General features: G+C 61.0%; 207 protein-coding genes, 1 tRNA gene, 1 other RNA gene and 1 riboswitch (2 of these 210 only partly in view). Of the genes, 95 read left to right on the plus strand and 114 right to left on the minus strand.

From position 1 onward, the window contains the following. The 3 genes in view from ACK3CV_RS21565 to ACK3CV_RS21575 are tightly spaced (at most 21 nt apart) and all read left to right on the plus strand, a layout consistent with a single transcriptional unit that may run on beyond the window. Positions 1 to 1,046, plus strand: the 3' portion of a protein-coding gene (locus ACK3CV_RS21565) for a sucrose-specific PTS transporter subunit IIBC (RefSeq protein ID WP_033636041.1). 325 nt of this gene lie to the left of the window's left edge; only the last 1,046 of its 1,371 coding nucleotides appear in the window; its start codon lies off the left edge, out of view; it ends in the stop codon at positions 1,044 to 1,046. Next, entirely contained in the window at positions 1,046 to 2,455 is a 1,410-nt protein-coding gene (locus ACK3CV_RS21570; protein ID WP_164141372.1) for a sucrose-6-phosphate hydrolase, read from the plus strand. Before ACK3CV_RS21565 ends, ACK3CV_RS21570 begins: the two co-directional genes overlap by 1 nt. Before the next feature lie 21 nt (positions 2,456 to 2,476). Continuing rightward, positions 2,477 to 3,520, plus strand: a complete 1,044-nt coding sequence (locus ACK3CV_RS21575; RefSeq protein ID WP_033654839.1) for a LacI family DNA-binding transcriptional regulator — start codon at positions 2,477 to 2,479, stop codon at positions 3,518 to 3,520. 55 nt (positions 3,521 to 3,575) lie between these two features. On the opposite strand, the gene exbD is transcribed toward ACK3CV_RS21575, so the two are convergent. Both exbD and exbB read right to left on the minus strand, forming a co-directional pair. After that, entirely contained in the window at positions 3,576 to 3,998 is a 423-nt protein-coding gene (gene exbD, locus ACK3CV_RS21580) for a TonB system transport protein ExbD (protein WP_004937307.1), read from the minus strand. 3 nt (positions 3,999 to 4,001) lie between these two features. Then, the gene (exbB, locus tag ACK3CV_RS21585) at positions 4,002 to 4,979 is read right to left on the minus strand and encodes a tol-pal system-associated acyl-CoA thioesterase (protein WP_072264955.1); all 978 of its coding nucleotides are present in this window, start codon (positions 4,977 to 4,979) and stop codon (positions 4,002 to 4,004) included. Positions 4,980 to 5,410: 431 nt separating this feature from the next. On the opposite strand from exbB, the gene metC reads away from it, so the two are divergent. Beyond that, a complete protein-coding gene (gene metC, locus ACK3CV_RS21590; protein ID WP_164039636.1) occupies positions 5,411 to 6,622 on the plus strand; it encodes a cystathionine beta-lyase in 1,212 nt (403 codons plus the stop codon). Positions 6,623 to 6,752: 130 nt separating this feature from the next. Then, positions 6,753 to 7,415: a DedA family protein gene (locus ACK3CV_RS21595; protein WP_033636044.1), complete on the plus strand. Its 663-nt coding sequence runs from the start codon at positions 6,753 to 6,755 to the stop codon at positions 7,413 to 7,415. A gap of 10 nt (positions 7,416 to 7,425) precedes the next feature. Here ACK3CV_RS21595 and ACK3CV_RS21600 read toward each other — a convergent pair whose 3' ends face one another. Further along, positions 7,426 to 8,346, minus strand: a complete 921-nt coding sequence (locus tag ACK3CV_RS21600) for a LysR family transcriptional regulator (RefSeq protein WP_016930125.1) — start codon at positions 8,344 to 8,346, stop codon at positions 7,426 to 7,428. Positions 8,347 to 8,454: 108 nt separating this feature from the next. Between ACK3CV_RS21600 and ACK3CV_RS21605 the strand changes: the two genes are divergently transcribed. Further along, entirely contained in the window at positions 8,455 to 9,483 is a 1,029-nt protein-coding gene (locus ACK3CV_RS21605) for a zinc-dependent alcohol dehydrogenase family protein (RefSeq protein WP_164039633.1), read from the plus strand. A gap of 7 nt (positions 9,484 to 9,490) precedes the next feature. Here ACK3CV_RS21605 and ACK3CV_RS21610 read toward each other — a convergent pair whose 3' ends face one another. Beyond that, positions 9,491 to 10,378: an AraC family transcriptional regulator gene (locus ACK3CV_RS21610; RefSeq protein WP_407812721.1), complete on the minus strand. Its 888-nt coding sequence runs from the start codon at positions 10,376 to 10,378 to the stop codon at positions 9,491 to 9,493. Between the two features lie 226 nt (positions 10,379 to 10,604). Between ACK3CV_RS21610 and yqhD the strand changes: the two genes are divergently transcribed. The 3 genes from yqhD (at position 10,605) to ACK3CV_RS21625 (ending at position 13,628) form a co-directional block, all read left to right on the plus strand. After that, complete coding sequence (yqhD, locus tag ACK3CV_RS21615; protein ID WP_164141368.1) at positions 10,605 to 11,768, plus strand: alcohol dehydrogenase; 1,164 nt, start codon at positions 10,605 to 10,607, stop codon at positions 11,766 to 11,768. A 287-nt stretch (positions 11,769 to 12,055) separates the two neighbouring features. Further along, positions 12,056 to 12,880, plus strand: a complete 825-nt coding sequence (dkgA, locus tag ACK3CV_RS21620; protein WP_047570489.1) for a 2,5-didehydrogluconate reductase DkgA — start codon at positions 12,056 to 12,058, stop codon at positions 12,878 to 12,880. Positions 12,881 to 13,022: 142 nt separating this feature from the next. Continuing rightward, positions 13,023 to 13,628, plus strand: coding sequence for a transglycosylase SLT domain-containing protein (locus ACK3CV_RS21625; protein WP_033649078.1), 606 nt, complete (start codon positions 13,023 to 13,025; stop codon positions 13,626 to 13,628). A 63-nt stretch (positions 13,629 to 13,691) separates the two neighbouring features. On the opposite strand, the gene ACK3CV_RS21630 is transcribed toward ACK3CV_RS21625, so the two are convergent. Together ACK3CV_RS21630 and ACK3CV_RS21635 are read right to left on the minus strand one after the other, a co-directional pair. Beyond that, positions 13,692 to 15,860 carry a YgiQ family radical SAM protein gene (locus ACK3CV_RS21630; protein WP_033636049.1) on the minus strand — a complete coding sequence of 723 codons (2,169 nt, stop codon included), beginning with the start codon at positions 15,858 to 15,860 and terminating at the stop codon, positions 13,692 to 13,694. Between the two features lie 80 nt (positions 15,861 to 15,940). Continuing rightward, the gene (locus ACK3CV_RS21635; protein ID WP_126171088.1) at positions 15,941 to 16,675 is read right to left on the minus strand and encodes a GntR family transcriptional regulator; all 735 of its coding nucleotides are present in this window, start codon (positions 16,673 to 16,675) and stop codon (positions 15,941 to 15,943) included. A gap of 657 nt (positions 16,676 to 17,332) precedes the next feature. Here ACK3CV_RS21635 and ACK3CV_RS21640 point away from each other — a divergent pair. Together ACK3CV_RS21640 and ACK3CV_RS21645 are read left to right on the plus strand one after the other, a co-directional pair. Further along, a complete protein-coding gene (locus tag ACK3CV_RS21640) occupies positions 17,333 to 18,730 on the plus strand; it encodes a purine-cytosine permease family protein (RefSeq protein WP_025304294.1) in 1,398 nt (465 codons plus the stop codon). Then, a complete protein-coding gene (locus ACK3CV_RS21645; protein WP_164141366.1) occupies positions 18,727 to 19,659 on the plus strand; it encodes a PfkB family carbohydrate kinase in 933 nt (310 codons plus the stop codon). Before ACK3CV_RS21640 ends, ACK3CV_RS21645 begins: the two co-directional genes overlap by 4 nt. A gap of 32 nt (positions 19,660 to 19,691) precedes the next feature. Here ACK3CV_RS21645 and ACK3CV_RS21650 read toward each other — a convergent pair whose 3' ends face one another. Continuing rightward, positions 19,692 to 20,942, minus strand: a complete 1,251-nt coding sequence (locus tag ACK3CV_RS21650; RefSeq protein WP_033636053.1) for a nucleoside permease — start codon at positions 20,940 to 20,942, stop codon at positions 19,692 to 19,694. An 81-nt stretch (positions 20,943 to 21,023) separates the two neighbouring features. Further along, complete coding sequence (gene xapA / locus ACK3CV_RS21655; protein WP_049212934.1) at positions 21,024 to 21,845, minus strand: xanthosine phosphorylase; 822 nt, start codon at positions 21,843 to 21,845, stop codon at positions 21,024 to 21,026. A gap of 137 nt (positions 21,846 to 21,982) precedes the next feature. On the opposite strand from xapA, the gene ACK3CV_RS21660 reads away from it, so the two are divergent. Continuing rightward, positions 21,983 to 22,894 carry a LysR family transcriptional regulator gene (locus ACK3CV_RS21660; protein ID WP_033636055.1) on the plus strand — a complete coding sequence of 304 codons (912 nt, stop codon included), beginning with the start codon at positions 21,983 to 21,985 and terminating at the stop codon, positions 22,892 to 22,894. A 17-nt stretch (positions 22,895 to 22,911) separates the two neighbouring features. Here the strand turns inward: ACK3CV_RS21660 and ftsP are convergent, their stop codons facing one another. From ftsP to parC, 3 genes are all read right to left on the minus strand, one after another. Further along, positions 22,912 to 24,327 (minus strand): cell division protein FtsP, encoded by a 1,416-nt coding sequence (ftsP, locus tag ACK3CV_RS21665; RefSeq protein WP_033636056.1) that lies wholly within the window; start codon positions 24,325 to 24,327, stop codon positions 22,912 to 22,914. Between the two features lie 132 nt (positions 24,328 to 24,459). Further along, positions 24,460 to 25,194 carry a 1-acylglycerol-3-phosphate O-acyltransferase gene (locus ACK3CV_RS21670; protein ID WP_033636057.1) on the minus strand — a complete coding sequence of 245 codons (735 nt, stop codon included), beginning with the start codon at positions 25,192 to 25,194 and terminating at the stop codon, positions 24,460 to 24,462. Positions 25,195 to 25,440: 246 nt separating this feature from the next. After that, positions 25,441 to 27,714, minus strand: coding sequence for a DNA topoisomerase IV subunit A (gene parC / locus ACK3CV_RS21675; protein WP_033636058.1), 2,274 nt, complete (start codon positions 27,712 to 27,714; stop codon positions 25,441 to 25,443). A 315-nt stretch (positions 27,715 to 28,029) separates the two neighbouring features. Here parC and ACK3CV_RS21680 point away from each other — a divergent pair, with 315 nt between their 5' ends. Together ACK3CV_RS21680 and ACK3CV_RS21685 are read left to right on the plus strand one after the other, a co-directional pair. Then, positions 28,030 to 28,611 carry an NAD(P)H-dependent oxidoreductase gene (locus ACK3CV_RS21680; RefSeq protein ID WP_164141364.1) on the plus strand — a complete coding sequence of 194 codons (582 nt, stop codon included), beginning with the start codon at positions 28,030 to 28,032 and terminating at the stop codon, positions 28,609 to 28,611. A gap of 33 nt (positions 28,612 to 28,644) precedes the next feature. Then, positions 28,645 to 28,953 (plus strand): putative quinol monooxygenase, encoded by a 309-nt coding sequence (locus tag ACK3CV_RS21685; protein ID WP_033638602.1) that lies wholly within the window; start codon positions 28,645 to 28,647, stop codon positions 28,951 to 28,953. 5 nt (positions 28,954 to 28,958) lie between these two features. Here the strand turns inward: ACK3CV_RS21685 and ACK3CV_RS21690 are convergent, their stop codons facing one another. The 6 genes from ACK3CV_RS21690 to nudF all read right to left on the minus strand — a co-directional run bounded on the left by ACK3CV_RS21690 (position 28,959) and on the right by nudF (position 34,395). Further along, positions 28,959 to 29,873: a LysR substrate-binding domain-containing protein gene (locus ACK3CV_RS21690; protein ID WP_047570479.1), complete on the minus strand. Its 915-nt coding sequence runs from the start codon at positions 29,871 to 29,873 to the stop codon at positions 28,959 to 28,961. An 83-nt stretch (positions 29,874 to 29,956) separates the two neighbouring features. Continuing rightward, on the minus strand, positions 29,957 to 31,852 hold the full coding sequence (gene parE, locus ACK3CV_RS21695; RefSeq protein WP_025304305.1) for a DNA topoisomerase IV subunit B: 1,896 nt from the start codon (positions 31,850 to 31,852) through the stop codon (positions 29,957 to 29,959). A gap of 46 nt (positions 31,853 to 31,898) precedes the next feature. Continuing rightward, positions 31,899 to 32,483 (minus strand): esterase YqiA, encoded by a 585-nt coding sequence (gene yqiA / locus ACK3CV_RS21700; protein WP_025304306.1) that lies wholly within the window; start codon positions 32,481 to 32,483, stop codon positions 31,899 to 31,901. Then, entirely contained in the window at positions 32,483 to 33,310 is an 828-nt protein-coding gene (cpdA, locus tag ACK3CV_RS21705) for a 3',5'-cyclic-AMP phosphodiesterase (RefSeq protein WP_033636061.1), read from the minus strand. The genes yqiA and cpdA overlap by 1 nt, the downstream gene beginning before the upstream one ends. Positions 33,311 to 33,337: 27 nt before the next feature. Beyond that, a complete protein-coding gene (locus ACK3CV_RS21710; protein ID WP_004937244.1) occupies positions 33,338 to 33,763 on the minus strand; it encodes a DUF1249 family protein in 426 nt (141 codons plus the stop codon). Continuing rightward, positions 33,763 to 34,395 (minus strand): ADP-ribose diphosphatase, encoded by a 633-nt coding sequence (gene nudF, locus ACK3CV_RS21715; RefSeq protein ID WP_164141362.1) that lies wholly within the window; start codon positions 34,393 to 34,395, stop codon positions 33,763 to 33,765. Before nudF ends, ACK3CV_RS21710 begins: the two co-directional genes overlap by 1 nt. Before the next feature lie 347 nt (positions 34,396 to 34,742). Between nudF and hasF the strand changes: the two genes are divergently transcribed. Together hasF and dhaR are read left to right on the plus strand one after the other, a co-directional pair. Next, positions 34,743 to 36,260, plus strand: a complete 1,518-nt coding sequence (gene hasF, locus ACK3CV_RS21720; protein ID WP_164141360.1) for a multidrug efflux transporter outer membrane subunit HasF — start codon at positions 34,743 to 34,745, stop codon at positions 36,258 to 36,260. 150 nt (positions 36,261 to 36,410) lie between these two features. Next, positions 36,411 to 38,360 carry a dihydroxyacetone kinase operon transcriptional regulator DhaR gene (gene dhaR, locus ACK3CV_RS21725; protein WP_164141359.1) on the plus strand — a complete coding sequence of 650 codons (1,950 nt, stop codon included), beginning with the start codon at positions 36,411 to 36,413 and terminating at the stop codon, positions 38,358 to 38,360. On the opposite strand, the gene dhaM is transcribed toward dhaR, so the two are convergent. From dhaM to ACK3CV_RS21745, 4 genes are read right to left on the minus strand one after another with little or no spacing between them, the layout of a single operon-like run. Beyond that, positions 38,357 to 39,787 (minus strand): dihydroxyacetone kinase phosphoryl donor subunit DhaM, encoded by a 1,431-nt coding sequence (gene dhaM, locus ACK3CV_RS21730; RefSeq protein ID WP_164141357.1) that lies wholly within the window; start codon positions 39,785 to 39,787, stop codon positions 38,357 to 38,359. The two genes, dhaR and dhaM, sit on opposite strands and share 4 nt — an antisense overlap. A gap of 11 nt (positions 39,788 to 39,798) precedes the next feature. Beyond that, positions 39,799 to 40,431, minus strand: a complete 633-nt coding sequence (gene dhaL, locus ACK3CV_RS21735) for a dihydroxyacetone kinase subunit DhaL (RefSeq protein ID WP_033636066.1) — start codon at positions 40,429 to 40,431, stop codon at positions 39,799 to 39,801. A 9-nt stretch (positions 40,432 to 40,440) separates the two neighbouring features. After that, on the minus strand, positions 40,441 to 41,511 hold the full coding sequence (gene dhaK / locus ACK3CV_RS21740) for a dihydroxyacetone kinase subunit DhaK (protein ID WP_033649064.1): 1,071 nt from the start codon (positions 41,509 to 41,511) through the stop codon (positions 40,441 to 40,443). Positions 41,512 to 41,562: 51 nt separating this feature from the next. Then, the gene (locus ACK3CV_RS21745; RefSeq protein WP_039569331.1) at positions 41,563 to 42,663 is read right to left on the minus strand and encodes a glycerol dehydrogenase; all 1,101 of its coding nucleotides are present in this window, start codon (positions 42,661 to 42,663) and stop codon (positions 41,563 to 41,565) included. 353 nt (positions 42,664 to 43,016) lie between these two features. Here ACK3CV_RS21745 and ACK3CV_RS21750 point away from each other — a divergent pair, with 353 nt between their 5' ends. Continuing rightward, positions 43,017 to 43,679 (plus strand): DUF1190 family protein, encoded by a 663-nt coding sequence (locus ACK3CV_RS21750; protein ID WP_025304315.1) that lies wholly within the window; start codon positions 43,017 to 43,019, stop codon positions 43,677 to 43,679. Positions 43,680 to 43,682: 3 nt separating this feature from the next. Continuing rightward, positions 43,683 to 44,843 (plus strand): glutathionylspermidine synthase family protein, encoded by a 1,161-nt coding sequence (locus ACK3CV_RS21755; RefSeq protein ID WP_164141355.1) that lies wholly within the window; start codon positions 43,683 to 43,685, stop codon positions 44,841 to 44,843. Positions 44,844 to 44,890: 47 nt separating this feature from the next. On the opposite strand, the gene ygiD is transcribed toward ACK3CV_RS21755, so the two are convergent. After that, entirely contained in the window at positions 44,891 to 45,673 is a 783-nt protein-coding gene (ygiD, locus tag ACK3CV_RS21760) for a 4,5-DOPA-extradiol-dioxygenase (protein ID WP_047570468.1), read from the minus strand. A 321-nt stretch (positions 45,674 to 45,994) separates the two neighbouring features. On the opposite strand from ygiD, the gene ACK3CV_RS21765 reads away from it, so the two are divergent. After that, on the plus strand, positions 45,995 to 47,527 hold the full coding sequence (locus tag ACK3CV_RS21765; protein WP_164141353.1) for an alkaline phosphatase: 1,533 nt from the start codon (positions 45,995 to 45,997) through the stop codon (positions 47,525 to 47,527). A 52-nt stretch (positions 47,528 to 47,579) separates the two neighbouring features. Here the strand turns inward: ACK3CV_RS21765 and ribB are convergent, their stop codons facing one another. Next, a complete protein-coding gene (gene ribB, locus ACK3CV_RS21770) occupies positions 47,580 to 48,233 on the minus strand; it encodes a 3,4-dihydroxy-2-butanone-4-phosphate synthase (RefSeq protein ID WP_004937218.1) in 654 nt (217 codons plus the stop codon). Between the two features lie 109 nt (positions 48,234 to 48,342). Next, positions 48,343 to 48,503: riboswitch (FMN riboswitch) on the minus strand. 147 nt (positions 48,504 to 48,650) lie between these two features. Between ribB and ubiK the strand changes: the two genes are divergently transcribed. Then, positions 48,651 to 48,926: a ubiquinone biosynthesis accessory factor UbiK gene (gene ubiK / locus ACK3CV_RS21775; RefSeq protein ID WP_004937216.1), complete on the plus strand. Its 276-nt coding sequence runs from the start codon at positions 48,651 to 48,653 to the stop codon at positions 48,924 to 48,926. 58 nt (positions 48,927 to 48,984) lie between these two features. Here ubiK and hldE read toward each other — a convergent pair whose 3' ends face one another. From hldE to ACK3CV_RS21790, 3 genes are all read right to left on the minus strand, one after another. After that, positions 48,985 to 50,415, minus strand: coding sequence for a bifunctional D-glycero-beta-D-manno-heptose-7-phosphate kinase/D-glycero-beta-D-manno-heptose 1-phosphate adenylyltransferase HldE (gene hldE, locus ACK3CV_RS21780; protein WP_033636072.1), 1,431 nt, complete (start codon positions 50,413 to 50,415; stop codon positions 48,985 to 48,987). A 77-nt stretch (positions 50,416 to 50,492) separates the two neighbouring features. Next, positions 50,493 to 53,330, minus strand: a complete 2,838-nt coding sequence (gene glnE / locus ACK3CV_RS21785) for a bifunctional [glutamate--ammonia ligase]-adenylyl-L-tyrosine phosphorylase/[glutamate--ammonia-ligase] adenylyltransferase (RefSeq protein ID WP_164141351.1) — start codon at positions 53,328 to 53,330, stop codon at positions 50,493 to 50,495. Between the two features lie 45 nt (positions 53,331 to 53,375). After that, on the minus strand, positions 53,376 to 54,683 hold the full coding sequence (locus ACK3CV_RS21790; protein ID WP_164039600.1) for a CYTH domain-containing protein: 1,308 nt from the start codon (positions 54,681 to 54,683) through the stop codon (positions 53,376 to 53,378). Positions 54,684 to 54,961: 278 nt separating this feature from the next. Here ACK3CV_RS21790 and ACK3CV_RS21795 point away from each other — a divergent pair, with 278 nt between their 5' ends. Together ACK3CV_RS21795 and ACK3CV_RS21800 are read left to right on the plus strand one after the other, a co-directional pair. Beyond that, positions 54,962 to 55,582, plus strand: coding sequence for a TIGR04211 family SH3 domain-containing protein (locus ACK3CV_RS21795; RefSeq protein WP_019453078.1), 621 nt, complete (start codon positions 54,962 to 54,964; stop codon positions 55,580 to 55,582). A gap of 122 nt (positions 55,583 to 55,704) precedes the next feature. Continuing rightward, positions 55,705 to 56,949, plus strand: a complete 1,245-nt coding sequence (locus tag ACK3CV_RS21800) for a multifunctional CCA addition/repair protein (RefSeq protein ID WP_164141349.1) — start codon at positions 55,705 to 55,707, stop codon at positions 56,947 to 56,949. A 38-nt stretch (positions 56,950 to 56,987) separates the two neighbouring features. Here ACK3CV_RS21800 and bacA read toward each other — a convergent pair whose 3' ends face one another. Together bacA and folB are read right to left on the minus strand one after the other, a co-directional pair. Continuing rightward, a complete protein-coding gene (bacA, locus tag ACK3CV_RS21805; protein ID WP_164039598.1) occupies positions 56,988 to 57,812 on the minus strand; it encodes an undecaprenyl-diphosphate phosphatase in 825 nt (274 codons plus the stop codon). Positions 57,813 to 57,948: 136 nt separating this feature from the next. Beyond that, positions 57,949 to 58,308 carry a bifunctional dihydroneopterin aldolase/7,8-dihydroneopterin epimerase gene (gene folB / locus ACK3CV_RS21810; RefSeq protein ID WP_164141370.1) on the minus strand — a complete coding sequence of 120 codons (360 nt, stop codon included), beginning with the start codon at positions 58,306 to 58,308 and terminating at the stop codon, positions 57,949 to 57,951. 107 nt (positions 58,309 to 58,415) lie between these two features. Here folB and plsY point away from each other — a divergent pair, with 107 nt between their 5' ends. Beyond that, positions 58,416 to 59,054 carry a glycerol-3-phosphate 1-O-acyltransferase PlsY gene (plsY, locus tag ACK3CV_RS21815; protein ID WP_033636078.1) on the plus strand — a complete coding sequence of 213 codons (639 nt, stop codon included), beginning with the start codon at positions 58,416 to 58,418 and terminating at the stop codon, positions 59,052 to 59,054. Between the two features lie 30 nt (positions 59,055 to 59,084). Here plsY and tsaD read toward each other — a convergent pair whose 3' ends face one another. Continuing rightward, positions 59,085 to 60,098, minus strand: coding sequence for a tRNA (adenosine(37)-N6)-threonylcarbamoyltransferase complex transferase subunit TsaD (gene tsaD / locus ACK3CV_RS21820; protein WP_033636079.1), 1,014 nt, complete (start codon positions 60,096 to 60,098; stop codon positions 59,085 to 59,087). 325 nt (positions 60,099 to 60,423) lie between these two features. Between tsaD and rpsU the strand changes: the two genes are divergently transcribed. The 3 genes from rpsU (at position 60,424) to rpoD (ending at position 64,523) form a co-directional block, all read left to right on the plus strand. Then, positions 60,424 to 60,639 carry a 30S ribosomal protein S21 gene (gene rpsU, locus ACK3CV_RS21825; protein WP_001144069.1) on the plus strand — a complete coding sequence of 72 codons (216 nt, stop codon included), beginning with the start codon at positions 60,424 to 60,426 and terminating at the stop codon, positions 60,637 to 60,639. Between the two features lie 136 nt (positions 60,640 to 60,775). After that, positions 60,776 to 62,524, plus strand: a complete 1,749-nt coding sequence (dnaG, locus tag ACK3CV_RS21830) for a DNA primase (RefSeq protein WP_025304325.1) — start codon at positions 60,776 to 60,778, stop codon at positions 62,522 to 62,524. 157 nt (positions 62,525 to 62,681) lie between these two features. After that, entirely contained in the window at positions 62,682 to 64,523 is a 1,842-nt protein-coding gene (gene rpoD, locus ACK3CV_RS21835; protein ID WP_033636080.1) for an RNA polymerase sigma factor RpoD, read from the plus strand. A 74-nt stretch (positions 64,524 to 64,597) separates the two neighbouring features. Here rpoD and mug read toward each other — a convergent pair whose 3' ends face one another. Continuing rightward, positions 64,598 to 65,086: a G/U mismatch-specific DNA glycosylase gene (mug, locus tag ACK3CV_RS21840; protein WP_033649053.1), complete on the minus strand. Its 489-nt coding sequence runs from the start codon at positions 65,084 to 65,086 to the stop codon at positions 64,598 to 64,600. Positions 65,087 to 65,232: 146 nt separating this feature from the next. On the opposite strand from mug, the gene ACK3CV_RS21845 reads away from it, so the two are divergent. Together ACK3CV_RS21845 and ACK3CV_RS21850 are read left to right on the plus strand one after the other, a co-directional pair. Continuing rightward, positions 65,233 to 65,308 (plus strand) — tRNA-Ile (locus ACK3CV_RS21845). A gap of 122 nt (positions 65,309 to 65,430) precedes the next feature. Further along, positions 65,431 to 65,871, plus strand: coding sequence for an aminoglycoside N-acetyltransferase AAC(6')-Ic (locus tag ACK3CV_RS21850; RefSeq protein ID WP_033649026.1), 441 nt, complete (start codon positions 65,431 to 65,433; stop codon positions 65,869 to 65,871). Here ACK3CV_RS21850 and ACK3CV_RS21855 read toward each other — a convergent pair whose 3' ends face one another. Beyond that, a complete protein-coding gene (locus ACK3CV_RS21855; protein ID WP_033654786.1) occupies positions 65,872 to 66,588 on the minus strand; it encodes an HPP family protein in 717 nt (238 codons plus the stop codon). 171 nt (positions 66,589 to 66,759) lie between these two features. On the opposite strand from ACK3CV_RS21855, the gene yfcF reads away from it, so the two are divergent. Continuing rightward, the gene (gene yfcF / locus ACK3CV_RS21860) at positions 66,760 to 67,395 is read left to right on the plus strand and encodes a glutathione transferase (protein WP_033636084.1); all 636 of its coding nucleotides are present in this window, start codon (positions 66,760 to 66,762) and stop codon (positions 67,393 to 67,395) included. A gap of 73 nt (positions 67,396 to 67,468) precedes the next feature. Here the strand turns inward: yfcF and ACK3CV_RS21865 are convergent, their stop codons facing one another. The 3 genes from ACK3CV_RS21865 to ACK3CV_RS21875 are packed head-to-tail and all read right to left on the minus strand — an operon-like array spanning position 67,469 to position 71,501. Next, entirely contained in the window at positions 67,469 to 68,710 is a 1,242-nt protein-coding gene (locus ACK3CV_RS21865) for an aromatic amino acid transport family protein (RefSeq protein ID WP_033636085.1), read from the minus strand. A gap of 58 nt (positions 68,711 to 68,768) precedes the next feature. After that, entirely contained in the window at positions 68,769 to 70,223 is a 1,455-nt protein-coding gene (locus ACK3CV_RS21870) for an NAD-dependent succinate-semialdehyde dehydrogenase (RefSeq protein WP_164039595.1), read from the minus strand. A gap of 12 nt (positions 70,224 to 70,235) precedes the next feature. Further along, entirely contained in the window at positions 70,236 to 71,501 is a 1,266-nt protein-coding gene (locus ACK3CV_RS21875; protein WP_060439231.1) for a 4-aminobutyrate--2-oxoglutarate transaminase, read from the minus strand. Positions 71,502 to 71,622: 121 nt separating this feature from the next. Here ACK3CV_RS21875 and pdxR point away from each other — a divergent pair, with 121 nt between their 5' ends. Further along, complete coding sequence (pdxR, locus tag ACK3CV_RS21880) at positions 71,623 to 73,113, plus strand: MocR-like pyridoxine biosynthesis transcription factor PdxR (protein ID WP_164141347.1); 1,491 nt, start codon at positions 71,623 to 71,625, stop codon at positions 73,111 to 73,113. A 15-nt stretch (positions 73,114 to 73,128) separates the two neighbouring features. Here pdxR and ACK3CV_RS21885 read toward each other — a convergent pair whose 3' ends face one another. Beyond that, the gene (locus ACK3CV_RS21885) at positions 73,129 to 74,748 is read right to left on the minus strand and encodes an ABC-F family ATP-binding cassette domain-containing protein (RefSeq protein ID WP_164141345.1); all 1,620 of its coding nucleotides are present in this window, start codon (positions 74,746 to 74,748) and stop codon (positions 73,129 to 73,131) included. A gap of 307 nt (positions 74,749 to 75,055) precedes the next feature. Here ACK3CV_RS21885 and ACK3CV_RS21890 point away from each other — a divergent pair, with 307 nt between their 5' ends. Next, positions 75,056 to 77,077 (plus strand): oxidoreductase, encoded by a 2,022-nt coding sequence (locus ACK3CV_RS21890; protein WP_164141343.1) that lies wholly within the window; start codon positions 75,056 to 75,058, stop codon positions 77,075 to 77,077. Between the two features lie 194 nt (positions 77,078 to 77,271). Here the strand turns inward: ACK3CV_RS21890 and rlmG are convergent, their stop codons facing one another. Next, positions 77,272 to 78,411: a 23S rRNA (guanine(1835)-N(2))-methyltransferase RlmG gene (rlmG, locus tag ACK3CV_RS21895; protein ID WP_033636091.1), complete on the minus strand. Its 1,140-nt coding sequence runs from the start codon at positions 78,409 to 78,411 to the stop codon at positions 77,272 to 77,274. 230 nt (positions 78,412 to 78,641) lie between these two features. Between rlmG and ACK3CV_RS21900 the strand changes: the two genes are divergently transcribed. The 7 genes from ACK3CV_RS21900 to sstT all read left to right on the plus strand — a co-directional run bounded on the left by ACK3CV_RS21900 (position 78,642) and on the right by sstT (position 84,258). Next, positions 78,642 to 78,932 carry a type II toxin-antitoxin system RelE/ParE family toxin gene (locus ACK3CV_RS21900; RefSeq protein ID WP_033636092.1) on the plus strand — a complete coding sequence of 97 codons (291 nt, stop codon included), beginning with the start codon at positions 78,642 to 78,644 and terminating at the stop codon, positions 78,930 to 78,932. Between the two features lie 14 nt (positions 78,933 to 78,946). Beyond that, a complete protein-coding gene (locus tag ACK3CV_RS21905) occupies positions 78,947 to 79,270 on the plus strand; it encodes a HigA family addiction module antitoxin (protein WP_033636093.1) in 324 nt (107 codons plus the stop codon). Further along, entirely contained in the window at positions 79,263 to 79,775 is a 513-nt protein-coding gene (locus ACK3CV_RS21910; protein ID WP_033636094.1) for a M48 metallopeptidase family protein, read from the plus strand. Before ACK3CV_RS21905 ends, ACK3CV_RS21910 begins: the two co-directional genes overlap by 8 nt. Positions 79,776 to 79,825: 50 nt before the next feature. Continuing rightward, the gene (locus ACK3CV_RS21915; RefSeq protein WP_033636095.1) at positions 79,826 to 80,806 is read left to right on the plus strand and encodes a Gfo/Idh/MocA family protein; all 981 of its coding nucleotides are present in this window, start codon (positions 79,826 to 79,828) and stop codon (positions 80,804 to 80,806) included. Position 80,807: 1 nt separating this feature from the next. Then, a complete protein-coding gene (locus ACK3CV_RS21920; RefSeq protein ID WP_033654793.1) occupies positions 80,808 to 81,539 on the plus strand; it encodes a glutamine amidotransferase in 732 nt (243 codons plus the stop codon). A gap of 252 nt (positions 81,540 to 81,791) precedes the next feature. Then, entirely contained in the window at positions 81,792 to 82,760 is a 969-nt protein-coding gene (locus ACK3CV_RS21925; protein WP_033636097.1) for a TerC family protein, read from the plus strand. Positions 82,761 to 83,022: 262 nt separating this feature from the next. Further along, positions 83,023 to 84,258: a serine/threonine transporter SstT gene (sstT, locus tag ACK3CV_RS21930; protein WP_164141341.1), complete on the plus strand. Its 1,236-nt coding sequence runs from the start codon at positions 83,023 to 83,025 to the stop codon at positions 84,256 to 84,258. 53 nt (positions 84,259 to 84,311) lie between these two features. Here the strand turns inward: sstT and ACK3CV_RS21935 are convergent, their stop codons facing one another. From ACK3CV_RS21935 to ACK3CV_RS21945, 3 genes are read right to left on the minus strand one after another with little or no spacing between them, the layout of a single operon-like run. Beyond that, positions 84,312 to 85,799 (minus strand): UxaA family hydrolase, encoded by a 1,488-nt coding sequence (locus ACK3CV_RS21935; RefSeq protein WP_164141339.1) that lies wholly within the window; start codon positions 85,797 to 85,799, stop codon positions 84,312 to 84,314. A gap of 20 nt (positions 85,800 to 85,819) precedes the next feature. Continuing rightward, positions 85,820 to 87,232, minus strand: a complete 1,413-nt coding sequence (gene uxaC / locus ACK3CV_RS21940) for a glucuronate isomerase (protein WP_164141338.1) — start codon at positions 87,230 to 87,232, stop codon at positions 85,820 to 85,822. Between the two features lie 55 nt (positions 87,233 to 87,287). Next, positions 87,288 to 87,455, minus strand: coding sequence for a hypothetical protein (locus ACK3CV_RS21945; protein WP_164141336.1), 168 nt, complete (start codon positions 87,453 to 87,455; stop codon positions 87,288 to 87,290). Positions 87,456 to 87,532: 77 nt separating this feature from the next. On the opposite strand from ACK3CV_RS21945, the gene ACK3CV_RS21950 reads away from it, so the two are divergent. The 11 genes from ACK3CV_RS21950 (at position 87,533) to ACK3CV_RS22000 (ending at position 95,065) form a co-directional block, all read left to right on the plus strand. Further along, positions 87,533 to 88,831 (plus strand): MFS transporter, encoded by a 1,299-nt coding sequence (locus ACK3CV_RS21950; RefSeq protein ID WP_033636101.1) that lies wholly within the window; start codon positions 87,533 to 87,535, stop codon positions 88,829 to 88,831. A gap of 119 nt (positions 88,832 to 88,950) precedes the next feature. Further along, positions 88,951 to 89,727 carry a transcriptional regulator ExuR gene (gene exuR, locus ACK3CV_RS21955; RefSeq protein ID WP_033636102.1) on the plus strand — a complete coding sequence of 259 codons (777 nt, stop codon included), beginning with the start codon at positions 88,951 to 88,953 and terminating at the stop codon, positions 89,725 to 89,727. Between the two features lie 186 nt (positions 89,728 to 89,913). Next, positions 89,914 to 90,360 carry a hypothetical protein gene (locus ACK3CV_RS21960; RefSeq protein ID WP_033636103.1) on the plus strand — a complete coding sequence of 149 codons (447 nt, stop codon included), beginning with the start codon at positions 89,914 to 89,916 and terminating at the stop codon, positions 90,358 to 90,360. A gap of 135 nt (positions 90,361 to 90,495) precedes the next feature. Then, positions 90,496 to 91,176 (plus strand): DedA family protein, encoded by a 681-nt coding sequence (locus ACK3CV_RS21965; protein WP_033636104.1) that lies wholly within the window; start codon positions 90,496 to 90,498, stop codon positions 91,174 to 91,176. Then, on the plus strand, positions 91,173 to 91,547 hold the full coding sequence (gene mzrA / locus ACK3CV_RS21970) for an EnvZ/OmpR regulon moderator MzrA (protein WP_004937130.1): 375 nt from the start codon (positions 91,173 to 91,175) through the stop codon (positions 91,545 to 91,547). Before ACK3CV_RS21965 ends, mzrA begins: the two co-directional genes overlap by 4 nt. 241 nt (positions 91,548 to 91,788) lie before the next feature. Continuing rightward, positions 91,789 to 92,160 carry a DUF1090 domain-containing protein gene (locus tag ACK3CV_RS21975; protein WP_033636105.1) on the plus strand — a complete coding sequence of 124 codons (372 nt, stop codon included), beginning with the start codon at positions 91,789 to 91,791 and terminating at the stop codon, positions 92,158 to 92,160. 164 nt (positions 92,161 to 92,324) lie between these two features. Continuing rightward, the gene (locus tag ACK3CV_RS21980; protein ID WP_004937125.1) at positions 92,325 to 92,630 is read left to right on the plus strand and encodes an ElaB/YgaM/YqjD family protein; all 306 of its coding nucleotides are present in this window, start codon (positions 92,325 to 92,327) and stop codon (positions 92,628 to 92,630) included. A gap of 2 nt (positions 92,631 to 92,632) precedes the next feature. Next, positions 92,633 to 93,034 carry a phage holin family protein gene (locus tag ACK3CV_RS21985; protein WP_015379160.1) on the plus strand — a complete coding sequence of 134 codons (402 nt, stop codon included), beginning with the start codon at positions 92,633 to 92,635 and terminating at the stop codon, positions 93,032 to 93,034. Continuing rightward, positions 93,031 to 93,318: a YqjK-like family protein gene (locus tag ACK3CV_RS21990; protein ID WP_004937121.1), complete on the plus strand. Its 288-nt coding sequence runs from the start codon at positions 93,031 to 93,033 to the stop codon at positions 93,316 to 93,318. Before ACK3CV_RS21985 ends, ACK3CV_RS21990 begins: the two co-directional genes overlap by 4 nt. A gap of 294 nt (positions 93,319 to 93,612) precedes the next feature. Next, on the plus strand, positions 93,613 to 94,008 hold the full coding sequence (locus tag ACK3CV_RS21995) for a DoxX family protein (RefSeq protein ID WP_004937119.1): 396 nt from the start codon (positions 93,613 to 93,615) through the stop codon (positions 94,006 to 94,008). 70 nt (positions 94,009 to 94,078) lie between these two features. Further along, positions 94,079 to 95,065, plus strand: a complete 987-nt coding sequence (locus tag ACK3CV_RS22000; RefSeq protein WP_033636110.1) for a glutathione S-transferase family protein — start codon at positions 94,079 to 94,081, stop codon at positions 95,063 to 95,065. Between the two features lie 50 nt (positions 95,066 to 95,115). Here ACK3CV_RS22000 and ACK3CV_RS22005 read toward each other — a convergent pair whose 3' ends face one another. After that, complete coding sequence (locus ACK3CV_RS22005) at positions 95,116 to 96,012, minus strand: LysR family transcriptional regulator (RefSeq protein ID WP_004937113.1); 897 nt, start codon at positions 96,010 to 96,012, stop codon at positions 95,116 to 95,118. 107 nt (positions 96,013 to 96,119) lie between these two features. Here ACK3CV_RS22005 and ACK3CV_RS22010 point away from each other — a divergent pair, with 107 nt between their 5' ends. Beyond that, positions 96,120 to 96,821, plus strand: a complete 702-nt coding sequence (locus ACK3CV_RS22010) for a pirin family protein (RefSeq protein WP_086580599.1) — start codon at positions 96,120 to 96,122, stop codon at positions 96,819 to 96,821. A gap of 57 nt (positions 96,822 to 96,878) precedes the next feature. Here ACK3CV_RS22010 and rnpB read toward each other — a convergent pair. Next, positions 96,879 to 97,256, minus strand: an RNA gene (rnpB, locus tag ACK3CV_RS22015) — RNase P RNA component class A. A gap of 41 nt (positions 97,257 to 97,297) precedes the next feature. After that, positions 97,298 to 98,161, minus strand: a complete 864-nt coding sequence (gene rsmI, locus ACK3CV_RS22020) for a 16S rRNA (cytidine(1402)-2'-O)-methyltransferase (protein ID WP_164141334.1) — start codon at positions 98,159 to 98,161, stop codon at positions 97,298 to 97,300. A gap of 62 nt (positions 98,162 to 98,223) precedes the next feature. Here rsmI and ACK3CV_RS22025 point away from each other — a divergent pair, with 62 nt between their 5' ends. The 4 genes from ACK3CV_RS22025 to dolP are packed head-to-tail and all read left to right on the plus strand — an operon-like array spanning position 98,224 to position 101,837. After that, the gene (locus tag ACK3CV_RS22025) at positions 98,224 to 100,260 is read left to right on the plus strand and encodes a penicillin-binding protein activator (protein ID WP_033636112.1); all 2,037 of its coding nucleotides are present in this window, start codon (positions 98,224 to 98,226) and stop codon (positions 100,258 to 100,260) included. Then, complete coding sequence (locus ACK3CV_RS22030) at positions 100,257 to 100,610, plus strand: YraN family protein (RefSeq protein WP_086556960.1); 354 nt, start codon at positions 100,257 to 100,259, stop codon at positions 100,608 to 100,610. The genes ACK3CV_RS22025 and ACK3CV_RS22030 overlap by 4 nt, the downstream gene beginning before the upstream one ends. Positions 100,611 to 100,661: 51 nt before the next feature. Then, positions 100,662 to 101,252, plus strand: coding sequence for a DnaA initiator-associating protein DiaA (gene diaA, locus ACK3CV_RS22035; protein WP_004937103.1), 591 nt, complete (start codon positions 100,662 to 100,664; stop codon positions 101,250 to 101,252). 9 nt (positions 101,253 to 101,261) lie between these two features. Continuing rightward, positions 101,262 to 101,837: a division/outer membrane stress-associated lipid-binding lipoprotein gene (gene dolP, locus ACK3CV_RS22040; protein ID WP_033636114.1), complete on the plus strand. Its 576-nt coding sequence runs from the start codon at positions 101,262 to 101,264 to the stop codon at positions 101,835 to 101,837. A gap of 39 nt (positions 101,838 to 101,876) precedes the next feature. On the opposite strand, the gene mtgA is transcribed toward dolP, so the two are convergent. The 3 genes from mtgA to arcB all read right to left on the minus strand — a co-directional run bounded on the left by mtgA (position 101,877) and on the right by arcB (position 105,835). Next, complete coding sequence (gene mtgA, locus ACK3CV_RS22045) at positions 101,877 to 102,608, minus strand: monofunctional biosynthetic peptidoglycan transglycosylase (RefSeq protein WP_033636115.1); 732 nt, start codon at positions 102,606 to 102,608, stop codon at positions 101,877 to 101,879. Beyond that, positions 102,605 to 103,258, minus strand: a complete 654-nt coding sequence (gene elbB / locus ACK3CV_RS22050; RefSeq protein ID WP_047570433.1) for an isoprenoid biosynthesis glyoxalase ElbB — start codon at positions 103,256 to 103,258, stop codon at positions 102,605 to 102,607. The genes mtgA and elbB overlap by 4 nt, the downstream gene beginning before the upstream one ends. A 237-nt stretch (positions 103,259 to 103,495) precedes the next feature. After that, complete coding sequence (gene arcB / locus ACK3CV_RS22055; protein WP_033649005.1) at positions 103,496 to 105,835, minus strand: aerobic respiration two-component sensor histidine kinase ArcB; 2,340 nt, start codon at positions 105,833 to 105,835, stop codon at positions 103,496 to 103,498. A 411-nt stretch (positions 105,836 to 106,246) separates the two neighbouring features. On the opposite strand from arcB, the gene ACK3CV_RS22060 reads away from it, so the two are divergent. After that, positions 106,247 to 106,954, plus strand: coding sequence for an acid phosphatase (locus ACK3CV_RS22060; RefSeq protein WP_033649004.1), 708 nt, complete (start codon positions 106,247 to 106,249; stop codon positions 106,952 to 106,954). On the opposite strand, the gene mnmL is transcribed toward ACK3CV_RS22060, so the two are convergent. Beyond that, positions 106,949 to 107,881: a tRNA modification radical SAM protein MnmL/YtqA gene (gene mnmL, locus ACK3CV_RS22065; protein ID WP_047570430.1), complete on the minus strand. Its 933-nt coding sequence runs from the start codon at positions 107,879 to 107,881 to the stop codon at positions 106,949 to 106,951. The genes ACK3CV_RS22060 and mnmL overlap by 6 nt on opposite strands. A 691-nt stretch (positions 107,882 to 108,572) precedes the next feature. On the opposite strand from mnmL, the gene gltB reads away from it, so the two are divergent. The 3 genes from gltB to ACK3CV_RS22080 all read left to right on the plus strand — a co-directional run bounded on the left by gltB (position 108,573) and on the right by ACK3CV_RS22080 (position 115,111). Next, positions 108,573 to 113,033, plus strand: a complete 4,461-nt coding sequence (gltB, locus tag ACK3CV_RS22070) for a glutamate synthase large subunit (protein ID WP_033649002.1) — start codon at positions 108,573 to 108,575, stop codon at positions 113,031 to 113,033. A gap of 14 nt (positions 113,034 to 113,047) precedes the next feature. Continuing rightward, positions 113,048 to 114,466 (plus strand): glutamate synthase small subunit, encoded by a 1,419-nt coding sequence (locus ACK3CV_RS22075; RefSeq protein WP_033649001.1) that lies wholly within the window; start codon positions 113,048 to 113,050, stop codon positions 114,464 to 114,466. Between the two features lie 165 nt (positions 114,467 to 114,631). Next, entirely contained in the window at positions 114,632 to 115,111 is a 480-nt protein-coding gene (locus ACK3CV_RS22080) for a hypothetical protein (RefSeq protein ID WP_033649000.1), read from the plus strand. A 63-nt stretch (positions 115,112 to 115,174) separates the two neighbouring features. Here ACK3CV_RS22080 and sspB read toward each other — a convergent pair whose 3' ends face one another. The 5 genes from sspB to zapE form a co-directional block, all read right to left on the minus strand. Then, positions 115,175 to 115,675, minus strand: coding sequence for a ClpXP protease specificity-enhancing factor (gene sspB, locus ACK3CV_RS22085; protein ID WP_004937084.1), 501 nt, complete (start codon positions 115,673 to 115,675; stop codon positions 115,175 to 115,177). A 5-nt stretch (positions 115,676 to 115,680) separates the two neighbouring features. Beyond that, on the minus strand, positions 115,681 to 116,322 hold the full coding sequence (gene sspA / locus ACK3CV_RS22090; RefSeq protein ID WP_025304366.1) for a stringent starvation protein SspA: 642 nt from the start codon (positions 116,320 to 116,322) through the stop codon (positions 115,681 to 115,683). 325 nt (positions 116,323 to 116,647) lie between these two features. Next, positions 116,648 to 117,040: a 30S ribosomal protein S9 gene (gene rpsI / locus ACK3CV_RS22095; RefSeq protein ID WP_004937080.1), complete on the minus strand. Its 393-nt coding sequence runs from the start codon at positions 117,038 to 117,040 to the stop codon at positions 116,648 to 116,650. 15 nt (positions 117,041 to 117,055) lie between these two features. Beyond that, positions 117,056 to 117,484, minus strand: a complete 429-nt coding sequence (gene rplM, locus ACK3CV_RS22100) for a 50S ribosomal protein L13 (RefSeq protein WP_004937079.1) — start codon at positions 117,482 to 117,484, stop codon at positions 117,056 to 117,058. 264 nt (positions 117,485 to 117,748) lie between these two features. Next, a complete protein-coding gene (gene zapE / locus ACK3CV_RS22105; RefSeq protein ID WP_033648999.1) occupies positions 117,749 to 118,876 on the minus strand; it encodes a cell division protein ZapE in 1,128 nt (375 codons plus the stop codon). A 231-nt stretch (positions 118,877 to 119,107) separates the two neighbouring features. Between zapE and zapG the strand changes: the two genes are divergently transcribed. The 3 genes from zapG to degS all read left to right on the plus strand — a co-directional run bounded on the left by zapG (position 119,108) and on the right by degS (position 122,207). Next, positions 119,108 to 119,509 carry a Z-ring associated protein ZapG gene (gene zapG / locus ACK3CV_RS22110; protein ID WP_004937074.1) on the plus strand — a complete coding sequence of 134 codons (402 nt, stop codon included), beginning with the start codon at positions 119,108 to 119,110 and terminating at the stop codon, positions 119,507 to 119,509. Between the two features lie 180 nt (positions 119,510 to 119,689). After that, positions 119,690 to 121,060, plus strand: a complete 1,371-nt coding sequence (gene degQ / locus ACK3CV_RS22115) for a serine endoprotease DegQ (RefSeq protein WP_103799130.1) — start codon at positions 119,690 to 119,692, stop codon at positions 121,058 to 121,060. Positions 121,061 to 121,148: 88 nt separating this feature from the next. Continuing rightward, positions 121,149 to 122,207: an outer membrane-stress sensor serine endopeptidase DegS gene (gene degS, locus ACK3CV_RS22120; protein ID WP_033636127.1), complete on the plus strand. Its 1,059-nt coding sequence runs from the start codon at positions 121,149 to 121,151 to the stop codon at positions 122,205 to 122,207. Positions 122,208 to 122,278: 71 nt separating this feature from the next. Here degS and murA read toward each other — a convergent pair whose 3' ends face one another. The 7 genes from murA to mlaF all read right to left on the minus strand — a co-directional run bounded on the left by murA (position 122,279) and on the right by mlaF (position 127,090). Further along, the gene (gene murA, locus ACK3CV_RS22125) at positions 122,279 to 123,538 is read right to left on the minus strand and encodes a UDP-N-acetylglucosamine 1-carboxyvinyltransferase (RefSeq protein ID WP_004937068.1); all 1,260 of its coding nucleotides are present in this window, start codon (positions 123,536 to 123,538) and stop codon (positions 122,279 to 122,281) included. Positions 123,539 to 123,593: 55 nt separating this feature from the next. Further along, positions 123,594 to 123,848 carry a BolA family iron metabolism protein IbaG gene (gene ibaG / locus ACK3CV_RS22130; RefSeq protein WP_004937066.1) on the minus strand — a complete coding sequence of 85 codons (255 nt, stop codon included), beginning with the start codon at positions 123,846 to 123,848 and terminating at the stop codon, positions 123,594 to 123,596. Positions 123,849 to 123,988: 140 nt separating this feature from the next. Next, a complete protein-coding gene (gene mlaB / locus ACK3CV_RS22135) occupies positions 123,989 to 124,291 on the minus strand; it encodes a lipid asymmetry maintenance protein MlaB (protein WP_016930202.1) in 303 nt (100 codons plus the stop codon). Further along, on the minus strand, positions 124,291 to 124,920 hold the full coding sequence (gene mlaC / locus ACK3CV_RS22140; protein WP_033636128.1) for a phospholipid-binding protein MlaC: 630 nt from the start codon (positions 124,918 to 124,920) through the stop codon (positions 124,291 to 124,293). Before mlaC ends, mlaB begins: the two co-directional genes overlap by 1 nt. Positions 124,921 to 124,934: 14 nt before the next feature. Next, on the minus strand, positions 124,935 to 125,483 hold the full coding sequence (gene mlaD, locus ACK3CV_RS22145; RefSeq protein WP_033636129.1) for an outer membrane lipid asymmetry maintenance protein MlaD: 549 nt from the start codon (positions 125,481 to 125,483) through the stop codon (positions 124,935 to 124,937). Between the two features lie 4 nt (positions 125,484 to 125,487). Continuing rightward, the gene (gene mlaE / locus ACK3CV_RS22150) at positions 125,488 to 126,270 is read right to left on the minus strand and encodes a lipid asymmetry maintenance ABC transporter permease subunit MlaE (RefSeq protein WP_004937059.1); all 783 of its coding nucleotides are present in this window, start codon (positions 126,268 to 126,270) and stop codon (positions 125,488 to 125,490) included. A gap of 4 nt (positions 126,271 to 126,274) precedes the next feature. Continuing rightward, a complete protein-coding gene (gene mlaF / locus ACK3CV_RS22155; protein WP_028127533.1) occupies positions 126,275 to 127,090 on the minus strand; it encodes a phospholipid ABC transporter ATP-binding protein MlaF in 816 nt (271 codons plus the stop codon). Between the two features lie 303 nt (positions 127,091 to 127,393). On the opposite strand from mlaF, the gene ACK3CV_RS22160 reads away from it, so the two are divergent. The 13 genes from ACK3CV_RS22160 (at position 127,394) to ACK3CV_RS22220 (ending at position 136,455) form a co-directional block, all read left to right on the plus strand. Continuing rightward, a complete protein-coding gene (locus ACK3CV_RS22160) occupies positions 127,394 to 128,371 on the plus strand; it encodes a calcium/sodium antiporter (protein WP_025160120.1) in 978 nt (325 codons plus the stop codon). 16 nt (positions 128,372 to 128,387) lie between these two features. After that, the gene (kdsD, locus tag ACK3CV_RS22165) at positions 128,388 to 129,374 is read left to right on the plus strand and encodes an arabinose-5-phosphate isomerase KdsD (protein WP_033648998.1); all 987 of its coding nucleotides are present in this window, start codon (positions 128,388 to 128,390) and stop codon (positions 129,372 to 129,374) included. Positions 129,375 to 129,391: 17 nt separating this feature from the next. Next, complete coding sequence (gene kdsC, locus ACK3CV_RS22170) at positions 129,392 to 129,946, plus strand: 3-deoxy-manno-octulosonate-8-phosphatase KdsC (protein WP_021505108.1); 555 nt, start codon at positions 129,392 to 129,394, stop codon at positions 129,944 to 129,946. Next, entirely contained in the window at positions 129,943 to 130,521 is a 579-nt protein-coding gene (lptC, locus tag ACK3CV_RS22175; RefSeq protein WP_033654803.1) for an LPS export ABC transporter periplasmic protein LptC, read from the plus strand. Before kdsC ends, lptC begins: the two co-directional genes overlap by 4 nt. Next, complete coding sequence (gene lptA, locus ACK3CV_RS22180; RefSeq protein WP_004937045.1) at positions 130,490 to 131,029, plus strand: lipopolysaccharide ABC transporter substrate-binding protein LptA; 540 nt, start codon at positions 130,490 to 130,492, stop codon at positions 131,027 to 131,029. The genes lptC and lptA overlap by 32 nt, the downstream gene beginning before the upstream one ends. Positions 131,030 to 131,035: 6 nt before the next feature. Then, positions 131,036 to 131,761 (plus strand): LPS export ABC transporter ATP-binding protein, encoded by a 726-nt coding sequence (gene lptB, locus ACK3CV_RS22185; RefSeq protein ID WP_004937040.1) that lies wholly within the window; start codon positions 131,036 to 131,038, stop codon positions 131,759 to 131,761. A gap of 52 nt (positions 131,762 to 131,813) precedes the next feature. Beyond that, entirely contained in the window at positions 131,814 to 133,247 is a 1,434-nt protein-coding gene (gene rpoN / locus ACK3CV_RS22190) for an RNA polymerase factor sigma-54 (RefSeq protein ID WP_033648997.1), read from the plus strand. Positions 133,248 to 133,270: 23 nt separating this feature from the next. After that, a complete protein-coding gene (hpf, locus tag ACK3CV_RS22195; protein ID WP_004937038.1) occupies positions 133,271 to 133,558 on the plus strand; it encodes a ribosome hibernation promoting factor in 288 nt (95 codons plus the stop codon). A 155-nt stretch (positions 133,559 to 133,713) separates the two neighbouring features. Then, positions 133,714 to 134,175, plus strand: a complete 462-nt coding sequence (gene ptsN / locus ACK3CV_RS22200) for a PTS IIA-like nitrogen regulatory protein PtsN (RefSeq protein WP_016930212.1) — start codon at positions 133,714 to 133,716, stop codon at positions 134,173 to 134,175. Between the two features lie 129 nt (positions 134,176 to 134,304). Continuing rightward, positions 134,305 to 135,159 (plus strand): RNase adapter RapZ, encoded by an 855-nt coding sequence (rapZ, locus tag ACK3CV_RS22205; protein WP_015379177.1) that lies wholly within the window; start codon positions 134,305 to 134,307, stop codon positions 135,157 to 135,159. Beyond that, positions 135,156 to 135,428: a PTS phosphocarrier protein NPr gene (gene npr / locus ACK3CV_RS22210; protein WP_033648996.1), complete on the plus strand. Its 273-nt coding sequence runs from the start codon at positions 135,156 to 135,158 to the stop codon at positions 135,426 to 135,428. Before rapZ ends, npr begins: the two co-directional genes overlap by 4 nt. Positions 135,429 to 135,724: 296 nt before the next feature. Beyond that, on the plus strand, positions 135,725 to 136,036 hold the full coding sequence (locus ACK3CV_RS22215) for a type II toxin-antitoxin system HigB family toxin (RefSeq protein WP_164039568.1): 312 nt from the start codon (positions 135,725 to 135,727) through the stop codon (positions 136,034 to 136,036). Then, a complete protein-coding gene (locus ACK3CV_RS22220) occupies positions 136,033 to 136,455 on the plus strand; it encodes a helix-turn-helix domain-containing protein (RefSeq protein ID WP_033636138.1) in 423 nt (140 codons plus the stop codon). The genes ACK3CV_RS22215 and ACK3CV_RS22220 overlap by 4 nt, the downstream gene beginning before the upstream one ends. 4 nt (positions 136,456 to 136,459) lie before the next feature. Here the strand turns inward: ACK3CV_RS22220 and ACK3CV_RS22225 are convergent, their stop codons facing one another. From ACK3CV_RS22225 to ACK3CV_RS22270, 10 genes are all read right to left on the minus strand, one after another. After that, positions 136,460 to 138,376, minus strand: coding sequence for a BglG family transcription antiterminator (locus ACK3CV_RS22225; RefSeq protein ID WP_033648995.1), 1,917 nt, complete (start codon positions 138,374 to 138,376; stop codon positions 136,460 to 136,462). Positions 138,377 to 138,427: 51 nt separating this feature from the next. Continuing rightward, on the minus strand, positions 138,428 to 139,642 hold the full coding sequence (locus ACK3CV_RS22230; RefSeq protein WP_164039565.1) for a lactonase family protein: 1,215 nt from the start codon (positions 139,640 to 139,642) through the stop codon (positions 138,428 to 138,430). 288 nt (positions 139,643 to 139,930) lie between these two features. Next, entirely contained in the window at positions 139,931 to 140,671 is a 741-nt protein-coding gene (dagF, locus tag ACK3CV_RS22235; protein ID WP_004937022.1) for a 2-dehydro-3-deoxy-phosphogluconate aldolase, read from the minus strand. Continuing rightward, entirely contained in the window at positions 140,668 to 141,786 is a 1,119-nt protein-coding gene (locus ACK3CV_RS22240) for a DgaE family pyridoxal phosphate-dependent ammonia lyase (protein ID WP_049212950.1), read from the minus strand. The genes dagF and ACK3CV_RS22240 overlap by 4 nt, the downstream gene beginning before the upstream one ends. Then, positions 141,770 to 142,909: an amidohydrolase/deacetylase family metallohydrolase gene (locus ACK3CV_RS22245; RefSeq protein ID WP_041036830.1), complete on the minus strand. Its 1,140-nt coding sequence runs from the start codon at positions 142,907 to 142,909 to the stop codon at positions 141,770 to 141,772. The genes ACK3CV_RS22240 and ACK3CV_RS22245 overlap by 17 nt, the downstream gene beginning before the upstream one ends. Before the next feature lie 60 nt (positions 142,910 to 142,969). Further along, on the minus strand, positions 142,970 to 143,620 hold the full coding sequence (locus tag ACK3CV_RS22250) for a DUF4310 family protein (RefSeq protein WP_033636148.1): 651 nt from the start codon (positions 143,618 to 143,620) through the stop codon (positions 142,970 to 142,972). 11 nt (positions 143,621 to 143,631) lie between these two features. Further along, a complete protein-coding gene (locus ACK3CV_RS22255) occupies positions 143,632 to 144,408 on the minus strand; it encodes a DUF4311 domain-containing protein (RefSeq protein ID WP_004937006.1) in 777 nt (258 codons plus the stop codon). 30 nt (positions 144,409 to 144,438) lie between these two features. Then, the gene (locus tag ACK3CV_RS22260) at positions 144,439 to 144,735 is read right to left on the minus strand and encodes a DUF4312 family protein (protein WP_041036832.1); all 297 of its coding nucleotides are present in this window, start codon (positions 144,733 to 144,735) and stop codon (positions 144,439 to 144,441) included. Continuing rightward, entirely contained in the window at positions 144,735 to 145,100 is a 366-nt protein-coding gene (locus ACK3CV_RS22265) for a glycine-rich SFCGS family protein (protein ID WP_033636151.1), read from the minus strand. The genes ACK3CV_RS22260 and ACK3CV_RS22265 overlap by 1 nt, the downstream gene beginning before the upstream one ends. 36 nt (positions 145,101 to 145,136) lie before the next feature. Beyond that, positions 145,137 to 145,463 carry a glycine dehydrogenase gene (locus tag ACK3CV_RS22270; RefSeq protein ID WP_489009902.1) on the minus strand — a complete coding sequence of 109 codons (327 nt, stop codon included), beginning with the start codon at positions 145,461 to 145,463 and terminating at the stop codon, positions 145,137 to 145,139. Between the two features lie 444 nt (positions 145,464 to 145,907). Between ACK3CV_RS22270 and rnk the strand changes: the two genes are divergently transcribed. Beyond that, on the plus strand, positions 145,908 to 146,318 hold the full coding sequence (rnk, locus tag ACK3CV_RS22275) for a nucleoside diphosphate kinase regulator (protein WP_004936993.1): 411 nt from the start codon (positions 145,908 to 145,910) through the stop codon (positions 146,316 to 146,318). 37 nt (positions 146,319 to 146,355) lie between these two features. Here the strand turns inward: rnk and ACK3CV_RS22280 are convergent, their stop codons facing one another. The 3 genes from ACK3CV_RS22280 to ACK3CV_RS22290 are packed head-to-tail and all read right to left on the minus strand — an operon-like array spanning position 146,356 to position 149,469. After that, positions 146,356 to 147,144 carry a sulfite exporter TauE/SafE family protein gene (locus ACK3CV_RS22280; protein ID WP_041036834.1) on the minus strand — a complete coding sequence of 263 codons (789 nt, stop codon included), beginning with the start codon at positions 147,142 to 147,144 and terminating at the stop codon, positions 146,356 to 146,358. Further along, complete coding sequence (locus tag ACK3CV_RS22285) at positions 147,137 to 148,018, minus strand: formyltransferase family protein (RefSeq protein ID WP_041036836.1); 882 nt, start codon at positions 148,016 to 148,018, stop codon at positions 147,137 to 147,139. The genes ACK3CV_RS22280 and ACK3CV_RS22285 overlap by 8 nt, the downstream gene beginning before the upstream one ends. Next, a complete protein-coding gene (locus tag ACK3CV_RS22290) occupies positions 148,015 to 149,469 on the minus strand; it encodes an FAD/NAD(P)-binding protein (protein WP_041036837.1) in 1,455 nt (484 codons plus the stop codon). Before ACK3CV_RS22290 ends, ACK3CV_RS22285 begins: the two co-directional genes overlap by 4 nt. Before the next feature lie 283 nt (positions 149,470 to 149,752). On the opposite strand from ACK3CV_RS22290, the gene ACK3CV_RS22295 reads away from it, so the two are divergent. Further along, positions 149,753 to 150,535, plus strand: coding sequence for an AraC family transcriptional regulator (locus ACK3CV_RS22295; RefSeq protein WP_025304388.1), 783 nt, complete (start codon positions 149,753 to 149,755; stop codon positions 150,533 to 150,535). A 4-nt stretch (positions 150,536 to 150,539) separates the two neighbouring features. Here ACK3CV_RS22295 and cybC read toward each other — a convergent pair whose 3' ends face one another. Both cybC and pmbA read right to left on the minus strand, forming a co-directional pair. After that, positions 150,540 to 150,926: a cytochrome b562 gene (cybC, locus tag ACK3CV_RS22300; protein WP_033636156.1), complete on the minus strand. Its 387-nt coding sequence runs from the start codon at positions 150,924 to 150,926 to the stop codon at positions 150,540 to 150,542. A 138-nt stretch (positions 150,927 to 151,064) separates the two neighbouring features. Continuing rightward, entirely contained in the window at positions 151,065 to 152,405 is a 1,341-nt protein-coding gene (gene pmbA / locus ACK3CV_RS22305) for a metalloprotease PmbA (protein ID WP_033648986.1), read from the minus strand. A 179-nt stretch (positions 152,406 to 152,584) separates the two neighbouring features. On the opposite strand from pmbA, the gene yjgA reads away from it, so the two are divergent. After that, positions 152,585 to 153,133: a ribosome biogenesis factor YjgA gene (gene yjgA / locus ACK3CV_RS22310; RefSeq protein ID WP_004936968.1), complete on the plus strand. Its 549-nt coding sequence runs from the start codon at positions 152,585 to 152,587 to the stop codon at positions 153,131 to 153,133. A 30-nt stretch (positions 153,134 to 153,163) separates the two neighbouring features. Here the strand turns inward: yjgA and ACK3CV_RS22315 are convergent, their stop codons facing one another. The 5 genes from ACK3CV_RS22315 to aaeX all read right to left on the minus strand — a co-directional run bounded on the left by ACK3CV_RS22315 (position 153,164) and on the right by aaeX (position 157,330). Then, complete coding sequence (locus tag ACK3CV_RS22315) at positions 153,164 to 153,463, minus strand: barstar family protein (RefSeq protein ID WP_004936963.1); 300 nt, start codon at positions 153,461 to 153,463, stop codon at positions 153,164 to 153,166. Positions 153,464 to 153,468: 5 nt separating this feature from the next. Further along, positions 153,469 to 153,936 (minus strand): ribonuclease, encoded by a 468-nt coding sequence (locus tag ACK3CV_RS22320; protein WP_033648983.1) that lies wholly within the window; start codon positions 153,934 to 153,936, stop codon positions 153,469 to 153,471. A 280-nt stretch (positions 153,937 to 154,216) separates the two neighbouring features. Further along, positions 154,217 to 156,184 carry a p-hydroxybenzoic acid efflux pump subunit AaeB gene (aaeB, locus tag ACK3CV_RS22325; protein ID WP_033648982.1) on the minus strand — a complete coding sequence of 656 codons (1,968 nt, stop codon included), beginning with the start codon at positions 156,182 to 156,184 and terminating at the stop codon, positions 154,217 to 154,219. Beyond that, positions 156,184 to 157,119 (minus strand): p-hydroxybenzoic acid efflux pump subunit AaeA, encoded by a 936-nt coding sequence (gene aaeA / locus ACK3CV_RS22330; protein ID WP_033648981.1) that lies wholly within the window; start codon positions 157,117 to 157,119, stop codon positions 156,184 to 156,186. The genes aaeB and aaeA overlap by 1 nt, the downstream gene beginning before the upstream one ends. A 7-nt stretch (positions 157,120 to 157,126) precedes the next feature. Continuing rightward, on the minus strand, positions 157,127 to 157,330 hold the full coding sequence (gene aaeX, locus ACK3CV_RS22335) for a p-hydroxybenzoic acid efflux pump operon protein AaeX (protein ID WP_004936952.1): 204 nt from the start codon (positions 157,328 to 157,330) through the stop codon (positions 157,127 to 157,129). Positions 157,331 to 157,644: 314 nt separating this feature from the next. On the opposite strand from aaeX, the gene aaeR reads away from it, so the two are divergent. Next, entirely contained in the window at positions 157,645 to 158,556 is a 912-nt protein-coding gene (aaeR, locus tag ACK3CV_RS22340) for an HTH-type transcriptional activator AaeR (protein WP_033636163.1), read from the plus strand. On the opposite strand, the gene ACK3CV_RS22345 is transcribed toward aaeR, so the two are convergent. After that, complete coding sequence (locus ACK3CV_RS22345) at positions 158,547 to 158,891, minus strand: hypothetical protein (protein ID WP_033648980.1); 345 nt, start codon at positions 158,889 to 158,891, stop codon at positions 158,547 to 158,549. The two genes, aaeR and ACK3CV_RS22345, sit on opposite strands and share 10 nt — an antisense overlap. Next, entirely contained in the window at positions 158,888 to 159,163 is a 276-nt protein-coding gene (locus ACK3CV_RS22350) for a zinc ribbon domain-containing protein (RefSeq protein ID WP_049234168.1), read from the minus strand. Before ACK3CV_RS22350 ends, ACK3CV_RS22345 begins: the two co-directional genes overlap by 4 nt. 207 nt (positions 159,164 to 159,370) lie before the next feature. On the opposite strand from ACK3CV_RS22350, the gene uriH reads away from it, so the two are divergent. Continuing rightward, on the plus strand, positions 159,371 to 160,312 hold the full coding sequence (gene uriH, locus ACK3CV_RS22355) for a uridine-preferring nucleoside hydrolase UriH (RefSeq protein ID WP_033636166.1): 942 nt from the start codon (positions 159,371 to 159,373) through the stop codon (positions 160,310 to 160,312). Between the two features lie 690 nt (positions 160,313 to 161,002). Then, positions 161,003 to 162,685 carry a PglL family O-oligosaccharyltransferase gene (locus ACK3CV_RS22360; RefSeq protein WP_164141332.1) on the plus strand — a complete coding sequence of 561 codons (1,683 nt, stop codon included), beginning with the start codon at positions 161,003 to 161,005 and terminating at the stop codon, positions 162,683 to 162,685. 54 nt (positions 162,686 to 162,739) lie between these two features. On the opposite strand, the gene ACK3CV_RS22365 is transcribed toward ACK3CV_RS22360, so the two are convergent. From ACK3CV_RS22365 to csrD, 28 genes are all read right to left on the minus strand, one after another. Then, positions 162,740 to 163,969 (minus strand): beta-ketoacyl-ACP synthase, encoded by a 1,230-nt coding sequence (locus tag ACK3CV_RS22365; RefSeq protein ID WP_126171251.1) that lies wholly within the window; start codon positions 163,967 to 163,969, stop codon positions 162,740 to 162,742. After that, positions 163,966 to 164,697, minus strand: a complete 732-nt coding sequence (locus tag ACK3CV_RS22370) for a 3-ketoacyl-ACP reductase FabG2 (RefSeq protein WP_103773215.1) — start codon at positions 164,695 to 164,697, stop codon at positions 163,966 to 163,968. Before ACK3CV_RS22370 ends, ACK3CV_RS22365 begins: the two co-directional genes overlap by 4 nt. After that, on the minus strand, positions 164,694 to 165,170 hold the full coding sequence (locus ACK3CV_RS22375; protein ID WP_103773216.1) for a hotdog family protein: 477 nt from the start codon (positions 165,168 to 165,170) through the stop codon (positions 164,694 to 164,696). The genes ACK3CV_RS22370 and ACK3CV_RS22375 overlap by 4 nt, the downstream gene beginning before the upstream one ends. Next, positions 165,167 to 166,336, minus strand: coding sequence for a beta-ketoacyl-[acyl-carrier-protein] synthase family protein (locus tag ACK3CV_RS22380; protein ID WP_164039545.1), 1,170 nt, complete (start codon positions 166,334 to 166,336; stop codon positions 165,167 to 165,169). Before ACK3CV_RS22380 ends, ACK3CV_RS22375 begins: the two co-directional genes overlap by 4 nt. 1 nt (position 166,337) lies before the next feature. Further along, positions 166,338 to 166,925 carry a DUF3261 domain-containing protein gene (locus ACK3CV_RS22385; protein WP_164039542.1) on the minus strand — a complete coding sequence of 196 codons (588 nt, stop codon included), beginning with the start codon at positions 166,923 to 166,925 and terminating at the stop codon, positions 166,338 to 166,340. Beyond that, positions 166,922 to 169,243, minus strand: a complete 2,322-nt coding sequence (locus ACK3CV_RS22390) for an MMPL family transporter (protein WP_164039539.1) — start codon at positions 169,241 to 169,243, stop codon at positions 166,922 to 166,924. The genes ACK3CV_RS22385 and ACK3CV_RS22390 overlap by 4 nt, the downstream gene beginning before the upstream one ends. Then, complete coding sequence (locus ACK3CV_RS22395; RefSeq protein ID WP_103773220.1) at positions 169,212 to 169,817, minus strand: outer membrane lipoprotein carrier protein LolA; 606 nt, start codon at positions 169,815 to 169,817, stop codon at positions 169,212 to 169,214. Before ACK3CV_RS22395 ends, ACK3CV_RS22390 begins: the two co-directional genes overlap by 32 nt. Further along, positions 169,814 to 170,236 carry an acyl-CoA thioesterase gene (locus ACK3CV_RS22400; RefSeq protein ID WP_103773221.1) on the minus strand — a complete coding sequence of 141 codons (423 nt, stop codon included), beginning with the start codon at positions 170,234 to 170,236 and terminating at the stop codon, positions 169,814 to 169,816. The genes ACK3CV_RS22395 and ACK3CV_RS22400 overlap by 4 nt, the downstream gene beginning before the upstream one ends. A 3-nt stretch (positions 170,237 to 170,239) precedes the next feature. After that, positions 170,240 to 171,931: a glycosyltransferase family 2 protein gene (locus ACK3CV_RS22405; RefSeq protein WP_164039536.1), complete on the minus strand. Its 1,692-nt coding sequence runs from the start codon at positions 171,929 to 171,931 to the stop codon at positions 170,240 to 170,242. Then, positions 171,922 to 172,275 (minus strand): ApeI family dehydratase, encoded by a 354-nt coding sequence (locus ACK3CV_RS22410; protein ID WP_103773223.1) that lies wholly within the window; start codon positions 172,273 to 172,275, stop codon positions 171,922 to 171,924. Before ACK3CV_RS22410 ends, ACK3CV_RS22405 begins: the two co-directional genes overlap by 10 nt. Next, entirely contained in the window at positions 172,262 to 173,623 is a 1,362-nt protein-coding gene (locus ACK3CV_RS22415; RefSeq protein ID WP_164039533.1) for an AMP-binding protein, read from the minus strand. The genes ACK3CV_RS22410 and ACK3CV_RS22415 overlap by 14 nt, the downstream gene beginning before the upstream one ends. Next, positions 173,620 to 174,198 (minus strand): COG4648 family protein, encoded by a 579-nt coding sequence (locus ACK3CV_RS22420; RefSeq protein WP_164039530.1) that lies wholly within the window; start codon positions 174,196 to 174,198, stop codon positions 173,620 to 173,622. Before ACK3CV_RS22420 ends, ACK3CV_RS22415 begins: the two co-directional genes overlap by 4 nt. 6 nt (positions 174,199 to 174,204) lie before the next feature. Beyond that, positions 174,205 to 174,456, minus strand: a complete 252-nt coding sequence (locus tag ACK3CV_RS22425) for an acyl carrier protein (protein WP_063988567.1) — start codon at positions 174,454 to 174,456, stop codon at positions 174,205 to 174,207. 13 nt (positions 174,457 to 174,469) lie between these two features. Next, complete coding sequence (locus tag ACK3CV_RS22430) at positions 174,470 to 174,727, minus strand: phosphopantetheine-binding protein (protein WP_103773226.1); 258 nt, start codon at positions 174,725 to 174,727, stop codon at positions 174,470 to 174,472. Further along, positions 174,702 to 175,541, minus strand: coding sequence for a lysophospholipid acyltransferase family protein (locus tag ACK3CV_RS22435; RefSeq protein WP_424540211.1), 840 nt, complete (start codon positions 175,539 to 175,541; stop codon positions 174,702 to 174,704). The genes ACK3CV_RS22430 and ACK3CV_RS22435 overlap by 26 nt, the downstream gene beginning before the upstream one ends. Further along, entirely contained in the window at positions 175,517 to 176,242 is a 726-nt protein-coding gene (locus ACK3CV_RS22440) for a beta-ketoacyl synthase chain length factor (RefSeq protein ID WP_164039523.1), read from the minus strand. The genes ACK3CV_RS22435 and ACK3CV_RS22440 overlap by 25 nt, the downstream gene beginning before the upstream one ends. 66 nt (positions 176,243 to 176,308) lie before the next feature. Continuing rightward, the gene (locus ACK3CV_RS22445; protein ID WP_164039520.1) at positions 176,309 to 177,367 is read right to left on the minus strand and encodes a methyltransferase; all 1,059 of its coding nucleotides are present in this window, start codon (positions 177,365 to 177,367) and stop codon (positions 176,309 to 176,311) included. A 65-nt stretch (positions 177,368 to 177,432) separates the two neighbouring features. Next, positions 177,433 to 177,822 carry a hypothetical protein gene (locus tag ACK3CV_RS22450; protein WP_164039517.1) on the minus strand — a complete coding sequence of 130 codons (390 nt, stop codon included), beginning with the start codon at positions 177,820 to 177,822 and terminating at the stop codon, positions 177,433 to 177,435. 474 nt (positions 177,823 to 178,296) lie between these two features. Further along, positions 178,297 to 179,061, minus strand: a complete 765-nt coding sequence (locus ACK3CV_RS22455) for a CDP-diacylglycerol diphosphatase (protein ID WP_049196166.1) — start codon at positions 179,059 to 179,061, stop codon at positions 178,297 to 178,299. Positions 179,062 to 179,183: 122 nt separating this feature from the next. Beyond that, positions 179,184 to 180,629 (minus strand): metalloprotease TldD, encoded by a 1,446-nt coding sequence (gene tldD, locus ACK3CV_RS22460; RefSeq protein ID WP_047570394.1) that lies wholly within the window; start codon positions 180,627 to 180,629, stop codon positions 179,184 to 179,186. A 7-nt stretch (positions 180,630 to 180,636) separates the two neighbouring features. After that, positions 180,637 to 181,497 carry a deaminated glutathione amidase gene (gene nit1, locus ACK3CV_RS22465; protein ID WP_164141330.1) on the minus strand — a complete coding sequence of 287 codons (861 nt, stop codon included), beginning with the start codon at positions 181,495 to 181,497 and terminating at the stop codon, positions 180,637 to 180,639. Beyond that, entirely contained in the window at positions 181,494 to 185,297 is a 3,804-nt protein-coding gene (gene yhdP / locus ACK3CV_RS22470) for an AsmA2 domain-containing protein YhdP (RefSeq protein WP_164141328.1), read from the minus strand. The genes nit1 and yhdP overlap by 4 nt, the downstream gene beginning before the upstream one ends. 53 nt (positions 185,298 to 185,350) lie before the next feature. Beyond that, entirely contained in the window at positions 185,351 to 186,820 is a 1,470-nt protein-coding gene (gene rng, locus ACK3CV_RS22475) for a ribonuclease G (RefSeq protein ID WP_016930237.1), read from the minus strand. Positions 186,821 to 186,858: 38 nt separating this feature from the next. Next, positions 186,859 to 187,443, minus strand: a complete 585-nt coding sequence (locus ACK3CV_RS22480) for a Maf family protein (RefSeq protein WP_004936921.1) — start codon at positions 187,441 to 187,443, stop codon at positions 186,859 to 186,861. A gap of 10 nt (positions 187,444 to 187,453) precedes the next feature. Next, on the minus strand, positions 187,454 to 187,942 hold the full coding sequence (gene mreD / locus ACK3CV_RS22485; protein ID WP_004936918.1) for a rod shape-determining protein MreD: 489 nt from the start codon (positions 187,940 to 187,942) through the stop codon (positions 187,454 to 187,456). Further along, a complete protein-coding gene (gene mreC, locus ACK3CV_RS22490) occupies positions 187,939 to 188,964 on the minus strand; it encodes a rod shape-determining protein MreC (protein ID WP_164141326.1) in 1,026 nt (341 codons plus the stop codon). Before mreC ends, mreD begins: the two co-directional genes overlap by 4 nt. Before the next feature lie 94 nt (positions 188,965 to 189,058). Further along, a complete protein-coding gene (gene mreB / locus ACK3CV_RS22495; RefSeq protein ID WP_003855260.1) occupies positions 189,059 to 190,102 on the minus strand; it encodes a rod shape-determining protein MreB in 1,044 nt (347 codons plus the stop codon). Positions 190,103 to 190,515: 413 nt separating this feature from the next. Continuing rightward, a complete protein-coding gene (gene csrD / locus ACK3CV_RS22500; RefSeq protein WP_033636174.1) occupies positions 190,516 to 192,450 on the minus strand; it encodes an RNase E specificity factor CsrD in 1,935 nt (644 codons plus the stop codon). Positions 192,451 to 192,655: 205 nt separating this feature from the next. Here csrD and acuI point away from each other — a divergent pair, with 205 nt between their 5' ends. From acuI to fis, 11 genes are all read left to right on the plus strand, one after another. After that, positions 192,656 to 193,633 (plus strand): acrylyl-CoA reductase (NADPH), encoded by a 978-nt coding sequence (gene acuI, locus ACK3CV_RS22505; protein WP_164141324.1) that lies wholly within the window; start codon positions 192,656 to 192,658, stop codon positions 193,631 to 193,633. 156 nt (positions 193,634 to 193,789) lie between these two features. Further along, positions 193,790 to 194,791, plus strand: coding sequence for a protein-methionine-sulfoxide reductase catalytic subunit MsrP (msrP, locus tag ACK3CV_RS22510; RefSeq protein ID WP_033636176.1), 1,002 nt, complete (start codon positions 193,790 to 193,792; stop codon positions 194,789 to 194,791). Beyond that, positions 194,792 to 195,391: a protein-methionine-sulfoxide reductase heme-binding subunit MsrQ gene (gene msrQ / locus ACK3CV_RS22515; protein WP_033636177.1), complete on the plus strand. Its 600-nt coding sequence runs from the start codon at positions 194,792 to 194,794 to the stop codon at positions 195,389 to 195,391. A 287-nt stretch (positions 195,392 to 195,678) separates the two neighbouring features. After that, a complete protein-coding gene (gene aroQ / locus ACK3CV_RS22520; RefSeq protein WP_004936891.1) occupies positions 195,679 to 196,131 on the plus strand; it encodes a type II 3-dehydroquinate dehydratase in 453 nt (150 codons plus the stop codon). A gap of 32 nt (positions 196,132 to 196,163) precedes the next feature. Continuing rightward, on the plus strand, positions 196,164 to 196,631 hold the full coding sequence (gene accB, locus ACK3CV_RS22525; RefSeq protein ID WP_033636178.1) for an acetyl-CoA carboxylase biotin carboxyl carrier protein: 468 nt from the start codon (positions 196,164 to 196,166) through the stop codon (positions 196,629 to 196,631). A 12-nt stretch (positions 196,632 to 196,643) separates the two neighbouring features. Further along, positions 196,644 to 197,993: an acetyl-CoA carboxylase biotin carboxylase subunit gene (accC, locus tag ACK3CV_RS22530; RefSeq protein ID WP_004936886.1), complete on the plus strand. Its 1,350-nt coding sequence runs from the start codon at positions 196,644 to 196,646 to the stop codon at positions 197,991 to 197,993. A gap of 151 nt (positions 197,994 to 198,144) precedes the next feature. Further along, the gene (locus ACK3CV_RS22535) at positions 198,145 to 198,387 is read left to right on the plus strand and encodes a YhdT family protein (protein WP_033636179.1); all 243 of its coding nucleotides are present in this window, start codon (positions 198,145 to 198,147) and stop codon (positions 198,385 to 198,387) included. Further along, positions 198,377 to 199,822, plus strand: coding sequence for a sodium/pantothenate symporter (gene panF, locus ACK3CV_RS22540; RefSeq protein WP_033636180.1), 1,446 nt, complete (start codon positions 198,377 to 198,379; stop codon positions 199,820 to 199,822). The genes ACK3CV_RS22535 and panF overlap by 11 nt, the downstream gene beginning before the upstream one ends. A gap of 11 nt (positions 199,823 to 199,833) precedes the next feature. Next, positions 199,834 to 200,715 (plus strand): 50S ribosomal protein L11 methyltransferase, encoded by an 882-nt coding sequence (prmA, locus tag ACK3CV_RS22545; RefSeq protein WP_033636181.1) that lies wholly within the window; start codon positions 199,834 to 199,836, stop codon positions 200,713 to 200,715. A gap of 393 nt (positions 200,716 to 201,108) precedes the next feature. Then, positions 201,109 to 202,113: a tRNA dihydrouridine synthase DusB gene (dusB, locus tag ACK3CV_RS22550; protein WP_004936856.1), complete on the plus strand. Its 1,005-nt coding sequence runs from the start codon at positions 201,109 to 201,111 to the stop codon at positions 202,111 to 202,113. Next, positions 202,095 to 202,391: a DNA-binding transcriptional regulator Fis gene (fis, locus tag ACK3CV_RS22555; protein ID WP_000462905.1), complete on the plus strand. Its 297-nt coding sequence runs from the start codon at positions 202,095 to 202,097 to the stop codon at positions 202,389 to 202,391. The genes dusB and fis overlap by 19 nt, the downstream gene beginning before the upstream one ends. A 128-nt stretch (positions 202,392 to 202,519) precedes the next feature. Here the strand turns inward: fis and ACK3CV_RS22560 are convergent, their stop codons facing one another. After that, positions 202,520 to 202,861 carry a hypothetical protein gene (locus ACK3CV_RS22560; protein WP_004936850.1) on the minus strand — a complete coding sequence of 114 codons (342 nt, stop codon included), beginning with the start codon at positions 202,859 to 202,861 and terminating at the stop codon, positions 202,520 to 202,522. 257 nt (positions 202,862 to 203,118) lie between these two features. Here ACK3CV_RS22560 and lpxO point away from each other — a divergent pair, with 257 nt between their 5' ends. The 3 genes from lpxO to ACK3CV_RS22575 all read left to right on the plus strand — a co-directional run bounded on the left by lpxO (position 203,119) and on the right by ACK3CV_RS22575 (position 206,060). Next, entirely contained in the window at positions 203,119 to 204,024 is a 906-nt protein-coding gene (gene lpxO, locus ACK3CV_RS22565) for a lipid A hydroxylase LpxO (protein ID WP_049212963.1), read from the plus strand. A gap of 297 nt (positions 204,025 to 204,321) precedes the next feature. After that, entirely contained in the window at positions 204,322 to 205,242 is a 921-nt protein-coding gene (gene lpxP, locus ACK3CV_RS22570) for a kdo(2)-lipid IV(A) palmitoleoyltransferase (protein ID WP_033648968.1), read from the plus strand. 119 nt (positions 205,243 to 205,361) lie between these two features. Continuing rightward, positions 205,362 to 206,060: a CTP synthase C-terminal region-related (seleno)protein gene (locus tag ACK3CV_RS22575; RefSeq protein WP_223182021.1), complete on the plus strand. Its 699-nt coding sequence runs from the start codon at positions 205,362 to 205,364 to the stop codon at positions 206,058 to 206,060. Between the two features lie 48 nt (positions 206,061 to 206,108). On the opposite strand, the gene ACK3CV_RS22580 is transcribed toward ACK3CV_RS22575, so the two are convergent. The 3 genes from ACK3CV_RS22580 to ACK3CV_RS22590 form a co-directional block, all read right to left on the minus strand. Beyond that, positions 206,109 to 223,961: an amino acid adenylation domain-containing protein gene (locus ACK3CV_RS22580; RefSeq protein WP_489009900.1), complete on the minus strand. Its 17,853-nt coding sequence runs from the start codon at positions 223,959 to 223,961 to the stop codon at positions 206,109 to 206,111. A gap of 612 nt (positions 223,962 to 224,573) precedes the next feature. Next, on the minus strand, positions 224,574 to 225,263 hold the full coding sequence (locus tag ACK3CV_RS22585) for an LrgB family protein (RefSeq protein WP_033649720.1): 690 nt from the start codon (positions 225,261 to 225,263) through the stop codon (positions 224,574 to 224,576). After that, on the minus strand, positions 225,256 to 225,678 hold the full coding sequence (locus ACK3CV_RS22590; RefSeq protein ID WP_004936830.1) for a CidA/LrgA family protein: 423 nt from the start codon (positions 225,676 to 225,678) through the stop codon (positions 225,256 to 225,258). The genes ACK3CV_RS22585 and ACK3CV_RS22590 overlap by 8 nt, the downstream gene beginning before the upstream one ends. 140 nt (positions 225,679 to 225,818) lie before the next feature. Between ACK3CV_RS22590 and ACK3CV_RS22595 the strand changes: the two genes are divergently transcribed. After that, positions 225,819 to 226,706: a LysR family transcriptional regulator gene (locus tag ACK3CV_RS22595; protein ID WP_025304429.1), complete on the plus strand. Its 888-nt coding sequence runs from the start codon at positions 225,819 to 225,821 to the stop codon at positions 226,704 to 226,706. A 76-nt stretch (positions 226,707 to 226,782) separates the two neighbouring features. Here ACK3CV_RS22595 and ACK3CV_RS22600 read toward each other — a convergent pair whose 3' ends face one another. Continuing rightward, positions 226,783 to 228,432 carry a Na+/H+ antiporter gene (locus ACK3CV_RS22600; protein ID WP_033636184.1) on the minus strand — a complete coding sequence of 550 codons (1,650 nt, stop codon included), beginning with the start codon at positions 228,430 to 228,432 and terminating at the stop codon, positions 226,783 to 226,785. Between the two features lie 197 nt (positions 228,433 to 228,629). After that, on the minus strand, positions 228,630 to 229,075 hold the final stretch of the coding sequence (locus tag ACK3CV_RS22605; RefSeq protein ID WP_033636185.1) for an NCS2 family permease. Its footprint extends 916 nt past the window's final position; the window shows 446 of its 1,362 coding nt (coding positions 917-1,362); its start codon lies beyond the right edge, outside the window — the gene reads right to left on this strand; the stop codon is at positions 228,630 to 228,632.

Consider the following 229,075-nt stretch of genomic DNA (forward strand, 5'->3'; position numbering starts at 1 on the left):
TGTCGAACATCTTCGTGCCCATCATCCCGGCGATCGTCGCTTCCGGCCTGTTGATGGGCCTGCTCGGCATGGTGAAAACCTACGGCTGGGCCGATGCCAACAGCGCGCTGTTCATCATGCTGGATATGTTCAGCTCGGCGGCGTTCATTATCCTGCCGATTCTGATCGGCTTCACCGCCGCACGCGAATTCGGCGGCAACCCCTATCTGGGCGCCACGCTCGGCGGCATTTTGACGCATCCGGCGCTGACCAACGCCTGGGGCGTCGCCGAGGGGTTCCATACCATGAACTTCTTCGGTCTGGAGATCGCCATGATCGGCTATCAGGGCACCGTGTTCCCGGTGCTGCTGACGGTGTGGTTCATGAGCGTGCTGGAAAAGCGGCTGCGCAAGGTGATCCCCAACGCGCTCGATCTGATCCTGACGCCGTTCCTGACGGTGGTCATCTCAGGCTTTGTCGCCCTGCTGTTTATCGGCCCCGCCGGCCGCGCGCTGGGTGACGGCATCTCCTTCGTGCTCAGCACGCTGATTGCCCATGCGGGCTGGTTCGCCGGGCTGCTGTTCGGCGGCCTCTATTCCGCTATCGTCATCACCGGCATTCACCACAGTTTCCATGCGGTAGAGGCCGGGCTGCTCGGCAACCCCAATATCGGCGTCAACTTCCTGCTGCCGATCTGGTCGATGGCCAACATCGCGCAGGGCGGCGCCTGCCTGGCGGTGTATTTCAAAACCCGCGACGCCAAAATCAAAGCCATCGCGGTGCCGTCGGCCTTTTCCGCCATGCTCGGCATCACCGAAGCGGCGCTGTTCGGCATCAACCTGCGCTTCGTGAAACCGTTCCTGGCGGCGCTGGCGGGCGGCGCGCTCGGCGGCGCCTGGGTGGTGGCCAACCACGTCGGCATGAATGCGGTCGGGCTGACGGCGATCCCCGGCATGGCGATCGTGCAGGCCAGTTCGCTGGTCAGCTATATCATCGGCCTGGCGATCGCTTTTGGCAGCGCCTTCGTGCTCTCCCTGCTGCTGAAATATAAAACGGACGCGCAATGATGGAAGAACTCAGCTTAATCAAACAGGCGCTGCGGGCGGTAATGAACGGCCAGCCACGCGCGCTGCGCGATCCGCACCGCCCGACCTGGCATCTGGCGCCCAGCGTTGGCTTGCTGAACGATCCCAACGGCTTTATCCAGCACAACGGCGTTTATCACCTGTTCTATCAGTGGAACCCGCTGGGCTGCGATCATCGCAACAAGTGCTGGGGACACTGGCAATCGACCGATTTATTGCGTTGGGAACATCAGCCGATCGCCCTGGCGCCGGGCGCCTGTTACGACAGCCACGGCTGTTACTCCGGCTCGGCGGTGGTGGCGGAAGACAAAATCACGCTGATCTACACCGGCAACGTGAAATTCCCCGACGGCTCGCGCACCGCTTACCAATGCCTGGCTCAGGAAAGCGATCGGGGCGAATACCGCAAACTCGGGCCGGTGCTGCCGCTGCCGGAGGGCTACAGCGGCCACGTACGCGATCCGAAAGTGTGGCGTCATCAGGATGCCTGGTACATGGTGCTCGGCGCGCGTGACTTGCAGGATCGAGGCAAGGTGCTGCTGCTGCGTTCCTGCGATCTGCGCGACTGGCAAGCGCTGGAGGAGATCGCCGGTTCCGGCCTGAACGATCTGGGTGAATTCGGCTACATGTGGGAGTGCCCGGATCTGTTCTCGCTGGACGGCGACGACGTGTTGATCTGCTGCCCGCAGGGGCTGGCGCCGCAGCCGGAACGCTATCTCAACCGTTATCAGGCCGGCTATCTGCTCGGCAAGCTGGATTACCGGCAGGCGGCCTTCAGCCACGGCGAATTTCGCGAGCTGGACGCCGGCTTCGAGTTCTACGCGCCCCAGACGACGCAGGCGGAAGATGGCCGCCGCCTGCTGTTCGGCTGGATGGGCGTACCCGAGCAAGATGAAGAAGCCCACCCGACGCGCCGTTACGGCTGGATCCACACCATGACCTGCCCGCGCGAGCTGTCGCTGCAGCATGGCCGCCTCTACCAGCGCCCGGCGCGCGAGCTGCAACAGCTGCGCGGCGAGCGGGCTGGCTGGCAAGGCCACGCCGATGACGCCCCCGCCTATGCGCTGGGCGCCGCGGAGCTGCAGCTGACGCCGCAGGGCGCGTTCAGCGCCGACTTTGGCGACGCCATGACGCTGAGCTGGGATGGCGAACGGCTGCAGCTGACGCGCGCTTCCCTGGCCGACGGTAGGCCGGAGCACCGTTACTGGCGCGGCCCGGTCACCCATCTGCAGCTGCTGTTCGATCGTTCCAGCGTGGAGATTTTCATCAACCACGGCGAGGCGGTGATGAGCGCGCGCTACTTCCCGGCAGCTGAACCGCAACTGCGGCTGAACGGGAGCGCGCCACTGGCGTTGGAATACTGGCCGCTGACGCCATGCATGCTAGAATGACGCATCCTCCGATGACTTCAGATGGCGTCAGTGAAAAAAAATAAACGCATTACCATCAGTGACATCGCCACGCTGGCCGGGGTGTCGAAATCGACCGCCAGCCTGGTGCTGAACGGCCGCAGCAAGGAATACCGGGTGTCCGACGACACCCGCGATCGCATTCTGGCGCTGGCGCACGAACACCATTATCAGCCCAGCATCCACGCCCGCTCTTTGCGCTCCAACCGCAGCCACACGCTGGGGCTGGTGGTGCCGGAGATGACCAACTACGGCTTTGCGGTGATCTCGCGCGAGCTGGAAACGCTGTGCCGCGAGGCCGGTCTGCAGCTGTTGATCGCCTGTACCGATGAAAACCCGGCGCAGGAGATGATGGCGGTGAACAGTCTGGTGCAGCGGCAGGTCGACGGCCTGATCGTCGCCTCCAGCCAGCTGAACGACGCGGAATACCAGAAGATCAACGCCGGGCTGCCGGTGGTGCAGATGGACCGCCTGATCGCCGGTTCCGAACTGCCGCTGGTGATCACCGACTCGGTTAATGCGACCGCCGACCTGGTGGAGAAGGTCGCGCGCCAGCATCCGGATGAGATCTATTTTCTCGGCGGGCAGCCGCGCATTTCACCGACTCGCGATCGGCTGGCCGGTTTCCAGCTTGGCCTGGAGCGCGCCGGCGTATCGTGCAAACCGGAATGGATCATCAACGGCAGCTATCACCCCAGCTCGGGTTACGAGATGTTCGCTCAGCTGTGCGCACAGCTGGGGCGTCCGCCCAAAGCGCTGTTCACCGCCGCCTGCGGCCTGTTGGAAGGGGTATTGCGTTATCTGACTCAACATCAGCTGATGGAAAGCGACATCCACCTGTGCAGCTTCGACGATCACTACCTGTTCGACTGCATGACGTTGAAGATAGACACGGTGGCGCAGGACTGCCGGGCGCTGGCGCAGCATAGCTTCAGCCAGGTCACCGCGCTCATCGACGAGCGGCCGCTGGAACAGAACGCGCTTTATCTGCCGGGCCGTATCCACTGGCGCCATGCCGGTTCGCGGGCGTTGTTGGCCGGGGAGTGATATTTCTGAATCAATAAAAAAGGGCGCCTGAGCGCCCTTTATCGTTTTGCTGCCGCTACTTGGCGGCGCCTTCCATGCCCACCAGCCCCACTTTCAGGTAGCCGGCTTTACGCAGGGTGTCCATCACGCTCATCAGCGTTTCATAGTCCACGCTCTTGTCCGCCTGGAAGAAGATGGTGGTTTCTTTGTTGGCCTGAGTGCGTTGATCCAGCACCGAAGTCAGCTGATCGGCATTCACCGGCTGATCGCCAACGTAGAGCTGCTTGTCGGCCTTCACCGACAGGAACACCGGTTTTTCCGGCCGCGGCTGCGGTTTGGCGGAAGAAGCCGGCAGATCGACGCGGATATCTACCGTTGCCAGCGGCGCGGCCACCATAAAGATGATCAACAGCACCAGCATGACGTCGATAAACGGCGTCACGTTGATTTCATGCAATTCGCCGCTGTCGTCCAGATCTTCATTTAAGCGCATCGCCATGACTCACCCCGCCCGCAGTTGGTGTGCGTGCTGTGAGCGCTTGGCTTCCGCCGTTGCGGCCAGATCCAGATCGCGGCCCTGCAGCAGCAAGACCTGCGCCGCCACGTCGCCTACCTGGGCGCGATGGCCGCTGATGACGCGGGCAAAGATGTTGTAGATAACGACGGCAGGGATCGCCGCGACCAGGCCCAGTGCGGTCGCCAGCAGCGCTTCCGCGATGCCCGGCGCCACGACCGCCAGGTTGGTGGTCTGCGAATGGGCGATGCCGATGAAGCTGTTCATGATGCCCCACACGGTGCCGAACAGGCCGACGAACGGCGAGATGGCGCCGATGGTGGCCAGGAAACCGTTGCCGCGGCCCATGTTGCGGCTGTAGGCCGCCACGCGGCGTTCGAGGCGGAAGCCGGTACGCTCTTTGATGCCGTTGTTGTCGCTGGACTCTGCGGACAGCTCCAGCTCATTTTGCGCGTCGTTCAGCAAGACAGCGCTGACGCTCTGCGAGCCGAAGTTTTGCGCCAGCTCGGAAGCTTCATCCAGCGAGCGCGCGTCGGCCAGCGCCAGCTGTTCGCGGCGCAGGCGGCGTTTGGCGCGCAGCAATTCACTGCCTTTGGAGAACAGAATGGTCCAGGTCACGATCGAGGCCAGCACCAGGCCGATCATTACCGCTTTCACCACCGCGTCGGCGTGCTGATACATGCCCCAAACGGACAGATCCATGCCGCGGGTTTCCGGTGGCTGGATCGTTGGCGCCGGGTTCACCGGCGTGATGCTCTCCGGCGCGGCGGCTGCAGGTGCAGGCGCGGTGGTCGGCGCAACGCTTTCGGTAACGGCCGGATTGGCCGCCGGCGCCGCCTGCGCGCTGCCGGCCAGCCCCACGACCAGCACCATTGAAGCCATCAGGCTGCGGCCAAAGGCCTTGCCCCACTGCGCCCGGCCCTGGCCGAACGATCCTTGATTTAAATTCTTGCCAGCCGTTTTCACGCTGTGCCTCCACCCATTACCGATCAAAATTAAGGAATAATTCAGCGTGCGATCATATCAAACCAACCGGGGATTGATAGTAGTTCTCATTATTATTTACCAAATAAACGAGAAAATTTTAGCCAACCCCGCGGCAAAGCGCCAATCTGCGCCCGTTCACCGCCAAACGCCCCTTTTATGGGGTTATTTCGTTACTTTTCCCCCACAACGGCGCAACAAGGCCACGCTGCCGAACGGCATCTCGACCGATGAATGGGCTTCTCTCTCGCCGCTCGGCAGAAGGATGAGGCGAGAAATGCGCAGTCGGCAGCCAATTATAGCCGTTTCTGTATCTGGAAGTTAAAACGTCTGGATGGCTATATTAACTCATGTTAACGTAAGGGCTATCGCAAACGGGCACGTGCAGAGCAACCAGAGGTGAGCCAGGTACCATGACGTCAAAACATATCGAAACCACGCTGATCGGCGCCGGCCGCGGCAAGCGCTACACCCAGGGCTCCGTCAATCCCGTCACGCAACGCGCCTCTTCTTTGGTCTTCGATTCCGTCGCCGCCAAAAAACACGCCACCGCGCAGCGCGCCCACGGCGAGCTGTTTTACGGCCGACGCGGCACCCTGACCCACTTCGCGCTGCAGGATGCGATGGTGGAGCTGGAGGGCGGCGCCGGCTGCGTGCTGTACCCCTGCGGCGCGGCGGCGGTAGCCAATGCGATCCTGTCGTTCGTCGGCGCCGGCGATCACCTGCTGGTCACCGGCTCGGCGTACGAACCGACCCAGGATTTCTGCACCCATATCCTCGGCCGCATGAACGTCAGCACCACCTATTTCGATCCATTAATTGGCGCCGATATCGCCACGCTGATCCAGCCCAATACCCGCGTGGTGTTCCTGGAATCCCCCGGCTCCATCACCCTGGAAGTGCAGGATATCCCGGCGATGGTGCAGGCCATCCGCGCCGTGGCGCCGGAGGTGGTGATCATGATCGACAACACCTGGGCGGCGGGCGTGCTGTTCAAGGCGCTGGATTTCGGCATCGACATTTCGATTCAGGCCGGCACCAAATACCTGATCGGCCATTCCGATTACATGCTCGGCACCGCCGTCGCCAACGCGCGCTGTTGGGATCGGCTGCGCGAGTACTCCTACCTGATGGGGCAGATGGTGGATGCCGACACCGCCTACATGGCGAGCCGCGGCCTGCGCACCCTGAGCGTGCGCCTGAAGCAGCACGAGCGCAGCAGCATCGAAGTCGCCCACTGGCTGGCGGCACGGCCGGAGGTGGCGACGGTCAATCACCCGGCCCTGCCCAGCTGCAAGGGCCATGAGTTCTACCGCCGTGACTTCAGCGGCTGCAACGGGCTGTTCTCCTTCGTGCTGAAAGAGCGGCTGGATGATGCGCAGCTGGCCGCCTACCTGGACAACTTCAGCCATTTCAGTATGGCCTACTCCTGGGGCGGCTTCGAGTCGCTAATCCTGGCCAACCAGCCGGAAGAGCTGGAAGCGATCCGTCCGGCGGGCGGCGTCGATTTCTCCGGCACGCTGGTGCGCCTGCACATCGGCCTGGAGAACGTCGAAGACCTGATCGCCGATCTGGCGGCCGGCTTCGATCGCCTCAACGGCGTGCGCCAAGACGGATTCCGGTAATTTTCTTCGCCTTGTTTAATGTCGGCTTAAGCTATTAGCGGTACACTAATCGGGTAACTGTCAGATACGGTAACCGCCGCATCCTGGAGAACGTGACCCCGGGCGCAACCGGCATGCAACAGGACATAAAATGGATGTATTACGAGAGATTATTCATGCGCTTTGGCAGCAGGACTTTATCGCCCTCGCCGATCCAAGCGTAATTTGGGTGGTTTACGCCGTACTTTTCACCACCCTGTTTTTGGAAAACGGACTGCTGCCCGCCTCCTTCCTCCCCGGCGACAGCCTGCTGCTGCTGTCGGGCGCGCTGATCGCCAAAGGCGTGATGGGCTTTGCCCCCACCCTGCTGATTCTGACCGCCGCCGCCGGCCTCGGCTGCTGGCTGAGCTATATCCAGGGCCGCTGGCTGGGCCACACCGGCCTGGTGAAGAGCTGGCTGCTGCAGCTGCCGGCGCAGTACCACCAGCGCGCGCACAACCTGTTCAATCGCCACGGGCTGACGGCGCTGCTGATCGGCCGCTTCCTCGGCTTCGTGCGCACGCTGCTGCCGACCATGGCCGGCATTTCCGGGCTCAACAGCTCGCGCTTCCAGGTGTTCAACTGGCTGAGCGCGGCGATCTGGGTCTGTGCGCTGGTGGGCCTCGGCTACGCTTTCAGTCAAATCCCTCTGGTAAAACGCTACGAAAGCCAGGTGATGACCGGCCTAATGCTGCTGCCGCTGCTGCTGCTGTTCGTCGGCCTGCTGGGCGCCATGCTGGTGATCTGGCGCAAAAAGCGCGCTTCCTCTTCCTAAATCCGGCGCGCTACAGCGCCTTCTCGACCAGCGCCAGACTGGCAGGCAGTTTGTTCACCAGCGTATCCACCGCCAGCCGCACCTTCAGCGGCAGGTGGGGCGTGTGCGGCCACACCGCATGCGCTTCAAAGGCGGCGCCCGGCCGATCGCGCAGCAAGCGCACCAGCGCCCCGCTCAACAACTGCTCACGCACCAGCCAGCACGGCAGCCAGGCAATGCCGAAACCCGCCGTGGCCGCATCCGCAATCGCCTGCAGGTCGTCCATTTGCAGCCGGTTATTCGGCATTACGTCCTGCGGCTTGCCGTCGCTATCCAATACCAACCAGCTGCGCCGCGCGCCGGCGCGCATATAGGTCACCGCCTCATGCTGCGCCAGTTGCTCGATGCTGAGCGGTTCGCCGCACCGCTGCAGATAGGCCGGCGAGGCGCACAGCGCCATGCGGTGATCGCCGATGCGGCGCGCCACCAAGCCGCTGCTGTTGGCCAGCGTACCGTTGCGGATCGCCATATCGAAGCCGTCCTCAATCAGGTCCACCACCCGATCGCTGAACGACAGTTCCAGCTCCAACCCAGGATGCTCGCGCGTCAGTTCGGTCAGCAGCGGCGCAATGCACATGCGGCCAAACAGCACCGGCATCGACACCCGCAGCCGGCCGCTGACCTGTCGTTTCCCCGACTCCAGCAGCGTTTCCGCGCCACGGATCTCCTCCAGCGCCCGCAGGCAGCGCTCATAAAACAGCGCACCGTCGTCGGTCAGGCTCTGGCTGCGCGTGGTGCGATGAAACAGCCGCACCCCCAGCCGCTGTTCCAGCCGGGCGATGGTTTTGCCGACCGCCGAACGCGAAAGATGCAGCCGACTGGCCGCCAACGCAAAACTGCCCGCCTCCACGGCGGTAACGAATACCGAAATGCCGCTCAACCGATCGCTCATGATTTGTCGCTCTGAAAGAAACAATCTGCGGAAATCTTATCGCCACTGGCGAACCTCTATCAACGATATTATCGGCAGGTCTGTTAATCGCTGACTTTGGAGAACATCATGACCAATACAATGCAACGCTGGACGATGAGCGCCCTGGGGCGTGAGCACCTGCAGCTGAGCGCAAGCGCCATCCCACAGCCGGGGCCGCACGAAATCAGAGTGAAAGTGAAGGCTATCTCACTCAATTACCGTGACAAACTGATGATTGAAAGCGGCATGGGGCTCACGCTGCCGCAGCCGTTCACGCCCGCCTCGGACATGGCCGGCGAGGTCGATGCCATCGGCCCCGGCGTCAGTCGCTTTCAGCCCGGCGCGCGCGTCATTTCCACCTTCAGCCCCGGTTGGCTCGACGGCGAGCAAAAACCCTACGGCGATGCGCGCCGGGTGCCTTATCACACCCTCGGCGGTTTTTATCAGGGCGTGCTGGCGGAATACGTGATAGTGCATGAAGATTGGCTGGTGGCGGCGCCGGCGTCGCTGGACGATATTCAGGCCAGCACCTTGCCGTGCGCCGGGCTGACCGCCTGGTTCGCACTGGTGGAGCAAGGCAGACTGCGCGCCGGCGACTCGGTATTGGTGCAAGGCACCGGCGGCGTGGCGCTGTTCGCGCTGCAGATCGCCAAAGCGCACGGCGCCGAGGTGTACGTCACTTCCGGCAGCGACGAAAAATTGGCGCGCGCCAAGGCGCTGGGCGCCGACCGCGGCATCAATCGCCTGCATGGCGACTGGGTGGAGAAGGTCTATCAGCTGACCCAGGATCGCGGCATCGACCATGTGGTGGATACCGTGGGCGGCACCAACCTCGGCAATTCGGTGCGCGCCGTGGCGGTGGGAGGACGCATCTCGGTAATAGGCATCCTGGAAGGCAACGAAATTTCCGCCCCCGCCGGCCCGCTGCTATTAAAATCCGCAGTGATTCAGGGCATCGGCGTCGGCCACCGCCGCGCGCTGGAAGACCTGGTGCGCGCCGTGGACGCCGTCAACCTGCAGCCGGTGATCGACCAGGTATACCGCTTCGATCAGTTGCCGCAGGCGCTGGATCACCTCGATCGCGGGCCATTCGGCAAGATCGTCTTAACCCCATAAACGCGGCTCAGCCCTCCAGCAGCAGCGGGTTGGCCTCGCGCAGCCGGGCGACTTCATCGCTCGGCGTCATGCCGAACAGGCGCTTGAATTCACGGCTGAACTGCGACGCGCTCTCGTAACCGACGCGGATCGCCGCCGTGCTGGCCTTCAGGCCGTCATGCACCATCAGCAGGCGCGCCTTATGCAGCCGGTACGACTTCACGTATTGCAGCGGCGAGGTGTTGGTCACCGCCTTGAAATTGTGGTGGAACGCCGAGACGCTCATGTTGACCTCGCCGGCCAACTGCTCGACGTTGAGGTTGTCGGCATACTGATGTTCGATGCGCCGCAGCGCCTTGGCGATCTGGCTGAAGTGGGTATGGCGATTGACCAACTCCTGCAGCGACGCGCCGCAGGTGCCGCGCAGCACGTAGTAAAGGATCTCGCGCACGATCTGCGGCCCCAGCACCCGGGCGTCGAGCGGCTTGGCCATCACGTCCAGCAGGCGTTCGGTGGCACACAGCAGCACTTCCGTCAGCTCGGCCAGGTTCACCCCGTTGCTCTCCGCCCGCGGTTGCATCAGGTAGTCGTCGTCGCCGATGTCGATCAGCAAATCCTGCAGCATTTGGGTATCGATATTGACCGCCAATCCAACCAGCGGCAGTTCCGGGCTGGCGAAGGTTTCGCACTCGAACGGCAGCGGCACCGTCATCAGCAGGTAGTTGCGCGGATCGTACTGGAACACCTTGTTGCCGCAATAGCCGACCTTGTGCCCCTGAAAGATGATGACGATCCCCGGTTCGTACATCACCGGTTGACGTGGGCAGTGGCGATCGACATACAGGATCTTCACCCGCGGCACCGGCGACGGCGTGTAGCCGTTGCCGGTGGCGATAGCCATCGCCTGGCGCGCCATGCGGCTGCGCAGCGCATCGATTTCAATCACGGAAACACCCTCTTACAGTCAGAACAATTCGGCATAAATCATAATTTAAAATTCGCCATTCCTACAGAGGATTGTAGAAATAGGCAAGAACCAAACAGGAATGTGCATTGTGCGCTGCCAGCAGGTTGCTGACAATACGGGCCAGAAACCTTTGCGCCGCGTTGGCGCCCGCCTGACAGAAAGAGAGAAATCAACCATGCAAAATTTCATTCTGCATACCCCAACCAAAATCCTGTTCGGCAAGGACCAAATTGCCGAAGTGGCCGGCCAGATCCCGGCGGACGCACGCATCCTGATCACCTACGGTGGCGGCAGCGTGAAGAAAAACGGCGTGCTGGATCAGGTGTATAGCGCGCTGGCCGGCCGCGACGTGCGGGAGTTCTCCGGCATCGAGCCGAACCCGACCTACGAAACGCTGATGAAAGCGGTCGAGGTGGTAAAGGCGGAAAACATCGATTTCCTGCTGGCGGTCGGCGGCGGGTCGGTGGTTGACGGCACCAAATTCATCGCCGCCGCCGCCCGTTATACCGCCGACGGCGACGCCTGGCATATCCTGCAGACCGTCGGCAGCCACATCGCCGACGCGGTGCCGATGGGCTGCGTGCTGACGCTGCCGGCCACCGGCTCCGAATCCAACAGCGGCGCGGTGATCACCCGTAAAAGCAGCGGCGACAAGCAGCACTTCTTCTCGCCGCTGGTGCAGCCGCGCTTCGCCGTGCTGGATCCGGTGGTGACCTATTCGCTGCCGCCGCGCCAGATCGCCAATGGCGTGGTCGACGCCTTCGTACACACCCTGGAGCAGTATCTGACCTACCCGGTCGACGCCAAGGTGCAGGATCGCTTCGCCGAAGGCCTGCTGCTGACCCTGCTGGAAGACGGCCCGCGCGCGCTGGCCGAACCGGAAAGCTATGCGGTGCGCGCCAACGTGATGTGGAGCGCCACCATGGCGCTGAACGGCCTGATCGGCGCCGGGGTGCCGCAGGACTGGGCAACCCACATGCTGGGCCACGAGCTGACCGCCATGCACGATCTCGACCACGCGCAAACGCTGGCCATCGTGCTGCCGGCGCTGCTGCACGAGAAGAAAGCGCAGAAGCGCGCAAAACTGCTGCAGTACGCTGACCGCGTTTGGGGCCTGCGCGAAGGCGGCGAAGACAGCCGCATCGACGGCGCCATCGCCGCCACTCGCGCCTTTTTCGAGCAGATGGGCGTACCGACCCGCATGGCGGATTATCAGCTCGACGGCAGCAGCATTCCGGCGCTGCTCGACAAGCTGCATCAGCACGGCATGACCGCCCTGGGCGAGCATCAGGACATCACCCTGGACGTCAGCCGCCGCATTTACGAAGCGGCGCGTTAATCGCAAAACGGCGATTTTTTGCTAGGCTTTAGTCTCCGCCAGCCATTTTTCGCCGCATCCGGCGCCCGGCCGATCACCGGGCGCCGTCAGGCGCCTCAGCGCGCCGCCGATCGTTTCGCACCACCCGTCTTACCGCTCATTCGCAGGGAGAGCGGCGAGAAAATCGCCCTCCCGCCACCGCTGAAATTAGGCTGGCAAACCCGGCAACCGCCCACTTTGCCAACTAGAATTTATCTATAGCCGTTTCGGTGCCGCAGGCGCCGCAATCCGTACACAAGGAGATGCGCATGACAACGCAACAACCCATCATCAAACTCCACGATGGTAATCTGATGCCGCAGTTGGGTCTCGGCGTTTGGCAGGCGAGTATTGAAGAGACCACCCGCGCGGTGAGCAAAGCGCTGGAGATCGGTTACCGCTCCATCGACACCGCCGCGATCTACAAGAACGAGGAAGGCGTCGGCGCCGCGCTGCAGTCCAGCGCGCTGCCGCGCAGCGACCTGTTCATCACCACCAAGCTGTGGAACGACGATCAGGGCGATCCGCTGGCGGCGCTGGAAACCAGCCTGGAGAAGCTAAAACTGGACTATGTGGATCTGTACCTGATCCACTGGCCGCGCCCGCAGCAGGATCAATACGTCTCCGCCTGGCGCGAACTGATCAAACTGCGCGATCAAGGCCTGGTGAAAAGCATCGGCGTATGCAACTTCCATACGCCGCACCTGCAGCGCCTGCTGGATGAAACCAACGTGGCGCCGGTCGTCAACCAGATAGAACTGCACCCGCTGCTGCAACAGCGCCAGCTGCGCGCCTGGAACGCCACGCACCACATCGCCACCGAATCCTGGAGCCCGCTGGCGCAGGGCGGTGAAGGGGTGTTCGACCAGCCGCTGATCAAGGCGCTGGCCGAAAAATACGAGAAAACCCCGGCGCAGATCGTGGTGCGCTGGCACCTGGACAGCGGCCTGATCGTGATCCCGAAATCGGTCACGCCGTCGCGCATCCGCGAAAACTTCGAGGTGTTTGATTTCAAACTCGATAAGGACGAACTGGGCGAGATCGCCAAGCTGGACATCGGCAACCGCCTCGGGCCGGATCCGGATACCCTGTAATTCCTCCCCAAGCCCTCTCCCGCCGGCGGGGGCTTTTCCTTTCCGCACATTGCTCCCTTGCGCCGCCTGACGTTATGATGACGACGCCGGAGGCTCCGCCCGCCGGTTAATACCGTTAAAAAACAGACAAGCACGGAGCACCATGAAATTCTCTTTCTCACACGGGTCACGGCTGGGCATGCTTTGCATCATGCTGGTGCTGGCGGGTTGCGCCGGCAAGAAACAGCGCGTCAGCTACGATCGCCACGCCTTCGACAGCGCCATTAAAGACGCCGCCAGCGAATACGGCGTAGACGCCAAGCTGATCACCGCCATGATCCAGGTGGAGTCCGGTTTCAACCCCGCCGCAGTGAGCAGATCCAATGCGATCGGCCTGATGCAGCTGAAAGCCGATACCGCCGGCTGCGACGCCTATCGCTACAAAGGCAAACGCGGTTGCCCGGACGATGACGATCTGCTGGATCCCGACACCAATATCGATCTCGGCGCCGCCTATCTGGCCACCTTGCAAAAACAACAGCTTAAAGGGATCGCCAATCCCGTTACGCTGCGCTACGCCACCATCATCGCCTACGTCAACGGCACCGGCGCGCTGCTGCGCACCTTCTCCAGTAACCGCCAGCAGGCCATCGCGATGATCAACAACCTGTCGCCGGAAGCCTTTAACTGGCACGTGCGCAAATACCATCCCGCTCCGCAGGCGCCACGCCATTTGATGAAAGTGGAAGCCGCCTACGATCGGCTGTGATGAGTAAAAGTAAAAAGGAGAACCCGAGGGTTCTCCTTTTTGTTTGCGCCCGCGGCGTGGCCGTTACGGCTTGGCTTTGCGAATCGGTTTGCGCGGCGGCCGGTTGGACGGCGTGCGCTGCCGATTGATATCGGTATGTTTGGTCAGCGCCGGCCGGGTATGGCGCTGCAGGCGTTTCGCTTCGCGCTGCTCGTCGATGCTCGGCGCCGGCACCAGACAGTCGCGGCGGCTGCCGATCAGGTGCTTCAGCCCCATCTCTTCCAGCGCGGCGCGGATCAGCGCCCAGTTGGCCGGATCGTGGTAACGCAGCAGCGCCTTGTGCAGGCGGCGCTGGCGATCGCCGCGCGGCACCACTACGTCTTCGCTCTTGTACCCCACCTTGCTCAGCGGGTTTTTGCCGCTGTAATACATGGTGGTGGAGTTGGCCATCGGCGAAGGATAGAAGTTCTGCACCTGATCGAGGCGGAAACGGTTCTTCTTCAGCCACAGCGCCAGGTTCACCATGTCTTCATCGCGGGTGCCCGGGTGCGACGAGATGAAGTACGGGATCAGGTACTGCTCTTTGCCCGCCTGCTTCGAATAGTGATCAAACAGCTGCTTGAAGCGATCGTAGCTGCCCATGCCCGGCTTCATCATCTTCGATAGCGGCCCTTCTTCGGTGTGCTCCGGCGCGATCTTCAGGTAACCGCCGACGTGATGGGTCGCCAGCTCCTTGATATAACGCGGATCTTCCACCGCCAGATCGTAACGAACCCCGGAAGCGATCAGGATCTTCTTAATGCCCTCCAGCGAACGCGCGCGGCGATACAGCTTGATGGTCGGCTCGTGGTTGGTGTCCATGTAGGTGCAGATCTCCGGATACACGCACGAGGCGCGGCGGCAGGTCTGCTCGGCGCGCGGGTTGGTGCAGCGCAGCATATACATGTTGGCGGTCGGGCCGCCGAGATCGGAGATCACGCCGGTGAAGCCCGGCACCTTGTCGCGGATCTCTTCGATTTCGCGAACGATCGAATCTTCCGAACGGCTCTGGATGATGCGCCCTTCATGCTCGGTGATCGAACAGAACGAGCAGCCGCCGTAGCAACCGCGCATGATGTTCACCGAGAAACGGATCATGTCATAGGCCGGAATGCGATCCTGGCCGTAGGACGGATGCGGCACGCGCTGATAAGGCAGCGCGAAGACGCTGTCCATCTCCGGCGTGGTCAGCGGGATCGCCGGCGGGTTGATCCACACGTAGCGGTCGCCGTGTTTCTGCATCAGCGCACGGGCGCAGCCCGGGTTGGTTTCATGGTGCAGAATGCGCGAGGTGTGCGCATAAAGCACCTTGTCGCCCTTCACTTTCTCGAAGGACGGCAGCAGCACATAGGTCTTCTCCCACGGCTTCGGCTTGGCGGCGCGCACGGTGACAGGCTTGGCTTCCGGCTCTTTCGGCTTGGCGCCGTCGGCGCACGGCAGATCGTCGCCGTACGGGTTCGGGATAGGTTCGATGCGGCCCGGCTTGTCGAGGCGGGTGGAATCCACGCCGCTCCAGCCCGGCAGCGCTTCTTTGCGCATTACGGCGGTATTGCGAATATCGTGGATGTCGCCAATCTTCTCACCGGCGGCCAGGCGATGCGCCACTTCCACCAGCGGGCGTTCACCGTTGCCGTAGATCAGCATGTCGGCCTTGGAATCCACCAGCACCGAGCGGCGCACGGTATCCGACCAGTAATCGTAGTGGGCGATGCGGCGCAGGCTGGCTTCGATGCCGCCCAGCACGATCGGCACGTCTTTGTAGGCTTCTTTACAGCGCTGGCTGTAGACCAGGGTGGCGCGATCCGGGCGTTTGCCGCCGACGTTGCCGGCGGTGTAAGCATCGTCGTGGCGCAGTTTGCGATCGGCGGTATAGCGGTTGATCATCGAGTCCATGTTGCCGGCGGTGATGCCGAAGAACAGGTTCGGTTTCCCCAACCGCATGAAGTCTTCTTTGTTGCTCCAGTCCGGCTGCGCGATGATGCCGACGCGGAAGCCCTGCGCTTCCAGCATGCGGCCGATGATCGCCATGCCGAAGCTCGGGTGATCGACATAGGCGTCGCCGCTGATGATGATCACATCGCAGCTGTCCCAGCCCAGTTGATCCATCTCTGCTCGCGACATCGGTAAAAACGGCGCGGTGCCAAAACATTCCGCCCAGTAAGGCTTATAGGAAAACAGTTCACGATCGGGTTGGATCAGGCTGGTGGTGCTCATTCTGCTGCTCTTTTTACAGGTTAATTAATCGCCGGGCGGCGATTATACGCACTAGCTGCAAAAAGAGCATGGTTATTTCGCTAACCGTTCACTTCGAATTCATAAACGTCGCTGCGGCACAAGATATCGCTGAACTCCAGCGCCTCACCCTGGGCATTGCGGCTGGTCTGGGTGATGTGCAACAACGGCGCGCCGCACGGCACGTTGAGCAGCTCGGCAACCTCGTCGCTGCAGGATACCGCCTTCAGCAGAAAGTGTTTATCTTCAGGCACGATGCCGCGCGATTGCCATAACGCATACAGCGAATGTTCCAGCTGCCCCGGTTCGGGCAGGAAGCGCGGCGGAATATAGGTGGTTTCCAGCGAGACCGGGCTGCCGTTCAGCAAGCGCAAACGCCGCAGTTTGACCACCTCATCCCCTTCCGTCAGCCCCAGCGCCGCCGCGGCCTTGGCCGGCGCGCCGACCCGGGTGCGCAGCAGCCATCGATTGCTGACGCTGCTGCCGTGACGCAGCGCCTGAGCGGTGAAACCGCTGTCCTTATCGAGGGAATAGCCAATGTGCATCGCCACGCGGGTGCCAACGCCCTGCTGTCGCAAAATCAGCCCCTTCTCCTCCAGCAGTTTCATCGCCTTGCTGACGGTGACGCGCGACAGCGCCAGTCCTTCCGCCATCTGCCGTTCGGGCGGCAAAAACGCCTCCGCCGCCAGCACCTGCTGCCTGATTGCGGTTTCTATCGCCATCGCCAGCTGAATATAACGCGGCGCTACCGCCCCCTGCGCCAGATGGTCACGCAGCCAGGCCATAAAATCCGTCATTCGCCCGCCCTCTTACCTATGCCATTTGTCTGGATTTCGTTTTTTATCCTATCGCCGACCCGGCGATAAGCCCCTCACCTTAACTAAAATATCGCTAATGTTTTCAGAGTGGCATCACAATTTTTGCCTAATGGACTTTCATTGGATCTAGATCGCGCGTAATCTGTGCTTATTGATGTTGATACATCAATCGCACCAACACCAGGGACCCACTTTAAAAACAATAAAAAACCCGCTGCCAGCCCTAAAGGATACCCTTGATGGCCGGCAGCGGGGATATACTGTCAGCACAAACGGCCGAGAATAAGCAACGTAGCTAATGGATAGCTTGCTCACTGCTCATAGCCTCATCACAGGATCCCCCGCGGTGGGCGCAACGGATCGATGTCGGCAAATAGAAACGTTCCCGCTTCGCCAAACCCCGCTGCAGACCCACTCTTTGACTACACTCATTGGCGCCGTGCGGCCGACGTGCCTCACCCGATAAGGCGGATACCGCCCTCACTTTGACAGACCCGGCGGTATCAGCCGCTACACACTGCGCGGAATCGGCGTCTTCACCGACAACGGAATAGCCGGCGTCAACCGCGCCAACGGAATCGATTTTCAGTCAACTGCGGCGGCCCTCGCGGCCCTGCGCTACAGGGATCATTTGCTATGACCGATATCAATCGCAATGAAGCATGGAAGGTAGAAAGCACCGGTATCGATCGGGTGCCGGACGCGGAACAGACCGGCAAGCCCATCGAGCTGTTTTGGATCTGGTCGGCGGCCAATATCGGCATTCTCGGCGTGGTGTACGGCGCCATTATCGTCGGCTTCGGCTTATCCTTCCTGCAATCGGTACTCGCCGCGCTGGTCGGCGTCGCCAGCTTCGTGCTGGTCGGCCTCACCAGCTTCGCCGGCAAGCGCGGGCGCACCTCTACGCTGACGCTCTCGCGGGTGATTTTCGGCCTGAAGGGCAACGTGGCGCCCACCCTGTTCAGTTGGATCAACCTGATGGGCTGGGAAGCGGTCAACGTGATCACCGGCACCCTGACGCTGGCGGCGCTGTTCGAGGCCTTCGGGTTGGGTAGCAGCCACCTGCTGACCGCGCTCAGCCTGCTGCTGTTCGGCGGGCTCACTGTCGTCGTCAGCCTGCTGGGGCAAAATACCGTGGTCTGGATGCAAAGCTGGTTCAGCCGCATCTTCGGCACCATGACGCTGATCGTGGTGCTCTATATCCTGTTCAACACCGAGTGGAGCCAGGTGCTGGCGCTGCCTTCCGGCAGCTGGTTGACCGGCTTCCTGCCGGCGGTATCGGTGATTGCCGCCGGTACCGGCATCAGTTGGGCGATCGCCGGCGCCGATTACAGCCGCTATCAAAGCCCGAGCTCGTCGAGCAAAAGCATTTTCGCCGCGGTAATGGGCGGCGCCTGTTTGCCGCTGATGCTGCTGATGCTGGCCGGCATCCTGCTTTCCGTGCAGTTGCCCGATCTGGCCAGCGCCGCCAACCCCATCGCGCTGATAGGCTCGGTGCTGCCCGCCTGGATGGCCATTCCTTATCTGCTGGCCGCCACCGCCGGCATCGTCACCATCGCGGTGCTCAGCCTGTATTCCGCCAGCCTGAACCTGCTGACCATCGGCGTGCAGGTCAAGCAGTGGCTGGCGGTGTCGATCGACGCGGTGGTGGTGTTGGGCATCGCCCTGTATGTGCTGTTCATCTCCGGCGATTTCATGGGGCCGTTCATCTCCTTCCTGGTGTTCTGCGGCGTCTTCCTGGCGGCCTGGGAGGCGATTTTCCTGCTCGATTACCTGTGCCTGCGCCGCCGCCACGGGTATGATGGCAACGCTTTGTACGGCCTGCATGGCCAGAACCGCGGCGTGCGCAAAGCCCCGCTGTTCTGCTGGTTCCTCGGCGCCCTGTGCGGCCTGCTGGTCACCAAAACCGGTTTTATCGACGGCCCGCTGGCCAAAGGCTTGTTCGCCGATTCCAGCCTGGGGCTGTTTGTGTCGTTCGCGGTGAGTCTGATCGCTTACGGTCTGTACCTGACCCAACGCAGAGAACATCAATGAGTGAGTGGGAAGCTGTAACACCTGTCCTGGTGATTGGGGGCGCGGTCGGCGATCTGGTGATGACGCTGCCGCGCCTGCCGACCAGCGGCGAAGATATCGAAGCCCAGCCGCAGGCGCGGCAAATCGGCGGCTGCGCGTTCAACGTGGCGCGCGCGCTGGTGCGCCTGGAAACGCAGGTGATTAACGGCATGCCGGTTGGCAACGGTGAATGGGGCGCGGCGGTCGAAGCCGCCATGGGCGAGCTGGGGCTGGAGGTGCTGCTGCGCCACGGCCAGATGGACAACGGCTGGTGCCTGGCGCTGGTGGAGCCAAACGGTGAACGCACCTTCATCACGGTTTCCGGCTGCGAAAGCCAATGGAATAAAGCGCAGCTGGCGACGCTGCCGCTGACGGAGCACACCCTGATCTACGCCAGCGGCTACGAGCTGGCGGGCGAAAGCGGCGAGGCGCTACGCGAGTGGCTGACGCGCATGCCGTTCGACCAACCGCGCCTGATCGATCCCGGCCCGCGCATCGCTCAGCTCAGCGAAGATTTCTTCGCCATGCTCAGCGACAGCCACACCCTATTGACGCTCAACCGCGACGAAGTGGCCGCGCTGTGCGGCGCCGGCGACGCCGTGGAGGCCGCGCAGCGCTATGCCGCCGCCCGTAACCTGACGCTGATTTGCCGCCTGGATCGCGACGGCGCGTGGATCTGCGACGGCCGCACGCCGCCGCTGCACGTGCCCGCCTATCCGGTAGACGTCGTCGACACCATCGGCGCGGGCGATGCCCACTGCGCCGGTTTGCTGGCGGGCCTGGCCGCCGGCTGGCCGCTGCCGCAGGCGGTCGATCTGGCCAACCGGGTCGCCGCTTGCGTGGTGGCCAGCCTCGGCGCCGCCAATCCGCCGGACCGGCAGCAGTTGCAACAGCGCTTCCCGCAGGCCTGACGTTTCAGGGCGTAGCCAGCTGCGCCCTCTGCTTACTGCGCCGCTACCGCACTCTCCTGCGGCGGGTGGCGATAGTTGAAGCTCAACGCGAACACGATCCCCAACACCAGCGTATACAGCGCAAACACCAGCCAGATGCTCTGCCAGTCTTTCACGCCGTCATGGCTGAAGAAGTCCACCACCTCGCCGCTGGCGAGCGCCCCCAAATAGGCGCCCAAACCGTTCACCATGGTCATGAACAGCCCCTGCGCGCTGGCGCGGATGCGGCGATCGGCCTCTTTCTCGACGAAGATGGCGCCGGAGATATTAAAGAAGTCGAACGCACAGCCGTAGACGATCATCGACAGCAGCAGCAGAACGAAACCAAAGCCGACCGGCGTGCCATAGGCCAGGAACAGGAAGCGCAGCGTCCAGGCCGCCATGCTGATCAGCATCACCTGCTTGATGCCGTAACGGCGCAGAAAGAAGGGAATGGTGAGGATAAAGAACACTTCGGAGATCTGCGACAGCGACAGCAGCACCGCCGGATACCGGACGCTGAGGCTGTCCTGATACAGCGGGTTGAGCGACAGATCGTGCAGGAACGGGTTGCCGAAGGTATTGGTTATCTGCAGCGCCGCGCCAAGTAACATGGCGAACAGGAAAAACAGCGCCATGCGCCGCTGGCGGAACAGCACCAGCGCATCCAGCCCCAGCACGCTCACCCAGCTCTTCGACTCGGCCGCGCGGTTGGTCGGGCAGCGCGGCAGCGTCAGTGAATAAGCGGACAGCAGCAGCGACGCCGCAGAAGCCAGATACAGCTGCAGATTGCTGAGCTCGATTCGGCTAAAGCCGACCAGCCACATCGCCAGAATGAACCCCACCGTGCCGTACACCCGCACCGGCGGAAAGTCCTTCACCGTGTCAAAGCCGTGCTTTTCGAGACAAAAATAGGAAATGGCGTTGGAGAGCGCGATGGTCGGCATATAGACCATGGCGTTGAACAGCATCACCCAGAACATCAGCATCGGTTGCTCGACCTGCGCCGCACAGTACAGCGCCAGCGCCCCGAGCAGGTGACAAAGCGCATACAGGTAGTTGGCCTTCATCCACCGATCGGCGATGATGCCCGCCAGCCCCGGCATGATCAGCGCGGCGATGCCTTTGGCGCTGTAAACCATCCCCACCTGCATGCCGCTGAAATGCAGCGTGTTGATCATGTAGGAGCCCAGCGTCACCAACCAGGCACCCCAGATAAAGAACTGCAGGAAAATCATGACCTTCAATCGTGCTTTTATCGCCATCGCCATCACCTTGTTATTATGCTTTCAACGATGATTGGTGCGGCGGGCCCCCTGCAGCCCGCCGCCGGTTTGCCTGCGGTGTTACAGCGTTTTGAACAGCTCGCGGATCAGGCGCATGAAATCGTCCGCCGCCAGCGCCGCGCAGCTGAGCGTTTGTTCATGGGAGAGTGGCGTATCCGACAGCCCTTCGGCGTAGTTGGTCATCGCGGACACCACCAGCACCTTGAGGCCGCAGTGGCGCGCCGTCAGGACTTCCGGCACGATCGACATGCCCACCACGTCGCAGCCCAGGGTTTGCATCATGCGGATCTCCGCCGGCGTTTCGAAATTCGGCCCGGTGTAGGCGGCGAATACCCCTTCCGCCAGCGGAATGCCCGCGCTTTCGGCCACCGCCGCCAGCCGGGCGCGCAGATCGCAATCGTAGGCGTTCGCCAGGCTGAAGAAGCGCTGCCCGAAGCGCTCGTCGTTGGCGCCGACCAGCGGCGATTCCGGCATGAAGTTGATGTGATCGGTGATGGCCACCAGGCTGCCCGGCGCCACCGAGCGGCGCAGCGAACCGGCGGCGTTGGTCGCCAGCAGGAATTCGCAGCCCAGCAGCTTGAAGGTGCGCACCGCGGTGGTCATCACCTGCATGCCGCGCCCTTCATAGAAATGACCGCGCCCTTTCATGCACAATACCGGCACGCCTTCCAGCTTGCCGGCGACCAGCTGCCCGGCATGGCCGGCGACGCCGCTCACCGGGAAGCCCGGCAGCTCCGCGTAGTCGATGGTGACGGTTTCGGTCATCACCTCCGCCAGGGCGCCGAGCCCGGAGCCGAGAATCAAGGCCGCTTTCGGCTGGAAACCCGGCAGGCGTGCGCGGACGACATCGGCGCAGGTAAAAGCATCTTCTTGATTAAACATCGTATTCTCTCTTTCAGCGGGGGATAATAATCCCCATAGTAGAGAGCGAGGCGCGGCCGAGACCAATACATTCTTGGCGGCCGATTTATTCCATTTACCTATAAGTTGAGCTGCGTCACAAGGAGGCGATACCCCGGATGAACCCGCCCCATGCCCTGCCCGATCCCGGCCGGATTAACTTCCGCCTGCTGCACTATTTCCGCGTGGTGGCGGAAGAGATGAACTTCACCCAGGCGGCGCGGCGGCTGAATATGTCACAGCCGCCGCTCAGCAAGCACATCAAGGAGCTGGAAAGCCAGCTCGGCGTGGTGCTGTTCAAACGCACCACCCGCTCAATGACGCTGACGCCGGCCGGCCGCACGCTGCTGCGCAACGTCGAGCGCCTGCTGGATCAGGCCGACAGCGCGCTGCATCAGGTGCAACAGATGGGGCGCGGCGAAGGCGGCCACATGGTGGTCGGCATGGTCGGCACCTCGGCCTGGGGCGGCCTGATCGCGGCGCTGCGGCGGTTCAGCGAGCAAAACGCCGGCGTCACCTGGTCGTTGAACGAGCTGACGCCCAGCCAGCAAATCGCCGCGCTGCAAAAGCGGCATATCGATATCGGGGTCTGGCGAGAGGCGCAGCAACAGACGCTGCCGGGGTTAACCTGCCAACGCTTGGCGAGCGAGAGCATCGCCGTGGTGCTGCCGCTCGATCATCCGCTGGCGCAGCAGGAAAGCATCCCGCTGGCGGCGCTGCAGAACGACAGTTTCATCGTGCTGCCGCCGCACGAGGCCAGCCTGGGGCTGTATCTGCACAATCTGTGCCTGCAACAGGGATTTTTGCCGGACGTCGCTTATCAGGTCAACGAGCCGCAAACCCTGCTGGCGCTGGTGGCGGAGGGCTGCGGCATTACGCTGCTGCCGGACAGCTACGGCCGCATCCCGTGGCCCGGCGTCCGCTTTTGCTCGCTGCAGCAGGCGCCGCCGGCGGATCTGTACGCGGTTTACCGCGCCGACAGCGTCACGCCGGTCGTAGAGGCCTTTCTGGAGATGCTGCGGGCACCGTAAGCGGCCCGCAGCGCAGATTACATCGTCGGCTGCACCATCAGCTGGCCGGCGGTGCCGCGATCGGCCATCTCCAGCGTCTGGCTGTAATACAGGAACGGGAAGTGTTCGGAGGTAGGTTGGTTGAAATACACCAGCAGCTCGACGTCGCCATCGACCCAGACGGTGTCCTTCCAGCCGCGATCTTCCGCCATCGGCTGCGCGCCGTTGACGCGTTTGATCAGGAACTGCACGCCCTGAATATGGAACGACTGCGGCGTATCCGCATGAATGTTCCAGCGTTCCCAGGTGCCTTGCTGCGCCTGCACGTCGATGCGGTTCATGTCCCAAATCGCGCCGTTGATGCCGACGCCGCCGTCGCCCAGGCGGAAATCGCGGGTGCGGCTGGCGCTGCCGTCCAACAGCTGATCCGCCAGCAGGCGCATCGGCAAGTTGTCGGTCACCAGCGGCAGCAGGCCGGTCGGGCGCAGCGTCAGCACCTGGGTGGACACCAGAATGCTCGACGGCTCGAACAGGCCGCGCAGGCGATCCATGATGCCCGCCGCTTCACCGGCGGTGATGGTCACCTCCTCGCCCTTCGACATGTCGATCAGCACTTCCCGGCGTTCGCCCGGCGCCAGCGACAGCTGCTGCACCGCGACCGGCGCGGGCAGGAAGCCCTGATCGCTGGCGATCACGTTGAATGGGCGCCCGTCGCTGAGCTGCAGGGTATAGCGGCGCGCGTTGGAGGCGTTGAGCAGGCGCAAACGCACCCAGCCGCGCGACACCTCGACATACGGATTTTGCACGCCGTTGACCAACAGCGTATCGCCGACGAAACCGCCCTGTGACGGCGCATCGTATTGCGGCGTGCCGAAGTTATCGAAGCGCTTGTCCTGAATGATCAGCGGGAAATCGTCGACGCCGTAGTGGTTGGGCAGCGGCAGCGCTTTGCTGACGGCATCCTCCACCAGCCACAGCCCGGCCAGCCCGTTGTAAACGTGCGGCGCCATACGGTTCGGCGTATTGGCGTGGTACCAACAGGTGGCCGCCGCCTGACGGATGGGCAGCACCGGCGACCAGTCGACGTTGGGCGACATCATGCGCGGCGCGCCGCCCATCAGCGTACCCGGCACCTGCAGACCGCTGACGGTCATCGCCACCGGCTCCTGCAGGCGGTTACTGTAGATCAGCTTGACGTCGTCACCGCTGTAAACCCGCACCGTCGGCCCCAAATACATGCCGTTGATGCCCCACACCGCCGCTTTGCGGCTATCCATAAACGCCCAGTGGGCGCGCTGCAGGGTCAGGAACAGCGGCTGACCGCGGCGAGACTCCAGCAGTGGAGGGATGGGTAATGGGGTCTGCGTTCCGCTCGCCTCTGCCCTCAGCGGCACGGCGCTCGCGCACAGCGCCAGGCCCGATGCCTGTATAAACTGACGTCGACTGAGTGACATATTTTCTCCATGAAAAGCAATAACTAAACCGTGTGCAAAACCCAAACGCCCGCCAATCAAGATTAGCAGGCGCTCAGGCGTTAACGGCGCTGAACGCCAATTAAAAACGTATTCTTTGAAGCCGGTAGACTCTTATTTTTTGGCGGCGTTGCGCTGGGCGACTTCGGCGTCCAATTGGGCGATTTTCGCCTCCATCAGCTCGCGGCAATGCGCCGCCAGCTCGCGCACGTTTTCTTTGCCGTATTTGCTGGTATCCACCGGCGCCAACATCTCGACGATCACGTGACCGTTATTCCAGCGATTAAGATTTATATTACCGCTGGTGGTCGATACGCAGATCGGCACAATCGGCACGCCGGCGGCGATGGCCGCGTGGAACGCGCCGGTTTTAAACGGCATCAGCCCGCGGCCGCGGCTGCGGGTCCCTTCCGGGAACATCCAGATCGAAATGTCTTTCTTTTTGAACTGCTCCGCCACCTGGGCGATGGTGCCGTGCGCCTTGGCGCGATTATCACGATCTATCAGCAGATTACCGGTCAGCCAATACAGCGGGCCGAAAAACGGGATCCACACCAGACTTTTTTTACCGACGGTCACGGTGCGTGGCTGCACGATATTGGCGGCCGTCACCATGTCGTAGTTATTTTGGTGGTTGGCGATATAGATGCAGTTGCCGTTGTTGGCCGCATCGGCCGGCACGCGGGTTTCAACCTTGATGCCGAACAGCGTCGACAGGCGGCCGAAAAGGTGGCCGAAGGTCGCCACATGGCGGGGATTGCGCGGGCTAAACAAGCAATAAACAGAACCGAAAATACACACCAGAATACAGAAAAGAGTCGCGAGAACGGCACGCAAAATCAATAACATAACAACCTCATTAGCACACTGCCAACGCAGTTTACTTCGCTGCGCAGATTCCTTTACTCATTATTTGCCGGCCAGGCGATAAGCACGCCGATGTCGCCTGCCTTTCTCGCTATTTTCCCGCCAGCCGGCAATACGCACAATAATTTTATGCGCAGAAATGTTAACTATTTGGAAAATAAACGCCAGTAAAAATAAATAAGGCGGCCACAGCATGCTGCGACCGCCCGTTAACGCTGGCGCCAACGCTTACTCTTCGCTGTCGCCGCCCGACGCCCGCACCGGCGCATCCACTTCGACGCGATCGATGCGCTGCAGGCCGCGCGGCAGCTGGGTGCCCTTGCGCCCGCGCTCGGCGCGGAACTTCTGCAGATCCTCCGGCCGCAGCGTCAGCTTGCGTTTGCCGACGTGCAGCGTGACGGACGCCTGCGGCGGCAGCACGAACAGCCAGGCCAGCTTGTCGTCACCGGCCGCCGCCTGGGCTGCCGGAATGGAGACGATCTTGTTGCCTTTGCCCTTCGACAGCTGCGGCAGATCGGCGACCGGGAACATCAGCATGCGCCCGGCGGCGGTGATCGACAGCAGCATGTCGTCTGCGCCGTGGATTTCCATCGGCGGCAGCGCCCTGGCGTTGTCCGGCAGCGTGATCATCACCTTGCCGGCGCGGTTGCGCGCCACCAAATCGTTGAAGGTGCAAACGAAGCCGTAACCGGCATCGGACGCCATCAGCAGCTTCTGATCGTCGGCCGCCATCAGCACTTGCTCAATGGTGGCGCCCGGCGGCGGCGTCAGCTTGCCGGTCAGCGGCTCGCCCTGCCCGCGCGCCGAAGGCAGCGTCATCGGATCGAGCGCATAGCTGCGCCCGGTGGAGTCGATGAATACCACCGGCTGGTTGCTCTTGCCGCGCGCCGCGCCGCGGAAGCTGTCGCCGGCCTTGTAGCTCAGGCCGGCCGGATCGATGTCGTGGCCCTTGGCGCTGCGCACCCAGCCCATTTCAGACAGCACGATGGTCACCGGCTCGGACGGCACGAAGTCGTGCTCGCTCATCGCCTTGGCTTCCGCGCGCTCGGTCAGTGGCGAACGGCGATCGTCGCCGTAGGTCTGCGCATCGGCCTGGATCTCTTTCTTAATCAGCGTGTTCAGCTTGCGTTCGGACGCCAGCAGCGCCTGCAGCTGATCGCGCTCTTTCGCCAGCTCATCCTGCTCGCCGCGGATCTTGACCTCTTCCAGCTTGGCCAGGTGACGCAGTTTCAGCTCGAGGATCGCTTCCGCCTGGGTGTCGGAGATGCCGAAACGCTGCATCAGCACCGGCTTCGGCTCATCTTCGCTGCGGATGATGTGGATCACCTCGTCGATATTGAGGAACGCCACCAGCAAACCTTCGAGGATATGCAGGCGTTTCAGCACCTTCTCGAGGCGGTAGTTCAGGCGGCGGCGCACCGTGTCGCGACGGTAGGCCAGCCATTCGGTGAGGATCTCCACCAGCCCTTTGACCTGCGGGCGGTTATCCAGACCGATCATGTTCATGTTGATGCGGTAGCTGCGTTCCAGATCGGTGGTGGCGAACAGGTGGTTCATCACCTGTTCCAGATCGATACGGTTGGAGCGTGGCACGATCACCAGACGCGTCGGGTTTTCGTGGTCGGACTCATCGCGCAGATCTTCGACCATCGGCAGTTTCTTGGCGCGCATCTGGCTGGCGATCTGTTCCAGCACCTTGGCGCCGGACACCTGGTGCGGCAAGGCGGTGATCACCGCGCTGCCGTCTTCTTTCTTCCACACGGCGCGCATGCGCACCGAGCCGCGCCCGCTCTGGTAAATTTTGCGGATTTCGTCGCGCGGGGTGATGATCTCGGCTTCGGTCGGGAAGTCCGGCCCCTGCACGAATTCGAGCAGATCGTCGAGCGAGGCGCCCGGCTTGTCGAGCAGCGCCACCGCAGCGGCGGCGACTTCGCGCACGTTGTGCGGCGGAATGTCGGTCGCCATGCCGACGGCGATGCCGGTGGTGCCGTTCAGCAGGATGTTCGGCAGGCGTGCCGGCAACATCTTCGGCTCTTGCAGCGTGCCGTCAAAGTTCGGGATCCAGTCGACGGTGCCCTGCCCCAGCTCGGCCAGCAAGACTTCGGCATATTTGGACAGGCGCGATTCGGTATAACGCATCGCCGCGAACGACTTGGGATCGTCCGGCGCCCCCCAGTTCCCCTGGCCGTCCACCAGCGGATAGCGATACGAGAACGGCTGCGCCATCAGCACCATGGCTTCATAACACGCGCTGTCGCCGTGCGGGTGGTATTTACCCAGCACGTCGCCCACGGTGCGGGCGGATTTCTTGAATTTGGCGCTGTTGTTCAGCCCCAGTTCAGACATGGCGTAGATGATGCGGCGTTGTACCGGCTTCAAACCGTCGCCAATGTACGGCAACGCCCGATCCATGATGACGTACATGGAATAGTTCAGATAGGCGTTTTCAGTGAATGTGTGCAGCGGTAAACGCTCTACACCATCATGAGTCAGATCACTCATTACTCAATTATCCTCAGACCGTGGCTTGGCAATCCCTGGACGACAATAAGGCATCGCTTGTCGATTCTGCCCGCGATAGTAACCCATCTGCGGGGTGGCTGTCACAGTTGGCGCAAGGATCGTCGGCCGAAGGCGCTGTCGCCGGGGCGTTTAGGCAAAATCCCATCGTTATTGTTGATTAACAATCAACACTGTTGTGCCCGCCGTCACGTTTTTACTTGCCTGGCCAGCGATTACACTCTCGTTCAGCAAGCTGTTTTTGCGCACCGCAGCGGAAAACGGCATCAATCTTAACTCTGACGGGAGCCGCAAAAGATGAGCAATATCCTGATTATCAACGCTAAAAAGCAATTCGGCCATTCCAACGGCGAACTCAACCAAACCCTGAGCGACGTGGCGGAAAGCTTCCTGCGCGATCTGCAGCACGATGTGCAGGTCACGGTGGTCGACGACGGCTATGACATCGAAGCCGAAGTGCAGAAATACCTGTGGGCCGATGCGGTCATCTATCAGATGCCGGGTTGGTGGATGAGCGAGCCGTGGATCCTGAAAAAATACATCGACGAAGTGTTCACCGCCGGCCACGGCAGCCTGTACGCCAGCGATGGCCGCACCCGCTCCGACGCCGGCAAGAAGTACGGCTCCGGCGGCCTGATTCAGGGCAAAAAATACCTGCTGAGCCTGACCTGGAACGCCCCGCTCGAAGCCTTCACCGATCCGAACCAGTTCTTCCACGGCGTCGGCGTCGACGGCGTTTACCTGCACTTCCACAAGGCCAACCAGTTCCTGGGGATGGAAGCCTTGCCGACCTTTATCTGCAATGACGTGATAAAACAACCGGATATCGAAACGGACATCGCACGTTATCGCGAGCATCTGGCGGGAATTTTTGCTTAACTGGCAGCGAAGGGCTTAACCAACGAGGTAATGATGATCACCGTAATCGCAGAAATCAAAGTCAAACCCGGCCACCGCGCCACCGTGTTACAAGCAATTGAAAAACTGGTGCCACTGGTGCTGGCGGAAGAAGGCTGCGGCGAATACACGCCGATGGTAGACAGCCACACCCAGGCCCCCTGGCAGAAACTGTCGCCGGACTCGGTGTTTATGCTGGAAAAATGGCAAAGCCAGGCGCATCTGGAAAAACACCTGCAGATCGACCATATGCTCAAGCACCGCGAGACCATCAAGGACTACGTGCTGGGCACCGAGATCTACGTGCTGGAAAACGCGCTGTAATCCCTTCAGAGGCCCTCTGCGGCCTCTGGCGGCTCTCCCTCAAGGCGGGCGCTGACGTAGTCGAGAAAACAGGTGAGGCGCGCTGCCAGCTGGGCGTCGTGGTAATACACCGCGTTGATCGGCTGACGCACGTCCAGCGTCTCCCGCACCAACAGCGGCACCAGCCTGCCCGCTTCCCGATCGCGGCGGGTCATGAAGTCCGCCAGCTGTACAATGCCCGCTCCGCGCAGCGCCAACTCACGCAGCGTCTCCCCGCTGGAGGCCGAGATCGTCGGTTCGATGGCGAAATGCCGCGCCTGCCGGTGACGCAGCGGCCACTGGTTCAGCGATTCCGGGTAGGTGAATCCCAACAGGCAATGGCGGTGCAGATCTTCCACGCCGCGCGGTTCGCCATGCCGTTGCAAGTAATCCGGGCTGGCGAGGATGCGCAACCGGCTGTGCCCCAGCAGGCGCGCATGGAGCGTGGAGTCACGCAGCGCGCCGATGCGGATCGCGATATCGGCGCGTTTCTCCAACAGGTCGATATTGCGATCGTCGGTGTCCAGCTCCAGCTCAATCTGCGGATAACGGCGGCGGAACTCCGCCACCATCGGCACCAGCACGTGCGCCATGAAAGGGGCGGCGGCGTTGACCCGCAGCCGACCGGCGGGCAGCTGGCGCCGCAGCGCCATCAGTTCTTCGGCCTGATCCACCGAACGCAGTATTTCGCGCGCAGGCGCCAGGAAGCTCTGCCCTTCTTCGGTCAGGCTCAGGCGACGCGTGGTGCGGCGCAAGAGCGTAGCATCGAGTTTCGTTTCCAGGCGGCTGAGTGCGCGGCTGACGCCGGAGGTGGTTTGGCCGAGCCGATCGGCGGCGGCGGTGACCGAACCGCTGTCGACCACCGCAGTGAACGCCAGCAGCTCTTCGAGGGTGATCTTCACGCGGTTCGTCCCAGGTTGACGGGCGCCGCATGCAACGCCCTGCGGGAAAGCAGGCCCGGCGTTTCACCAGGCCAGGGTCAGGCTCAGACCGCCAATTCGGCCATGTCGCCCTTGTCTTGCAGCCAGTTGCGGCGATCTTCCGAACGCTTCTTGGCCAACAGCATGTCCATCACCGCCAGCGTCTGATCGACGTCATCCTCTGCCACCGTCAGTTGCACCAGACGGCGGGTGTTCGGATCGAGGGTGGTTTCGCGCAGCTGCAGTGGGTTCATCTCGCCCAGCCCTTTAAAGCGCTGTACGTTCGGCTTGCCCTTCTTGCGCTTCAGCTGTTCCAGCACGCCGGCTTTCTCTTCTTCATCCAGCGCGTAGAACACCTCTTTACCGAGATCGATACGGTACAGCGGCGGCATGGCGACATAGACGTGGCCGCCTTTCACCAGCGAGCGGAAGTGGCGCACGAACAGCGCGCACAGCAGCGTGGCGATATGCAGGCCATCGGAGTCCGCATCCGCCAGGATGCAGATTTTACCGTAGCGCAGTTGGCTGAGATCTTCGCTGTCAGGATCGATGCCGATCGCCACGGAAATGTCGTGCACTTCCTGCGAGGCCAGCACTTCGTCCGAAGACACTTCCCAGGTGTTCAGGATCTTGCCCTTGAGCGGCATGATCGCCTGATATTCGCGATCGCGCGCCTGCTTGGCCGATCCGCCCGCCGAGTCCCCTTCCACCAGGAACAGTTCGGTCATGGCCAGATCCTGCGAGGTGCAGTCCGCCAGCTTGCCCGGCAGCGCCGGCCCGCTGGTCAGCTTTTTGCGCACCACTTTCTTGGCGGCGCGCAGGCGGCGCTGGGCGCTGGAGATCGCCAGCTCGGCCAGCTGTTCCGCCGCCTGAACGTTCTGGTTCAACCACAGGCTGAAGGCGTCTTTCACCACGCCGGAAACGAAGGCCGCGCACTGGCGCGAGGAGAGACGCTCTTTGGTCTGCCCGGCGAACTGCGGATCCTGCATTTTCACCGACAGCACGTAGGCGCAGCGATCCCAGATATCCTCCGCCGACAGCTTCACGCCGCGCGGCAGAATGTTGCGGAATTCGCAGAACTCGCGCATCGCGTCCAGCAGCCCCTGACGCAGGCCGTTGACGTGGGTGCCGCCCTGCATGGTCGGGATCAGGTTGACGTAGCTTTCGGTCAGCAGCTCGCCGCCTTCCGGCAGCCACAGCAGCGCCCAGTCCACCGCTTCGGTGTCACCGGCGAAATTGCCGACGAACGGCGCTTCCGGCAGGGTGATCAGGCCGTTGACCGCTTCCATCAGGTAGTCGGTCAGACCGTCCTGGTAGCACCAGCGCTGTTCGGTGTTGTTCACCTTGTCGATGAAATAGATCTCGACGCCGGGGCACAGCACCGCTTTGGCTTTCAGCAGGTGAGTCAGGCGCGATACCGAGAAACGCGGGCTGTCGAAGAACTGCTCGTCCGGCCAGAAGTGCACGCTGGTACCGGTGTTGCGTTTGCCGCAGGTGCCGGTCACCGTCAGATCTTGCACCTTGTCGCCGTTTTCGAAGGCGATGCCGTAGACGTTGCCGTCGCGGCGCACGTTGACCTCCACCCGCTTCGACAGGGCGTTGACCACCGAGATCCCCACGCCGTGCAGACCGCCGGAGAACTGGTAGTTTTTATTCGAGAATTTACCGCCGGCGTGCAGCCGGCACAGGATCAACTCAACCGCCGGCACGCCCTCTTCCGGGTGGATGTCCACCGGCATGCCGCGGCCGTCGTCGATCACTTCCAGCGACTGATCGGCGTGCAAAATCACGTCGATGCGCTTGGCGTGACCGGCCAACGCTTCGTCGACGCTGTTATCGATCACCTCTTGGCCGAGGTGGTTTGGGCGCGTCGTGTCGGTATACATGCCGGGACGACGGCGCACTGGTTCTAGACCGCTGAGTACTTCAATGGCATCAGCGTTATAGCTGGATTGAGTCATCGTTGATTATTTTTTCGTGGTTAAAGGGAGGTGCCGGAACGGTCCGTCAGACCGCGTTTAGCCCTAAAAAATCCACAATCTGGGGGAAGTAGTGCTCGAAACCGACGAAGGCGTGGTTTCCACCCGACTCCACCGTTTGCCGACACGCGGTGTAATACGCCACTGCCTGGCCGTAATCGAGAATTTCATCGCCCGTTTGCTGCAGCAGCCAGATTAAATCCGGCGACTCCAAGGGATCGATCTGCATCACTTTCAGATCGTAAACGTGCCGAGACTCTAACACATATTGCTGGCCGGTGTAGGGGTTCTCGTTGGCACCGAGATAGTCGACCAGCAGCTCAAACGGCTTGACCGCCGGGTTGACCACCACCGCCGGCAGCGAAAAACACTGCGACAGCCAGGTGGCGTAATAGCCGCCCAGCGATGAACCGACCAGCCCGAGCGTTTGGCCCGCGCGCTCCAGCACCATATTCTCCAGCATTTCGGCGGCCTCCGCCGGAAAGGCCGGCAGCTGCGGCACCAGCATCTCGATATCGGGATGGTGCTCGGCCAGCCAGGCCTTGAAGGCCACCGCCTTGGCCGACTGCGGCGAACTGTTGAAACCATGCAGGTAGAGCAGTGTCGAAGGCATCAGTATCCATCCGAGTCCATATCGGGGCGGAAATCGTCGTTTTCCAGGCGGAACACCTGCGTCTCGACGCGGCCGTCCGGCAGCAGATCGAGGTAGCGCCAGCCGGGGGAGACGTCGTCAATGGTGAAGTTCGTGCAGTGCGGCTTGAATTGCACGCAGGTGGACGGCGTCGCCAACAGGCGTCGGCCCTGCCATTCCAGATCCAGATCCTGGTGAATGTGCCCGCACACCACGGTATTCACTTTCGGATAACGCAGCAGGATCGCGCCCAGCATATGCGGGTTGCGCAGGCTGTGCTGATCGAGCCAGGTACAGCCGGAAGGCAGCGGATGATGGTGCAGCAGCAACAGCGTATAGCGCTCGGGATGAGCCTGCAGGCAGCGCTCCATCCACTCGAGTTGGTATTCGCTCAATTCGCCGTGCGGCACGCCGAACACCTGGCTGTCCAGCATCAGCACCTGCCAGCTGTCGCCCAGCAGCACCTGTTTGGAAGGCGCGATGCCGGCGGCGGCCAACGCATCGACCATCGCCGGTTGAAAATCATGGTTGCCCGGCAGCCACACGCAGGGAGCCGGCAATTGCGCGATGCCGGCGGCGAAGTGGCGGTAGGCCTCTTGCGAATGATCCTGCGCCAAATCTCCCGTGGCGACGATCAAATCGACGTCGCGGCGCTGCGCCTGGATGGCGTCCAGCACCGCGTGATAGCTGCGATAGGTATTGATGCCGAGCAACGTCTCGTGTTCGCCGGCAAAAAGGTGGGTATCTGTTATTTGTAGAATCCTGACCGCGGCCCCACTCGCCACGGGCAGTTTAAACAGGCTTTCCAAATGGTGTCCTTTGTTATTTCAGTCTGTCTAACAAACCGGAACCGCCATCGCTCCATGCGCCAAACAGTAGCGCAGCCAATCAGCAAGAAACTGGTTAATTTGATGCTTTTCGTCGCGTTGATGCAACTTTTTATTAGGATAATCATAACGCGCTTTAAAGCGATAGATCTGCTGACTGGAACACACTTCCGCAACCATGGCGTCATGGTATAGCCGCACCGTCATCGCGGGCAGGCTCCAGTAGCTGACCGCCGGAAAGATCTGCTCGATCTCCACCAGCGACGTGTAACGCGTGGACTCAACGATGGTCAAACGATAGCCGGCGCCGTTCACCTGATAAGTCACCGTTTCGCCCGCTTCGTCGTTGCGCGGCAGCAAGCGGCGCAATTGCGCGAAGTTGGTTTCGCACAATCTCATCATTTCGGGGAAATCAGGGGTATAGCGCTGTTTCATTAGTTGGCCCACTCTTTTCTCAACGATTCATGGTGCAACGCCAGCCATTGCAATGCAATCACTGATGCGGCGTTATCGATCGCGCCCTCCTCAACCCAGCGGTAAGCCTGCTCGCGGCTGACCACGTGGACGCGGATATCTTCATGTTCTTCCGCCAGGCCGTGGATGCCCTCGGCGGTACCGGCGTCCACCTCACCGACCATGATCGACAGACGTTCGCTGGTACCGCCGGGGCTGGCCAGGTAGCTCAGCACCGGCTTGCAGCGCCCGACCATCACGCCGGCCTCCTCCTGCGCTTCGCGGCGGCACACGTCCTCGACGCTTTCGCCGGTCTCGATCATACCCGCCACCATTTCCAGCAGCCAGGGCGAATGGCTGGTATCAACCGCGGCGATGCGCAGTTGTTCAATCAGCACAACCTCGTCACGCACCGGATCGTAGGGCAGCAGCACCGCCGCATGGCCGCGTTCGAAAATTTCACGCGTGATTTCAGGGCTCATTTCGCCATTGAACAACCGATGGCGAAACCGGTATAAATTGAGTGAAAAAAAACCACGGTACAGCGTCTCGCGTGCAATAATTTCTACATCTTTTTTCTCGAAAGTTACGGGCGACGGCTGCGAACGGTTCATGCGCGAATTCTCCTGCTTGAGTATGCCGATAAAATAATCGGTTTTGATGACAGAAACAGCGGGACTCTCCGCCGCGGCTTTATGTTAGGCTGTTTTCCGCCGCCGGATGCGGCACGTTTGTGCGCTCGCAGGTAATAGCGGGAAACAATCCGGATTGTCAGCCATAATATCAGCTGCAGTCGACCCGGGCAGTACGCCAAGGTAAATGGGCGGTCTGAAAGGTAAAAGTTACGTGAGATGGCACATTCAGCCACCTGATGCGTACCCCAGACTCTGCTAGAATCGGCAACTATTTCGTCTATCGTCAGCGCTAACATAGCAATATTGCTGCACAACAAGGAATGCAAATGAAGAAACTGCTCCCCCTTCTTATCGGACTGAGCCTGGGCGGCTTCAGTGCAATGAGCCAGGCAGAGAACCTGCTGCAGGTCTACAAACAGGCCAGGGAAAGTAACCCGGATCTGCGCAAAAGTGCTGCTGACCGCGACGCCGCATTCGAAAAGATCAATGAAGCGCGCAGCCCGTTGCTGCCGCAGCTCGGTTTAACCGCAGGTTACGATTACACCAACGGTTATCGTGACAGCAATGGCGTTAACAGCAACGTGACCAGCGGTTCGTTGGCGCTGACGCAAACTATTTTCGACATGTCGAAATGGCGCCAGCTGACGCTGCAGGAAAAGACCGCCGGCATCTCCGACGTCACCTTCCAGACCGCTGAGCAGTCGCTGATTCTCAACACCGCCACCGCCTACTTCAACGTGCTGAAGGCGATCGACACGCTGTCCTATACCCAGGCGCAGAAAGATGCGGTATACCGCACGCTGGATCAAACCACCCAGCGCTTCAACGTGGGCCTGGTGGCGATCACCGACGTGCAGAACGCCCGCTCGAACTATGACACCGTGCTGGCGGCGGAAGTCTCCGCCCGCAACGATCTGGATAACGCGCTGGAAACGCTGCGCCAGGTGACCGGGGCCTTCTACCCGGAGCTGGCCTCGCTGAATACCGATCGCTTCAGTACCCAGCGCCCGGAAGCGGTGAACAACCTGCTGAAAGAAGCGGAAGCGCGCAACCTGAGCCTGCTGTCCGCCCGTCTGAGCCAGGATCTGGCGCGCGAGCAAATCCGCGCAGCCCAAACCGGCTATATGCCGACGATTGACGTCAGCGCGTCAACCGGCATCAGCAATACCAAATACAACGGCTCCAACACCGGCGGCGCGAATGCCGCACGCTACAGCGACTCCGATGCGGGCCAAAATAAGGTCGGCATCAGCTTCAACCTGCCGCTGTACAGCGGCGGCGCGACCAACTCGCAGGTCAAACAAGCGCAGTACGGCTTCGTCGGCGCCAGCGAGCAGTTGGAAAGCTCACACCGCAGCGTGGTGCAGACCGTGCGTTCGTCGTTCAACAACGTTAACGCCTCGATCAGCAGCATCAACGCCTACAAACAGGCGGTGATCTCCGCGCAAAGCTCCCTGGACGCGATGGAAGCCGGTTATCAGGTCGGTACCCGCACCATCGTCGACGTGCTGGACGCCACCACCACCCTGTATAACGCCAAACGTCAGCTGTCCGACGCGCGTTATACCTATCTGATCAACCAGCTGAACATCAAGTCGGCGCTCGGCACGCTGAACCAGAACGATCTGCTGCTGTTGAATGGCGCGTTGGGCAAACCGGTGTCGACCGCACCTGACGCCGTGGCGCCGCAGAACCGCGCGCAGGACGCCTATGCGGACGGTTATCAGGACAATGCGCCAATGCAGCAAACCGCGGCGCCGGTACCGGCGGCCACTCGCGCATCCGCGCCGGCCGCCACCACCAGCCAACCGGTACGCAACAGCGGTAACCCATTCCGCAACTGATGCGCGCACATTGATGAACACGGGGTCCGGCCTGCGCCGCGCCCCGTTTTTTTTGCCTCGATTTCACCACTTCTGCCCGCCGTCTCACAGCCGCCGCCACGTCAGGTGGTATCATCGTCACTCTCGTTTTCGCAGTCTGGATGAGGTTCGATGGACAACGATTCACGCTGGCAGCGGCTGATTAACGACGGCGAACTGCCACCGCCGCTGCGCCCGGCACAGGCGGTTTACGCCTCCTGGCTGCGCTGCCGCAGCCTGATGCAGCCCGACGTCTGGCAAGCACCGCACCGCGCTCAGGGCGCCACCTTCGAATCGATTTGCCGCCGCAAGAACGATCTGCTGACGCTCGGCCAGGCGGCGCTGGAAGACGCCTGCGAGTACATGGAGCCGCGTCGTTGCCTGCTGATGATCCTCGACGAGAGCGGCTGCATGCTGTGGCGCTGCGGCGACGCCCAAACCTGGGAGCATTTACAGCAACTGGGGTTCGCCCCCGGCGCTTACTGGGCCGAAGGGCAGATCGGCACCAACGCCCCGGCGCTGGCGGCAACGGAAGGCCATCCGGTGCGGGTGAGCGGCGGGGAGCACGTGCGCCGGGCGCTGCACGGCTGGTCGTTCTGCGCCACGCCGGTCTACGACAACAGCGGCCGCCAGCGCGGTTCGATCGCGCTGGGCTGTCTGCTGGCCGACTGCGCCGCCGGCGATCTGTCGCTGACGCTGGCCATCGCCCGCGAAATCGGCAACTCGCTGAACGCCGACGGCCTGCTGGCGGAATCCAACCGCCATCTGAATCAGCTTTACGGCCTGCTGGACGGGGTGGACGACGGCGTCATGGCCTGGGATCACCGTGGCTACCTGCAATACATCAACCAGCGCGCCGCCGGCCTGCTGAAGCTGGACGAGCAGCAGAGCCAGGGTAAACCGCTGGCGCAGCTGCTGACGCTGCCCGCCCTGCTCAAGCGCGCCATCGCCGACCGGCAGCCGCTGCAACACGTCGAAGTCACTTTCGAAAGCCAGCGGCAGTTTATCGCCGCCTTGCTGACGCTCAAGCCGATTTTCGACGGCGATCGCTGCAGTTTCATCGCCCTGCTGCACCCGCTCGAGCGGCTGCGCCAGTACGTCAGCAGCCAACTGGGGCGCGTCAGCCACAGCTTCGAGCAAATGCCCTCCGCCTCGCTGGAGATGCGGCGGCTGATCCGTTACGGGCAGCAGGCGGCCAAGGGCCAGCATCCAATCCTGCTGCGCGGGGAGGAAGGGGTCGGCAAAGAGCGGCTCAGCCAGGCTATCCACAACGCCGGCGAACGCGCCGCCGGGCCTTATATCGCCCTCAACTGCCAGCTGTTGCCGCAGGCGCAGGGGCTGCGTGAACTGCTGGGCAGCGACGCCAGCGAAGAAGAGGCGGGCCAGCTCAGCAAATTCGAATTGGCCAACGGCGGCACGCTGTATCTCGAACAGATCGAATACCTGCCGGCGGAGATGCAATCGGCGTTGCTGCAGGTGCTGAAAACCGGCGTGGTGATCCGCCTCAATTCCAGCCGAGTGATCCCCGTCGATGTGCGGGTGATCGCCGGCAGCGCAGCCGATCTGCCGCTGCTGGTGCAGCAAAACCGCTTCCGCCGCCAGCTGTTTTACAGCCTGCAGGCGTTCGAGCTCCAGATCCCGCCGCTGCGCCAGCGGCTGAGCGATATTCCGCTGCTGGTCAAACACCATCTGCGCACGCTGGAGCAACATTTTCAGTGTCGCTTTCGGGTGGATGATGAAGTGATGGCCCAGCTGGCGCTCTACCTGTGGCCGGGCAACGATTTGGAACTGAAAGGGGTGGTGGAGCGCGCGGCAATGATCTGCCACGGCCACCACATCCAATTGGCGGATCTGCCGGCGCACCTGCTCGGCCAGCCGTCGCTGCTGGAAAGCGATCCGCAGCCCGGCGCGCCGCTGCTGACGCTGACGGACATGGAGCGCCAGGCGATCCTGCGCGCAGCGACCGTCAGCCGCGGCCAGCTGACGGAAATGGCGCAGCTGCTGGGCATCGGCCGCACCACGCTGTGGCGGAAGATCAAACAGCACGGGATCGACATCCGCCAGTTCAAGCTGCGCGCCTAGTGGCTGAGCTGCAGTACCCCGCGCGCGGCGTCCAGCATCGCCTTTTGCCCGCTGCGGGTTTTGCTCAGGCAATCCTGCATGCCGACCACCATCGGCATGCCCATCGCCTTCGCCAGAATGGCGCTGTGCGACAGGGCATTGCCGCCGCTCAGGCAGATGCCGAGCACCAGCCGCCTGTCGAGCATCACCACCTCCGAAGGCATCAGTTCGTCCATCACCAGTATCGACGGCTCTGCCAGCGCAATCGTCGGTAACGGCAGCCCCTGCAGATGGCACAGCGTGCGGCGCAGCATGTCGCGCACGTCCAGTTCGCGCGCCCGCATATAGTCGTCATCCAGCTCGCGGTACTCTTCGGCGATCGCCTCCAGCACCTGTCGCCAGGCCTGCTCGGCGTTGCACAACTGCTGCGCGATGCGGGTGTACGCCGCCTGCTGCAGATCCGGATCGTCCAGCAGCATGCTGTGGGCGCCGAAGATCGCCGCCTGCGGCTTGCCGATCAGTGTGCCGGTGCGCTCCGCCAGCCGGTTCAGATCGCTCAGCGTGTGCTGCAGCGCCTCACGCAGGCGTTGCTGTTCGCCCAACACCTCGTCCGCGCCGATTCGTCGATCGACGGTTGGCGGCCAGAAGCTGTGGGCCTGGAACACCGGCCCGCTGGTGACGCTTTCCGCCACCGGAATGCCATGCAGCGAAGGCTGCCGCCGCTCGGAAACCGTCTCGCCGAAATGTTGTTCCGCCAGCGCTTTGAACGCTGCCAGCGCTTCGTCCGCCTGCGCGCCGTCGGCGATCAGGCGAATGGTGTCGCCGTGGCGCACCTGCAGCAGCGCCAGCTGATTGAGGCTGCGCGGATCGATGCACTGCCCCTGCTTTTCCAGCACCAGCTCAGCCTTGAACGGCGCCAGCGTCTCGACCAGCCGCGCCGCCGGGCGCGCATGCAGCCCGTGCGGGTTCTGCACCGTCCAGGTTGCGCTTTTGCCCTGCGCCAGCGGCAAAGCCGCGCTTTTCGCGGCCGGCGAGCCCTCGCCCAGCTGCGCCTGTTTGGCCTGCAGCGCGCCTTGCGCCTCCGCCACCACCTGCTCCAGCGAGGCGCCGGAGTTGGCGGCCACCACCGCCGCCAGCGTGCCTTCGACCAGCGGCGCCGCACACAGCCGCACGTTGGCGGCCAAATCCGGGTCCAGCAGATCGAGCGCAGTTTCGGCGCTGAGCAGCGCGCTGCCCAAATCCATCAGCACCAGAACGCCGTCGCCGTCGGCGACCGCTTCGATCGCCTCCATCACTTTGACGGCGTCCGTGCCGATCGGGTGCTGCTCGTCATCCACGCCCGCCGCCAGCGCCAGTTTGCAGCCGTCGCCGCGCATCATCTGCCGCGCCAGTTGCTCAACGCCGCGCGCCAGCAACGCGCTGTGCGAAACCACCACGATATTAATCATCTCGCCTCCTGCTAGCTGCCGGCGACCTCGGCCAGCGTTTTCATCATCAACATCACCGAAGTGGCGCCGGGATCCTGGTGGCCGATGCTGCGCTCGCCCAGGTAACTGGCCCGCCCCTTGCGCGCCTGCATGGTAATGGTGCTCTCCACCGCCCGCTCGGCGCTGTCGGCGGCGCGCTGCAGCGCCTCCGCCACGCTCAGGTTCTGCTGCGCGGACTGCCCGAGGCTCTCCACTACCGGCCACCAGACGTCGCACATGGTCTTGTCGCCCGGCTCCGCCTTACCGCGCATCACCACGCCTTCAACCCCCTCTTGCATCATTTGATGCAGCTCCGCCAGATCCAGGCTTTGCTTGGCGTTCGCCGCCTGCGCCGCGCGGATGAAGAAGGTGCCGAACAGCGGGCCGCTGGCGCCGCCCACGCTCGACAGCAGCGTCATGCCGGTGTTTTTCAGGATGAAGCCGATGTCCTTGTCCGCCACCGACGGCAGCTTTTCCACCACCTTGTTGAAACCGCGATTCATGTTCAAACCGTGGTCGGCATCGCCGATCTCGGTGTCCAGCCGGGTCAGAAAATCGCGCTCCCGGCTGAACACCTCGCCGCAACGCATCAGCCAATCGACAACCTGTTGTTTGGTCAACGCCATGATTCCTCCTCAGCAACCCCAACGCAGCGCAGGCGTTTTCACCGGCGCATCCCACAAGGACAACAGCTCGTCGTCCACGTTCAACAGCGTGATGGACACGCCCTGCATATCGAGCGAAGTGCAGTAAGAGCCCACCAGATTGCGCTCAATGATGATGCCCGCCTCGGCGCAGCGCTCCGCCAGCCGATGGTATACGCCGTACAGCTCAGACAGCGGCGTGGCGCCCAGGTTGTTGACCAGCGCGATCGCCCGATCGCCGCGCGTCAGCGGCTGCTTGGTCTGCATCTCGTCGCGCCACTCGCCCTGCTGACGATCCCAGACGCGGATCGTGCGCTGATAGTGGCCGTGGTCGATCAGCGTATGGAACATGTCGTCCACCGCCGCGTTCAGCGTGGTGAACGGACGGCGCGCAATGCCCGGCTCGCCGTGAATGCCGACGCCGAACTCCATTTCGTTCTCCGCCAGGGTGAACGACGGCTTGCCGGCGGCCGGCACGGTACAAGCGCCCAGCGCGATGCCGATCGAATGCCCGTGGTTATTGATGCGATGCCCTAACGTCACCACGCTGTCCAGATCGTCGCCGCGCGCCGCGGCGGCGCCCAGCAGTTTCTCCATCAGCACGGTGTTGGCCACCCCGCGCCGCCCGGCGGTAAACAGGCTGTCTTTGACCGCCACGTCGTCATCCACCAGCACCGTCGCCACCGCGACGCCGCTGTCGTGCAGCAGCTCGGTGGCGGTTTCGAAGTTGAGCACGTCGCCGGTGTAGTTCTTGATCAGCAGCAGCACCCCGGCGCCGCCGTCGATCGCCTGGCCGCACTCGTACATTTTATCCGGCGTCGGCGAGGTGAAAATCTCGCCCGGACAGGCGCCGTCGAGCATCCCTTCGCCGACGAAACCGCAGTGCATCGGCTCGTGGCCGCTACCGCCGCCGGACAGGATCGCCACCTTGCCCGCCACCGGCGCGTCGGCGCGGGTCACGAACAGCGGATCCGCGTGCACCAGCAGCTCGGGATGGGCCTCCGCCAGCCCCTGCAACTGCTCTTCCAACACCGACTCGACCTGATTAATCAGTTTTTTCACGATGGTTTCCTCTGTAAGAACAGGGGCGCGGCGCACCGCGCCCCAACGATATCAATGACGCTGCAGCCAGGCGGCGCCCAGCCGATCCGCCGTCAGGATCGCCGCCTGCACGCCCGCGGGAGTAACCTTGAACGGCATGTTGTGAATGGTTTCGCCGGCGGCGCAGCTGGCTTCGGCCACCGCCATCATCTTCGCTGCCGCATCGCCGGTGACGCCCATCTGCGCCAGCGAGATCGGCAGGCCGATGCCATGACAAAACGCCAGCACGGTTTCAATCTGCGCCATCGGGCTGTTCTGCAGCACCAGCTGCGCCAGGGTGCCGAACGCCACTTTCTCGCCGTGATACAGGTGGTGGCACTCCTCCAGCACGGTAAAACCGTTGTGAATGGCGTGCGCCGCCGCCAGCCCGCTGCTCTCGAAGCCGATGCCGCTCAGATAGGTATTGGCCTCAATGATGCGTTCCACCGCTTCCGTCACCACGCCGGCCTCGACCGCCAGTTTGGCTTTCACCCCTTCCGCCAGCAGCGTGTCATAACACAGCCGCGCCAGGCTGAGCGCCGCCAGCGTCGATTTGCCGCCGGCCATGCTGGTGGCCTGGGCGTCGAAGCAGGCCTGGGCTTCGAAATAGGTGGAGAGCGCGTCGCCCATGCCGGCCACCAGCAGACGCACCGGCGCTTTGGCGATGATGGCGCTGTCCATCACCACCATGTCCGGGTTGCGCGGGTAAATCAGGTACTCGGCGAATTCGCCCTGTTCGGTGTAGAGAACCGACAGCGCGCTGGTCGGCGCATCGGTGGAGGCGATGGTGGGAATGAGCACCACCGGCAGCTGTTGGTAGTGCGCCACGGCCTTGGCGGTGTCGAGCGTCTTGCCGCCGCCGACGCCGATCACGCCGCGGCAGCCGTGAGCCTGCAGCTCATGGCCGAGCCGGTCTATCTCCTTGCGGCAGCATTCGCCGTTGAAGCGGGCCGCATGATGTTTCACGCCGTGCTGCTGCAGGCTGCCCATTAGGGTGTCGCCCGCCAGCTGCATCACGAAGTCGTCGGCGATCACCAGATAGTGATCGGCGAGGGATTTGGCGTATTCGCCGACGGCGGCCAGCGCATTGGCGCCCTGAATATATTTGCCTGGTGACTGGATGATTCTCAACATAACCGGATCCTTGTAGGGAGTTGGCGATGGTAACGTTCAGATATCAGGTGATGACGCGCCGACTTCGCCGCCGGCTTGTTGTTGTGCTTCGACTATGAGCGACCGCTGCCCGCCTGGCGAGCTTCGCGATTTTTGTTCCATTATGGAACATCATCATAGCGACAACGTTTCATGATGAAACGCCAATGCGCGTTTTTTCGCCGCGAAAGCGAACTGGCGCACACCCCAACGTATAACTGCGTAAAGAGTCGATTCTGCGGGCGTTTCAGCTTTAATTTTGACCATGTTTCCCCTATCCTTAGCGCCACTACTGGGAAAGGGCGAAAACAGCCCGCATGATGGGATTGATAACGATGAAACGGACAAAAAACATCAACCAAGAGACGTTCCGCAAATCCTGGCGCAGCTACCGTGTCGCGCCCGTGGCTTTGGCGATCAGCGCCGTCTTTATGCTGGCCGGCTGCGAGAAAAGCGATGAAACGGTCTCCCTGTATCAGAATGCCGATGACTGTTCGCGCGCCAATCCTTCGATGAGCGAGCAGTGCACCACCTCCTACAACAACGCCCTGCAAGAAGCGGCGAAAACCGCGCCGAAATACGCCACCCGCGAAGACTGCGTCGCCGAATTCGGCGAAGCGCAGTGCACCCAGGCTCCGGCGCAGGCCGGCATGGCGGCGGAATCGCAAAGCAGCGGCAGCTTCTGGATGCCGCTGATGGCGGGCTACATGATGGGTCGCCTGATGGGCGGTTCCGGCTTCGCGCAGCAGCCGCTGTTCACCTCCAAGAACGCCGCCAGCCCGGCGAACGGCAAGTTTGTCGACGCCAGCGGCAAGAGCTACGGCCCGGCCACCGCCGGCGGCCGCACCATGACGGTGCCGAAAACCGCCATGGCGCCGAAGCCTGCGGTCACCAACACCGTGACCCGCGGCGGCTTCGGCGAGACCGTGGCCAAGCAGACCAGCATGCAGCGCAGCAGCGCCACCTCCAACTCCGGCTCTCGCAGCATGGGCGGTTGATGCATGAAACGTATTGCTATTACCGAGCGCCCGGATTGGCGTGAAAAAGCGACCGAGTTTGGTTTCCGTTTCCACACCATGTACGGCGAGCCGTACTGGTGTGAAGACGCCTATTACCAGTTCACGCTGGCGCAGATTGAAGAGATCGAAAACGCCACCGCCGAACTGCACCAGATGTGCCTGCAGGTGGTGGAAAAAGTGGTCGGCAGCGACGAGCTGATGGCCAAGTTCTGCATCCCGAAACACACCTGGGAGTTCGTACGCAGCTCCTGGCGCACCAACCAGCCATCGCTGTACTCGCGTCTCGATCTGGCCTATGACGGCGTCAACCCGCCGAAGCTGCTGGAGAACAACGCCGATACGCCAACCTCGCTGTATGAGGCGGCCTTCTTCCAGTGGCTGTGGCTGGAAGACCAGATCAACGCAGGCAAACTGGATCCGGAGTCGGATCAGTACAACAGCCTGCAGGAGAAGCTGATCGAGCGTTTCGCCGAGCTGAAAGCGCATCACGGTTTTGGCCTGTTGCACCTGGCCTGCTGCCAGGACAGCGAAGAAGATCGCGGCACGGTGCAATATCTGCAGGACTGCGCGCAGGAAGCCGGTCTGCCGACCGAGTTCCTGTTCATGGAAGATATTGGCCTCGGCGAGAAAGGCCAGTTTACCGATTTGCAGGATCAGGTGATCGGCAACCTGTTCAAGCTCTACCCGTGGGAATTCATGCTGCGCGAGATGTTCTCCACCAAGCTCGAAGACGCCGGCGTGCGCTGGCTGGAGCCGGCCTGGAAGAGCATCATCTCCAACAAGGCGCTGCTGCCGCTGCTGTGGGAAATGTTCCCGAACCACCCGAATCTGTTGCCGGCTTATTTCGCGCAAGACGATCATCCGCCGATGGATCATTACGTCACCAAGCCGCTGTTCTCACGCGAAGGCGCCAATATCCAGATCGTCGAAAACGGTCAGGAAGTGGCGCGTGTGGACGGACCTTATGGTGAAGAAGGCATGATCGTGCAGCAGTTCCACCCGCTGCCGAAGTTTGAAGACAGCTACACGTTGATCGGCAGCTGGCTGGTGAACGATCAGCCTTGCGGTATCGGCCTGCGCGAAGATCGCGAACTGATCACGCAGGATCTGTCGCGCTTCTATCCGCACACCATCCTCGGCTGATCGCCCCGCCGAAGACAAAAACGCCAGTCTCTGACTGGCGTTTTTCTTTAGCCCACCTGCACCGACAGCATGCTCAGCGCTCCCATTTCGATACCGTCGATCGGCACGCTGATGGCCTCTTTGCCATCCCAACCGCCAAGCACGTACAGCAACGGCAGATAGTGTTCCGGCGTCGGATTCGACAGCGCAGCCCCCTCATGGCGCATGAAATCCACCAGCGGATGGTTTTCGCCCCGATAACGCAGGTTATCCCGGACAAAGTTATTGAACGATTCCGCCCACGGGTAGGCGCTGGTATCGCCCTGCCATTTCACCATGCGCAGGTTGTGCACCACGTTGCCGCTGGCGACGATCATCACGCCCTCATCGCGCAGCGCAGCGAGTTTGCGCCCCAGCTCATAATGATAGGCCGCTGGCTGCGTGCCGTCGACGCTGAGCTGCACCACCGGGATGTCGGCATTGGGATACATCTTGATCAACACGCCCCAGGTGCCGTGATCCAACCCCCACTCACCGAGATCGGCCGTCACCGGCACCGGCGCCAGCATGCGCTGCAACTGCGCAGCCAGCGCGGGAGAACCTGGCGCCGGATAACGGGTATCAAACAGCGCCTGCGGGAACCCGCCGAAGTCGTGAATGGTTTTGGGTTTTTCCATCGCGGTGACCGCAGTGCCGCGGGTATACCAATGCGCGGAAACCGCCACGATCGCCTTCGGGCGCGGCAATGACTCACCCAACGCACGCCATGCCCGGGTGTAACGGTTGTCTTCCAGCACGTTCATCGGGCTACCGTGGCCAAGAAACAGTGCCGGCATACGAGAGGTATTCATAAGGAGATCCTTAGTTCAAATTGTGCTATGCCGCTACATTACGCGCTTTGCCGCACCAACACAGCCGGATAACCGTGATGAAGATGTTCAATAAATTTGAATTAAAGACGAAGGAATGCGCTGGCAAATAGAAAGATAAAAATCCATATATTTCAATAAATTAATAAGCCACATGAATGCCATGACATTACTGCCACACAGATCTAATTTGTGAACAATTTATGTATTTTTTGTTAAATCAATCTATACACTCCTCCTCTGCCGACGGGAGCAGGCAACCCCGCCGCGCAATGGGAATTACGTCTCACCAAGGAGGAATTCATGTTCAGACTCACACTGGCAACCCGCCTGGCGCTTTCCATGTCCTTGCTCACCGGCTGGACGGCAACCACCGGCGCGGCGGACAACGCGCAGCTGACGCAGCGCGAAGACCCTTACTTCCTTCAGGCACAAGCTCAGCTGCAACAGCGACTGAAACAGGCACCAAATATCAACCGCGCCAAAAACGTCATTCTGGTAGTCGGTGACGGCATGGGATTTTCCACCGTGACCGCCGCCCGCATTTTTGAAGGGCAGCAGCGCGGCGTGGACGGCGAATCCAACGTGCTGGCCTGGGAGGCCTTTCCCTATCTGGCGGCGGCCAAAACCTACTCCGCCGACGCCCAAATCACCGACTCCGCGCCCAGCGCAGTGGCGATGACCACCGGCGTCAAAACCATCAACGATCTGATGGGCCTCGACCATACGGCTACCCTCAACAATTGCGAGGACCAGCAAACCAAAGCCGTCACCACGCTGTGGGAGATGGCCGCAACGCTTGGCATGGCCACCGGCGCCGTGACGACCGCGACCATCACCCACGCCACGCCGGGCGCCACCTATGCCCATATCGCCAACCGCGATTGGGAATCCGACGCAAAAATGCCGGCAGCGGCCCTGGCCGCAGGCTGCCGCGACATCGCGCGCCAACTGGTGGAAATGAAGTACGGCAACGGCCTCAACGTGGCGATGGGCGGCGGGCGCGCCAACTTCCTGCCCGACAGCGTGAGCGATCCGGAATATCCCGGTAAAAAAGGCGCCAGAAAGGATGGCCGCGATCTGACGCAGGCCTGGCTACAACGCTATGGCGAGCGTGGGCAATATGTCTGGAATCAGGCGCAGTTCGCCAAAATCGAACCGGCCAAAGTCGACCACCTGTTGGCCCTGTTCGAGCCGTCGCACATGAACTTCGAGCACGATCGGCGGCAAGACGCGGCGGGAGAGCCTTCGCTGGCAGAAATGACCGGCAAGGCCATCGATATTCTGGCCAGGAATTCCGAAGGCTACCTGCTGTTGGTGGAGGGGGGACGCATCGATCACGGTAGCCACAACGGTAACGCCTACCGCACGCTGAGCGACGCGGTCGCCCTGAACAAGGCGGTGAAAACCATCGTCGATAAGGTCAATCTGGACGAAACTCTGGTGATCGTGACCGGCGATCACAGCCACACGTTGACCATCGCCGGCTATGCCAAGCGAGGTAATCCTATCCTCGGCATTTCCGTCGGCGTCGACGGCAAACCGCGGCTGGGCAGCGACGGCAAGCCTTACACCACCGTCGGCTTCGCCAATGGCCCCGGCGGCGCGATCCCGCTGACCGAACGCCCGGCATTAACCATGGAACAGGCCACCGCGCCCGACTTTATTCAGCCGGCGCTGGTGCCGCTGAATAGCGAGACCCACGGAGGAGAAGATCTCGGCATCTACGCCATCGGCCCCTGGGCGCATCTGTTCCAGGGCACGGTGGAGGAGAACTACACCTTCCACGTGATGAATTACGCCAGCCGCATCGACGAACGCCTGTCAGAACGGTAGATACAAAAAAGCCGCGTAACGCGGCTTTTTTATCGTTGAAAGCGGCCGGCTATCAGCTGGCTTTTTTCTCGTGCGCCTGGCGGTAGGCCACCAGATCTTCGATGGTCAGCACCACCATGTCGTGCTGTTTGGCGAAGGTAATCACTTCCGGCGCATGCGCCATGCTGCCATCGTCGTTGGTCAGCTCACACAGCACGCCGGCAGGTTTGAAACCGGCCATGGAAACCAGATCGATGGTCGCTTCGGTGTGGCCGCGACGGCTCAGCACGCCGCCCGGCTGCGCGCGCAGCGGGAATACGTGGCCCGGACGGTTCAGGTCGCTCGGCTTGGCGCTGTCTGCCACCGCCGCACGGATGGTGGTCAGGCGATCGGAAGCGGAAACCCCGGTGGTCACACCCTGCGCCGCTTCGATGGTCACGGTGAAGGCGGTCTGGAACTGGCTGGAGTTGTTGGTCACCATCATCGGCAGCTCAAGCTGCTGACGGCGTTCTTCGGTGATGCACAGGCACACGATACCGCTGCCGTGGCGAATGGTCAGCGCCATCTGCTCAACGGTCATGGTTTCCGCGGCGAAGATCATGTCACCTTCGTTTTCACGATTTTCATCATCGAGCACCATTACGCCGCGCCCGTTGCGCAGTGCGTCAATCGCGCGTTCAACGCGTTCTGTCGGCGTGCCGAAGTCTGAAAGTAGCGTCTGATTCATGGTAAAAAACCTCATTAAAAATTATGGATTACCAGAACCAGGGCGATCTTGAGGAGTAGCTAGCAATAGCTAAAAAAATAACGCAAGCGGGCGCAAGCCCGGCAGATACCGTTACTCTCTCCCATCCGGACTATAACCGTCGGCCCCGGAATTGCACCGGATCTGCTGACCTCTAACCGGCCTTTACAGGCTGGCTGAGCGCTCGCGGGCTTTCACCGTAGAAGGTGATTTACCGCCGGTGGGGACTTTCACCCCGCCCTGAGAATAAGCAGGATGACTATAACGCTAATGGGTAGGCAGGGCAATTGGCAAAAGCACAATTCGGCCACGCGCGGCGAATGCGCTTAATGGTGTTTATCCGGCGGGCAACTCGCATTACACTAAGCGGCAGCAATTAAACTCTGAAAGGGATACGCCATGATTGACCCGAAAAAAATCGAACAAATCGCACGCCAGGTTCATGAGTCCATGCCTAAAGGCGTTCGTGAATTCGGGGAAGACGTTGAGAAAAAAATCCGTCAGGTGCTGCAGTCGCAGCTGACCCGCCTGGATTTGGTTAACCGCGAAGAGTTCGACGTGCAGACTCAGGTGCTGTTGCGCACCCGCGAGAAGCTGGCGCTGTTGGAACAGCGCATGGCCGAGCTGGAAAGCAAGCTGAGCGCGGCACCGGCAGCCAAACAGGAAGACGAATAAATTCCCGCCAAGGGCGCGCACCTGAACCGCGCGCCCTTGTTCTTTCGGTCGCCCGGCGTTAGCCGCGCCCGTCTTTGATCGCTTTGATGATGTTGGTGGTCGACAGCCCGTCTTCAAAGTTCAACACTTTGACATCGCCGCCGTTGGCCCACACTTCCGCACTGCCGGCAATCTCTTCCGGTTTGTAATCGCCGCCTTTCACCAGCAGATCCGGCAGAATGTCGGCGATCAAGCGCTGCGGCGTGTCCTCTTCGAACGGCACCACCCAATCCACCGCTTCCAGCGCGCCCAGCACGATCATGCGATTCTCCAGCGCGTTGACCGGGCGTTTTTCCCCTTTCAGGCGTTTGGTCGAGGCGTCGCTGTTCACCGCCACGATCAGGCGGTCGCCCAGCTTGCGGGCGTTGGCCAGATAGGAGACGTGGCCGGCGTGCAGAATGTCGAAAATGCCGTTGGTCATCACCACTTTCTCGCCGCGCTGACGCGCCTGAGCAACAGCGGTTTTCAACTGCGCTTCGGTCATCACGCCAAAGCCGGTTTCGGCCCGGCCGCGCACCGCGTTTTCCAGCTCGATGGGCGACACGGTGGAAGTACCGAGCTTGCCCACCACCACGCCGGCGGCGGCGTTGGCCAGGAAACAGGACTCTTCCAGCGAATTGCCGGCGGCCAGCGAGGCGGCCAGCACGCCGATCACGGTGTCGCCGGCGCCGGTCACATCAAACACTTCCTGCGCCTGGGTCGGCAGGTGCAGCGGCTCAACGCCCGGCTGCAGCAGCGTCATGCCGTGTTCGGAACGGGTGACCAACAGCGCCGACAGCTCGAAATCCGCCACCAGCTTCATGCCGCGCGCCACCAGCTCCGCCTCATCCTTGCAGTGGCCCACCACCGCTTCGAACTCGGACAGGTTCGGCGTCAGCAACGTCGCGCCGCGATAGCGCTCGAAGTCAGAGCCTTTCGGATCGATCAGCACCGGCACCTTGGCGGCGCGCGCCAGTTGGATCATGCCCTGCACCTGGCTGAGCGCGCCCTTGGCGTAATCGGACAGCACCAGCGCGCCGATCTGCGGCAGCGCCTGCTGAATGCGCTCAAGCATCGGCTGCGGATCGACGTTGGAGAAGCCTTCTTCGAAGTCGAGACGGATCAGTTGCTGGTTGCGCGACAGCACGCGCAGCTTGGTGATGGTCGGATGGGTCGGCACCGAGACGAAGTCGCAGCGCACGTTGACTTCATTCAGCTTGGCGCTCAGCGCCCGCGCCGCATCGTCGATGCCAGTCAGGCCCACCAGGCGGGAATTGGCGCCCAGCGAAGCGATGTTCATCGCCACGTTAGCCGCGCCGCCGGGACGCTCTTCGATGGTGTCGACCTTGACCACCGGCACCGGGGCTTCCGGTGAAATGCGGCTGGTCGGCCCATACCAATAGCGATCCAACATGACGTCACCGACCACCAGCACACCGGCGCGGCGAAAATCAGGCAGCGTAACTTTCATCCGATAACTCCAAAAAAGAACAAAATTTTAGTGGCGCAGATATTACCACAGACCGCCGGAATACCCGCAAAAAGGTATTAATCCAGCCATTTGGCCCAGCTGGCGCGCACCTGCTCGCGCTCGGCGGTGAACAGCTCGCTGCCGACCTTGCCGGAATGCTCCTGCAGCGCCAGATGGTGGATCTCGTCGCGCATGGTGACATAGGCCTGGGTCAGCGCGCGCGCTTCCTCTTCCGGCATGATGTCGTAATTGGCCATCAGCTCGAAGATGCGCACGTTGTCTGACCAACGCGTCAGCCGCGGTTCATCCGGCGCATAGCGTAAGACCAGATATTGGGCGATAAATTCGATGTCGGTAATGCCGCCCTCATCGGTTTTGATATCAAACAGATCGCGCTGCTTGTTGCCGAGATGGTTGCGCATCTTTTCGCGCATCTCGCGCACTTCGCGCTTCAGGGTCTCCGCATCACGCGTTTTGCACAGGATTTCGCGCCGAATCGCGTCGAACTGCTGGTGCAGCGCCGGGTCGCCGTGCACGATGCGCGCGCGCACCAGAGCCTGATGCTCCCAGGTCCAGGCTTCGTTTTGCTGGTAATCGGCGAACGCCTCGACGGTGCTGACCAGCATCCCCGCGGCGCCGGAAGGCCGCAGACGCGCGTCCACCTCATACAGAATGCCGGAGGAAGTGCGGGTGCTGAACAGATGCATCACCCGCTGCGCCAGCCGCAGGTAGAACTGGCGGCCGTCGATGCAGCGATCGCCGTCGGTCATCACCTCCGGCGGGCAATCCAGCAGGAACACCAGATCGAGATCGGAACTGTAACCCAGCTCCCAGCCGCCCAGCTTGCCGTAGCCGATCACCGCAAAGCCGCGCCCTTCGCGCTCCTGCAGATGGGTCGGCTGGCCGTAGCGCGCCACCATGTCGCTCCAGGCCTGTTGCACCACCGCGTCGATGATCGCCTCCGCCAGATAAGTCAGGTGGTCGCTCACTTTCATCACCGGCAGCGCGCCGGCGATATCCGCTGCGGCGATGCGCAGCTGCTGCGCCTGTTTGAACTGGCGCAGCGCCTCCAGCTTTTGCTCTTCGTCGTCTTCCGGCACCCGCAGCAGGTACTGGCGCAGCTCGCTGCGGTAGGCGTCCAGCGCCACCGGCTGATACAGCGTGGCCGGATCCAGCAGTTCGTCCAGCAACAGCGGGTAGCGCGACAGCTGGTTGGCAACCATCGGCGAAGCGGCGCACAGACGGATCAGATGGCTGAGCGCCGCGTGGTACTCCACAAGCAGCTCGAGGTAAGTGGTGCGGGTGACGATGCTGAGCAGCAGCTGCGCCAGCCGCACCAGCGCGGTCGGCGCGTCCTGGCGCGGGCACACCTCCGCCAGCAGGCGCGGCATCAGCTGATCGAGCACGTCGCGGCCGCGCGGGCCGATAGTGCGCTTGTCGACGTCATGGCGGAAATCGGCGATGGTGCGCAGCATCTGTCGGCGCCCCTCTTCGTCCAGGTGCGGCGTCAGCGGCGCCAGCTCGTTTTCCTCCAGCGCGTCCTGCCACAGGCTGTGATAGTGCTGGTAGTCGGGATCTTCGCCGACATCCGGGCTATCGTCGCCGATCAGATCGTCGAACACCGCCCGCACCGCCTGCATGTGCACCTCCAGCGTCGCCATCAGCGCCGGCCAATCCGCCAGCCCCATGCCGCAGGCCAGCCGCGCCTGGTCGAGCGCATCCTGCGGCAGCGTCTGGGTTTGCTGATCGCCGATCGCCTGCAGCAGATTCTCCAGCCGCCGCAGGAACAGGTAGGCGGCGCTCAGCGCCCGCACCTGCTCGGCCTCCAGCAGCCCCAGCTCACCCACCGCCTGCAGCGTCGGCAACAGCGAACGCCCCTGCAGCGCCGGCTCACGGCCGCCGCGGATCAGCTGAAATACCTGGGTGATGAATTCGATTTCGCGAATGCCGCCGGCGCCTAGCTTGATGTTGTCCTTCAGGCCGCGCCGCCGCACTTCACGGGCGATCATGCCCTTCATGTTGCGCAAAGACTGGATGACGCTGAAATCGATATAGCGACGGAACACGAACGGCCGCAGCGTTTTGCGCAGCTCCTGGCTGTAGGCGTCTTCCGCCCCGCCCATCAGGCGCGCCTTCACCATCGCATAGCGCTCCCAGTCGCGCCCCTGTTCCTGATAGTAGTCTTCCAGCGCCGCGAAGCTCATCACCAATGGGCCGCTGTCGCCGAACGGCCGCAGCCGCATGTCGACGCGATAGACGAAGCCGTCGATGGTCTGCTGATCCAGCGCCTTGATCAGCCGCTGGCCCAGGCGGGTGAAGAACTGGGCATTGTCCAGCTCGCGCCGCCCGCCCTGGGTTTGACCATTTTCAGGGTAAGCGAAGATCAGATCGATGTCCGACGAGAAGTTCAGCTCGCCGCCGCCCAGCTTGCCCATGCCGAGGATCAGCAGCGGCTGCGGTTCACCGTCGGCATTGCACGGCGTGCCCCACTCGCGGCAACAGGTTTGGTACAGCCAATCGCGCGCGCTGACGATCAGCGTTTCCGCCAATCCGCTCAGCTGCAGCAGCGTTTCTTCGGTCGAACACAGCCCCTGCGCCTGCGCCCAGGCGATGCGCACCAGCGTTTCACGGCGAAACAGACGCAGCGTGCGCATCAGTTGCGCCTCATCGCGCACCTCTTCCAGCTCGTCCTGCAGCCAGGCGGCATAGTGCTGCCACTCGCCGGGCGCCGGCGGCTGTTCGCGCAGCGTCGCCAGCCAGGCCGGTTGGGCGAGCAGTGCGTCGCTGACGAAGTCGCTCGACGCCAGCACCCACTGCTCCTGTTCGCTAAAGGCGCAGTCCGCGCCGTGAACTTCCTGAAAACGCTGCACAACCTGCTGTGCCTGAGCCTGTAACGCGGCTGAAAGTGGCGACATAGTGTATGACCCGTTCTGCGGCCCACGGCTGGCGGGCCGGCTTGATTAACGAAGCGCGCCGTTTAACCAGAATGGCGCATGCGATAAGGCCTGTTTGCGACTGGCTTCATACCAGCCCTGGCGGCGCTCGCTCAGCGCCGCCTGCAGTTCGCGCCAGGCCTCGATGTAAGGCCCGCTCTGCTCGTCGGGGTAAGCGCCCGACAGCAGGACCAGCGCCGAAATCTGACGCGTCAGGCGCGGCAATTGTTCCTGATATTCATCTTCGTTCAGCGTACGGCTGAAGGCCTCTTTCAGCTCCGCGCCGCTGCGCCCCAGCATGATGTCGCTGAAGCGTTTGAAAGAACCGTCCAGCTTGGCCTGCCCTTTGGCGTCAATAAACGGCCGCCAGGCGCCGCTCACCAGCCATGATGTGAGCGCCAACTTACATTGCAGGTAGGCCGCGCTGTAGCACAGGGTCTCTGGTTGCGCGGCTTTGTCCGCCAACAGCGGTTCGAGCTCGGTCAGGCGGGCGCGCAGATCGGCGCTGGCCTTGCGCGGCACCAGGCCGCCGAAGATCACCAGCGCCTGGCGGATCGTGCCGACCGCCTCAACCACCGAGGCGCGCGCCTGCGCGTCGCCGCGCAGCCACAGCTCTTCATGGTACTGCCAGTGGCTCAGCGCCAGCTCGAAGGCGGCGATCATCCCCTGTTCGACGGTCGCCTTCGCCGCCGGCTTCAGCACCTGCAGCGGGCGCACCTCGCGCGGCGGATTGCCCTGCGCCAGGTGGTAACCGCGCGCCGCCTTGCTCAGGCTGCCCTGACGCAGCCCGTCGTGCGCCGCCAGCTCACCGGCTAACGCCAGCAGATCGGCGGTATTGCCTTTCAGCAGCTCCAGCTCGATCTCGCTCAAGGCTTCGCTGAGATCACCGGCGCGCACCTCGCCCTGATCCAGGCCAATCTCTATCTCGCTTTGGCCGTAAGTAACCACCCACTTCTCACGCACGAAATCGGTACGGAACAGCGGTTGCAACGCCTGCTGCAACGCTGCGATATCGCAATCCTGCGGCCAAATGTCGGCAGGAAACTGCGCCAGCGCCAGCTGCGGCTCGGCGATAGCGACATTGTATTCCGGGCGCTGGTGCAGGCCGCCCACCACTTTACCGGCGGTTTTGATGGTCATCTCATAGCGATCGTCGAAACCGCGAATGCGCAGCCCCATGTCGTGACGGCGCAAGAAGTTGTCGGCCGTTTCGAAGTAAATGTTGGTCAGTTTTTGCGGCGCGGAATGCTGATGCGGCCAGGCGGCGAGCCAGTGTGGCAGAGCGGCTACCGCTTGCGGCGCGGCGATGAATTTCAGTTCAATTTCAACGGTCATAATTCTTTAACACCAATAAGTTATGCATTCACGTCGGTTTCAGCGCGGCGCGTTCGGCCCGCCGTATGCTGCCCACTGACGCACAGTTGCCGTTATCTTACCGCGATTCCCGGCGCCTTAACCCTGCTAACTGTAGAAAAAACCTGTTACGTTATAAAACACTGCGCAACTCACAGAATCAGCCACAGTAAGATAGTTCTCATTCCGGTTTTGGCGTTGCGTCGTCAGACTGAACCCTCTACTATCGTTCCATAAATTCACCCAGAAACGATGAACTAATGCAGAAATTACGCCTGATTTGCCTTGCCGCGCTGAGCTTCAGCATCACTTGGGCCGCACATGCCGAAGATAAACGCTATATCTCCGATGAGTTAAGCACTTACGTCCATAGCGGCCCAGGTAATCAGTACCGTATTGTCGGCACTCTCAACGCCGGTGAAGAAGTGACCCTGCTGAGCGTCAACGACAGCACCAACTACGGCCAGATCCGCGATCCGAAAGGCCGCACCACCTGGATCCCGCTCGACCAGCTCAGCCAGACGCCAAGCCTGCGCACCCGCGTGCCCGAGCTGGAACAGCAGGTGAAAACCCTGACCGACAAGCTGGCCAACATCGACAACACCTGGAACCAGCGTACCTCGGAAATGCAGGAAAAAGTCGCGGGCAGCGACAGCACCATCAGCAGCCTGCAGAAGGAAAACCAGGATCTGAAAAACCAGCTGGTGGTCGCGCAGAAGAAGGTCAACGCCGTTAACCTGCAGCTCGACGACAAGCAGCGCACCATTATCCTGCAGTGGTTCATGTACGGCGGCGGCGTCGCCGGCGTCGGTTTGCTGCTGGGCCTGCTGTTGCCGCACCTGATCCCGCGCCGCAAGAACAACAACCGCTGGATGAACTGATCTCAGTATCGTTCAGTTTGAGTATGGGCGCCTGCGGGCGCCCTTTTCATTGGCGCCGACATCCCGCGGCCAATTCATGTAATCTGATAGACAGAGCCTTACACGATATTCAGGAGTCAACAGTGCAGATTTATCTGGTCGGCGGCGCCGTTCGCGACAGCCTGCTCAATATTCCGGTGGTCGATCATGATTGGGTGGTGGTGGGCGCCACGCCGGCAGAGCTGCTGGCGTTGGGCTACCAGCAGGTCGGTAAAGATTTTCCGGTGTTCCTCAACCCCGACTCCCACGAGGAGTACGCGCTGGCGCGCACCGAGCGCAAATCCGGCCAGGGGTACACCGGTTTTACCTGCTATGCCGCGCCGGACGTGACGCTGGAAGAAGATCTGCTGCGGCGCGATCTGACCATCAACGCCATCGCCCGCTCCGCCGAAGGAGAGCTGATTGATCCATACGGCGGCGTGGCCGATCTGCAGGCGCGCGTGCTGCGCCACGTTTCCGACGCGTTCGGCGAAGATCCGCTGCGCGTATTGCGCGTGGCGCGATTCAATGCCCGCTTCGCCCATCTGGGTTTTCGCATCGCCGACGAAACGCTCGCCCTGATGCGCCAGATGGCGCACAGCGGTGAACTGGCCGCGCTGACCGCCGAACGCGTCTGGAAGGAAACCGAAAAGGCGCTGCAAAGCCAGAGCCCGCAGGTCTATTTTCAGGTGCTGCGCGATTGCGGTGCGCTGGCGGTGCTGTTCCCGGAAATCGACGCGCTGTTCGGCGTGCCGGCTCCCGCCAAGTGGCACCCGGAGATCGACACCGGCGTACACACGCTGATGGCGTTGGCGATTGCCGCCCGCCTCACGCCGGAGGTGGACGTGCGCTTCGCCACCCTGTGCCACGATCTCGGCAAAGGGTTGACGCCGAAAGAGTTCTGGCCGCATCACCACGGCCACGGCCCGGCGGGCGTGCGGCTGGTCGAAGCGCTGTGCCAGCGGCTGCGGGTGCCCAACCCGGTACGGGATTTGAGCAAGCTGGTGGCCGAGTACCATGATTTGAGCCACACCGTGAACAAGCTGCGTCCGGAGACCCTGTTGAAGCTGTTCGACGCCATCGACGTCTGGCGCAAACCGCAACGGCTGGAGCAGATGATCCTGACCAGCGAAGCGGATGCGCGCGGCCGTACCGGCTTTGAGGAGAATCCTTATCCGCAGGGCGACTATCTGCGCCAGGCGTATCAGGTGGCGAACGCGGTATCTATTAAAGAAGTGGTAGCCAGCGGGCTGCAGGGCACCGCGATCCGCGACGAGCTCAAACGCCGTCGCCAGCAGGCGCTGGCCGACTGGAAACTCAACCAAACCATCCTCAACGATCAGGCATAAAAAAACCCCGCAGAGCGGGGTTTTTCCTGGCATCGGGCTTACAGGAATACCATGTAAACCACGGCCGCCACGATAAAGCGGTAGATGGCGAACGGCACGAACGAGATGCGTTTGATCAGCGACAGGAAGGTTTTGATCGCAATCAGCGCCACCACGAAGGCAGTAACGAAACCGACGGCGAACATCGGCAGGTCGCCCCAGGTCAGGAAGTGCAGGCTCTTGTACAGATCCAGGCCGCTGGCGCCTATCATCATTGGCACCGCCAAAATGAAGGAGAACTCGGACGCCGCATAGCGGTTCACGCCCACCAGCATACCGCCGGCGATAGTGGAACCCGAACGGGAGAAGCCCGGCCACAGCGCCAGGCACTGGAAGCAACCGATCAAAAACGCCTGCCGGTAGGTGATGTCATCCAGCCCTTCCGCACGCGGTTTCTTCGGCTTCAGCCATTCCGCCGCCAGCAGCAGCAGGCCGCCGACCACCAACGCGTACATCACGTTTTTCGGCGCGAACAGCGATTTAATGACATCGTGGAATATCAACCCCAGCACCACCGCCGGGATCATCGCCAACAGGATGTGCCCCAGCTTCAGCCGGCCGTGGGTTTTGCCCTCGTGCTCCACCGGCTTGCCGCCGAAATGGATGCCGATCAGGCCGAACAACCTGCGCCAGAACATCACTACCACCGCCAGGATCGACCCCAGTTGGATGATGACTTCAAAGGTCTTGGCTTTGTCGCCGGTAAAGCCCAGCCACTCGCCAACGATGATCATATGCCCGGTGGAAGACACCGGCAGAAATTCGGTTAATCCCTCGACAACCCCAAGAACAAACGCAATAAACAGTGAATGCATGTCCGTCATGTGCTTCGCTCACCCCATAAATTTGCGACTAACATAAACATAAAAAAGCGGCAGTGCTTAAAGACAATGCCGCTAAAACAATTCTCAGGATTAAGACCAGCTTAACGGTCTTTCGTTGCAAGCAGATGACATAAAATCATGCGGGACGAGTGCCGCGCTCAATGATCACGCCGACCCGATTGGCATGTGCTACAGCGCCCGGTTTGCTGACCTTAATACGGGCCCACGGGGAATTGAAGCGCTGAAGCAAAATTTCGGATATTTCCTCCGCCACGCGTTCCACCAGCGCGAACCGGTTCGATTCAACGTGCCGGATCACGGCGTCGCTGACGTCGGCATAGCTCAGACAGTCAGTTACGTCGTCGCTGGCGGCGGCCGGCCGGTTATCCCAGCCCATTTCGATATCGAACACCAGCTTCTGACGAATGCCCTGTTCCCACTCATAAACGCCAATGGTGGTAATTACGGTAAGCTCTTCAATAAATACGATATCCATCACGTCATTCTCTGTTTTTGGCCTTGCCGGATACCACTTCCAGCGGAATGTGCGTATTATCCATGGATGTTGCGAGTAAAACGACCATTATTAAACGGAACCGCGTTATGAGTGCTACCGCGCTTGGCATGATTATCTTCGCGTATCTGTGCGGCTCGATTTCCAGTGCGATCCTGGTTTGCCGGATCGCCAGGCTGCCGGATCCGCGTGAACATGGCTCAGGAAACCCCGGGGCGACCAACGTCCTGCGCATCGGCGGCCGGCTGGCGGCGGCGGCGGTGCTGGTGTTCGATATTCTGAAAGGGATGCTGCCGGTCTGGCTGGCCTACAAGCTCGATGTGCCGCCGCTGTACCTCGGCCTGACGGCGATCGCCGCCTGTTTGGGGCACATCTATCCGGTGTTCTTCCACTTCCGTGGCGGTAAAGGCGTGGCGACGGCATTTGGCGCCATCGCGCCTATCGGCTGGGATCTGACCGGCCTGATGACCGGTACCTGGCTGTTGACGGTGCTGCTCAGCGGTTACTCTTCGCTCGGCGCCATCGTCAGCGCGCTGATCGCCCCGTTCTACGTCTGGTGGTTCAAACCGCAGTTCACCTTCCCGGTGGCGATGCTCTCCTGCCTGATCCTGATGCGGCATCACGACAATATTCAGCGCCTGTGGCGCGGCCAGGAAGGCAAGATTTGGGGCAAGCTGCGCAAGAAGAAAAACGACGCGGATAACGGCGACCAGCCGAAAGACGAATAGCAGAAGGGCCGGATAATCCGGCCCTTTGTTTTATACCGCAGGCAATTCCGCCAGCGGCCAACGCGGCCGCACCGAAACGCTCAGCTCCGGGTTGGCGCCGCTCTTCAGGCGCACCATGCCGGCATAGGCGATCATCGCGCCGTTGTCGGTGCAAAATTCCGGGCGGGCATAGAACACTTCCCCACCGCGTTTATGCATCATCTCCGCCAGTTTGGCGCGCAGCGTGCGGTTGGCGCTTACGCCGCCGGCCATCACCAGGCGCTTGAAGCCGGTCTGCTCCAGCGCGCGTTTGCATTTGATCGCCAGCGTATCCACCACCGCATCCTCGAAGGCGCGGGCGATGTCGGCACGCGTCTGATCGTCGTTGCCGTTGGAGCGGATGGTGTTGGCGGCGAAGGTTTTCAGCCCGGAGAAACTGAAGTCCAGCCCCGGACGATCGGTCATCGGCCGCGGGAAGATGAAGCGCCCCGCCGAGCCCTGCTGCGCCATCTTCGACAGCATCGGCCCGCCGGGATAATCCAGGCCGAGCAGCTTGGCGGTTTTGTCGAACGCTTCGCCGGCGGCGTCGTCGATCGACTCGCCCAGCAGTTCATACTCACCGATGCCGGTGACGCTGATCAGCTGGGTGTGGCCGCCGGAGACCAGCAGCGCGACGAACGGGAACGCCGGCGGATTGTCTTCCAGCATCGGCGCCAGCAGATGGCCTTCCATATGGTGCACCGGCACCGCCGGCACGTTCCAGGCGAACGCCAGCGCGCGCCCGACGGTCGCGCCGACCAGCAGCGCCCCCACCAGGCCCGGCCCGGCGGTGTAGGCCACGCCGTCGATGTCGGCCGGGGTCAGGTTGGCCTCTTTCAGCGCCGCCTGAATCAGCGGCACGGTTTTGCGCACGTGATCGCGGGAGGCCAGTTCCGGCACCACGCCGCCGTAGTCGGCGTGCAGCTTCACCTGGCTGTATAATTGGTTGGCCAACAAACCGGTTTGATCGTCATACACTGCAATTCCGGTTTCATCGCAGGACGTTTCTATACCCAGTACTCGCATTACATTTCCCATCATTCACGTGCGGCCGCCAGTCTACCACATTCCGCCGCATTTACCGCCAGCGCGGCGCATCTTGTCACCGGCTCGCACCTATGTCGATGATTCATCCAGAAAATGCCCAGGCGATTAAACACGAGCATTTTTTTCTGATTAGTCTATAATCAGCGCCCGGTGCAAAATTGCGCACGTTGCGGCAGAGCGACGCGGGTTTCAATTTGCTGTGGTGCTTTACAAAGCAGCATCCATTGGAGTAAAATTCCGCACCATTTTGAAAAGGCTGGCGCTTGGCCAGCAACAAACCGAATTTTATTGAGGTGAGAGGCACATGCCGGTAATTAAAGTACGTGAAAACGAGCCATTTGACGTTGCTCTGCGTCGTTTCAAACGCTCTTGCGAAAAAGCAGGTGTTTTAGCTGAAGTTCGTCGTCGTGAGTTTTATGAAAAACCAACTACCGAACGTAAACGCGCTAAAGCTTCTGCTGTGAAACGTCACGCGAAGAAACTGGCTCGCGAAAACGCACGCCGCACTCGTCTGTATTAATTCTTCGGGGGCAACCCCACCGCGTGAATTTCTGATTTTCAAAATCGCGCAGACCGAGTAGTTGCATACGAAGGCCGTGCTTTCCGAAAGGAATGCGCGGCTTGTTCTCGTTTATAGGCTAATGAAGTAAGGGCTTATGGCTGGACGAATTCCGCGCGTATTTATCAATGACTTGCTGGCTCGCACCGACATCGTCGATTTGATCGACGCCCGCGTGAAGCTCAAGAAGCAAGGTAAGAACTACCACGCGTGCTGTCCGTTCCACCACGAAAAGACGCCTTCATTTACCGTTAATGGCGAAAAGCAGTTTTATCACTGTTTTGGGTGTGGTGCGCACGGCAACGCCGTCGACTTTTTGATGAATTACGACCGGCTTGAGTTTGTCGAAACCATCGAAGAGCTGGCGACCATGCACGGGCTGGAAGTGCCTTACGAAGCGGGCACCGGGCCAACCCAGATCGAACGCCATCAGCGCCAGAGCCTGTACCAACTGATGGAGCAGCTCAGCGCGTTCTATCAACAGTCACTGCAGCAGTCCTCCGGGGCACCGGCGCGCAGCTATTTGCAGCAGCGCGGATTAAGTGACGACGTTATTCGCCATTTCGCCATCGGCTTCGCGCCGGCGGGATGGGACAACGCCCTGAAGCGTTTCGGCCGCGACGCCGACTCGCGCCGCGCATTGAACGATGCCGGCATGCTGGTGACTAACGATCAGGGGCGTTCGTACGACCGTTTCCGCGAACGGGTGATGTTCCCCATCCGCGACAAACGCGGGCGCGTGATCGCCTTCGGCGGCCGCGTATTGGGCGATGGCATGCCGAAGTACCTGAACTCGCCGGAAACCGAAGTTTTCCATAAGGGCCGCCAGCTTTACGGCCTGTATGAAGCACAGCAGAACCACCCTACCCTGCAGCGGCTGCTGGTGGTGGAAGGGTATATGGACGTGGTGGCGTTGGCGCAATTCGGCATCGATTATGCCGTCGCCTCGCTCGGAACCTCGACGACGGCTGAACACATTCAGCTGCTGTTCCGCGCCACCGACAACGTCGTCTGCTGTTACGACGGCGACCGCGCCGGCCGCGAAGCGGCATGGCGGGCGCTGGAAACCGCGTTGCCGTACCTGAACGACGGGCGCCAGCTGCGGTTCATGTTTTTGCCTGACGGCGAAGACCCGGACACCCTGGTGCGCAAGGAAGGCAAAGAAGCCTTCGAACAGCGAATGGAGCAGGCGCAGCCGCTGTCCACTTTCCTGTTCGAAAGCCTGCTGCCGCAGGTGGATCTGAGCAGCCCGGACGGGCGCGCCAAGCTGAGCACGCTGGCGCTGCCGCTGATTACTCAGGTGCCGGGCGAAACGTTGCGCTTGTACCTGCGCCAGGAGCTCGGCAACAAGCTGGGGCTGCTGGACGACAGCCAGCTCGACAAGCTGATGCCCAAGCAGGCGGAAAATGCGAATCCTTATCAGGCGCCCCAGCTAAAACGCACAACCATGCGTATACTGATAGGGCTACTGGTGCAAAATCCGCAGTTGGCTACACTTATCCCTTCGCTTGAAGGGCTGGAGCAGACCAAACAGGCGGGATTGCCGCTGTTCGTCGAACTGGTGCAGACCTGTTTGGCGCAGCCGGGCCTGACGACCGGGCAATTGCTGGAGCTGTATCGCGACAACAAATTCAGCCAGCAGCTTGAAACCTTGGCGACCTGGAACCATATGATCGTTGAGGATATGGTCGAGCAGACCTTTTTGGATACGTTGGCCAGCCTGTACGACTCGGTGCTCGAGCAACGGCTGGAAACGCTGATCGCCCAGGCCAGAACGCGCGGCCTGAGCCCGGAGGAACGTGAAGAAGTCCGTTCCCTCAACCAGGTTTTAGCGAAGAAAAACTGAATACCAAACGGCTTAAGTGCCGATAATTGCGAGGGCAGAGCCCTGCACAGTGCCGCCATAGTGGGCCGCGGCGATAACGAAAACGCCCCAAATGCTATTGTTGGCGGTTTCGCCGACCGACACCAACCTAAATACTCTGAAGTGTGGATACCGTCTTATGGAGCAAAACCCGCAGTCACAGCTGAAGCTACTTGTCACCCGTGGTAAGGAGCAAGGCTATCTGACCTATGCTGAGGTCAATGACCATCTGCCGGAAGATATCGTCGACTCCGATCAGATCGAAGACATCATCCAGATGATTAACGACATGGGCATCCAGGTGATGGAAGAAGCACCGGACGCCGATGACCTGCTGCTCGCCGAAAACTCGAACAGCACGGACGAAGATGCGGAAGAAGCCGCCGCACAGGTTCTGTCCAGCGTGGAATCCGAAATCGGCCGCACCACCGACCCGGTGCGCATGTACATGCGCGAAATGGGTACCGTCGAACTGCTGACGCGCGAAGGCGAAATCGACATCGCCAAGCGCATCGAAGACGGCATCAACCAGGTGCAGTGCTCGGTTGCCGAATACCCGGAAGCCATTACCTACCTGCTTGAACAATACGATCGCGTCGAAGCGGGCGAAGCGCGCCTGTCCGACCTGATCACCGGCTTCGTCGATCCTAACGCGGAAGAGGACATCGCCCCAACCGCCACCCACATCGGTTCCGAACTGTCGAGCGAAGAGCAAGACGACGACGAAGAAGATGAGGATGCCGAAGAGGACGACACCGAAGACGACAACAGCATCGATCCTGAGCTGGCGCGTCAGAAGTTCGCCGAGCTGCGCGATCAGTATGAAGCGACGCGCTTGGTGATCAAGAAGAACGGCCGCAGCCACGCCAGCGCCGCGGACGAGATCCTGAAGCTGTCCGAAGTGTTCAAGCAGTTCCGCCTGGTGCCGAAACAGTTCGACTTCCTGGTCAACAGCATGCGCACCATGATGGATCGCGTTCGCACCCAGGAACGCATCATCATGAAGCTGTGCGTTGAACAGTGCAAAATGCCGAAGAAAAACTTCGTCACCCTGTTCGCCGGCAACGAAACCAGCGATTCCTGGTTCGAAGCCGCGCTGGCGATGGCCAAGCCATGGTCGGAAAAGCTGAAAGACGTGGCTGAAGACGTGCAGCGCAGCCTGCAGAAACTGCGTCAGATCGAAGAAGAAACCGGCCTGACCATCGAGCAGGTCAAAGACATCAACCGTCGCATGTCGATCGGTGAAGCGAAAGCGCGCCGCGCGAAGAAAGAAATGGTTGAGGCCAACCTGCGTCTGGTTATTTCTATCGCCAAGAAATACACCAACCGCGGCCTGCAGTTCCTGGATCTGATTCAGGAAGGCAACATCGGCCTGATGAAAGCGGTAGACAAGTTCGAATACCGCCGCGGCTACAAGTTCTCGACGTACGCCACCTGGTGGATCCGTCAGGCTATCACCCGCTCCATCGCCGACCAGGCGCGCACCATCCGTATTCCGGTGCATATGATTGAGACCATCAACAAGCTCAACCGTATTTCGCGCCAGATGCTGCAAGAGATGGGCCGCGAGCCGACGCCGGAAGAGCTGGCCGAGCGCATGCTGATGCCGGAAGACAAGATCCGCAAGGTGCTGAAGATCGCCAAAGAGCCAATCTCGATGGAGACGCCGATCGGCGACGACGAAGATTCGCATCTGGGCGACTTCATCGAGGATACCACCCTCGAGCTGCCGCTGGATTCCGCGACCTCGGAAAGCCTGCGCTCCGCCACCCACGACGTGCTGGCCGGCCTGACCGCGCGCGAAGCGAAAGTGCTGCGCATGCGTTTCGGCATCGACATGAACACCGACCACACGCTGGAAGAGGTCGGCAAGCAGTTTGACGTTACCCGTGAGCGTATTCGTCAGATCGAAGCCAAGGCGCTGCGCAAGCTGCGTCACCCAAGCCGCTCCGAAGTGCTGCGCAGCTTCCTGGACGACTAAGTCCGGCTGCCGCCCCCAAAACAAAAACCCCGGCCTGCCGGGGTTTTTTTATGCCCTGAATACGCCTCGCCGCATCATTGCAGCGCCAGGAACAGCTCGCGATAGCTGGCGGTAAGCTGCTCCAGGGTGGCGCGGTTCAATCCGCTGGGGTTGGGCAATACCCACACCTCAGTTTCCCCCAACGTCAGCGTCTGCTTGCCCCAGGGCGCATTTTTCACCCCGAAGGCGGTGGTGAACGCCTGCTTGCCCAAAATCGCCAGCGCGCGCGGCTGATAGCGCAGGATCTTCTCTTGCAGCGCCTCGCCGCCGCTGCGCAACTCGTCGCGCGACAGCTCGCTGGCCGCCACCGTCGGGCGCGCCACCAGCGCGGTAATGCCGCAGCCGTTGTCCTTCAGCTGCTGCCACTGCTCCGGCGCCAGCTGGCTCTCGGTAAAGCCGGCCTGATGGATCACCTTCCAGAAGCGATTGCTGCCGTTGGCGAAAGGATAGCCCTGATGGGCGGAAGAAAGACCGGGGTTGATGCCGCAAAACACCACCCGCAGATTGGGCGCCAGAAGTTCCATGAGTGTCGTGAGTCCATTGCAGGGATTTACTGCGGTTATCGCAAAATCCGCCAGCAATTACAACAGGCTAGAACTGTGCAGAAAAGCAACATACGGGCGAGTAACAGTAGACCGCCGCTTAAGGATTCCCTATAATCTCGCGGCTTGGCCCCTTAGCTCAGTGGTTAGAGCAGGCGACTCATAATCGCTTGGTCGTTGGTTCAAACCCAACAGGGGCCACCAAATTTTTGCTGTTTTCACAGCCTTACAAGCCATCCTGTCCGGGGTGGCTTTTTTGTTTCCCGCCTGCGTGCCACACTTCTCTCTCGGCATTCCTGATTTATTCCGACTCATAAGGATCCCGCATGATCGTCATCTGCGACCACGACAACCTCGACGCCTGGCTGGCGCTGCGCACCGCGCTGTGGCCGTCCGGCTCGCCTGAAGATCACCGCGCGGAAATGCGCGAGATACTGGCTTCACCGCACCACACCGCGTTTATGGCGCGGGGGCTGGACGGCGCTTTCGTTGCCTTTGCCGAGGTCGCGCTGCGCTACGATTACGTCAACGGCTGCGAATCGTCGCCGGTGGCGTTTTTGGAAGGAATTTATACCGCCGAACGCGCCCGCCGCCAGGGCTGGGCCGCGCGCCTGATCGCGCAGGTGCAGGAGTGGGCGAAGCAACAGGGGTGCAGCGAGCTGGCGTCGGATACCGATATCGCCAATCTGGACTCCCAGCGCCTGCATGCGGCGCTGGGCTTTGCCGAAACGGAGCGGGTAGTGTTTTACCGCAAAACGCTGGGCTGATCAGGCAGTTTTGCTTTGCCGCTGATGCGCCAGCTGCTCGGCGCGCAGCAGGATCTCCTGCAAATCGTCCTCGTCGATATCGAACAGATCCCCCTCCATCAGCGCCTCGTGCAGATCGCCGCGGGTGATGGACACGGCATCGATCGGCAGATTGGCCGGCTTGGCCTCCGCCGGCGCCAGCGCGTGCGGGTAGCGTCGCCCGGCCAGGTTATTGAACAGAATGGCCAGCGCCGCCAGCAGCACCGAGTTCAGCAGCACCGGGTACAGCACGAAGTGGTAGCCCATCTGATGAATGCCGGGGCCGCCGAGGATAGCGGTGAGCGCCACCGCGCCACCCGGCGGATGCAGGCAGCGCAGCTTGAACATCAGGCCGATGGCCACCGCCGCCGCTATGCCGCAGGCCAGCCCCGGATCGGGGATCAGCAGGCCGGCGCTGACGCCCACCGTCGCCGCCAGCGCATTGCCGCCGACGATCGACCAGGGCTGCGCCAGCGGGCTGTTGGGCACGCCGAACAGCAACACCGCCGAGGCGCCCATCGGCGCGATAAACCACAGGTTCACCTCGCCCAAAATAAAGTGGCTGATCCAGCCGGCGAGCATCAGCCCCAAACCGGCGCCGACGCTGGAAATCAGCATCTCTCGCTTGCCCACCGCCAGCGGGTGCGGCCACAGGCGCGCGCATCCCACTTTCACTCGTTCTATCCACTGCGTCTTCATGTTACCCAATACGGCTCAATTCACGTGTTGGCAACAAATATATCACATCATCCGGAAGGAACTCACGGCGCTGCAGGCCGCGGCATCAAACAACTTTTGACCTAACAGATTGATTTTTAGCCATCCCTCGACAATGATGAATGTTCTCCCCTTAACCCCGAGGAACCGCCGATGTCTCAACCGATCACCGAGCTTTACACCGACAGTGAATTTTTCAGCCCGTACGCCATGTCCGCCTTTGTCGTGCTGACGGAAAAAGGCATTCCGTTCACCGTGAAGACGGTGGATCTGGCGAAAGAAGAGAATAAAGAGGCGGCCTACGCGGCGCTGTCGCTCACCCGCCGGGTGCCGACGCTGGCCATCGGCGAGTTTCAGCTCTCGGAGTCTTCGGCGATCGCCGAATACCTGGAGGACATCCATCCGGCCCACGCCGTGTACCCGCGCGACGTGAAGCTGCGCGCCAAGGCGCGCGAGATTCAAGCCTGGCTGCGCAGCGATCTGCTGCCGATCCGCGCCGAGCGCTCGACCGAAGTGGTGTTCAACAACGGCAAGTTCCCGCCGCTGTCCGAAGCCGCACAGGGGGCCGCACGCAAGCTGATCGACGCCGTCGAAAAGCTGTTGAGCCATGGGCAGGATAATCTATTCAGGGAGTGGTGCATCGCCGACACCGATCTGGCGCTGATGCTCAACCGGCTGGTGATGCACGGCGATCCGGTGCCGGAGCGCCTGCGCCACTATGCGCACAAGCAGTGGCAGCGCCCGTCGGTGCAGGCCTGGCTGGCGCTGTCGGCAAAGCGGCGCGCCTGAGAAAAAAATCGGCGGCCACGACGCCGCCGTTCTCAATACCGAGAAACAACATCACTGCTTGAGGGAAGGCAAATCACCATCCAGAGGGCAGATAGCCTAACAATGAAGCGATGGCGTACACCGCGCTGGCCAGGTACAGCAGCACAATGCTGATCTGCAGCAGCGGGTGCGTGATCCAGTTGCACTGCCAGCGCGGGGTTTGGTCGCCGTGTTTGCGCGCGCCGCGCAGGATCAGCATCGGCATGATCGACAGGATCACCCCGCTGAACACCCCGGCGAAGTAGAGCGCGTTGACGAACGACACCAGCCCGCTGTAGGCCAGCGCGAACGGCGGCACCACCACCAGCAGCAGCACGCCGAAGCGGCGCAGCGGCAGCTCGTCGTTGCCCAGCCGGAACTTGTCGAAAATATTGGTCAGGAAGCTGCCGCCCAATCCCCAGTAGGAAGTCAGCATCGCGCACAGCGCGAAGATGTTGGCGGAGAAGAACGCCCACTGCCCCAGCGCCTGGCCCCAGGAGATGGTGGCCACGTCGGAGATGCCATCCAGCCCGCTGAGCGCAATCACCGACATCGGCACCGCCGCCAGCAAAATGAAAGTCACCGCCATGCCGACGATGATCGCCTTCGGCAACTGCTCCGGCTTGTCGGCAAAGCCGCGCGCCATTTCCGGCACGATGTACTGCGCCGAGAAGCAGAACACCACCACGTTGAACACCGGCACCATAAAGCGCCAGTCGCCGTCCAGCAGGTTGCGCATCTGGGTGGTGTCTTTCAGCAGCGTCGCCGCCACCAGCGCGGTCAACATTACCACCATGCCGATGCTGATGAACTTCTCGCCGCGGCCAATCGCTTTCAACCCAAGGTACAGCACGCCGGCGGCGGGCACGAAGAACAGCAGGCTGCCCAGCGCCGGCGAGATGCCGAACAGCGATTGCAGCAGCTTGCCGCTGCCGGTCATGTAGGCGGTAAGCGCCCCGACGCTGTTGACGCACACCGAAGCGAACATCAGCCAGGCGCCCAGGCCACCGACGTAGCGCTTCGCCAGCCCGCTCAGCTGCAGATGCGCGCGGGTGCGCAGCGTGGATTCGGCGACGTACAGCATGGTGATGGTGGTCAGGCTTCCCACCAGCACCAGCCAGAACAGCAGCGGCAGAAAGCCGGCCTTGCTGGAGGCGTAGGCGATGGAGAGCACCCCAGCGCCGATGTTGGTGCCGACGATCATCGCCACCCCTTCGAGGAAACTTAACGATTTGGCGGGTGCAGGTGCTCGCACCCCGGCGGCAAGCGCCGGAGAAACAGAGATATTATCAGACATGCATCATCCTTTATCGCCCGGCGACGCTGGCCGCCGGGATGGGTTAACGTCCTGACGCTCAACAGCTCACATCGATACACAGGTATTTCAGCTCCAGATATTCTTCTATCCCGTAGCGCGATCCTTCACGCCCGAGCCCTGACTGTTTCACGCCGCCGAACGGCGCCACTTCGTTGGAAATCAGCCCGGTGTTGATGCCGACCATGCCGTACTCCAGCGCTTCCGGCACGCGCCACTGGCGCGCGGCGTTCTGCGTGAACAGGTAGGCGGCCAGGCCGAATTCGGTGTCGTTGGCCATGGCGATGGCTTCCGCCTCGTCATGGAAGCGGAACAGCGGCGCCACCGGCCCGAAGGTCTCTTCTGTGGCGAAGCGCATTTTCTGCGTCACGCCGGTCACCACCGTCGGCTGGAAGAAGGTGCCGCCCAGCGCGTGCGGCTGGCCACCGGTGGCGATCTGCGCCCCTTTGATCAGCGCATCGTCGATATGGCTCTGCACCTTCGCCACCGCATCGCTGTCGATCAGCGGCCCCTGGGTGGTGCCTTCCTGGCTGCCGTCGCCGACTTTCAACTGCTCGACCGCCGCCACCAGTTTCTCCGCCAGCCGCTCGTAGATGCCGTCCTGCACGTAGATGCGGTTGGCGCAAACGCAGGTCTGGCCGCTGTTGCGGAACTTGGAGGCCATGATGCCCGCCACCGCCGCGTCCAGATTGGCGTCGTCGAACACGATGACCGGCGCGTTGCCGCCCAGCTCCAGCGACAGCTTCTTGATGCTCGGCGCGCATTGCGCCATCAGAATGCGGCCGACCTCGGTCGAACCGGTAAAGCTCAGCTTGCGCACCACCGGGCTGTCGCACAGCACCTTGCCCACCTGCGCCGCTTCCCCGGTCACCACCTGCAACACGCCGGCGGGAATGCCGGCGTCCTGCGCCAGCTTGGCCAGCGCCAGCGCGGTCAACGGCGTTTGCTCGGCCGGTTTGACGATGATGGCGCAGCCCGCCGCCAGCGCCGGCGCCACCTTGCGGGTGATCATCGCCGCCGGGAAGTTCCACGGGGTGATGGCCGCGCACACGCCGATCGGCTGCTTCACTACCACCAGGCGCTGCGAAGCCTGCGGCGCCTGCAATACCGCGCCGTCCACCCGCTTGGCCTCTTCGGCGAACCAGGTGATGAACGACGCGGCGTAGGCCACTTCGCCGCGCGCTTCCGCCAGCGATTTACCCTGCTCAGCGGTCATCAGCTGCGCCAGATCTTCCTGTGCGGCCAGCACCTTGTCGGCCCAGGCCAACAGCAGCGCGGAACGCTGCTTGGCGGTCAGCTGTTTCCAGTCGTTTTGCGCCCGCTGCGCCGCCGCGATCGCCTGCTGGGTTTCCTCTTCGCTGACCAGCGGAATGCTGGCCAGCTCGGCGCCGGTGGCCGGGTTGATCACCGCTTCGCGCTTGCCGCTCAGGGCATCGCACCATTCACCGTTGATCAGACACTGGCTGCGCAACAGCTCGGGATTGTTCAATTTCATGCCGTTCGCTCCTTAGTGAGCCAGCGCGCGGGACAGGATGCCCATCGCCTTGGTGAACTGATCGTCCGGGATGGTCAGCGGATACAGGAAGCGGATCACGTTGCCGTTCACGCCGCAGCTCAGCAGCAGCAGCCCTTCTTTCATCGCCTTCTGCTGCACCTGACGGGTGATATCGGCTGATGGTTTACCGGTGGCCGGATCGTTGAACTCCACCGCCACCATCGAACCTTGCGCCCGCACATCCGCAATTGCCGGGCTGGTTTTGCGCGCCTGCTGCAGCACTTCCACCAGGTGCTGCCCCAAGCGCTGGGCGCGCTGGCACAGCTGCTCTTCGTCGATCACGTCCAGCACCGCGTGCGCGGCGGCCACCGCCAGCGGGTTGCCGGCATAGGTGCCGCCCAGCCCGCCCGGCGCCGGCGCGTCCATCACCTCGGCGCGGCCCGCCACCGCCGACAGTGGCATGCCGCCCGCCAGGCTTTTCGCCATGGTGATCAGATCCGGTTTAACGCTGTAGTGCTCCATGGCGAACAGCTTGCCGGTACGGGCGAAGCCGGTCTGTACTTCGTCGGCAATGAGAAGAATGCCGTGCTGGTCGCACAGCGCGCGCAACGCCTGCATAAAGTCGGCCGGCGCCACGTTGAAACCGCCTTCGCCCTGCACCGGCTCCAGCACGATCGCCGCCACCTGCTTGGGATCGATATCCGCTTTAAACAGGCGATCCAGGCTGTTCATCGCGTCTTCGGTAGTCACGCCGTACAGCGCATTCGGGTACTGGCCGTGAAACACCGAACCGGGGAACGGCCCGAAGCCCAGTTTGTAAGGCGCCACTTTGCCGGTCAGCGCCATGGTCATGTAGGTACGGCCGTGGAAGCCGCCGCCGAAGGTGATCAACCCCGGGCGGCCGGTGTAAGCACGGGCGATCTTCACCGCGTTTTCCACCGCCTCCGCGCCGGTGGTGAAGAACGCGGTTTTACACGGGCCGGCGATCGGCGCGCGCTGGTTGATGCGCTCCGCCAACGAGACATAGCTTTCGTAGGGAACGATCTGATAGGCGGTGTGGGTGAAGGCCTGCAGCTGCTTTTCAATCGCGGCGATCACCTTCGGGTGGCGATGGCCGGTGTTCAGCACGGCGATCCCCGAGGCGAAGTCGATCACTTCATTGCCTTCCACATCCCACAGCGTAGCGTTCTCTGCGCGCTCGGCGTAAAAACCACACATCACGCCCACTCCGCGCGGGGTGGCGTCCTGACGGCGTTGGTTCAATTCTGCGTTTTTCATGCTGTTCTCTCCGGTCGGTGCCAGTTACACGTTTCGTTCACATTCGTGAAACAATGCCGTTTATTTACACAGGATGTGGCCCTATAATCGAGTGCCAGTTACGAATAATTGAGGGATCCAATTGCGCTCATTGAGTGGTGATCTGTTGCTGCAGCGCCTCGGCGAGCAACCCGATGACAAGCTGCACAAGCGGCTTTACAACGCGATCCGCACCAGCATTCTCGACGGCAGCCTGCCGCCCTCCAGCCGCTTGCCCGCTTCGCGCGATCTGGCGCAGGAGCTCAGCCTATCCCGCAACACCGTATTAACCGTTTATGAACAACTGCTGGCGGAAGGCTACGTATCGGCGCGCGCCGGCAGCGGCACCTTCGTCGCCGACACGGTGCCGGACAGCTGCCTCTCCACCGGCGGCGCGCCGGCCGACGGCAGCGGGCAACCGCGCCGCGTCGAACTGTCCGAGCGCGGCGCCACGCTGCTGCACCACGCCAGCGCCAGCCCCAAACAGTGGGGGGCGTTCATTCCCGGCGTGCCCGACGTCAACGCCTTTCCCCATCAGCTGTTCAGCAAGATCCAGGCGCGCCTCAGCCGCCGCCCGGCGCCGCAGCGGCTGACCTACAGCAATCAAGGCGGCAGCCCGGAGCTGCAGCATGCGTTGGTGGAGTATTTACGGGTGGCGCGCTCGGTGCGCTGCTCGCCGGAACAGATCCTGATCACCGAGGGCATTCATCAGGCGATCGATCTGGTGACGCGCATGTTGTGTAATCCGGGGGATGACGCCTGGATCGAAGAGCCGGGCTATTGGGGGATCCGCAATATCCTGCGCATCAATGCGCTGAACATCTGCCCGCTGGCGGTGGACGAAGCCGGGCTGGTGCCGCCGGAGCCGCCGACCACCCCGCCCCGCCTGATTTTCGTCACTCCGTCGCACCAGTATCCGCTCGGCTCGGTGATGAGCTTGGCGCGCCGCCAACGGCTGCTGGCGCTGGCGCGCAACGCCGGCGGCTGGATCGTCGAGGACGACTACGACAGCGAATTCCGCTTTTCCGGCCAACCGATCCCGGCGCTGCAAGGGCTGGAAGCCGACGCGCCGGTGATTTACATCGGCACCTTCAGCAAAACGCTCTATCCGGCGCTGCGCCTCGGCTATGTGGTGTTGCCGCCGCCGCTGGTGCAGGCGCTGAAAACCGCCCACGCCGAGCTGTACCGCGGCGGGCACCTGCTGATCCAGAGCGCGCTGGCGGAGTTTATTCAGGCGGGGCATTACACCGCGCATATCCGCCGCATGCGGCTACTGTATGCCCGGCGGCGCGCTTTCCTGACCGGCTTGATCGAACAGCACCTCGGCAAACAGGCGCTCAGCGAGTTCAACAGCAACGCCGGGCTGCATCTGATCCTCAACCTGCCGGACGAGGCCGACGACGTGGCGATCGCCGCCGCCGCCGGCGCGCGCGGGGTGCTGGTGCGGCCGCTGTCGCGCTACTACATGCAGCCCAACCGCCGGCGCGGCCTGCTGATGGGGTTTGCCTGCGTACCGGAAGAGCAGATGGCCGCCGCCTTCACCCAGTTGCTGGCGTGCATCAACGCGCCCGAAATGAAAAAGGCGGCTCCTTAGGGCCGCCTTCGCGCGTTACCAGGCCTGAAGCCGCCAACCGTCCGCCTGCCGGTGCAGACGGTGCATCGGCCGCAGCGCCTGCAGGAAGTCTTCGTCGTGCGACACCACCAGCATCGCGCCGGGGAAATCCGCCAGGGCGGTTTCGATCGCCAGCGACGACGCCAGATCCAGGTGGTTGGTCGGTTCGTCCAGCAACAGCAGCTGCGCCGGTTGCCGCCGCCACAGCGCGCAGGCCAGCGCCGCCTTCAGCCGTTCGCCACCGCTCAGCGCGCCCAGCGGCAGCGCGATGCGATCGGCGCCAAGCTGCAACTGCGCCAGCCGGGTGCGCAACGCGCCTTCCACCAGCGGCGAATCCTGCAGCCCGAGATGCTCCATCACCGACAGGCTCGGGTCGAGCTGCGACAGGGTTTGATCGAGATAGGCCGTCGACAGCGGGCAATGACAATGGCCGGCAAGCGGCGCCAGCTGGCCGAGAACGGTCTTCAGCAAGGTGGACTTGCCGCAGCCGTTAGGGCCGGTCAACGCCACGCGCATCGGGCCGTCGATCCGCAGATCCAGCGGCGGCGCGCTGACGAACGGCAGTTGCAGCTGTTCGAGCACCAGCACCTGCTTGTTCGCGCTCACATCACTGCCCGGCAGCGCCAGCAACACCGGCTGTTCCTCTTCCACCCGCTGATAAGCCTCGCGCACCGCCGCATCGAGGCTGTCGCGCTGGTCCTGATGCTGTTTGCGCAGCGTGCCGAGGCTCTCCTTCGCCGCCGATTTGTAGGCTACCCGTTCGAAAGAGGCGATATTCAGCGTATCGACGACGCGCAGCGTTTGCGCCGAGCGCCGCTGGCTCATGTCGTGCTCTTTCTGTTGCCGGGCGCGGGTACGGCGGCGTTCCTCGCGCGCATGTTCCAAATCGGCGCGCGCCGCCTGCTGCTCCATGTCGCGCTGGCGGCGGTAGTCGTCGTAGTTGCCGCCGTAGCTGCGCAGCGCGCCGGGCGTCAGTTCGACGATGCGCTCCATACGCCCCAGCAATTGCCGGTCATGGCTGGCGATCAGCAGCCCGCCTTGCCACCGCTCCAGCTGCTGATACAGCCAGGCGCGCCCGGCGCTGTCGAGGTGGTTGGTCGGTTCGTCCAGCAGCAGATAATCCGCCTCCCCCAGAAAAGCGCCGCACAGCGCCGCGCGCATCCGTTCGCCGCCGCTCAGTGAGCTTGCGGCTCGCAGCGGCTCGAAGGCCGGCAACCCGGCGGCGGCAAAGGCGCTTTGCAGGCGATCGTTGAGATCCCAGCGCCCTTCCAGACGATCGATGTCGTCCGCCAACGGCCGCCCCTGCTCGATGCGCGCCAGCGCGGCGAAGACCTCGCCGTAGCCCAGCAGCTGCGCCAGCGTGGTGTTCGCCGCGATCTCCGGCTGCTGCGCAACGTAAGCCAATGCGGCATGGGATTCGACGTGCCCGTTGCCCGGCCGATCCCGCCCAGCGATCAGGCGCAGCAGCTGGGTTTTGCCGACGCCGTTGCGCCCCACTAGGCCGCAGCGCTGCCGATCGAAAGCGAGATCCAGCGGGCCGAACAGCGTTTCGCCGTCAGCAAATTGGCAGGTCAGTTGATGTAAAACGAAATAAGGGGACTGCGCAAAATGAGCCATAAGCACTCCTGAATGAGATCAAAACATTCCCACAGGACGCGAGAGCGCACGGCGTGGGACCAGATATCAACAGGTGTGGTTGTTCATTTTCGGTTATGGCTCCGCAGAGAGAAGGTATTTGCAACGCGCAAAGGTTAACCGATCTTTTGTTCGTTATGCAAACAGTGTCTGAGATTCATGACGTCTATCACATTCGGCGCAACGCAGATTCCCAAGCGGCGCGACAACGGCTAGATTTATCTCATCCGACCACTTGTGTTCACATAATTATAACAACGGGCCCCGATTTCACCCGATGGAGAGTGCAATGAGCAATTACCCTCACCTGCTGGCGCCGCTGGATCTCGGCTTCACTACCCTGAAAAACCGGGTGCTGATGGGATCGATGCATACCGGCCTGGAAGAGCTGCCCGACGGCCCGCAGCGCCTGGCCGCGTTCTATGCCGAGCGCGCCGCCGCCGGCGTGGCGCTGATCGTCACCGGCGGCATCGCCCCGAACGAACAGGGCGTGGTTTTTCGCGGCGGTTCGATCCTCAACAGCGAGGAGCAATTGCCTCACCACCGCCCGGTGACCGAAGCCGTCCACCGGGCGGGCGGCAAAATTGCGCTGCAGATCCTGCACACCGGCCGCTACAGCTATCAACCCAAGCTGGTCGCCCCTTCCGCCCTGCAGGCGCCGATCAACCCGTTTACGCCGAGCGCGCTCAGCGAAGCGGAGATCGAGCAGACCATCGCCGACTTCGCCCGCTGCGCGGCGCTGGCGCAGCAGGCCGGCTACGACGGCGTGGAAGTGATGGGATCCGAAGGCTATCTGATCAACCAATTCTTGACGACGCGCACCAATCAGCGCGACGACCAATGGGGCGGCAGCTTCACCAACCGCATGCGCTTCGCCGTCGAGACCGTCAGGGCGGTGCGCCAGGCGGTGGGCGCGGAGTTCATTCTGATCTACCGGCTGTCGATGCTCGATCTGGTGGAAGACGGCTCCAGTTGGCAGGAGATCGAACAGCTGGCGCTGGCGGTTGAACAGGCGGGCGCCACGATCATCAATACCGGCATCGGCTGGCACGAAGCGCGTATTCCGACTATCGCCACCATGGTGCCGCGGGCCGGGTTCAGTTGGGTGACCCGCAAGCTGATGGGCAAGGTCGGCATCCCGCTGATCACCACCAACCGCATCAACGATCCGGCGGTGGCCGAGCAGGTGCTGGCGGAAGGCTGCGCCGACATGGTGTCGATGGCGCGTCCGTTCCTCGCCGACGCCGCCTTTGTGCAGAAAGCCGCCGAGGGGCGCGCCGACGAGATCAATACCTGCATCGGCTGCAACCAGGCCTGTCTCGACCAGATTTTTGAAGGCAAGCTGACTTCCTGCCTGGTAAACCCGCGCGCCTGCCGCGAAACCGAAATGCCGCTGACGATGGCGGAGAAACCGAAAAAACTGGCGGTGATCGGCGCCGGCCCCGCCGGGCTGGCCTTTGCCACCACCGCCGCCAGCCGCGGCCATCAGGTGACGCTGTTCGACGCCGCCGAGCAGATCGGCGGCCAGTTCAACATCGCCAAGCAGATCCCCGGCAAGGAAGAATTCCATGAAACCCTGCGTTACTTCCGTCGCCAGCTGGCGCTGCGCGAAGTGACGGTCAGGCTGGGCGTCAAGGTCGAGGCGGCGGATTTAAGCGAATTCGACGAAGTGATCCTCGCCTGCGGCATCGTGCCGCGCACCCCGGACATCCCCGGCATCGGCCACGCCAAGGTGCTGAGCTATCTGGACGTGCTGCGCGATAAAAAACCGGTCGGCCAGCGGGTGGCGATCGTCGGCGCCGGTGGCATCGGTTTCGACACCGCCGAGTACCTCAGCCAGCACGGCGTGTCCAGCAGCCTGGATCAGGCGGAATTCAACCGCGAATGGGGCATCGACGGCCGCCTTGAGCAGCGCGGTGGGCTGGCGGTGCAAGGGCCGCAGGCGCCACAGGCCGCGCGGCAAATCTACCTGTTACAGCGCAAAACCAGCAAGGTGGGCGAAGGCCTGGGGAAAACCACCGGTTGGATCCACCGCGCCAGCCTAGCAATGCGCGGCGTGAAGATGCTCAATAGCGTCAGCTATCGACTGATCGACGACGAAGGGCTGCACATCACCCGCGCCGAGCAGGACAGCTGCCTGCCGGTGGACACGGTGGTCATCTGCGCCGGGCAGGAACCGCGCCGCGAACTGCAGCAGCCGCTGCTGGCGATGGGGAAAACCGTGCATCTGATCGGCGGCGCCGACGTGGCCGCCGAGCTGGACGCCCGCCGCGCGATCGATCAGGGGACGCGGCTGGCGATGGCGCTGTAAAAAAGGGGCGCACAGCGCCCCTGACATTGATGACAAACCTCATCCCCATGCCGGGTGGCAGAGAGCAGCGAATAGAAAACAAGGAAAATCAATTTATTGATTTTCGGCTGATAACCACAAAGGGGGGAAAACCACGCTTTTTCCCCCCTTTGTCAACAGCATGAGGGGCGCACAGCGCCCCTTGGTCATCACGCTCAGCGACGCGCGCCGGATTTCACCGCTCTCAAGATCACGAACTTCTTATTCGAGGCCACCAGCGTGCAGTTGCCGAACAGACGCTTGAGCTTCTGGTGATAGTCGAGGTGGCGGTTGCCGACGATGCGCAATTCGCCGCCCACCTGCAGACAGCGCTTGGCGTCGCAGAACATCTGCCAGGCGGTGTGATCGGTAATGGCGTGCTGCTGGTGGAACGGCGGGTTACACAGCACCGCCTGCACGCTTTCGCGCTCGATGCCCGCCAGCGCGTTGTTCACCTCAAACTGGCAGCGATCCAGCTCTTGCGGCAGGTTGTGCTCCACGTTCAGTTCGCTGGAGGCCACCGCCATGTAAGATTCATCGACGAAGGTCACCTGCGCTTCCGGGTTTTGCGCCAGCGCCGTCAGGCCAATCACGCCGTTGCCGCAGCCCAGATCGACGATATGGCCGTTCAGGCCGCGCGGCAGATGCTCCATAAACAGGCGCGCGCCGATATCCAGGCTGCCGCGCGAGAAGACGTTAGCGTGGTTATGGATAAGCCAATCGGTGCCGTCCAGCGGCCAGTCGGTGGTTTCCGCCGCCGCCGGCGGGACGATGTCCGCCGCCTGGCAGAAGATCAGGCGCGCTTTCTTCCACGCCAGGCTGGTGCGCGTCGGGCCCAGCACCTTTTCAAACAGCTGCATCGTCGAGGTGTGCACGTCGCGCGCCTTGGCGCCGGCGACGATCAGCGTGTCTTCGGTCACGACGTGGCGCAGCGCGCGCAGCTGCTGCTCCAGCAGCGCCAGCGCCTTCGGCACGCGAATCAACACCACCGCCGGCGCCGCCGGCAGCTCGGCCAGGCTGTCCAGCAGCGTAACCTGCTCGGGATCCAGCCCGTTGAGCTTGAGGTTGTGGCGCGTCGCCAGTTGGCTCATGTAGGAGTCGCTGACGCTGTAAGGGCGATGCGCGTGCAGCGCACAGGCCAGGGTGCCGAAGTTATCGTTGAAAATCAGCACCGGACGGCCGCCGATATCTACGTTTTCAAGCTGTTGCAGCAGATATTCGTCCGCCGCTTCCCACGCCTGCAGTTGGGTGGATTCTTCCTGTTGGGGATAACGCTCCAGCTCAAGTTGCTGTGTTCCCAGATCGAGTTGGCTCATTGCCCCTCCTGACTGATAAAATTTGGGCTGTTTATCCCCTAAAAACGCCCGTCAGTAAAATGTTTTTTCGGATAAATTGCGTATTGCGCCGCGTATCTGAAAACCCGCGCCCCTTTTCTCCTTGAACAACATTAACCTTTCCCTCCCGAGCACCCATGTCGACGTTTTTTTAACCTGACGGGGTGTAACTTTAAATGTTACACTGCCAGTCCCTATGGAAGGGGGAAAGCATGATTAAATCTTTCCGCGATCGCTACCTGGAGCAGTTCTATCTGGGAGGCAGACGCAGCCGTCTGATCCCCGGTGCGCTCGAGCGGCAGTTGGCCAGAAAACTCGATATGTTGGCCGCCGCGCAGCAAGAGCGTGATTTGCATCACCCCACGGGTAACTATTACAAACGGCTATCCGGGCCATTTCAGGGATGGTCAAGCCTGCGCGTCAATATGCACTGGCGGCTGATGTTCCAGTGGCGGCATGATGCCGCTGAAAAAATTTACCTCGATCCTCACCAAGATACCTGAACGAGGGGGAACCAATGTTGGAAACCACGACTCGCGAACCCACCACGGTGGGAGAAGTGCTGCAGGAAGAATATTTAACGCCGCTAGGCATCGGCCAGGAGGAACTGGCAAAGGTCTTGGGCGTCACCCGCGCCACCGTCAATCGCCTGTGCAACGGGCATCGACGCATGAGCGTTGCCGAGGCCAATCTGTTTGCCGATCTGTTCGAAACGACCGCTGACTTTTGGCTAAACCTGCAGGCGGCACACGATCGCTGGGAAGCCAGACAGTCCGATGCGCAGCGTGTGCGGCTGCGGCCAATCAAAGAAATACTGGGGCGCAATATCACTCATGCATGACACCGAACTCGCCTACCTGCAAGGCTACCCAACGCATCTGCAAAGCCAGGTGCAGCAACTGATCCATCAGAATCGGCTGGGAGACGTGCTGCTGCAGCGCTACCCGCAGGTGCACGGCTGCACCACCGACAAGTCGCTGTATCAGTTTACCGTCGATCTGAAAAATCAGTATCTGCGCAACGCCCAGCCGCTGAGCAAGGTGGCCTACGACAGCAAGATCCACGTCATGAAGCACGCGCTTGGCCTGCACACCGCCATCTCGCGCGTGCAGGGCGGCAAGCTGAAGGCCAAGGCGGAAATCCGCGTGGCGACGGTGTTCAAGGTCGCGCCCGAACCCTTTTTGCGCATGATCGTGGTGCATGAGCTGGCGCACCTGAAAGAGAAAGATCACAACAAGGCGTTCTACAGCCTGTGCTGCCATATGGAGCCGGATTACCATCAGCTGGAGTTCGATACCCGGCTGTATCTGACGCACCTTTCGCTGTTCGGCGAGCTGTATGCATAGCGAGTGAGGGCGTGATAATCTGCGGTTTTAGGCCTGGACCGGAGCTCGCCATGATTCGCTTTGCCGTCGTCGGCACCAACTGGATTACGGAACGTTTTATCGATGCCGCCCATGAAAGCGGCAAACTCAAGCTGAGCGCCGTGTATTCACGCTCGCTGGAACAGGCGCAGGCGTTTGGCGCCAACTATCAGGTCACGCAGTTTTTCGACTCGCTCGAGGCGATGGCGCAGTCTGACGCCATAGACGCGGTGTATATCGCCAGCCCCAATTCCCTACACTGCCCACAATCGCTGCTGTTTCTGCGCCATAAAAAGCACGTGATCTGCGAAAAACCGCTGGCCTCCAACCAGCGCGAAGCGGAACAGCTGGTCGCCTGCGCGCGGGAAAACCAGGTGGTGCTGTTCGAGGCGTTCAAAAGCGCCTATCTACCGAATTTCCTGGCTCTGCAACAGGCATTGCCGAAGGTCGGCCGGCTGCGCAAAGCCTTTATCAACTATTGCCAATACTCTTCGCGCTACCCGCGCTACCTGGCCGGCGAGAATCCCAACACCTTTAACCCGCAGTTTTCCAACGGCTCGATCATGGACATCGGCTACTACTGCCTGGCCAGCGCGGTAGCGCTGTTCGGCGCGCCGCAGTCGGTGCTGGCCAGCGCCACGCTGCTCGATACCGGCGTGGACGCCCACGGCACCGTCTGCCTGAACTACGGCGATTTCGACGTCACGCTTTCCCATTCCAAGGTCAGCGACTCGGCACTCCCCAGCGAGATCCAGGGGGAAGAAGGCACGCTGATTATCGACAAGATTTCCGAGTGCCAGGGCGTGGCGCTGACGCCGCGCGGCGGCAACCGGCAGGACCTGAGCCAGACTCAGCACATCAACACCATGCTGTATGAAGCGCTGGCCTTCGCCGAGCTGGTTGAGCAGCGTCAGGTGGAACATCCGGGGCTGGAGAATTCGCTGATCGTCGCCCGCCTGCTGACCGACATCCGCCGCCAGACCGGCGTCGTCTTCCCCGCCGACGGAGAATGAGATGAAACCGCTGCTCGTGATGCAAACCGGCGACGCGCCGCAGGCCATTCGTCAGGAACTGGCCAACTTTGAAGGCATGTTCCTGCAACAGGGCAACATCGACGCCGAACGCGCGCACATCGTTCATCTGCCCGCCGGCGACCGGCCGTTGCCGCCGGCCGCCTATTGCGGCGTGGTCATCACCGGCTCGCCGGCGATGGTGACCGAACGGCTGCCGTGGAGCGAGGCGGCCGCCGAATGGCTGCGTCAGGCGATGGCGATCAAACTGCCGCTGTTCGGCGTCTGCTACGGCCACCAACTGTTGGCCTACGCGCTCGGCGGCGAAGTGGGCTATCACCCGCAGGGCATGGAGGTCGGCACGCTGGAGATCGAACTGCTGCCCGCCGCGGCCGACGATCGGCGGCTCACCCTGCTGCCGCCGCGATTCAAGGCCAATCTTATCCACTCGCAGAGCGTGCTGACGCCGCCCGCCGGCGCGCAGACGCTGGCGCGTTCGCAGCAGGACGCGCACCAGATCCTGCGCTATGGCGATCACGCTCTGACCACCCAGTTCCACCCGGAATTCAACGGCGCGGTGATGAGCCAGTATCTGCAGTGGCTCGGCGAACTGCATCCTGAGCAGCAAGCCCGCTATCAACAGCAACAACAACAGGTTAGCGACACGCCGTTCAGCCGCCTGCTGCTGCAGGGATTCGTCGTCAGCCTCGGCGCGCAAAAAGCGATGGCCGGCTAACGCGATTCACGTTGACCGCCGACACATTTTGCATTACTTTCTGCTCTGCAAAGGGGAGTAACTTCATTGCCGGTCAATCGTCATTACGATGCGCAAGCATCCGGTTACCGGGCAACCTGATGTCAAAGGTGTAACCACCTTCATCAACGTTGTAAGTGAGACCTTGCCGGAAGGCGAGGTTTGCTTGCAGCGTTCACAGAGCGGCTGGCGTCTTCCGACGTTGGCCGTTTTTGTTTTTGAAGGATACCTCTGATGATGAATTCCGTTGGCACACCGTGGTTATGGGGCAGCTTCGCCGCCGTCATAGTCGTGATGCTCGCAATCGATCTCCTGTTGCAGGGCCGTAAAGGCGCGCACACCATGTCTATGAAGCAGGCCGCCAGCTGGTCGCTGGTGTGGGTCAGCCTCTCCCTGCTGTTCAATTTCGGTTTCTGGTACTACCTGAATGAAACCGCCGGGCGCGCCGTCGCCGATACCCAGGCGCTGGCCTTCCTCACCGGCTACCTGATCGAAAAAGCGCTGGCGGTGGATAACGTGTTCGTCTGGCTGATGCTGTTCAGCTACTTCGCCGTGCCGGCCAACCTGCAGCGGCGAGTGCTGATCTACGGCGTGCTGGGGGCGATCGTGCTGCGTACCATCATGATCTTCGCCGGTAGCTGGCTGGTCAGCCAGTTCCAGTGGCTGCTGTATCTGTTCGGCGCCTTCCTGCTGTTCACCGGTATCAAAATGGCGCTGGCGAAGGAAGATGACTCGGCGATCGGCGACAAGCCGCTAGTGAAATGGCTGCGCAGCCACTTGCGCATGACCGACAACCTGGAAGGCGAGCGCTTTTTCGTGCGCCGCAACGGCATCCTGTTCGCCACCCCGCTGGTGCTGGTGCTGATCCTGGTCGAACTGAGCGACGTGATCTTCGCGGTGGACAGCATCCCGGCGATCTTCGCCGTGACCACCGATCCGTTCATCGTCCTGACCTCCAACCTGTTCGCCATCATGGGCCTGCGCGCCATGTACTTCCTGCTGGCCAACGTAGCGGAACGTTTCTCGATGCTGAAATACGGTCTGTCGGTGATCCTGGTGTTTATCGGCATCAAGATGCTGATTATCGACTTCTTCCACATCCCGATCGGCGTGTCGCTCGGCGTGGTGGCAGGCATCCTGACGCTTACCTTGCTGATCAACGCCTGGGTCAATCGCCGCAACGATCGCCTGGCGAAGAAATAACCACAATCTGTTATCCGGGGCGCTAGTCGCCCCGCGATTGTTTGGCAATTCCCCCAAAACGCCAAACGTTATTGCGATCACACAAATGTAACCAGTATGTTATCAAGTGTTGATCCGCGCTCAGAATTTCATCCCCGCCTCTTTCCAACATCATTCGATTGCTGAATACTGATTCGGCAAACACACTTAGTTACAGAATCATATAAAGCTACCCGGCGTCGTTCCCGCCGTGGCGGCCAGATAACATCAGGAAGAAAGCACTATGCAAAAACTATTACAAAGGATCATGCAGGGTAGCCTGGTCAAACAAATCATGGTCGGCCTGGTGGCCGGCATTCTGGTGGCGCTGGTTTCGCCGGCAGCCGCGGCGGCCGTCGGCCTGCTCGGCACCCTGTTCGTCGGCGCGCTGAAAGCGGTAGCGCCACTGCTGGTGCTGATACTGGTGATGGCCTCGATCGCCAACCATAAACAGGGGCAGAAAACCAACATTCGCCCCATCCTGTTCCTCTATCTGCTGGGCACCTTCGCTGCGGCGCTGGTGGCGGTCGTCGTCAGCTTTATCTTCCCTTCCACGCTGGCGCTGACCACCGGCGCAACCGACATCACCCCGCCAGGCGGCATCGTGGAGGTGATGAAGGGCCTGTTGATGAGCGTGGTGGCCAACCCGTTCCATGCGCTGATTAACGCCAACTACATCGGCATTCTGGCGTGGGCCGTCGGGCTGGGGCTGGCGCTGCGCCACGCTTCCGAAACCACCAAGGGGCTGATCAACGACATGTCCCATGCGGTCACGCTGGTGGTGCGCGCGGTGATCCGCTGTGCGCCGCTCGGCATCTTCGGCCTGGTGGCCTCCACGCTGGCGGAAACCGGTTTCGGCGCGCTGTGGGGCTACGCCCAATTGCTGATGGTGTTAATCGGCTGCATGCTGCTGGTGGCGCTGGTGCTCAACCCGCTGATCGTTTACTGGAAGATCCGCCGCAATCCGTATCCGCTGGTGTTCGCCTGCCTGCGCGAGAGCGGCGTGACCGCCTTCTTCACCCGCAGCTCCGCCGCCAACATCCCGGTGAACATGGAGCTGTGCAAGAAGCTGAACCTGAATGAGGACACCTACTCGGTTTCCATCCCGCTGGGCGCCACCATCAACATGGCCGGCGCGGCGATCACCATCACCGTACTGACGCTGGCGGCGGTAAACACGCTGGGCATCGCGGTGGACGTTCCGACCGCTCTGCTGCTGAGCGTGGTGGCCGCCCTCTGCGCCTGCGGCGCCTCCGGCGTGGCCGGCGGCTCGCTGCTGCTGATCCCGCTGGCTTGCAACATGTTCGGCATTCCGAACGACGTGGCGATGCAGGTGGTAGCGGTCGGCTTTATCATCGGCGTACTGCAGGATTCGGCGGAAACCGCCCTCAACTCCTCCACCGACGTGCTGTTCACCGCCGCGGCCTGCCAGGCGGAAGATCAACGGCTGGCGAACGAAGACCCGCTGAAGGTGCGTTAATCCCACCTGTCGGCATCGAAAAGGCGCTCTTTCGAGCGCCTTTTTTGTCAGCCTTACAGCGTCACCCCGCTTTTAAAGATCGCCAGCTCACGGAAATCGTTGGCTTCATTACGCGCCGGGCGGCCGTTGGCGATCTCGACGATCAGATCGACGAAGCGGCCGAGCAAAGTCTCCATCGCCACGCCGTGGATCAGGCCGCCGGCGTCGAAATCGATCCAGTGCGGTTTCTTCGCCGCCAGCTCGCTGTTGGTCGCCAGCTTCACTGTCGGCACAAAGCCACCGTACGGCGTGCCGCGCCCGGTGCTGAACAGCACCATATGGCAGCCGGCGCCGGCCAGCGCGCTGGTCGCCACCGCATCGTTGCCCGGCGCGCTGAGCAGATTCAACCCCGGCACGCGCAGCCGCTCACCGTACTTCAGCACGTCCACCACCTGGCTAAGGCCCGCTTTTTGGGTGCAGCCGAGCGATTTCTCCTCCAGCGTGGTAATGCCGCCGGCCTTGTTGCCCGGCGACGGGTTCTCATAAATCGGCTGTTGATGGGCGATGAAATAGCGTTTGAAATCGTTGATCATGTCGACGGTTTTGTCGAAAGTCTCCCCATCGCGGCAGCGGCTCATCAGGATGCGCTCGGCGCCGAACATCTCCGGCACTTCGGTCAGCACCGTGGTGCCGCCATTGGCGATCACATAGTCGGAAAAACGCCCCAGCAGCGGGTTGGCGGTGATGCCCGACAATCCGTCCGAACCGCCGCACTCCAGGCCGAACTTCAGCTCGCTCAGGCGGCCCGGCTCACGGCGATCGTGGCGCATCTCCCGGTACAGCTCGTGCAGCAGCGCCAGCCCGGCCTCCACCTCGTCGTCCTGCTGTTGGCACACCATAAAGCGCAGCCGCCGCTCGTCCGCCATCCCCAGCGTGGCGCGAAAGGCCTCCACCTGATTGTTCTCGCACCCTAGCCCGATCACCAGCACCGCGCCGGCGTTGGGATGGCGCGCCATGTTTTGCAGCATGATGCGGGTGTTGGCATGATCCTGTCCCAGCTGCGAGCAACCGAACGGATGGCTGAACAGATGCACGCCGTCGATCCCCTCCGCCTGCGTTTGCTGCAAAAAACGCTGCTGGATCTGGCGGGCGATGCCGTTGACGCAGCCGACGGTCGGCACGATCCACAGTTCGTTGCGGATCCCCACGTCGCCGCCGGCCCGGCGGTACAGCTGCACCTCGCGATCCGCCGCCTGCGGCGGCAACGTAGGGAACTGCGGCTGGTAACGGTAGCTGTCCAGATCGCTCAGGTTGGTTTTGGCGTTTTGCGAATGGATATGTTCCCCAGGCCCGATGGCCGCGAGCGCTTGGCCGATCGGCTGGCCATATTTGATGATGTCCTCGCCCTTTGCGATCGGGCCGAGCGCAAACTTGTGCCCGCGCGCCACCGGCTGTACCAGCGGAACGGCTACGCCTGCCAGCTCAACCGTTTCTCCGGCGGCCAGGTCGCGCAGCGCCACCGCCACGTTATCCTGCTCGTGAATCTTTATCGTACTTTGCATAAACCGGTCCCGGATAACGGCTACGCCAGGTCAATGGCGAAATAGTCTTTGGCGTTGTCGAAGCAGATATTTTTCACCATTCCGCCCAGCAGCGCGATATCGGCCGGCGCTTCGCCGTCCGTCACCCAGCGGCCGATCATCTGGCAAAGGATGCGACGGAAGTATTCATGGCGCGTATACGACAGGAAACTGCGACTGTCGGTCAGCATGCCGACGAAGCGGCTCAGCAGCCCGAGCTGCGCCAGCTGCGTCATTTGGCGCTGCATGCCGTCCTTCTGATCGTTGAACCACCAGCCGGAGCCGAACTGCATCTTGCCCGGCGTGCCTTCCCCCTGGAAATTGCCGATCATGGTGCCAATCACTTCGTTATCGCGCGGATTGAGGCAATAAAGAATGGTTTTCGGCAGGCCGCCCTGCCGCGCCTGGGCATCCAGCAGCCGCGACAGCGGCTCCGCCAGCGGCCGATCGTTGATCGAGTCGAAGCCGATATCCGGCCCGACGGCGGCCAGCATGCGGCTGTTGTTATTGCGCAGCGCGCCGATATGGTACTGCTGCACCCAGCCGCGGCGCCGGTATTCGCCGGCCAGGAACAGCAGCACTGCGCTTTTGAACTGGGCGCTCTGTTCCAGGGTCGGCAGCTCGCCGTTCAGGCGGCGCAGCAGGATCGCATCCAGCGCCGCTTCGTCAGCCTCGCCGAACACCACCACGTCCAGCGCATGATCGGCCACCTTGCAACCGTGGGCGGCGAAGTGATCCATGCGCTTGTACAGTGCGTCGCACAGCGCGCTGAAGCGGCCGATGGCGGTGTCCGCCGCCGCCTCCAGCTGCCGCAGATAGTCGTTGAAGCCAGGCGCATCGATGGCGAAGGCCTTGTCCGGCCGCCAGCTCGGCAACACCTTGATATCGAAGCTATGATCGTCGGCGATCGCCCGATGGTGGCGCAGATCGTCGATCGGATCGTCGGTGGTGCCGACCATTTTCACGTTCATCTGCCGCATGATGCCGCGCGCGCGAAACTCATCCTGCGCCAGCAGCGCATTGCCGCGCTGCCAGATCTCATCCGCCGTGGCCGGCGACAGCAGCGTTCCGGTGATGCCGAACGGCCGGCGCAGCTCCAGATGCGTCCAGTGATAGAGCGGATTGCCGATGGTGTGCGGCACCGTGGCGGCCCAGGCGTCGAATTTCTCGCGATCGCCCGCATCGCCAGTGCACAGCCGCTCCGCCACGCCGTTGGTGCGCATCGCCCGCCATTTGTAGTGATCCCCCCGCAGCCAGATATCGTACAGGTTGCTGAAGCGGGTATTCTCCGCAATCTGCTGCGGCGGCAAATGGCAGTGGTAATCGAAAATCGGCTGGTGCGCCGCATAGTCGTGATACAAACGCCGGGCAAATTCGCTGTCCAGCAGGAAATCTTCGCTCAAAAACGTCGCCATCTCGGGCTCCTTACCTTACTTGCCGTGCGGCACAGGGATCGAATCACAAAAGTTATCACACCAATTCTAGCGAGCGTCCAGCAAATTTTTCCCGCCATCTGTCATTTTGCTGTCCTTTAATCCCTTTTTCGCTCATTTTTACGACAAGCGTGTGGCATAAATGCGCTATTTCATCGGCGACAGTATCGCTCAGGCGAATAATTCCTTTTGTGATATCACTCAACTTTTAAACCTGTATGACAGGTTATTGTCTCGCCAGCCGCATCGTCGGCCATACCTTCAAACGGGGAGACATTTCGGATGCGTAAAATTAAAGGGTTACGCTGGTACATGATCGGGCTGGTGACCGTCGGCACCGTGCTGGGTTACCTGACCCGCAACGCAATCGCCGTGGCGGCGCCGACGCTGGAAGATACGCTGCACATCACCACCCAGCAGTATTCCTATATCGTCGCTGCCTACTCCGCCTGCTACACCGTGATGCAGCCGGTGGCGGGCTATGTGCTGGACGTGCTGGGCACCAAGGTCGGCTACGCCATGTTCGCCATTCTGTGGGCGCTGTTCTGCATGGGCACCGCGCTGGCCAACAGCTGGGGCGGCCTGGCGCTGGCGCGCGGCGCGGTCGGCATGGCCGAGGCGGCGATGATCCCCGCCGGGCTGAAGGCCAGCAGCGAGTGGTTTCCGGCCAAAGAGCGTTCGATCGCCGTCGGCTATTTCAACGTGGGTTCGTCGATCGGCGGCATGATCGCCCCGCCGCTGGTGGTGTGGGCCATCGTGGCGCACAGCTGGGAGATGGCGTTCATCATCACCGGCGTGCTGAGCCTGATCTGGGCCATCTGCTGGCTGCTGTTCTACAAGCACCCGAAAGATCAGAAGAAACTGAGCCAGGAAGAGCGTCGTTACATCCTCGAAGGCCAGGAAGCGCAGCACCAGACCTCTAACGCCAAAAAAATGTCCGCCTGGCAGATCGTGCGCAACCGCCAGTTCTGGGGCATCGCGCTGCCGCGCTTTCTGGCGGAGCCGGCCTGGGGCACCTTCAACGCCTGGATCCCGCTGTTCATGTTCAAGGCCTACGGTTTTAACCTGAAAGAGATTGCCATGTTCGCCTGGATGCCGATGCTGTTCGCCGATCTCGGCTGCATCGTCGGCGGCTACCTGCCGCCGCTGTTCCAGAAGTATTTCAAGGTCAATCTGATCGTCTCGCGCAAGCTGGTGGTGACGATGGGGGCGGTGTTGATGATCGGCCCCGGCATGATTGGCCTGTTCACCAGCCCTTACGCGGCTATCGCGCTGTTATGCGTCGGCGGCTTCGCCCATCAGGCGCTGTCCGGCGCGCTGATCACCCTCTCTTCCGACGTGTTCGGCCGCAATGAGGTGGCGACCGCCAACGGCCTGACCGGCATGGCAGCCTGGACCGCCAGCACGCTGTTCGCGCTGGTGGTCGGCGCCCTGGCGGACACTCTCGGCTTCAGCCCGCTGTTCGCCGCGCTGTCGGTCTTCGATATTCTCGGCGCCATCGTCATCTGGACGGTGCTGCAAAACCGCCCGGCCGCCGAAGCGCAGCCGGCCGCACTGCAGCCGTCTCCGGCGCGCAGCTGATCCCGCCGCCCGGCCGCCACGCCGGGCCTTCTGCTCCTCTGGCAGCGGTGCCGAATAAGTGGTATAACAAATCCGATGGCCACGCGCCCCTTCCCACCGCACCGTATAGAGCATTCACTATGGAATTCACTGAAACCAGACGCCTGTATCAGCAACTGGCCGCCGAGCTTAAACAACGCATCGAAAGCGGCCGCTACCCGGTGGGCGACAAGCTGCCGGCCGAGCGATACATCGCCGAAGAGATGAATGTCAGCCGCACCGTGGTGCGCGAAGCGATCATCATGCTGGAAGTGGAAGGCTATGTGGACGTGCGCAAGGGATCCGGGATCCACGTGGTGTCCAACCAGCAAAAACACCTGGTGGTGCCGGGCGACAGCATCGAGTTCGCCACCGCCGGCCCGTTTGAGCTGCTGCAGGCGCGCCAGCTGATCGAAAGCAACATCGCCGAATTCGCCGCCACCCAGGTGACCAAGCAAGATATCGTGCAGCTGATGGAGATCCAGGAGCACGCCCGCAAAGAGGATCGCTTTCGCGACTCGCAGTGGGATCTGAAGTTCCACGTGCAGGTGGCGCTGGCCACCCAGAACACCGCCATGGCCACCATCGTGGAAAAAATGTGGGTGCAGCGGGTCAACAACCCTTACTGGAAGAAACTGCACGAGCATATCGACGAACGTTCGATCGCCAGCTGGTGCGACGATCACGATCAGATCCTCAAGGCGCTGATGCGCAAAGATCCTTACGCCGCCAAACTGGCGATGTGGCAGCACCTGGAAAACACCAAGCAGATGCTGTTCAACGCCACCAGCGACGATTTCGAATACAATGCCGACCGCTATCTGTTCGCCGAGAATCCGGTGGTGCATCTGGATGGCGTGAGCCACGAACCGAAATAGCCACGGCGGTCAAAAACCGTCGGCTTATGTCAGGTAATGTAAAATCCGCTGAATCGATGCCGGAACCGCCGTTTGCCGTGTACTATTTCACCGTCGGCAACGTAGATTTCCCTGTTGCCAATCGTGCTATTTTGGTAGAGTTAGCCCACTTTTTTACCCATTGCTGCGGGGGCGGGACGCGAATAAATGCGCTGGTTGTTTGCCATGCTGATTGCTGTTTTTTGCTGGACCGGTTCGGTCTCCGGCCAACAGCTATGCGTGGCGTCACCCAAGCCAACCCCCAGCGCGCTGAGCAGCCTGCCGCTGCTGGCGGAGCCGGCGCTTTCCCCCTATGATCATGTGTATCGGGCACCGGCCGAAGCGCGCCGCAAAGCCCCCGGCAAGTTGCCGCTGCTGCTGCCCAGAGCGCACTCTTTCCCCGGTTCGCTGCTCGCATCCTCCCTGCCGGCGCCGGTCTATACCTTGGCCGCAGAGCCGGGCTACCGAATTCGCTTCCCCCGCCAGGACACTCCGGCTCCCAACCGGCTTGCCCAGGTCGACTGGATGCTGGACGCCTCCAGGCAACAGAGTCGGCAGGCCGGCTGGAAAGAAAGTAACATGCAGTACCGTGGCACGCTGACTTATCACCTATGACCGGTGTCGCACCGCTAAAAACCTTAAAGCAACGCCGTTTCATCGTTATCAGCATTCAGGATCGCCGCGCGCTTTCAGCCCACGCCCGTTCCGCCGCTGAGATAAAAATAAACAATGACGTTTTAGGAACACCGGATGGACATCATTAAAGAACTGATACATGCCCTGTGGCAGCAGGATTTTGAGACGCTGGCGAACCCTTCGTTGGTGTGGACCCTCTACATCCTGCTGTTCATGATTCTGTTTTTGGAAAACGGCCTGCTGCCGGCCGCTTTCCTGCCGGGTGACAGCCTGCTGATCCTGGTCGGCGTGCTGATCGCCAAAGGCACCATGGGCTTCCCGCTGACCATCGTCATCCTGACCGTCGCCGCCAGCCTGGGATGCTGGGTCAGCTACATACAGGGCCGGTGGCTCGGCAATACGCGAACGGTGCAAGGCTGGCTTTCGCACCTGCCGGCCCACTACCATCAACGCGCTCACAACCTGTTCCACCGCCACGGGCTTTCCGCCCTGCTGGTCGGCCGCTTCCTGGCCTTCGTGCGCACCCTGCTGCCGACCATCGCCGGCCTGTCCGGCCTGAGCAACGCGCGCTTCCAGTTCTTCAACTGGATGAGCGGCCTGCTGTGGGTCTTGATCCTGACGACGCTGGGCTTCGCGCTGGGCAAAACCCCGGTGTTTCGCAAGTATGAAGATCAGCTGATGTTCTGCCTGATGATGTTGCCGCTGGTATTGTTGGTGGTCGGGTTGATCGGCTCGTTGATCGTGCTGTGGCGCAAGAAACGCGCCAGCGGCCAGAACCCGGGGAAAGGGGCGTGACAGCAAAGCGCCCGCGCTGGCAATACGTCCTGATGATCGCGCTCGCCCTGCTGGCGTTGGCGACGCTGTTGGTGCCCTGCATGGTGCGCACCGAGAGCGAGCTGCGCATTCGCGCCAGCCAGCAAGGGCTGTCGCTGCCCGACGGTTTTTACGTCTACCAGCGCCTGGATGAGCGCGGCATCCGCATCAAAAGCATCACGCCGGAAGGCGATGGCCTGGTGATCCGTCTGGATTCGCCGGAGCAGCAGTTGCTGGCGCGCGAAGCGCTGCAAACCATCCTGCCGCCCGGTTACCACATCGCGTTGAGCGAGTCCCCCGTGCCGTCGCATTGGGTACGCGAATTTGCGCGTTCCCCACTCAATCTGGGATAATCCCCCTTCATATGAAGGGGTTTCCTTTCATTGCATTATTTTCATTTTCATTCGCACCGATTAGCTCAAGAATTAATCAGTCAGCACCGAGTCACGGCTGATTCTTTGGGGGCGCGCCGGTTTCATGACTATGCTGAAGGGTAACTTCAGCCGGCGATGAACGCCCTCCTCTCGCGCTGCCGCCTTTGGCAGTCAGGAAAGCGGATGCCTGTTCAGGCATCCCATGAAAAGGAACTGAAAGATGAAATTACGCCATTCACTGTTACTGCTGTTGCCACTCTGCACGCTGCCGGCCCTCGCTTCGGCCGCTGAGGGCGGCTGCGCCGCCAAAGCGCAAGACATCCAGCAGCAAATCGACTATGCCACCCAGCACGGCAACACCCACCGCGTGGACGGGCTGAAAAAAGCGCTGAGCGAAGTGCAGACTCACTGTACCGAAGCCGGCCTGCAGGCCGAACGCCAGAAAAATATCGCGGAGAAACAGCGCAAGGTCGACGAGCGCCGGCAGGAGCTGAAAGAAGCGCAGCAAACCGGCAAGCTGGACAAGGTCGCCAAGAAGCAGCAGAAGCTGGCGGAAGCGCAGGCTGAGCTGAAACGCGCCCAGGCGGAATAATTTTTTTACACCAGCGGATTTATCGATGAGAGCCCCATCACACGGGATTTCTTAAGCATATGGAATTGATGTCTGGTGTTATCTGCTGGCCATCACCCCTTTGCTCCGGCGAAAAAATCCGCTATGTTAAAAGTCTGTCGAAATAAACGTTAAGGAATAATCACATGGCACATGATTCAAATGCAGAAAACTTACGCGCTGAACTGAAGTCCTTAGCCGATACGCTGGAGGAAGTGCTGAACTCCTCTACCGACAAGCCGAAAGCCGAGCTGGAGAAGCTGCGCTCGAAGGCGGAAGGCGCGCTGAAAGAGACCCGCGCTCGCCTGAGCGACGCCGGTGACAAGCTGGCTTCGCAAACCAAGCAGATCGCCGGCCAGGCCGACGATTATGTGCGCGACAACCCGTGGACCGGCATCGGCATCGGCGCGGCGGTCGGCGTGGTGTTGGGCGTGCTGCTCGCGCGTCGTTAATCATGGCTGAACAACCGCAAGTGCGCGCGCAGGGCCCCGCTAAAGGGGTCCTGGATATCGGTCAGCGCATCATCACGATCCTGGTCGGCATGGTGGAAACCCGTGTCCGGCTGGCGGTGGTCGAGCTGGAAGAGGAGAAAGCCAACCTCATTCAGCTGCTGATCATGGCCGGTATGACGCTGCTGTTCACCGCCTTCGGTTTGATGAGCCTGTTGATCCTGATCTTTTGGGCCATCGATCCGGTCTACCGGCTGGTGGCGCTGGGCGCCACGACCGGCGTGCTGCTGTTCCTGGCCGTGGTCGGCACCATCTGGACGCTGGTCAAGGCCCGTCGCACCACGCTGCTCGGCGCCACGCGCAAGCAGCTGGAACTCGATCGGGCCGAACTGGAGCGCGAGCCATGAGCCGCCGCCGCTACCTGGAATGGAAAAAAGAGAGGCTGATTCGCCAGATCCAGCAACAGCGTCTGGATCTGGCCGAACACAAGTCTCTGTGGCTGGAAAAGACCGAACGCATTGACCGCGGCTGGCAAACGGTGTTTGGCCTGCGCCGCTATCTGGTGCTCGGTTCCAGCGTCATGGCGCTGTACGGCATCCGCCACCCCAGCAAGATGATCCGCTGGTCGCGCCGCGCTTTCGGCGCATGGAGCGCTATCCGCCTGTTTAAAAAGACCTTCTCCGCCAAGTAAGCGCCGCGCTTTTCCTTCAAACATCCTGTTGCTCCGCCCTCGTTTTCCCCCTAAAACAGCGCTGCTTATCCCGAGGGCCGGGCAACCTGCTGACAAGCGCCAGTTTATTAGCACGCTAAAGATTCAGATTTTTTGAAAAATTACGACAGTTTTACTTGCTAACAACCTGAGCACTTCCCGCTTAACATTCACTCCATCAATTCGAGACGGAGCGGACAGGGTAAGAGACCCGCTACGCCGCCCGTTGATATGACTACCGCCGAACAGGCACACAAAAACACGTTGGAGTAGATGATGAAAAAATTAGAAGATACAGGTTTGTTGGTTGCTCGTATTCTGATGCCAATCCTGTTTATCGTGGCAGGCTACGGCAAAATGGGTGACGCTTATGCCGGTACCCAACAGTACATGCAATCGATGGGCGTGCCTGGCTTCTTGCTGCCGCTGACCATCCTGCTGGAATTTGGCGGCGGTCTGGCGATCCTGTTCGGCTTCCTGACCCGCACCGTGGCGCTGTTCACTGCCGGTTTCACCATTCTGACCGCGCTGCTGTTCCACACTGACTTTGCGGAAGGCGTAAACCAGCTGATGTTCATGAAAAACCTGACCATCGCCGGCGGCTTCATCGTGTTGGCGGTTGCAGGCCCGGGCGGCTTCAGCATCGACCGTCTTCTGAACAAGAAATGGTAATCTAAACTGTCATTCAGGGCCCGGCATGCCGGGCCCTGTCGCTTTTCACTCGGACACCAAGGAGATTCCCATGGGACAACTCGTCGATGGCGTTTGGCAAGACATCTGGTATGACACCAAATCTACCGGCGGCCGTTTCAAACGTTCAACCGCTCAGTTTCGCAATTGGGTGACCGCCGACGGTCAGCCGGGCGAACACGGCGCGGGCGGCTTCCAGGCCGAAGCGGGCCGTTATCACCTGTACGTTTCTCTCGCCTGCCCCTGGGCGCACCGCACGCTGCTGATGCGCAAACTGAAAGGGCTGGAGCAGATCATTCCGGTCTCGGTGGTGCACCCGCTGATGCTGGAAAACGGCTGGACCTTCGGCCAGGATTTTCCTGAAACCACCGGCGATCCGCTGTATCACGCCGACTTCCTGTATCAGATCTACCTGCAGGCCGATCCGCACTACAGCGGGCGCGTGACCGTGCCGGTGCTGTGGGATAAACAGCGGCAAACCATCGTCAGCAACGAATCCGCCGACATCATCCGCATGTTCAACAGCGCGTTTGACGGCGTGGGCGCCCGCGCGGGCGATTACTACCCGGCCGAGCTGCGCGGCAAAATCGATGAGCTGAACGGTTGGATTTACGATCAAGTGAACAACGGCGTGTACAAGGCCGGTTTCGCCACCAGCCAGGAAGCGTATGACGAAGCGGTCAGCGGGGTCTTCAGCGCGCTGGAGCGCCTGGAGCAGATCCTTGGGCAGCACCGCTACCTGACCGGCGATCGGCTGACCGAAGCCGACCTGCGCCTGTGGACCACGCTGGTGCGCTTCGATCCGGTGTACGTCACCCACTTCAAGTGCGACAAACACCGCATCAGCGACTACCTGAACCTGTACGGTTTCCTGCGCGACATCTACCAGATGCCGGGCATCGCCGAGACGGTCAGCCTGCCGCACATTCGCAACCACTACTACCGCAGCCACGCCACCATCAACCCGCACGGCATCATTTCCATCGGGCCGGCGCAGGATCTGGACGAGCCGCACGGCCGCGACCAGCGCTTCGGCTAAGGCAAAAAAATCCCCTTGCCGCCCGGCAAGGGGATGTCATCCAACCGGCGTTAACGCTGTGCGAACAGGCGCGGAATTTCACGCAGGAACCAGGCCTTCGCCTCCCCCATGCTGTCGCGCCGCCAGGCCATGATGATATCGGCTTCGCGGCTGTATTCCGGCCCCACCACGCGCAGCCGCCCGGCTTCGATATCTTTCTCCACCATCGGGTACGGCATGGTCGCCACCCCCAGCCCGGCCAGCAGCGCCAAGCGTTTGTCTTCGATGGTGCTCACCGTCAGGCGCTGTTGTTTATCCAGCAGCTGTACGGTCAATACCGGGCGCTCGCGGGCGGTATCCGCCACCGCGATGCCGCGGTACTTCACGCGGGTCACCTCGGACAACGGCTCCGGCTCCTGGTGGATCGGGTGATCCGGCGCGGCGACATAAACGCTCATCACCTTGTACAGTTTGCGGGTGTTGATCTCCGACGACGCGCGGAAGTGCATGTCCGGCGCGATCACGATGTCGGCGCGCCCCTGCTCCAGCCGTTCCCAGGCGCCCGCCAGCACCTCGGTGAAAATCGACACCTGGGTGTTGGCCTTCAGCGCCAGCTTGTCCACCAGCGGAAACAGCAGGCTCGGCGGCGACAGCGCTTCGCTGACGATGGTCAGGTGGGTTTCCCAACCGCGCGCCAGCGCTTCGGCGTCGGTGGTCAGCTTGTCGGCCGCTTCCAGCAGCACCCGCCCGCGCTCCAGCAACATGCGCCCCACGTTGGTGAACTTGGTGCGGTGGCCCGAACGGTCGAACAGCACCACGTCCAATTCTTCTTCCAATTTTTGCATGGTGTAGCTGAGCGCCGACGGCACCCGGCCCAATTCGTCGGCGGCCGCGGCGAAGCTGCCGCGCCGGTCGATCGCGTCCATCACTCTCAGCGCCTCAAGCGTGAGCGCCCGATCTCTGGCCATCACATCCCTCTGTCAGGAAATTTGAATATGCCGACCAGATTAACTGGCTAACAATCCGACGTCCAGATGCTTACCATTTGGATAATGAATTTAGAGAGCCGATTGCCATGATCACATGCAGAACAGCACAACAATGCGGGCAAGCTGACTTTGGTTGGCTGCAGGCTCGCTACACCTTTTCCTTTGGTCACTACTTCGATCCCAAACTGATGGGCTACGCGTCGCTGCGGGTGCTGAATCAGGAGGTGCTGGCGCCGGGCGCGTCGTTCCAGCCGCGCACCTATCCCAGCGTGGATATCCTGAACCTGATCCTGCAGGGCGAGGCGGAATACCGCGACAGCGACGGCAACACCGCGCGCGCCAAAGCCGGTGAAGCGCTGCTGCTGGCCACCCAGCCGAGCCTGAGCTACAGCGAACAGAACGTCAGCAGCGATACGCCGCTGACTCGCCTGCAGCTGTGGCTGGACGCCTGCCCGGAACGCAACAACGAGCGGGTGCAGCGCCTGACGCTGCCGGCGGAGGGCAACCTGCTGCTGGCCTCGCCGGACGGCGCTCAGGGCAGCCTGCAGCTACGCCAGCAGGTTTGGATCCACCATCTCGATCTGCAGCCGGGCGAAGAACAAACGCTGACGATTAACGGGCCGCGCGCCTATTTGCAGTCGATTCACGGCACCATCGCCGCCACCGGCGAGCGCCACGAAGAACAACGCCTGACCTGCGGCGACGGCGCCTTCGTGCGTGAGGAAAATCGCCTGACGATCCGCGCCGAGACGCCGCTGCGCGCGCTGCTGATTGACCTGCCGGTGTAAGCCGGCCGGAAAACGAAAAACCCCGCGCAACTGGCGTTGTGCGGGGTTTTCTTTTGTCGAGGGAGTTGACCGGTAAGCCGGGTTCTGTCGTGGACAGTCATTCCTCTAGGCCAGCAATCGCTCACTGGCTCAAGCAGCCTACCCGGGTTCAGTACGGGCCGTACCATGTGAACCCCTATTTGGCCTTGCTCCGGGTGGAGTTTACCGTGCCACGAACTGTTGCCAGCCGCGCGGTGCGCTCTTACCGCACCCTTTCACCCTTACCTGATCCCGCTTGCGCGGGCCATCGGCGGTTTGCTCTCTGTTGCACTAGTCGTAGGCTTGCGCCTCCCAGGCGTTACCTGGCACCCTGCCCTATGGAGCCCGGACTTTCCTCCCCTCCATCTGTCTCCCCGAAGAGGACGGCAATGAAGCGGCGACTGTCTGGTCAACTCCGGCGCGGATAGTAGCGTCGCGGCGGCGGCAGGTCAACCGCTTTACGGCTGTTGTTGCTCCAGCGCGTGCTTATACAGCGCATTTTTCTTCACGCCGTGGATTTCCGCCGCCAGCGCCGCCGCCTTTTTCAGCGGCAGCTCTTTTTGCAGCAGCACCAGCGTGCGCAGCGCCTCAAGCGGCAGCGCATCCTCCTGCGCCTTGTGGCCTTCGACGATCAGCACCATCTCGCCGCGGCGGCGCACTTCATCTTCCTGCACCCACGCCAGCAGCTCGCCCACCGGCGCGCCGTGGATAGATTCCCAGGTTTTGGTCAGCTCGCGCGCCAGCACCACATAGCGCTGCGGGCCCCAGACGGTAACCATGTCCTGCAGGCTTTCCAGCAGGCGGTGAGTAGATTCGTAGAAAATCAGCGTGCGCGGTTCCTCCGCCAGCGCCATCAGCGTATCCTTACGCCCCTTGGTTTTCGCCGGCAGGAAGCCCTCGTAGCAGAAACGGTCGGAAGCGACGCCCGCGGCGCACAGCGCGGTGGTGGCGGCGCAGGCGCCCGGCAGCGGCACCACGCGAATGCCGGCCTCGCGGCAGCGGCGCACCAGGTGATAACCGGGATCGTTGATCAGCGGCGTGCCGGCGTCGGACACCAGCGCGATGCTCTGACCTTCCTGCAGTTTCGCCAGCAATTGATCGGCCTTTTGCTGTTCGTTGTGATCATGCAGCGCGAACAGACGCGCGTTGATCGCGAAGTGTTGCAGCAGCAATCCGGTATGGCGCGTGTCTTCCGCCGCGATCAGATCAACGCTTTTCAGTACCTCTAACGCGCGGTGGGTGATATCGCCCAGATTGCCGATTGGGGTGGGCACCACATACAGCGTTGATGCAGAAATGACTGATTGTTGGTGTTGATTCATTGTTTCATCCGGGTTGCCGATTTAATATTGAGCATCTTGAAAAAAACATCACTGGATACAGTATGCTTTCCTCAACATTCGTTCGTACCAAAGCAGGGCGTTCCAAGCCTGTCCGACTTACCGCAGTCATCGCGGCCGCCCTTTTCCTGGCAGGCTGTCCAAGTCGGGCCCCGCAAACGCCGCCCGCCAATATACAGGACGAAGCGAGCGCCAGCTCCGATTACTACCTGCAGCAGTTGCAGCAAAGCAGCGATGATAACAAGGCTGACTGGCAATTACTTGCTATTCGCGCCTTGCTGCGTGAAGGAAAACTGCCGCAGGCCGGCGACCAGTTGAATCAGCTGCCGAAAAACCTCAGCGGCGCGCAGCAGACTGAACGCCAGTTGCTGACCGCCGAACTGCAGATCGCCAACAAGAGCTACGTCAGCGCCCGCAGCACGCTGGGCCACCTGGACAGCGGTTCGCTGTCGCCGAATCAGAAGGTGCGCTACTACCAGGCGCAGATCGCCGCCAATCAGGGCAAAGCGTCGCTGCCGTTGATCCGCGCCTATATCGCTCAGGAGCCGTTGCTGACCGGCAAACCGCATCAGGACAACCTGGATCAGACCTGGCAGGCGCTGCTGCAGCTGACGCCGCAGGAGATGAACAGCCTGGTGATCAACGCCGACGAGAACGTGCTGCAAGGCTGGCTGGATCTGCTGCGCGTCTATCAGGACAACAAGCAGGATCCCGATCTGCTGAAGGCCGGCATCAAAGACTGGCAAAACCGTTATCCGAAGAACCCGGCGGCCAAAACGCTGCCGGCTCGCCTGAACCAGGTGCTGAACTTCACCCAGGCCTCCACCTCGAAAATCGCCCTGCTGCTGCCGTTGAACGGCCAGGCGAAAGTGTTCGCCGACGCCATCCAGCAAGGCTTCGAAGCGGCGAAAAACGGCGGTTCCATGCCGGCGCCGCAGCCTCAAGCCGCGCCACCGGCCAGCGCACCGGCTCAAACGGCGCCGGCCAATCAGGCCGCCACGGGTGACATCAACGCCAACGGCGCGGTCAGCCCTTCGGCGCAAGAGAGCCAGCCTGCCGTGACCGCCGCGCAACCCGCTGCGCCGTCCAGCGCGCCGATAACGCCGCCGCAGGCCGCCAACGCGCAGGTCAAAGTGTACGACACCACCAGCCAGCCGCTGGCCGCCTTGCTGAGCCAGGCGCAGCAGGATGGCGCCACCCTGGTGGTCGGGCCGCTGCTGAAAGAGAACGTCGATCAGCTGTCCGCCAGCACCACCACGCTGAACGTGCTGGCGCTCAACCAACCGGAAACGCCGAAGGACAATCTGAACATCTGTTACTTCGCCCTGTCGCCGGAAGATGAAGCGCGCGACGCCGCTCGCCACATCTGGGAACAGCAGAAGCGTCAACCGCTGCTGCTGGTGCCGCGCGGCGCCTTCGGCGATCGCGTCGCCAAGGCCTTTAACCAGGAATGGCAGAAGCAAGGCGGGCAAACCGTGCTGCGTCAGGACATCGGCTCCGCCGGCGAACTGCGCCAGATGGTCAACAGCGGCGGCATCCGCATGACCGGCACGCCGATGTCGAGCGCCCCGGCGCCGCAGAGCGTGACCATCGCCGGGCTGACCATTCCGGCGCCGCCGAGCGACGTGCCCGCCGCAACCGGCGGCGTCGACGCGGTGTATATCGTCGCCACGCAGTCTCAACTGACGCTGATCAAACCGATGATCGACATGGCCACCAGCTCGCGCGGCAAGCCGGCGATGTACGCCAGCTCGCGCAGCTACCAGGCCGGCGCCGGCCCGGACTTCCGTCTGGAAATGGAAGGCCTGCAGTTTAGCGATATCCCGCTGCTGGCCGGTTCAAACCCTCAGCTGTTGCAGCAGGCCAGCGCGCGCTTCCGCAACGACTACTCGTTGGTGCGCCTGTATGCGATGGGGATGGATGCCTGGACATTGGCCAACCACTTTGCTGAAATGCGCCAGCTGCCGGGCTTCCAGGTTTCCGGCACCACCGGTATGCTGAGCGCGTCGCCGAACTGCGTGATCAACCGTAAGCTGCCTTGGCTGCAATACCGTCAGGGCACGGTCGTTCCGGTCTCTTGAACCCACGCGCCTCAGGGGCGGGCTATGAGTTACTGGCCCGCCGTCACCTGGAACACGCCGGGCTCACCTTCTGCGCCGCCAACGTCGCGGTGCGCGGCGGTGAGCTCGACCTCATCATGCGCGACGGCGCTACCTGGGTATTCGTCGAAGTGCGCTACCGCCGCAACGACGCCTTCGGCGGCGCGGCCGCCAGCGTCACCTTTCGCAAACAACGGCGGTTGCTGCACGCCGCCGCCGTCTGGCTGGCGGGGCGCGGAGCCAGTTTTGACACATCATCTTGCCGTTTTGATGTTTTGGCCATTACCGGTAGCCAGTTAGAATGGATACCCAACGCCTTCAATGCGGATTAATCGGGGTTTTGCGGCGCAGACCGGCCCTTTGACTTAGTGGATTAATACAACGTGCTGGATAGAATTAAAGTCTGTTTTACCGAAAGCATCCAAACCCAGATCGCGGCGGCGGAAGCATTGCCGGACGCCATTTCCCGCGCTGCAATGACGCTGGTTCAATCCTTACTCAACGGCAACAAAATCCTGTGCTGCGGCAACGGCACCTCGGCGGCCAACGCGCAGCACTTCGCCGCCAGCATGATCAACCGTTTTGAAACCGAGCGCCCCAGCCTGCCGGCCATCGCCCTCAACGCCGACAACGTGGTGCTGACGGCGATCAGCAACGATCGGCTGCACGACGAAGTGTACGCCAAGCAGGTGCGCGCGCTCGGGCACACCGGCGACGTGCTGCTGGCGATTTCCACCCGCGGCAACAGCCGTGATATTGTGAAAGCGGTCGAGGCGGCCGTCACGCGCGATATGACCATCGTCGCGCTCACCGGCTACGACGGCGGCGAGCTGGCCGGGCTGCTCGGCCAGCAGGACGTCGAGATCCGCATCCCGTCGCACCGCAGCTCACGCATTCAGGAAATGCATATGCTGACCGTAAACTGCCTGTGCGACCTGATAGACAACACGTTATTCCCCCACCAGGACGATTAAGGAACTGAGATGAAGCTAAAAGCCACATTTGCAGTGCTGTCCAGCGCCCTGCTGTTGCAAGGCTGTATCGCCGGCGTCGTCGTCGGCAGTGCGGCCGTCGCCACCAAAACCGCCACCGACCCGCGCAGCGTAGGGACCCAGGTGGATGACGGCACGCTGGAAGCCAGGGTCGAAAATGCCCTGAGCAAAGACCAGCAGTTGAAGAAAGATGCCCGGGTGGTCGCCACCGCCTATCAGGGCAAGGTGCTGTTGACCGGCCAGTCGCCTAACGCCGATCTCACCGCGCGCGCCAAGCAGATCGCCATGGGCGTGGAAGGCACGAGCGAAGTGTATAACGAAATCCGTCAGGGCACGCCGGTCAGCCTGAGCACCGCGTCCTCCGACACCTGGATCACCACCAAGGTGCGTTCGCAGCTGTTGACCAGCGATACGGTGAAATCGTCCAACGTGAAGGTCACTACCGAAAACGGCGAAGTGTTCTTGCTGGGCCTGGTCACGCAGCAGGAAGGGCAGTCGGCGGCGCAGATCGCCAGCCAGGTCAGCGGCGTGAAGCACGTCACCACCGCCTTTACCTATGTGAAATAATCCGCTTGGCGGGAACGGCGCCCTGCCGTTCCCGCCCGTTTAATCCAGCGAGTTCTCGCGTAAAAACGCTTCCCCGCCCAGCTGCCGCATCTGGCGCATGATCCACTGTTGACGCTGCACCACATAGCCGGACGGCGCATCGGCCCTGAAACGATGCGGATTCGGCAATACCGCCGCCAGCAGCGCCGCTTCGGCCGCGCTCAGCCGTTTGGCCGGCTTATGGAAAAAGCGCTGTGAAGCCTCCTCCACGCCGAATACCCCGTCGCCGAACTCGACGATGTTCAGATACACCGTCAGAATGCGCCGTTTGGTCCACACCAGCTCGATGCCCGACGTCAATCCGGCCTCCAGCCCTTTGCGCAGCCAGCTGCGGCCATCCCACAGAAACAGGTTCTTGGCGGTTTGCTGCGACAGCGTGGAGGCGCCGCGGATGCGCGTCGGGCGCTTCTCGTTGTGGCTGAGCGCCTTTTCAATGGCCGCCACGTCGAAGCCCCAATGGTCTGGAAACTTCTGATCCTCCGCCGCCATCACCGCCAGCGCCATTTGCGGCGAGATGTCGTCCATCGACACCCAGTCCGAATGGGCGACGTAGCCGAAGTCGCCGCTCAGCCAGGCGCTGACTTGCCTCTCCACCATCACGGCGGAAAACGGCACCGGCAGGAAGGCGAAGAGCACAATGCCCAACGCCCACAGACCGAGGATCGCGATGACGCCGCGCTTCAGCCAATACCACGGGCGCAGCCGCCGCCATCCGCCGAGCGATTTTCTCATTCAGCCAGTTCCAGCACCCGCGCCACCAGCTTATCGATGCCGAGGGCCGCCTGCGCGATCGACGGCGCCAGCATATAGGCCGGCGTGGTCACGATCTTGTGATCGCTGTCCACCACGATGTCGTCCACCGGGCAAATCACCGGTTCGCCGCCCATGGCGTCAATCACTTCCCCCAGGTCCGGATCGTTGCCAATGGTCAGCCGCGCTTGTTGATCCAGCAGTTTCGGCAACAGCGCCGGCGCGATGCACATCAGGCCAATTGGTTTGTTGGCCTTATGCATCTCGCGCGTCAGGCGCGCCAAATCTTCATCGACCCAACATTCCGCGCCGGCTTCGGCGAAATTGCTGAGGTTCTTGGCGGCGCCAAAGCCGCCGGGCACGATCAGGGCATCCAGCTGCGCGGCCTCCGCCAGCGCCAGCGGCTGCACCGCGCCGCGGGCAATGCGCGCCGACTCAATCAGGACATTGCGCGTCTCCGCCATCTCATCACCCGATAAGTGATTAATAACATGGCGTTGTGGTTTATCAGGCGCAAAGCACACCGCCTGCGCGCCGGCACGATCCAACGCCAGCAGCGTCAGCACCGCTTCATGGATCTCCGTACCGTCATAAACGCCGCTGCCGCTGAGGACTACACCCACCTTTTTCATCACTCTTACTCCTGTCGCTGCTGTCAACTGGTTCGTGCTCGGAGTTGACAAACACTAATCTACATCACACATTTTAATGAATCTTCTAACAAGAGCGCTTACATTTGCTATGTTGTTGGCTGTATGATGTTTAGGAATTCGCTACAACCTGCTCGACCAGAACACTGAAACCAATACGCAGGTTCACAATTTCCCTGGTGTTGGCGCAATATTCGCGCACCCCGGCTTAGGTCGGGGTCATTTTTTTTCAGCGTTCTCTACCCAAGCCCGCAGTACCTGCACGTCGTTGCGCCACTCTTGCTTCAACTCATCCACCCAGTCCTGCACGTTATCCCACCAGGCCGGCAGCGTCGGCGTTTGAATCTGCTGCGCCAGCTGCTGCAGATGGCGCAGACCGACCGAACCGGCGGCGCCCTTGATCTTGTGCCCTTCCTCGGTGATGCCTTTCTGATCGCGCGCCGTCATGTTGGAGTCCAGCACCGCCAGATAGCCCGGCATCATCTGTTCGAACATCTCCAGGCTTTGGTGGATCAGCTGCGGGCCAACCAGATCCATATACTGTTCCAGCATCGCGGTATCGAGTAACGACTCATTAATCTGCATCGCCTTGTGCTCCGTTTTCTTTGAAGTGTGAGAAGGTTGATGATCCCAATAGTGTTTGATGACCTGGGTCAACGCCGGCACCGACAGCGGCTTGCTCAGCACATCGTCCATGCCCGCCTCGAGGTACTCTTTTTTGTCTTTCAGCACGTTGGCGGTCAGCGCAACCAGCGGCGGCAGCGCCTGACCGGCATAGCGCTCACGCAGCGCCCGGGCGATGTCCAGCCCGGTCATGTCCGGCAGTTGAATGTCCAGCAGCACCAGATCGAACTCGTCCGGATCGAACATCGCCAGCGCATCGTGGCCGTTCATCGCCACCTCGACGCTGTTGCCCAGCTTCTCCAGCACCGAGCGCGCCACGATCACATTCAGTTCGATATCCTCCACCAGCAGGATGTGCAGCGCCGGCAACGGCAGCTCCTCTTCCTCCGGCGCCGCGCTGACGGCTTCCTGCACCGCCGGCGCCTGGATGGTCAGAGTGAAGCAAGAACCGTGCCCCTGTTCACTACGCACGGTGATGTCGCCGCCCATGCTCTGCGCCAGCCGCTTGGAGACCGCCAGCCCGATGCCGGTGCCGGTGGCCGGGCGGCCGCCGCGCTGATCTTTCACCTGGTAATACATGGCGAAGATCTTGTCCTGCTCGTCCTGCGGGATGCCCATGCCCGAGTCTTCCACCTCGAACACCAGCTTCTCCTGCGCCTCGCGCCGCACGCGCACCACGATTTGCCCCTGCTGGGTAAATTTCACCGCGTTGCCGATCAGGTTCCACAAAATCTGCCGCAGGCGCGTGCCGTCGGTCACGATCTGCTGTGGCAGCGGCGTTTGCGGCTCCATGATGAACTGCAGCCCTTTCGGCTGCGCCAGCAGGCCGGAGAGATTCTCCAGATCCGCGAGGAAACCGGTGAAGTCCACCGGCTGGTTGTCGAGCTGCACCTTGCGCCGCTCGAGCTTGTCCATTTCGATAATGTCGTTGAAGATATTGCCGAGGGTGATGGCGCTGACGTGAATGGTCTTCAGGTATTTCAGCTGCTCGTCGTTCAGCTCGGTATCGAGCAGGATGCGGCTCAGGCCGACGATGCCGTTAAGCGGCGTACGCAGCTCGTGGCTGATGGTGGAGATAAAGGTGGTCTTCTCCCGGCTGGCGTTCTCCAGCGCGTCCTGGTAGCGCTTACGCTCGGTAATATCGCGGCCGAAGCCCATCAGCCCGTGGCGTTTGCCCACCCGGTCGTAAAACGGCACCTTGCGCAGTTCGAAACAGGCCTTGCGGCCGTCGGGATACACCAGCCATTGTTCGTAGGTCAGCGAGACGTTGTGGCGGAACACCTTCTCGTCGGTCTCAATGACCTTTTCGGCGATCTCCTGGCCGTAGACGTCGAACGGCGTCAGGCCGATCAGCTGCTTCTCGCTCTTGCCGGTCAGCAGCTCCATCGCGCGGTTGCAGCCGGAGAACTCTTTGTCTTCGTTGCGGTAGTAGACCAGGTCCGGCGAGGCGTCGAGGAAGGAACGCAGCAGCGCCGACTGCTGGCCCAGCTCAATCTGCGCCAGCTCGCGCTGTTCCATCTCTTCCGTCAGCTTTTCCATCACCTGCAGGCGCTCTTCTTCCGCCTTGATGCGATCGGCGATCTCCTGATTCAGCTGGCTGATATTGTCTTTGAGCTGCTGATTGAGCTCCAGATCGCGGTGGCGCATCTCTTCCAGCTTGTCCACCAGCCGCGCCAGCCGTTGGCGCGACTCCTCCAGCTGCTCCACCACCACCGAGAGGAAGTAGACCGCCCACGGGGTGATCAACAGGCCGAAGAAGATTGAACGCACCACGTCGATGCTTTCCACTTCGCCGCGCAGCAGCATGGTCACCGCCATCTGCACCACCATCGCCAGCACCACCAGCGCCGAGGCCAGCAGCAGCGAGAAGCGCACCAACCCCAGTTTCACCATTAAATCAACGTAGTACTGGGCCAACACCCGGATTTGCTTCATAGCGGCTCCCATCAGACACAATCTTTTGAATCATACCGTAAATTTTTCCGCCGTGTCTGAGAGTCAAGTCCTGCTAACGGAAAATAGCGGCGTCTGGCGTGCATCGGGCGGTTCATTGCCGTCGACACCGTGGAAAAGCACGTTGATCAATCCGCTCATACTTAGGGATTAATCAATTGTAAATAAAAGACTTTTTCTGTGATACACCCCACACCTCAGCCGCTTGAGAAGGCCTTTCCGTTAATATATTAATGATGCACCGTGCATGACGCATGCTTTAGCAGACACGGATAGCGAAGCCCTGAGGCTTGAAGTAAGGGAAAGGATGTTATCCCGCGGTTTACTTTCACCGGCAGCAGCGTTGTGGCCAGCCCGGCAGGCTTCCTCATTTCCCTGACGTGAGGATTGACCATGTTAACCATCTATCGCACTACCCTGTTCGTCCTGTCTTTGACCGTTATTTTGCCCCTGAAGGCCGCCACTGCCGTGACCGGCTATCTGAGTGCAGAGCAACGGCAAATCGCCACGCTGTTGCCGCCGCCGCCTTCAACGGATACGCCGCAGAATCGGGCGGATCTGCAGGCAGTGCTGGCCATTCAGGCTAACCGCACGGCGGAACAAATCGCCAAAGCCAAGCGGGATGACCACCTGGAAGACGCCGCCTTCCCCTTCGCCCGCGAGATCTTCGGCCCGACCTTTACCGTCGATCGCCATCCGCTCACCGCCGCCCTGTTCCGCCGGGTCTATCAGGACTTTGAACAAAGCCTGATGCCCGCCAAGGCCTTCTATGGCCGCCCGCGCCCCTATGAGGCCGACAGCCGCGTGAAACCGCTGCTGCCGCCGCCGGAAGGCGATTCCTACCCTAGCGGACACGCGATGGACAGCTACCTAACGGCACTCCTGTTGGCGCAGATGGTGCCGGAAAAACGCAGCGCGCTGTTTGAGCGGGCGGCAAGCAATGCGCAAAGCCGGGTGATTGCCGGCGTTCACTACCCGAGCGATCTTGAAGGCGGCAAGTTGGCGGCGACGGCGCTCGCCGCACGACTGCTGGCGAATCCGCAGCTGCAGGCCGATCTGCAGCGCGCCCGCGTGGAGGTGCGCGCCAACCTGCAGTTATAACGTCGGTGAATAATGCAGGGCGGCATCCAGCGCGCTGCCCTGCCCGCCGTATTGCTGCAGATAAGCGCCCACCGCCTGCATGCCGCGCCAGCGGTTTTCGCACCACAGCGGCGCCAGCAGCGTAGGCCGACGGGCGCTGGCGGACAGGCGGTGATACACCACCTCGCCCGGCGTGTGGCGGATCATCTCCCCGGCGCTGACGGCGTAATCTTCCAGCGCCAGTTCGGGCAAGCGCCCGGCGCGCCACGCGCGGGCCAGGGTGCTGCCGGTAACAACGTGCAGCGGATGCAGCTTGATGCCATCCACGCCGCTCTCCACCACCCGCTGCAGCGTGAGCAGATGATCGCGCTGGGTTTCTCCCGGCAGCCCGACGATCAGATGGCAGCACACCTTCAGCCCGCGCTGCCGAGCCCGTTGCGCGGTCTGCTGATAGCAGCGGAAATCATGGCCGCGGTTGATGCGTTTGAGCGTTTTATCGTGCGCCGTCTGCAGCCCCAGTTCCAGCCACACTTCATAACCCTCTTCGCGATACCCCGTCAGCAGATCCAATGCGGCGGGCGGCACGCAGTCCGGGCGAGTGCCGACGCACAGGCCGACCATGTCGCTCTGCGCCAACGCCTGCCGATACATCGACGCCAGCAGTTCGACCTCCGCATAGGTGCTGGTATAGGCCTGAAAATAGGCCAGATAGCGCCGCGCCCGGTCGACCCGCGCGGCCTGTTGCGCCAGCTGTTCGGCGATACTTTGCCGCTGCATCGCCTCATCGGCGAACGAAGCGACGTTGCAAAACGTACAACCGCCGCGCCCCAACGTGCCGTCGCGGTTAGGGCAGCTGAATCCGCCATGCAGCGTGAGTTTATGGATCTTTTCGCCATGGCGGCGCTGGAGATCTGCGCCAAACATATTGACTAATTGCGGCAACTGCATAATCTTGGTGATTCTCTGTGTTCAAAGCCGCGATGCTAATAAGAAACGGCTTTTCCCGCGATGACAGAGATCAACGCTTTCCCCGCAAGGCGCCACCAAGCATAACTATTCATCATAAACGCAAATAAATTCACTATAATTCTGATGAATTATTCTAATCGTCACGCAACCGTTAACGGCAATATGACAACACGGTGAAAAATAGTCATAAACATCAACCAAGCAATATCTTATAGAATAAAACTCTGCCATTAACCCCCGCACTAGCATGGTGCAGAGATTAAGGGGTTGCACTATAGTGAGACAGCTCACACTTCTGCGGGGATCGGCGTTGCCCCACGATAGTGCAAAAATGCATTAAATACCTTATTTTTCAAATAAATAAATACCATAAATTCGATAAGAATCTATCTTAAGCCCACATTTGACCTGCGAATTCTTTCTCGCTAAGTTGGAAGTCCGCTGGAAGCTTTCTGGACGGGCAAACGTCTCGTCATATTTATGCAGTAATTGAAGACTCCCTCTTAAAACAAGTCCTATACCACTTGTGAGACCGTCACGAGAGGCCATTGATGGAGGGCGGAAAAGCAGATTGGCGGGGTTAACTTGCTGATTGGACTTCTGCCTGAAATTGGGAAGCCCCCTCGCAGTAGGTTGTGAGAGTCACGCAGAGCCTGGGGAGGTTCACGATATGTTGTACGATAAATCCCAAGAGAGGGACAACTGTGGTTTCGGCCTGATCGCCCACATAGAAGGCGAACCTAGCCACAAGGTGGTGCGCACCGCCATTCACGCGCTGGCCCGCATGCAGCACCGCGGCGCGATCTTGGCCGACGGCAAGACCGGCGACGGCTGCGGCCTGTTGCTGCAAAAACCCGATCGCTTCTTCCGCATGGTGGCGGAAGAGCGCGGCTGGCGTTTGGCCAAGAACTACGCCGTCGGCATGATGTTCCTCAGCCAGAATGAAGAGGAAGCGCGCCTCAGCCGCCGCATCGTGGAAGAAGAGCTGCAAAACGAAACGCTGTCGATCGTCGGCTGGCGCGAAGTGCCAACCAACCCGGACGTGCTGGGTGAAATCGCCCTCTCCTCCCTGCCGCGCATCGAGCAAATCTTCGTTAACGCCCCCGCCGGCTGGCGCCCGCGCGATATGGAGCGCCGCCTGTTCGTGGCGCGCCGCCGCATCGAGAAACGCGTGCAGGACAACAGCTTCTACGTCTGCAGCTTCTCCAATCTGGTGACGATCTATAAAGGCCTGTGCATGCCTGCGGATCTACCGCGCTTCTATCTCGATCTGGCGGACCTGCGCCTGGAATCGGCCATTTGCCTGTTCCACCAGCGCTTCTCCACCAACACTGTGCCGCGCTGGCCGCTGGCGCAGCCGTTCCGCTACCTGGCGCACAACGGCGAAATCAACACCATCACCGGCAACCGCCAATGGGCGCGTGCCCGTACCTACAAATTCCAAACGCCGCTGATCCCGGATCTGCAGGCCGCCGCGCCGTTCGTCAACGAAACCGGCTCCGACTCCAGCTCGCTGGACAACATGCTGGAGCTGCTGCTGGCGGGCGGGATGGATCTCATCCGCGCCATGCGCCTGCTGGTGCCGCCGGCCTGGCAGAACAACCCGGACATGGACGGCGATCTGCGCGCCTTCTTCGACTTCAACTCGATGCACATGGAGCCGTGGGACGGCCCGGCCGGCATCGTGATGTCCGACGGCCGCTACGCCGCCTGTAACCTCGATCGCAACGGCCTGCGCCCGGCGCGCTATGTGATCACCAAAGACAAGCTGATCACCTGCGCCTCCGAAGTCGGCATCTGGGATTACCAGCCGGATGAAGTGGTGGAAAAAGGCCGCGTCGGCCCCGGCGAGCTGATGGTGATCGACACCCGCAGCGGCCGCATCCTGCACTCGGCGGAAACCGACAACGATCTGAAAAGCCGCCACCCGTATAAAGAGTGGATGGAGAAAAACGTCAAACGTCTGGTGCCGTTCGAAGATCTGCCGGACGATCAGGTCGGCAGCCGCGAACTCGACGACGCACAGCTCGAAACCTACCAGAAACAGTTCGGCTACAGCAGCGAAGAGCTGGATCAGGTGATCCGCGTGCTGGGCGAGATCGGCCAGGAAGCCACCGGTTCGATGGGCGACGATACCCCGTTCGCCGTGCTCTCCAGCCGGCCGCGCATCGTTTACGACTATTTCCGCCAGCAGTTCGCGCAGGTCACCAACCCGCCGATCGATCCGCTGCGCGAAGCGCACGTCATGTCGCTGGCCACCAGCATCGGCCGTGAAATGAACGTGTTCTGCGAAGCCGAAGGCCAGGCGCACCGCCTGAGCTTCAAATCGCCGATCCTGCTGTACTCCGATTTCAAACAGCTCACCACGCTGGAAGGCGAATACTATCGCGCCGAGACGCTCGATCTGACCTTCGATCCGCAGCAGCAGGATCTGGAGCAGACCATTCGCGCCCTGTGCGACGAAGCGGAACGCAAGGTGCGCGAAGGCGCGGTGCTGTTGGTGCTGTCCGACCGCGCCATCGCGCCCGGCCGCCTGCCGGTCCCGGCCCCGATGGCGGTCGGCGCCGTGCAAACCCGCCTAGTTGAGAAAAGCCTGCGCTGCGACGCCAACCTGATCGTTGAAACCGCCAGCGCCCGCGATCCGCACCACTTCGCCGTGCTGCTCGGCTTCGGCGCGACCGCCATCTACCCGTACCTGGCCTATGAAACCCTGGCCAAGCTGGTGGACAGCCAGGCGATCGACAAGAAATACCGCGACGTGATGCTGAACTACCGCAACGGCATCAATAAAGGCCTGTACAAGATCATGTCCAAAATGGGCATCTCGACCATCGCCTCTTACCGCTGCTCCAAGCTGTTCGAAGCGGTCGGCCTGCATCGCGATCTGGCGGATCTGTGCTTCCAGGGCGTGGTCAGCCGCATCGGCGGCGCCAGCTTCAGCGACTTCCAGCAGGATCTGCAGAACCTTTCCAAGCGCGCCTGGCTGAAACGCAAACCGCTGGAGCAAGGCGGCCTGTTGAAATTCGTGCACGGCGGCGAATACCACGCCTACAACCCGGACGTGGTGAACTCGCTGCAAAAAGCGGTACACAGCGGGGAATATAGCGACTATCAGGCCTACGCCAAGCTGGTGAACGAGCGGCCGGTCGCCATGCTGCGCGATCTGCTGGCCATCACGCCGAAAGGCGAACCGATCCCGGTCGATCAGGTTGAACCGGCGGAGTCGCTGTTCAAACGCTTCGACACCGCGGCGATGTCGATCGGCGCACTGAGCCCGGAAGCGCACGAATCGCTGGCGATCGCCATGAACGGCCTCGGCGGCTTCTCCAACTCCGGCGAAGGCGGCGAAGATCCGGCGCGCTACCGCACCAACAAGGTGTCGCGCATCAAACAGGTGGCCTCCGGCCGCTTCGGCGTGACGCCGGCCTACCTGGTGAACGCCGACGTGATCCAGATTAAGGTGGCGCAGGGCGCCAAACCGGGCGAAGGCGGCCAGCTGCCGGGCGACAAGGTGACTCCGTACATCGCCAGACTGCGTTACTCGGTGCCGGGCGTAACGCTGATCTCCCCGCCGCCGCACCACGACATCTACTCGATCGAAGATCTGGCGCAGCTGATCTTCGACCTGAAGCAGGTCAACCCGAAAGCGGTGATCTCGGTGAAACTGGTGTCCGAACCGGGCGTCGGCACCATCGCCACCGGCGTGGCGAAAGCCTATGCCGATCTGATCACCATCGCCGGTTACGACGGCGGCACCGGCGCCAGCCCGCTGTCCTCGGTGAAATACGCCGGCTGTCCGTGGGAACTGGGCCTGGTGGAAACCCAGCAGGCGCTGGTGGCCAACGGCCTGCGCCACAAGATCCGCCTGCAGGTGGACGGCGGCCTGAAAACCGGCGTCGACATCGTCAAGGCTGCGATCCTGGGCGCGGAAAGCTTCGGCTTCGGCACCGGGCCGATGGTGGCGCTGGGCTGTAAATACCTGCGCATCTGCCACCTCAACAACTGCGCGACCGGCGTTGCGACTCAGGACGACAAGCTGCGCCGCGATCACTACCACGGCCTGCCGGAACGCGTGACGAATTACTTCCAGTTTATCGCGCGTGAAACCCGCGAGATCATGGCGCAGCTGGGCGTGAGCCAACTGGTGGATCTGATCGGCCGCACCGAGTTCCTGACCGAGCTGGACGGCATCTCCGCCAAGCAGAACAAGCTGGATCTGTCGCCGCTGCTGAAAACCGCCACGCCGCATCCGGGCAAAGCGGTGTACTGCACCGAAAGCAGCAACCCGGCGTTCGACAAGGGCTTGCTCAACAAAGAGCTGCTGGCGCAGGCGCAGCCGCATATCGAAGCGAAGCAGGGTAAAACCTTCTACTTCGACATTCGCAACACCGACCGCTCCGTGGGCGCCATGCTGTCCGGCGCTATCGCCGACGTGCACGGCGATCAGGGCATGGCGGCCGATCCGATCAAGGCGCACTTCTCCGGCACCGCCGGGCAGAGCTTCGGCGTCTGGAACGCCGGCGGCGTCGAGCTGACCCTGACCGGCGACGCCAACGACTATGTCGGCAAAGGCATGGCCGGCGGCAGCATCGCGGTGCGTCCGCCGATCGGCTCCGCCTTCCGCAGCCATGAAGCCAGCATCGTCGGCAACACCTGTCTGTACGGCGCCACCGGCGGCAAGCTGTTCGCCGCCGGCCGCGCGGGCGAACGCTTCGCGGTGCGCAACTCCGGCGCCATCACCGTGGTGGAAGGCATCGGCGACAACGGCTGCGAATACATGACCGGCGGCATCGTCTGCGTGCTGGGTAAAACCGGCATCAACTTCGGTGCGGGCATGACCGGCGGCTTCGCCTACGTGCTGGACGAAGACGGCGAGTTCCGCAAGCGCGTGAACCCGGAGCTGGTGGAAGTGCTGGATGTCGATCAGCTGGCGATCCATGAGGAGCACCTGCGCGGCCTGATCACCGAACACGTGCAGGCGACCGGCTCTTCCCGCGCGGAAGAGATCCTGGCCAACTGGCCGGAGTGGGCGCCGAAGTTCGCCCTGGTCAAACCGAAGTCCAGCGATGTCAAAGCGCTGTTGGGTCACCGTAGCCGTTCCGCAGCCGAGCTGCGGGTGCAGGCGCAGTAAGAGGTAGGTCATTAATGAGCCAGAACGTTTATCAATTTATCGACCTGCAGCGTGTTGATCCGCCAAAGAAACCGCTGAAGATCCGCAAAATCGAGTTCGTCGAGATCTACGAACCGTTTTCGGAAACCCAGGCCAAGGCCCAGGCTGACCGCTGTCTGTCCTGCGGCAACCCGTATTGCGAGTGGAAGTGCCCGGTGCACAACTACATCCCGAACTGGCTGAAGCTGGCCAACGAAGGCCGCATCATGGAAGCGGCGGACCTGGCGCATCAGACCAACAGCCTGCCGGAAGTGTGCGGCCGCGTGTGCCCGCAGGATCGCCTGTGCGAAGGCTCCTGCACCCTGAACGACGAGTTCGGCGCGGTCACCATCGGCAATATCGAGCGCTACATCAGCGATAAGGCCATCGAAATGGGCTGGAAGCCGGACATGTCGCACGTGCAGCCGACCGGCAAGCGCGTGGCGATCGTCGGCGCCGGCCCTGCCGGGCTGGCCTGCGCCGACGTGTTGACCCGTAACGGCGTCAAAGCGGTGGTGTATGACCGTCATCCTGAGATCGGCGGCCTGCTGACCTTCGGCATCCCGGCCTTCAAGCTGGAAAAGGAAGTGATGGTCAAACGCCGCGGCATTTTCAGCGAGATGGGCATCGAGTTCCAGCTGAACACCGAAGTGGGCAAAGACGTCAGCATGGAGACCTTGCTGAGCGAGTACGATGCGGTATTCCTCGGCGTCGGCACCTATCAGTCGATGCGCGGCGGCCTGGAGAACGAGGAAGCGCAGGGCGTGTACGACGCGCTGCCGTTCCTGATCGCCAACACCAAGCAGCTGATGGGGTATGAAGCCGATCAGCACGAGCCTTACGTCAGCATGGAGGGCAAGCGGGTGGTGGTGCTGGGCGGCGGCGATACCGCCATGGACTGCGTGCGCACCTCGGTGCGCCAGGGCGCGACGCAGGTCATCTGCGCCTACCGCCGCGACGAAGCCAACATGCCGGGCTCCAAGCGCGAAGTGAAGAACGCCCGGGAAGAAGGGGTGGACTTCCAGTTCAACCTGCAGCCGCTGAGCATCGAACTGAACAGCGCCGGCCGCGTGGCCGGGGTGAAAATGGTGCGCACCCAGCTGGGCGCGCCGGATGCCAACGGCCGTCAGGCGGCGGAGCAGGTACCGGGTTCCGAACACGTGATCGACGCGGACGCGGTGGTGATGGCGTTCGGCTTCCGCCCGCACCGCATGGACTGGCTGGCGGCGCACGACGTGCAGCTCGATAAACAGGGCCGCATCCTGGCGCCGGAAGGTAGCGACAACGCGTTCCAGACCAGCAACCCGAAAATCTTCGCCGGCGGCGACGCGGTGCGTGGCTCCGACCTGGTGGTGACAGCGATCGCCGAAGGCCGCAAAGCGGCAGATGGCATCATGAACTACCTGGAAGTGTAAACCTTCCGTACCATCGGAGGCCCGGCATATTGCCGGGCCTCCGTTTTTAGCCTGCCACGCTTTGTCACTCCTCCCCCTCTCCTCACCGTCTCAACGCGCTATAGTATTGAGTTGGCACCATTGCGGGGCGCGGCTGCGCCTGACACCGAGATAAGGATAGCGAACATGAAATGCTCCATTTCCCTGTTGGCCGGCGCGCTGCTGGCCGTCAGTTTCAGCGCTTCAGCCATGGCGCTGGATTCGCAGGAGGTTGGTTACAATATCGAAGCGCGCGGCGCGCGGCCGGTCGTGGCTCAGTTAGGCAAGGCCGGGCAGTTCAACGCCGTGGAAAACAGCATCCGGCTGGGGGACGACAATTGGATTGCCCTGGCGCCCAAGCTGGCCGGCGGCGGCAATGCCGGCTTTACCGCCGGCATCAAATCGGCCCTCTCCGCCGCCCTGATCTACAATCCGGCGGCGGTGTTGCAGGCGCTCAACAAAGGCAACGATCTGCCGCTCAATGACATTTGCACCGCGCCGCCGGAAGTGCAAGGCGACACCGCCGTCACCAGTTTCCGCCAGCGCGCAACCCGTGCCTTGTCCACCGTGCGCGTAGGCGATCTCAGCGCGCCGCGCGATGCCTGCATTGCCGCCTTGAAAGGCTGATTCATTTCTGCCGGGCAAAAAAAAAGCACCCCATGAGGTGCTTTTTCGTTTGTTCGCGCGGGCTTATTTCACCACGCGCAGCGCCGGGCGGCCACCGCGCGGCGGCTGCGGCGGTTCGTCGTCCGGGCCGTTGTCTTCCGCGGTGTCCGGGCGATCGCCGTCGATCACCGACATCAGCGTTTCCGAAGGGATCGTCTCATTGTCCAGGCCTTCGAACACGCCTTCGCTCTCGTCGTAGGCGGCTTCCGGTTCGAACATCGTGCCGGCGCCGTTTTCACGCGCATAGATCGCCAACACGGCGGCCATCGGCACCGAAACCTGACGCGGCACGCCGCCGAAGCGCGCGTTGAACTGCACGTCTTCGTTGCCCAACGCCAGGTTGCCTACCGCGCGCGGCGCGATATTCAGCACGATCTGGCCGTCACGCGCGAACTCCATCGGCACCTGCACGTCCGGGCGAGTCACGTCGACCACCAGGTGCGGCGTCAGCTGGTTATCCAGCAGCCAGTCGTAGAACGCCCGCAGCAGATACGGGCGACGCGGCGTCATCTGAGACATGTCCATCGCGCTTAGCCCCGGGTCTGCAGGCGCATTTCACGCTCGGCTTCGGTCAGGGAAGCCAGGAAGGCGTCGCGCTCGAAGACGCGGGTCATGTAGCCTTTCAGCTCTTTGGAGCCGGCACCGCTCAATTCGATGCCCAGCTGCGGCAGACGCCACAACAGCGGCGCCAGGTAGCAATCCACCAGGCTGAACTCTTCGCTCATGAAATACGGCGTCTGACCGAAGATCGGCGCGATCGCCAGCAGCTCTTCACGCAGTTGGCGACGGGCGGATTCCGCTTCCTGACCGCTGCTCTTCTCGATCTTGTCCATCAGCGAGTACCAGTTCTTCTCGATGCGCAGCATCATCAGACGGCTCTCGCCACGGGCAACCGGGTAAACCGGCATCAGCGGCGGGTGCGGGAAACGCTCATCCAGGTATTCCATGATGATGCGGGATTCATACAGGGTCAGTTCGCGATCGACCAGCGTAGGCACCGTCTGGTAAGGGTTGAGGTCAATCAGATCTTGCGGCAGGTTATCCATTTCGACCTGCTCGATCTCGACGCTGACACCTTTCTCCGCCAGTACGATGCGTACTTGATGGCTAAAAATGTCGGTCGGGCCAGAGAACAGCGTCATTACCGAACGTTTGTTGGCAGCGACAGCCATGAAAACCTCCAAGTTATCTAGAAAATACTGCGAATAGCCAACTGACAGGCTGCTATCCTGAATAATCTTGCCGCAGGCCGGCAGCACGCAGCGCGACCCGAGCCCATGAAAAACCGGCCCAGGGGGTCAACTGCACGGCGAACAGGCGCAAAAGTGGGTGATAGTTTACCAGATTTTGCTTGTTTTGTGGGGGCGGTGCGGCGAATTCATGTTGAATTGTCTGATATGCCACAGATTTTAGTCGGGGATGGCGGATTTCAGGCATAAAAAAACCCGGTGAAGCACCGGGTTTTTTGCGTAAATCGCACTGCCGAAGCAGCGAAAATTAACGCTTGGAGAACTGCGGACGACGACGTGCTTTACGCAGACCGACTTTCTTACGTTCAACCTGACGAGCGTCACGGGTGACGAAGCCAGCTTTACGCAGTTCAGAACGCAGAGTCTCATCGTATTCCATCAGTGCACGGGTGATACCGTGACGGATAGCGCCAGCTTGACCGGAGATACCACCACCTTTAACGGTGATGTACAGATCCAGTTTGCCAACCATGTCGACCAGTTCCAGCGGCTGACGAACTACCATGCGGGCAGTTTCGCGACCGAAGTACTGTTCCAGGCTGCGCTGGTTGATAACGATGTTACCGTTGCCCGGCTTGATGAAGACGCGAGCGGCGGAGCTTTTGCGGCGACCAGTGCCGTAGTATTGATTTTCAGCCATTGCCATTAATCCCGATTAAATGTCCAGAACTTGCGGTTGCTGTGCCGCGTGATTGTGCTCGGTGCCCGCGTAAACTTTCAGTTTACGGAACATAGCACGACCCAGCGGGCCCTTTGGCAGCATGCCTTTAACCGCGATTTCAATCACGCGCTCAGGACGGCGGGCAATCATCTCTTCAAAGGTCGCTTGCTTGATACCACCGATGTGGCCGGTGTGGTGGTAGTACACTTTGTCTGTACGCTTGTTGCCGGTTACAGCAACTTTGTCAGCATTCAGAACGATGATGTAATCACCGGTATCCACGTGCGGGGTGTATTCCGCTTTATGCTTGCCGCGCAGGCGACGAGCCAGTTCAGTAGCGAGACGGCCTAAAGTTTTACCATCTGCATCAACAACGTACCAGTCGCGTTTTACGGTTTCTGGTTTAGCTGTAAAAGTTTTCATTAGAAAGCTTACCCAATAATTAGTTACACGTTGGTGAACACCCAAACGCTCGAAAACAGTTGAGGCTCACACGACCATACAAGTCCAGCAAACCTACCCCTTCGAATAGCCATTGCCGGCACTATAAAGTTTTTGGGAAAAAAAACTTTGTTGTAACGTGGGGTCGCAAGATTATAGAGAAGTCGCTCACAAAGATCGAACGGTTTTTGAATGGAAAATAAATTTATCGCCGGCGGCAGGCAACCGGCGATAGGCCCGGCGGACTCAGGGCAGATGCGGCAGCTTGAGGTACTCTTCGCTCTGCATTTCCTGCAGGCGCGACAGGCAGCGCTGGTACTCGAACTTAAGCCGTTCCCCCTGGTAGATCTCGAACATCGACGCCTCGGCGCCGATCACCAGCTTGACGTGCCGCTCGTAGAATTCGTCCACCAGCGCCAGGAAACGGCGCGCGGTATTCTCTTTCAGCGGCCCCATCACCTGCACATTATACAGGATCACGCTGTGATACAGCCGCGACAGCGCAATGTAATCCAGCTGGCTGCGCGCCTCTTCGCACAGCGTGTGGAAATCCACCGCCAGCACGCCGTCCACCGAACGAATGGCCTGCAGCGGCCGATGGTTGATCTGCAGCACCGGCGCCTCCTCCCCCGCCTTGCCCGCCAGTTTGACGAACATCCGATCCAGGGTCGCGCGCGTCTGGTCGTTCAGCGGCGTCAGATAGAGGTGAGCCTGGGTCAGGGTGCGCAGACGATAGTCGATGCCGGCGTCGACGTTCATCACGTCGCAGAACTCGTTGATCAGATCGATAGCCGGCAGGAAACGCGCCCGCTGCAGGCCGTTGCGATACAGATCGTCCGGCGGGATGTTCGACGTGGCCACCAGCGTGATGCCGCGGGCGAACAGCGCCTGCAGCAGCGTGGCCAGCAGCATGGCGTCGGTGATGTCGGACACGAAGAATTCGTCGAAGCACAATACGTCGGTTTCGGCCTTGAAGCCGTCGGCGACAATGTCCAGTGGGTTTTCCCGCCCTTGCAGCTCGGTCAGCTCTTCATGCACCCGCAGCATGAAGCGGTGGAAGTGCAGACGCATTTTGCGATCGCCCGGCAGGCTGTGGAAGAACATGTCCATCAACCAGGTTTTGCCGCGCCCGACGCCGCCCCACATATACAGCCCCTGCACCGGGCGCTGCGGCGCCGTTTCGCCGCCTTTGCCCAGCAAACGGCTGAGCTTGCCGCGCAGCCCGCCGGCCGGCGCGCTCGCCGCCGGTTTTTGCAGCAAGGCCTGATAAATGCGATCCAGTTGAGTGACGGCCCGGCGTTGAACCTCATCGGCCTGATATTCCCCCGCCTCCAGCGCCTGCTGGTAGCGAGATAACGGTGATAGTGCCTGCATCTGTTCGATGTTCCCTAAGAACGCTTAGAAATTATTTAGCCAACGTTGGCGGCAAGTTGATGCCGATTCGCACCGTTATCGCCACAAATGCCCGCTGCGGGCGCCGCTGAAAACCCTGTAAACACTGGGTGGAAGCGCATCAGGATTCCACTCTGACAAGGTTAACGGTTATAGTGGATATTATTAAGTGAAAAATCCCTGCGGAACAACGAAGTCAAAATAGGAGTCATCATGACCTGGGAGTATGCGCTGATTGGTTTGGTCGTCGGTATCGTGATTGGTGCGGTGGCGATGCGTTTTGGCAACCGTAAATTACGTCAACAACAAGTCCTGCAGAACGAGCTGGACAAGAGCAAAACCGAGCTGGAAGAGTACCGTCAGGAGCTGGTCGGCCACTTTGCCCGCAGCGCCGAGCTGCTGGACAACATGGCGCGCGATTATCGTCAGCTGTATCAGCATATGGCGAAAAGCTCCAACAACCTGCTGCCGGATCTGCCGATGCAGGAGAACCCGTTCCGCTATCGCCTGACCGAAGCGGAAGCGGACAACGATCAGGCGCCGGTGGAAATGCCGCGCGACTATTCTGAAGGGGCCTCCGGCCTGCTGCGCGGCCAAAGCGCGCGCCGCGACTGATACCCCTTCTTCACCCGCGGGGCCACCCGCGGGTTTAACCCCGTTTGTGCCTTATTGACCTTCCTTCGCATTACCTTTACTGAACTTTGCACGCAAATTCACGGTCTTACCCTTCACTATGACAAGGTGATTGCCTTATCATCAAATTTTCATCGGCAGGTATTGAGAGAGTTATCATCAATGAAGAAAAAGTCGTTAATTCTTAGTGCATTGGCAATGAGCCTCGGCCTGGCGCTCAGCGCCGCACCGGTGGCCAACGCGGCCCTGCCCGTCGCCGTTCAGGGGCAGCCGCTGCCGAGCCTGGCGCCGATGCTGGAAAAAGTCTTGCCCGCCGTCGTGAGCGTGCATGTCGCCGGCACCCAGGTGCAGCGTCAACAGCTGCCGGAAGAGTTCAGACGCTTCTTCGGCCCCAATTTCCCCGGTCAGCAGCAGAGCTCTCGCCCGTTTGAAGGGCTGGGCTCCGGCGTCATCATCGACGCTGCCAAAGGCTACGTGCTGACCAACAACCACGTCATCAACAACGCCGATAAAATCCGCGTGCAGTTGAACGACGGCCGCGAACTGGATGCCAAACTGGTCGGCCGCGATGAGCAATCCGACATCGCCCTGCTGCAGCTCAGCGACACCAAAAACCTGACCGCCATCAAGATGGCCGATTCCGATCAGCTGCGCGTCGGCGACTTCGCCGTGGCGGTCGGCAACCCGTTTGGCCTGGGCCAAACCGCCACCTCCGGCATCATTTCGGCATTGGGCCGCACCGGCCTGAATCTGGAAGGGCTGGAAAACTTCATTCAGACCGACGCCTCGATCAACCGCGGCAACTCCGGCGGCGCGTTGGTTAACCTGAACGGCGAGCTGATCGGCATCAATACCGCCATTCTGGCGCCGAGCGGCGGCAACGTCGGCATCGGCTTCGCCATTCCGAGCAATATGGCGCAGAACCTGAGCCAGCAGCTGATCGAATTCGGCGAAGTGAAACGCGGCCTGCTCGGCATCAAGGGCAGTGAAATGACCCCGGACATGGCTAAAGCCTTCAACACCGACGCGCAGCGCGGCGCCTTCGTCAGCGAAGTGCTGCCGAAATCCGCCGCCGCCAAGGCCGGCATCAAAGCCGGGGATATTCTGGTTTCCGTCGACGGCAAGCCGGTGAACAGCTTCGCCGAACTGCGCGCCAAGGTCGGCACCACCGCGCCGGGCAAAACCCTCAAGGTGGGCCTGCTGCGCGACGGCAAACCGCAGGAAGTCTCGGTCACGCTGGACAACAGCGAGAGCGCCTCGACCAATGCCGAAACGCTGACGCCGGCGCTGCAGGGGGTTTCCCTCAGCAACGGCGCGCTGCCGAGCGGCGACAAGGGCGTGAAGGTGGAGAACGTGGATAAAGGCTCGACGGCAGCGCAAATCGGCCTGCAAAAAGGCGACGTGATCATCGGCGTCAACCGCCAGCGCGTGGACAGCATCACCGCGCTGCGCAAGGTGCTGGAAGCCAAACCGCCGGTGATGGCGCTCAATATCGTGCGCGGTAACGAAACCATTTATCTGCTGCTGCGTTAATTTGTGCAAAAACCGGGCTCGGTGGCATACTGCGCCCGGTTAACTCATGCTATCCTCCGAACATCGTTCACCACACCACGAAAACTCCATGTTTGCTAAGCTCTTGCGTTCTGTCGTTATCGGTCTCATCGTTGCCGGCCTGCTGTTGGCCGCTCTGCCCGTGCTGCGCTCTTCCAACGGCCTGTTTGCAGAGAAAACCGAGAATACCAGCGACGAAACGCCGGTGAGCTACAACAAAGCGGTGCGCCGAGCCGCGCCCGCCGTGGTGAACATCTACAACCGCAACCTGAACGGCGCCGCCAACGTGCTGTCGCTCGGTTCCGGCGTGATCATGAACGAACGCGGCTATATCATCACCAACCGCCACGTGATCAAAGACGCTCAGCAGATCACCGTGGTGTTGCAGGATGGCCGCCGCTACGAAGCGCTGCTGGTCGGCTCCGACGGCCTGACCGATTTGGCGGTGCTGAAGATCGATCCCGGCAACCTGCCGGTGATCCCGACCAACAAAAATCGCGTTGCCCACGTCGGCGACGTGGTGCTGGCAATCGGCAACCCGTACAACCTGGGGCAGACCGTGACTCAGGGCATCCTCAGCGCCACCGGGCGTATCAGTATGAGCACCACCGGCCGGCAGACATTCCTGCAGACCGATGCCTCAATCAACCGCGGCAACTCCGGCGGCGCGCTGGTCAACTCGCTGGGCGAGCTGATCGGCATCAACACCCTGACCTATGACAAAATCACCGACGGCGAAACGCCGGAGGGCCTCGGCTTCGCCATTCCGATCGAACTGGCCACCAAAATCATGGACAAGCTGATCCGCGACGGCCGCGTTATCCGCGGCTATTTCGGCATTCAGGGCAAAGAAATCATTCCGCTGCGTTCCTCCAATTCCGGCATCGATCGCCTGCAGGGCATCATCGTGACCGAAATCACGCCGAACGGCCCGGCGAGCAGCGCCGGTTTCCAGATCAACGACATCATCATCAACGTGGATAACAAACCGGCGGTGTCCGTGCTGGAGACCATGGATCAAGTGGCGGAGATCAGGCCAGGCACCGAGATACCGGTTATCGTGCTGCGCGACGGCAAACGCATTACGTTGAAAATGACGGTGGGCGAATTCCCGGAAGACAACAATTAAAAAAGGGCCGGCATTGATAGCCGGCCCTTTGATTTTCATCCTGCCGACGCAGCCGCGCCGGCGCTAATGACTTACTCGCCTTTCACGCGCTCGATGTTAGCACCCAGCGCGCGCAGCTTGTCTTCAATACGCTCATAGCCGCGATCGATGTGGTAGATGCGATCGACGACGGTCACGCCGTCGGCGATGCAGCCGGCGATCACCAGGCTGGCGGAAGCGCGCAGATCGGTCGCCATCACCTGAGCGCCGGACAGCTGTTCAACGCCATGGCAGATCACGGTGTTGCTCTCGATTTCCGCGTGCGCGCCCATGCGGATCAGTTCCGGCACGTGCATGAAGCGGTTTTCGAAGATGGTCTCGGTGATGACGCCGGTGCCTTCCGCCACCAGGTTCAGCAGGCTGAACTGGGCCTGCATGTCGGTCGGGAAGCCCGGGTGAGGCGCGGTGCGCACGGTGACCGCTTTCGGGCGTTTGCCGTGCATGTCCAGGCTGATCCAGTCTTCGCCCACTTCGATATCGGCACCGGCTTCGCGCAGCTTGGCCAGCACCGCATCCAGCGTGTCCGGACGGGTGTTGCGGCACATCACTTTACCGCCGGAAACCGCGGCGGCGATCAGGAAGGTGCCGGTTTCGATGCGGTCAGGCAGCACGCGGTACACGCCGCCGCCCAGACGCTCGACGCCCTCGATGGTGATCTTGTCGCTGCCGGCGCCGCTGATCTTCGCGCCCAGCGTATTGAGGAAGTTGGCGGTATCGACAATTTCCGGCTCACGCGCGGCGTTCTCGATAACGGTGGTGCCGGTCGCCAGGGTCGCGGCACTCATGATGGTCACGGTCGCGCCCACGCTCACCTTGTCCATAACGATGTGCGCGCCCTTCAGGCGGCCCTCGACGGACGCCTTGACGTAGCCTTCTTCCAGCTTGATCTCGGCACCCAGCTGCTCGAGGCCGGTGATGTGCAGATCGACCGGACGCGCGCCGATCGCACAGCCGCCCGGCAGGGAAACCTGACCGCGGCCGAAACGCGCCACCAGCGGCCCCAGTGCCCAGATGGAAGCGCGCATGGTTTTCACCAGATCGTAAGGGGCGCAGAACTCGTTCACGCCGCTGGCGTCCACGAAGACCGAACCGTTGCGCTCAATCTTGGTACCCAACTGGTTGAGTAGTTTAATGGTGGTGTCGATGTCCTTCAGCTTGGGGACATTCTGCAGCTCGACCGGCTCTTCCGCCAACAGGGCGGCGAACAGGATCGGCAGGGCGGCGTTTTTGGCCCCGGAAATAGACACTTCACCGCTCAGGCGGGTCCGACCCTGCACACGAAATTTATCCATCTGACTACTCTCTGTTATCTAATCTGAAGCTGCCCGCCCGGCAGGGCAAACAGCCTTAAAATCCGTTGAGTTTGCGGTCTCGCTGCCACTCTTCAGGGGTGTACGCCTTGATAGACAAGGCATGAATGCGGTTGTCCGCAATGTATTCCATCAGCGGTGCGTAAACCGTCTGCTGTTTTTTGACGCGGCTCATGCCGGCGAACAATTCGCCGACCACGATCGCCTGAAAATGGCTGCCGTCGCCCGTCACATGTACTTCATCCAGTGCCAATGCCTGCATCAGCACGTCTTTAATCTCGTTGGTTTCCATAGTATCCAGTTCTGCCGCTAAAGGATCATAAACAGCCTAGTATCTTAGTGGAATACGATGTTTTCTTAAACTAAAGAAAAAGCCCCTGCATAACAGGGGCTTTGTATCGTTTTACCACGCAAGGGCGGCGTAAAACGCCGCTAACCGGCGGTATCGACAGGCATTATCGCCTGCAGGTTGTAGAGCGCAATCAGCGTTTTCAGGCGCTCGGTGGCGCCGAAAATTTTCAGCGCGACGCCGCGCTCGCGCTGCTCTTCCTGCAGATGCAGCAACAGCGCCAGCCCGGCGGAGTCTACGCGCTGCAGTTGCGCCACGTCGATCGCGGTTTTATCCGCCATCAGCGCGTCGCGCTGCCGCCACAGCGGCTGCAGCGTTTCCCGGTCCAGTTCACCGCGCAGGATCAGCGTCTGCTGCTCTGATTCGAAGCTGAGCGCTGCCGACATCAGTTTTTCTTGTCCAGCGTGATAGGCTGCGCGGCGGCGGCCTGCAGCTGTTTGGTCAGGCCGTCGATGCCCTGAGTACGCAGCGTGGACGCCCACTCGTTCTGCTTGGTGGTGATCATGCTGACGCCTTCGGCGATCATGTCATACGCCTGCCAGTAGCCGGTTTTGCTGTTCTTGCGCCATTGGAAATCCAGACGCACCGGCGGGCGGCCGCCGTTGTCGATGATGGTGACGCGAATGGCCACGATGTCGGCATTGCCCAGCGGCTGTTCAGGCGCGATCTGGTAAGTCTGGCCGTGATACATCGCCAGCGCCTGGCCGTAAGCCTGCTCCAGGTAAGCCTGGAAGGCGGTGAAGTAAGCTTCGCGCTGCGCAGGCGTCGCCTCTTTGTAGTAGCGCCCCAGCACCAGCGCGCCGGCGTATTTCACCTGCACGAACGGCATCAGTTCCTGATGCACGATGGAGCGCAGGTAGTTCGGGTCCTGCTTGATCTTCGGCTGTTCATTCTTCAAACGACTGAAGGTCTTCTGCGCCGCTTCTTGCATCATGCTGTAAGGATTGGTTTGGTCGGCTGCGCTCGCCAGCGGTGCAACCACCAGCAGAGCCACCATCAGTAAACGTTTAAACATGCAGGTATCCTCTCTTAATGATTTGGAACAGCGGGTTGCGGTGCGGCGCCGGCAGCCGGCTCAGCGGCCGCGTCTCCCGGTTTGGCGCTGTCCTGACCGCCGCTTTTATACAGGAACTGGCCGATCAGGTCTTCCAGAACCATGGCTGATTTGGTGTCCTGAATGGTGCCGCCGTCTTTCAGGATGGCGGTGCCCATATCAGGATCTTCGAAGCCCACGTTAAGCGCCAGATATTGCTCGCCCAGCAGGCCGGAGGTGCGGATCGCCAGCGAGCTGGTATCCGGGATTTGGTCGTACTTTTTCTGGATATCCAGCGCCACGCGCGGCGTGTAGGTTTTCGAATCGAGTTCGATGTCCGCCACGCGGCCGATCACCACGCCGCCAATCTTCACCGGCGAACGCGGTTTCAGGCCGCCGATGTTGTCGAACGTCGCGTAAATGCGGTAGGTCGGCTCGCTGCCGATCGATTTAAGGTTCGCCACCTGCAGGCAGATAAACACGATGGCGCACAGCGCGATCAGCATAAATGCCCCAACCCAGATTTCACTCTTCTTCGTTTGCATCGAATCAATTCCCAAACATCAGTGCTGTCAGCACGAAATCCAATCCCAACACCGCCAGTGACGAATGCACCACGGTACGCGTCGTCGCCCGGCTAATCCCTTCAGAGGTAGGCACGGCGTCGTACCCGTTGAAAATGGCAATCCAGGTTACGGTAATGGCGAATACCACGCTTTTGATCAGGCAGTTGAGCAGATCTTTTTTCCACTCTACGGCGCCCTGCATCGCCGACCAGAAGAAGCCGCTGTCGATGCCCTTCCAGTCCACGCCGACCACCGAGCCGCCCCAGATGCCGATCGCCACGAAAATGATGGTCAACAGCGGCATGCTGATCAGCCCCGCCCAGAAGCGCGGCGCCACGATGCGCCGCAGCGGATCGACCGCCATCATTTCCAGGCTGGAGATCTGCTCCGTCGCCTTCATCAGGCCGATTTCCGCCGTCAGCGCGGAACCGGCGCGGCCGGCGAACAGCAGCGCCGTCACCACCGGCCCCAGCTCGCGCAGCAGCGACAGCGCCACCATCATGCCGAGGCTGGCCTCGGCGCTGTAGGTGGTGAGCACGATATAACCCTGCAGGCCCAGCACCATGCCGATGAACAGCCCGGAGACCATGATGATCAGCAGCGACTGCACGCCGACGCTGTAGAGCTGTTTCAACAACAGCGGCCACTGCTTGCCGGGTTCCGGCCGGCCAATCAACGCGTTGAACAGCATCAACCCGGCGCGGCCGAAGCTGGCGCTGGTGTTGATGCCACTGCGCCCCAACGACGCTAACGCTCTTAATAACATGAGCTTATTTACTCCCTAAGCCTAGCAGTTCGGTCTGATAATCCCCGGCCGGATAGCGGAACGGCACCGGCCCATCCGCTATACCATCCAGAAACTGGCGCACGCGCGCATCAGGATTGTTCTGCAATTGCTGCGTGGTGCCTTCGGCGATCACCCGGTGATCGGCCACGATATAGGCGTAGTCGGCGATGCTCAGCACCTCCGGCACGTCGTGCGACACCACGATGCAGGTAATGCCCAGCGCATGGTTCAGCTCATCGATCAGCTTGACCAGCACCCCCATGGTGATCGGATCCTGGCCGACGAAAGGTTCGTCGAACATGATCATCTCAGGGTCCAGCGCGATCGCGCGCGCCAACGCCGCCCGGCGCGCCATGCCGCCGGAAAGCTCATTGGGCATCAGCTGGGCCGCGCCGCGCAGCCCCACCGCTTCCAGCTTCATCAGCACCGTGCTGCGCAGCAGGGGTTCAGGCAGGTTGCTGTGCTCGCGCAGCGGGTAGGCCACGTTTTCGAACACGGTCAAATCGGTGAACAGCGCGCCCGACTGGAACAGCATGCTCATCTTTTTGCGCGCGTCGTATAACTGACGGCGGGACAACGCGGGAATGTTGTCGCCGTCGAACCAAATCTCCCCGCTGTCCGGCGCCAGCTGGCCGCCTATCAGGCGCAGCAGCGTGGTTTTGCCGATGCCCGATGGCCCCATGATCGCCGTGACCTTACCGCGAGGCACCGTCAGGTTGATGTCTTCAAATATCCGTCGGTCGCCGCGCGAGAAGCTCATGTCGCGCACTTCGACCAAATTATCTGCCTTTTGGAGCATGTTAATGGACCCTTTACGACTCATCTTTTGCTGAATCTACCCGTGATGTTAAAGCAATGGGCGCAATCCGTCTCATCTTTACAAAAACTTACTGCCATTTCGCAACCAATGGTGCCATTGGTTTTACTTTTCCGCGCCACCCGGTCAAAATTGGCGCCATAACGAAAAAAAACGAAACTGTTCAACTATTAGCCGGGAAAAACCGTTGCTGCGGCTCACACGCGCGCAACGGAGGGCAAGCAATACCGCCGCATTGACGGCTTTAACCAACGAACCGGGATAATACCCGACAAAGGACCCTGCATGTTTCTCGCGATAGCATTATTAATCGTTGGTTTATTTCTACTGGTGTATGGTGCAGACCGCTTAGTTTATGGTGCTGCCGTGATTTCCCGCTCGCTCGGCGTCCCGCCGTTGATCATCGGCATGACCATCGTCGGCATCGGCACTTCGCTGCCGGAGCTGATCGTGTCCACCACCGCCGCGCTGAACGGGCAGATAGATATGGCCGTTGGCAACGTATTAGGTTCCAACATCACCAACATCTTATTGATCCTGGGTGTGGCGGCGCTGATTCACCCGCTGGCCGCGCGTTCCGAGATACTGCGGCGCGAACTGCCGTTGATGTTAGCGGTCACAGTATTGTGCGGTTTCGTGTTGATGGATGGCACCCTGAGCAGGCTGGACGGCGTGCTGCTGCTGGCCGCCGCCGCCGGCTTCATCCTGCTGATGCTGAAAATCGCCCGGCTGGCGCAGCGCGAGGGCAGCGACAGCCTGACCATGGAGCAGATCGCCGAGCTGCCGCAGGACAGCAGCAACACTGTGGCGGTGCTGTGGCTGGTGCTGGCGTTTATCATTCTGCCGCTCTCTTCCAGAATGGTGGTCGATAACGCGACGGTGATTGCGCACTATTTCGGCCTGAGCGAACTGGTGGTCGGCTTGACCATTATCGCCATCGGCACCAGCTTGCCCGAATTGGCCACCTCCATCGCCGGGGCGCTGAAGGGCGAGGATGATATGGCGATTGGAAATATCATCGGCTCCAATATTTTCAACACGGTGATCGTGCTGGGCGTCCCCGCCCTGCTGTCGCCGGGCAGCGTAGACGCCGCCGCCTTCCAGCGCGATTACTGGGTGATGCTGGCGGCCAGCGTGCTGCTGAGCGTACTGTGCATCGGCCGCAAGCATCGCATCGGTCACCTGGCGGGCGCGCTGTTATTATGTGGCTTTATTGCGTATCTTGCGGTGCTGTTCTTTAACCCTTTCAGTACTTTCGGCTAAACCGACGGGAATGAGTATGTCGAACATTGAGTTGCAACCGGGCTTCGATTTTCAGCAGGCCGGCAAAGAAGTGCTTCAGATAGAGCGTGAAGGGCTGGCTCAGCTCGACAGCTACATCAACGCAGACTTCACTCGCGCCTGCGAAACGATCGCCGCCTGCGGCGGCAAAGTGGTGGTGATGGGCATGGGCAAATCCGGCCATATCGGCTGCAAGATCGCCGCGACCTTCGCCAGCACCGGCACCCCCTCATTCTTCGTTCACCCGGCGGAGGCCAGCCATGGCGATTTGGGCATGGTCACCCCGCAGGACATCGTGCTCGCCATCTCCAACTCCGGCGAGTCCAGCGAGATCCTGGCGCTGATCCCGGTATTGAAACGCCAGCAGATCACCCTCATCTGTATGACCAATAATCCGGAAAGCTCGATGGGCAAGGCGGCGGATATCCACCTGTGCATCAAGGTGCCGCAGGAAGCCTGCCCGCTGGGGCTGGCGCCGACCACCAGCACCACCGCCACGCTGGTGATGGGCGATGCGCTGGCCGTCGCGCTGCTGAAAGCGCGCGGTTTCACGCAGGAAGACTTCGCGCTGTCGCATCCGGGCGGCGCACTCGGCCGCAAACTGCTGCTGCGGGTTAGCGATATCATGCACAGCGGCGACGAAATGCCCCACGTCAGCGCCGACGCCTCGTTGCGCGACGCGCTGCTGGAAATTACCCGCAAAAATCTGGGCCTGACGGTTGTCTGCGACGATTTGATGAAAATCGCCGGCATCTTCACCGACGGCGACCTGCGCCGGGTGTTCGACATGGGCATCAACCTGCACGAGGCGAAGATCGCCGATGTCATGACGCCGGGCGGCGTACGGGTGCGCCCCAACATCCTGGCGGTCGATGCATTGAACCTGATGCAACAACGCCACATCACCGCGCTGCTGGTTGCCGATGGCGACCAGTTGCTGGGTGTGGTACATATGCATGACATGCTGCGCGCCGGCGTCGTTTAATTAAGGAATAGAACGGAATGGGTATGGTAGAAACCTGCTACGGGCCGGTAGAACAAGAGGTTATGGCGCGTGCCGGGAACATCCGCCTGTTGATTTGCGACGTTGACGGCGTGCTGTCGGACGGCCTGATCTTCATGGGCAACAACGGTGAAGAATTGAAAGCGTTCAACGTGCGCGACGGCTACGGCATCCGCTGCTTGAAAACCTCGGACATCGAGGTGGCGATCATCACCGGTCGCTCCGCCAAGCTGCTGGAAGACCGCGCGCAGACGCTCGGTATCACCCATCTGTATCAGGGGCAATCCGATAAGCTTTTGGCCTTCCGCGAACTGTTGGATAAACTGTCGTTAACGGCGGATCAGGTCGCCTATATCGGCGATGACCTGATCGACTGGCCGGTGATGGCGCAGGTCGGCCTGGCGGTCGCGGTGGCGGACGCCCACCCGCTGCTGACGCCGCGCGCCCACTACGTCACCCGCATTGCCGGCGGCCGCGGCGCGGTGCGCGAACTGTGCGACATCATTCTTTTGGCTCAAAATAAGCTGGAGGACGCCAAAGGGCTGTCGATATGAGTAAAACCAAACTGTGGATCACCATCCTGTTGACGGTGATCGTTCTGGCGCTGATCGGCTGGAACATGACGGATTTCAGCGACGACACGGCCCCTGGCCCGGTCAACGATCAGGATCCGACCTACCAGAGCCAGCACACGGTCACCGTGGTGTACAACCCGGCCGGCAAGCTGAATTACAAACTGGTGGCGGAAGACGCGAAGTATTACACCGCCGGCGAGCTGAGCTGGTTCACCCAGCCGGTAATGACGCTGTTCGATGAGAATGCGGTGGCCACCTGGTCAGTTCGCGCCGATCGCGCCAAACTGACTAAAGACCGGATGCTGTATCTGTATGGTCACGTCGAGGTAAACAGCCTGACCACCACCTCGCAGCTGGAAAAAATTAAGACGGACAACGCTCAGGTAAACCTGGTCACCCAGGACGTCACCTCCGATGACGAAGTCACGATTTACGGGACCAATTTTACCTCTAACGGCATGAAAATGCGTGGGAACCTGCGGACCAAAACCGCTGAGCTGATTGATAAGGTTAAGACCAACTATGAAATTCAGAACCAAAAACCAACTCCGTAACCTGTTGCTCGGCAGCTTAGTTTTGGCCGCCAGCGCCCCCGCTCTGGCGCTGAAATCCGACTCCAGCCAGCCGGTCAGCATCGACTCGCTCAAGCAGTCGTTGGACATGCAGAGCAACGTCAGCACCTTCACCGACAACGTGGTGATCAAGCAAGGCACCATCGATATTCGCGCCGATAAGGTGGTGGTCACCCGCCCGGGCGGAGATCAGAATAAGACCTATATTGAAGCGTTCGGCAACCCGGTAACCTTCTACCAGATGCAGGACAGCGGCAAGCCGGTCAAAGGCCACGCGCAGAAAGTGCGTTACGACGTGGCGACCCAGCTGGTGACCCTGACGGGCAACGCCTATCTGGAGCAGCTCGACAGCAACGTGAAAGGCGATCGCATCACCTATCTGGTGCAACAGCAGCAAATGCAGGCGTTTAGCGACAAAGGCAAACGCGTGACAACGGTTCTGGTACCGTCGCAGTTGCAAGACAAAAACGAGCAGAAAAAGAGTAACTAATCACTTATGGCAACACTCATCGCAGAAAACCTGGCGAAAGCCTACAAGGGCCGTAAAGTTGTCGAAGACGTCAGCCTGAAAGTGAAATCCGGCGAGATCGTCGGCCTGCTCGGGCCGAACGGCGCCGGTAAAACCACCACCTTCTACATGGTGGTCGGCATCGTGCCACGCGACGCCGGGCGCATCGTGATCGACGAAGAAGACATCAGTCTGCTGCCGCTGCACGCCCGCGCGCGCCGCGGCATCGGTTACCTGCCGCAGGAAGCGTCGATCTTCCGCCGCCTGAGCGTGTACGACAACCTGATGGCGGTGCTGGAGATTCGCCCCGATCTCACCAGCGAACAGCGCGAAGACCGCGCCAAGGAGCTGATGGAAGAGTTCCATATCTCCCATCTGCGCGACAGCCTCGGCCAGGCGCTGTCCGGCGGTGAGCGTCGCCGCGTCGAAATCGCCCGCGCGCTGGCGGCCAACCCGAAATTCATACTGCTGGACGAACCCTTCGCCGGGGTGGATCCGATCTCCGTTATCGATATCAAGAAAATCATCGAGCACCTGCGTGACAGCGGCCTGGGCGTGCTGATCACCGACCACAACGTGCGCGAGACGCTGGACGTGTGTGAACGCGCCTACATCGTCAGCCAGGGCAAACTGATTGCCCACGGCACGCCGGATGCTATTCTGGCCGACGAGCAGGTTAAACGCGTTTATCTGGGCGAAGAGTTCCGCCTCTAAGCGCCGGCGCGCCCTGCGGGGCGACACCGTTAACGGAAGTAGACAGAAAACTATGAAGCAAGGTTTGCAACTCAGGCTCAGCCAACAGCTGGCCATGACTCCTCAGCTCCAGCAGGCGATCCGCCTGCTGCAGTTGTCCACGCTTGAACTTCAGCAAGAGATCCAGCTGGCGCTGGAGAGCAATCCGCTGCTTGAACAGACCGATCTGCACGACGAAATCGACGCCAAAGAAACCCAGGAGACCGAGGGGCTCGATACCCGCGAGGCGCTGGAACAGAAAGACATGCCGGAAGAGCTGCCGCTGGACGCCACCTGGGATGAGATCTACACCGCCGGCACGCCGTCCGGCACCGGCACCGACTACAGCGACGACGAACTGCCGGTCTATCAGGGCGAGACCACCCAAACGCTGCAGGATTACCTGATGTGGCAGGTGGATCTGACGCCGTTCTCCGATACCGACGCCGCCATCGCCACCTCCATCGTCGACGCGGTGGACGACACCGGCTATCTCACCGTGCCGCTGGAAGACATTCTGGAAAGCCTGGGCGACGAGAACGTGACCCTCGAGGAAGTCGAGGCGGTATTGAAGCGCGTGCAGCGTTTCGATCCGATCGGCGTCGCCGCGCGCGATCTGCGCGATTGCCTGCTGGTGCAGCTCTCCCAATACGCCAAAGACACCCCTTACCTGGCCGAAGCGCGGCTGATCATCAGCGACCATCTGGATCTGTTGGCCAACCACGACTTTCGCAGCCTGATGCGATCAACCCGGCTAAAAGAAGATACACTGAAAGAAGCGATGCTGCTGATTCAGTCGCTCGATCCGCGCCCGGGGCAGTCGATCAATACCGGCGAGTCGGAATACGTGATCCCGGACGTGCTGGTGCGCAAGACGCAGAACAAATGGACGGTCGAGCTCAACGGCGACAGCGTGCCGCGTTTGAAGATCAATCAGCAGTACGCCGCGCTGGGCAACAGCGCCCGCAGCGAAGCCGACGGCCAGTTTATCCGCAGCAACCTGCAGGAAGCCAAGTGGCTGATTAAAAGCCTGGAGAGCCGCAACGAGACGCTGCTGAAGGTCACCCGCTGCATCGTCAGCCAACAGCAGGCGTTCTTCGAGCAAGGCGAAGAGTTTATGAAACCCATGGTGCTGGCGGATATCGCCCAGGCCGTGGAGATGCATGAATCGACGATCTCGCGCGTCACCACGCAGAAGTTTCTGCACAGCCCGCGCGGCATTTTTGAATTGAAGTATTTCTTCTCCAGCCACGTGAATACCGACAGCGGCGGCGAAGCCTCCTCGACGGCGATCCGCGCGTTGGTGAAGAAATTGATTGCGGCGGAAAACCCCGCCAAGCCACTCAGCGACAGCAAGCTGGCCACCCTGCTCGCCGATCAGGGGATCATCGTGGCGCGGCGCACCGTCGCCAAGTACCGAGAGTCTTTGTCCATCCCGCCGTCGAACCAGCGTAAACAGTTGGTTTGACCTCTATTGAGAAGGAAGACACTATGCAGCTCAACATTACCGGACACCACATCGAAATCACCGATCCGTTGCGCGAGTTCGTGAACAACAAGTTCGCCAAACTCGAACAGTATTTTGATCGCATCAATCAGGTGTATGTTGTATTAAGTGTGGAAAAAGTGCAGCAAATTGCGGAAGCAACGGTGCACGTGAATGGAGGCGAGTTGCACGCCACCTCGGAAGACGAGAATATGTATGCCGCAATTGATACGCTGATCGACAAATTGGCACGTCAATTGAACAAACATAAAGACAAATTGAAGCAACACTGACACCCTAACCCACTCCATGAGGCGGCATCCGTCGCCGCCTCGCCCTTCGGCGCGTGACCCGCATGGGTGACGCGCCGAACGGTAATCAGGGTTAAAACCGACGAAAAACCGCCTTGCCGGGTGCGCCCGGCGGCGCGGTTTTAAGTGAAGATGAGATGAACAACGAATATATGCAATTAAGCTCGGTGTTAAACATCGAGTGCACCAAAAGCTCGGTACACTGCACCAGCAAGAAGCGGGCTTTGGAAATTATCAGCGAACTGGCCGCCAAACAGCTCAATCTGCCTTCGCAGGTGGTGTTTGACGCGGTTCTCACCCGGGAGCGCATGGGCAGCACCGGTATCGGCAACGGTATCGCCATTCCCCACGGCAAACTGGAAGAGGACACACTGCGGGCCGTTGGCGTGTTTATCCGTCTCGACCAACCCATCGCTTTCGACGCTATCGACAACCAGCCGGTCGACCTGCTGTTCGCGCTGCTGGTGCCTGCCGATCAGTGCAAAACCCATTTGCATACCCTGTCGCTGGTCGCCAAACGCCTGGCCGACAAAACCGTATGCCGCCGCCTGCGCGCCGCGCAAAGCGACGAAGAACTTTACCAAATCATCACCGAGTAATGTCCGGCCGGCGTGACTTCCAGCCCGGATAACGTTACTGTTTCACGATGATGGATCCGGCCTCGGCCGGAATAACAAAGTTTCCACCGGTGGCGATGAACGCCGCCGCGATGCCAGGGGAGTTGCCACATGGTGCTGATGATTGTCAGCGGCCGTTCCGGTTCCGGAAAATCTGTCGCCTTGCGGGCGCTGGAAGACATGGGTTTTTACTGCGTTGACAACCTGCCGGTGGTGCTGCTGCCGCAGCTCGCCAATACGCTGGCGGAACGCAATATCTCCGCGGCGGTCAGCATCGACGTGCGCAACATGCCGGAATCGCCGGAAGTGTTCGAATACGCGATGACTCAGCTGCCGGACAGCTTCTCGCCGCAGCTGCTGTTCCTCGACGCCGATCGCAACACGCTGATCCGCCGTTACAGCGACACCCGCCGCCTGCACCCGCTCTCCAGCAAAAACCTGTCGCTGGAAAGCGCCATCGACGAAGAGAGCGATCTGCTCGAACCGCTGCGCTCGCGGGCTGACCTGATTATCGACACCTCGGAAATGTCGGTGCACGAGCTGGCCGAAATGCTGCGCACCCGCCTGCTGGGCAAGCGTGAGCGCGAGCTGACCATGGTGTTCGAATCCTTCGGCTTCAAGCACGGCATCCCGATCGACGCCGACTACGTGTTCGACGTGCGCTTCCTGCCGAACCCGCACTGGGATCCGAAGCTGCGGCCGATGACCGGTCTGGATAAGCCGGTCGCGTCGTTCCTCGATCGCCATACCGAAGTGCACAACTTCATCTACCAGACCCGCAGCTACCTGGAGCAATGGCTGCCGATGCTGGAAACCAACAACCGCAGCTACCTGACGGTCGCCATCGGCTGTACCGGCGGCAAGCACCGCTCGGTGTACGTGGCGGAACAGCTGGCCGATTACTTCCGCTCGCGCGGCAAGAACGTGCAGTCACGCCACCGCACGCTGGAAAAGCGCAAACAATGACGGTCAAACAGACGGTTGAAATCAAAAACAAGCTGGGCATGCACGCGCGCCCGGCGATGAAACTGTTCGAGCTGGTGCAAAGCTTCGACGCCGAAGTGATGCTGCGCAACGAAAGCGGCACCGAAGCCGAGGCCAGCAGCGTCATCGCGCTGCTGATGCTGGACTCCGCCCAGGGCCGGCATATCGAAGTCGAAGCGACCGGCCCCGACGAAGTCAACGCGCTGGAGGCGGTCGTCGAGCTGTTCAACTCCGGGTTTGATGAAGATTAGCCGCTGAAGCCCTCCCGCGAATGCGTCGCAACGACGCGTTCGTTCTCTTTGCCTTCTCTCCCTGACACGATCTCCCGCTTTTCACTTTGCGTATCCGCTTCCAAAGTCAGCCGTAACTGCCTGTAAATGCGAAGTATTGATTTACCCGCACGGCGCTAACCGCAATAGTATGCAACGACAAAAACGGGCTGCGGCCGGGTATTTCCCTCTCACTGTGAGCGGGGATGATAAGTTTACAATTTGTGAACACCTAAGACAGTCGCTATAATGTTCACCAGGCAGGAATCGAGGGAGCGATGCATATCATTTCCAGGGAGCCGTTCAATAACGCAACCAAGCAATACCCTAATGAAGCCGCTGCTCTCGAGGCCATTTATAAAGCGTTGCGACGCGGCGAGTTCCGCACGCCGGACGAGTTAAAAGCGCTTTTTCCTTCGCTCGATCGTATGAAATACAAAGAGAAATGGTGGATCATTGACGTCGGCGGCAACCACCTGCGGATTTTGTTCTTCGCCAGCTTCGAGACACAGAAAGTCTTCATAAAGCATATCGTTAGCCACGCCGAGTACGACAAGCTGATGCAGCACTATCGAAGGAGTTCATCATGATTACAGATGCCATTAAGGCCGCCGATGCGCTGCTGCGCGCCGTGCCCTTATTGCAGGGCAGCAGCTCTCAGCAAGACTACCGGGAAGCGCTCGAATTGGTGGAATATTTGCTGGAAAACGATGAACACCATCCGCTGATTGACATGCTGGCAAAAAAAATCGCCGAATATGAAGATAACAGCGCCGAATTTACCGCATTCAACCAGCGTATCGCCCAACTCCCGCAAGGAGTGGCCGCGCTTCGCGTATTGATGGAACAACACCAACTTAGCCAAAGTGATTTTGAACATGAGATCGGTAAAAAGTCGTTGGTCAGCCAAATCCTGAGTGGCAAAAGATCGCTGACCATTCCGCACATTATGGCGCTGGCCAAACGCTTCAATCTGCCCCCGGCCCTCTTCCTGCCGGAAGCGGATTAGCCCCTCAGCTCCGGCTCAGGCAGTCCAGCGCCACCGCTTTAAAGCTGTCGAAGCTGTCGCTGCTCAGCAGGCGGCTCATTGAGCGTTCACGCACGAAGGTGACGAACAGCTCGTAGATCGCCATCGCCTCTTCATAGTCGCTCTTGCTGATCGCCAGCAGGAAAATCACGTGCGCGACCTCACCTTCTCCCCAGGCGACGCCCTGCGGCGCCAGCAGCGTCACCACCACGGTCTTTTTGGCCAGCAGCCCCAGCGAGTGCGGCAGCGCGATGCCCTCGCCCAGCAAGGTGGAGACGATCGCCTCGCGTTCGACCACCGACGGATAGAAGTCCGCGCCGACGTACCCTTCCCGCTCCAGCTGGCCGCACACTCGGCTGAACAGTTCCGCCTGCGTCAGCGGCTCGTTGAGCACCATGAAATGCTCGGCGTCGAAAAACTTCTCCAGCATGTACGGTCGGGTGCGATCCACCAGCACCAGCTTGCCCAGCTGCTCCAGCTGGTAATCGGTTGGGAACGGCGACATCACCACCACCGGCTTGTTCTTTTCGCCGATGCGGGCGTTGGAAATCACGAAGTCTTCGTCGATATGCGCAAGCATCTCGTAATCGCGCAGCGAGACGATACGCGTCATCACCAGCTGCGGATACTTACGCGCAATCTGCGCCTGGATCATGCGCACCGTCGAGTTGCCGGTATCGCACACCAGCATCACCTGCGGGTGGCGTTCATAACCGATGTTGTAATGCCGCTCCAGCCCCACGCCGATGTGCAGCACCAGGTAGCCTATCTCATTCTCGCTCAGGGTATAGGGGGTGTATTTGCCCCAGCTGGAGACCGCCGCCAGCGTCACGTCGTAAGCCATCGGATAGTGCTGCTTGATGTTGGCCAACAGCGGATTGGGGATATTGATCTGGTATTTCACCCGCGTAATCATGGTCTTGATATGGGTGAGCAGATCGGCCCGCAGCTGCTCGTCGCCCTGCAGGTTGTAGTTATAGTGTGCGTTGATGTAGGACAGGATGTAGTCCACCAGCGCTTCTTCATCGTCGGCGTTGATCTCGGTCGGCTGCACGTCCTGCACGCGCCGCGCGGCGATATTGACCCGCAGATAGGCCTCTTCGGCCATCGAGATCTCTTTGCCGGAGGCCGAACGCAGTTCCGCCGCCAGGCGGGTCGATACCTGGCGCACCGCGTCGTCGCCGTCTTCCACCTCGAAGTCCGGCAGCGGATAGCCGTCGTTGATGCGCCGCAGCGCCACCGCGCAGTAGAAGATCAGGTACTGCTCGCCCTCGTCGGTCAGGCGAATGGCGTATTGCGACAGCAGCGGGTGCAGCAATCCGGCGAACGCCGCTACCTGCGGCTGCAGCAGGATCTCGTTGTTGAGCAGCGGGTTCTCGGCGTCGGCCAGCTGCAGTTGGAACAGCAGATCGGTCAGGCAGGCGCGGATCGCCATCTCCGTGCCGAACAGCTTCATGCCGTAACGCGGCTTGGTTTCAATCGTCAATTGATAGTGCGCCAGACGCTCTCTCACCTCAGCCATGTCGTTTTGCAACGTACCGCGGCTGACGAACCACTCGTCGGCCAGATCTTCCAGTTTAAGGGAGAAGGCTGAGGTCAAAAAACGCACCAGCAGATAATGCACACGCTCCTGCGCGCTGCGCGGGGTGGCATGCTTGCGGCGCTCCTGATGCTGCAGGGCGCTGAACAGCGCGGCGTTATCGACCTGCAGGCGATAGCCGGCACCGCGGTTATGCACGAAACGCGCGCCGTATTTGTCCAGAATCTCGTTCAGCGCGGTGATGTCCGCCCGCACCGTGCGGGTGGACACGGCGAAACGCTTCGCCAGCTCATCCTGCGGCAAAGTCTCGGTTTGCAAGGCATCGAACAAGTAAGCCAAACGCGGGTAAGGAAATCGCACCATTCTGTGTCCGTCAATCAGGCGACCCGCCCGGCGAACCGGGCGGGCCACGGGTTACTTCGGCGGCGGCAGAAACGCCATTTGCGAGGGGCTGCCGATCGGCAGATAGCCGCCCACAACGCTGAGTTTGCCGTCCGTCGGGTTTACGCTGAAGCGGGTGACGTTATCGCTGCGCTGGTTCAACGCATACAGATAGCGGCCATCCGGGCTCAGCGCCAGCGAACGCGGATAATCGCCGCGCGTCCAGGTTTCCGCCACCGGTTTCAACTCACCGCCGGCGCCCACGCTGAACTGGGCAATGCTGTTATGCAGCCGGTTGGCGACGTACAGCGTGTCGCCGTTCTTGCTGAGCGCCAGCCCCGAAGCGAAGCTGGTGCCCTGATAGTCGGCGGGCAGCGCGGAAATCGCATGCAGTTGTTTCAGAGTACCTTTTTGGCGATCAAAACGGTAGCTGGTCAACGTCGAGGCCTCTTCGTTCACCAGCAGCACGGTTTCGCCGTCCGGATGGAACACAAAGTGACGCGGACCCGCGCCGGCGGAAGAGGCGGCGATCCACGGCGGATCGTTCGGCGTCAGCCGGCCGCTCGCGGCGTCAAAGCGCCATTGGTAGATGCGATCCAACCCCAGATCGGTGGAGAACACGAACTTGCCGCTCGGATCGCTGGCGATCATATGGGCATGCGGGCCGTTGTGATCGCTGATGGCGAAGCTGCCGTTCACCGCCGCCGCCGGTTTGGCCGCGCCCGCCGGGCCCTGCTGTTGCTGCACCGAGCTGGCGGCGCCCAGGCTGCCGTCCGCTTCGATCGGGAAAGCCGCCACGCTGCCGCTGACATAGTTCGCCACCAGCAGATGGCGCCCGTCCGGCGTCGATGAGAGATACACCGGCCCCGCTCCCTGCGAATCCACCTGGTTGAGCTGCGTCAGGCCGCCGTCGGCCGGATTGACCCGGTAAGCGGTGATGCCGCCGTGCTTGCCGCCGTTGAAATCGGCCACTTCGCTGGCGACATACAGCGTCTTGCCATCGGCGCCCAGCGTCAGCTGCGCCGGATTCGGCACTTTGCTGACCAGCGTAACCTGGCTCAGCGCGCCGCTGACCGGATCGACCTGCACCCGGTAAACGCCTTCGCCGTTGGGATTGTAGGTGCCGATATAGGCGAAATGAGATGACGTGGAATTCATTGCATCCTCAGCATGCAGCGCCGGGCCGGTCATGGCCAGCAGCGCCAGGAACAACGCGGTGCGTCGGGTTGGAGCCTGCCTGTTTCGCATAGTAATCCTCAGTATATATCCGTCATCTTTCAAGCCGCAGCGTTGTTGGCTACGCAGTTACTCGGCCCATCCATGGGCCTCCCCCCTTCGGGGCCGCTGCAAGCAGCGTTTAAATCTGCTCCCGGCAGATTTTTCACCCCAGTCACTTACTTAAGTAAGCTCCTGGGGCTCCTGCGCTTGCCGCCTAACTGCAACTTGAAAGCTATAGGCTATAGCTAACGGCGGCGCGGCATGCCGCGCCACGGGAAAACCTTCGCCTCCCAGCGTTTAACTCATCCCATTGCGCGTTCAGCCCACCAGCTTTTTGGTCATCGCCAGCAGGGTTTTCACGTCCTGCGGGCGCGTGTCGCCGCTGGCGGCGTCGATGATCGAACTGTAGATATGCGGGATCACGCGTTTCACGCCGGCCGCCAGCGCGATCTCGACGATCGGCTCGTAGTTCTCCAGATCGATGCCGCCGGTCGGCTCCAGCATAAAGTCATGCTCGGCGCAGGCCTTAGCTACGTACTGATATTCGTCCTTGCACTTCAGGCCGCCCATCGGGAAATATTTGATGGAGCTGCCGCCCATGTCTTTCAGCAGGGCGATGGCGGTTTCCACCGGCACGATGCCGTCCGGCGCCGCGGCGCTCAATGGGCCGGTAGAGATCTTCACCCAGCCAACGCGGCCGGTCGGCGATACCAGGCCGTTGACCACGCTGTCGTTCTGGCCCAGCAGCGCGCGGCTGGCGCCAACGCCGGTAAACACCTGGTTGACGTGCTGCGGCTGCACCTGCTGAGCGATCAGGCTGACCATCGCCGACTGCTTCGGATCGCCGGCGCCCAGTCCGACCGAGAGCGCGTTGTCGATCAGGCGCGCATAGCGCAGCATGTCGGTCACCGCGCTGTCGACGTCCGGGTAGTTCTTGGAGAGCACGCCCACCAGCACATGGCCTTCCGCCGCGGCGTAGATGTCCTGCGCATTGGCTTTGGAGCCGGCCAGCACGTTCAGGCAGACGCGGTCACGATAGTAGTTAGGCTGCAGCTTCATGCTTGTTTCTCCGTAAACAGGTTTTTGATACAGGTAAAGACGGTCATCAGCTGTTGCTCATCGACGCTGCGCACGTCGACCTCAATCTTGCCCTCGTTGGCCTTGTAGCCGCGGAAGTAGATGGCGATGTCGCCGGTTTTCAGCGCCTGGACGATGTCATAGGTCGACCGCCCCAGCACCGCTTCGTCGAAGGCGATCTCGGCGCGGGCGATATCGCGGCCGGCGCTGTCCCAGACGGTTCTGGCGCTGACGCCGGTCAGGGTGTTGAGGCTGTCGAGGAACGGCGTCATCCGCGCCACCATCTGTTGCCCGGTGGTTTTCTCAAGCGTCAGATAGCTTTCGATCGCCTGCGTCAGGCCGAGGATGCCCTCTTTGCCGACCTTCATCGCCCGGCCGATGCCGCCGGACTGCAGCTTCACCCACTCGACGTACTGTTTCTTACCGATAACCAAGCCGCTGGTCGGCCCCTCGATGGCTTTGGCGCCGCTGTAGATCACCAGATCGGCTCCCATCTGGTAGTAACACATCAGATCTTCTTCCGCCGCGGCGTCGACGATCAGCGGCAGGTTATGCTTGCGCGCCACCACCGCCGCCTGTTCGACGGACAGAATACTTTTCTGCACGCAGTGGTGCGATTTGACGTACAGGATCGCCGCCGTCTGCGGCGTGATGCAGGCTTCAATCTGCTCCGGCGAACATTCGTTGGCGTAGCCCGCTTCCACCACCTTGCCGCCGCCCAGCGCCACCATGGTGTCCACCGGCGCGCCGAAGTTGACGTTGTGGCCGCGCGGCAACACGATCTCACGCGGCACGGCGATCGGCGCCGAGTGCAGGTTCACCAGCAGATTGGCGTTATCTTTGACGATCGCTGCCGCCACCGACTGGGCGATGCCCGCCGAGGCGCAGGAAACGATCACCGCGTCCTCCACGTTGAGCAGATCGGCGATGTAGGCGCCGGTCTTGTTGACCAGATCCTTGATTTCGAAATAGTGATTCAGGCCGTAGTCAACGGCGTCGATCACATCCTGGCGCGGCGTGGAAACGCCGAGAATGGTCATGCGGCCGGAGGTGTTGATCACCTGCTTCAAACCGTATTTTTCATAAATCGAAGACATCGCTTGCCTCCCCTTGTTCGGTTAATAGGATTTCCCCGGCCACCACCGCGGCCAGCGGCACCAACAGCTGTTCGCCCTCGGCGGTTTGCCCTTCGGCGTCGGCGAACACCTGCGGTTCGCGGCGCAGTTCAAACAGCGTGAAATCGGCGTCATAGCCCGGCTCCAGCCGCCCTTTGCCGCTGAGCTGCAGCGCCGACGCGGCGTTCTCCGTCACGCAGGCGATCACCTGCGGCAGCGTCAGGCCGACGCTGAAAAATTTGGACATCACCGTCGCCAGGCTGTGCACCGGCCCGTTTATGCGGTTGCGGCAGTAAATATCGGAGCTGATGGTGTGCGGCAAAATGCCCAGCTTGATCGCCTGGCGCGCCACCTCGAAGCTGAAGCTGGCGGTGCCGTGCCCCACGTCGAGCAACACGCCGCGCCGCAGCGCGCGCTGGATCGACTCGCGCAGCGTGCCCGCCGGCGTCAGAATGCGGTTCGGTTTGCCGTTGTAGCAGTGGGTGATGATGTCGCCACGAGTCAGCAGATCGGCGATCTCGTCCAGATCCGGCGGGTTGTTGCCGATATGCACCATCAGCGGCAGCTGGCGGTTTTCCCGCTGGATCTCTTTGGCCAACACCAGCGGCCGGGTGCCGTTCTTGCCCACCACGCTGCTGCTCATGCGCGCCTTGATGCCGATAATGAAACCGGGATGGTTGGCGATGGCCTGGCCGGCCTCGCGCTTGTCGATGTCCGTCAACTCCGCCAGCTCGTTCTGCCGCAGCAGGCCGATGCGCGAGATGTTGAGGAAGGCGAACACGTTGGTTTTGGCGCTGCGCGTCAGCTGATAAAAGGCGTCGATATCGTCGGCGCCGGTGCTGCCGGCATCGACCACGCTGGTGACGCCGCTGGCGACGCCGACCCGATCCGGCTCGTCATGGTAAATCGGCGAGTCGGGATAACAGTGCACGTGCGCATCGATCCAACCGGCGCTCAGGCGGCAGTTGCCCGCCAGATCCAGTTGGCGAACGGCGCTGACGTCCGCCGCCAGCCGCCCGACCGAGGCGATTTTGCCGTCTTTCACCGCCAGATCGATCAGCGTGTCGTCCGCCAGTCTGGCGCCTCTGATTACTAAGTCATACATACCGCATTGCTCCTGTTAGCCCGGGCGCCGCCGCATAGGGCGGCGCCTGGCGCAGGCCTCTCAAGAAATGGCTACCGGGAAGATCGCCCCCAGGATCATCGCGCCGAGGATCGCTCCGCCGGTGATCGGTTTACCCCAGATATAGAACAGCAGCGCGCCGAGCAGCGAACCGATGCCGATCGGGATCGAGGCGGTCATCGCCGACAGGATGATCAACGGCCCGAGGAAACGGCCCGACGAGTTGCCCGCGCCCATCATCACGTCCGCCCCGTAGGTGGAGTTGCTCTGATTGATGGTGAATTTGCGCGCCAGAATGATCACGTAACCGATCGCCAGGCCGATGACCAGGCCGGTCACCAGCGAAGCGGCGAAGTTGGCGACCGGGAACACGATGCCGGCCCCCAGCAGCAGCGCCGGCACGCCCAGCCCGACGCCGGTCTGGATCGCGCCACCGATGTCCAGGATGCCCACCAGCGAGCCTTCGATGATGCGCGCGAACAGGAAGCTGGCGCCGAACGCCGCCACCGCGCCGTATACGCCGGTATCCATCCCCGCCCGCAGCATGGAGACGAACGCCACTTCGTTAAAGGCGCCGATGCCGTACAGGTAATACATGTGCGTCCCGGCGAACACGCCGGAGGACAGCAGGCCAACAAAAATCGGGAATGACCAGTCGGCGTACCAGAAGCCTTTTTGGGTTTGCTCTTCCATCATCCCGCTCCTTATTTACCGCTCAGGGTGTTGTGAATAGCGTCCAGCCAGCCCGGCACGCCGAGGCTGAAGGACTCGAGAACTTTCATGTCGAAGCCGCGGAAGAAGCCGCTCAGCACGAACAGCAGCACGATCACCGCCATCATGATCTTGGTGATCTTGTTCCAGCCGCTCTCTTCCACGCCTTTGCCGATCAGAATGCCCAGCACCAGGCCCGGCACGGCGTTGCCCATGATCAGCTGCGCCAGGCCGCCGAAGATGGTGCCCCAGAAGCCGGAACGGCGCCCGGCGTCGATCGCCGCCAGCCAGAAGATCACTGGCATCACGGTGTTCACCAGCAGGTTGGCCGCCGGCACCAGCACCTTGATCGCGGTGACCTGCAGCGCGGCCGGCACGGCGGAAGCGGTGGTATTGAGGAAGGCCACCACCAGCATGCCGATGATGCCGCAGGCGATGGCCATTTTTTTCGGATCGTGCAGCGTTTGCGCCAGATTGCGGTTCTTGACCATCAGGGCCGCCGCGCCCCAGTGCGGGATGATGCGGTGGTCGACGTCCTGCGTGAAGGAACCCGCCGCCACGGAAGACGCCCAGGCGTTGAAGAAGAAGCCCAGACCGAATGAGAAGTGGGAAGCCGGATCGCCCTCGCAGGAATTCAGCTCGCCCAGGGTGCGAAACGCCCCCATGCCCTGTGTTGTCGGCGCGTGGAACATGCGTGCGGCGCCGGCCCCTACGCCGACCCCCACCAGCCCACCGATAATAATCGATTTAAATAAGATGATTAAAAACATCAGTATACCCTTTCATTTATGCTAACGTTTTTATTTCGTGACGAAGACAACCTTCTCGGTATTGATAATGGTTACGCTCACGGTTATTTCCAGAGAAACGGCATAGCTCTTTCTTTCACGCGGCAAAAAGAAGAAAAGAAATTTCTCTTTAGTTATTTTCTCTTCCGCTCTCACTACGCTGACGTCCTGCGGCTCGATACGCAGCAGAATATTGTTGGTGGACTTTAATACCGCACCCTGCACATTAGCCAAGGCGGAAGCAAAAGCTTTCGCTTTGCTGTCGCCTTTACCCTCCACCTTTACCGATGTGGTATATTGCTCTTTCATTATGGATTGCCATGTTTTTTGATGTAGGCTTCCACCAATTTCTGGCCCAACTCTTCTTTATCCATAAAGCCGAAGCCCAGCACGTTGCAGCCTTCGTTAATTGCCGTCACGCCCTCTTCCACCGAACGCATGCCGTATTTGGCTTTGTAGCCGTGTTTGGTTTGCGCGGTAATCGCGCCGGCGCCGCCGCTGCCGCAAAAAGAGATGCCCAGCTGCGCGTTTTCCGCTTTCATGACGTCACCCAGCTTCATATCCGCCGCCACGCCGGGGATAACCACCGCTTTTCCGCCTGCGTTTTCAACGCCCTGGCCGACTTTTTGCCCTTTACCCAAACGATCGCCGATCACTACGGTAATTTGACCCATGGTATATTCTCCTGATTGAAATCGATGCGTTAACCGCTATGCGTTATTATCTTTCGCCACTTCGAAGTGCACTGACAATAAATAGGCTTCTTCGATAGGCAATGTGCCAAGCTGATTCACCACGCGCTCCGCCATTTGCATGGATTCGGCGGAGATTTCGTCGAACAACGATTTATCCACCTCCGGCAACGGCTCGCCGGTTATTGAACGCAGCACCATGGCGCGAATATGCGATTCCAGCATCTGTTGCTGCACCGCATTGGTATAAATATTTTCAGCATTCAGCATCGCGGCAATATCCGCCAACACCCGAGCGGTGATCTCACCGGCTGCGCTGACATCGGATTGTTCAATTTCTTTTATCGAAGCAGATCCATCATTCACTTTTCAGTACCCCTAGATCCCACATTAATCAGTAAGCCGTAAAGCGCATCACCTGAATAACCCGCTTTCTGTGATGTCTTTACCCTACCCCCGGTAGGATTTTCTGTGTAGACCGGTTTTTTCCAGTTCGAAGTGGAAATCGCATGACGCGCGGGGATCCATTTCGCAAAACGGCGCTGCGGTGAAAAAGTTAATGAGATAACATATAGATAACCGGGCTAACCGTTTCTTTCGCCACAATTGACGATGAAAGCCTTCGTGATCGGGATCTCTTTCTTTTCTCGTCCCAACCGCCTACTATCAATGGGACAAATCGACATTACCCACACCCCCGCTCCTCTGGCGCGGGGGTGTTGCTTTGTGTTGTTTTTCCGAATTTATGGGTGCACAGACTGGCACCCTTTGATTTGACTGGAGAGTGGAATGACCAAACCCATCATTACTATTAATGAGCTGGATGCGGAACGCCTGGATGCGCTATTGGAACAACCGGCCTTTGCCAACACCGACGTCGCCGCCGCGCTGAACGACGAGTTGGATCGCGCGGAAATCCTGCCGCCGGAGAAAATGCCGGCCAACGTGGTGACCATGAACAGCCGCGTGCGTTTTCGCGATCTGCACACCGATGAAGAGCACGTGCGCACGCTGGTTTACCCGGCATCGCTGAAAGACAGCCACGATCAGCTGTCGGTGATGGCGCCGCTGGGCGCAGCGCTGCTCGGCATGCACGTCGGCAAGCAGATTTCCTGGCAATTGCCGAACGGTGAAGAAGCGCGGATTGAAGTGCTGGAGTTACTGTACCAGCCGGAAGCGGCGGGCGAATACCACCGTTAAGCGGTTCTCAGGGCGGCATCCGGCCGCCCTTTCTGTTTCAGACGCAGATAGCGATCAGCACGGCGATCAGCAGCAGCACGTAGATTTTGGCATGCAGCGCATCGCTCACCTTAGGCAAACAGCGCCTGGCAAATGCGATCCCCGCAATTCCCGCGGCCACCAGCAACCCCAGAATGTTCAGATTGACGTAGCCCAGATACTGCGGCCCGCTCATCTCGCGCCACCCCAACACGATATACATCAGCGCGCCGATCACCGCCACCGGGATCGACAGCGGGTTGGCGGCGCTGACGCAATACTTCATGTCGTAACCATGGCGGCGCAGCAGCGGCACCGTCATCACGCTGCCGCCCACCCCCAGCAGGGTGGCGATGCCGCCGATCAGCGGCCCGCCGCCCCACAGCGTGGCGGGGGAAAGTTCGGCGCGCGCCGGTTTGATCAGGAAGCCCCGGCGGAACAGACAGTCGGCGATGGTCACCGCCATATAGGCCACGAACAGCCCGCGGATCACGCCGTCCGCCAGCAGCGAGGAGGCGAACGCGCCCAGCGCCGCGCCGATGCCGATGAAAAAGATCAGCGGCACGATGGTTTCACGCAGCAGGTTGCCGCTGCGCCAGTTGGTCAGCGTGGCGTAACTCGCATTGAGGATCATCACCGCCGTCGAGGTCGCCACCGCGATATGCATCGCCTGGCCGGGCTGCTCGCCCGACGCGGAGATCAGGTGATAGACGAAAGGCACCACCACAAAGCCGCCGCCGAAGCCGAACAGAATGGTGGTGATGCCGGTCAGAAAACCGGCACCCAGTACAATCAAGGTTTCAATCATGGCCGTGCGCCCGCACGAAGTCGTCGAACCCGGCGCAGAACTGCCCCGCCAGCGGGTGAAAACGATCGCCGACGAACAGCCCCAGATACTGCTCGCGCACGGCGTCATGGTCCACCAGCTCAATGCCCGCCTGTTCCGCCTGCGCCAGCGTCTGCGCGTCCGGGAAGCCCCAATAGCGCGAATCGCCCTGCTTTTCCGCCGCGATCGCTTCGCTGTGCTCCGCCAACATCAGCCGGCGCGCCAGGAAAGAGCCACTCTGCACGCCCAACAGCATCATGTTTTCCAGGAACGACAGATCGTGACGCAGCTCGGCGGGCAGGCGGGCGATAACCGGGCCGGCGTCCCAGTGCTCATCCATTTCATGCAGCGTTACCGCACAGTCCCTGTCACCGTTCATCAACGCGCGGAACAGCGTCATCACCCCGCGATAACGCGGCAAGTCCCCCGGATGCAGGTTCCACAGCAGCTTGCCGCGTCGGCTGAAGGCGCGCACATAGTCGGCGGAGAATTTCTGATAACAGCGCAGGGAGATCACCCCATCCATATGCCCCAGGCTGCTGATAAACGCGGCGTCATTGATGTCGAGAACGCGATGCGCTTTGACCCCGGCGGCGGCCAGGAACAGGGCCGGCGGCTGATAGGCCCCCTCGCAGGCGGCAGCGTTGCGGCCAACGAACGGGAACACGAAATCGTTCAGCACTTCGCGCTCATACAGCCCCAGGCGGCGAACCGCCGGCTCCTGCGTGCGCCCGGCGCTTTTCGCCAGGGGGAAATACACCGTAAAGGCACACTCGCTCTTCAGGGTGGCGATCAGATCCTGACACACCAGCCAGGAGAAAATGTCGTTGCCGACAAAGAGCGCTACGTTTTTCATGCTTCAGCCTTCTTTGCGTTGAAAATAGGGTTGTTGAACACGATCTTGCTGATATCCCGCGTGATGGACTCCATCGCCGAGGTGTAAAAAAGATCGCCCTTGGCAGGCGCGCCGAGCGAGTAGAGATGCTGCTCGCGGCCGCGCCGGTCGGCGATTTTCAGCGTGTGCGGGTTGCACTTCACGCCGCCGAACAGGTTCTCTTGCACCAGCCCGTCTTGCAGCAGTTGCTGGCTCAGCCGGTTGGGCGGCAGTTGATAGGACGGCGTGGTGCAGTTGAACAGATACTGCGCATGCACCCGTGCCTCATGGCAACGAAGGATAAACCCGTCCGTTCCCTTGCTGATATCCGCCAGGCCGCCACAGGCGCGCAGGCGTTGGCTCTCCAGCGCCGCCACGATCTTGTTGGCGTTCTTGATCGGCATGGCGTGCCGATTGCGCATCCAGGAGGAGTTGTAAAAGCGCATGAAGACCTGCCGGTTGTTGGCATCCATCTTGACCCAGGCGGCGCACACCGCCGGGTGGATCGCCGCCAGATAGCTGCAGATATGCTCCCGGGCAAAACGCGCGCGATCGAGGCTTTCCGCCAGATCGCGGTAACAATCGCGCCTTTCCCCCAGCGCCGAGAGCACCGTCAACCGCTCCGGCCCCGGATAGTGGCGCGCCAGCGCGGCGTTGATCGCATGCACCAGCTGATGCGCGTCAATGAAATCGCGGCCGGCGACAAAGCGCCGAACCCCCTCCACAAACGCCTCCGGCGGCGGACGCATCAGCGCCGGCTGCACGCTGGGGAACAGGCCCGAGCGCGACAGGGCGCAGATGTCGGTCGCCCCCAGGCGCTCCATCAGCTCAACGATGGCGTCAATCGCCGTCAGGCTACAGCCGATCACGCCGATGCTCGAATAAGGGTTGATCGGCGGCAGATCCTGGTGGGCCTGATAAGCGATCACCCCATCCACCGGATAGAGACATTCCGGCGGGTTGTGCCCCGAACACAGCACCAGCGCGTTCATCTGTTCGGCGCCGCCACAGGTGGTGGTCAGCCGGTAGCCGGCTTCCAGCGGCGCGATGGCATTCACTTCGGCGGTCACGAAATTCAGCGCTACGTTGCTATCCGCCGCCATATAAATCGTCATGTCTCGAATAAAATCGAGATATTCCCGATACAGCCAGCGCGGCGGATAACGATCCTGGCAAAACTGTGGGAAATGCATGGCGATCCAATCGACGAAGTGCACATCGTCGAAAATATCCGCCGACATATTTTCCGGCGTCATATTTAATATATGGCTGTCAAAATCGCTGCTGTATGCCATACCGCCCTTGAAGCCCTGCTTGTCGAACACCGTCAGGGAAAGCGGCCTTTTGCAATGATTAACCGACTTATTTTTTATAAAGTTATACGCAAAAGCGATCCCGGCGGCTCCGCCGCCAACCACACCGAACTTATACATGAAATATCACCTTATAGTCATTGAACTGCGCTAAGAACTATTGCTTCAGGTGTTGGAATAAAAAGATGCTTTATTCCTTATTAACTTCTTGTATTGCGAGAACGAAAATCTTCGTCCCACCCCGGTGTGAAAACTTGCACGGGCTATATGGCCGATAAAATAGCGGCGCCCCGAACAAGCGTTATTTTTCTGCTCCGATAGTAGGGCGACGGCCGTTGGCTTGCTTTATATGAAAGGCCAACTATCATTGCGTTTCGGCCAACCTGCCCGCCAAAGGGAACACATGCGCAACGTCCGCATTGATGACATCGACCACGTAACGCGCGCGGTGATCGCCATCGGCACCGATTATCCGCCGGGGCACCTGCTGCCGATGCACAGCCACCGGCGCGCGCAGTTGTTGTACGGCGCCACCGGCGTCATGCACGTTTTCACGCAGCAAGGCAATTGGGTCGTCCCGCCGCAGCACGCAGTGTGGCTGCCGCCGCAGATGCCGCACGCGGTGAGGATGGTCGGCGTCACCACCCGCAGCCTGTACCTCGAACCCGGCGCGTTGCCCGCCGAACGGCCTCAGGTGTGCCAGGTGGTCAGCGTCACTCCGCTGATGCGCCAGCTGTTGATGGCGGCGGTGGATATGCCGCTGGAGTATGAACAAGAAGGGCGCGACGGAGCGCTGGCGACGCTGCTGTTGCATGAGCTGGCTCGGCTGCAGCCCTTGCCCCTGCACATTCCGCTGCCCGCCGATCCCCGGCTGGGCGAGCTGTGCCGCGCCTTTTTGCAGCACCCCGACGCCCACGACTCCGCGCAGCGGTGGGCCCCTCGTCTGTACATGAGCATTCGCACCTTCAGCCGCTTCTTTCGCGCGCAGACCGGCCTGCCGTTTTCGCAATGGCGCCAGCGCGCTTGTGTGGTGCTGGCGTTGGCGCTGCTGGCCGAAGGGCGCAGCGTAACGCAGGTGGCGATGGAGATGGGATATGACAGCAGCGCGGCGTTTTCAACCATGTTTCGCCGCGTGCTGGGGCAGGCGCCCTCCTCCTATCTGACGGAAGACGGGCGCGACGGTTGACGGTTTAGCGGAATTTCTTGTGGTTGGCGTCGCGGGTCTGTTTGAACCCCTGCGCCAGCTGCTTCGCTTCGGCGACTTTGCCCTGGTTGGCCAACGCCAGCGCCTGATCGATCTGGCCGATCAGGGTATCCAGCCCGTGACGAAAATCTTTCATCTCCGGGCTGTCAGCGGCTTTGTCTTCCAGCTTCGGCGGGGTGCCCTGTTTGGCGTCCTGCGCGGCGGCGCGCATGTTTTGCAGGCTCTGTTTGAGGGTGGCGGCGGAATCGGTATTCAGCACCGTTTTGTAGTTTTCCGCCAGGGTGTCCATATCGTCGCCCAGATCGGCGGCGACCGCCAGCGAGCTGGCTGCCAGCAGCGTCAACGCCGCCAGCGCTTTCAGGGTATTCTGCATGTTTGCTCACCTTCCAGTTATTGTTTTAATTAACCCACCGTTACCATAGGCAAGGCCGGGCAAAACCGAAACCGGAGATTTGTAAGCAAGGTTGAGGCAGGATAACGCGCGGCCGGCGGGTGCCGGCCGCGCCGCGAATCACTGACCGGCGATCTTCATTTCCGGCAGCAGCACCGAACCGCACTGGATATTGCTGCGGGTTTCGATATCGCTGCCGACGCTGACGATGTTGCGCAGCATGTCTTTCAGGTTGCCGGCGATGGTGATCTCGCTGACCGGATATTGGATCTCGCCGTTTTCCACCCAGAAACCGGCGGCGCCGCGCGAGTAATCGCCGGTGACGCCGCTGACGCCCTGGCCCATCAGCTCGGTGACCACCAGGCCGGTGCCAAGCTGTTTCAGCATGCCGGCGAAGTCGGCGCCCTGCCCGGCAATGCGCCAGTTATGGATGCCGCCGGCATGGCCGGTGCTGTGCAGGCCCAGCTTGCGCGCCGAGTAGCTGGTCATCAGCCAGGTTTGCAGCACGCCGTCCTTGACGATATCGCGCCGCTGGGTGCGCACGCCCTCGCTGTCGAACGGCGTCGACGCCAGCCCTTTCAGCAGGTGCGGATGCTCTTCGACGGTCAGCCACGCCGGCAGGATCTGTTTGCCGAGCGAGTCCAGCAGGAAGGTCGATTTGCGGTAAACGCTGCTGCCGCTGATGGCGCCCACCAGATGACCGAACAGCCCGGTGGCCACCTCGGAGGCGAACAGCACCGGCGCCTTCATGGTCGACAGTTTGCGCGGCGCGAGACGCGCCAGCGTGCGGCGGGCGCACTCCTGCCCCACCCACTCGGGGCTTTGCAGATCGCCCATCGCACGGCCGATGGTGTAAGCGTAATCCCGCTCCATATCGCCGTCCTGCTCAGCAATGACGCAGCTGGACAGCGAGTGGCGGCTGGAACAGTAGCTTTGCAGCATGCCGTGGCTGTTGCCGAACACCTTGATGCCGTAGTGGCTGTTGAAGCTGCCGCCTTCGGTGTTGGTGATGCGCTTGTCCGCCGCCAGCGAAGCCTGCTCGGCGCGCGCCGCCAGCTCGATGCCGCGCTCGGCGTCCAGCTCGATCGGGTGGAACAGATCGAGATCCGGCGCCTCGAACGCCAGCAGATCTTTCTCCGCCGGGCCGGCGCAAGGATCCTCAGAGGTGTAGCGCGCGATATCCAGCGCCGCCTGTACGGTGCGGGCGATGGCGTCCGGGCTGAGATCGGTGGAAGAGGCGCTGCCTTTGCGCTGGCGGTGATACACGGTGATGCCCAGCGCGCCATCGCTGTTGAACTCGACGTTTTCCACCTCGCCGAAGCGGGTGCTGACGCTGATGCCGGTCGATTTGGTGACCGCGACTTCCGCCGCATCGGAACCGGCGCGGGCCAGCTCCAGCGCCTGAGAGACGGCCTGTTCCAGCGCCTTGCGCTGTTCTGCAACTTGAGTGACTACTTTCATCAATCTGCCATAATTAATCAGAAAATCGTTGAGAAAAGTGCCGGAGCGGCGTAGTTGTGCACGCGGAGCGGCGCGCAAAAATCCTGAGATCTCTGCCGTTGAGTCTAACAGGAACCGCGTTGAATTTCGCATAAAGCCGGCAACCTGTTAGGATTAGCCTCTTTTTAACGGAGCCTACCATGAACAAACAGCCTGAAGACTGGCTCGACGATGTCCCGGAGAATGAAAACGAGGACGATGACGAGATTATCTGGGTCAGTAAAAGTGAGATTAAACGTGATGCCGAAGCGCTGAAAGACCTGGGGGCCGAAATGGTCGATCTGGGCAAAAACGCGCTGGATCGCATCCCGTTGGACGAAGATTTGCGCGCCGCCATCGAGCTGGCGCAGAAGATCAAGAAAGAGGGTCGTCGCCGTCAGCTGCAGTTGATCGGCAAGATGCTGCGCGCCCGCGATATCGAGCCGATCCAGACCGCGCTCGACAAGCTGAAAAACCGCCACAACCAGCAGGTTTCGCTGTTCCACAAGCTGGAAGCGCTGCGCGACCGTCTGGTGGAAGAAGGCGATGACGTGATTCCGTCGATCCTGGATCTGTATCCGGCCGCCGATCGCCAACAGCTGCGTTCACTGGTGCGCAACGCGCAGAAAGAGAAGGCCGCCAACAAGCCGCCTAAGGCTTACCGCCAGATCTTCCAATACCTGCGCGAGCTGGCCGAAGCGGCCGACTAAGCGCCGCCGCCATCCCGGGATGAACCCGTTTCATCCCCGGTGATGGGCCGGTTCGCCGCTACTTTCGCGGATATTGAAACGCAGGCTGCCTTCCAGCTCTTCTTCCGCCTCTTCAAACAGCAGAATGATCGCGCCGAAACGACGCTTGCTGCGGGCATTCAGGTGAGTGAACTCGATTTCCACCGGCAGGCCGATATCGCCGGTCACCACGTCCCACAGCGCGTCGAGGTTGGCGCCGAACCCCTCGTCCAGCGCAAACTTGTGCGCGAAATCGCGGTAGAAGGTCGGCACATCCTGGATCTGTTCGAAATCAAACTCTACTTTTGCCATCAAACTCACTCCACACGAATGAAGTTTTTGTAATGGTCGCGCGTGACGAAGATCAGACCGTCGCTCGAATACAGCAGGCGATCGGCGCCGCGCCGGCCACACTGATAATTGATGTCCGCTTCGCGCCAGACCCGGCCGCCGGCGCTCGGCAGTTGCCCTTCACGGTTAGAGAACCGATCGCCGCCGATCGCCTTGCCCGGCAATACCGCACAGAGGTTGCCTGAACGCGGATCCCAGCCCTGCTCGCGCGCCTGCTTCTTGGTGACGTAATAGCCCGGCAGCCGCTGATGCTGCTGCAGGTAACTCACCACCGTTTGCTGCTGCGTGAGCCGATCGATGCTCTGCTGCTGTCCCGCCGGCGCTTGGGCCACCGCCGGGTTGCCGTCGATCGCACGGTGCTCGTTGCCGCGCAGCGCGCTGAAGACGGCGATGACCACGGCGATGACAATCGCCAACAGAATCCGCTTGTTCATGACATTCCCTGAAATTATGCCGCCGAAGGCACCGCAGCGCCCCCAGGCTAGTTAGCTATATAGTCGACCTGGATGAAACTAAGATGACCGGCACGTCACATTTTCGCGGCGGTAAGAGTTTCATCCATTCATGACAATGATGCCACTTTCCAGCCGTTCTGGCACTCGGAGTCGCTCTGAAAACGGGTCGCCCCACATGAGACGGCCCGCCGTGCCAGGCGCTGCTTTCAGTATAGTCGGGGAAGGCGCCGCACAACGCGGCGCAACAGGCGGGAACGCATCAATCGATCAAGGCGTGGCGATAGCGATGCAGCATGTCGGCCAGGCGCTTCACCGGCCCGGTGACGCTGAGCGGCGCCTGATTGTCTACCAATTTTTGCTGGTACTCGTTCATTTCACCCAGCAAGCGATCGTAGTAATAGGCGCGCTTGACGTCGTTTTTGGCCGAGACCACCCGATCGGCGGTGCTGCGGATCTGGCGGTGGAAGGCCGACAGCTCTTCGCTGACCGGAATCTCCGCCCGCTGCATGCGCTGGTGGGCGATGATCAGGTTCAGCGCCAGACGATACTTGGCGATGTCGTTCGGGAACATCATCAGCAGTTGATTAAGCTGCTGATACAGCGCAGGCAGGTGGTTCTGCCGACGGCGCGCCGCCTTGGTGGTCAGCGCCGACACCGCGCTGCTGACGAACTGGTTGAGCAACGTGCGGCCGGTGCGTTCGCGCGAATTGTCGCGGATCAACAGCAGCACCATCAGCCCGACGCAGCTGCCGAGGAACTGGCCGAGCGCTCCGTCGAGAAACTGGGTGACGTTGAACTCCATCGGGTTGCTCAGCACCAGAATGTTGATGGTCCCTGCCAGCAGCCCCAGCGAACCGAGCCGCCGCTTCTGCACCTCGATGCCGATGAAAAACGCCAGCAGGCCGAGGCTGAGGCACAGCAGCAAAATGCTCTGCTGTGTCGCCGGCAGGATCACCATGAAGAACAGGGAGCCGACCGGGATCGCCGCCAGCATGCCCAGCACGAAATCCATCGCCACCATGCGCGGCGCCGGGGTGCGCATCGCCAGCGAGGTGATTACCGCAATGATCACCATAAAGCCGCTGCCGGACGTCCAGCCGGTCCACAGCCACAGCAGGCAGCCGAACGCCGTGGCCACAAAGGTGCGCAGGCCGTTGATCATCGCATGATGCCCTTCCGCCGAGGTCGGCTTGACCACCGTTTCATTGCTCAACACGTCCTCTTCCACCGCGCTGATGCTGCCGTTGGTGTGTACGCCCTTCGACAGCAGCAGGTAGCGCGTTGCCGCGCCGACCCAGCCAGTGAGGGTCGGCAGCGTTTCTTCGGAGCGATGCGTGGTCAGCACCTGGCGCAACAGCTTCATGCGCCTGTGGATCTCCTGCGGGGTTTCCGCCGGCACCATCAGCTGTTCCCGCAGGCTCGCTTGCAGCGCGTCCGGGTGATTCAACAGGATCAGGTAGGTTTCGCAAGCCTGGGTAATCAGCGTCAGCGACAGGGTATGCAGCGCCTTCACCCGGCGATTGACCTTCTGCCAGCGCGAAGACTCCATCATCAGGTTGTTGCGCATGCCGTCCAGCGCCGTGGTGCTCTTCACCAGATTGCTCCAGGCGCGGTCGATGTCTTCTTTGTCGGCGTTGCTGATGCACATCTGCATCAGGCGATAGTGATCCACCAGCAGCTGATCCACCGCCCGATCGATATCCTGCTTGATCGAACGCGGCGAGAACAGCAGATCCGCCAATACGGCGCTGACGATGCCCAGCACGATCTCGCTGCAACGCTCGATGGCGAACTGCGGCGCTTCCAGCAGATGGGCCTCGCTGGTGGCGACCGTCACGATGATGATCAGCGCGGTATAGCCGGCCAGGCCCCAGGCGTAGGAGTTCTCGACCTTGATCAGTGAAGAGAGCCAGGTGCAGAAACCGGCCCAGATGCAGCACAACAGCAGCATCACCACCGGCGCGCGGGCGGTGGTGATGATAATGAGCAGGCCGACGAAGCAGCCGATAAAGGTGCCGATAATACGCAGCCAGCCGCGGTGGCGGATGGCGCCGGAGAAGGGTTCACCGCCGGCGGCAAAGGCCGGGCCGGCGGCGACGATGGCGGCGGTCATCGCCGACCAGCGCGGGGTTTCCAGATTGAGATGGAAGCCGACGAACAGCGCAAACACAATCGCGAAGCTGAGCTTGAAGGCGAATCTCAGCCGGATAAAGGTTGGGCTATTCATTAGCCGAACTCACGCAGCCGGTGCATCAGGCGCACAAAAGGCGAGCCGCTGTCGGCATTGCGATCGTTCTTGCCGACGATCACCACGGTGGCGGTGGTGCCGGCCGGGTACGGATGCTGTTGGTCCTTGGCGTCCAGCAGGATCTTCACCGGCACGCGCTGCGCCAGGCGCACCCACTCCAGGTTGCTGTCGATCGAGGCCAATCCTTTGTTGTTCACCGTGCTGCTGCTGTTGTTCACCGCCGCCGCCACGCTGTCGACGGTGCCATGCATGATGCGGTTGCTGCCGAGCGGGGTGATCTCCGCGCGATCGCCCTTATTCAGGCCGTTCAGCTTGGTTTCTTCCAGATAGGCCAGGATGTAGAAGGAGTCTTTCTTCACCAGCGCCACCGCCACCGAACCGCGGGTGATGTATTCGCCGGCGTGTACGTTGAGGTTGGTGATCCAGCCATCGGCCGGAGCGCGCACCGTGGTGCGTTCCAGATCCAGCTGCGCCAGCTCACGCGTCGCCACGGCCTTCGCCAGCTGGTGTTGCACGGTCTGCAGCGAGTTGTTCGACTGGTCGATTTCTTCCTGCGACATCGCCTGCACGCCCAGCTTCACGCGGCGGCCGGCCTCGCGCCGCTTTTCCGCCGCCAGCGTCTGATAGTAGGCGACGTCGGCACTGGCTTGCGCCAGCGCCTGCTCATAGCGCGGCCGATCGACCACGAACAGCACCTGCCCTTTCTTCACCAATTGGTTATCCACCACCGGCACATCGGTCAGCAGACCGCTGACGTCCGGCGCGATCGCCACCACGTCGGCGGTGAACTTGGCGTCACGCGTCCACGGCGACTCGGTGTAAAACACCCAGGCCTTGAATACCGCGACGATGCCCAGCAGCACAAGAATCAAAGTGATCGCGATTCGGGTTATTTTTATCGAAAAATTTTTCACAGCGACCTCAAACAAAAAGACATGAAATCAGATAAAACAAGCAGCAATACAGCGCGGTGTTAAAAAGCGCCGGATGCCAGACAAAATCGTAAATCCCCGTCGGCTGCAGCAGGCGGCGCAAGAGGAAAAACAGCGCCAGCGACACCAGCAGCTCGAAAAACACCGGCGGAAACGACAGTCCGAAGATGACCATAACCGGAAGCAAACTCATCACTTTTTCCTTATTGTTCACTGCGCCGGGGAAAGACAGGTCTCGCCATTCACATTCTCTTTACATTTTAGCGTGCGCGCGCCACAAATCTTGACCAGGCAGCTTGTCCAGGTCACGAACCCGAAAAAAGGTTAAACTTTGGGGCAGACATCCACGACAGGGATTGCGAGGGTGCCGGAGGAGCGGCAGGATTGCGTTGCCGATCGCTCTCGCACGTTGGTAAGGTCTATTCACCCGACCACGTTATATTAGCCTGCTTACTATCAAGGCATCAACAATCTGTGATCTAAATCACTTTTAAGCCAGAGTGAATAATGGAAAGATTAAAACGGATGTCGGTATTCGCCAAAGTGGTTGAGTTCGGGTCGTTTACCGCGGCCGCGCGCCAACTCGGCATGAGCGTTTCATCGATCAGCCAAACCGTCTCGAAACTGGAAAATGAGCTGCAGGTCAAGCTGTTGAACCGCAGCACGCGCAGCATCGGCCTGACCGAGGCCGGCAAAATCTACTATCAGGGCTGCCGACGCATGCTGCAGGAAGTCAGCGAAGTGCATGAGCAGCTGTATGCGTTTAACAATACCCCCGCCGGCACGCTGCGCATCGGCAGCTCATCCACCATGGCGCAAAACGTGCTGGCGAACATGACCGCCGAGATGATGAAAGAGTACCCTGGCCTGACGGTCAACCTGGTGACCGGCATTCCGGCGCCGGATCTGATCACCGACGGGCTGGATCTGGTGATCCGCACCGGTGAGCTGCAGGACTCCAGCCTGTTCTCCCGCCGCCTGGGGCAGATGCCGATGGTGGTGTGCGCCGCCAAAAGCTACCTCAGCCAGCACGGCACGCCGCAAAAGCCGAGCGACATGGTCAACTTTTCCTGGCTCGAGTACAGCGTGCGGCCCGACAGCGAATTTGAACTGATGTCGCCGGAGGGCATCACCACGCGCATTTCCCCGCAGGGGCGCTTCGTCACCAACGACTCCTCCACCATGATCCGTTGGCTGAAAAACGGCGCCGGCATCGCCTACGCCCCGCTGATGTGGGTGATCGAAGAGATCAAGCGCGGCGAGATCGAGATCCTGTTCAAAAGCTACCATTCGGATCCGCGGCCGATCTACGCGCTCTATACCGAGAAGGACAAACTGCCGCTGAAGGTGCAGGTGTGCATCAACTACCTAACCGACTATTTCGAACGCGTGGCGGCGGTCTATCAGGGCTATCGCTGAGCGGCGCTCAAATAGCGGTGCGCCAGCGCGCCCAGCAGCATCAGCGCCAGCATGCCGAGGCCCCACAGCAGCCAGACGGCGTAGCCCGCCCAGTTCAGCAGCAGAGGAAAATAGCTCGCCAGCCCGCTGCCCAGCTGTTTCAGCCACGGCAGCCAGGCGTCCAGCACCGCCTGCGGCACCAGGCTCAGCGCGCCGTTCACCGGCAGCGATGCGCCGCCGGCCGCTTCCGCCAACGCCGGGAGCCAGGCCAGCACGCCGGCTACGCCCCAGGCCAGCAGCGTCCATAGCGCCATGGCGCCCAGCAGCAGCGCTAGCGTCCAACCGCCCCGGTTCACGGCACACCGCCGCCGCACTGCGGGCAAAAGCGGCTGCCCGACGGCAGCGGCGCGGCGCACTGGCCGCAGGTGGCGCTCAGCGCGGCAAACGGCTGACCGCAGCGGTGGCAATAACGCGCGCCCGATTTATTCACCGCCCGGCATTCCGGACACTGCGGCCCCGGCTCGCCATGCTGGTTATAGCGGTTGCCATGATGCCCGCCGCCGTGGCCCGCGCGCTGATGACCGCGGTTAATACCGCCTTGCCCCAACAACCTTTTCAGTAAGCTCATCCCGCCTCTCCTCTGTACATTGACGCTGAAGCTCACTGTAAACCCTGGAGTAACCTCCAGGGTAAAGCCCCGCGAGCAGGCTTTACGTTTCATTACATCGTAAAAGTGGCAAGGCTTTGATGCCGTTAACAAAAGCACCATCAGCATTATCCCACGCCGCCGCGCTGCGTTATGCTGCGGGAACCTCTCCCTGCATCAGGAATAACCATGAAAAAAATCATACTGGACTGTGACCCGGGGCATGACGACGCCATCGCTCTGTTGCTGGCCTGGGGCAATCCGCAGATCGACCTGCTGGCGGTCACCACCGTGGTGGGTAATCAGACGCTGGACAAAGTGACGCGCAACGCGCTGGCGGTGGCGCGCATCGCCAATATCACCGGCGTGCCCTTCGCCGCCGGTTGCCCGCGCCCGCTGGTGCGCAATATAGAAGTGGCGCCCGATATCCACGGCGATTCCGGCCTCGATGGCCCGGTGCTGCCGGAACCCCACCTGCAGCTGGACTCGCGCCACGCGGTGGATCTGATCATCGATACGGTGATGGCCCACCCGCCCGGCAGCGTGACGCTGGTGCCGACCGGCGGCCTGACCAATATCGCCATGGCGGTGCGCAAAGAGCCGCGCATTGCCGAGCGGGTCAAGGAGGTGGTGCTGATGGGCGGCGGCTACCATGTGGGCAACTGGAGCGCGGTGGCGGAGTTCAATATCAAAATCGATCCCGAGGCGGCGCACATCGTGTTTAACGAAAAATGGCCGCTGACCATGGTCGGGCTGGATCTTACCCACCAGGCTTTGGCCACGCCGGCAGTCTGCGCGCGTATCGCCGCCCTCGGCACCCGGCCGGCCGCCTTCGTCGGCGAACTGCTGGCATTCTTTGGCCGTATGTACCAACAGGCGCAGGGCTTCAGCGCCCCGCCGGTACACGATCCTTGCGCCGTCGCCTACGTGATCGATCCGAGCGTGATGACGGTGCGCAAAGCGCCGGTGGATATCGAACTCACCGGCACCCTGACGCTGGGCATGACGGTCGCGGACTTCCGCGCGCCGCCGCCGCCGGACTGCCACACCCAGGTCGCGGTCAAACTGGATCAGGATAAATTCTGGGATCTGGTGGTGGATGCGCTGGAACGGATTGGCGAAGTGGAGTGAGGTCTGTGAAGCGTGGATTAACGCGCTTTTACAGGCGCGTTAATCCGTCTTGCGGCACAGCAACAGGGATAGGGGGATCATCACCCCTTTATTTCCACAGTAACAGAACAATCTTAATAAAATGGAGTTAAATAAAATTTAAAAAAAACCAATAAAAAGCAAGAAGAATCTTAATAAAAACAAATACAGGCTCAATAAAGAAAATCTAAAATAAAAATAAAAAACAGCGGTAAATAAAACCACGATCGCCGTGCCGTCATTGGCAACAACGATTTAACAAGAAAATGCTTATCTTATTGGCTACATCGCCTGTCGGCCCAGGCGTTCGTTGTCGCACACACGGCGTTTTACTACGCACAAAAAACCCCAATATTTTGATTTAAATGCAAAAATAAAATAAAAGATTAAAAATTGACTGGAGCAAGATGAATTTGAGAAAATGACAACCCTGTTTTTTCAAACAAATAAAACACCCTTTGCAGGCAACTGAAATACGGCTTACCCCTTTTTATATAAACCGTCCCCGCGCCCACAGGGGAAAAACTTATTTATCGCTTCAACAGGAAGTCTTTTCAATTTCCATAAAAATTTTAGGTATTGAAGCTTCAGCGAATTTAAACCCCAGGATAAGGATAGGGAATCCTAATAATATGCATTCAATGAACGATATCGAAACATGGCAGGTTCACCATGACCGATAAAACCGCCATTAACGCGCCGGCTATCGCCGTGCTGCCCCTGCTGCTGATCTGGATGGCGGCGATCCTGCCGTTTTATCACCCCAACATGGGCGGCGGCGGCCTGGCGCTGCCGCAAAACATTCTGGCCTGGAGCGCCATGGCGCTGACCACGCTGCTCGTGACCGCCAGCGTTTGCCTTGGCCGCGCCCGGCTTTCGCTGACCCCTACCGCACGCTTGTTGCTGCTCGGCATCGCCGTGCTGGCGCTGCCGCTGCTGTATACCCGCGCCGAGTGGCGCGAAGACGCCCTGTGGCGCAGCGCCGGTTTGCTCGGTGGCTGGCTGTTCTATGTCGCCTGCCTGCAGCTGCGCCTCACCGCCCGGCAACGCGATCTGTTGCTGTACGGCCTGCTGTTCGCCGTAAGCGTTCAGGCATTGCTGGCGGCGCTGCAGCTGTTCGCCCCCGCGCTGGCCTGGGTGGCCCCCAACGGCCGCCGGGTCTATGGCGTCTTCCAACAGCCGAACGTGCTGGGCAGCTTTATCGCCACCGGGCTGGCTTTGGCGCTCTGGCTGCTGCTTGCCCCCCTCTCCACGCCGACGCGGCGGCGGCAACTCCCGCTGCTCGCCCTGCTGGCCGCTTTCTCCGCCCTGCTGGTGCTGATCCAGTCGCGCGCCGCCTGGCTGGGCGGCGCCCTGGCGGCGGCGCTGCTGCTGTGGCGTTTTGCCCGTCAGCGCCCGGCCGCAAGCCGCTGGGCCGGCAGCGCGCTGCTGTTGGGCGTGGCGGCCGGTCTCACGGTGCTGTTCACCGGCCTTGGCCTGGATAGCCGCGCCGGCCTGATCGGGCGGGAGGTTTCCAACAGCGCGCGCCTGACCATGCTGCATGACGTCGGCGCCATGATCCTGGCCAAACCGCTGCTGGGCTGGGGCTACGGCGGCTTTGAATACAGCTTCGCGCACTTCCGTCTGCAGGAAATGCCCTGGCGAGAAGTGCTGGAAGTCGCCGGGCATCCGCACAATGAAATCCTGCTGTGGTGGGTTGAGGGCGGCCTGCCGGCGCTGGCGGGGATCGTTATCGTCCTCGTCGCCGGCGCGCTGCTGCTGAAACGCGCCTGGCAACGGGATCGCGAACAGCCGGGCGGTGCGCGCGTCGGGCTGTTTCTGGTGCTGCTGCCAATGCTGGTACACACCCAGCTGGAATACCCTTTCTATCTGTCTGCGCCGCATTGGCTGGCGTTTCTGCTGCTGCTGGCGCTGCTGGACGGCCAAACCGGCGAGCCGCGCCCGCTGCCGTTCGCTAAAGCCCTGAGCCTGCCGGTGGCGATGGCGGCAGTCGGCATGTTGGTGATGGCGGTCTTCGCCTGGCAAGGGCGCATGGCGCTCACCCAATCGGAGCGCACCATGCTGGCCACCATCGACAGCATCGAGCAGATGCCGCCGCCGGCCGCCTGGATCTACCGGGAGCGCAAAACCTTCGACGAGCAATCTCACGCGCTGCTGGTCTATAACCAAACGCGCGATGATGCCCTGCTGACCGGCTATCGGCAGTGGGCCAATGCCTATCTGCAGCGCCGTATCGACGCCAACGTCTACGCCACGCTGATCATGATTTTGCGTTATCAGGGCGCTCAGGCGGAAGCCGACGCTCGCCAGCGGGAAGCCGCTTTCCTGTTTGCGCGGGATGCGCGGTTTAGGTAAACCTATGACGATTGGAATGGCGGGAACCCATTTTATTGCTCCCGCCTTTTCAACTTAAACCCAACGTTTGATGATGATAGATGTATTGATGCCGCCAAACGCGAAATTATTGCTCTGCAAATATTCACAGTCGATACGCCGGCTTTCCCCCATAATATAATCCAGCTCACCACACTGCTCATCCGGCTGATGAAGGTTAAGCGTTGGCGCAAACCAGCCTTCGCGCATCATTTGCAAACTCATCCAGGCTTCCAGCGCACCGCAGGCGCCCAGCGTATGACCAAAATAGCTTTTCAGCGATGAAATCGGCGTTTGGCCGCCAAAAATAGCTGCCGTAGCCTGGCTTTCAGCGATATCCCCTCGATCGGTGGCGGTGCCATGAGCGGAGATATAGCCGATGTCCCGCACATTCAAGCCAGCTACCTTCAACGCCTGCTCCATGCATATTTGCATCGTTTCACGCTGCGGTTGAGTGATATGCGCCGCATCGCAATTGGTGGCAAAACCTACAATCTCACCGTAGATAACGGCGCCGCGCGCTTTTGCATGTTCCAACTCTTCCAGGACCAAAGTCCCAGCACCTTCGCCAATCACCAGGCCATCACGCTGTCGATCGAAAGGGGACGGAGTGCTTTTAGGGCTATCATTACGCTGGCTCGTAGCAAATAGTGTATCGAACACCGCGGCCTCCGAAGGACAAAGCTCTTCTGCGCCACCCGCAACCATAACCTTCTGATAACCGTGACGAATAGCTTCCCAGGCATAGCCAATCGCCTGGCTCCCGGAGGTGCATGCGCTGGAGGTCGGGATCACTCGGCCGCGTAGGCCGAAAAACAGACCGGTATTAACCGCTGTGGTATGTGGCATCATCTGCACATAGGTGGTACCGGTGATGTTGTTGGTATGTTTTTCAGTGAGCATAGTGGCAAATTCGCTCACGGGGCCAGTGCTTCCCGTTGAAGAGCCGTAGGCGATGCCGGTTTGGCCGTTAGTCAGTACCGGATCGCCAATCAGCCCCGCTTGTTCCAACGCCAGTTCTGTAGCACGAGTGGAAAGGAGCGAGACTCGCCCCATTGCGCGAATGCGCTTTCGGGTGTAATGCTCAGGCAGAACGAAATCATCGATTGGAGCGCCCAGCAAGGTATGCAATCCATCATAAACCTGCCACTCGGGCATTGTCCGCACCGCATTTTCATATGCCAACAGACGCAGGGAAACATCCTGCCACCGTTCCCCAAAGGCGGTTACGCCGCCCATACCTGTGATGACGACACGACAAGTCATAGCATTCCTCCGTTGATGGAAATGACCTGGCGGGTGACGTAGCCCGCAATATCGGACATTAAATAGCTCGCCAGGCCTGCAACTTCATCCGTCTGGCCCATGCGCTTCATTGGAATGATCGCCATCGCTTCTTTCAATGCGGCATCTTCCATTTCGATCATCCCCGTGTCGATCAAGCCCGGAGCAATGCAGTTAACGGTGATTTTGCGCTTTGCAAGCTCAATGGCCAATGCTTTGGTGGCGCCGATGATCCCCGCTTTAGCGGCGCTATAATTGACCTGACCGCGATTGCCCATCATTCCCGACACCGACGACAACGTAATGATTCGGCCGCCTCTGCGCGCGCCGATCATCGGCATGATGCAGGGATGAATGACGTTATAAAAACCATCGAGATTGGTGTGGATCACGCTGTCCCAATCGTTCTCGCTAAGCGCGGGGAACGCACCATCCCGGGCGATGCCTGCATTGCAGACCACACCGTACCAGGCGCCGTGGGTAGCCATATCCTTTTCCAACACCTCACGGCACTGGTCACGTTCACTTACGTCAAAGTTCAGCAGGCGACCTTGTCCCCCAGACTGCTCAATGGCTGCGAGGGTTTCCCGGGCGCCGGTCTGATCTCGGTGATAATGGACGCCGACGATAAAACCATCGGCAGCGAGCTGCCGGGCAATAGCGCCCCCAATACCCTTACTAGCCCCGGTGACCAGAACTGAACGACTCATGCGGTCTCTCCCTGATTAAAAAGCGATGTCAACTCTTCTGACGTAGGTTGGAAAGTATTCACACGGCCAGATGCCAGGCACTCTTCCCCTACGGTAATGGTGCAGTCAAAGCTGCCGAAACGTTCGTCTTGCATCAGCAACCTGGCTTGAACATTCAACGTCGCATTCCCGGGTAGATGCCCGGCCGCACAGGTTAACTCACGGGCGCCAAGCACCATGCCCAATGAAATTTCATGCAATCCCGCTTGACGGCGATGCCAGCCGGACCAAACCCCCACCGTTTGCGCCATCAACTCCAGCGCAAACCATCCTGGCAGATTGCCCTGAGCATCAATGAAGGGCCCCAACACCCCGCCAAGATGCACACTGACCCGACAGTGAACATCGTTTTCCGTCACGTTGACGACCTCATCCAGTAGCATCATCGGCTCAGCATGAGGCAGATACTCCGACGGCGGCAAATATTCGTTCATACATCTTTCCCCAATAAAATGCTGGCGTTATTTCCGCCAAAGGCGAAAGAGTTAGAGAGGATTATCGGTCGAGACAACGGTTGGCTGGTATGCATGATTCCGCAAGCGGGCAGCATGGGGTCCGCTGGCGAAGCGCTGAAGTCTTGGGCGGGCAAAGGTAAATCGCGCAGTAAAATCAGCGCGCTGATAGCCGCCTCCGTGATCCCCGCCGCCCCCAGAGTATGGCCGGTTAAATGCTTGGTCGAACTGCATGGTACCTGTTCACCAAACAGCGAATGCACCACGCGGGACTCGATTTGATCGTTAAGCAGTGTCGCGGTGCCATGCAGATTAATGTAACCCACCTGTTTCGCCTCGATATCCGCTTCGGCCAAAGCTTGTTCAATGGCGCGAATAGCACCCTCACCCTGAGGATGCGGCGCTGATATATGCCAAGCGTCGCTGGATTCCCCCACCCCCAACAGAACAAGAGGCTGAGGCTCACGGGTCAGCACCATGAGTGCAGCGCCTTCACCGATAGTGATGCCGCTACGGTTTTGGGCGAACGGCTGGCAAAGCTCAGGCGACAGCGACTCAAGGCTGTGAAAACCGTTGATCGGCATTCTGCTCAACGTATCGGCGCCGCCAACAATAGCGACGTCGGCAAGCCCCGCCTCTATCAACCGCCGCCCGCTGATAATGGCTCGGGCGCTGGAAGAGCAGGCTGTCGAAAGCGTAAATGCCGGGCCATCGACCCGTAGCCAGCGGCTGAGAAATCGCGATGGATCGCCGAGCTCCTGCTGAGGATACTGCCAACGCGAGCTAACTTCGCCGTTGAGCGTCAACTGTACATGCTCATCGCCTTCGTTTAACCCGGAGGTACTGGTGCCCATCACGACGGCGATCCGATCGCGACCAAACCTGGCGATAGCTTCATCAACCTGCGGCTGGATCTGCTCCAGCGCGGCCAGCAACAGTTGATTATTACGAGAACGATGAGCGGAAAACGACGCAGGGATAACGGGTAACTCTCCCTCAACGCCGCCAAGCACGGCTTCCGGGTACCCCTGTAGCCACCCCGATCTCGGACGCATACCCGGCGCAGTGCCGCGAGCGAGGTTTGCTGCTATCTCATCCAGAGTATTCCCAAGCGCATTAATCATACCGACGGCAGAGATGTAAATCATGTTAGCCACCCAAGTATTGAATGGTGATTTGGTATTTAAAAGCATGTTGTTGAATGCTAATCGGCTCACGCTGGCCATTACGCTGAAGATAAACGATCTCGGTCACCAGCTTGCCGCTGGCGTTGCGCAGCTCGCGCTGATTCCCCTGATCGACGATCGTCCAGCCGTTCGGTAGCCGTGCTCGCCAAGTCTCAAGCGGCCAAAGGCTGAGCATGACATCAACCAACACCTGGCTTGCCGGAGGTAATTGAGGAACGATGATAGATTGCTCGGCGTGTAACCCATTCTCATCATAGGTAAGCTTAAACAGTCGAATTCCCACGGAGGAAAGCCCGGCGAGGGTGATTTTCTGCGCATCAGCATGCAACATGACCAACAGCGACTGGCTTTTGCCGTTGAAAGTACCGGTCAATAGTTGCTGCTTATCGATTGCTGGTGACAAACCAGGCGCGGGCAACACCACTCGGGTGCCCGGCTCTAACCAGGCCTGTGGAAACGCGTCATTCCCTGGAGCAACCGAATGGCTGCAGCCGGCTATCCCCATGACAACCAACAACGCGGCGAATCGCCAGAAATTACGTACCATCATCTTTTTTCTCTTTTCTTATTTGGCATCGCCAGTGGTGAAAGTAGCCAGGCGACGAAAATTCCGCTGACCAAAACAATGCCGAAACAGCTGATTGCCTGCGTGTCACTGAACAACAACATGCCAAGCGTTAGCAAGGTCGTCATCATCGCCAGCGTAATAGCCAGCAGCGAAGTCAGCGGCGTACCCTGAGGGTTACTGAAAAACAGTGTGTAATTGATGCCAATGCCCAGCACCAGCACTAATGCCAACAGCGAGAATAGGTTCACGCTATACCCGCAAAACGAGAGCACAGCCAATCCGCACCCCAGCGACAGCACGGACGGTATCAAACTGACAAGCCCTTTACGCCACCCTTGGCGAACCATCGCGCCACAGGCGATCACAGCCAACGCGATACCCAACAACCCCGTCAATACGGCGCGGTAGAGCGCGAAGAGCGAATCAAACGACTGTTTGCGGTCCACCCATGCCACACCGGCCTGCTTGTCCGCCAGCTCTCCCAATTGATTGTCTGAAGTTACGCCATCGACGGGAACCAGCGTCCCGCTCTGGCCGTTGGGCAGAGTCAACCACAACAAACGCCAACCTTCGCTGGTGCTACTTTCAAGCCACGCGGCCACGGAAACCGGCATCGCGTTCAGATCGGGGTTAGCGATATCAAGCCCCGCATTTTTTAACGCGCGGATCACGGTTGGAGCCGCTTCACGCAGCAGATGTAAATCCTGCTGTTGGCGTGCCAGCGAATTGAGGGGTATCGCGCGGAACTGGCTAATCATTCCCTCGCGTTGCGCGCGCTCCAGATGAGGCAGAAAAGTTTCCAACCGTTGCAGCGTCTGTTCTGGGGTATTGCCATAAACCACGAACCATTTCTGATCGACGCTTTGCCCGGTCAATCGGCTAATCTGGTTCTCCTGCGCCAGGAGTGAAGACGGCAACGCCTGCAGTTGGGAAATATCATCGTTCACGCGCAATGTGGCAATCCCAGCCAATGACAGTAATGCCAAGGCGGTCGGCAACCCTATACGCAACGCTTTATTGCGCCTCCATGCCGCCAACCAACGCAACATCAGTCCCATCGCAGGAACCGGCCGCACCGGCAGACTGCGGCACAACCATGGATGCCAGAAAAATACGGTCAGACATGACGCGCTAAGTCCGGTGGCGGCAAATACGGCCATCTGGCGAATCCCAGGGAAAGGAGCCAACATCATGATTAGATAGGCCGCCACCGTGGTCAACAATGCCAACAAAAGCGCTTTACCAACCTTCGTCAGGCTTTGCCAGGGCGACATGACTGCGCCATGCACCATGCGTTCTGTCAGATAGTAGAGCGTATAATCGGCAGAAATCCCGATGATGCTCATGCTCATCACCAGCGTCATCAGATGCAGTTCGCCATACAGCACCAACGTTGCCACCGTCCCCGCCAATGCCCCGACGCTGAGAGAAAGCAGACACAACAGCAACGGTCGCAATGAACGAAAAACCACGATAATTAACAGAATCACGCCCAGAATCGTGGCAACTCCGAGGGTGGAGATATCCCGCTTCGCTTGCTGGCTGGCGTAATCGCTGTAGAACACCGTCCCCCGAGAAAGCAGCTGCGCCTGCGGATAGCGCGCCTTTAGTGACGTTTCCTGTACCGCGAGCTCCGCCACCACGCGATGGGTCTGTTGCATATCGAAGGAGTCACCCGCCAGCTCCCCATGTAACAAATACCAGTAGTTTTTCTGCTCGTCCTGAGTGACAAGCCAGCCATCCATGAGCCGCAGTCGCTGGCCGTTTTGCGCAAGCGCCAACTGAGAACCACGCGTCAGCATCAATGGATCGTTCTGTAATTCTTTGCCGCTAACGCCGGAAAAAGCGGAATAAAGCTGTGACAGCACCCATTGCGCTTGCGCTTCACCGCCATTTTGCAAACGCATACGGGTAGCGCTATCGATAAGCCCGTTGCGGTGTTGCCAGAAAAAGGCTCCCCAGGCTCTCTGGCTTTCGGCGTTCATCTTTCCTTTTACTTCAGACAACGCGGGTGACCGTTGAAGTTGCGCCAACCACGTTTCTGCTACTCGCGGATCCGGCTGTTTACCGGGGCTGACCAACCACACCACCTGCTTATCCAGGCGCTGCATAAAGCCGTCATTTAGCGCGAGCGGCACGGAACCCAGCGCCTGCTTGGGCAGCATCGCCAACACGCTGCTGTTCAAACGTGCGCCCGGCAGTAGCGCCAACAGCACGGCGAGCAGCATCAAACATACCAATCCCCATAACAGGGCGGGGCGACGGGAATTAATCGGCGGCAAAGCGTTGGCGTTCGTCATTAGTCAGCGTCGCAGGGGTCAGTCGATGTTGAGAAAGTATGATTTCCGTACGATCGCCTTGTTTATCATTGAGCTGAATGAACTCCAGATAAGTTTCACCAGACAAATCGATTGAAGAGAATATTTTATCCAATGGCGTGGTCGTCGGCGTCAGGCGAAGTGCCCAGCGCCCCTCTCCCTTATCCTGAAAATCCACGCGAAAATTCTGTTCCAGTGCCTTGCGATCGGCCTGAAATAGTCCGCGCAACAGATGGTTAAACTGGAACATCTGCGGATTATTTTCGGCGGTAATCGTCTGCTGAGGCTGGCCATTCACCTGTTGAACCATACGAAAATCGTTTAGCATCATCAGCATGGGGAAAGGACTCTTTTGATCCCACAACAACCCTTGATCGCGGGCAAGCAGCATTTCCCCCTGTGACCGAAGCGGTTGCGGCATGTCCTTAATCGTACGCGTCTGAGCAAAATGAGCCCGGATCACCGGCTGCCCAGTAAAACGTTGCTGAAGCTCATCCAGCGTGACGGCATGCACCCACGGCGCCAGCAAAAGCAGGCATAAAGGCAAAAATCTCATGGCACCACTCCCATTCGTTCAAACAAAATATCTGGACTCACGAAGCACATTTCACGGCTTTTCTCTTCTACCGCAACCTGAATGGTGTAACCCGTCGTGGTCCGTTTTGCAGTCAAGACATCGAATATCTGGTAAGCGATGCGCAAGCGGTTTTCATACTCTTCCAACTGCGCGCGAACGCGGATGCGCTGCTCAAATGTCAGCACATCGCGGTATTTCACCCGAGTATCGACAACCGGCCAAACATAACCGGACGCCTGCATTTGCCGGTAACCGTAATCAAACTGGTTCAGCAGCGCCTCACGGGCGACCTCAAAATAACGAAAATAATTGCCGTGCCACACTACTCCCATCATGTCAACATCATGAAACGGGATGGTGAGTTCAACGTCAGCCGTAAAACGAGGGTCATTCAGCACCCATTACTCCTTATTGGCGGTGTCAGGCAACCGCCAAAAATCGAAAAAGTTAAACCAGTCCAACGGGGACATCAGTGCGAAATGTTCAAGACGGGCAGCATAACGATCGATAGCCGCCTGAAGGGCCTGTTGACGTTCAGCGCGCGGTAATGGCAGCGGATCGGCGAAAGCCTCACAATGTATGTGCAGTTTCCCCTCCCGTTGCAAAGCAAAAATCAACAACACCGGGCAACGCAACAGCGCGGCTAGAATAAACGGCCCTTGCGGGAAGGGCGCAGGCTGCCCCATAAACGAACTCCAGCTGACGCGCCAATCGCCACCGCGCTGCGGATTTACCGCAATGCGATCGCCAACGATAGCCACCCACTCACCGCGATCCAATTTATCCTTGAGCAACATTGCCGTTTCAGGACCAATGTCATTCACCGGGAGCAGGTTTATTCCCGCCTGCGGCGCCATTTCTTCCATCACCTGTTTAAAGCGTTGGGCGTTTTCGCTGAAGACCAGGGCGTTCACCACTTTCCCACCTTGCCGCTGCGCCAGCGCCCGACACGCCTCCACATCCCCCAGGTGTGAAGCCAATAACAGCTTCCCCTGCGTACTGTCGCTATTTAGCGCCGCTTCCGCCCCCGGAGCAAAAACGATATCTCGCCCCAATTTCAGCTCTCCCCGCCAACCGGCTACCTTATCCAACATGGCGTGCCCAAATCGCAAAAAGTGGCGGTAACTGTTCAGATGCGGGGGAATTGCCTGCCGGCGCAAAACAAGCTGCTGACGTACGCGCGCAAGCCACTGCCGGGATGCCCGTCTGGGCCCCGCCGCGCTCAGCCAATAGACGCCAACTACCGGCCACAGCAGAAGCGAAAATGCGCGGCGACCGAGCAACCGCCACACAGCCAACATGAAGCGCATGCCCCACATTCCTTTGACTTCCGCTTGTTTCGCCCAATGCGCATTTGTGCTGCGGCACAACAGAGAAGGAATACGCGGCAACATGCCGAAAAATAGCCGGGCGTGCATCATCGAGATACGAACGTTGTCCTTCAACGTATCGAAATGCGATACCCCGTCCAAGGGATAAGTCACTCGCGTCGGGACGAAATAGCTGGTGTTGCCCTGCCAATAAAGGCGCACCATCACCTCCGTATCGAAATCCATCCGCCTCCCCAGTGAAACGCGCCCGGCGAGCCGCAAAGTCGGGGCTAACGGGTAAACGCGAAAGCCGCACATACTATCTTTCAACTGCAGAGAAAGCGTTTCAATCCATACCCAAACATGCGTAACCCAACGTCCGTAGAGGCGCGATCGCGGCACGGAATCATCGTATATCGGCAATCCGGAAATCAGCGCTTCCGGATACCGTTCACTGAGCGCTAACAGTGCAGGGATGTCTTCAATCGCATGTTGTCCATCGGCATCGACCTGCACCGCATGGGTAAAACCAGCGCATGCTGCCGCCTCCAAACCGCGAATAACGGCTACGCCCTTACCAGCGTTGACATCCTGACGAACCAGAATCACACGTTCGTATTGCGCAGCCAGAGCATCAAGCTCCCGCCGCGTGCTGGCATCACTGCCGTCATCGACGATAATGCAGGGCAAGGCCAACGGCTCGAGACGCGATAGTACGCGCGCCATCATCGCGCCGTGGTTGTAGCAGGGGATCACGACGCAGGGAAAATAACTCAACGACATAACCGGATTTTCCCGCTGCTGGCGGTATGAAGGGTTGCGCCATCATGCCGCAGGTAAGCGAAAGTAAGGCTGCCACGCTCCTCATGCCAATTGAGTTTCAGCGTCACTCGATTTTCCGGCAACAACGGCGCCTGAAATTTGACGTTCTGAATACTATGGAAGTGAAAACCCGGCGCGAGCAGCATCGCGGAAAAATGCATTACCCAGTCGAGTTGCGCTACGCCCGGTAACAGCGGCTGCACGGCGAAATGCCCTTTGAACCAGAACAGTTCCGGCTCAAGAGAAAAGGTGATCTCTGCTTGACCAGGCTGCGGCTGGTGGCATTCGATTTTATGGGGCGTCATTGAAAAACTCCTGTAATTGCGTATCAACGCGCTTATTCATGCTGTTTACCGGGATTTCATCAACCACCCGCCAATAACGAGGAATAGCCACCGGCTCAAGCCACGGCAATAGTGCACGACGCCACGACAACTCCAACGCGTTGCCATGCTTTTCTCGCCAGGCATCCTGCCGTTCACGATCTAATACCAGCAACGCGCCAATACCTTGGCGTCCTCGACGAAAAATCGGCAACGCGGCAGCATCCTGAATGCCGTCCAGCGCTATCAGCCGGCGTTCTACTTCACTCAGTGAGATGCGTTTCTCTTCAATTTTTACCACTCGTCCACGGCGCCCTTGCAAACGGAAACGACCATGCTGGATAAACTGCAGCTCATCATCCAATAATTGCCCGTCAGGTTGCGCAATCAACGGTGATACGGCGCAGAAGGCATCGCCCTTCGCCGTGATCCTTACCCCCGGAAAAAGTTGCCACGGAATGTCATCTTGTTCGCGGTAGCGCCAGGCAAGAATGCCGGTTTCAGTACTGCCGTAAATTTCATCCGGCCAGACGCCGAGCCAGGCTTGCGTCGCCATAACGTCTTTCCATGGCAACATGCCGCCTGCGGAGAAAATCATGCTGACCGATGGCGCAGCCAATCGGGGATCGAGCCGTTTGAGGAAAGCAGGGCTGCTGACAAACAGATAGCGATATGAACGATCAAAAGCAGCCAACTGTTCGACGTAGTGAACCATTGCCGCATGCAGAGGCAATCCCTGCGACATAGGCAAGAAAATGCTAAACGTGAGACCATAGAGATGCAGGGGAGCCACCGATGCCACCACACGACAACCGTCCAACTGCCCAGAAAAGCGGGTTGCTAACAGTCTGGCTTCATAATCCAGAACCGCGACCCGCTTAACGACCCTTTTGGGTTGCCCGGTGGATCCGGAAGTAAACAGTTCGATGCTGGCGTCATCGGTGATCGCCGGTAGACTTATCTTCGTCGGCTCCGGCTTTTGGGCAGATTCCACAACGAGCAGCGCCCCACTCCAGCACAGTTCGGCATCACTTAACACGCCGCTGAACAGCGACCGTTGCTCTTCAAGCAGTGAGACCCGGCGATGCCCTGGGATCACCGGTGTTTTGCCGGCGTACAAGACAGCCAACAACGCCACAATTAACAGATAGCTGTTTTCAAAGCACAGCGCCCAGCGCTCGGCCTCTTGCTGACGCAAGCGATCGAGCAATATCGATACGTCATAGCGCAATTGACCGAGTGTCCAGGTCTGTTCGCCAAGCCAAGCAATGGGCGTCTCATCGGAGCGCGATGCACTTAACCATTGCGACAATGAAAGAGGGAGAGTCATCGCATATCTCGCCGTATTACTCGACGACGCACCAACCATTCGCCGGCCATCAGCGCGCCTATCAGCAGATAAGCAATCATGCCGTTCCACATTGTCCAAAGCGCCATATCTCCATGCAAGGCGGTTAGGAAGGCCATGGAGCCGTTGAACACGAAGAAGATGCACCAGACCTGGGTTACACGACGCGTATAACGAACGCCTTCAGGGGGCAACTGCGGATCGCGCAGCCGAGCCAAACGCTCGACCAACGGCATATCACTCCGCAGCGAACCTCCAAAGCCAAACAGCATCACCAAATTGACAACCACCGGCCACCACAACAGCAGCTGATGGGCGCGTAACAGCGCGCTGGCAACGCATAACGCAATCCCCGCAAATGCCACACTCTGCATAATGCGATGCATCGGCCCGGCTTTTCGCAGTAGCTGACGTAAGCGTAGAGACAACATCAGCACCATCGATGGCAGCAGCCAATTCAGGCCGTCATGCAGCAGGCCAAACCAAACCAAAAACGGCCAAGCTAACAATATTAGCGCCATCATGATCTGAAGTACCGACAACCTTTTCCCTTGCACGATGGATCAGACTTCTCGCAGCAAACGTTCTACCGCTTCGACGACATCTTGAACGGTTCGCACAGCTTTAAACTCTTCCGGTTTGATCTTCCTACCGGTTTTCTTTTGCAATTGCACGATCATGTCGACCGCATCGATGCTGTCGAGCTCAAGATCTTCATACAAGCGGGCTTCAGGCGTAATCGACGCGGGATCAATTTCAAAGAGTTTGATCAGAAGCGCGGAGACTTCTTCATAAATAGCGTGTTGTTCTGTCATGGCGGACTCTTTCTCAGGCTAGTTGCGAATGAATAAAAGAAGCCAGCGTTGCTACAGAATAAAAGTGCTGACGCATTTCTTCACTTTCGGCGGAAAGCACGATGCCGTACTTATTTTTTACCGCCAGCCCGAGTTCAAGCGCATCGATTGAGTCCAAACCTAATCCTTCCCCGAACAGAGCCGCTTGCGTTTCAATATCATCCGCCGTCAGCTCCTCCAAATTCAATGTATCAATAATGAGATTTTTAATTTCTAGGTAAAGCGCTTGCATCATTAAGTCCCGAAAAAGGTGTTTCAACGAATTGTAATTGTTGAGAAAGATGCCGGTTCAGCTGCCTGGCAGCCAATGCCGGCTCTGGTGTTTTGCCATCATAAAAATGATCGATCGACACTCGACCGCGTACTGTGATCTCAAAGAGCGGCTTTATATGGGGGACATCGTACCATTTGCTCTGTTTATCCAATAAATGCTCACTGCAGCAAATCGCCACAATACGCAGATCGCGGCGGCAGCGGACGGCAATATTGGCCGCCCCGCGCTGCAGAGACATCTTTTTTCCCGGTTCGGTACGCGTGCCCTCAGGAAAAATTAAAATGGTGTCTCCGCGTCCCAATCTTTCCTGACACTGTGGCAACAAAGTCTCAGCTTGACTGTTAACCAGATAATCCGCTGCACGAATCACCCCGCTGACAAACGGATTTTTCAGTAACGCGCTTTTCACTAGGCAATCCGTTTCCGGCATCACGGAAGCCAGCAGCACATAATCAATCAACGTAGGATGGTTCGCCACCACCAGGCAGCCGCGTTCATTACGCAGGCAATCGGCGCCATGGATACGGTAATCGAATACGCCAATGCTCCGCGCCACCGTTAAAAACAAGCGAAAACTGGCTGAAATACTGCGCCGCGCTATACGGCAGCGCTTATTGTCATCACGTACAACAAGCAAGAGCAAATTAAACCAGGTCAGGGAAAGCAGCAGCCCGCCAAGCCCAAATAACGCGAAGCAAAACCCGGTCATTACCAGGCGCCAGATGCGGTTTAATCCGGTTACAACGTTCATTTCATGAGACTCCAACGCCACTGCACCCGTTCTCCATCAATCGTAAAGTGGGGCGTCTGCGCGAGATAGTGCCTTAAGAACTGCAAGCTTTGCGGTAAAGACATTTCATTGCCTGCATAATCACTCTCCGTGGAGCATTGCAACGTATCTCCCGCCTCAAACAACAGCGCCACGGCATACGCCCAGGTGGGCATTTGCGGAGAAAGCCCCGGATGGTAAAACGCTGGGATCACACCATCAAAATCCACCATCAATACACGCTGATGACCGGCCTGCAGCAAGCAAACCACTTCACAAAGCCCTTGCTGGAACGTATCCATACCCGCAGAAAGCGAAGAGGATACGATCGGTTGCTTGGCAACGATCGTCAGATTTCCAACCGCGGAGTTATGAACCGACATGGTAAAATCCGTCGGTGAAACAGCCTGGCCGCTCGCCAATGCATGGAGGATACGGTAGTTACGCTCCAGTTCCCCGTGACGGCTGGTATAAAGCGCTGCGTCAACGGCATGACGACGCAGCAAAGAAAGCCCGCAATCAACCGCCAGCTTACTGCCGGAGCTCAGGCGACGTGCGGCCATCATCGGTAATTCATCAGGCAACGCCTGAGGCGAGCTCGGATCAATGGCATCAGGTTGGTGCGCCCATGCAAGCCACTGTGTCGCGGCGCTCAGACCAGGTGCTCGTGCCTGCCAGTCGACTATGTTCAAGGCAAATTTCATTAACGCAAATCCGTGGTGTATCCGTTATCTCTGGCACAATGCGCCAAATTGGCGCCTCTTTTTAAGTCAAATTTTCTTGCATATGAGTAAGGTATGACCAACACCGAGATGATCGACACGCTTTTCCACCTCAAATCCTGCCGCTTCCAAGTAGCGATAAAATTTCTCTACGCTGTAAAAACGGCTATTGCCGTTAGCCATGCAGGTAAAATAAAGCGACGTGGCGTTCAGGCTGAATGAGGCCGCCTCAAATTTTTGCGCATCCCAGAACAGCTCCATAACACACAACCGAGCGCCAGCTTTCATCACCTTGGCAATGCGTTCCAACATGCCAATTATCTGCTGCGGAGCGAAACAATCGAGGAACTGGCTCATCCACCAGATATCCGCTTCGTCTGGCAATGTGGCATCTTTGAGCATATCAACCGCATGAAAGTCAATGCGGTGAGAAAAACCGGCATTTTCGACATTTTGGCGGGCAAGTGCAATTTGTTGCGGTAAATCCAGTATCGTAATCGTGACATCGTCATCGTATTGGCAGCAACGCAGCGCCCATTTTCCCGTATTTCCCCCAACATCGTACAGGCTTAAGGGTTTGCCGGCGAAAATATGCGGCAACGCCGCATTAAAGGCCGCATCAGAGTAGTAATGATCGAATGCAAACCAACTTTCGCGAGCTGGGGATGGTAACTGGGACAGCACGGGATAGATAGTTTCCGTGTCACTGAACACCTGGAGACCCGCAGGTTTGGACTCCTTTAGCGCTTGCGTCAGAAAGAACAATCCCTGGTAACAAACATCCTGTGTGAAATCCATATTCACACGGGTCATCGTGTCATGCAGTAGAAAGTGCCCCACTTTTGATAGGCGGTAGCGCTCGTCGCGGCAGGTAATGATGCGACCACTCAACCCCATATCCAACAGTACGCTGGTGGCATAATCATTCAGACTGCTATTAGCAACGATTTCATCCAGAAACGCGCCTTGTTCACCTTGCTTATCCAGATAGGCCAACACCCCCCCATTGCGCAAACAAAGCGCCGTTTGAAACAGCATGGGAGCGAAAGCGATGCGTTGCGCTTCAGTTATGGCATCAAGTGCATTAAAGGTGTCTTGTTCATACATAACGATGATAAGCGTCCTGTGCTGAAAATATTTATCGGGCCATACTTGGCCCGACTAAAAAGATATTACTGCACTGCATTCGTGGCAAGATTAACCTGAATATCTTTATCCAGGTTGCGCACCCAACGATTATAGTTTTTATGAATCTTCCCTTGAGAAGCGAGCAAATTCTGGCTGCTGTCATAATCGATAGAATAAGCTGTTGCCGAGTAAGTAATACGCACTTCCGCACTATGATTGCGGTTTTGCTGACGCGCCTTAATGACACCCGGCCCCACATCATTCATGATCCATTGGCGCTGGGCACCAGCCTTCAGGATTGCACTTCTGACTTGAGCTGCACTGTGCCCAGCACTAACCGTCGAATGAACATTATCAACAGGCGCTGTGCGCGCGCATCCCACTAAGGCTCCTGCCACAGAAAATGCGATTAACAACTTGGAAACCCTTTTCATACAACCTCCATATTAAAGTAATTTTGATAACTTTCATCAATGGATAAATGAACGCCTGCAACGCTCACAGACAAATGAAACCACATTTTATTTATTAATCGGCAACCTTACGACATTTTTTAAAAATTTCATGTCACTCATAGACTGAAAAGAATCAATATGAAAATAGTGTAATAAATCGCAAATCCATGAACCATTAGACAGATGAAGTTTGTAAGGCTTCATTATTCACTGAACCTATTAGTGATTATTCCGATTAAATAAACACCATCAAAACGCTTATTCATGGCCATCAGTTCCGGCCATTAAAGTACTCCAAACAATACTCTTACTCAAGAAAAATGTAACCAAATTATACCAACCCATTGGCTCTCATTGCTGAGCATGACTGGCGAAATGGGAGCTACAGAGGTAATGGCTGATACACCTGCACAGGCCAGTTAATCAGCACCGTGCAGCAAGACATTCTTAAGATTAACGCGGCAAAATCGCGCACGTTTTATCCAGCAGCGATTCTACCGAGGCGCGGTTGCCGACATCCCAGCCGCGCTTCGAGGCCAGCAAGATAAAACCCCGTTGGCCGGCAAACGTGGTCGGGACGACGGCCACGCCATACTCCGCCAGCTGCGGCGGCGACAAATGAAAATAATCCGCAAGATCCCTAATCGGGTAGATGCCCATCGCGGTCGGCTGCATCACGCGGCGGGCATAGTAGGTGTGGCGCAGCAGCTTATCCGGCAAGGGGCGCCATTGTTCCTGTATGTAGGGGCGTTCCGCCTGCAGCTGGCGCCGCACATCCTCGCGCAGACAGGTCAGGTGAATGTGCAATTGGTTCTGGCTGCGGCCGTAAGCGGAGTTGATCGCCATGCCCAGCCTGTCGTCCGGCACCGGCCCGCCATACTCGGCGGCCAGCCGGTAACGCATCAGCCATGCATAGCCAAAATAGTCCGTTCGTTCTCCGGCCAGCAGCAGCGGGCTTTCAATGCCGGAAAGCGGCGCCGTCGGCACCAGAATGAAATGATAGGGATAACGCGGGTTTTGCAGCACGCTGAAACCCTGCGCTTTCCCCTGCGGCATATAAATCTGCTCACACGGGGCCGGATCGCGCTTTTGCTGATAGTTGGCCATGCAGAGCTTATCGACCACGCCCCACAGCGCATCGGAACGGGCGCAGCCCGTCAGGGACAGAACGCCCAGCAACAGCAGCCAACGCCGGGCGGAGAAAGCCCAACGCGCCATCCTCGTATTGTTCCGTTTTTTCGCCACGTCAATTTCATTCCATCACTGGGCGCAGGCGCGCCTGCAAGGGCCGCAACATGGGGAATGGATAAGGAGCCAGCGCGTGGCCCCTTGAGGAAAGATTACGCCGTGCCGCCGACGGTCAGCGTATCCAGTTTCAGCGTCGGTTGGCCGACGCCCACCGGCACGCTCTGGCCTTCCTTGCCGCACACGCCCACGCCTTTATCGAGCGCCAGATCGTTGCCGACCATCGAGATCTGCTGCATCGCCTCGATGCCGGAGCCGATCAGCGTCGCCCCTTTCACCGGTTTGGTGATGCGGCCCTTCTCGATCAGGTAGGCTTCGGTGGTGGAGAACACGAACTTGCCGGAGGTGATGTCCACCTGGCCGCCGCCAAAGTTCGGCGCGTACAGGCCGTATTCGACGCTGGCGATGATCTCTTCCGGCGTCGATTGGCCCGCCAGCATGTAGGTATTGGTCATGCGCGGCATCGGCAGATGCGCGTAGGACTCGCGGCGGCCGTTGCCGGTCGGCGCGACGCCCATCAACCGCGCGTTGAGTTTGTCCTGCATGTAGCCTTTCAGCACGCCGTTTTCGATCAGCACGTTGTACTGGCCCGGCACGCCTTCGTCATCGATCGCCAGCGAGCCGCGGCGCCCTTGCAGGGTGCCGTCATCCACCACGGTGCACAGCTCGGAAGCCACCAGCTCGCCCATATGGCCGCTGAACACCGAGGTGCCGCGCCGGTTGAAATCGCCTTCCAGGCCGTGACCCACCGCCTCGTGCAGCAGCACCCCAGGCCAGCCGGCTCCCAACACTACCGGCATATTGCCGGCCGGCGCCGCCACCGCGCCGAGATTGACCAGCGCCATGCGCACCGCTTCTTTGGCATAGGCATCGGCGCGCACGTCGCCGTCGACGGTTTCCAGGAAATAGTCGTAACCGAAACGGCCGCCGCCGCCGCTGGAGCCGCGCTCACGCTTGCCGTCCTGCTCCACCAGCACGCTGACGGAGAGCCGCACCAGCGGGCGAACGTCCGCCGCCAGCGTGCCGTCGGTGGCGGCCACCAACACCTGCTCGTAAACGCCGGTGATGCTGGCGTTCACTTCCTGCACCCGCGCATCGGCGGCGCGCGCCACTTTATCGACGCGGTGCAACAGGGCGATTTTCTCTTCGCGCGGCAGGCTTTGCAGCGGATCGAGCAGCGGGTACAGCGCCCGGTAACCGATTTCGCCCAGGGTGTGCGCCCGCCCGTCGCCCTGCTCGCGCACGATGCTGCGCGCCGCCTGGGCGCTCTGCTGCAGCGCATTCAGGGTGATCTGATCGGCATAGGCGAAACCGGTCTTCTCGCCGCTGACGGCGCGCACGCCGACGCCCTGGTCGATATTGTAAGAGCCATCCTTGATGATGCCGTCCTCGATCACCCAGGCTTCGTGATAGCTGGACTGGAAATAGAGATCGGCGTAGTCGATACGGCGTTCTGCCAGTTGACCCAGTACCGAGTACAGGTCTTGATGACTCAGCTTGTTGGTAGCGAGTAACTGCTCACTGACAAACGTCAGGCTCATAATGGTTTCACTCTTGATTGGAGGATAACGTGTCAGACGGCGCCGTCAGCGACGTCTGGAATCGGTTGTGCTGCAGCACCGGCATCTGTTGCCGCAGGGGCTGCAGGCTTGCGGTGTCCACGCGCACCTTCAGCGCCGCCACGGCGTCCGCGTTCTCAGCCAGCACCTTGCCCCAGCCGTCGACAGCCAGCGTGTGGCCCCAGGTGCGGCGGGTCGGCCCGTGGCGCCCCACCTGCGCCGGCGCCAGGATCATGCACTGGTTCTCGATCGCCCGGGCGCGCAGCAGAATTTCCCAATGCGCCTCGCCGGTGACCCGGGTAAAGGCCGCCGGCACCGAAATCAGTTCGGCCCCCTGTGCCCGCAGCGCCTGGAACAGCGCGGGGAAGCGCAGATCGTAGCATATGGTCATACCCAAACGCCCGACCGGCGTATCCACCACCGTCAGGTGCTGCCCGTGCTGGTAGGTATCCGACTCGCGGTAGTGGCCGTGCGCATCGTTGATGTCCACATCGAACATGTGCAGCTTGTCGTAGCGGGCGCGGATTTCGCCCTGCTCGTCGAACAACAGGCTGCTGGTGGTGATAAGCTCCGGGTTTTCGCGGCTGATCAAGGGCATCGAGCCCACCAGCAACCACACGCCATAGCGGCGCGCCAGCTCGCGCACCGCGTTTTGCAGCGGACCGTCGCCCTGTTTTTCCGCTTGTTGGCGGTAGGCCGCGGAGTTGGCGAACAGCAGCGCGTTCTCCGGCGTCATGACCAGTTTTACCCCGGCATTGAGCTGTTTGATCTGCTGTTCAATCTGGGCCAGGTTATCGCGCACCTGATCGCCACTGCACAACTGCAACAACGCAACGTTAGCATTCCTCATGACGCCTTATCCTCCTTTGCCTTACGAAGTACCTCATTGATCTTCGGCTGGTCGAGATCGCCGCTGATATGGTAACGAATCAGCGAAATCTTGCTCCACAGCGGCCCCAGCACCTGCGAGGCGGCAAATACCGCCGCGCCGACGATCGGGTTGACGACAAACGCCGTGGCCACGCCGACGGTCGCCGAAATCGCCGGCGCCACCACCGCCTCCATATCAATACGGCGGCGCGCCAGATCGATCTGGCCACTCATGGCGATGTCCGCCGCCAAGCCGTCGATCAATAGATTATCAGTATGCATTATGCCATCTTTCAGCCAGGCGGTGCTGCGGATGGAGTCAAAGTAGAAGCCTTTGCCGAAGGTATCGCTGAAATCGAACTGCAGCTTGCGCAGCAAGGCGTCGAAGCTGACCAATCGCAGCAACTGACCGGCGCGGCCGCCGCCCATGCTGTCGATCTCGCCCTTGCCCATCTTGACCTGCAGCGCGCCGCTCAGCGTATTGACCTGCGGCTGCCACGGCGCGCCGTGCCAGTACAGATCGAAGTCCACGTCGTAAGGCGCGCCTTTCAGCGGGATAGTGATGCCGAAGAAGGCGGCGGTTTCATCGATTTTGCCGCCGAGCAGCTTGCCTTTCAGCGAGCTGCGCTCTTCCTGCGCATTTTGCTTCCACAGGCCGGTGGCGCTCATACGCCCTTTGCCGGTGTCGACCAGGCCGTGATCCAGCGTCAGGGTATCCCCTCGATTGCTCAGATCCGCCTCGACCCTGCCGAAGTTCTGCCCCAGCACCCAGCACGACTTGCAGCGCAGCATCAGCGAAGGCCAGTCGCGGAAGGAAACTTTCTCCGCCGGCGGCGTCGGCGTGCCCGCCGCGTTTTTCGTCTCGGCGAACTGCGGGTTGTAATACAGGTAGTTGATATCGGCGCGCCACGGCCCGCGATCGGCCACCCGCAGGCTGCCGTCCACTTCATCGCTCTTAGCGCTCACCACGGTGGCACCCAGCTGTTTTTCGGCCGACAGCGTCAGCTTATGCCAGGCCTGGCCGCCCAACAGCAGCTGCGGCGTGGTCAGCGCCACGGTGGTGGGGAAGCTGAAGCCGCCCACCTGACCGCTGCCGCCCCCCTGTTTCAGCGCCGGCGCCAGCAGGGCCAGCCACTGCTCGCCGTCCAGCGCCGGCAGGTTCAGCGTCATCGACTTGCCGGCCGGCAGCGGCGGCGTGCCGCCACCGTTGGTTTGCCAGGCGGCGCGCGCCAGATTCACCTGTTTTTTGTCGAAGCGCCATTCACTGTTGAAGCGGTTTTGCTTGCCCGCGCTGCCGGTCAACATGAAGCCGTTCAGACCGCCTTTGACCTTAACGTTCACCGGCAACGCCTCGCCCGGCGGTTTGTCCAGCGGTGAAGGTAAGTGACTGCTCACTTTTTTCAAATCCGCGTCGATGCCGATATCGTAGCTGGCCGAGCCCTGATGTGGGAGCGCGATGGCCACCTGGCTCTGCCAGGGCGCACTGCCGCTGAGCGCATCGGCAACCTCTTTCGGCAGGCCGGGGAACTTGCCCGGCTGCCAATCACCCTTCAGGCCGACGTCAATCTTGTAGTCGCGAGCGCCTTCCTGCGTGGAGAAGTTGACCGCCACCGGCTGCCCGAACCAGGTGGCCGACAGCGGGTCGCTCTGCAGGTTACCGTTGTCGAAGCGGAACTTGCCGCTGAGCTTCTGCAACTCGCTATCCAGCGGCTTAATCAGCAACGAGTTGTTGTTCAGCGCCACTTCACCGGTGGCTTTGACCAGCTCGCCGTCCAAGTGGATATTGAGATGTAAGCGCCCACTGACATCACCGCCAATCTGCAGCTGATCCAGCGCCGCCCCCAGCGAATCGTGCAACGGCGTCTGCATGAAGTAGTCGTGCACGTCGCTGCCCGCGCCTGCGACTTCGGCGTCGATCAGCAGCCGCTCTTTCAGGTAATCCGGGATCACCGCGCTGATATTTTTGCCCGCCACCCTGCCCAACCGGGTTTGCGGCGCATGCATCCACAGCCCCTCGTTGGCGAAGTCGAGGTCGATCGCCAAATCGGTCAGCGCCGGCCAGCCCGGTTGGAACTGGAAGGTGGCGTGGCGCAGCGGCACGAAGACTTCAAACTGTCCTTCGTTTTTACGGTACGGGAAGTGCTGCGGATCGCCGGAATAAATCAGCGTGGCGTTATCTACCTGGCCGCCCTGAATGGCGCCGCTCAGGTAGTCCACCAGATGCTTGCCCATCAGCGGTTCCGGGAAATAGCGCCAGGCTTCGGCGCCGTCATACAGGCGGATGCCCGCCAGGATATTCAGCCACGGATCGCCCTTGGCCGGCTGCTGATAACGGAAATCGCCGTTGACCCACAGCGACTTCGCCTTGACGTCCAGCCCCTGACTCGCCAGCTCCCAGCCTTGATCGTTGTAACGCCAGGTCAGCGCGCCGCGCGCGCTGCTGATTTCAAGCGGCGCACGGAACATATCGCCGTAAGGCAAGGTGCTGCCTGCCAGCCCCAGCGTCAGGCGGCCGTTCTCCACCCCGCCGCTCAACGCGCCGGAGAAGTGGTTGACGCCGGGCAGCAGCTCCCAACGCTGCCAGCTAACATCGCGCCACAGCGCCTGGAAACGGCTCTTTTCCGGCTGCTTCAGCGGGATGTCCAGCGCCAGGGCCTCCATCTTCCCCTGCGGCTGCAGATCGTTCCAGCGATCGAGCACGTCCGGGCTGAGGAACGAGAAGGTCGGCAGCAGCGCCGACAGGCGCTCCAGCTGAAGGTTAGTCGCGCGTACCCGCAGCTCTTCATTCTGCGCCGGCCCCATGAATTCGGTGTTTTCCGGCAGCCACAGCGCGGATAGCGCGCCCTGCGGCCAGGCCTGGCCGTCGGTGCTCAACCGCAGCTGCGGCACGTCGAGCTGCCAACCGGTGCCCTGGCGGCGCAGCGACAGCGCCAGATTGTCCACGTCCAGCCGGTGCTGCGCGGCGCCGGTATCCCAGTTGGCCGCCCCCTGCTTGAGCAAAGCATGGCCGCCGGCAATCTCGCCGTTCTGCACCTGCAGCCAGGCCGCCAGGCTGAAGTCGGCGCTTTCCAGCCCGGTGTTGGCGCGCAGCCAGCGGGTAAACCAGGGTTTCATGTCGATGTTATCGGCCTGCAGGTAGACCGTGCCGGTGTCCAACAGGCCCTGATTATCGCGCAGGTCCATGCGCAGCTGCACCACGCCGTGCTGGCCGTTCAGCGTCGACAGGCTGATCTGCCCCTCGGCGCGGTGGCGCTCGCGGCCGTTGAGCCAGGTCAGTTGGGGAATGTCGAATTCGGCGCGCGCGCCGGCAGGCGTCAGGAATGAGATACGGCTGTCGCGCAGATCGAAATGGTCGAGCTGGCGCAGCATCAGATCGCCGATTTTGCCCGGCTCAAGGCCTTCGCCCTGCCGGTCGCCGCCCAGCGTGGCGTTCAGATCGAGGCGGAATTGATAGAAGGTCAGATCGCGGAACTGCCAGCGCCAGTGCAGCAGCGATTGCCACACGTCCAGCGCCAGCGTCACGCGTTCGATATGCACATCGCTTTTGGGCAGCGTGGCGCTCAGGTTGCGCATTTCAAGCTGTGGGCCGAACGTTTCCCAGCTGCCCTGCAGGAAATCCATCTGCACGGGCACGCCGGACAGCTTCTCCACCTGCGCCAGCAGTTGGGGACGGTAGTCGTTCAGCTTCGGCAGCATCAGGCGCAGCCCGCTGATCAGCAGCGCCACAATCACGATTAGGGTGGCGCCTGTTGCTAACAGAATCCCAGGCAGTCGCCTCACGCAGTTCTCCTTGCTCCGCTGCCTGGCAACGGGAATATCTATGCACTGACGGGCTACATCATGACGACGTCGAACTGCTCCTGGCTGTACAACGGTTCGATCTGCACCTTCACCTGTTTGCCGACGAAGATCTCCACTTCGGCCAGCGCATGCGACTCTTCGCTCTTCAACGCTTCGCCGACCGCCGCGGAGGCGTACACCAGGAAGCGATCGGAATCGTAAGCATGGTGCACGCGCACAATCTCGCGCAAGATCTCGTAGCACACGGTTTCCACCGTTTTCACGGTGCCGCGCCCATTGCAAGTAGGACAATCGTGACAGAGCACATGTTCAATGCTTTCACGCGTGCGTTTACGCGTCATTTCAACTAAGCCTAGCTGAGAGAAGCCGTTGATCGTGGTTTTTACCCGATCTTTACTCAACGCCTGCTCCAGCGAGTGCAGCACCCGGCGGCGATGCTCTTCGTTGTTCATATCGATAAAGTCGATGATGATGATGCCGCCCAGGTTACGCAGCCGCAGCTGGCGCGCGATGGCCTGCGTCGCCTCGATGTTGGTATTGAAGATGGTTTCGTCGAGGTTGCGGTGGCCGACGAAGGCGCCGGTGTTGATGTCAACGGTGGTCATCGCCTCGGTCTGATCGATGATCAGATAGCCGCCGGACTTCAGCTCCACCTTGCGCTCCAGCGCGCGCTGGATCTCGTTTTCCACATCGTACAGATCGAAAATCGGCTGGCTGCCGGTATAGAGTTCGAGCTTGTTGGTGATGTCCGGAATGTACTCGCCGGTAAACTCCACCAGCAGATCGTGCGTCAGCCGCGAATCGACGCGGATGCGATCCAACGCCGCGCCGGCGAAATCGCGCAGGATGCGCTGCGCCAGCGCCAGCTCGCCGTACAGCTTGTATTTGGTCTGGTTGCGCTTCTTGCGCTCCATCACCTTGGTCCACAGGCGTTTGAGGAACGCGGCGTCCTGCGCCAGCTCTTCCTCGCCGATGCCTTCCGCCGCGGTGCGGATGATAAAACCGCCCAGTTCGTCGCAGTGCGGCGCAACGATGGCTTTCAGGCGCTCGCGCTCGGCTTCGCTTTCAATGCGCTGCGAAACGCCGACGTGCGCCGCGCCCGGCATGAAGACCAGATAGCGCGAAGGCAGCGTGATGTCGGTGGTCAGGCGCGCGCCCTTGGTGCCGAGCGGATCTTTCACCACCTGCACCATCAGGTCTTGCCCCTGGCGCACCAGCTCGGCGATGTCGCGCACGTGGAAGTTTTTCCGCTCGTCGCCGGCGACGCATTCGGTATGCGGCATGATGTCGGAGGCGTGCAGGAAGGCGGCCTTGTCCAGGCCGATGTCGACGAACGCCGCCTGCATCCCCGGCAGGACGCGGCTGACGCGCCCTTTATAGATATTGCCGACGATGCCGCGTTTGGATTCGCGTTCGATATGGATCTCTTGCAGAATGCCGCCATCGATATAGGCGACCCGCGTTTCAGACGGTGTGATATTAACCAGTAGCTCAGCTGTCATGCCTTCTCCTCAGAGCCGGTCGATAATGGCAGCGCCCATCAACCGGTTCTTACATCACGTAATGCGACAAAATTACTGAGCAGCTCATGTGTTTCGACCAGCGGCAAACCAACCACCGCGTGATAACTCCCGGTTATCGTTCTGACGAAACAACCACCCTTTCCTTGAATTCCATAGGCGCCCGCCTTATCCATCGGTTCGCCCGTAGCAATATAGTCGCGGATATCCTGTTGTGACAGGCTGCGGAACGTCACGTCGGTCACCACCAGCTGGCAGCGCACGTCGTGGCGATCGGCGATCGCCACCGCCGTCATCACCTGATGCTGCTTGCCGGACAGCGCCGCCAGCATGTCCGCCGCATGGGCTTCGTCGCGCGGCTTCTCCAGCACCCGGCCGTTGAGCACCACGATGGTGTCGGCGCCCAGCACCGGCCGATCTTCCTGCGCCAGCGCTACGCCGGCTTTGGCCTTGTCCTGCGCCAGGCGGCGCACATAGGCTTCGGCGGCTTCGCCTTCCCGGCGCTGCTCTTCGGTATGCGTCAGCAAAATGTCGAACGACACGCCGAGCAGGGTCAGCAGTTCACGTCGACGTGGGGAGCCGGAGGCCAGATAAAGCGAAGTCATTGAGATACCCTTACTGTACGGCGAACTGACGGCGGATTTTGCGCATCAACAGGAATAACCACGGCCACAAAATGCCGTTTACCACACTACTCCAGAACACCTCTGGGCGGAAAGAGACGTTGATCACTAAAAACTCAGCCCAGAACACCACCACGTCCATCGACAGCGACAGCAGCACGACGATCAGCGCCTGTTGCCACAGCGCCATATTGCGGAACAGTTGGAATTTGAACGCCACCAGATAGGCGATGATGCCCAGCGCCAGCGCGCGCACGCCCAGCGTAGAGCCGAGGATAAGATCCATGATCAGCCCCAGCACGAAGCCGGTGCCGACGTTGACCCGGTGCGGCAAGGCCATCACCCAGTAGATCAGGATCAGCACCAGCCATGAGGGCCGGAACATGTAGATCTGCTCCGGCCACGGCATGATTTGCAGCACCAACGCCACCAGGAACGACAGCCAGATTATCCAGCGCCCGTGGCTGCGGTAGCTGTTCATGGCACCACTCCCGCCGCGGCAGGCTGAGCTTGGGGCTGGACAGAGGCCGGAGCCGCGGTTTGCGGCGCCGCCCCGGTGGCCGGAGCCGGCAACTGCGGCCCGACGGAGCCGGCAGGCGGCAGCACCTGCGGCATCATCTGCATCAGGCGTTCATTGGCCACGCGGTGCACTTCGTCCGGCGGCAGCGGCATGTCGCCGTTGCGATCGGCGCCCCACAGCAGCAGCAGGTAGCGCAAGCGCTGCAGACCGGCGGTCGGCCGCGCCTGAATCACGGTGTAAGCGCGCTGGTTATCGACCTTGACCGAGGAAACCACCGCCACCGGATAGCCTTCCGGGAAGCGGCCGCCGAGGCCGGAGGTGACCAGCACGTCGCCAACGCGGATGTCGGTGTTGTTCGGCAGGTGCTCCAGCTGCAGATCGTCGGCGCAGCCGCTGCCCGCGGCGATCACCCGAATGTCGTTGCGCAGCACCTGGATCGGCAGCGCGTGCGAGGCGTCGCAGATCAGCAGCACGCGGCTGGTGACTTTCGCCACCGCCACCACCTGGCCGACCACGCCCTTGTCGCTGATCACCGGCTGGCCTTCATAGACTCCGTTGTCCGACCCTTTGTCGATCACCACCTGATCGCTGTAAGGATCGGAGCCGGTGGAGATCACCTGGGTGACCATCTTGTGTTCGTCCTGGCGCAGCGGAGAACCCAGCAGCTCGCGCAAGCGGGCGTTTTCCTGCTTGAATTGGCCAAGAAGAAGAATATCGCTGTTTTTCAGCAGCAGTTCCTGCCGCAGAGCGCGGTTTTCCAGCTCCAGCTGTTGGCGGGTGGCCAGCGTTTCTGACACGCTGTCCAAAACTTTACGCGGCCCATTGGCCAGAAAATAGAAAGGGCTGACTGCGGTGTCCATGTAGTTGCGTATCTTCACGAACGTGCCGAGCCGGCTGTCGGCAACGATCAGGCCAATGGCCGCAATCACCGCCAAAAAAAGTCGCAGTTGCAGGGAAGGCCCCCTGCTAAAAATCGGCTTCATAAATTATGCGAGTTCCTCGACAACAGAAAGAGGAACCGTACCCGATTCTCGCTGTGCGCATTCATCCGATACGATTCCTCCTTCCAGGGGCTGACTATTCTTCGCTGAACAAATCGCCGCCGTGCATGTCGATCATTTCCAACGCCTTGCCGCCGCCGCGCGCCACGCAGGTCAGCGGATCTTCCGCCACCACGACCGGGATGCCGGTTTCTTCCATCAGCAGGCGATCGAGGTTGCGCAGCAGCGCGCCGCCGCCGGTCAATACCATGCCGCGTTCGGAAATGTCGGAGGCCAATTCTGGCGGGCACTGCTCCAGCGCAACCATCACCGCGCTGACGATGCCGGTCAGCGGCTCTTGCAGGGCTTCGAGGATTTCATTGGAGTTCAGGGTAAAGCCGCGCGGTACGCCTTCGGCCAGGTTACGGCCGCGGACTTCGATTTCGCGCACTTCATCGCCCGGATAGGCAGAACCGATTTCGTGCTTGATGCGCTCGGCGGTCGCTTCGCCGATCAGCGAGCCGTAGTTGCGGCGCACATAATTGATGATGGCTTCATCGAAACGGTCGCCGCCGATGCGTACGGAAGAGGAGTACACCACGCCGTTCAGCGAGATCACCGCCACTTCAGTGGTACCGCCACCGATATCCACCACCATGGATCCGGTCGCTTCGGAGACCGGCAGGCCTGCGCCGATCGCCGCCGCCATCGGCTCTTCAATCAGGAACACTTCACGCGCGCCGGCCCCTTGGGCGGACTCGCGGATAGCGCGGCGTTCAACCTGGGTCGCGCCGACCGGCACACAGACCAGCACGCGCGGGCTTGGGCGCATGAAACTGTTGCTGTGAACCTGTTTGATAAAGTGCTGCAGCATTTTTTCGGTCACGAAGAAATCGGCGATCACGCCGTCTTTCATCGGGCGAATAGCCGCGATGTTGCCGGGGGTGCGGCCCAGCATCTGTTTGGCGTCATGACCGACGGCCGCGACGCTCTTTGGGGAGCCGGCACGATCCTGACGAATGGCAACCACCGAAGGTTCATTCAGTACGATGCCTTGCCCTTTAACATAAATCAGGGTATTGGCGGTACCCAAGTCGATGGACAAGTCGTTGGAAAACATGCCACGAAATTTCTTAAACATAACGAAAGGATAATCCTGCAAGCTGGGGGCGGAAAATAAAATCCGCCTACTTTACCAACCACACGAAGCAGCGACAAGGCGCAAAAACGTTCTACTTCGGTGAAAAATAGTCTGTATTGTTTCTGCTCGAATGCACGGAAATTGGATGAGGCCTGAATTCCCTGAACAAAGGCTCAGTTTACCACCCTGTCAACGCACGAAACGGCGTAACACAGCTCATAAAATCTAACATATTCCCTGATTGCCGCCGATGGTAAGCACCTACCAACGCCAACCAGATAAAAGCTGACAAGAGCCTATCTCAAATAGGCGTCGTTGTCGCAGGCAGATTGGAGAAAACTCCAAAATGACGGGTGACATGGCCCAGATGGATCCGGCGCTCATTCTACGTCAATTTTTGTCCAGCAATCAGCTTAAACGCGATAACGACGTGAATATTTTTTACGCCCCGCGTCGATCGGTTCCGGCGGCGCGAAAAAGTCGCCCTGCCCGCCGTGGATCCCACGCTCTTTCAGCGTCTGCCACTCGTTGCGCGTGCGTACGCCGGCGGCGAACACCTGCGCGCGCGTGCCCGCGCAGGCGCCGGTCAGGCTCTGCACGAACAGCTGGTTTTCGTCCCGTTTATCGATGCTCCGCACCAACCCCGGGTGGAGCTTGACGATCTCCACCTGCAGCGACTTGATATAGGACGTACTGACCACGGTTAAACCCGCTTTGGACACCGCGAGGCGGCAGCCCAGCCCTGACAACAGCCTCAGCACCGGACGCAAACGGTCGATATGTTGACACACATCTGCCTCCGCAAGTTCAATCAGAATTCGCCGACGTTGACTTTTTTCGCACTGCAGCAATGTATCGCGCAGCCAGCGCTGGAAAGAGCGCTGCAAAATCGAGTCCACGCACAGCGGAAACGCCAGCGTTTCCTCGGGCCACTGCGTCAACAAGGGAATGATGCGGCTCACCTGTTGGCGATCGTAACTTTCCGCCAGCCCGAGCTGCTGCACCAGCGGCATATATTCCGCCGGCAGCAATTCCTGGGTGCCGTCATAGATCCGGCTCATGATCTCGCGATGGTGCACCTCGCCCCCCACGGTCACCGCCGGTTTCTGATACAGCCGCGGGCCGCCGCGCGCCAGCACCTGTTCCAGCAGCGTGCGCCATTTGACGCTGCCGCGCCCCTTTTCCGGCACCTGGCTGTCGTACACATACCACCCGTTTTCGCCCTGCAGCGTAGCGTGGCGCGTCGCCTGCTCCGCATAATCGATCACCTGCTCGGTGGTTTGACCGCTGCGGTACGCCACGATGCCGATGTGCAGGAAGGCCTCGCGGTCGATCAGCGCCGTGGAAGGCAAGGCATCGATGGCGTTGACCAGCTGTGAGGCGATGCCGTCGGCCTCCTTCAGGGTTCGATGCGGCAACAACACGGTAAAATCGCTGTGGAAGTAGCGCGCCAGCAGCGCAGACGGATAGCGCATCACGAAGGTAGACAGCAGATTGACCAGCGAATACATCAGCTCCTGCACCGCCACGCTGCCGTGCGTCTCGCGCAGGGTCTCGAAATCGGGCAGCCGCACCATCATCACGATGCCGTGCGAGCCTTCGTCTTCCAGCTGAGTGGTCAACTGGTTATCGAAGAACAGGCGATTATTGAGCCCGGTTTTGGCGTCCTGCGCGGCGAAGGCGCGGATCAGCGTATCGACCCGGCTGCGCTCTTCCCGCGCTTCCGCCAGATCGGCCAGCAGGCGGTCGAGCGCGCCGCTGACATTGGCCGGCCACTCACGCACGTCGCCCTGCATGACGTTTTCGCGTTCGCCGTTCAGAATGCGCCGTGCGCGGCGTTCCAGACGATCTTCGCCGTCGGCCTGCTCACGCAGCCAGCGCAGGCTGAACAGCAAAACCACCACCATCACGACGATCGACAGCGTGACGGCGGCGGTGGATTGCAGCGTGCGCACGTCGCTGGCGAAGGGATCGCGGTAGGTGATGTGCAGCGTGCTGCCCGGATGCTGCAACAGGGGACGCGAGACCTGACGATAGCCGTTCAGCGCATCCCAGTGCTCTTTTTCCTGCGTCGGCAATTGATAGTCGAGCAGTTGGCTGCTACCGGCCTCTATGCGGATCGACACGATGCCGAGCGTGCGCATGACGATCGGCAACCATTTTTCCTGCTCCTGCGGCGGCTCGCTCAGCATGGCTTGATCGAGAGTGGTGACCAGCGAATCCAAGCGGCGCTCCTGGCGATCCTGGGTAACGTAAAAGAAGCTGTATGAGCATCCCATCAGCATCAAAAACATCGCCAGCGCGACCAACAGAGTGATCAATGCAGAGAGTTTGGTGGTAAATCGCATCCCTGTGCCTTGTCCGCTATGGTTAAGTGAGTGTTCACCCTTTAGCTAAAAGGGGCCGTCCAACCCTAACAAGCCTTGCCGAGGAATTAAACCTGCAAGCGCCATTTTTGTCCTTTATCAGGACTTGGGCCGCTTATTATGCATATAGTCAAATAACTGTGATTCAGCCATTGAATAGAAAAGTGTAAACGAGAGGAAGAGTGACATGCGTGCACTGTTATTGGAACAACAAGACGACCAAACTCTGGCTCATATCAAAGATATCGACAGCGATCGGTTGCCGGAAGGCGATGTCACCGTCGACATCAACTGGTCCAGCCTGAACTACAAGGACGCGCTGGCGATCACCGGCAAAGGCAAGATCGTGCGCAACTTCCCGATGGTGCCGGGCATCGACTTCGCCGGCACCGTGCGCCACAGCCGCGACGATCGCTTCAAAGATGGACAAAGCGTGGTGCTCACCGGCTGGGGCGTGGGCGAACACCACTGGGGCGGGTTGGCCGAGCAGGCGCGCGTCTCCGGTGAGTGGCTGGTGCCGCTGCCGAACGGCCTGGATGAGCGCAAGGCGATGATCATCGGCACCGCCGGCTTTACCGCCATGCTGTGCGTGATGGCGCTGGAGGAAGGCGGCGTGCACCCTGACGACGGCGATATCCTGGTCACCGGCGCCAGCGGCGGCGTGGGCAGCACCGCCATCGCCCTGCTGGCGGCGCTGGGTTACCGGGTGACCGCCATCAGCGGCCGCGACAGCAATACCGACTACCTGAAAGCGCTCGGCGCCAAAGAGGTGATGCCGCGCGATGCCTATATCGACACGCCGCGCCCGCTGGAGAAACAGCTGTGGGCCGGCGCGGTGGACACCGTCGGCGACAAACTGTTGGCGCGGGTGCTGGCGCAGATGAACTATAACGGCACCGTCGCCGCCTGCGGCCTGGCGGGCGGTTATCAGCTGCCGACCACCGTGATGCCGTTCATTCTGCGCAACGTGCGCCTGCAGGGCGTGGATTCGGTGCATACGCCGCTGCATCGCCGCCAAACCGCCTGGGAACGGCTGGCCGGCATTCTGCCGGACAGCTTCTATCAGCAGGCCACGCACGAAATCTCCCTCGAGCAGGCGCCGGCCACCGCCGCCGCGCTGTTGAACAACCAAATCACCGGCCGCACCCTGGTGAAAATCCGCTGACCCTATCCCCCCGGCGACGGGGGGATCGCCCGCTTCTGCGAAATTTCATATTTTCCCACGTCCCCTCGCTTCCGGCCGCCTTTAGCGCCATGCTTATTTCATGGAGACCCGTCAGCCGCTCGCAGGCGGCGGGAATCATTCGCGGAGAACATAAGCATGAACAAACACCCCAAATTGACCGAGGCCGACGTCACGCCGGAGAGCGTATTCCACCAGCGGCGCAAGGTGCTGCAGGCGCTCGGCATCACCGCCGCTTCGCTGGCGCTGCCCACCGGCGCACAGGCGGACCTGCTGTCGTGGTTCAAGGGCAACGATCGCCCCAAGGCGCCGCCGGGCAAAGCGCTGGAATTCAGCAAACCGGCCGCCTGGCAGGCGCAGCTGGCGATGACGCCGGAAGACAAGGTCACCGGCTACAACAACTTCTATGAGTTCGGCCTCGACAAGGCCGATCCGGCCGCCAACGCCGGCGGGCTGAAAACCGAAGGCTGGAAAGTGCGCATCGACGGCGAAGTGGCGAAGCCGATAACGCTGGATATCGACGATCTGATGAAGCGTTTCCCGTTGGAGCAGCGCATTTACCGCATGCGCTGCGTCGAGGCCTGGTCGATGGTGGTGCCGTGGATCGGTTTCGAACTGGGCAAGCTGATCAAGCTGGCCGAACCGAACGGCAACGCGCGCTACGTGGCCTTCCAGACGCTGTACGATCCGGAGCAGATGCCCGGCCAGAAAGATCGCTTTATCGGCGGCGGCCTGAAATACCCCTACGTCGAAGGGCTGCGGCTGGACGAGGCGATGCATCCGCTGGCGCTGCTGACCGTCGGCGTGTACGGCAAAACCCTGCCGCCGCAAAACGGCGCGCCGCTGCGGCTGATCACGCCGTGGAAATATGGCTTCAAAGGTATCAAATCGATCGTGCATATCCGTTTGGTGCGCGATCGGCCGCCGACCACCTGGAACCAATCCGCGCCGAACGAGTACGGTTTTTACGCCAACGTGAACCCGCACGTCGATCATCCGCGCTGGTCGCAGGCTACCGAGCGTTTCATCGGCTCCGGCGGCATTCTCGACGTCAAACGCCAACCGACGCTGCTGTTCAACGGCTATGCTGACCAGGTGGCGTCGCTGTATCGCGGCATGGATCTGCGGGAGAATTTCTAAGTGCGCCTGACGCCTGTTCATATCAAATGGCTGAAAGCCGCCCTGCATCTGGCGGCGTTTCTGCCCTTTCTCTGGCTGGTGCTGGCGGTGGATCAAGGCTGGTTCAGCGCCGATCCGTCCAAGGACATCCAGCATTTTACCGGCAGGATGACGCTGAAACTGCTGCTGGCCACGCTGGCTATCGCCCCGCTGGCGCGCTACGCCCGCCAGCCGCTGCTGATCCGCTGCCGCCGCCTGATGGGGCTGTGGTGCTTTGCCTGGGGCACGCTGCACCTGATAAGCTACTCCACGCTGGAACTGGGGCTGAGCAACCTCGGCCTGCTGGGCAGCGAGCTGGTGAACCGCCCTTATCTGACGCTCGGCATCCTCACCTGGCTGATCCTGCTGGCGCTGGCGGCCACCTCAACGCTGTGGGCGATGCGCAAACTGGGCGCCAAATGGCAAATGTTGCACAACTTCGTCTATCTGGCGGCGATCCTCGCCCCCATCCACTACCTGTGGTCGGTCAAAACGTTTTCCCCTCAGCCGTTCATCTACGCGCTGCTGGCGGTGGCGCTGTTGGGCCTGCGTTACAAGAAATTCCGCGCCTGGTGGCGCTGAACTACGCGGCGGCGCGCGTTATTGGTACGGAAAAACGCGCGCCGCCGGCGGGAACTTTTTCTGTGTTCCAGCGCTCATATTCCTGTCACGGATCCCCGAGTTCGTCGATTTGGGGTTGAATATCTTCGCTGATAAGACCAGTATTTAGCTGCGAATTGCTACGATATCGTTATAATGCCCGACCTTGTTTCTGTTCTCAGGGTGAATTTGCCCCTTAACAGGTGACAAATCGATAACATCGGGTTATTTTCTACGATGATGGTTTTATTGCCGGAGATACCAGCACAATGGCGGATAAGTTTCACATTTTGCTTCTGAACGGCCCCAATCTCAATCTGCTGGGGACGCGTGAGCCGGAGAAGTACGGCAGCACGACGCTGACAGAGATTGTTAACGGATTGGAAAACCAGGCATCCGCATTGGATATTACCCTGAGCCATCTGCAGTCCAACGCCGAGCATCAGCTGATCGATCGCATCCATCAGGCGCGCGGCAACACCGATTTCATTCTGATAAATCCGGCGGCGTTCACGCACACCAGCGTGGCGCTGCGCGATGCGTTGCTGGCGGTGCAGATCCCGTTCATCGAGATCCACCTGTCCAACGTGCACGCCCGCGAACCTTTCCGCCATCACTCTTATCTCTCAGACGTAGCGGTAGGCGTGATTTGCGGCCTCGGCGCGGATGGCTACGCTTTCGCTTTACAGGCAGCGGTTAACCGTCTGTCGAAAACCCACTAATTGCTCCACAAAAAGAGTACGGAATCACACTCATGGATATTCGTAAAATCAAGAAACTGATCGAACTGGTTGAAGAATCAGGCATTTCTGAACTGGAAATCTCTGAAGGCGAAGAATCGGTTCGCATCAGCCGTGCCGCACCGGCGCAGGCTTATCCCGTCATGCAGCAGGCCTACGCGATGCCGGCACAGCAGCAGCCAGCCCTGGCTAACGCCGTTGCCACCGCGCCTGCGGCAGAAACCCCTGCAGCACCGGCGGCCGTGAGTGGCCACGTCGTTCGTTCCCCAATGGTAGGCACCTTCTACCGCACCCCAAGCCCGGACGCGAAAGCCTTCGTGGAAGTGGGCCAGAAAGTGAACGCCGGCGATACCCTGTGCATCGTTGAAGCCATGAAAATGATGAACCAGATCGAAGCGGACAAGTCCGGCGTCGTGAAAGCCATCCTGGTGGAAAACGGCCAGCCGGTCGAATATGACGAGCCGCTGGTCGTCATCGAATAACGAGGCGCCCCCATGCTTGATAAAATTGTTATCGCCAACCGCGGCGAGATCGCGCTTCGCATCCTGCGTGCCTGTAAAGAACTGGGCATCAAGACCGTTGCGGTTCACTCCGCGGCCGACCGCGATCTGAAACACGTGCTGCTGGCCGACGAGACCGTCTGCATCGGTCCTGCGCCATCGGTAAAAAGCTACCTGAACATCCCGGCCATCATCTCGGCGGCGGAAATCACCGGCGCCGTGGCGATCCACCCGGGCTACGGCTTCCTGTCCGAGAACGCCGACTTCGCCGAGCAGGTTGAACGCTCCGGCTTCATCTTCATCGGCCCTAAAGCCGAGACCATCCGCCTGATGGGCGACAAGGTTTCCGCGATCAACGCCATGAAGAAAGCCGGCGTGCCGTGCGTACCTGGCTCCGACGGCCCGCTGACCGACGACATGGATAAAAACCGTGCCTTCGCCAAGCGCATCGGTTATCCGGTGATCATCAAGGCCTCCGGCGGCGGCGGCGGTCGCGGCATGCGCGTGGTGCGCAGCGACAAAGACCTTGAGCAGTCCATCAACATGACGAAAGCGGAAGCCAAAGCGGCTTTCAACAACGACATGGTGTACATGGAAAAATACCTGGAGAATCCGCGCCACATCGAGATTCAGGTATTGGCCGACGGCCAGGGCAACGCCATCTATCTGGCCGAGCGCGACTGCTCCATGCAGCGCCGCCACCAGAAAGTGGTCGAAGAAGCGCCGGCGCCGGGCATCACCAGCGAAATGCGCCGTTACATCGGCGAGCGCTGCTCGAAAGCCTGCGTGGAAATCGGCTACCGCGGCGCGGGCACCTTCGAGTTCCTGTATGAAAACGGCGAGTTCTATTTCATCGAAATGAACACCCGTATTCAGGTAGAGCACCCGGTTACCGAAATGATCACCGGCGTGGATCTGATCAAAGAGCAGCTGCGCATCGCTGCCGGTCAGCCGCTGTCGATCAAACAGGAAGAAGTGAAGATCCACGGCCACGCGGTAGAATGCCGCATCAACGCCGAAGATCCGAACACCTTCCTGCCGAGCCCGGGCAAGATCACCCGCTTCCACGCGCCAGGCGGTTTCGGCGTGCGTTGGGAATCTCATATCTACGCCGGTTATACCGTACCGCCGTACTATGACTCCATGATCGGCAAACTGATCACCTTCGGCGAAAACCGTGACGTGGCGATTGCCCGCATGAAAAACGCCCTGGCTGAACTGATCATCGACGGCATCAAAACCAACGTTGAGCTGCAGCAGAAGATCATGAACGACGAAAACTTCCAGCACGGTGGAACCAACATCCACTATCTGGAGAAGAAGCTGGGTCTGCAGGAAACCTAAGGCAGCACGCAGCATCGTCTGACGAAAGGCCGGTTAATCACCGGCCTTTTTCTTTGGCGTTGCCGCCAGTAACGGCTTGGCAAAACGCCGTCATGCCGTAAAATTCCCTACCTTTGATGAATCCATCACCGTAAACCTATGGGAGACACGGATGGACAAACGCTTTATTCAGGCGCACCGCGAAGCGCGCTGGGCGCTGGGGCTGACGCTGCTCTACCTGCTGGCCTGGGGGCTGGCAGCCTATCTGCCGGACAGCGCCGTCGGCGTCACCGGCCTGCCGCACTGGTTCGAAATGGCCTGCCTGCTGGTGCCGCTGCTGTTCATCGGCCTGTGCTGGCTGATGGTGCGCACGGTGTTCCGCGACATTTCGCTGGAGGACAGCGATGCAAACTGAAGTGATCCTGCCGCTGGTCGCCTACCTGCTGCTGGTATTCGGCCTGTCGGTATACGCCTATCGCCGCCGTCAGAATGGAAATTTCCTCAGCGAATATTTCCTCGGCAACCGCTCGATGGGCGGCTTTGTGCTGGCGATGACCCTGACCGCCACCTACATCAGCGCCAGTTCGTTTATCGGCGGCCCCGGCGCCGCCTACAAATACGGCCTGGGCTGGGTGCTGCTGGCGATGATCCAGCTGCCGGCGGTGTGGCTGTCGCTCGGCGTGCTGGGCAAGAAATTCGCCATCCTGGCGCGGCGCTACAACGCTATCACCCTCAATGACATGCTGTATGGCCGCTACCAAAGCCGCCTGCTGGTGTGGCTGGCCAGCCTCAGCCTGCTGGTGGCGTTCCTCGGTGCCATGACGGTGCAGTTTATCGGCGGCGCACGCCTGCTGGAAACCGCCGCCGGCATTCCTTACGACACCGGCCTGCTGATCTTCGGCATCAGCATCGCGCTGTACACCGCCTTCGGCGGCTTCCGCGCCAGCGTGCTGAACGACGCCATGCAGGGGCTGGTGATGCTGCTCGGCACCGTGCTGCTGCTGGTGGCGGTGATCCATGCCGCCGGCGGACTGGACAGCGCAGTCAGCAAACTGCAGCAGATCGATCCGGCGCTGGTGTCGCCGCAGGGCGGCGATCAGATCCTCAGCCTGCCGTTTATGGCGTCGTTCTGGATCCTGGTGTGCTTCGGGGTGATCGGCCTGCCGCACACCGCCGTGCGCTGTATCTCCTACAAGGACAGCAAGGCGGTGCACCGCGGCATTCTGCTCGGCACCGTGGTGGTGGCGGTGCTGATGTTCGGCATGCACCTGGCCGGCGCACTCGGCCGCGCGGTGTTGCCGGATCTCAAGATCCCCGATCAGGTGATCCCGACGCTGATGATCACCGTGCTGCCGCCGTACGCCGCCGGGATTTTCTTGGCGGCGCCGATGGCGGCGATCATGTCGACCATCAACGCCCAACTGCTGCAATCCTCCGCCACCATCATCAAGGATCTCTACCTTGGCGTACGCCCACAGCAGATCCACAACGAGCGGCTGATCAAGCGCTTCTCCAGCCTGACCACGCTGATCCTCGGCCTGTTGGTGCTGTTGGCGGCCTGGCGGCCGCCGGAGATGATCATCTGGCTCAACCTGCTGGCTTTCGGCGGGCTGGAGGCGGTGTTCCTGTGGCCGCTGGTGCTGGGCCTGTACTGGGAACGCGCCAATGCTCAGGGAGCGCTTAGCTCAATGGTGTCGGGTGCGGTATGCTATACGCTATTGGCCAGCTTCAACCTGCAGCCGGCGGGGCTGCACCCTATCGTGCCTTCGCTGTTGCTCAGCCTGTTGGCGTTTTATCTCGGTAACGTCGTCGGCGAAAAGCGCCGGACGGCGTCATCATTACCCTCTTGAAGAGAATTGCTATGCCTTGGATCCAACTCAAACTGAACACCACCGGCAGCCAGGCGGAAGACCTGAGCGACGCGCTGGTGGAAAGCGGCGCCGTGTCGGTGACCTTCCAGGACACCCACGACAACCCGGTGTTCGAACCTTTGCCGGGTGAAACCCTGCTGTGGGGCGATACCGACGTGATCGGCCTGTACGACGCGGAAACCGATATGGCCGAGGTGGTGGCGATGCTGGAACAGCACCCGCTGCTGGGCGCCGGTTTCCGCCACAAGATAGAGCAGCTGGAAGATAAGGACTGGGAGCGCGAATGGATGGATAACTTCCACCCGATGCGCTTCGGCGAGCGTTTGTGGATCTGCCCGAGCTGGCGCGACGTGCCGGATCCCGATGCGGTCAACGTGATGCTCGATCCGGGCCTGGCGTTCGGCACCGGCACCCACCCGACCACCGCGCTGTGCCTGCAGTGGCTGGACGGCCTCGATTTGGCCGGCAAAACCGTTATCGACTTCGGTTGCGGTTCCGGCATCCTGGCAATCGCCGCGCTGAAGCTGGGTGCAGCGCGCGCTATCGGCATCGACATCGATCCCCAGGCCATTCAGGCCAGCCGCGACAACGCGCAGCGTAACGGCGTTTCAGAGCGTCTGGAGCTGTATCTGCCGAAAGACCAGCCGGCGGACCTGCTGGCGGACGTGGTGGTCGCCAACATCCTCGCCGGCCCGCTGCGCGAGCTGGCGCCGCTGATCGGTTGCCTGCCGAAGGCCGGCGGCCATCTGGGGCTGTCCGGCGTGCTGGCCAGCCAGGCGAGCAGCGTTGCGCAAGCCTACGAAGAGAAGTTCACGCTCGACCCGGTCGCCGAGCGTGAAGAGTGGTGCCGCATCACCGGCCGCCGCAAGTAAGCGTCACGGTCTATTGCTCCCTCATCCACCGGCCCTGCGCCGGTGGATTTTTTTTGCCTGGCGATCGGCCCGCGGGCGAGACAAAATTTTATGCAATTTTTCGCCGTTCAACGACGGATCGCCCTGACAATGCGCCTTCCAGGCAGGCTATCCCGGCAAAAAACGCGGGTGAATGCAGATAATATTCTGCGCAAAGGCGAATATTTTACCGCACACAAAATAAGCACTTTTCGTCAACTCATTGTAAAATATATACAATATTTTTATGAATCACTGCGCAGCGCATTTTTTGCCCTAATATCGCGCCAATTGGTTAAAGTTTGGCCTTTCATCTCGGCGCAAAAATGCGTAATATACGCGCCCTTGCGGACACAGTATGGTCACTCTTTGTCTATGCGCATTGGACACCACCAGCTTACTAATTGCCTGATTGCGGCCCCGATGGCCGGTATTACAGATCGCCCGTTCAGAACCCTCTGTCATGCAATGGGTGCTGGGATGGCTGTATCCGAGATGCTCTCCTCCAACCCGGAGGTGTGGCGGACGGATAAGTCGCGTCTGCGTATGGTGCATAGCGATGAACCAGGGATCCGCTCCGTGCAGATTGCCGGATGCGATCCTGATGATATGGCCGCCGCCGCGCGTATCAACGTGGCCAGCGGCGCGCAGATCATCGACATCAATATGGGATGCCCGGCCAAAAAAGTGAACCGGAAGCTTGCCGGGTCCGCCTTGTTGCAGTACCCGGATCTGGTTAAACGGATCCTCCACGCGGTGGTTGACGCGGTGGATGTGCCGGTAACGCTGAAGATTCGCACCGGCTGGGCGCCAGAGCATCGTAACTGTGTAGAGATTGCCCAACTGGCCGAAGACTGTGGTATTCAGGCCCTGACGATTCACGGCCGAACCCGCGCCTGTCTGTTTAACGGCGACGCGGAATACGACAGCATTCGGGCAGTTAAGCAGAGTGTTTCCATTCCGATTATCGCGAATGGGGATATTACTGACCCGCATAAAGCCAGAGCAGTGCTCGACTACACCGGGGCCGATGCCCTGATGATAGGCCGCGCTGCTCAGGGGAGACCCTGGATCTTCCGGGAAATCCAGCATTATCTGGACACTGGGGAGTTGCTGCCGCCGCTGCCGCTTGGCGAGGTGAAGCGCTTGTTGATTGGGCACATTCGGGAATTGCACGGCTTCTATGGCCAAGGCAAGGGATTCCGGATTGCTCGTAAGCACGTGTCCTGGTATCTCCAGGAACACGCTCCGAATGACCAGTTTCGGCGCACATTCAACGCCATAGAGGATGCCAGCGAACAGCTGGAGGCGTTGGAGGCATATTTCGAAAATCTTAGCGTAAAAAAAGAGCTGACAGAACTATGTTCGAACAACGCGTAAATTCTGACGTACTGACCGTTTCTACCGTTAACTCACAAGATCAGGTGACTCAAAAGCCTCTGCGTGACTCGGTTAAACAAGCACTGAAGAACTATTTTGCTCAACTGAACGGTCAAGACGTAAATGACCTGTATGAGCTGGTACTGGCTGAAGTTGAACAGCCACTGTTGGACATGGTGATGCAATACACCCGTGGCAACCAGACCCGCGCAGCCCTGATGATGGGCATCAACCGCGGCACGCTGCGCAAGAAGCTGAAAAAATACGGCATGAACTGATACTAGTCAGTTAACGTGTTGAAAAGGCGCTTTATCTCATTTGATAAGCGCCTTTTTCTTTTGGGGCGCCCCCGGTTTGCGGGCAATAAAAAAGGCCGCAGCGCGGCCCTTGTGGCAAAGCGGCGACCTTATTCGGTCACTTTGTTCTTGAGGCTTTCCGCCCCTTGCTTGGTCTTGTCCCAAGCCTTCTCTGAACCTTGCTTGGTGGAGTGCCAGGCCTTTTGCGAGCCTTCGCTCACTTTGCTGCCGACGCTGTCGCTCTTGCCTTCGGCGGCGTGCTTGGCTTTCAGCTTCAGCTCTTCACCCTTGTCCTGAGACTGGTGCAGCTTTTCTTTGGCGGTATCCGCTCCTTTGTGCGCTTCGGCAACGACCTCGTTGCTGGCGTGAGCGGCGGTGTCGGTCGCGGTCTCAGCGGCGAACACCGGGGAAGCGAGCAGCAGTGCAGACAAGGCAATGATTGATTTCTTCATAAGTCCCTCTTTTCTCAGATACGTGCCATTCGTCATGAAATAAGATGGCACACAATCCCGTTAAAGAAACCTAAGAATAGTACGAAAACCAAAAATACCAACATAAAATATCAACACTCACATCTTTATTAACTTTTCATGCCATCTACGTTCAACAATGGCGAAATGGCACGAAAAAGTTAAATTTTATCTGTCACAAAACTATAATTTTTACGTTTTTTACCTCGTAATAATCAGTAATGACAGGGATGGATTCTATGGTTGCCGTCATCATCATAGGCGTTTTTATCGTCAGCTTCCTTTACGCACACTCCCGCGGCAAGGAGAAACAAAAGCTTACCCGCCAACTGTTCGATCACTCCACCTTTATGGGGCCGATCAATATGTTTATGACCGGTTTCTCCCGTTTGCCCGCCAGGCAGCCCTATTTCGACGAAAAAGTTTTCCCGGAGCTGCAGACGCTGACCGACAACTGGCAGGTGATCCGCGAGGAAGCGGTGCGCTTGCAGCATCACATCAAAAAGGCGCAGTCGCACAACGATGCGGGGTTCAACACCTTCTTCAAACGCGGCTGGAAACGTTTCTATCTGAAGTGGTACAGCGACAGCCACCCTTCGGCGCAGACGCTGTGCCCAAAAACCGTCGAGCTGCTCAACCGCATCCCGTCGGTCAAGGCCGCGATGTTCGCCGAGCTGCCGCCCGGCAGCCATTTGGGTAAACACCGCGATCCTTACGCCGGCTCGGTGCGCTATCACCTGGGGTTGATGACGCCCAACGACGATCGCTGCTTCATCGAGGTGGACGGCGAGCAGCACAGCTGGCGCGACGGCGAGGCGGTGATCTTCGACGAAACCTACGTGCACTGGGCGCAGAACGCCACCGATCAGACGCGCATCATTCTGTTTTGCGACGTCGAGCGGCCGATGAAATGGCGCTGGGCGCAGGCGGTCAACCACTGGGTCGGCGCCACGCTGATGTCGGCGGCCAGCTCGCCAAACGACGATCAGGACCGCACCGGCGGCATCAACCGCATCTTCAAATACGTCAACGCGGTGCGCGATGCCGGCCAGCGCCTGAAGGCGCGCAACCGCCGCGGTTACTACCTGCTGAAATGGCTGGTGATCGCTGCGATTTTCGCCGCGATTATCATTCCCAGCCTATAAAACGCGCCAATCTTCAACTCGGGGGCAACGCGAATGAGAATATTCGCATGCCCCTCTTCCGCCACACCCCGTACCCTGTGTTAACATACACGTTCCTAGAGCCGCCTCCGCTGGCCAACAGCTATCCCTCCGAAGCCTGATAGCAGCGCAAACCGCCCTTCGAATGTAAATGTTTAGTCAATTATGGAATTCCGACTAAACCCTGGCCGTACTTGGGTGTCTGAGTAGTCGTATCGCTATCGAGTGGATCCTTTATGCGTTACAGGTTGCTACCCCCTAACGCATAAACGAGCTGCTATGAAACGCCAAAAGAGATTTCAACTTTCCTTGCTGCACCCGCGCTACTGGCTGACCTGGTTCGGCCTGGCCCTGCTGTTCCTGCTGGTACAGCTCCCTTACCCGTTGCTCAATCGGCTGGGGGTGTGGATGGGGCGCACCTCGATGCGTTTTCTTAAGCGTCGCGTCACCATTACCCGCCGCAACCTCGAACTGTGCTTCCCCGAGATGGACGAAGCGCAGCGTGAGCGCAAAGTGGTGGGCAACTTCGAATCGCTCGGCATGGGCCTGCTGGAAACCGGCATGGCCTGGTTCTGGTCGGATAAACGCGTCAAGCGCTGGTTCAACGTCTCCGGCATCAACCACCTCAAAATGGCGCAGCGCGACGATCGCGGCGTGCTGGTGATCGGCGTGCACTTTATGTCGCTGGAGCTGGGCGGCCGGGCGATGGGCCTGTGCCAGCCGATGATGGCGATGTACCGCCCGCACAACAACAAGGCGATGGAGTGGGCGCAGACCAAGGGTCGCATGCGCTCCAACAAGGCGATGATCGATCGCAAGGATCTGCGCGGCATGGTGCACGCGCTCAAGCGCGGCGAGGCGGTATGGTTCGCGCCGGATCAGGACTACGGCCCGCGCGGCAGCGTATTCGCGCCGCTGTTCGCCGTCGATCAGGCCGCCACCACCAGCGGCACCTTCATGCTGGCACGCATGGCCAACCCGGCATTGGTGCCGGTGGTGCTGATCCGCCGCGAAGGCGGCCGCGGCTACGACCTGCTGATTCAACCGGCCCTGGAAGACTACCCGCTCAGCGACGAACAGGCGGCGGCGGCTTACATGAACAAAGTGATCGAGAAAGAGATCATGCGGGCGCCGGAGCAATACATGTGGCTGCACCGCCGCTTCAAAACCCGACCGGCCGGCGCGCCCTCGCTGTACTGAGCCTCTTTTTTCTTTCCAGCCCGGCCAACGCCGGGCTTTTTTGTGCGCCACGTTTAAAAAGCGGCGGCTCGACACTCTACTTTCCTGTAATCTCCTTTTTTACCCGCACAGGAAAGGAAATGATGAAAGCTCAAGTTCGCATTGCTCTGGTCGGTGATTACAACCCGCAAGCCGTGGCCCATCAGGCCATCCCCGTGGCGCTCCAGCTCACCGCCGCCCATCTCGACATCGACGTGCAGCCCCAATGGCTACCGACAGAAACCCTGACCTCCCCCGACGTGCTGCAAAATTTCGACGCCATCTGGGTGGTGCCGGGCAGCCCGTATCGTTACGACGACGGCGCCTTTATGGCGATCCGCCATGCGCGGGAAAACGACGTGCCGTTCCTCGGCTCCTGCGGCGGTTTTCAATACGCCATCGTCGAGTACGCCCGCAACGTGATGGGCTGGCACGACGCCGGCCATGCGGAAACCGACAGCGGCGGCCGATTGGTGATCGCCCCGCTGAGCTGCTCGCTGGTGGAAAAAACCGGCGACATCGTTTTTCAGCCTGACACCCGCGTCGCGCAGGCCTACGGCAGCCTGAACACCCATGAAGGCTACCACTGCAACTTCGGCGTGAATCCGGAGTTCGTCGCCGATCTTGAGCGCTTCCCGCTGATCGTCAGCGGCCACGACACCGAAGGCGACGTGCGCGCCATCGAACTGCCGGGCCGGCGTTTTTACGTCGCCACGCTGTTCCAGTCGGAACGCGCCGCGCTGCGCGGCGAGCTTTCACCGCTGGTGGTGGAACTCGTCAAAACCGCCGCCAACGGGTAAAAAAAAGCCCTCTTGCGAGGGCTTTCTCATCGGATACATCCCGCCGGCTTACGCCTGTCCGAGCTCGCGCAACGCCAGATTGAAGTGTTGCCCCAGCTCACGCCGATGAACCGGATGCTCCATCATCGACACATGGTCGCCGTTGACCTGGCTGACGCGGACGGTCGCCGGCGGCAGCAGCTTATCCCATCCCAACGCGGAAGCGTCTTCGCGGCAATATCCCGCCTGCTTGATCCTCTGCCAATACGCCTGGAACTGTGCGTTCTGCGAATTGACGGAAACCTGCTCCTGCTTCGCCTTGAACAGATGGATTTTCAGCGATGCGGGCTGCACCAGGGTCGCTTCCACCAGTTTGGCGTAGTGGTGCCGCTGCTGCCAGAGCGCCGCCTCGTCGGCCACTTCCTCACGCTGAGTCTTGATCCCGGCGCGTTGCACGGCCGCGATCGCCTCCGGCAACGGCAGCTCGGCCAACTGCTGACAGAACTGCGGATCCGGCCTTTCCTGCGTTGACTCCACCCAGTTCAGCAACAGTTGGACCGGGCTGTGCATCGCCTCCACCGGCCGCAACGTGTCGATCAACCCCAGGAAGGCGACCGCTTCCCCGGCCGATTGCAGCTGCTCGGCGATGGCATAGGCCAACACCCCACCGGAAGAGTACCCCGCCAGATGGTATGGCCCCTGCGGCTGCACCTCGCGAATCAACGCCACGGCGCTGGCGGCCATATCGGACATGGTAGCCGGCTTCTCCTCCACCGCCGGCCACGGCACGGCGTAGACCGGGAAGGTCTCGTCGATCTCCTTGGCCAATTCAAACACGTAGGAGTGGTCGCCAAAGCCGGTCGGAACGAAGAACAGCGGCGGCCGGCTGCCGCTGCTGCGAGCCGGCACCGCTTTGCGCAGCGGAGCCTCTGCGTTGCGACGATCTATCCGCTCGGCCAGCTCGGTCAATATCGGATGGTTGAAGATCGCCTGTACCGGCAAGGTGATGCCTTGCTGACGCAGCTGGCTGGAAAGACGTACCGCCAGCAGCGAATGGCCACCGAGCTCGAAGAAATTGTCGTGGCGCCCTATCTGGCCAATCTCGAGCAGCTCACACCATACCCGCGCCAGCGTCGTTTCGGTCTCCCCCTGAGGCGCCGCATACTCCCGAATGCCGACTGCCGCGCGCTCCGGCTCCGGCAAGGCGCGCCGATCCAGCTTGCCGTTGGCGGTCAACGGCAGCGCATCCAGCCAGACATAAGCCGACGGCACCATGTACTCCGGCAAACGTTCGCTCAGATAGGCCCGTAGCTGTCCCTGCAACGCGCTGCGGTCAACGTCGGCCGTCGGTACGATCCAGGCGACCAGGCGCGGATGATGTTCCGTCGAACAAACCTGCACCACCGCTTCCCGCACCCACGGGCTCGCCGCCAGCTGCACCTCAATCTCGCCCGGTTCGATGCGGAACCCGCGCAGCTTGATCTGCTGATCGCATCGCCCCTGGTATTCAAGACTGCCGTCCGGTAAATAACGCGCCAGATCGCCGGTGCGATACATGCGGCCGCCGCCGACCGGATTGAACGGATCGCTCAGGAAGCGCTGTGCCGTCAGTTCCGGTCGGTTCAGGTAGCCCAACGCCACCCCCACGCCGCCGATGTGCAATTCCCCCACCGCCCCCATCGGCACCGGGCGCCCGCGGGCGTCCAGCAAGTAAGCGCGGGTATTGCCGATCGGTTTCCCAATCGGCAAGCGCGCCTCCCCTTCAGCCCGCTCGATACGTGCCGTTGTCGCAAAGGTGGTGGTCTCCGTCGGCCCATAGGCATGGATCAGGTGCACCGGCCCCCGCTCTTGCAACAACCGCGCATAAGCGCCCGGATCCTCTTTCTCCCCTCCACTAATCAGATATTTCAACTGCGCCAGTGCGCCGCTGATGCTGTGCACATACTGATTGAACAGCGCAGTGGTCAAGAACAGCGTGGTGATGCGATGGCGTTGCAGTTCGGCCGCCAGACGCTCGGCCTCCATCATCACCTCCGGCGCGATCACCACCAGCGCACCGCCATTCAACAGGGCGGCCCAAACCTCCATCGTGCTGGCATCAAATGCCGGATTGGCGGCAAAGGCAATGCGGTCGTCGGCGTCAAAAGCGGCGTAGCGGTTGTTGCGCACCAGACGCGTGATCCCCTGGTGCGGCGTCATGACGCCTTTCGGCGTACCGGTCGAGCCGGAGGTATACATGATGTAGGCCGTCGCGCCGCTCGACACGCGCAACGCCGGGTTACCGTTATGATCTTCAGCTTCGCGATCCTCGACCGTCAGCTGCGGGATCTCCTCGTCGCCGATGGCGTCCGTCAGCATCAGGCAGGCGCCGCTGTCATCGGCGATCCACGCCTGACGCGCGGCCGGCAGTTGCGGATCGATGGGCACATACGCCGCCCCGGCCTTGATTACCGCCAATTGGGCGCAGACCAGTTCGATGCTGCGCGCCAGCCGCACCGCGACCCGGTCGCCCGGTTGTACGCCGCGCTCAATCAGCCGATGCGCCAACCGGTTGGCGCGCGCATTCAACTGTGCGTAGCTGAGCCGTTGCGCATCCTGGATCAAAGCGATGGCCTGCGGCGTCAGCCGCGCCTGCTGTTCAAACAGTTCGTGCACGCAGGTATCCGCCGGGTAAGCTTCCGCCGTATGATTCCAGCGGCACAGCTGCAGCGCATACTCTTCATCCGGCATCACCTCCAGTTCACAGACCGGTGCCTGAGGCGCCTGCTCCAATGCCTGCGCCAATGCGCTCAACGCCAGCGCCATATAGCCACACACGCGCTGCGCTTCAATCGGCTGCCTGACCTGCGCCGTCAGGCCCAGCGAATCACCGCCGTCCTCGACCGACAGCACGAACGGATAGTTGGTGCGTTCCTGGCTATCGAGCAGCGTCACGCCGGTCGGCAATGCGGTGTCCTCGCCGCTGTTATGCCGGTAGTTCAGCAAGGCACTGAACAGCGGCGTGCCCGCGGCGACGCCGCTGCAGCGCTGCGCCAACGCCAGCGGCGCATGCTCATGGGCCAACAGCCCGCTCAGCCGGATGTGCGCCTGCAACACCGCCGATTCCGCGCCGACCTCGTTGACATCCAGCCGCAGCGGCAACGTATTGATAAACAATCCGAGCGCCCGTTCCGCCCCGTCTCCGGCCTGCATGCGGCCCAACAATACGGTGCCGAATACCACCTCATCGCGGCCGGTAGCGCGCGCCAACACCTGCGCCCAGGCCAGGTGGCACAGGCTGGCCAGGCTGACGCCCAGCCGCCGCGCCTGCCGCCGCAGCTGTTGGTTGAGCGCATGCGGTAAAGCCAGGTGCGCCGTCGAGATATCCCGCCCTTCGCCATGCACGTCGCTCAGGCCGAACGGCAGCGACGGTTCATCGATATCCGCCAGCATAGTGCGGAAGAACCGTTCGTGTTCTGCCTTGCTGACGCCGAGCCTTGCCTGCGCCACCGCGTTGCGGAACGGCGGTGCCTTGGCCAGTTCGTCCCCGCGCCCGGCCAGGATCAGGTTGATCTCCTCCTGCATCACCGCCAGGGTCGAGTGGTCGCCGATCAGGTGATGCCATTGCTGGAGCACGCACCAACTGCCTTCTTCCCCCTGTGCGGCGACAAAGCTCAGCAACGGTGCGCGCGTCAGATCAGGCCGCACGCGGCGCGGATCAAACAACGCCGTCAGCCGCGAACCGATCTCGCCCTCTGCCGGATTGAGCCGCAGTTCTCGCAGCGACAACTCGGCCTTGCGCCACACCACCTGCACCGGTGATGACACGCCCTGCGTGATGAACGCAGTACGCAGAATGTCATGGCGATCGATCACCTGCTGCATCGCCGCCAGCCAGGCGTCCAGGCGCGCACGGCTGTCGAAACGCAGCACCGCGGACAGCTGGTACGGGTCGCCCCGTTCCGCCAGCAGATGGTGGAACAAAATCCCCTCCTGCAGCGGCGACAAGGCGTAGATGTCCTGTACGTTGGCCACGCCGCCCGGCACCTGCGCCACCACCGCGTCGATCTCCGGCTGGCTCAGCGTCGCCAGCGGCAACATCTCCGGCGTAATGGCTACGCAGCCCGGTAGGATACCGTTGGCCGGCACGCTCACTTCCTGCTGCGTGACCAACGTCTGCGCCAGCGTTGACAGCGTCGGCGCGGTGAACAGCGTTTGCACCCCGGCGCTCAGTCCGACACGGCGCAGCTGCGCCATCAACTTCACCGCCAGCAGCGAGTGGCCGCCCAATTCGAAGAAGTTATCGTGGCGCCCAACCCGCTCAATGCCCAGCAGCTCGCGCCAGATCCCCGCCAGCAGCGTTTCCAGTTCGCCTTCAGGTTCGGCGTAAACCTCACGCACGTAGGCGTCCTCCTGCGGCTCAGGCAGCGCGCGCCGATCCAGCTTGCCGTTCGGCGTCAGCGGTAGCGTATCCAGCGCCACACAGGCCGCCGGCAGCATAAACTCCGGCAACATCCCCGCCAGATACTGTCGCAGCGTCACCGCCAACGTCTGGCGATCCGCGTCAGCCTCCGGCACCACCCAGGCTACCAGTCGCTTATTGTCCGCTTCGCCGAGGACATCCACCACCGCTTCGCGCACCGCCGGATGACCGGCCACTCGCGCCTCGATCTCACCGCATTCGATGCGGAAGCCGCGAATTTTCACCTGCCGATCGTTGCGTCCCAGGTAGTCGATATTGCCGTCCGCCAGATAGCGCGCCAGATCGCCGGTGCGATACATCCGTTCGCCTGGGTTAAACGGATCCGCCAGGAATCGCTCTGCCGTTAACTCTGCGCGGTTGAGATAACCCAGCGCCACCCCGGGGCCGGCGATGTAGATCTCGCCGGTCGCGCCGAGCGGCACCGGTTGCCCGTGCTCATCCAGCAGATAAATCCGGGTATTGCCGATCGGCCGCCCGATAGGCAAACGCTGCCAGGGATCCACTCGCTCGATCGTGGCCGTCGTGGCGAACACCGTACACTCGGTCGGCCCATAAGCGTTGATCAGCCGTACCGGCCCAGCCTCTTTCAGCATGCGGGCAAAGGCGTGCGGATCCGCCGCTTCACCGCCGCTCAGCAGATATTTCAACTGCGCCAGCGTCGCGGCGATGCTATGGGCATATTGGTTAAACAACGAGGTGGTCAGGAACAAGACGTTAATCCCTTGCCGCACCAGCGCCGCCGCCAACGCCTCGGCTTCCGTCAACACTTCCGGCGCAATGATCGCCAGACTGGCGCCATTCAACAGGGCTCCCCACATTTCCAGCGTGCTGGCGTCAAACGCCGGATTGGCAGCGAAAGCGAAGCGATCGCCGCGTTCAAACGACGCAAAACGATTGTTGATCGCCAGCCGGAGGATGCCTTGGTGCGTCACCATGACGCCTTTAGGCGTACCGGTCGAGCCCGAGGTATACATGATGTAGGCCGGCGCGTTGCCGGCGCGAGGCACCGCCGGATCGTGGGTCGGATTCTGCCGCAGCCGATCGACACGCAGGCAGGCGATCTCGCCGGCTATCTCGCGGTCGAGATCGCGATCGCACAGGATCAACGACGCCCCGCTGTCGCCGATGATCCACGCCTGCCGCGCAACGGGCAGGTGCGGATCGAGCGGCACATAAGCGGCCCCCGCCTTGAGGATCGCCAGTTGGGCGATGACCAGAGAAACGCTGCGTTCAAGCGACGTAGCCACGCGATCGCCCGGGCGCACGCCCTGTGCGATGAGTTGGTGCGCCAGTGGGTTGGCGTGGGCGTTCAATTGGGCGTAGCTCAGGCTGTCCCGATCGTTCACCACCGCAACGGCGTCCGGCGTGCGCTGCGCCCACTGTTCAAACAGGACGTGGGCACTGCTCTGCGCCGGATAAACTTCCGCGGTTCGGTTCCAGCCGTACAACAACAGTTCGCGCTCGGCAGCCGGCAGCAGATCGAGATGCGACGCAGGCTGCGTAGCATTTGTCGCCATCGCCCGCAGCACCTGCACCAGGTAAACGCCGTAACGCTCGGCGGTAGTGCGGTCGAACAGCGCCGTGGCGAAGTTCAGCGTCCCGCTGATTTGCTCGTCGCGCTCCGCCAGATCGAGCGTCAAATCATACTTGGCGATCTGATAGCCCAACTCGGCACTCTCGGCCTGCAGCCCAGGCAGCGAGATATCGCGCACCGAGCCGTCCTGCCAGGCCAGCATCACCTGGAACAGCGGGGTATAACCCAGGTGGCGCGGCGGATTGACCAGCTCCACCACCTGCTCGAACGGCAGATCGCGATTTTCCCGAGCCGCCAGCACCGTGTGGCGGATCCGCGCGATCAGCGTCGGCAGATCCGGATCGTCGCGAAGATCGATGCGCAACGCCAGCGTGCTGACGAAGAAGCCGACCAGCGATTCGGTTTCCAGCCGGCCACGGTTGGCCTCCGGCGTGCCGATCACCAGCTCCTGCTGCCCGGCCATGCGCGCCAGCACCAGGCTCCAGGCCGCCAGCACCGTCATGAACAGCGTGCCGCCATGCTGCCGGCTGAACTGCCGCAGCGCCTGCGTCAGTTCGGCGTCGATCGCGATCGGCACCTCCCCGCCGCTGAAAGACTGCACCGTCGGACGCGGCCGGTCGGTCGGCAGCGTCAGCAGCGCCGGCGCATCGCTCAGCGTTTCGCGCCAGTATTGCGCCTGCGCCGCCAGCCGCTCCGGCGTCAGATAGCGACGCTGCCAGGCGGCGTAATCCGGGTATTGCAGCGGCAGCGGCGGCAGCGGAGCGGCATCGCCGCGACGCAAAGCGCCGTACAACGCCCCCAGTTCACGCAGCAGAATGCCGGTCGACCAACCGTCGGAAATGATGTGATGACAGGTGAGCAGGAACAGGTGCTCCTCATCCGCCAGGCGGATCAGCGCGGCGCGCACCAGCGGCCCCTGCGTCAAATCGAAAGGCGCCTCCGTCAGGCGCTGCGCCAGTTGCCGCGCCTGGCTCTGAGCATCCTGCCGCCCACGCAGATCGTGAACCGTCAACGGCAGCGCGTCTGCCGGCAGAATGTGCGCCTGCGGCTGCCCCTCGACGGTGACAAACCGGCTGCGCAACGCTTCGTGGCGGGCATAGAGCGCATCCAGGCTCTGCCGCCAGGCGGGCAGATCCAGCTCGCCGCGCAGGCTCAGCGCCAGGGGAATATGGTAAGTTTCACTCAGGCCTTCCAACTGCGTCAGGAACCACAAACGCTGCTGGGCAAACGACAGCGGCAACGCGGCGCCGCGTGGCATAGCCTCGATCGGCGGCAGCGCCTCATCGGTTCTTCGCAGTTGCTGCGCCAACGCCAGCAGCGTCGGGTTGGCGAACAGGGTCTGCAACGGCAGCTGCCATTCCACCTGCTGCAGACGGTTGATCAGACGTACCGCCAGCAGCGAGTGCCCTCCTAGTTCGAAGAAGTTATCGTGGCGGCCCACCCGCTCCACGTTCAGCAGCTCGCGCCAGATCGCCGCCAGCAGCGTTTCGTGTTCACCCTGCGGCGCTTCATACGCCGCCTGGCTCTGCGCCCCCTGCGGCTCCGGCAACGCCCGCCGATCCAGTTTGCCGTTCGGCGACAGCGGCAACGCCGCCACCATCACCCAGGCCGACGGCACCATATAGTCCGGCAGCGCCGCGCTCACATGCTGCCGCAGCGCGCCCGCCAGCGTCTCTTCCGCCACGCCTGCGGCCGGCACCACCCACGCCACCAGCCGTTTGTCGTCGCCCACCGCTCGCGCATCCACCACCGCTTCGCGCACCGCCGGGTGCGTCGCCAGCGCCGCCTCTATCTCGCCGCATTCGATGCGGAAGCCGCGGATTTTTACCTGCTGATCGTTGCGCCCCAGGTACTCGATGTCGCCGTTCGCCAGATAACGCGCCACGTCGCCGGTGCGGTACATCCGCCCGCCCGGCGCGAACGGATCGCTCAAGAAGCGCTCCGCCGTCAGTTCAGGCCGGTTCAGGTAGCCCCGCGCCACCTGCACCCCGCCGATATACAGCTCGCCCACCGCCCCCAGCGGCACCGGCTGCCCGCGCTCGTCCAGCAGGTAGATACGCGTGTTGGCGATCGGCCGCCCGATCGGTACCGACACCCGCTCCGCCTCCCGCGAACAGTGCCAGGCGGTCACGTCCACCGCCGCCTCCGTCGGCCCATACAGGTTATGCAACTCCGCCTGCGGCAGCCGGCGGTAAAACTCCGCCACCAGCGCCGCCGGCAGCGCTTCCCCGCTGCACATCACCCGCACCACCTGCCCGCAGCGCGTCGCCGCCTGCCCGTCCGCCAGGAAGCTTTGCAGCATCGACGGCACGAAGTGCAGCGTGGTGACGCCGTACTGTTTGATCGCGCGGCTCAGGTAATCCGGATCCTTGTGCCCTTCCGGCTTCGCCATCACCAGACGCGCGCCGACCATCAGCGGCCAGAAGAACTCCCATACCGAGACGTCGAAGCCGAACGGCGTTTTTTGCAGCACCGTGTCCGCCGCCGTCAGGCCGTAGGCCTCCTGCATCCACACCAGCCGGTTGACCACCCCGCGGTGTTCGTTCATCGCGCCCTTCGGTTTACCGGTCGAGCCCGAGGTGTAAATCACGTACGCCAGGTGCGACGCCTGCGCGCGCGGTGCCGGGTTCTCGGCGCTCAGCGTCTCCGGCAACGCCGCCTCCAGCGCCAGCTGCGGCGTCGCAGGCTCGCCCAGCGCCGCCCGGCCGGCGGCGTCCGCCAGCAGCAGCACCGGGTCGGCATCCTGCAGGATGTACTGCAGGCGTTCGCCCGGATAGGCCGGATCGAGCGGCACATAGGCGCCGCCGGCCTTGAGGATACCGAACAGCGCCGTCACCATGTTCAGGCCGCGTTCGGCGCACACCGCCACCCGGCTGTCCGGGCCGACGCCGCGCGCTATCAGCGCGTGCGCCAGCCGGTTGGCGCGGGCGTTCAGCTGGGCGTAGCTCAGGCTTTCCGCGCCGCTCACCAGCGCGGTGGCGTGCGGCGTGCGGCGCACCTGCTGCTCGAACAGCGCCGCCAGCGTCTGATCCAGCGGGTAATCACGCTCGGTGCGGTTCCAGCCATGCAGCAGCAGTTCACGTTCCGCCTCCGGCACCACCGCCAGTGAACACACCGGCGTCTCCGGCGCCTGCTCCAGCGCTTGCGCCAGTGAGCTCAGCGCCTGCACCATATAGTCACACACCCGCTGGGCATCGACCGTCTCGGTCACCTGCACCGTCACGCCCAGCGAATCGCCGCCGTCCTCCACCGATAACACGAACGGATAGTTGGTGCGCTCTTCGGCGCTCAGCAAGCTGACACCTTCCGGCAACGCCACTGCTTCGCCGTTGTTGTGGCGATAGTTGAGCAAGGCGCTGAACAGCGGCGCCCCAGGGCTGACGCCGCTGCAGCGCTGCGCCAATGCCAGCGGCGCATGTTCATGCGCCAGCAGCCCGCTCAGCCGCACGTGCGCCTCTCTTGCCGCCGTCTCCACGCCTCGTCGATCGATGTCCAGACGCAGCGGCAACGTGTTGATAAACAACCCCAATGCCCGTTCCGCGCCTTCTCCGCCCTGCAGACGCCCCAGCAATACGGTGCCGAACACGACCGCGTCTCGCCCGCTGACGCTCGCCAGCACCTGCGCCCAGGCCAGGTGACACAGGCTGGCCAGGCTGACGCCCAGCCGCCGCGCCTGTTGCCGCAACCGCAGGTTTAGCGCCGAAGAGAGCGCCTGGTAGCGGCAGGCGATTTGCCGCCCTTCGCCGTGCACGTCGCTCAGGCCGAACGGCAGCACCGGCTCGCGGATATCCGCCAGCATGTCGCGGAAGAAGCTTTCGTGCTCCGCCTCGCTGAGAGCCAGGCGCGCCTGCGCCACCGCATTGCGGAACGGCTGGGCAACGCCCAGCTGTGCCCCACGGCCGGCGAGGATCTCGCCGATCTCTTGCTCCATGAAGGCCAGCGTGGAGTGATCGCCAATCAGATGATGCCACTGCTGCAAGGCGCACCAGCTGCCGTCCTCCTCCTGCGTGACGGTAAAGTTGAGCAGCGGCGCGCGGGTCAGATCCTGCCGCTGCTGCAACGGATCAAAGCTGGCCGCCAGCTGTCGCCAAATCGGGCCGTCAGCCGGATCGAAACGCCGCTCGCTCAGCGCCAGCTCAGCCTTGCGCCACACCACCTGCACCGGCGAGGACATGCCCTGCGTGATGAACGCGGTGCGCAGAATGTCATGGCGATCGATCACCTGCTGCATCGCCGCCAGCCAGGCGTCCAGGCGCGCACGGCTGTCGAAACGCAGCACCGCGGACAGCTGGTACGGGTCACCCCGTTCCGCCAGCAGATGGTGGAACAAAATCCCCTCCTGCAGCGGCGACAAGGCGTAGATGTCCTGTACGTTGGCCACGCCGCCCGGCACCTGCGCTACCACCGCGTCGATCTCCGGCTGGCTCAGCGTCGCCAGCGGCAACATCTCCGGCGTAATGGAGGCCCCGCCCGGTAAAATCCGGTTTTCCGGTATGTCGACCTCACCTTGCGCGCTCATCGCCTGCGCCAGCGCCGACAGCGTCGGCGTTGAGAACAGCGTCTGCACGTTCGCTCCCCAACCGGCGCGCCGCAGCTGAGCCATCAACTTCACCGCCAGCAGCGAGTGCCCTCCTAGTTCGAAGAAGTTATCGTGGCGCCCGACCCGCTCCACGTTCAGCAGCTCGCGCCAGATCGCCGCCAGCAGCGTTTCGTGTTCACCCTGCGGCGCTTCGTACGCCGCCTGGCTCTGCGCCCCCTGCGGCTCCGGCAATGCCCGACGATCCAGCTTGCCGTTCGGCGACAGCGGCAACGCCGCCACCACCACCCAGGCCGACGGCACCATATAGTCCGGCAGCGCCGCGCTCACATGCTGCCGCAGCGCGCCCGCCAGCGTTTCTTCCGCCACGTCCGCGGCCGGCACCACCCACGCCACCAGCCGTTTGTCGTCGCCCACCGCCCGTGCATCCACCACCGCTTCGCGCACCGCCGGGTGCGTCGCCAGCGCCGCCTCTATCTCGCCGCATTCGATGCGGAAGCCGCGGATTTTTACCTGCTGATCGTTGCGCCCCAGGTACTCGATGTCGCCGTTCGCCAGATAACGCGCCACGTCGCCGGTGCGGTACATCCGCCCGCCCGGCGCGAACGGATCGCTCAAGAAGCGCTCCGCCGTCAGTTCAGGCCGGTTCAGGTAGCCCCGCGCCACCTGCACCCCGCCGATATACAGCTCGCCCACCGCCCCCAGCGGCACCGGCTGCCCGCGCTCGTCCAGCAGGTAGATGCGCGTGTTGGCGATCGGCCGCCCGATCGGCACCGACGCCCGCTCCGCCTCCCGCGAACAGTGCCAGGCGGTCACGTCCACCGCCGCCTCCGTCGGCCCATACAGGTTATGCAACTCCGCCTGCGGCAGCCGGCGGTAAAACTCCGCCACCAGCGCCGCCGGCAGCGCTTCCCCGCTGCACATCACCCGCACCACCTGGCCGCAGCGCGTCGCCGCCTGCCCGTCCGCCAGGAAGCTTTGCAGCATCGACGGCACGAAGTGCAGCGTGGTGACGCCATACTGTTCGATGGCGCGGCTCAGGTAATCCGGATCCTTGTGCCCTTCCGGCTTCGCCATCACCAGACGCGCGCCGACCATCAGCGGCCAGAAGAACTCCCACACCGAGACGTCGAAGCCGAACGGCGTTTTTTGCAGCACCGTGTCCGCCGCCGTCAGGCCGTAGGCTTCCTGCATCCACACCAGCCGGTTGACCACCCCGCGGTGTTCGTTCATCGCGCCCTTCGGTTTACCGGTCGAGCCCGAGGTGTAAATCACGTACGCCAGGTGCGACGCCTGCGCGCGCGGTGCCGGGTTCTCGGCGCTCAGCGTCTCCGGCAACGCGGCCTCCAGCGCCAGCTGCGGCGTCACGGGTTCGCCCAGCGCCGCCCGGCCGGCGGCGTCCGCCAGCAGCAGCACCGGGTCGGCATCCTGCAGGATGTACTGCAGGCGTTCGCCCGGATAGGCCGGATCGAGCGGCACATAGGCGCCGCCGGCCTTGAGGATACCGAACAGCGCCGTCACCATGTTCAGGCCGCGTTCGGCGCACACCGCCACCCGGCTGTCCGGGCCGACGCCGCGCGCTATCAGCGCGTGCGCCAGCCGGTTGGCGCGGGCGTTCAACTGGGCGTAGCTCAGGCTTTCCGCGCCGCTCACCAGCGCGGTGGCGTGCGGCGTGCGGCGCACCTGCTGCTCGAACAGCGCCGCCAGCGTCTGATCCAGCGGGTAGTCACGCTCGGTGCGGTTCCAGCCATGCAGCAGATGCTCCCGTTCGGCGAGCGGCAACAAATCGATATGGGATACTGACCGTGGGCTATTCAGCGTCATCGCCCGCAGCGCCTGTACCAGGTAAACGCCGTAGCGTTCGGCGGTGGCGCGATCGAACAATGCCGTGGCGAAGTTCAGCGTACCGCTGATGCCTTCGCCGGTATCGGCCAGATCGAGCGTCAGATCAAACTTCGCCGCGCCGTATTCCAGCCCGGCCAGCTCGGCCTGCAGCCCAGGCAGCGGAATATCGCGCACCGAGCCGTCCTGCCAGGCCAGCATCACCTGGAACAGCGGGGTATAGCCCAGATGACGCGGCGGATTGACCAGCTCCACCACCTGCTCGAACGGCAGATCGCGATTTTCCTGCGCCGTCAGCACCGTGTGGCGGATCCGCGCGATCAGCGTCGGCAGATCCGGATCGTCGCGAAGATCGATGCGCAGCGCCAGCGTGCTGACGAAGAAGCCGACCAACGATTCGGTTTCCAGCCGGCCACGGTTGGCCTCCGGCGTGCCGATCACCAGCTCCTGCTGCCCGGCCATGCGCGCCAGCACCAGGCTCCAGGCCGCCAGCACCGTCATGAACAGCGTGCCGCCATGCTGCCGGCTGAATTGCCGCAGTGCCTGCGTCAGCTCGGCGTCGATCGCGATCGGCACCTCCCCGCCGCTGAAAGACTGCACCGTCGGACGCGGCCGGTCAGTCGGCAGCGTCAGCAGCGCCGGCGCACCGATCAGCGTTTCGCGCCAGTATTGCGCCTGCGCCGCCAACCGCTCCGGCGTCAGATAGCGACGCTGCCAGGCGGCATAATCCGGGTATTGCAGCGTCAGCGGCGGCAGCGGATCGGCATCGCCGCGACGCAAAGCGCCGTACAACGCCCCCAGTTCACGCAGCAGAATGCCGGTCGACCAACCGTCGGAAATGATGTGATGACAGGTGAGCAGGAACAGGTGCTCCTCATCCGCCAGGCGGATCAGCGCGGCGCGCACCAGCGGCCCCTGCGTCAAATCGAACGGTTGAGTGGCCGCCTGACGGCACAGCGTGTCGGCTTGCGCGGGGTGACGTCGCAGATCGTGGAACGCAAGCGGCAGCCCGTTTGCCGGCAAAATCTGCACCTGTGGCCGATCTTCCCGGGTGATGAACCGGCTACGCAGCGATTCGTGACGCGCATAGAGCGCATCCAGACTATGTTGCAGCGCCTGCCGGTCCAACCGGCCGTGCAGCCGCAGCGCCAGGGGGATATGGTAGGTTTCGCTCATCCCCTCCAACTGGGTCAGGAACCACAGGCGTTGCTGGGCGAACGACAGGGGCAAATCGCCGTCGCGCGCCACCGGCAGTATCGGCAGCGGTTCCTGAGCCGGCGCAACTTCCAGCGCCTGCGCCAGCACGTGCAGTACCGGGCTGGCGAACAGCGCCTGCAACGGTAACTGCCATCCGGCCTGTTGCACGCGGTTAGCCAAGCGCACCGCCATCAGCGAATGCCCGCCCAGTTCGAAGAAGTGGTCATAGCGACCGACGCGCTCTACGCCCAGCAGCTCGCGCCAGATAGCCGCCAGCAGGTTTTCTGCCTCGCCCTGCGGCGGCGCATAGGCTTCACGCACATAGGCGTCGACCTGCGGCACCGGCAGAGCCCGCTTGTCCAATTTGCCGTTGCCGGTCAGCGGCAACGCCTCCAGCCAAACGTAAGCCACCGGCACCATATAATCCGGCAGCCGCGCCTGCAGATGCTGACGCAGCCCGGTCGCCAGCGTAGCGCGTTCGGCTTCCGGTGCCGGAACCACCCACGCCACCAGTCGCTTGCCCCCGTCGCCATCGTCAATCGCGTCCACGGCTACGCTGCGCACGCGCGGATCGGTACTCAGCTGAGCCTCCACCTCGCCGCATTCGATGCGGAAACCGCGGATTTTTACCTGCTGGTCATTGCGCCCCAGGTATTCGATATCGCCACCCGGCAGATAGCGCGCCAGATCGCCGGTACGATACATGCGCGCACCCGGCGCCCGGTTGAAAGGATCATCGAGAAAACGTTCCGCCGTCAATTCGGGCCGGTTCAGGTAACCCCGCGCCACTCCTTCGCCGCCGACGTACAGTTCGCCGATCGCCCCCATCGGCACCGGTTCGCCGTCGGCGCCCAGCAGATACAAGCGCAAATCCGGGATGCGGCTGCCGATCGGACTGGTGGTGATCGCCGTATCCTGCGCCGACAGCGGCCGATAAGTCACATGCACCGTGGTCTCGGTGATACCGTACATGTTGATCAACCGTGTCTGCCGGTTCTCTGGACGAGCAAACCACGGCGCAAGATCGCAAGGCTTCAGCATTTCGCCACCGAACACGATCTCGCGTAGCTGCTGGCGCGCTTCGCTGTGCGCCTGAGCCTGGATAAAGGCTTTGAAGGCGCTCGGCGTCTGGTTCAATACCGTGATGCCGCTGCGGCAGACGAAATGATAAAAATCCGGCGCCGAGCGGGCGATCGCCTGCGGTACGATGAACAGCTGGCCGCCATACAGCCAGGCGCCCCAGATCTCCCAGACCGAGAAGTCGAAGGCGAATGAGTGGAACAGGCACCACCTGTCGGCGGCGCTGAAGTTGAACCAGGCGTTCGTCGCGCTGAACAACCGCGCGACCTGCCGGTGCTCCACCATCACCCCTTTGGGTTTGCCGGTCGAGCCGGAGGTATAAATCACATATGCCAGGTGCGCCGGGCGCACCCCGACGTCCTGCAGATCGTCGCTTTCTCCCGTCAGTGGCTGTTCCAGCGCCAGCACCGGCACCTCGCAGTCACCCAGCGCTTGTCGGCCGAGCTCATCCGCCAACAGCAGCACCGGCGCTGAGTCCGCCAGGATGTACTGTAGCCGCTCGCCGCTATAGGCGGGATCCAGCGGCACATAGGCGCCGCCGGCTTTGAGGATCCCCAGCAGCCCGACCAGCATCGGCAGCCCGCGCCCGGCACACAGCGCCACCAAGCTGTCCGGCTGCACGCCAAGCTGTACCAGCCGATGGGCCCAGCGGTTCGCCTGGGTATTCAATTCCGCGTAGGTCAGGCTGTCATCGCCATACGTCACCGCGATCGCCTCCGGCGTCCGTTTGACCTGTGCTTCGAACAACCGGTGCAGACAGGCCCTCGGCGAATGTGAAGCGACGGTGTGGTTGAGGCCCTGCAGCAACTGCGCGCGTTCTTCCTCGGAAACCAGACTGAGTTCGCCGACGGTGCGACGATGAGAACCCGCCCTCACCGCGTCGTTGAGCAGCATCAGCAGATGTTGCGTCGCCCGCAACATCTGCTCGTCAGCCACGGAGGCGGCGTCGTAGACCCAACGGAACGCGCCGTCAGCCTTGCAGATTTGCAATACCGCGCGCGAGCCGGAAGCCATGATGGCGGCAACCCCCTCGTCTTCAGGCTGCAACCCCTGCGCCGAGCGCCGGCTGACGATCGATACCGCCGTCGGCCAAGTCTGAGACGCTCGCAGGTCCGCATCGCGCGTCAGCAACGCGGGATGATAATCGGCATGAGCGCGCAGCTGGCTATATTCCTGTTCCAGCGCGGCCAACGCCTGCTGGAAATTGCCGGTGTGATCAACAGAGACCTGCAGCGGCAGCACGCGCGCGCTCAGGTGAGCCCAACGCCCCCAATTCCGATCGTCCGGGGTGATCCACCCCAGCTGAAAATCGGTTTCATTGCACATGCGCGCCAGATAAAGGGTTGCTGCCGCCAGCACCTGCTCGCCGGCAATTTTTTCCATGCGCTGCCAGGCCGTCGCCTGCCAGCGTGCGGGAAGATCCGCCTGGCGGCCAGGCCCCGGCGGGAACGGCGCCGGATAATAACGCGTCAGGCGCGGTTGCCAAAAAGCGGCGCTATCGGCGCTGGCGCCATACGCCGCGCCTAACAGCGAGGCTTCGGCAGCGTTAATCGTCGGCAAGACCGAGCCGACAGACAGGCCGCAGGCCTGCGCCAGCGCATCGCCTGGCTGAGCCGAGCCGTCGGCGCGCAAGAACGGCCCGACGCGCACCACGCCGGGGTTCGCGGCAATCTCCCAGCCGTCGGCCTCGACGTGCAGCAGGGTACCGGGTTCGGCCTGCCGCTCATCGCTCACCGCCTGCAGCGCCGTCACGCCCAACACGCGCTCCGCCAGCAGCATCTTCGCCGCGCATCCCGCGCCATGGCTCAGCGAGCTCACCAGGCGCTGCAGCGCCTCAGCCGGGCGATCCCAACGAATGATGCCGCCGGCAGGCGGTTGCCGACGGTTGGTGTAAAAGCTGCCGCCGGCCTCGGTATCCGCCAGCGCCGCCACTTGCCGATCCAACGTCTCGATCGTCCCCGCCGTTGATGCGTTCAGCGCCCGTAAAACAAACTGGAAACGGCGCTGCAAAACATCCAGATCGCCTAATGAATTTGCATAATCGGCGTCAGAAAAAGTGACGTCCAGCTCATTCGCCTGCTGGTCTTCATACAGCATAATCTGTAGATCGCCGGACGGAATATTCCCGCCATAATACCAACGGGTGCGGCACCCCCAGAAAGGATCGCCGTGGTCGAAAGAAACAATGTTAATTGAAGGGCCAAACCAGGCGGAATCCGTCGCGCCATTGTCACGCCGAATGTCCTCCCCACGATATAATTGATGACGAACCACTTTTGCTATTTCTGCCGCGACCTTTTGGATAAATTCGGCCAGACTCAGCTGGGGTTCAACCTTGATAATCAAAGGGACAACGTTAGAGGTCATACCAATACTGTTTCGTTCTCTCGTTCCGGTCACCGGCATGCTGAAATTAAGATATTCACTGCCGGTCAGGCTGTAGAAACATAATGCTACGGCGGCGGCCAATATATGTGCGCGGTGTACGCCGATATTGTCAGCTTGTTGCTGCAGCTGATCCAATGCCTCTTTTTCCAGCAGCTGCGTGTTGCGGTTCATCGCGGCGTCCGGGGTCAATATGGCTCTACGCGACAAACTCTGCGGCGCAGCGGCAGTATATTCCCGCCAAAAAGCCTGATCGGAAGAAAAGCGTGAGGAGTCGCGGTATTTGATGTCGTTTTCATAAAGCAGAGAGAAATTGCAGTTGGCGAATTCAGGGATGACGCCGCCGGACGCCAGCGCGTTATAGTAAGCCGCGATGCGCCGCATCACTTCCTCGGCACTACGGCCGTCGGTGATCATATGGTGGAAACGCCGATAGAGGACATAGCGCTGCGGAGCGAGCGTAATCACATAAAAACTAAAAGGTTCCTCTCCCGTGGCGCGGCGCGGTAGCGCCGCATCCGCCACCATCCAGCGTCTGGCCGCCTGCAGGGGATCGGGTTCCTTACTGAGATCGAGTGTGAACAGCGGCTCATGTGTGCGTGGCGCGCGGTATTGATAAAGCTCACCGTCTTTTTCCACAAAATGCGCTTGCAGAGCCGGCGTTTCTTCGACGATAGCATCGATGGCTTGCCGCAGCAGCTTAACGTCGAGAGGCCCGTCAACCTGCCCATAGCCCCAGATATTGAACGACAACTCTTTGGAAATATTTTCCCCCAGCCAGAGTTCACGCTGGGCGATAGTCATTTCATGCAGTTCGACTTTCTCCGCCGCGGCCTGAGCACCCGTACGGAGTTCCCCACTCTTCACATCAGTTTGTTTGTTCATAATATTCTCTAGCACGTTTTCATTACGTTAATGAAAGGGACCGTCCGGATTTAGGCAAAGCCTGGCCGTCCGACAGTTCAGGTCAGAATAAAAAAACCGTAGAAAAGTTGGGTCTCCCCCCAACTAAGAAAGGATGAAATGGTTAATCCAGAGGTTCCCCCTGTGCCTTAATTTGTTGAGCTGTGAAGTATAGGAGAGGATATTTTTTTTGGCGAAATGTGCGAAAGGGAATAAATGACCATTTTATTTCCCCGATATTACTCAGGGATGACGAGCGTATTCCGCTTGTATTAATCTGAGATAATTAGAGAGGAACTCATATTCTTTTGTATTATTCACCTCAGTTAATGTGCAGCAATGCTTACGATAAGAGGCTCTCGATATCAATAAGTTATACTTTATTGTTTTTATGATAATAATTTATTATTTAATTAATTCATTAGCATTTAAAATGAACGGCAATTTTGCTCGCGGCGCATCTATCGTTTTTTGTTATAACGATGGGAAAAATTATGCTGAAAAATTTCTTCGTTTTTTCGGGTGCCCATCAACGGCATCGTTCCCAATGCCAGACAACGTAAAACGGAGCGGCAGAGCCCGCCCCGAGAGGTCTTACCACATCAGCCGACCGATCAGCGGCGCGGCCACCACCGTGATAATGCCGGCCAACATCATCACCAGACTCGACACCACGCCCTCCTGCGGCCCCAGTTCATAAGCGCGGGCGGTGCCGGCACCGTGCGACGAGGCGCCAAATCCGGCCCCCTTCGCCAGGCGGCTGCGCACCGCCAGCCGCAGAAACAGAATGTCGCCCACCGCCATGCCGAACACCCCGGTGATCACCACGAACAGCGCCACCAGATCCGGCTGCCCGCCCATCTGTTTGGCGGCCTCCAGCGCGAACGGCGTGGTGATCGAACGCACCGCCAGGCTGCGCTGCACCTCTTCCGGCAGCGTCAGCAGGCGCGCCAGCCACACCGAGCTATACACCGCCACCAGCACCGCCGTCGTTACGCCGGCGGCCAGCGACAGCCAGTGGCGGCGGATGATATGCAGGTTCTCGTACACCGGCACCGCGAAGGCGATGGTCGCCGGCCCCAGCAGCCACAGCAGCCAGTGGGTTTCGCCGATATAGTCCTGATAGGAGATGTGGGTGACCACCAGCAGCAGCACCAGGATCATCGGCGTCAGCACCAGCGGCATCAGCAGTAACGTGCGGCGGCGACGGTACAGTTTCTTGTTGGCGAAGTAAAGCGCCAGCGTCGCCAGAAAGCAGGCCAGGCTGAGGATAAAATCATTCATGACGCTGCTTCCGCCGCTGTAGCCAAATCTCCAGCCGATACACCCTGTCCACCACCAGCCCGGTAGCGCCCAGCGTCAGCATGGTGCTGACCGCGATCACCAGAAAGATCTTCCAGCCCTCGACCATCAGCAGCTGGGCATAGTTGACCACCGCCACCACCGCCGGCACGAAGAACAGCAGCATTTCCGCCAGCAGCCAGCGGGAGCCGGCCTTGACCCAGCTCAGCGGCAGAATGCGCAGCAGGATCAGCGCCAGCAGCATCAGCATGCCGACGATATTGGCGGGGAGCGGCAGGTGGAATTGTTGCACCAGGCGATCGGCGATCAGGAACAGCGCCGCATACAACGCCACCTGAATCGGCACCTGCAAACGGGTCAGCAGGGAGGGGGCAACGCGGCGTAACGCCAGAGACATGAAAGATGACCTCAAACAATAAATTGACGGCCTACAGTATACGCAGCCGGGAAACCACGCCTGAAATGAATTAAAATTATCGACATCATGCCGTCCGGGAATAGTTTCCCGCCGGTAGCGCCCTCAAGGAGGCCCCTAACGTGGATGTCCGCACCCTGCGCTACTTCGTTGAAGTGGTGCGCCAGCAAAGCTTCACCCGCGCCGCGGAAAAACTGTTCGTCACCCAGCCCACCATCAGCAAGATGCTGCGGCATCTGGAAGAGGAGCTGGAATGCACGCTGCTGATCCGCGAAGGCCGCAAGCTGCGCCTGACCGACAGCGGCCAGGCGGTGTATCAGCGCGGCCTGACGATCCTCGACGAATTCCGCCAGTTGGAGGCGGAGCTGGAAGACATCAGCTCGGTGAAAAAAGGCGTGCTGCGGCTGGGCATTCCGCCGATGGTGGGCAGGCAGATCGCCGATCTGATCCGCCGCTTTCGCCAGACCTATCCCGGCATCGAATTGAAAATTTCCGAGCTGGGCGGGCTGTCGGTCGAACAGGCGGTGATGTCCGGCGAACTGGATCTGGCGATGACGGTGCTGCCCTTCGATTCGGAACAGCCGCTGACCTTTCTGCCGCTGCTGGGCCACCCGATGTGCGTGGTGGCGCCGCGCACGCCGCAGTGGCTCAACCGCACCCGCATCAATATCGCCGAATTGGCCGACAGCCCGATCCTGATTTATAACGAAGACTTTGCGCTGTACAAGATGCTGATGAAGGCGTTTCGCCAGGCCGGTTTTGAACCGCAAATCGCGGTGCGCAGCGGCCAATGGGACTTTCTCGCCTCGATGGTGCAGGCCGGCGTGGGCATCGCCATGCTGCCGGAGCCGGTCTGCCGCTGGCTGGACAAGGAAAACCTGGTCTGGCTGCCGCTGGAGCCACGCATGGAGTGGAAAATCGGCCTGATCTGGCGCCAGGGCAGCTACCTGTCGCACAGCGCGCAGGCCTGGATCGCCTGCTGCCGCGACTACTGGCCGCCGCTCAAGTAGCCAAAAAACAAGGGCCGCACAGGCGGCCCTTCGGGACAGAAATAGAGAGGAAAAACGTTTATTCCTCTTCTGAAGCTTACCCTTCGCGCTCGATCAGCAGCGCCTCGAGCAAGTCGAGATCGTGCAGCAGTTTTTGCAGCGTCTCGTTGCTGATTTTCTGCGTGGCGCGCAGATGGTACAGCTCGCCGCGTTCGGCACGCAGCGCCGTCAGGCGGAAACGCCGCTCGAGGTTTTCCATCGCCAGCGCATTCTCGATGTCGTCTTTCGAGGCGATACGCCGCCGCAGCATGCCCGTCACCCGCGAGCTGACCTCTTTCAACACCTGCGGATCGAGGTTCTCTTCGGTATCGGCAACCAGGCGCTCTTCCATTTTATTCACGCTCTCGATCGCCACTTCGGCCGCCATGGCGATCGCCATGCGTTCTTCCTGCTTGCTGGCGCTCTTGTCGGCCACCTGCACGCCGCGCAGCAGCAGCGGCAATGCCAGCACGCCGACGATCAACGACAGCAGGATCACCCCGGCGGCGATAAACACCAGCTGATAGCGCGCCGGGAAGGCGGTGCCGTCGCTCAGCAACAGCGGTATCGACAGCACACCGGCCAGGGTAATCGCCCCGCGCACCCCGGCGAACGACGCCACCCACAGCTCACGCGTGCTGTAGTCGCCGAACTGCAGCGGGCGCTTTTTCATAAAGCGGTTGCTGGCCTTCTTCATTACCCACAGCCAGGTGAAACGCAGCACCAGCAGCGCGGCGTAGATGGTGGCCACGTCGGCGAACAGGTACCAGGTCTGGATGGTCGGATCCAGCTCCGCCTGCAGGATGGAGGTCTCAAGAATGCCCGGCAGCTGCAGGCCCAACATGATGAATACCATGCCGTTGAACACGAATTCCAGCATCGCCCACACGCTGTTGGCGCGCAGGCGCATCGCCAACGGCGCGTTGCGGATCACGCCGGACTGGCTGATGGTCATCCCCGCCGCTACCGCCGCCAGGATGCCGGAAACGCCGATATGTTCGGCGATCAGGTAAGAAGCGAACGGCAGCAGTAGCAGGAACACGATCTGGGTCGCCGGATCGTCGCCGCTCCAGCGGCTCATCACCCGCAGCGATTTACTGTAGGTCCAGGTGACCGCCACGCCGGCCAGCAGGCCGCCGATCGCCACTTTGAGGAATTCGAGGGTCGCGCCGCCCACGGTGAACACCATGGTGCCCATCGCCACCGCGATGGCGAACTTGAGCGACACCAGGCCGGACGCGTCATTCATCAGCGCCTCGCCCTCGAGCACGCCCATGATCGGCTTGGGAATGCGCCCTTTGCCGACGATGCCGGACAGCGCCACGGCATCGGTCGGCGACAGCACCGCCGCCAACGCGAAGGCCGCCACCAGCGGAATGCCCGGCACCATGGCGTAGATCAGATAGCCGACGCCGACCACGGTGATCAGCACCAGCACCAGCGCCAGGCCGAGAATTTCACGCCCGTGGTGCAGGAATTCGCGCGTCGGCGTTTTCCAGCCGTCGGCGAACAGCAGCGGCGGAATGAACAGCACCAGGAACAGTTCGGGATCAAAGTCGACGTGCAGCCCGAAATGCGGCCAGGCCAACAGAGCCCCGATGGCGATTTGCATCAGCGGCAGCGGCACCTGGAACGGCAACATGCGCGTCACCACCCCGGACAGGGAGACCACCAGGATCAAAATGAGGATTGTAAAAAAGATTTCCATGCTTTCCTTAGACTCTACGATTCAGACGACATCGGCTCAGGGCCTGCGTTGGTCCCGATAGTAGATCACTTTTTTTACAGCCGTTAAAGCTTGTTGTGCCTTTCAAAACGCGGTGCAGAGCAGAAGAAGACTTATCTTAAGAAGGGAAATGCCGTGACAGCTTCCCCCGCCCATCGGGCGAGGGAAACCCGAGGGGCTTAAATCGCCCAGCCGCCGGCGTAGAACGCCACCAGCGCCACGGCGATCAGCACGGTGCCGATGTTCAGCTTGCGCCATTCGCCGGAGAAGATGCGGCCGATGACCAGCGAACTGAAGCCCAGCATGATGCCGGTAACGATGTTGCAGGTCAGCACGATGAACACCGCGCACAGCAGGCCGGCCATCGCGTCGACGAAGTCGTTGAAGTCCAGCTTGGTGACGTTGCTCAGCATCAGCAGGCCGACGTACATCAGCGCCGGTGCGGTGGCATAGACCGGCACCAGATAGGCCAGCGGCGACAGGAACAGGATCAGCAGGAACAGAATGCCGACCACGGTGGCGGTCAGGCCGGTCTTGCCGCCCGCGGCGGTGCCGGCGGCGGATTCGATGTAGACCGCGGCGGGCGCGGCGCCCACCAGGCCGGAGAAGATGCTACTCAGGGAAT

The sequence above is a fragment of the Serratia sp. TSO36 genome (assembly GCF_057808395.1).

Coding starts and splice junctions, on each gene's coding strand:
- ACK3CV_RS21570 (WP_164141372.1), top strand. CDS start 1,046: ATGGAAGAACTCAGCTTAATCAAACAGGCGCTGCGGGCGGTAATGAAC.
- ACK3CV_RS21575 (WP_033654839.1), top strand. CDS start 2,477: ATGGCGTCAGTGAAAAAAAATAAACGCATTACCATCAGTGACATCGCC.
- exbD (WP_004937307.1), bottom strand. CDS start 3,998: ATGGCGATGCGCTTAAATGAAGATCTGGACGACAGCGGCGAATTGCAT.
- metC (WP_164039636.1), top strand. CDS start 5,411: ATGACGTCAAAACATATCGAAACCACGCTGATCGGCGCCGGCCGCGGC.
- ACK3CV_RS21595 (WP_033636044.1), top strand. CDS start 6,753: ATGGATGTATTACGAGAGATTATTCATGCGCTTTGGCAGCAGGACTTT.
- ACK3CV_RS21600 (WP_016930125.1), bottom strand. CDS start 8,346: ATGAGCGATCGGTTGAGCGGCATTTCGGTATTCGTTACCGCCGTGGAG.
- ACK3CV_RS21605 (WP_164039633.1), top strand. CDS start 8,455: ATGACCAATACAATGCAACGCTGGACGATGAGCGCCCTGGGGCGTGAG.
- ACK3CV_RS21610 (WP_407812721.1), bottom strand. CDS start 10,378: ATGGCGCGCCAGGCGATGGCTATCGCCACCGGCAACGGCTACACGCCG.
- yqhD (WP_164141368.1), top strand. CDS start 10,605: ATGCAAAATTTCATTCTGCATACCCCAACCAAAATCCTGTTCGGCAAG.
- dkgA (WP_047570489.1), top strand. CDS start 12,056: ATGACAACGCAACAACCCATCATCAAACTCCACGATGGTAATCTGATG.
- ACK3CV_RS21625 (WP_033649078.1), top strand. CDS start 13,023: ATGAAATTCTCTTTCTCACACGGGTCACGGCTGGGCATGCTTTGCATC.
- ACK3CV_RS21630 (WP_033636049.1), bottom strand. CDS start 15,860: ATGAGCACCACCAGCCTGATCCAACCCGATCGTGAACTGTTTTCCTAT.
- ACK3CV_RS21635 (WP_126171088.1), bottom strand. CDS start 16,675: ATGACGGATTTTATGGCCTGGCTGCGTGACCATCTGGCGCAGGGGGCG.
- ACK3CV_RS21640 (WP_025304294.1), top strand. CDS start 17,333: ATGACCGATATCAATCGCAATGAAGCATGGAAGGTAGAAAGCACCGGT.
- ACK3CV_RS21645 (WP_164141366.1), top strand. CDS start 18,727: ATGAGTGAGTGGGAAGCTGTAACACCTGTCCTGGTGATTGGGGGCGCG.
- ACK3CV_RS21650 (WP_033636053.1), bottom strand. CDS start 20,942: ATGGCGATAAAAGCACGATTGAAGGTCATGATTTTCCTGCAGTTCTTT.
- xapA (WP_049212934.1), bottom strand. CDS start 21,845: ATGTTTAATCAAGAAGATGCTTTTACCTGCGCCGATGTCGTCCGCGCA.
- ACK3CV_RS21660 (WP_033636055.1), top strand. CDS start 21,983: ATGAACCCGCCCCATGCCCTGCCCGATCCCGGCCGGATTAACTTCCGC.
- ftsP (WP_033636056.1), bottom strand. CDS start 24,327: ATGTCACTCAGTCGACGTCAGTTTATACAGGCATCGGGCCTGGCGCTG.
- ACK3CV_RS21670 (WP_033636057.1), bottom strand. CDS start 25,194: ATGTTATTGATTTTGCGTGCCGTTCTCGCGACTCTTTTCTGTATTCTG.
- parC (WP_033636058.1), bottom strand. CDS start 27,714: ATGAGTGATCTGACTCATGATGGTGTAGAGCGTTTACCGCTGCACACA.
- ACK3CV_RS21680 (WP_164141364.1), top strand. CDS start 28,030: ATGAGCAATATCCTGATTATCAACGCTAAAAAGCAATTCGGCCATTCC.
- ACK3CV_RS21685 (WP_033638602.1), top strand. CDS start 28,645: ATGATCACCGTAATCGCAGAAATCAAAGTCAAACCCGGCCACCGCGCC.
- parE (WP_025304305.1), bottom strand. CDS start 31,852: ATGACTCAATCCAGCTATAACGCTGATGCCATTGAAGTACTCAGCGGT.
- yqiA (WP_025304306.1), bottom strand. CDS start 32,483: ATGCCTTCGACACTGCTCTACCTGCATGGTTTCAACAGTTCGCCGCAG.
- ACK3CV_RS21710 (WP_004937244.1), bottom strand. CDS start 33,763: ATGAAACAGCGCTATACCCCTGATTTCCCCGAAATGATGAGATTGTGC.
- nudF (WP_164141362.1), bottom strand. CDS start 34,395: ATGAACCGTTCGCAGCCGTCGCCCGTAACTTTCGAGAAAAAAGATGTA.
- hasF (WP_164141360.1), top strand. CDS start 34,743: ATGAAGAAACTGCTCCCCCTTCTTATCGGACTGAGCCTGGGCGGCTTC.
- dhaR (WP_164141359.1), top strand. CDS start 36,411: ATGGACAACGATTCACGCTGGCAGCGGCTGATTAACGACGGCGAACTG.
- dhaM (WP_164141357.1), bottom strand. CDS start 39,787: ATGATTAATATCGTGGTGGTTTCGCACAGCGCGTTGCTGGCGCGCGGC.
- dhaL (WP_033636066.1), bottom strand. CDS start 40,431: ATGGCGTTGACCAAACAACAGGTTGTCGATTGGCTGATGCGTTGCGGC.
- ACK3CV_RS21745 (WP_039569331.1), bottom strand. CDS start 42,663: ATGTTGAGAATCATCCAGTCACCAGGCAAATATATTCAGGGCGCCAAT.
- ACK3CV_RS21750 (WP_025304315.1), top strand. CDS start 43,017: ATGAAACGGACAAAAAACATCAACCAAGAGACGTTCCGCAAATCCTGG.
- ACK3CV_RS21755 (WP_164141355.1), top strand. CDS start 43,683: ATGAAACGTATTGCTATTACCGAGCGCCCGGATTGGCGTGAAAAAGCG.
- ygiD (WP_047570468.1), bottom strand. CDS start 45,673: ATGAATACCTCTCGTATGCCGGCACTGTTTCTTGGCCACGGTAGCCCG.
- ACK3CV_RS21765 (WP_164141353.1), top strand. CDS start 45,995: ATGTTCAGACTCACACTGGCAACCCGCCTGGCGCTTTCCATGTCCTTG.
- ribB (WP_004937218.1), bottom strand. CDS start 48,233: ATGAATCAGACGCTACTTTCAGACTTCGGCACGCCGACAGAACGCGTT.
- ubiK (WP_004937216.1), top strand. CDS start 48,651: ATGATTGACCCGAAAAAAATCGAACAAATCGCACGCCAGGTTCATGAG.
- hldE (WP_033636072.1), bottom strand. CDS start 50,415: ATGAAAGTTACGCTGCCTGATTTTCGCCGCGCCGGTGTGCTGGTGGTC.
- glnE (WP_164141351.1), bottom strand. CDS start 53,330: ATGTCGCCACTTTCAGCCGCGTTACAGGCTCAGGCACAGCAGGTTGTG.
- ACK3CV_RS21790 (WP_164039600.1), bottom strand. CDS start 54,683: ATGACCGTTGAAATTGAACTGAAATTCATCGCCGCGCCGCAAGCGGTA.
- ACK3CV_RS21795 (WP_019453078.1), top strand. CDS start 54,962: ATGCAGAAATTACGCCTGATTTGCCTTGCCGCGCTGAGCTTCAGCATC.
- bacA (WP_164039598.1), bottom strand. CDS start 57,812: ATGACGGACATGCATTCACTGTTTATTGCGTTTGTTCTTGGGGTTGTC.
- folB (WP_164141370.1), bottom strand. CDS start 58,308: ATGGATATCGTATTTATTGAAGAGCTTACCGTAATTACCACCATTGGC.
- plsY (WP_033636078.1), top strand. CDS start 58,416: ATGAGTGCTACCGCGCTTGGCATGATTATCTTCGCGTATCTGTGCGGC.
- tsaD (WP_033636079.1), bottom strand. CDS start 60,098: ATGCGAGTACTGGGTATAGAAACGTCCTGCGATGAAACCGGAATTGCA.
- rpsU (WP_001144069.1), top strand. CDS start 60,424: ATGCCGGTAATTAAAGTACGTGAAAACGAGCCATTTGACGTTGCTCTG.
- dnaG (WP_025304325.1), top strand. CDS start 60,776: ATGGCTGGACGAATTCCGCGCGTATTTATCAATGACTTGCTGGCTCGC.
- rpoD (WP_033636080.1), top strand. CDS start 62,682: ATGGAGCAAAACCCGCAGTCACAGCTGAAGCTACTTGTCACCCGTGGT.
- mug (WP_033649053.1), bottom strand. CDS start 65,086: ATGGAACTTCTGGCGCCCAATCTGCGGGTGGTGTTTTGCGGCATCAAC.
- ACK3CV_RS21850 (WP_033649026.1), top strand. CDS start 65,431: ATGATCGTCATCTGCGACCACGACAACCTCGACGCCTGGCTGGCGCTG.
- ACK3CV_RS21855 (WP_033654786.1), bottom strand. CDS start 66,588: ATGAAGACGCAGTGGATAGAACGAGTGAAAGTGGGATGCGCGCGCCTG.
- yfcF (WP_033636084.1), top strand. CDS start 66,760: ATGTCTCAACCGATCACCGAGCTTTACACCGACAGTGAATTTTTCAGC.
- ACK3CV_RS21865 (WP_033636085.1), bottom strand. CDS start 68,710: ATGTCTGATAATATCTCTGTTTCTCCGGCGCTTGCCGCCGGGGTGCGA.
- ACK3CV_RS21870 (WP_164039595.1), bottom strand. CDS start 70,223: ATGAAATTGAACAATCCCGAGCTGTTGCGCAGCCAGTGTCTGATCAAC.
- ACK3CV_RS21875 (WP_060439231.1), bottom strand. CDS start 71,501: ATGAAAAACGCAGAATTGAACCAACGCCGTCAGGACGCCACCCCGCGC.
- ACK3CV_RS21885 (WP_164141345.1), bottom strand. CDS start 74,748: ATGGCTCATTTTGCGCAGTCCCCTTATTTCGTTTTACATCAACTGACC.
- ACK3CV_RS21890 (WP_164141343.1), top strand. CDS start 75,056: ATGAGCAATTACCCTCACCTGCTGGCGCCGCTGGATCTCGGCTTCACT.
- rlmG (WP_033636091.1), bottom strand. CDS start 78,411: ATGAGCCAACTCGATCTGGGAACACAGCAACTTGAGCTGGAGCGTTAT.
- ACK3CV_RS21900 (WP_033636092.1), top strand. CDS start 78,642: ATGATTAAATCTTTCCGCGATCGCTACCTGGAGCAGTTCTATCTGGGA.
- ACK3CV_RS21905 (WP_033636093.1), top strand. CDS start 78,947: ATGTTGGAAACCACGACTCGCGAACCCACCACGGTGGGAGAAGTGCTG.
- ACK3CV_RS21910 (WP_033636094.1), top strand. CDS start 79,263: ATGCATGACACCGAACTCGCCTACCTGCAAGGCTACCCAACGCATCTG.
- ACK3CV_RS21915 (WP_033636095.1), top strand. CDS start 79,826: ATGATTCGCTTTGCCGTCGTCGGCACCAACTGGATTACGGAACGTTTT.
- ACK3CV_RS21920 (WP_033654793.1), top strand. CDS start 80,808: ATGAAACCGCTGCTCGTGATGCAAACCGGCGACGCGCCGCAGGCCATT.
- ACK3CV_RS21925 (WP_033636097.1), top strand. CDS start 81,792: ATGATGAATTCCGTTGGCACACCGTGGTTATGGGGCAGCTTCGCCGCC.
- sstT (WP_164141341.1), top strand. CDS start 83,023: ATGCAAAAACTATTACAAAGGATCATGCAGGGTAGCCTGGTCAAACAA.
- ACK3CV_RS21935 (WP_164141339.1), bottom strand. CDS start 85,799: ATGCAAAGTACGATAAAGATTCACGAGCAGGATAACGTGGCGGTGGCG.
- uxaC (WP_164141338.1), bottom strand. CDS start 87,232: ATGGCGACGTTTTTGAGCGAAGATTTCCTGCTGGACAGCGAATTTGCC.
- ACK3CV_RS21950 (WP_033636101.1), top strand. CDS start 87,533: ATGCGTAAAATTAAAGGGTTACGCTGGTACATGATCGGGCTGGTGACC.
- exuR (WP_033636102.1), top strand. CDS start 88,951: ATGGAATTCACTGAAACCAGACGCCTGTATCAGCAACTGGCCGCCGAG.
- ACK3CV_RS21960 (WP_033636103.1), top strand. CDS start 89,914: ATGCGCTGGTTGTTTGCCATGCTGATTGCTGTTTTTTGCTGGACCGGT.
- ACK3CV_RS21965 (WP_033636104.1), top strand. CDS start 90,496: ATGGACATCATTAAAGAACTGATACATGCCCTGTGGCAGCAGGATTTT.
- ACK3CV_RS21975 (WP_033636105.1), top strand. CDS start 91,789: ATGAAATTACGCCATTCACTGTTACTGCTGTTGCCACTCTGCACGCTG.
- ACK3CV_RS21980 (WP_004937125.1), top strand. CDS start 92,325: ATGGCACATGATTCAAATGCAGAAAACTTACGCGCTGAACTGAAGTCC.
- ACK3CV_RS21985 (WP_015379160.1), top strand. CDS start 92,633: ATGGCTGAACAACCGCAAGTGCGCGCGCAGGGCCCCGCTAAAGGGGTC.
- ACK3CV_RS21990 (WP_004937121.1), top strand. CDS start 93,031: ATGAGCCGCCGCCGCTACCTGGAATGGAAAAAAGAGAGGCTGATTCGC.
- ACK3CV_RS21995 (WP_004937119.1), top strand. CDS start 93,613: ATGAAAAAATTAGAAGATACAGGTTTGTTGGTTGCTCGTATTCTGATG.
- ACK3CV_RS22000 (WP_033636110.1), top strand. CDS start 94,079: ATGGGACAACTCGTCGATGGCGTTTGGCAAGACATCTGGTATGACACC.
- ACK3CV_RS22005 (WP_004937113.1), bottom strand. CDS start 96,012: ATGGCCAGAGATCGGGCGCTCACGCTTGAGGCGCTGAGAGTGATGGAC.
- ACK3CV_RS22010 (WP_086580599.1), top strand. CDS start 96,120: ATGATCACATGCAGAACAGCACAACAATGCGGGCAAGCTGACTTTGGT.
- rsmI (WP_164141334.1), bottom strand. CDS start 98,161: ATGAATCAACACCAACAATCAGTCATTTCTGCATCAACGCTGTATGTG.
- ACK3CV_RS22025 (WP_033636112.1), top strand. CDS start 98,224: ATGCTTTCCTCAACATTCGTTCGTACCAAAGCAGGGCGTTCCAAGCCT.
- dolP (WP_033636114.1), top strand. CDS start 101,262: ATGAAGCTAAAAGCCACATTTGCAGTGCTGTCCAGCGCCCTGCTGTTG.
- mtgA (WP_033636115.1), bottom strand. CDS start 102,608: ATGAGAAAATCGCTCGGCGGATGGCGGCGGCTGCGCCCGTGGTATTGG.
- elbB (WP_047570433.1), bottom strand. CDS start 103,258: ATGAAAAAGGTGGGTGTAGTCCTCAGCGGCAGCGGCGTTTATGACGGT.
- arcB (WP_033649005.1), bottom strand. CDS start 105,835: ATGAAGCAAATCCGGGTGTTGGCCCAGTACTACGTTGATTTAATGGTG.
- ACK3CV_RS22060 (WP_033649004.1), top strand. CDS start 106,247: ATGTTAACCATCTATCGCACTACCCTGTTCGTCCTGTCTTTGACCGTT.
- mnmL (WP_047570430.1), bottom strand. CDS start 107,881: ATGCAGTTGCCGCAATTAGTCAATATGTTTGGCGCAGATCTCCAGCGC.
- gltB (WP_033649002.1), top strand. CDS start 108,573: ATGTTGTACGATAAATCCCAAGAGAGGGACAACTGTGGTTTCGGCCTG.
- ACK3CV_RS22075 (WP_033649001.1), top strand. CDS start 113,048: ATGAGCCAGAACGTTTATCAATTTATCGACCTGCAGCGTGTTGATCCG.
- ACK3CV_RS22080 (WP_033649000.1), top strand. CDS start 114,632: ATGAAATGCTCCATTTCCCTGTTGGCCGGCGCGCTGCTGGCCGTCAGT.
- sspB (WP_004937084.1), bottom strand. CDS start 115,675: ATGGACATGTCTCAGATGACGCCGCGTCGCCCGTATCTGCTGCGGGCG.
- sspA (WP_025304366.1), bottom strand. CDS start 116,322: ATGGCTGTCGCTGCCAACAAACGTTCGGTAATGACGCTGTTCTCTGGC.
- rpsI (WP_004937080.1), bottom strand. CDS start 117,040: ATGGCTGAAAATCAATACTACGGCACTGGTCGCCGCAAAAGCTCCGCC.
- rplM (WP_004937079.1), bottom strand. CDS start 117,484: ATGAAAACTTTTACAGCTAAACCAGAAACCGTAAAACGCGACTGGTAC.
- zapE (WP_033648999.1), bottom strand. CDS start 118,876: ATGCAGGCACTATCACCGTTATCTCGCTACCAGCAGGCGCTGGAGGCG.
- zapG (WP_004937074.1), top strand. CDS start 119,108: ATGACCTGGGAGTATGCGCTGATTGGTTTGGTCGTCGGTATCGTGATT.
- degQ (WP_103799130.1), top strand. CDS start 119,690: ATGAAGAAAAAGTCGTTAATTCTTAGTGCATTGGCAATGAGCCTCGGC.
- degS (WP_033636127.1), top strand. CDS start 121,149: ATGTTTGCTAAGCTCTTGCGTTCTGTCGTTATCGGTCTCATCGTTGCC.
- murA (WP_004937068.1), bottom strand. CDS start 123,538: ATGGATAAATTTCGTGTGCAGGGTCGGACCCGCCTGAGCGGTGAAGTG.
- ibaG (WP_004937066.1), bottom strand. CDS start 123,848: ATGGAAACCAACGAGATTAAAGACGTGCTGATGCAGGCATTGGCACTG.
- mlaB (WP_016930202.1), bottom strand. CDS start 124,291: ATGTCGGCAGCGCTCAGCTTCGAATCAGAGCAGCAGACGCTGATCCTG.
- mlaC (WP_033636128.1), bottom strand. CDS start 124,920: ATGTTTAAACGTTTACTGATGGTGGCTCTGCTGGTGGTTGCACCGCTG.
- mlaD (WP_033636129.1), bottom strand. CDS start 125,483: ATGCAAACGAAGAAGAGTGAAATCTGGGTTGGGGCATTTATGCTGATC.
- mlaE (WP_004937059.1), bottom strand. CDS start 126,270: ATGTTATTAAGAGCGTTAGCGTCGTTGGGGCGCAGTGGCATCAACACC.
- mlaF (WP_028127533.1), bottom strand. CDS start 127,090: ATGCTCCAAAAGGCAGATAATTTGGTCGAAGTGCGCGACATGAGCTTC.
- ACK3CV_RS22160 (WP_025160120.1), top strand. CDS start 127,394: ATGTTTCTCGCGATAGCATTATTAATCGTTGGTTTATTTCTACTGGTG.
- kdsD (WP_033648998.1), top strand. CDS start 128,388: ATGTCGAACATTGAGTTGCAACCGGGCTTCGATTTTCAGCAGGCCGGC.
- kdsC (WP_021505108.1), top strand. CDS start 129,392: ATGGGTATGGTAGAAACCTGCTACGGGCCGGTAGAACAAGAGGTTATG.
- lptC (WP_033654803.1), top strand. CDS start 129,943: ATGAGTAAAACCAAACTGTGGATCACCATCCTGTTGACGGTGATCGTT.
- lptA (WP_004937045.1), top strand. CDS start 130,490: ATGAAATTCAGAACCAAAAACCAACTCCGTAACCTGTTGCTCGGCAGC.
- lptB (WP_004937040.1), top strand. CDS start 131,036: ATGGCAACACTCATCGCAGAAAACCTGGCGAAAGCCTACAAGGGCCGT.
- rpoN (WP_033648997.1), top strand. CDS start 131,814: ATGAAGCAAGGTTTGCAACTCAGGCTCAGCCAACAGCTGGCCATGACT.
- hpf (WP_004937038.1), top strand. CDS start 133,271: ATGCAGCTCAACATTACCGGACACCACATCGAAATCACCGATCCGTTG.
- ptsN (WP_016930212.1), top strand. CDS start 133,714: ATGAACAACGAATATATGCAATTAAGCTCGGTGTTAAACATCGAGTGC.
- rapZ (WP_015379177.1), top strand. CDS start 134,305: ATGGTGCTGATGATTGTCAGCGGCCGTTCCGGTTCCGGAAAATCTGTC.
- npr (WP_033648996.1), top strand. CDS start 135,156: ATGACGGTCAAACAGACGGTTGAAATCAAAAACAAGCTGGGCATGCAC.
- ACK3CV_RS22215 (WP_164039568.1), top strand. CDS start 135,725: ATGCATATCATTTCCAGGGAGCCGTTCAATAACGCAACCAAGCAATAC.
- ACK3CV_RS22220 (WP_033636138.1), top strand. CDS start 136,033: ATGATTACAGATGCCATTAAGGCCGCCGATGCGCTGCTGCGCGCCGTG.
- ACK3CV_RS22225 (WP_033648995.1), bottom strand. CDS start 138,376: ATGGTGCGATTTCCTTACCCGCGTTTGGCTTACTTGTTCGATGCCTTG.
- ACK3CV_RS22230 (WP_164039565.1), bottom strand. CDS start 139,642: ATGCGAAACAGGCAGGCTCCAACCCGACGCACCGCGTTGTTCCTGGCG.
- dagF (WP_004937022.1), bottom strand. CDS start 140,671: ATGAAGCTGCAGCCTAACTACTATCGTGACCGCGTCTGCCTGAACGTG.
- ACK3CV_RS22240 (WP_049212950.1), bottom strand. CDS start 141,786: ATGTCTTCGATTTATGAAAAATACGGTTTGAAGCAGGTGATCAACACC.
- ACK3CV_RS22245 (WP_041036830.1), bottom strand. CDS start 142,909: ATGTATGACTTAGTAATCAGAGGCGCCAGACTGGCGGACGACACGCTG.
- ACK3CV_RS22250 (WP_033636148.1), bottom strand. CDS start 143,620: ATGGAAGAGCAAACCCAAAAAGGCTTCTGGTACGCCGACTGGTCATTC.
- ACK3CV_RS22255 (WP_004937006.1), bottom strand. CDS start 144,408: ATGTTTTTAATCATCTTATTTAAATCGATTATTATCGGTGGGCTGGTG.
- ACK3CV_RS22260 (WP_041036832.1), bottom strand. CDS start 144,735: ATGAAAGAGCAATATACCACATCGGTAAAGGTGGAGGGTAAAGGCGAC.
- ACK3CV_RS22265 (WP_033636151.1), bottom strand. CDS start 145,100: ATGGGTCAAATTACCGTAGTGATCGGCGATCGTTTGGGTAAAGGGCAA.
- rnk (WP_004936993.1), top strand. CDS start 145,908: ATGACCAAACCCATCATTACTATTAATGAGCTGGATGCGGAACGCCTG.
- ACK3CV_RS22280 (WP_041036834.1), bottom strand. CDS start 147,144: ATGATTGAAACCTTGATTGTACTGGGTGCCGGTTTTCTGACCGGCATC.
- ACK3CV_RS22285 (WP_041036836.1), bottom strand. CDS start 148,018: ATGAAAAACGTAGCGCTCTTTGTCGGCAACGACATTTTCTCCTGGCTG.
- ACK3CV_RS22290 (WP_041036837.1), bottom strand. CDS start 149,469: ATGTATAAGTTCGGTGTGGTTGGCGGCGGAGCCGCCGGGATCGCTTTT.
- ACK3CV_RS22295 (WP_025304388.1), top strand. CDS start 149,753: ATGCGCAACGTCCGCATTGATGACATCGACCACGTAACGCGCGCGGTG.
- cybC (WP_033636156.1), bottom strand. CDS start 150,926: ATGCAGAATACCCTGAAAGCGCTGGCGGCGTTGACGCTGCTGGCAGCC.
- pmbA (WP_033648986.1), bottom strand. CDS start 152,405: ATGAAAGTAGTCACTCAAGTTGCAGAACAGCGCAAGGCGCTGGAACAG.
- yjgA (WP_004936968.1), top strand. CDS start 152,585: ATGAACAAACAGCCTGAAGACTGGCTCGACGATGTCCCGGAGAATGAA.
- ACK3CV_RS22315 (WP_004936963.1), bottom strand. CDS start 153,463: ATGGCAAAAGTAGAGTTTGATTTCGAACAGATCCAGGATGTGCCGACC.
- ACK3CV_RS22320 (WP_033648983.1), bottom strand. CDS start 153,936: ATGAACAAGCGGATTCTGTTGGCGATTGTCATCGCCGTGGTCATCGCC.
- aaeB (WP_033648982.1), bottom strand. CDS start 156,184: ATGAATAGCCCAACCTTTATCCGGCTGAGATTCGCCTTCAAGCTCAGC.
- aaeX (WP_004936952.1), bottom strand. CDS start 157,330: ATGAGTTTGCTTCCGGTTATGGTCATCTTCGGACTGTCGTTTCCGCCG.
- aaeR (WP_033636163.1), top strand. CDS start 157,645: ATGGAAAGATTAAAACGGATGTCGGTATTCGCCAAAGTGGTTGAGTTC.
- ACK3CV_RS22350 (WP_049234168.1), bottom strand. CDS start 159,163: ATGAGCTTACTGAAAAGGTTGTTGGGGCAAGGCGGTATTAACCGCGGT.
- uriH (WP_033636166.1), top strand. CDS start 159,371: ATGAAAAAAATCATACTGGACTGTGACCCGGGGCATGACGACGCCATC.
- ACK3CV_RS22360 (WP_164141332.1), top strand. CDS start 161,003: ATGACCGATAAAACCGCCATTAACGCGCCGGCTATCGCCGTGCTGCCC.
- ACK3CV_RS22365 (WP_126171251.1), bottom strand. CDS start 163,969: ATGACTTGTCGTGTCGTCATCACAGGTATGGGCGGCGTAACCGCCTTT.
- ACK3CV_RS22370 (WP_103773215.1), bottom strand. CDS start 164,697: ATGAGTCGTTCAGTTCTGGTCACCGGGGCTAGTAAGGGTATTGGGGGC.
- ACK3CV_RS22375 (WP_103773216.1), bottom strand. CDS start 165,170: ATGAACGAATATTTGCCGCCGTCGGAGTATCTGCCTCATGCTGAGCCG.
- ACK3CV_RS22380 (WP_164039545.1), bottom strand. CDS start 166,336: ATGATTTACATCTCTGCCGTCGGTATGATTAATGCGCTTGGGAATACT.
- ACK3CV_RS22385 (WP_164039542.1), bottom strand. CDS start 166,925: ATGATGGTACGTAATTTCTGGCGATTCGCCGCGTTGTTGGTTGTCATG.
- ACK3CV_RS22390 (WP_164039539.1), bottom strand. CDS start 169,243: ATGACGAACGCCAACGCTTTGCCGCCGATTAATTCCCGTCGCCCCGCC.
- ACK3CV_RS22395 (WP_103773220.1), bottom strand. CDS start 169,817: ATGAGATTTTTGCCTTTATGCCTGCTTTTGCTGGCGCCGTGGGTGCAT.
- ACK3CV_RS22405 (WP_164039536.1), bottom strand. CDS start 171,931: ATGTCGTTGAGTTATTTTCCCTGCGTCGTGATCCCCTGCTACAACCAC.
- ACK3CV_RS22410 (WP_103773223.1), bottom strand. CDS start 172,275: ATGACGCCCCATAAAATCGAATGCCACCAGCCGCAGCCTGGTCAAGCA.
- ACK3CV_RS22415 (WP_164039533.1), bottom strand. CDS start 173,623: ATGACTCTCCCTCTTTCATTGTCGCAATGGTTAAGTGCATCGCGCTCC.
- ACK3CV_RS22425 (WP_063988567.1), bottom strand. CDS start 174,456: ATGACAGAACAACACGCTATTTATGAAGAAGTCTCCGCGCTTCTGATC.
- ACK3CV_RS22430 (WP_103773226.1), bottom strand. CDS start 174,727: ATGCAAGCGCTTTACCTAGAAATTAAAAATCTCATTATTGATACATTG.
- ACK3CV_RS22440 (WP_164039523.1), bottom strand. CDS start 176,242: ATGAAATTTGCCTTGAACATAGTCGACTGGCAGGCACGAGCACCTGGT.
- ACK3CV_RS22445 (WP_164039520.1), bottom strand. CDS start 177,367: ATGTATGAACAAGACACCTTTAATGCACTTGATGCCATAACTGAAGCG.
- ACK3CV_RS22450 (WP_164039517.1), bottom strand. CDS start 177,822: ATGAAAAGGGTTTCCAAGTTGTTAATCGCATTTTCTGTGGCAGGAGCC.
- ACK3CV_RS22455 (WP_049196166.1), bottom strand. CDS start 179,061: ATGGCGCGTTGGGCTTTCTCCGCCCGGCGTTGGCTGCTGTTGCTGGGC.
- tldD (WP_047570394.1), bottom strand. CDS start 180,629: ATGAGCCTGACGTTTGTCAGTGAGCAGTTACTCGCTACCAACAAGCTG.
- nit1 (WP_164141330.1), bottom strand. CDS start 181,497: ATGAGGAATGCTAACGTTGCGTTGTTGCAGTTGTGCAGTGGCGATCAG.
- rng (WP_016930237.1), bottom strand. CDS start 186,820: ATGACAGCTGAGCTACTGGTTAATATCACACCGTCTGAAACGCGGGTC.
- ACK3CV_RS22480 (WP_004936921.1), bottom strand. CDS start 187,443: ATGACTTCGCTTTATCTGGCCTCCGGCTCCCCACGTCGACGTGAACTG.
- mreD (WP_004936918.1), bottom strand. CDS start 187,942: ATGAACAGCTACCGCAGCCACGGGCGCTGGATAATCTGGCTGTCGTTC.
- mreC (WP_164141326.1), bottom strand. CDS start 188,964: ATGAAGCCGATTTTTAGCAGGGGGCCTTCCCTGCAACTGCGACTTTTT.
- mreB (WP_003855260.1), bottom strand. CDS start 190,102: ATGTTTAAGAAATTTCGTGGCATGTTTTCCAACGACTTGTCCATCGAC.
- csrD (WP_033636174.1), bottom strand. CDS start 192,450: ATGCGATTTACCACCAAACTCTCTGCATTGATCACTCTGTTGGTCGCG.
- acuI (WP_164141324.1), top strand. CDS start 192,656: ATGCGTGCACTGTTATTGGAACAACAAGACGACCAAACTCTGGCTCAT.
- msrP (WP_033636176.1), top strand. CDS start 193,790: ATGAACAAACACCCCAAATTGACCGAGGCCGACGTCACGCCGGAGAGC.
- aroQ (WP_004936891.1), top strand. CDS start 195,679: ATGGCGGATAAGTTTCACATTTTGCTTCTGAACGGCCCCAATCTCAAT.
- accB (WP_033636178.1), top strand. CDS start 196,164: ATGGATATTCGTAAAATCAAGAAACTGATCGAACTGGTTGAAGAATCA.
- accC (WP_004936886.1), top strand. CDS start 196,644: ATGCTTGATAAAATTGTTATCGCCAACCGCGGCGAGATCGCGCTTCGC.
- ACK3CV_RS22535 (WP_033636179.1), top strand. CDS start 198,145: ATGGACAAACGCTTTATTCAGGCGCACCGCGAAGCGCGCTGGGCGCTG.
- panF (WP_033636180.1), top strand. CDS start 198,377: ATGCAAACTGAAGTGATCCTGCCGCTGGTCGCCTACCTGCTGCTGGTA.
- prmA (WP_033636181.1), top strand. CDS start 199,834: ATGCCTTGGATCCAACTCAAACTGAACACCACCGGCAGCCAGGCGGAA.
- dusB (WP_004936856.1), top strand. CDS start 201,109: ATGCGCATTGGACACCACCAGCTTACTAATTGCCTGATTGCGGCCCCG.
- fis (WP_000462905.1), top strand. CDS start 202,095: ATGTTCGAACAACGCGTAAATTCTGACGTACTGACCGTTTCTACCGTT.
- ACK3CV_RS22560 (WP_004936850.1), bottom strand. CDS start 202,861: ATGAAGAAATCAATCATTGCCTTGTCTGCACTGCTGCTCGCTTCCCCG.
- lpxO (WP_049212963.1), top strand. CDS start 203,119: ATGGTTGCCGTCATCATCATAGGCGTTTTTATCGTCAGCTTCCTTTAC.
- lpxP (WP_033648968.1), top strand. CDS start 204,322: ATGAAACGCCAAAAGAGATTTCAACTTTCCTTGCTGCACCCGCGCTAC.
- ACK3CV_RS22575 (WP_223182021.1), top strand. CDS start 205,362: ATGATGAAAGCTCAAGTTCGCATTGCTCTGGTCGGTGATTACAACCCG.
- ACK3CV_RS22580 (WP_489009900.1), bottom strand. CDS start 223,961: ATGAACAAACAAACTGATGTGAAGAGTGGGGAACTCCGTACGGGTGCT.
- ACK3CV_RS22585 (WP_033649720.1), bottom strand. CDS start 225,263: ATGAATGATTTTATCCTCAGCCTGGCCTGCTTTCTGGCGACGCTGGCG.
- ACK3CV_RS22590 (WP_004936830.1), bottom strand. CDS start 225,678: ATGTCTCTGGCGTTACGCCGCGTTGCCCCCTCCCTGCTGACCCGTTTG.
- ACK3CV_RS22600 (WP_033636184.1), bottom strand. CDS start 228,432: ATGGAAATCTTTTTTACAATCCTCATTTTGATCCTGGTGGTCTCCCTG.